The organism is Mucilaginibacter robiniae, assembly GCF_012849215.1.
GTDB classification, from domain to species: domain Bacteria; phylum Bacteroidota; class Bacteroidia; order Sphingobacteriales; family Sphingobacteriaceae; genus Mucilaginibacter; species Mucilaginibacter robiniae.
Genome location: NZ_CP051682.1, coordinates 1,902,367 through 2,132,244, shown reverse-complemented (window position 1 = coordinate 2,132,244; position 229,878 = coordinate 1,902,367). Strand labels below are relative to the sequence as shown.

The window sequence follows — 229,878 nt, the reverse complement described above, 5'->3', positions numbered from 1 at the left end:
AACTGGATTTTCTATTACCGTTTGACCGTTTTCTGATGGTTATTCAGTTTCTGGTAGAACTGATAATATTTCACTTTGTAGGCAAATATTACATTAACAAAACGCAACGTTCTACACGTTTGACGCCCGAAGTGTCAGCATTTGCGGTTAAAATGGCTTCTTTCATATTCCTAAAAGCCATTTATATATTGATATTTATCGTTCAATGTATGTTTATTCTTACTGAAAATTATAAATCATGAGAAACCTAATCCTATAATTACTGTTAAATATGGCGTTCACAGCCGGAGCGCAAACAACAAAAAAGGACACCGCCCCTTGCTCACACAAGCGTCATACTGTGTAAATAGAAAAGCCCAGCCTAATGGCTGGGCTTTTCTATTTACATGCATTGTAGCTTTGACCTCATTATAGTGCAAAGGATTATGTCTCGGGCGTCCAGTATAAGGCAGATGGCTCGACTGAGCTGGTGCAGACCGAGGAGGGCAGAGCTATGCCGAATGGCAGCGGTGGCTACACGTACCAGTACGATCTGTAACTGGTAGAAGTATTGGTGAAGCTAATAAGGGAATAGGCATGAGGGATTTGGCTTTAAAAGTCTTAGACGTGTTTAAAAACGATGGGTTGATGACAGGAACCCGCCAAGCCGATGGGACATGAAAAATGACCAACACTAAGATAACGGCTGAACAATACAATACTTTAAAGAGCGTTTTCAAAAATCTTGACAATAGCGGTTTCACTGCTGCTGAACAAGAACAGCGGCGGAAAAAAGAAAGAGAAGAAACAGGTTCCCATATTAAATAACCATTATGAAAACTTATATAAGATACACGCGATCAAAATGGTTACTGGTTATAGTGATCTTTATTCTAAGTTCGTGTAATAAGCAAATGAAGTTTGATAAGAGCAAATGGAATGAGCAGCAAGACCCGCTTTTTCCATCGTCATATCGACCTGAAATGTTTAAGGACCTAACTACAAATAACAAATTGGTAGGAATGAATTATAATCAGTTAATAGCAAAATTGGGAACCCCAGATAACAAAGGTGGCGGGTTAATCAGCTATAAAATTATGGTTGAATATGGAGGTGGTATTGATCCTGTTTATACAAAGGAGCTAAGGTTCGCTGTTTCAAAAGATTCCTTAATATCATCTTATAAAGTAGTAGAATGGAGGAAATAAAATGAAAAACCTAACCTTATTATTATTGCTAAGCATGGCTTTCACAGCCCATGCGCAAACCGCACAGCAGGACAGCGCCCACCGCGCCTATCACCTGTTGCATGAGAAAGACCCTAAGCAGAATAACCCCTATGCGTTTGCAGACAGCGCCAAGAGCAAAAAGCCGGTGAAAAAGAAAAAAACAAACTAAATGAAATACCAAGCCGCCCCGAAAACGGGCGGCTTTTCTATTATATCGAATTAAGCGCGTGGGCTAAAGTGTCTTTTAATCGCTTTTTTGATACCAGTGCATCGAGTATGGAGAAGAAAGCGGACTTCTCCTTTTCTTCAAGCTGATCTACCAAGGCCAGCTTTTCAAAAATCGACTTATCGTAAGAGTTCACCTCTTTAAATATATCAACGGTGTTAACGAGTTAAACCAACTTAACGCCTAATGCCTAGGTGAAATTTTAAGTTCTTTTATATAGCTTGATAAAACGCCAGATACTCGCGTGTTTGTCGTAACAGGTGTTCGTTCTTAGCGTTCGTTGTCAATGCACAAATGCTCCCTGAAAATTTCAATCATCATAAAAGGTTGACTGTACTTCCATATCGTGGATGATAAGAAGGTTGGTAATAGATATAACCATAGCTGACCAGTTCCTTGATACATTTATGATAGGTGACAATACTATGGATATGGGCCAGTTCCATCAGTTTGTTCCGGCTGACCGAAAAGCATTCAGTATACTCCTGCTCATGCCAAAGGTACACGAGGCCCATATACAGGCTGAGGTGCCAGACGGTGATCCGCTGATCCGCAATTAGCCTTCGGAAAGCCCGGTGGATGCCGGATAAATGATGAGAGGCAACCGCAGCCATTTACAGTGATTTCGTTTGATTTTGCAGCAGCTTCATGATCTCCGAATGCCGGTAATAGTAAGTACCGCCGATCTTCGAATATTTCAACTGTCCGCAAATTCTTAAATTCTGCAAGGTTCCGGAAGAAACCTTGAGCAGCGCTCTGACCTCGCTGGTCTTGAGCCATTCTTTTGCGGGTTCGATCTTGGTACCCAACAAGGCTTTAATATCGCTGAGCAGTTCCACCCGGAACGCCTCCAAATCTTCTTTGGTAATCACTTCTGCACTCATCACTTCTCAGTTTGCTGTTTGTCTGAAGTTCCCAAAAGCAGGAACACTTTGCTTCGCTGGTTATGTTTGAAAGAAGGTTCATAACGGATATAGCCGAAGTCATGCAGGTCACGGATGCATTTATGATACGTTGTCGGTGCCGATAGTTTCGCCACACGCATCAGCTCGTAACTGTAGGCTTCTACCGGGTTCCGGCAGGCATGCAGTTGCCAATATCTGAGCAGTGCTGCATAAATGCCGATATGGGTAATTGAAATCCGGGCATCCCGTTCAATCGCCTCAAAAAATGCCGATAAGGGCCTGATCGCTTCCATGCTTGGCTATAACCGTTACGCCCTGTTCAGGATACCCTCAGGTTATTCCTTCTTTTTTCCGCCTTTTGCCCTTGGTCGTTGTCCGCCACTCCCTGTTTCTGCGTTTCGGCCTTCTTTTCCTGTTGTTGCTGCGAAACATCACTTTGAGCTTGGCCTTGTCCCTGCTTTTGAAGGGGCCGAACTTCCAGGCGCTGCATATGGCTGTCATAAAATTTGAGGGATTTGTCCAGTGGGCTGGCTTCCAGGGAAACTGTTTGTTCTTTGCCGTCCGTAACGAGGGTTGCTTTCTGTTGATTGCCTTTTTCCAGTGAGGCCACCAGCCGGGCCCGGTCATAGGCATCGTCCAGCTCTTTCACCGGGTAGTTAGCCAATGTTTTTTCCAGGTCGAAGCCGAACACCTTGCGTTGCAAAAAGTTGCCGTTCTCATCCGTTTGCTTGAAGTTCAGCTGTGTCCAGGCCTGGTAGGTTTCGTCCGTCGCCCTAAACCGGACCTTCTCGCCTTCGCCGGTCTGTTCCAGTTTGTTAAACTCCTTGAATACGGCCCGGCCTTCCAGCATATTGTACCGTTCTTTCAGCGTGAGATTGTTTTCCTTGCCGACATAATAGGTCTGGGTTAGGGCTTCCTGGTTACCTGCCGGTTTTACTGTCAGCTCAAAGCTGTTGAAGAAGTACATATCGCTTTCTTTGGACTTCTGAAAGTTCAGTACAGACTTAACCTCGCTTTGGTTGAACGTGGTTTCATGTTCAATTTTGAAGGAAGCCTGCTGCGACTGGATCATCTCTTTCAATTCATTATCCAGGCCTTCTCCAAAGCCCATGAACTTTACCTGGTTTTTCAGGTAATCATAGTTTTTCTCATTCATGATTCACTCGTTTATCGTTAATACTTTGGTTGACTAATACATTGTTGCGCAGCAGCAGCGGATGCTTGTCCTGGAGCTTCGCTTTGATGCGCTTGATCTTTTTAGAAAATAGGCCCTTCGCGGTGGTTAGTCCGGCACCCGCCAGTTGCGTGGTCAGTGAAGGATCAAGGCTCATGAACTGCACGCCCTGTACACCGCTGCTGGCGCCATCCCGAACCGCGTCCCCCGTTATCGCTTCCGGTACCCGGATACCTTCGAGGCCATCAGTCATGTCGTACACCGTTAGGTCGACCGGCAGAATAGTATAACCAATGCGAACCATCTTAAGGGTCATGGTTAGCCGCTGGTTATACAGCGAACCGCTGCCGTAGATGAGCTGGCCTTTGGGAAGGAGCTGCCCGTTTAAGGTCACTGTGTCCATCAGCTTCAGCCGGACTACGCTTCCCTGCGTAATTTTCTGGTTCCCATCAATGATCGCGGGGATCGCCCGGAACCGGCCCACGGACACTGCCGGCTGTCTTCGCTGGCTGTCCAGTCGTTCCGGGTGCTGAATATCCAGGATCTTTTCCATCAGTCTGTTCATCTGTTTGAGTTCCGGGTCTTCTGCAGGCGTCTGTACCTGTATGGCAGGAGCAGCAGCTTCTGAAGTCACGGGTGCTGACGGGTTGCTTTTCTCTAGCGCTGCCGGAACGACTACCGGCGGATGAATTGCCTTGTGCAGCGCCGCCAGCCTCGCGTATACTTTAGCCTCATTGGTCGCCGGATCACTCGTGCTATTTGGCTTCTCGATGCGGGAGGTACCCGTCATCCGGCTGGCGAGCATCGAAGCCTGCGGCTGCGGGAAATGCAGCCTGGCCGTATCCGTGTCCGCCCGCTGGTGGTAATAAGGGTCGCTTTTCATCTGCTGGCGTAGTTTATCGGAATCCCTGGCGGCCTGGTCATAATAGCTCATCTTGTCCAGGTTAGTGTCGCTTTTCAGCCGGGCTTCCGGCAACTGGCTGTTGAAGCCCCGCGCGGTGGCCTGTTGATCTTCTATCGGGCTGGCTTTACCGCCGCCCAGCGCCCAGAAAAACAGGGTCACAAACGGCAGCACCATTAAGGGCATCGCTAGCAGCATCTTTCGCTGCCGGTCCATTTTCGGAGTTAAGTTTTGTGGTTTCATATCGAGATTGTTTGTATTGACACGAGAGGTTAGTGATTAATGACCTTGAGATCCCGGTTTTCGAGTGTTGCCCACCGCTCAATCAGGAAGCCGTGTGGATTATTGTCGCTGCGCGAGGCGTTACGTAACTGCCCTTGGGTAATCAGGCTGCGCGTGACTGTACTGGTGGTCCGGATGATATTTTGGGTCGCATAGCATTTGAAAGCGTAAGGGTAGCTGCGCAGATCTACGGCGACACTATCGACTTGAATTTGCTGGCTGATATTACCGGCAATGATGTTGGCATAGTAACCATTCTCACTCAGGTTGTCGTATTCCTTTTTGGCTGATTCATCAGCCAGGTACAGCGCTTTGGTCAAGTTAGCCTGGATGACCTTTTCATCCGGGTCCAGCGTAAAAAATAACTGGTGGAACGTTTTTACATGGTCACGGGCTTCCACCGCAACGTTGTCTTTACGGCCGGCGGCAACAGCTTCCAGTACTTTACCATCATAAAGAATGTACACCTTGCTTTCCGTAGCCACGATCAGTGACCTGCACTGGTAAACCGTGAAGCACACGATTGAAAACGAGGTAACGATAACTGCTATGGTAAAGCCGCGTACGTGCTGGAATGCGGTTTCCAGATTGCTGAATTTTTTGAACATCTTTCTAGGGTTGAAGAGGTAAGACTTAATTTTTTCCGGATAGCTTCTCTTTGAGTGGTTCAGGGTTGCCCGGAGATTGGCCCGGGCTGGCGTTGCCTGCAGAGGATGAGGGCCTAGCCGGATTTGCATGGCTTCCTGTAAAGCCTTGCATCAAATTGCCGCCGATATAAGACACCGCCATGGAGGCCAAAGCACTGGTGCGGTTGAACAGGGCGTGCCCGCCGACGTTCATAATATAACCTGCAATACTGGGAACCGTGAAATAGCCCACAATGCCGATCACCATGAAAATCAGGTAAGCGGTGTTCGTATCGCTGAAGTGCACATCGGCCGATCCGCCCGATTGCTCCAGTTGGATCATGTTCTCCTGTATCTTGGCGATGATCGCACCGAAAATATTGGCGACCGGCAGCCAGAGATAAACATTGACATACCTAGCGATCCACTGCTTCAAAGTATGCTGGAAGCCGTCAAAAATGCTGAGCCCGAAACATAGCGGCCCGAGTATGGCCAGCACGATCAGCTTAAAGGTCCGGATTGTATCGATACATAAGGCTGCGGCTTTAAACAAGACGTTTAATAGCTCGGCAATTGCTTTCTTGATCATGTTTTTGAACCCCCAGCCGGAGAACTGATCGGCCATATTAGTGCTGCCCGTGCTGGTGCCGGTGCTGTCGGGATGGCTGTACTGGTACCACTTATCCGGGTCACTGTTCATGGAGGTGGCCCCCTGCTGTTCGCCGGATGAGGTTTGTTCGTTTTCCAGCATGCGGGTAATGGCGGCATTGGAAGTCGTGACCATCGCATCGGTAGCCGTGACGGTAGGTTCCAGTATACCGTTCATCAAGGTAAGTACCAATGGAAAGATCAGGATACAGAAACCGATGGCGAACGGCCGCAGCAGCGGGTAAATTTCCACCGGCTCCGCGGCTGCGAGGTGCTTCCAGACCCGTGCGCCGATATACCACAAGGTAGCAAAGCCGGCAATACCCTGGGATACACTGAGCATCCCCGAACATAATGTCATCATCTGTTTGTACAGGTTGTTCAGCACACCCTGCAGGCTTTGCAGATCATCTGCCACCCCTTGCGCCATCGACAATAAAGGCATGAGCGTCGCCAGAGCGGCCAGGGAAGTCACTTTAAATAGTTGATTTTTCATTGTTAAATCAGTTTATGCCGTAAAGATTTCGGAGGGTCTGCCGGTCGTTGTCGTCCCGCGCCCTTTGCACAGCAGTTCTGTAGTTCTGGTCGTTAAATTTCCGGAGGAAGCTTAATTGGGTCTGGCTTACCGTATAGATATGGTCAATGGCCGTCAGCCTCTGGGCATCGCTCATCCGCAATTTGCTGTCTGTTAAAATCAGGGATAAGTCATCGATGTTCTTCAGGCTGCTGCTGATCAGGTGATTATACACACCTAGCATATAGCTGATCTCGGTTGCAGTAAAATGCTTATCCTGACGGAAAGCAGACCAGGCACTACGATACTCACTGATGACCGTAGTTTGGTTATTAACGATATCTACAACGCGGACATAGTTCCGGACGGTTGGACTGACGGCCAGCAGTCCGTTCAGAAAGGCCTGATGTAAGTTGAAATTGCCCTCAGAAACGTCCTGAACTGCACGGTAGCCTTTATTGAGCACTTCATAGCCGGTATACATCTGCGATAGCATAGTTTTCAGACCGGCCAGTTTCTGGTAGTCCAGGGAGAGCTGTTTCAGCAGATCATCTATGGATTGCGCCCGGCTTCTTCCCGGGGTCATGATGCTCATGCTGAGCATCATGACGAGTGTTGTCATTATTTTTTTCATGAGCTTACGAATGAATGCCGTATAATTTCTTGAGTTGATTACGGTCGTTGGTCGAACGTTTACGAGATTGAGCCATTTGCCGGCAGCGCGACGTGAAGGAGATCGCAAAAGCCTGCTTGTCCTGCATCCGGGCATAAAGGTGGTCGATGCGCTCTAACCGCTGGTGATCGTTGAGTTGCAGTTGCCCCGGGGTCAGCACCTGGCTGAGATCGTTCATATCCTGGTTGCATTGCCTGAGCAGGTTCTGTTGTACCTGAACGATATAGGTCAGTTCAGCCGCATTCATTATTTTCTGCTGTTGCTGCCAGGTGAGCTCTCTGGAGAATAGATTTTGGATGTTCGCCTGCATGGCGATCATCGCTTTCCCTTTCGGATTGGACTGGATGACCGGGCTAACTTGCTTAAGCGAATTCAAATAGGCTTGGTTCAGATTGAATGATCCCGATTTGAGATCATGGGCCGTATTCAGGCCTGTCTCCGTGATACGGTACCCGGTCTGGAGCCCCGACAGCATAACCTGGTAGGCTGCGATCTGCGCAAGCATCAGTTTGAATTTAGTGGATTGCTGGTCGAATATACTGCCTGTGCCCTGGGCATATAAGACATTACCCGCCAGGCCGGTGAAAAGAAAAATCATGCTGAGCTTTTTCATAGTGATGGATGAGGGTTTTAAAGTTGCTTAATGAATGCCGTATAATTGTTTGAGGTGCTGCCGGTCTGTCTCGTCCTTCGCCCGTTCGTAACTGATGTCCACATTCTGCTGGTTGTACTGTCGGAGGTGATCCAGATTCGTTTGCATGCCGGTGGAGGCATGGTGAACAACGGCCATTCGTTCTGCATCATCCATCTGGGTGCTGAATGAGTTCACAGCTAATAGAAGCTCATCGAGGTTACGGGCACTTTCCGCCAGCATACCGCCGTAGATGTTCTCCATCGCCTGGAGTTCTGCCGCAGAAAAGTGCGGATCCTGGTGAAAAAGCGCACTGGCCTGGTGATATTCCGTGAGCAGCTGGGCTTGCTGGCTGATGATCGTTTTTACCTCTTCATAATCCGCGATCACCGTTTTTACCTTGGACAGTTCGGTATAATAATCCTGATATAACGTACGTTCCTTACCCAGCCAGCCGGAGATATCGTTCAGGCTGTTCAGGTGCAAGCTATTTTCCACCTGCTTTTCGGCATTTTGCAGCGCAATGGTCTGGTTCTGCAATTGCTGCACCTTCAGATCGAGCGCCATGATGACCTTTTTGACGACTGTACTGACCAGGCTGACGACAGGAATTTGTGCGGTCGCTTCTCTTGACGGAATCATGAGCAAGGCGAGCGCCAGGTTGAGTATCCAGAGTATCTTTTTCATACACTTAAATTTTTGGTTTGATAGTAGGTTTCCAGGTGGATTTCTCCGCCTGGTGCATTTTCTTCCAGGTAAAGTAGCTGCTGCACGGGTTCCAGGAACACGTAACTAATGCTGCCGATAGCGTAAAGATGCCCGCTTGATCCCCAACCGTAAATGGCAAGGAAACTATGCTCCCGCAGGTAGTTGCCATTCACAAAATAGCGCCGGGTCACCCGGAAAAGCTGACCGTGAGGATTGATCAGCAACTGCACCAAATATTCAGCAGCTGGTTCAGCTTCACGCCAGGTTCTGACATAGACCTTTTGCAGGGCCTTCCGGCTTGCCCGGTGGGCGTTGCAGAATTGAAACAGCGCTCCGATGACCGATCTACACCGGGTAACTGCGTTTTGCTTTTTCATCTTATCCTCCTTTCTTTTGGGTTTGTTGGACCATCATCTCAATTCCCTTTTCCATGCTGCCATATTGAGCGGCCAATTCCAGTACCCGCACCCGTTCAGTTCCTTCCGTGGTGTAGGCGTAGTATTCTTCCGGGCAGAGCTCATTTTTGAAGACCTTCATGACTTGGCCGCCGATATCCACAAAGATTTCGCGGTTGTCCTTGTTGACGGAGAGCAGGATCGTTTTTCCTTTTTCATTCATGCCCAACACGTCCTGCAGTTTCTCGATCTTTCCCTGGAACTTGCGCATATCCATCAGGATCTTGAGGTCGGCGTTATTGATAATGGCGTCCTTGATGATCGGAGAACTGATCAGGTCATCCAGTTCCTGGGTGATCACAATAGGGACGCCGTTAAACTTCCGGATGGTTTTGAAGGCATATTTGAGGAATTCGGCCATGCCGGACTTGGCGATCGCCTTCCAGGCTTCGTCAATCGTCAGCACTTTCCGCACGCCTTTCAGCTTCCGCATCTTGGAGATGAACAGTTCCATGATGATCAGCGTGACGACCGGGAAGAGGATCGGGTGATCCTTGATGTTATCCAGTTCGATGACGATAAATGGCTGGTCCAGCAAATCCAGGTTCTCGCGCCCGTTCAGCAGGTGATCAAATTCACCGCCCGCATAATAAGGTTGCAGCACATACAGGAAATTATCCACATCAAAATCCCGGTCTTTTACCTTATGTCCTTTGAGCACCTCCACATACTGAATTGCGAGATATTCATAAAAAGAGTCGAAGCAGGGAAATACCTGCGGATCGTTCTGCAAGTGCTGGTAATAACCTTGCAGGGCGTTGGAGAGCGCTACATATTCCGAACGGTTAAAGCCCTCGTTTTCCTGCTTCCATAACGCGATCAGCAGGGCCTTAAGGCTTTCTTTTTTCTCCGTGTCGAGCGTCTCCCCAGGCTTGATGAAAAAAGGATTGAAGCGGATCGGATTCTCCTCGCTATAGGTGAAATAGTAACCGCCCACCAGCTCGCAGAGTCCCAAGTAGCTGCCGCCGATGTCCACCGTTACGCAGTGCGCGCCTTGATCATACAGAGAGCGCAGGATGTGGTTCACCGTCATGGATTTGCCGCCGCCCGAAGTGCCGCAAACCAGCATACCCATGTTCGAGGTAATCCCCTCCCGGCGCGGTGCGTCGAACAGGTCGACAAATACCGGCCTTCCGGAGCGGTCACAGAAACGGATACCGGCATCAGGCCCAGCACTCTGGTAGTTACTCTCCAGGTTTAAAAAGCAGCACGCCTGTTCGGCGAAAGTGTCGAAGGTATCGTTGGCCGGGAAATCGGCAGCATTCCCTGGAATACCTGACCACCAGATCTGCGCGGCGCCGACCGTTTCCATCTTAGCGGCAGCATCCATGCCGGCCAGGGCGGAAGCCACCTGGTTCTTCATCATTTTCAGGCGCTCCTTATCCTCGGACCAGACCATGACGTTGAAATGGGCTTTCACTGGCAGGCGCCCTTGGCTGATGGCTTCATTGAGGAAGTCGTTTGTAGCCTGTAAGGCAATCGCATTTTCGCGGGAATACGCGGATAAGGATTGCAGGCGAAGCCGCTTTTTCTCTAATTGTTTCAGCGTAGCCTGGGTGTCACCGACAAAGAGGTACTGGTTATAAATATGATCGCAGGGGAGCAGCAGCCCTAACCCTGCGGCAAAGCTGACCGGGAACTTGGTCTTATCGGTGGAAAAGCTATCATAGGTGATGCGTGATCCACACATCCCCGGCAGGCTTTCCGCATCACCCAGGGTATAGATAGCCACCTCCCGGTTGCCGATACGCATATCCTCGCCAAAGCTGATATCTTCATAGAGAGGCTGATCCTCTTTTTCAGGCAGATAGCAATACCGTTCGATCAAGCCGCTGCGCTTCGCCTGGCTCGTTAATTCTTCACCTTTCAACTGCCGTAATTGCAGCAGCCGCGTATCTTCCAACAGCCGCTTGAATTGAGCCGCCTGATCCAGAAAAGCCTGAATGATCCGGCTTTCCAGCGCATCTTGTGGCACCAAAGTGGGGTACAATAAATTAGAGAGCAGGGAACTGGAAACTTTTCGGCCTCCCGGTTTTCGCGTCAACAGCAGGTAGCAATCATGCTGGAGGTAGGGTCTCCCGCTAAAATAACGCTCACTGGCCTGCTTCAAAAAGCTGCTCGTACGATGCCCGGCGGCGGGCTGATATGACCGGCTCAGGAACCAGTCCTGCTTGTGCACGACACAGTGTGGTGGTAGCGCTCGTATCGCTTTCACCCAGGCCTGGTGCAATCCTTCGTAATCTTCGTCGGACAACGTGAATAATTCGGGCAGCCTGACCTGGTAGACCAAGGTCACATCGCCCTGCTTGGAGAGGATGCAGTCCTGCTCAATGCCCAGAATCGGTAATCGATCTTTTAATTCCTTTTCCATGGATCTGACGATGAATGATGAACGCCTTGGATAGTATAGTAAATTCCATCTGTTTGAGGTTGTGGTTTCCCTGGTGATCCCGGTTGGCGCTGGTGCAGCCGACCGCTCAGGTGCTGGAAATTTCTCCGGGTGTAGGATTTGAGTACCCGTGGAAGTCGTTTACGGGCAATAACTTTCATCAGGCCATGCTCCCCATATTGGTGGCTCCAGGCGAATATCCGGATGCTGCCCGTGACCCCTGCGCCACCCACGAGTGGCAGGCAGATGTACGTGGGTGCGCCACAGATATACAGGACTGCAAATGTGATCATCAGCACAATGACCATCGCGCCGAAATACCAGATGTACTGCGCCCGCAAACCCTGGAATTCGATGCTTTTATTAATGCCTTTGTTAATAGTGTAGATACTGTTGCTCATATTTCTTAGTTAATTTTTAAGGATTTATGTTTCCGGACGGGTGCCTGCTCTGCCGGGGCTTCTCTGCTGCGGAAGTTACCCGCAGCGGTTTCTGCTGGTCCAGGGTGTTGTTCCGGTTCACGCAACGGGATGATAACCGCTTCCCGCTCTTGCTCTGTGGCAAGGGGTTCATTTGGATGCTGCTGCTGCTTACCCCGGATCTGCGCGGCTATTTCCTGTTCCAGCCGGGTCAGCTCCGACTTGAGTTGCTGAAGCTCTGCCTCCCGGTCAAACGGGCGGCCGATCAGCTTTTCCATTTGGGGAATCTGCTCACGCAGGGTTTCCAGTTCTTTGGTGTGCTTATCCAGCAGGGACTCGGTCTTGTCGATCGCCTGGAGATAATGCCGGGCAGCCAGCTTCGGGTTGTCCGTATTCGGCGTACCCGAGTTATAGGTATAGCGCAGGCCGGTTTTAGCGCTTTCTAGGTATTCCGGGGATGTTGACCAGGCTATTCCGTGGCAAACTGACCAGTCTGAGAACTGGCGGAATGATGCAGCCAATGCTGTAGAAGCATTATTACAAAGTTAGCTATCTCAAGTTATTATTGGTAACTGATTTCCTTTTCATCAGCCCTGCGTTTTTTTCTCATGGATTCACCCTTGAGATCCAGCCGGTGAGCGCTGTGTACGATACGGTCTAATATTGCATCAGCTATTGTTTTTTCACCGATGACCTCATGCCATTTACTGACCGGAAGCTGTGAGGTAATGATCAGGGATGCTTTACCATGCCGGTCTTCAATGATCTCCATCAGGGCAGCCCTGTTTTGTGCATCAAAAGGCTGCAAGCCAAAGTCATCGAGTATGAGCAGTTGCTGGCGTTCAATCTTTGCGATCTCTTTGATGTAGGAGCCATCAGCCTTGGCCATCTTGAGTTTGGCAAATAGCTTGGGTGTACTGGCATAGAATACCCTATAGCCCTGCATACAGGCCTGGTAACCAATAGCAGAGGCGATGTAGCTTTTGCCAATGCCGGTGCTGCCGGTCAGGAGCACATTCTCATTGCGCTCAATGAAGGTGCAGTCCGCCAGGCGCATGACCAGGTTGCGGTCAATGCTCCGCTCTGCCTGGTAGTTCACCTCTTCAATGGACGCTTTGTAGCGGAACTTGGCATGATAGATCTGGCGCTCTATACGCCGGTTATGCCGGTCATCCCATTCGGCATCCACCAGGTAGGCCAAGAGTTCATCGGCCGTGTAGTGATCTGTTTGCCCGGTTTCCAGGCTGCTTTGAAAAGCATGGAACATGCCGAAGAACTTCATCTTCCGCAGTTTGTCTAAAGTGTTTGTATTCATATGACTTGATTCGTGTTTACTGGTAATAGTCTTCGCCTCTGATGTTATCATGCTCGGGCATGGTAAGTTCATTGGCAAATAAGCTTTCTTCGTACTGATCGAGGTTCTTTTCCAGGATCATTTGTATGGTCTTGTAACTGTACATGCCATAACTCAGGCCTCTTCTGCAGGCCAGGATCAGGCGTTCATTCCCGGCTTTACGGGCAAAGCCCAGCACACCGATGCAGGATCGGTAAGCCTGCTCTGCATGGTGCCTGCGGCTAAGGATATGCTGGATATAAAGGCGCACATCCTCATGGATCGATGCGGCCCAGGACAGGAACTTTTCCGGGTTCCACTCGGCAACGAACTGGTGGGTGGAAGCCAGATGGTCTTTATCCGTAATGTAGCGGTGCAGCCCCTTGGTACGCTTGTGAATGGCTATGCGTTCATAATGATAGAAGGCCTCTACCGTCGTGCTGGAATACAGCAGCTTGATCTTTTTGCCGATGAAGCGGTAAGGCACACTATAGTAGTTCTTATCAGGCCCGAGGCTGACATGCCCGTTTTTCATCACGGTGGCATGAAACTGCTTTTTAAGCTCATAGCGCAACACGGGTAAAGGCATAAGCGTTTCACGCTCTACCTCCTCGAATTGCTGCCTTCTGCTGTAAGGCCGGCTTTGCATCAGCCGGTTATTATGGGCTTCCAGCAGTTCATGAATAGCGGCATTCAGCTCTTGCAAGGAATGATAAACGCTCTTGCGCAGGGGAACATAAATGCGGCTATAGATGATTCTTACGGCACCTTCTACCAGCGCTTTATCACGAGGGCGGAATGCCCGGGCAGGTAAGATGGTCGTGCAATAATGATTGCTGAAGTCTTCAAACGTTTCATTCAGCGTAGGTTCGTAACGGTTACTTTTAGTGACGGCAGCTTTCAGATTGTCCGGAACAATGGCCTCCGGCACGCCGCCAATGTAATGCAGGGTATGCTCACAAGCGGAAATGAAGTCTTCTTTTTGCTGGCTCATGACCGCCTCGACATAGGTCAGCTGGCTGGCCCCAAGTATGCCGATGAAGACCTCGACAGGAATGATCTCCCCGGTATCCCGGTTTGTGATGCTCAGCTTTTGACCGGCAAAATCCACATACAGCTTATCACCGGCCTTGTGGTCGATGTGCATCACAGGGTTAACCCGGGCCTGCCACTGGGTATAATAAAAGCAAAACTGGCTATACTGGTAACCGTCCGGAAACTCTTTACGATAAGCCTCCCAAAGCATTTGACGGGTAACACCGGTACGTTTCAGCTCTTTGTCTACTTTGGGAAAGCAGCGCAGCATGGCTTGCATACGGCTGTTGGGAGAGCGCTCCTTAGCCTTGCCAAACAAGTCTTCCAGCTCTTTATCATTCAAAGCATTGACTTCATCAAAGCTGAAGCCGCTCTCCTTGAAAGAGGCCAGATACTTCTTTACGGTGTTTCTGGATGCGTCTGCCTGGGCTGCTATAGACATGATGCTGCGCCCGTTGGTGTACATCCTTAAGATCTTTCTTATCTTACTCATACTGATCGTAGTGTTAGCCATACTTTGAGAGTTTTGTAACCCTACAAAGATGACGGCTGCTACCGCATCAGCTGCATTCCAGGGGTGGTCAGTTTCGCCCGGAATCCCTGGTCAGTTTGCCCCGGAATGGGGTGGTCAGTTTACGCCGGAACGCCTGACCTCTTTAAGACAGAACACCTGGTCATTTTCAGCAGAATACCCAGTCTATGTCCGAAATATGGCCCTAAAGTATGGTAACGACGGTTTGCGTCGCATTCATGAAGTCGGGGTACACATCACTAAAGAAGTATACGAGCAGCTACTTGCCACCATTACCAATTTGGCTGTTCCGCACACCATCTGTTTCGGCAATTTTTACTGGGACCCGTTAACCTTGGATGGTATTTATCGGTCGATGGAGAAAGGCGGTTGGCCGGAAATCCCGAAAACTATCTTTGGCGCATCAAACCAGCTTGCCGAACTAATCACTCATGTGAACCAATTCGCTCCGTTCAGTGTCGAAAAGTATCTCAAAATAAACCCAGCTGAAGAATGGGGCGCCAAGAAAATCGTATCGCTTTGCATCTTTGCCCAAAACTGGGGTGCCGGGCTACCGTTAAAAGACGTAATCAACCCTGATTCCTGGCCCATACAAAATAGTGAAGATATCGACACCCGTATTGACGATGTTCATACCAAAGTCATGTTTGGTATCCCAAAATTGCTGCGACCGGTCTTTCAGATATACGACCACTTAAATGACACTAAAACAGCTTCCGTATTAGGCTTTATCGAAAGCGGGTCGACCGATACCAGCGTCCGTACCCTCATAGAACTCGGCGTGCCCCGTGAAACTGCCATCGCATTGACCATCCAGGAAAATGCCATCAACTTCCTCAACGGCGACGGTGTAGTAATTCCGCAATCCCTGGAACGATTCATAAACGCCGCCCGCAATAATCCAGCATTAAATGAATGGCACAAATTCTTGATCGAAGAGATTTAATCACCTATTTGTTATCTTAGACCACATTTATGTAACAACCGGACGAAGAAAAACATACCATTATTAACATTTAGAGGAGCTTCGTCCGTATATACCCGCTACCAGCAGTTATGAAAAAAAATTTATACTTACGATTTCGATTATTCTGTAAACTTTCTAACGAGCCGAATTCGCTTTCTAGAAGAATTTATTGATCACAATTAACGCTCACCAGATCCATAACGTTTGGACGATTAAAACAAATGGCGACTCGTTTCATACTAAATGAAGTAGTTTTATTGAAAGCTGCATTGGAACCAGAGATTATTTACCCGAAACCAGAACCAAAATCATCGAACAGCTGGCGCGCTGTCGGCATCGTTTTGTTATTATTGAGACTACGGACTATTGGTACCGGTCAGCCCGGGACGACCAACCATAGCAGCAGCCAGAGCAAATATATACAACTAGATAAATGTAGTAAGTAGCTCCTACATGTTCAACCGTTTATTTGGTGGTATTAGTGATCTATGTATTAAGGTACGGTGGAAATTAGTTCATTTTTAATAATAGATAACTATTTATTATCATTATCTCGGCAACAATACCGCCTTCAAATTGCCACGCTGTTTTACGAATAGCAAGGTTATCGCTAAATCTCTGACCTGCCATAGAAGTATTATTATTAAAAGATTCTCAGACGCATAAAAGAACGGAGGTCGCAATTTGCGGCCTCCGTTCTTTGTTATTCTATGTTATCAGGCTTATAACCTATACGGCTTCTTGGCGGGGAAACAGTTTTTTTAGAGATTAATTCGTCAAGACAATTAAATATCAAGTCAAATTTATCATCAAAATCCTGCATTCGGCCAATGATCCTTTGAACTTCATCTTTTAATGCTTCTGTTTCTGAAAGAAAGGACCTCAAAGCGATAAATACCCTGACGATCTGAATATTAACCGCTATCGCAATTTCACTATTCAATACGCTCGCCAACATTACTGCGCCATGTTCAGTAAAGGCGTAAGGTAAGGTTGAGGAGAACTTCAATGGTTTGAAGTGTTCAAATTGCTCAATCAACTGCTGTTTTTCTTCGTTGTTTATTTGGAACATAAAGTCTTCAGGAAATCTTGCGATGTTCCTTTTGACCTTTTCGTTTAGACGTTTGGTAGGGGTTTGATACAACTCGGCAAGGTCGCGGTCAAGCATAACCTTTTTACCCCTTAAAATAAAGATCTTTTCAGCAATGAATTGCTGTGGAATATTTTGGATGTCCATGGTATTCAAATAAAGGTGGTCGCAATTTGCGACCACCTGGTTAAACGTTAGTAGGTTGTAATGAACTTTGAAGTTTGGCTTGTAAGGCATGCATATCTTCGCTGATCTTTCGATCAACGATCTTGGCATAATGCTGTGTGTGTTTCAAGCTTTTGTGACCAAGCATTTTGGATACCGTCTCAATTGGAACACCATTGCTCAAGGTCACAGTGGTTGCAAACGTATGCCTGGCAATGTGAAAAGTCAAATTCTTCTTAATGCCTGACTGATCTGCTATCTCTTTTAGGTAGGAGTTCATCTTTTGATTAGACAGCACAGGCAGCACCAAACCTTTGGCTACGCACCTTTCGTCATTCGCATACCTTTCTATAATTGCTAAAGCAGCAGGTAATAACGGAAGGCGGGTAGGACTTTCTGTTTTCTGACGGGCGGTCATGATCCATTTACTACCGTCGAAACCATCAACGATATTATGTCTGCGTAAACGGTAAACATCAACGTAAGCAAGACCTGTATAGCAGCTAAAAAGAAAAATATCCCTTACATGATCAAGCCTTTCTATCTCAAACGCTTTTTCGGTAAGCGCTTGCAACTCTTCCCTGGTCAACGCGACACGGACCACCTCACTACGCTTACCTTTAAAGTTGGCAAAAGGGTCACCTTTGATCCAGCCCTTCTTCATGCATTCAAGTACTATCTTTTTCAGGTTACCGATGTACTTCAAGGCAGCATTTTTCTTGCACTTGCGCTCTGTCTTCAGCCAATAGTCAAACTGGCTCACGAATTCATAGTTCAGTTCTTTGAGCTCGAGATCCTCTTTGCCATATTTCCAACGTATAAAGTTCTGCGTATGGTCATGAGCGGTTTTGTAGCGTGTAAGCGTGGACTTGGCAAATTCGGTACCAATCAAGGCTTTCATCTGCTCATTATGTTGTTTGAATGCACCGATAATTGTATGGCGCTCTTCCTCTTGCCCAGTAAGCGCAGCTTTGAGCGCATCTGCTGTAATCGGCTTGTCAGCATTTAACAATGCTGTACGCGCTTTGTAAACACTTGTAGTAAGGGTGTTCAGGTAAGCTGCCAAAGTTGCTGATTCCTGGTTAGTGCCGATAGGGCAACCTTTGGCGCTGTTCCATTTCCGGTTGTCCCATTTTCTTTTGGTGGCGACGTCCTTTGACTCCCCGTCAACGGTGATCTTCAGGTAAACAAATCTTGCATTACCTTTTTCATTTTTGGGCTTCTTCAGAAAGAAGAATAACCCCAGGCTTTTTTCTAACATAACGAAACGTTAAAGGGTTAAACAAATTTCGAAATGCAGCGTCTTTTTGTCAAGATGTTCATGGTATGAACTAGTTGACTATTAATTGGTTATAGCGTTTTCAGCGCGTCTTTTTTTCACCGGAAAAAGACGCCATAGATGACGCCCTGAAATATTGGTGAATTTTGACAATTTTGGGAGGTCCTAAAACCAGAAAACCCCTCAAATCGCTAAATTTGAAGGGTTTTGCACATTTTGTGAATGTATTTGGCGGAATGGACGGGTCATGAACTTTGTTCATAACTGTCTTAATTTCAATGCCTTATAAAATCAAAAATTTACTACTCAATGAATCACGCAATGGACAAATGAGTCTAAATCGTTGATATAAATATCGTAAAATTTTTATTTGATGCAAACTGAAGTTATAGTAATTGCGGATATAAATTATGATTGCCTCTCCTTCATAAAACCATTTCGATATTTTATGAAAGGTTTTTGCCTATACACCTATATAATTCATCTACCATTTGACTCGTGTCAACTACGACTATTTGAATCAACATAGTCAATAAGAACTAATAGATAAAAGCCAATCCTGCACCCAGTCCCATATCACTATCGTAATGAGTAGACAAAGCAAGATATTTGGTACATATGTATCTGAAACCCGCCGTATACTCTTTATCAGTATTAACCATCAAGCTAAACCTTAATCTTGGCGTGACGGGGATATCTTGCCGGCCTAATTGAAAGCGGATTTTACCATTGCCATCTGCCCGCATGTCAGCAACAAACAGCATAGGTAGTGTATAAGCTATACCCGCTACCACCGTATGCCGGCGCTCCTTATCACTGACTTGGCCGAATATGTTGCGGTAATCGCTGCCAAAAATATTCTTCTCGTTCCGGGCTGAATTTTTATAATGATAGTCAAAACCCACATAAGGTAATAACCATTGCATGCGGCCGACATAACGGCCAACCATCGTTTCACTTTCGTAACCTTTTTGACTATTCAGGCCCAAGTGCCAGGTAGTGTTGACCGTCCAACGGGTATTGGCTAAGGATGCCTGGCCGTCGCTGCCGTTGCTTTCCAAGCTTGCCTCTGCCTTCGCATAATACTTCCGGTCATCGGCATATATCTTTTTTAATGAGGTGGCAGGATTAGGAATCTCCGGGTTAGACGGTGAGTTTTCATAAGTAAAAATACGGCCCATACCGCTCATCATATGGTATAGAATATGGCAATGGAAAAACCAGTCGCCGCTTTCCGTTGGCGCAAATTCAATGGTATCACGCTCCATAGGCATGATGTCCAGCGTATTCTTTAAAGGGCAGTAATCGCCCTGACCGTTTGATACCCTGAAATAATGGCCATGCAGGTGCATCGGATGCCGCATCATAGTATTATTGTATAGCACTATTCGGACGTTCTCTCCTTTGTGGATCAGTACCTTATCACTTTCGGATACGGTTTTGTTGTTAATGGTCCATACATAACGGTTCATATTACCGGTCAATTCAAAATACAGGTTTTTGACGGGCGCATTGGGTAAGGTGGTTTTACGCTTAGCGTGCAGCATTCCGTAATTAAGCGTTACAGAGCCGCTGCTATCACGCATATCCCGTCTTTCCATATCTATATCATCCATGGGCATCATTTTTATCGTCGCCACCAGCTTCGGGATACATCACGGTATTCATATCCATTATCTGGTTCTGCATTTTCATGCCGTCCATTTCTTTCATGTTACCGCTCATATCCATCATGTCGTTCATCATCTGCATCCCCGCGAAATAGTTCAGGCGCCCTAGTTTTTTAGCTAAATATGATTTTCCTTGCCCTAGCCATAATGAAGTGTGCCCTGTGCGGTCTTCCGAAGTAGCTGAAAATTCAAAGCGCCCGCTTTGTGATACCGTCACTTCCACATCATAGGTTTCAGCTACGCCGATGATCATCCGGTCAACGCTTACCGGCTGTATGTCTTCGCCGTCATTCGCTACAACGGATAGTTTTCCACCCGCATAGCTAAGCCAAAAGTATGTGGACGAACTACCGTTAACGATGCGCAGCCGAATTTTTTCGCCGGGCTTCAGATCGTTCATCTCAGTTTCAATTTTTCCATTGCTGAAAAAACGGTCGTAATACACATCACTCACATCCATTGCCGTCATCCGCTTCCATTCATTGTTAAGCTTGGTTTTGAAATGACCGGAAACGATAGCTTCAGTATAACTTTGTGTGCTACCCTTACGTATGGCATACCAATCGCTGGCATTATGTAACCTGCGCTGCACTTGTTCCGGGTTTTCGTCGGTCCAGTCGCTCAGCAATAAGGTATATTCCTTTAGCTTTTCCGGCGGTTTTTCATGAATTACAAAGGCGCCGTACAAGCCGCTTTGTTCTTGGGTCATGGTATGCGAGTGATACCAGTAGGTACCATGTTGTACCAGCGGGAATTTGAATAAATGCGTTTCCCCGGCTTTAATTGGCGATGTGGTCAGATAGGAAACGCCGTCATAACGGTTGGGCAGGATCAGCCCGTGCCAATGGATGGAGCTTTCCATCATCATCTCGTTATGCACGTAAATCACCGCAGTATCACCTTCGGTGAAATGGAGTGCCGGGCCGGGTATAGTACCGTTGATAGCCATGGCAGGGCGTTGTTTTCCGGTGTAATTCACCATGGTATCACTCAGGTACAGATGAAAAATTTCCCGTTTACCTTTTTTGACATAGAAAGGCAGACGGCCATTTGCAGATGGCGTACCGCCCATGTGACTATGCTGTGCCTGTGCTAGAGAACCACAGACGAATAGCGACAGGGTTAAGAACAAAGCCCTCATAGCCTTATTTTGCTACCGGTAAGGTTTCCGTGGTTTTACCGCAGTTCAGCATTTGCTTACCGTAATAAGGGTTTTTGATGTCAGCGCTTTCACTCAGCCAGGTGGCCTTTCTCATCGGGCAATATTGTTCATAAACCGGCGCGCTGTTTAATTTTAGACTTTTGAGTACGGCAAACATACTTTTTGAAAGACTGGCGAAATGCTCACGCTGATGATCAAGCGCCGTACTTTCGCTGATATGACGGCTGTCGAATTGCAGCTTATCGGTATAAGACGACCATATCCTTTGTTGTTCAGCAGTAAATAGGGTTGCATTAAATGTTTCAACTGCGTTAAGCAGTGCTTTGGCTTTAACCTGTGCTAAAGTGCTATTGTCAGCTGCAAGTGCATCTTTTAATTCATAATAATTACTTAAGATGGCTGGTGTTACAAGATCTGGTGTTGCAGGCTGCGCTTTCGCTGCAAATACCGCGGCGAACAGGCTTATCGTCAATGTCACGGTTTTAAGTACCTTTTTCATTTATGTTACGTTTAATTGTTTTGCTGTGTTTACTTATCTAATCTGGCCAGTATCCGCTTCATTTCAGCGATCTCTCTTTTCTGCGTAGCAATAATGCCATCCGCCAGCTTTCTTACTTCCGGGTCTTTAATATCAGCGTTTTTGCTTGTCATAATAGCAATAGAATGGTGAGGGATCATACCTCTCATATACTGCACATCGCCAACAAAAGTCTGTGTTCTTACCCCAAAAAGGGATAGGCCGAATACGGTAAGACCAACTATAATGATCACCAGATTAGTCTTCTTGTTTTTATACATCATACCCATGGTAGCAAGCATGAGTATTGCCATTGCAGCTATCATCATCAGTGTCATGTAAAGCCGGGTCATGCTTAAATATATATAATCCACCTCATCTACATTAAGAAACATAATCCCGTACATCAGGATGAAAGAAATTACCATGGTAAGGGCAAAAGTTTTATAGCTGCTTTCACTCATCTTTTCCATTCTTTTTTAATTGAAATTTTATAAATCAGTTAGTTAATAAATGAGTGTCAATCCACCCCCAAACCCGTACTGGTTATCGTAATTAGCAGAGATGGCAAAATTTCTCCCTAATATATAAGAGGATCCTATTTGGTATTCATCATCTGTGTTGTAAGAAACACCCAGCCGCAGCCTTGCGGTAAGGGGTATATCCGGTCTGCCAATCATAAACCTCACCCGGCCTTTCTGGCTTACCCGAAGATCGGTTTGGAAGAACAGGGGTAAAAGATAGCGCAAGCCTACAACGCCTATCTGCATACCATCTTTACCCCGCGGGTTGCCTTTGATATCATCGCTAAAATCTGCGCCAATGTAGGCGGCAAAAAATTGTCTGTGGTCCAAATAGCGCTGAAACCGTGGCTCGAATTCGTAGCGGCCGTCATAACTTACCCGGTAGTCGATATTGCTTTCATAACGGGTATTGCTAAAAAACCAGGAGCCCGAACTGCCCTGAGAATGAAAAGCCGCTGAACCCCACAGAAACCAGCGACGGTCGTCATTGATCAGGGGATTAGAAGGCTGGTATTTCTCAACCTCGGGATTGCTTGGCGAATCGGCATAGCGCACCACCCGGGCCATGCCACCTATCATATGATACAGTATATGGCAATGGAAAAACCAATCATTCGCAGCATCCGCCTCAAACTCAATAATCTGGGTTTTCATAGGCTCCACGCTTACCGTGTGTTTCAGCGGCGAATAATCCCCCTGTACATTCAGCACCCTGAAATAATGACCGTGCAGGTGCATGGGATGCTCCATCATGGTAGTATTGTGTATAACAAAGCGCACCCGGTCCCCTTTCTTTATCAGCAGGCGGTCGGCTTCTGATAGTACCCGGTTATTGATTGACCATACATAACGCAGCATATTACCCGTAAGGTAAAGCTGGTAAGTGCGCACCGGGTGGCTTTCGTCAATCGCGGTAGAATTTTTAGCCTGTAACATATCATAGGTCAATATTTTTCCTTCACCGCCCATACTCAGCATCATAGAGCCGCCATGGCCTATCGTGATACCGCGGCCATCATCCTTCATGTTCATTCCGCCCATGTTCATCATATCCATGTTACCTATGTCTTTCGTCTTCGGGTTGATTAGATCTGCCGGCACAGGTTTCGTCGGTGTTGTGTCTTTCTTCATTCTCATGCTACTCATACCCATACTGCCCATGTCCATGCCGTCCTTTTTCATATCGCCGCCTTTGTTCAAGCCGAGTGTAAGGCCATCATTTTTCACCTTATCGGATGCTACCGAGCCCATCGTCATGCCCGCCATCATTTTATTCATGCTGTGCATCATTTTAAAATAGGGAACTTTAGGAATATCGGCGGTATTAATGGTCTGTCCTGAACCTAAATAAGCGGATACTTTGCCCGAGACATCCTGTGCAGTGGCTCTGAACTCGTATTTGCCGCTTTTGGGAATAGTGACCAGTACATCATAAGTTTCGGCAACACCAATGAGCAATTTATCTACAGCTACCGGCTTAACATCCAGACCATCGGCAGCTACTACCGTCATTGTGCCGCCGGCAAACTGCATCCAGAAATAAGTAGATGATGAACCGTCTATAAGCCTTAACCTGACTGTTTCACCGGCTTTGAATCCAGACAGATCAACACCTGTTTTTCCATTCACTAAAAACCTGTCGTACTTGACATCAGAAATGTCCATTGCGGGCATCCGCATCCATTCCTGTTTCAATTTGTCGTTGAAGTAACCCTTTGATGCTGCCTCGCCATAGCTTTGTACCGAACCCTTTTGTATAGCAAACCAATCGGTTTGCCTCTTAAGCATCCTTAAAACCTGGCCTGGTTTTTTATCTGTCCAGTCCGAGAACAGCAGTACCTGCTCCGGCATCTGGATTTCCTTTTTCTGTGGATGGATTACTATTGAACCGTAAAGCCCCGATTGCTCTTCGAGCATGGAATGGGTATGATACCAATACGTTCCGGTTTGTTTTAACGGAAAAATAAAAACGTGCGATGTATTTGGCTTGATAGGCGCGGTCGTTAAATAGGGCACGCCATCATACTGGTTAGGAATTAGGATGCCATGCCAGTGTAGTGAAGTTTCAGTACTCATTAAATTATGCACGGTAATGTAAGCGGTATCCCCTTCGGTAAATTGCAATTTAGGGCCAGGTATTTGCCCGTTTATTGACATGGCATGAGCTGGTTTGCCCGAGTAAGTTACGATGCTGTCTTTAATGTACAGGTGATAAGTTACCCGCTTGCCGGGTGTAATGAGGTGATCATTAAGGGAAGCAGCAGAGCTTTTTATCTTCCCTTGTTGCGCCATAATTTGCAGGCCCGAGAAGATAAGAAGAATAATGAATATACTGTTTTTCATGTGGTTGTTCAAGGTGTTTTCAAATTTTATCAAGGGCCTTCCGTTGGCGCTGTTCAGAAATCTTAAACTGGCTCGGTGTCATACCGGCGGTTTGCTTAAATTGCGCTGAAAGGTGTGCGCTGCTGCTATAGCCCATTTTCCATGCGATCTCATTCAGGTTCAGTCCGCCATATGCCAATAGTTCTTTTACTTTTTCTATTTTTTGCTGGATGATAAATTTTTCAATAGTGATATCCTCTTTATCGGAAAAGGCTCGGCTTAAGTAAGCGTAATCCTTATTCAATTCATCAGAGAGATAATTAGAAAAATTGATATGCGTATCAGTGAGGTCGCCATAATGAACCTTTTCAATGATGCTATTTTTGATACGCTCGATCAGGCGTTCCTTTTCACTGTCGATCAGTTCGAAGCCTAATACTTTAAAAGCCGAAGCTATCCGGTTCAATTGTTGAGCACCGGCGTCAGGCCGGATCGTGGCCTGACCTAAAGTTACCGGCCCGACGGTAAAGCCGAAGTTTTCTAATTGCTGGCGAACGACCATTATACAGCGGTCGCATACCATGTTTTTGATATATAAGATCATTTCTAATTCAAGCTGATTAACAGACAATAAAATGCCAGGCCGCAGGTGCGGTGTTGCTTGAATCAAATAAGAAGGGTACGAATCTGAATTAAATAATCTTTTCCGGAAGGGCCTGGCGGTGCATGACTATCGGTCCATAAATTAATCCGGGACTGAAATGAAAAATCAAATCTGTTTTCGGGATATGCGGACAACCCTACGGAGAGAAATTCCAGATGAAACGGCAAAGACCCAACCGGTGGTTTAATGTTTTCTTTAACTATATAAGTGCCATGCTGATCGCAGCAACTACAGCCCTTTCCACCTTTACAAGGTTTTTGGGAATGCTGATTATTAGTGGATCTGGCCATTCCGGCCATGTGCTGACGATGTGCAAAAACGTTTTCCGCCATGCAATGCACTACGCACACAAACATACCTGTGGTTAACAACAGGTAAAATGCGGCAAGGCCAATGACAGCAGTTCTTTTCATCATCTCAAAAATAACACATATTAATTAAGCTGATTTACATAATTACATTTAAATCTTACAGAATTACATTGCCCCGCTGTTACCTGTTTGTTTTTTACCATAAAAAAAGCAAAAAAGCCCCAGTGATATAAATAGTAAGTTCAACCAGGCACCATAATCCCATGTAAATTGATCTTGCCCCATTTGCATCGCTTGCCCATGTGTTTTTGGTATCCAGTGTAGCGCTTCAAACAAGTAATCTACACTTAGCGCGGTTAGGAAAATACTTGCCGACAGAATAGCCAGCAAAACCCACATCATCTTCCAGCCATAATATTTCTTGTAAACCATCAGCATCGGTATTGTCACCAGGTCGGATAAAATAAAGGCGATCACCCCACCAAAAGAGATACCGCCATGCCAAAGCACGCCGGCCAAAACGATATTACCCACCGAGCAAACGAACGCGAAAATAGCGATCAGTATGCCGATGATAGCGTTCCAAGCTAATATGATAAAGTGTGGCAAATGGCTTTGGCCGGTTATAAAAAGACTTTTCCAGAAGGCTTCGGGCACCAGTACCATTAATATAGCTGATAATGCGATACCTATCAGTATATCTTTGCCTACCATCATCACATCCATATAGAAATGGCCGCTCGCCTGCTTTAATTTATCGATAAAAGGGCTTCCAAGCTTACTCTTATGATGGGCATTATGCTCACGATGATGCATGGCAGATGATGAATGATGGGCATGAGGATCATTATCAGCTCCAGAATTTTTACTCGCCTGAACTGAAGCAATTTTGCTTAGCGATTCTGGAAAAAACAATGCGATCAGCGTAGCCGATAGCAGAATAAATAACAAGCCACCAACAATTTCCCCTCCAAAAAAAGGCCAGCCTAACAATGTGACGATAACAATAAATATTTCAAAAACCAGATTGGTACTGGAAACCATAAAGGCGACAGCATTTGACCAGGTGGCACCTTTGATGATCAGCGTGCGCGCCATGGATGCTGCTGCATAGGAACATGAAGATGAAATTGCCCCGAAGAATGTGGAAAGTCCGATGGCCCCCGCAGTGTCCTTACCCAACCTCGACGATATAGTTTCGGTTGAGATAAAAGCCCGGATAACTGCGGAAAGCAGGAAGCCGAACAACAGGCCCCAGGCAATATCCCACAACATCTGGAGAAATTCGATAACAATCTGTTCTATAATATGCATCATTCGTAAACTATAAAAGCCTGGAACCTCCGGCTTTGTTTGGAGATCAATTGATTTCAGCAGTAAATCCTTTTTCTTTTAAGGCACCGATAACAATGTCTGGTTTTATTCCGTCAGCTGTAATGGTCAGTATCTTTTTAGGGCTTGCGGTATCTACATCCCATTTTTGCACACCCTTTACACTATTGAGCGCCGTGGTAACCGAAGCGATACAGCTACTGCAATTGATATTTGTTTTGAATTTTAAAGTTTGCATATTTTAAAAATTAAGGCAGTAATTAGTTTGGCATAACTCTAAATACAAAAATAGCCTGCTATGATAGCAAGCTATTTATAGGATTCTGCGATTGTTTTATGAAATTACGCTAAATGTATCACCGCATACAAAGCACTTACAGAGATCAGTATCCAAAGTGCAACCCCTTGTACCAATGGCTTGAACCCAACTGAGGCCAACACCTGGCGTGACAGCCCAGCACCGATCAGGAACAATGTCAGCGTTAAACCCGCTTTGGCAACACCCACCATATAAGGGCTGATGAGCTTAACTGCCGGCAGGTAGGTATTTGCGATCATAGCCAGTATGAATAAGCCGATGAAGTAAGGAATAGCTAATTTCTTAGATTTGTTCTTAAATAGAAAAGTAGAAAGAAACGCTACCGGTATGATCCATAATGCCCTGGCCAGCTTCACAGTGGTGGCTACCTCTAAGGCATGTGCGCCATATTTACTGGCCGCACCAACAACGGAGCTGGTATCGTGGATAGCAATAGCGCACCATAAGCCAAACTGGGTTTGAGACAAATTGAAATAATGGCCGATAACCGGGAAAATAAAAAGGGCGATGGAATTAAGGATAAACACACAGCCCAAAGCGACAGAGATTTGTTTTTCTTCTGCTTTGATCACCGGAGAGATGGCTGCGATTGCGCTACCGCCGCATATCGCCGTACCGTTTGAAATAAGATACGATGTTTTCTTCTCGATTTTTAGCCATTTGCCGATCAAAAACCCGAATACCAATGTACTGGTAATAGAGGCAACGGTGAACAATATACCTTCCTTACCCGCTTGCATGGCGCTATGCACATTCATGCCGAAACCCAGGCCAACAACAGAAACCTGCAACAAAAGGTGCGTGGCTCTGTGATTGAGATGCAAATATGGATGACCTAACACTTGTGCCATGATCAACCCAAGCAATAATGCTATTGCAGGGCTAATGAAGGGGGTTAAGCAAAGGGCAACACAGAATATAAAAATTACCTTGCGTGTATTGTCGTTCAGGTTGAGTAAAGTGCCTTTTTTGTCGGTTAGCTGATGCTGGGTATCCATGTTCTTTTGATTTTGATACCACAAATTTCCATCAATAATTTAAGTGTTTTTTATCACAAATCTCAATTGTTCATAACCTGATGTTATCAAATTTTGCGAAACGAGTTGTATGTAAAAGCCTGTTCTGTATTAAAAGGTGTTAAATGGCAATGATTTATACTGCCCATCGACTGAAATTGGGACTGAAACAGATCTATCAAAATAGCCCCCGAATGCCTGGTAACTGGTAATCCGCTGCATTTTTCAGGGCCGTTTAATGCAAAGGTACTGATCAGCATCAGTCCTCCTGTTTGTAAATGCGCGGCGGCTACTTCGGCATATCTTTTTTGATCAGCTTCGTCTGTAAGGAAATGAAAGGCCGCACGGTCATGCCAAAGATCGTATTGGATATTATTTGATAGTTCAAGCACGTCGCTTGTGATCCAATTTATTGCTAACGACTTGTCCTTCAATCTTAGCTTCGCCCGTTCAATGGCGTTATTTGAAATGTCAAGCACCGTAATGCTGGAGTATCCGAGTGCAAGCAAGTGATCAGCCAGTAAACTGTCGCCACCTCCTATATCGATAATAGCAGCATTCTTTGGCAAATTGAAATTGGCGATAATAGATAACGACGTTTCCGGCGTCTGCTCATACCAGCTTACCTCTGTAAGCTTTTTTTGAGCGTAGACATTTTCCCAGTGTTCCTTTTTGTTTTCCATAAGCTGGACTACTGATTGGCTATTTTGATCAGATAGGATTTAAAGTTTGAATTGCTGTAATCGGCCACTCCTTCGTGATGGAATATCAATCGTCCCTTTCGGTCAGATATGGCTGTTGTGGGCAACGTGCCAGTATATATGTTTTCAGGAATCAAACCAGATGGCTTGTAGAGCGGCAAAATGTAATGGTTTTGACGCATAAAGGATACTGCTCCTTTTGAAAAATCGTCCGCGTCGATCATCATGAAAACGATATTTTTCTGAGAACTCAATTGTTGATGAAGCTGATCAATGCCTGGCATCTCTGCCCTGCACGGAGGGCACCATGTTGCCCAAAAGTTGATAAAAACAACTTTCCCTTTCAGGGATGAGAGACTAATAGTTTTGCCATTGACCCTCGAAAAAGTCATATCGGAAACGGCATCAGCTTTAGCCTTATCAACAGGTATATCAGGTTGAAACAAACCGATTTTCATCACGCTTTGTATAAAAAACACTTTCGTAGCCGGGTTAAATAGTACCAGCAAGATTAATCCAAAAAATAAAACGTTGGAGATATTACGAAAGGTAAATACCCGCTTCATTATGCCGGAATGTATTTCTTAATATTATCTCCCATATCATATACCGCCGTTTTTGAGCCAAAAGCAGTCGCAACAATACTGCTTCCCGCAGCGCTTCGGTAACCACCGGCGCAATGTACTACAATAGGTTTGTTATAAGGTATTTCGCCCAGGCGTTCTCTCAGTTCATACAAAGGTATATGGATCGCATTTTGAAAAACAGGCTCTGCTTTTACTTCGGCTGTATTACGAATGTCAACTATGGTATAATTTTCTGTTGCATTATCAAATCGCTCAATATTTAAGAGCGGCATATTTTCGTCGCCTGTTTCAACCACAAATGCAGCTTCTATAAAAGCCTCATAACCGATCTTAGCGGTTTTGCTGATCAATTGCTTTAATTTCTCCTCATTTTCAGCCACCAGGTAAAACGCTTCTTTGGGTGCTATGATACTTCCCAGCCAGGTCTCGAACTTGCCACCATCCTGGATGTTGATCGAACCGGGTACATGCCCCTTTTTAAAGTAGGCTTCAGGCCTTGCATCAATAATAAATAGCTTAGTATTCAGCTTAACGGGGTTTTTTACAGGAACGTCGGCCAACGCTGTTTTTAAAGCAGTTGCACCATGCTTATTTAAGGCAACATCATAGGCAAAGTATTTTGGGATGAATGGCTGATCTGCCAATAGTTCCAGCACAAACTCATTTTCGCTTATTTCCTGTAACGACCAGTTGCCGATTCTCTCCGCGCCGATGGTGCTGCGGTTATCTTTGCTCAGCGCCTTGCCGCACAAGGTACCTGCTCCATGTGCCGGGTAAACCCCAACCGCATCATCTAAAGTCAACAATTTATCGCGCAGCGAATGATACATTAGTTTAGCTAGCTTCTCCCGCTTCGCGGTCATATTACCTGCCTGCTCGCGCAAATCGGGCCTGCCGCAATCGCCAATAAATAAAGTATCACCTGTAAACACGGCTTTGTCCTGGCCGTCATGCTCCAAAACAACGCTGATACTATCCGGCGAGTGTCCTGGTGTGTTCAGGGCTTTCAATTTTATTTTACCGAATGTGATTATGTCACCATCGTCAAATGTTTGATGAATATATTCCGCGCCCAGCAGTTTGGAGCAATAGGTCACCGCTCCGGTAACCTGTTGCAACTCCAAGTGCCCACTCACAAAATCAGCATGCGGATGAGTTTCGACCACACCGATGATGGTGGCATCATGCGCTTTTGCATAAAACAAGTATGGTGTAATATCCCTTGACGGGTCGACCAGCACGATCTTATTTTCGCATTCGCTCATTATTGCGTACGAATAATGCGATAGCCCTTTATCTTCAAATTGTTCAATTTTCATATCAATGAGGAAGTTTTTCACGTAACAAACCATAAACCCAGGTACCTGCAATGGCGCTCAACAGGGTAACTGAAGTAACTAAAATGCCGCTGCCGATCTGCGCGAATATGGGGCCGGGACATGCGCCTGTAAGCGCCCAGCCCAATCCGAAGATCAAACCGCCATAAACATAGCCCCAGTTAAACTGCTTATCCGGGATAATAATCGCTTCCTGATGGATCGTTTTGATATTGAACCGTTTGATCAATAAGATGGAGATCATGGCTACCACAATGGCACTACCGATGATGCCATACATGTGAAAGGATTGCAGGCGGAACATTTCCTGTATGCGGAACCAGGAGATTACTTCAGATTTGATCAGGATGATGCCAAAGCACATCCCGACCAGTAAAAATTTGAGGTTCTTCATAGCTGTAATAAATAAGGTAAGATCAACCAGGTCATGACGAAGCCGCCGATCATGAAGCAACAAGTGGCCACCAGCGAAGGCCATTGCAAAGAGGAAATACCCATAATGGCATGCCCGGATGTACAGCCGCCGGCATAGCGCGTGCCAAAGCCGACCAGGAAACCGCCGATAACGATAAACACAAACCCTTTTAACGTGGCAAGCCCCCTGAAACTGAAAATATCCTGCGGCAGCAGCCCTGTAAAATCTTTGATGCCTTGTTGCTGTAAAGCGCCGGTAGTTTTAGGGTTGATGCCTACCGGGCCGGGATTCGATAATAAATGTGCGGCAATAAATCCGCCAATCACAATACCGGCGATAAAAAACAAATTCCAGGTCTCTTTCTTCCAGTCGTATTTAAAAAAGGAAATATCTGCGGGGATACAAGCCGCACAGATCTGCCGCAAGGTAGATGAGATGCCGAATGTTTTGTTACCCAATAGTAACAGCGCCGGTACGATTAGGCCGATCAATGGCCCCGCTGCATACCAGGGCCAGGATTGTTTAATGATGTCCATGTGAGTTAGTTAAAGTGCTTATTAAAACAAAGATACCCATCGCCAATACAAACCAGCCAAAAGCAGGCTTCAGGCGTTTATCGCTAATGAACCGCGTGAGGTAACTGCCAAGGATAATTCCCGCAATGGCGAAACTCGAAAAGATGGCTAAAAACGAGTAATTTATCGCCACATGCCCGGTGATATCACCCAATACGCCCAATAGCGAGCTGATGGTCATCACCATGAGCGAGGTGCCTACGGCTTTTTTCATCGGCAAACCTGCGAATAATACTAACGAGGGAATGATCAAAAAACCACCACCAACACCCACAAATCCGGTGATCAGGCCAACAGCTATTGCCTGTAAGATCAACCTTTGATAATTGATCTCAGGTGATATAACCTCAATTCCTTTTTTCTTTCGGATCATGGAAAGGGACGCGGCCAGCATCAGCCCGGCAAATACCAGCATCAGCAGCATACTTTTGGTCACTACCCAATGGCCGATAGTAAATAAGTGAACAGGTATCATCGGCATTACCCACCTCCGCATCATAAATACCGCAGCCAACGAGGGCAAGCCGAATACCAATGCCGTTTTCACATCTACATTGCCTTTTTGATAATGGCTGGCCGCACCTGCGGTGCTGGTGAGCCCAACGACAAATAAAGAATAGGTGGTAGCTAATACCGGATCGATAGCAAAAAGGTAAACGAGAATAGGTACCGTGAGGATGGAGCCACCGCCACCTATTAAACCCAAGGACAAACCAATTAAAACCGAAGCTGCGTAACCTGCTATTTCCAAAACCTGATCATTTATGGAACAAAGCTATCCGCTTTCAGCCCGGTAATTGGTGACTTATGTTACACAAGGAAATTTAAAGTGATCTTATTGCGGGAAAGAGTGATCATTTCCTTCTTTTCCATTTGTTTAAGCAGGCGTGAGATCACTTCGCGCGTAGTGCCTAACTCTTCTGCCAGTTGCTGATGGGTGAGCTGAAACTCATGTGAATTGAATACCGCGGCTTTCTTTTTTAGCAATTCTACAATACGGTCATCCAGTTTTTGAAAGGCAACCTCGTTGATCACGGTTAGTAATTCCTCAAAGCGCTGGTGGTAAAGCTTGAAGATAAAATCAGCCCATTCAGGATAGCTTTTTACCCATTCGCTGGCTTTGGTAATGGGCAGCATCAGTACATCGGCATCTTCTTCTACCTCCAGGCGCACTTTCGAGGTATCCTCATGTATCCCGGCCAGGAATGACATGATACAGCTTTCTCCGGGCTTAATATAATAAAGTAATATTTCGCGGCCATCCTCATCCTGCCGCATTACCCGCATACTGCCAGATAGTAGCACCGGTAAGGAACGTACATAGCTGTTTGACGACATGAGTACCGTACCCGCCGGTAACTGTTTACGCTGGCTGTGTTCTTCTAATGCCGACTGTAGTGCCGGCCCAAACTGTATCATGCAGTAAATTTAACAGGCTTACAGCGTATCACCTAATTTGCCAATGTTTCAAATGCTGACGCTGAAACCGGGCTGGATGGCTTGATGGAAAGTGATTCCCTGCTTTTCAAAGTGCTGACTGTAGGTTTTGTAGCGTTGCTCCAGGAAAAATGCTTTGGCGTAGCCGTCATGTACTGGTAATATAGCTTTGGGTTTGAGGCGGTCTGCAAAAGCAGCTACTGTCAGCTCGGTAGTAAAAGGAGCCATAACCGGCAGGATTAAGAGTTCCGGCTGTTTAATGCCCTGATAGAAATTACCGAAAGAATCTGCCGGATTCAGTACCCCGCCATCTACCATATAGGCCTGCATGTCCGGGAGCGGACTATCCAGTATAGGTTCGTGTTCTACATTGATCGCCTGCAAAACAAAAGGGCCAACATGGAATGTTGATGCCTCGACCAGATTGCATGACAAACCGGATGCTGCTAATTCTTTAGCCACTTCGCTGTTGGTATATATTTTTGCCCCGCTCAACTCAATAATCGTTTTTAGCTGCTCTGTATCCAGATGGTCGGGGTGGTTATGGGTAATGATTACCGCATTAACTGAGCTGAATTGTTCTGCTTTTACCAAACCCTCTGCAAAGGCGAATTTGCCGGGATCAAACAATAACCGGAAGTCATCCTTTTCAAACAGCAGGCAGGAATGGATATATTTATATATCTTCATATTGTATGTTTTCTTTGGAACATATCTTTGTGCTAATCAGTTTCCATAACGAGCTGATTTAATCAATTAAGAATAAGTAGTAATTGAATAATTAAAAGCAATTCGCTTTCAGGTCGCAAAATGACTACACATAATTCATGTTTAAGAAATAATCAGGTTCATACGCCTATTTGTAGTATTAAGATAAGCAGGTATCTGATTGATCTTTGAAATAAGCTTATCACTATATGATTACTTTTATTATACTCTTGTTTTTAGGCTCACTGGTGGCTGGCCTTTTAGGGGCACTCACCGGGCTGGGTGGCGGTGTCGTTATCATTCCTATGCTTACCCTGCTTTTCAAGGTTGATATTCATTACGCCATCGGTGCATCGCTGGTTTCCGTCATTGCCACATCCTCAGGGTCGGCCTCGGCTTATGTGCGGGAAGGCATCTCTAATATCCGGGTAGGTATGTTTTTGGAGATTGCTACCACAACCGGCGCTATTATTGGTGCGGCAGTAGCCGTACATGCGCCTACGCATATGATTGCTATTCTGTTCGGTGTCGTTTTAATCATTTCTGCTGCGCTGTCATTGCGGAAGAAAAAGGAAAGCGGCACAGATGAGCAGACCGGGCAACTGGCTGCCTGGCTGAAACTGAACGGTAGCTATCCCGGCCCGGAGGGCACTGTACGTTATAACGTAGCCCGCGTACCCGGCGGTTTTTTAATGATGATGGTTGCCGGCACTATTTCCGGGTTACTGGGTATCGGTTCCGGAGCCTTGAAAGTAATTGCCATGGATAACATCATGAAACTCCCTTTTAAAGTGTCTACCACTACCAGCAATTTCATGATAGGCGTTACTGCTACCGCCAGCGCGGCAATTTACTTTCAGCGGGGCTATATTGATCCGGGCCTGGCTTTCCCGGTGGTGCTGGGCGTACTGGCCGGTGCCATGGGCGGCGCCAAGCTGCTGATAGGCGGACAAATCGGCTGGCTGCGCATCCTCTTTGCAGCCGTAGTTACTTTTTTGGCAATTCAAATGATTTACAATGGTATTACCGGAAAACTCTAAGGCGCTAACACCGCAACACGATAAGGATAAAGAAATTGAACAGCAGATGGGAGTGCTGCTGCGCACCGGTGTGCTGGCCTCCGCCTTGCTGGTGCTGTCGGGCGGCATCCTGTTCGCCTGGCAGCAACATGCCCGGGCACCTCATTACCGGAAGTTTAACGGTGAGCCGGAACGGCTTACACACGTTCGGGCAGTGCTGGAGGATGCCTGGCACCTGCACAGTACCGCCGTTATACAACTGGGCGTGCTTTTACTATTGTTTACCCCGGTGGCACGTGTGCTTTTTTCTATCTATGGCTTCATTAAAGAGAAAGACCGGATGTATGTGGTCATCACCTTGATTGTGCTGGGTATTCTCAGCTTCAGTTTATTTAGCGGACTTGGTGGCTAAAATAGCCAGTATGAGTATGATGAATGCCCGGAAGTTTGCCCGTTGATGCAAGCAGCTAACTGCTTTATCCGGTATTTACAGTTCGGGCAGGTTTTTGTGGCGGTAGTTGCTGAACAATTCCTTTACCGGGCAGGTCATGGTGAGGGCAGTTACTGCTAAATACATAGTGAGCGGTGCAAAGAAAATCATGGTGTAGGTGCCCAGGTACCAGTCAATGGCAGATAGGGCGGGCATACAAACCACCAGGATTGCCCGCAGGGCAGCGCCTTTGCTGGTCAGGTTTTGCGGGGCATCTTTGTCAAACCAGCCGGAGTCGGTTTTAATACCAATCACCGATCTATCTTCTTGAGCAGTGTGCACCACAGGTGCAACCGGGCTCAAGTTTGCCTGGCAATTCTTGCCGTTTTCTGCAAATTTTGGGTCGATTACTAACTCGTACGTTTTCATGATTTTATCCGTTTATTGATACAAATATCCATCACAAAAACATAAGGTTTTTATCTCAAAAAGTGATTAACCATAACTCAATGTTATGAAAAAGACATCATATATATTATTTAATCTGATAGCCGACCAATTCAATCGCAGCAGCGGAAAACCGAACGAATTACTATTGCCTGACTAAATCCGTAGTGTACGGCGAAAAAAAACGGCTGTTGGACAGCAGATGGGCCGGGTTCGTTCCGCTGTTAACTTGGTGGCTGTCTGCCTAAAGTAAAATACCGATCAAAACAAAAATTTTGCATACGTGTATATATACTTAATTATATTTTTGCGTTGTAATCATATATTTGGCGTTAAAGGTGTCTCCCGAAAAAAAATATTTGAACCTACAGGTGCTTCTCCTGGTAACGGTATATCTGCTGGTAACCGTCTCTCATATTTTTTTTCTTCCCCGCCTGATTCAGACTTCCTCAAGAATCCATTCGCAGAATTCCATTCACAAGCGTAAAGAAACAGCAGGTTCGCACGCGGCCTGCCTGGTGGACCGGATGGACAAAACTGTATTGTTCAAAGAAAAGGCTGCCACCCCAATCAGCCTTACGGCTTTCTCCAGTATTTTTTCTGTCTTAGCCATCTTCTTTGGCTTTTTCTGCAGGCGGACTACAGCTGCGTTACCGGATAAAGACAGATTTTTCATTACTAGGCATTCCTACCTGTCGATCTGTTCGCTTCGCATCTGATGCTATTACCGTCCGGTTTTTAGCTGTTCGTATTTCTTAATTCCGCTTTACGTGAGGAAGGTTCCCAACCAGATACAACCTTACCATATCGGACTATTTTCCATTTTCTTTTAAAACTAAGATGCTAAGTTTCAACAGATACGCAGGCATGCTTCCCTTGCTGCTCTTTGCAGCAATAGCGAATGCCCAACAGTCACCTCCTGTCACTTTAAAACAATTGCTGATCCAGGTGGATCAGAAAGCGCCCACGCTGCTGACCGACTCGGCAGCCATAGCGATCCGCAGGGCTCAGGCTGCAGAAACTCATAATAACTGGCTGCCTAACCTGCGGCTCAATTATCAGGCAGATATCGGCACCAGCAACAATACCACCGGACCGTACTTCGGGTTCGGAATCATTCCTTCCAGTTCAGGCGGTATTCATAACACGAACGTCACCACCACGATGTCCGATAATTTCGGTATTGCAGCACTGGACTGGGAAATTTATAACTTCGGGCGTTATGCTGCTGAAAACAGGGTTGCAAACTCCGATGTGGTCGTTGAACAGAAGCAGTATGCAGAGTCCAAGTATGACCTGGAGGCTTATACCATTGCCAATTATCTTCAACTATTGCGGTTACAGGATTTTCTCGGCATCCAAAACCGCAATATTCAGCGCACCCAGGAAATCTACCGCTCTATCAAGTCCCTAGCGGTAAGCGGCGTCCGGGCCGGGGTTGATACCAGCATTGCGGATGCGGAGCTGTCGAAGGCTCGTCTGAACTATATTGAATTGACCAATCAGCTTAAGCAGATCCAGTTACAGCTATCTTCTGTCAGCGGGTTTCCCTATCAGTCCATTATCCCGGACAGTACCGTGGAAAATACGCTGATCGGTCAGCCGGTAGCCTACACTTTTCCTTCTGATACGGCGAATCATCCGCTCGTTAATTTTTACAAATCCGTTTACCAGAATAACCTGCAGCGGGAAAGCCTGGTTAAAAATCTGTATAACCCTAAAATCTTTTTTGAAGCAGCCGGCTGGGGCCGTGCGTCCAGCGTTGATGCGGCAGGCCAGTACAACAGCCTTTCCTCCGGCTACGGATTCCAGCGGGGGAATTATCTGGTTGGTATCGGGATCTCTTATAACCTGTTCGACCTTCGGCGCAGGCAGCTGAAGCTGCGTACGCAGAAGGCCAGCACGAATTATGCCTTCAAAAAGCTGCAGGAGCAGGAGCAGCTACTTTCTGTGAGTGCCAGCCAAGCTGATGTCGAGCTGCAGACGTCTTTAGACCGGTTAAGGGAAATTCCCAAACAATTAAAGGCAGCCTCAGATGGTTACCGGCAGAAACTATCCTTGTACCGCAACGGCTTGACGGACATCATTGAGCTAGATGCCGCGCTCAATATCCTCTACCGCGCCGAGACGGATTACATGCAGGCCAAATACAATTATACTTCAGCCGTTTTCCAGAAAGCGATCACTGAAAATCAAGTTAATTCAGTTTTAAACTATATAAAATAAACAATTATGTCAATGGTAACCACCGCACTGAAAAGGCCGATCACAATTATCGTGGTTACGCTGAGCCTTTTGATTTTCGCTGTGCTCAGTGCGATTAACATTCCGATCGACATTTTTCCCAAGCTCAATCTTCCCACCATTTATGTGATTGAGTCTTATGGGGGTATGTCGCCGCAGCAGATGGAAGGTTTTTTTGCCACCGGCCTGCAGAACCAGTTTCTGTACGTGGACGGTGTAAAAAACATCAGCAGCAAAAGTATCCAGGGGCTGACCATCATCAAGATATCATTTTATGAAAGCACCAACATGGCCGAGGCTTCCGCCCAGGTCGCCTTGCAGGTGAACCGGGCACAGAGCTTTTTCCCACCTGGAGCCCTGCCGCCACAGGTTATCCGATACGATGCATCCTCTTTGCCCGTCGGCGAACTGGTGCTGGACAGCAAAACCGAGAACCTGAAGGATATCTATGACCTGGCCGCAACGAAAATCCGGCCTATGTTTTCCACCATCCCGGGGTTGTCCGCCCCGCCGCCGTTCGGTTCCAACGCCCGGTCTATTATCCTGAGCATTGACCCCAATAAGATGCGCAGCTACAACCTGACCCCGGATGAGGTAGTAGATGCGTTGGCTAAGTTTAACGTGATGTCGCCCTCCGGAAACCTGCGGGTGGGTAGTACGATGTACCTGACAACAATGAACTCTCTGGTTAAGAATTCACAGAATTTTGCGAATATCCCGGTACTTACTAAAAACGGGGTGCCTATTTATGTCAACGACATTGCAAGGGTTACCGATGCCGCAGACATTACTGTGGATTATGCTCTGATCAACGGCAAGCGCTCAGTATATATCCCGGTGGTCAAGACGGCCTCTGCCTCTACCTGGACAGTAGTGCAGAACCTGAAGGCCAAAATGCCAGAAATGCAGAACTTGCTGCCTAACGACGTCAAGATATCCTATGAGTTTGACCAATCCGTCTTCGTGGTCAACGCGGTAAAAAGCCTCATGACTGAAGGCGGTCTGGGCGCGTTGCTGACCGGCTTAATGGTATTATTATTTCTACAAGACTGGCGCAGCAGTTTGATCGTGGTAATTACCATCCCAGTTTCTATCCTCATCGGCGTATTGCTGCTTAGCCTGTTTGGCCAAACCATCAACATCATGACACTAAGCGGGCTAGCCCTGGCTATAGGCATTCTGGTTGACCAAGCTACAGTGACTATCGAAAACATTCACCAGCATCTGGAGATGGGTAAGCCTAAGCGACAGGCCATTTATGAAGCTTGTGAGGAAATTTCATTCCCTTTACTACTCATCCTGCTCTGTATTCTTGCCGTATTTGCGCCATCATTTATGATGAATGGCGTACCTAAAGCTATGTTCCTGCCGCTTTCTATGTCCATTGGTCTGACGATGATTGTGTCTTATATATTGGCGCAAACCCTAGTGCCAATTCTCAGCAATTGGATGATCAAAGCCGAACAGTACCAGCATTATCATCATGGGGCAGTTCACGCTCATGCTGGAGAAGATTTCGACCGGAACGAAGAGGTGGAAATCAACCGGCATTTGGCAGAGGAAAAAGCAGAGCCTACAAGCAATAATTTTTTTGAAAAAGTGAAGTTGAGGTTCATCAGAATTCTTGAACGCCTGATGCCTTCTAAAAAAATTATCATCCTGGTATATCTGTTTGTAGTTATTGCCTTGGCAGCTGTGGGATTTGTTATTATAGGTAAAGACATGATGCCTAAACTCAACAACGGGCAGTTTCAAGTGAGGCTGGATGAGCCGGAAGGTACGCGGCTTGAGGTGACAGAAGATAAATTCAAGCAGGTGCTGCAAATCATCGATAAAACAACTGACCATCATGTGAAAATTACATCCGGTTATATAGGCCTGGTACCGAGCAGTTTTGGTAGTAGCAATTTGTATGTATTTAATACCGGTACCCATGAAGCGGTACTGCAGGTGAACCTGGATGAAAATTACAAAGTGAACATGGATGAACTGAAAGATGCGCTTCGCCGGAATATTACCCATGCCCTGCCGGAAATGGCGATCAGCTTCCAGCCGATTGATATGACCGAAAAAATCATGAGCCAGGGGGCCAATACCCCGGTGGAAGTGCAGGTCGCCGGCAAGGATATGCGGCAGATCGAGACTTACGCCAATCAGGTGATGGTAAAGCTCAAACAGATATCTTACCTGCGGGACGTGCAGATCAACCAGCCGCTGGACTACCCGGTCATTTCTATTACCCTGAACCGGCTGAAGGTTTCGCAGCTCGGCCTGAACGTCAGCGACGTCGCCCGTTCAGTCACTGCCAGTACCTCATCCAGCCGCTTTACGCTCAAAAACCTGTGGCTTGACCAGAACAATTCCTATACCTATCAGGTACAGGCGCAGATACCGGAGTATATTATGAACTCCGTGGATGAACTCAAGGAAATTCCTCTGGTTAAAGGACAGAGCAGCCCTACGTTGGCAGATGTGGCTACGTTTAATCTCACCACGGCACCCGGAGAGTTTGACCGCACCGGGCCAAGACGCTATATCACTGTCAGCGCCAATATTTCAAAGAAGGATCTGGGAAGTGTGACCCGTGCCGTGCAGAAGGCAGTAAAATCGGTGGGAACGCCACCTAAGGGGCTAGTGGTCACGATAGAAGGGATGTCAAATCTATTGACCGACACCCTAAACAGCCTGCAGAACGGGCTGGGATTTGCGATTTTGGTGATTTTCCTGCTGCTGGCGGCGAACTACCAGTCATTTAAATTGTCGCTGACAGTTTTGGTGACCATCCCCGCCGTTATTTTAGGTTCCATCACCGCTTTACTGCTTACCGGCTCTACCCTGAATCTACAATCCTACATGGGCATGATTATGTCGACCGGTGTTTCGGTGGCAAATGCGATTCTGATTGTAACCAATGGAGAGCATCTGCGGCTGGAGTTCAAGAACGCTACCCGGGCAGCGGTAACCAGTGCCTCCATCCGGTTGCGGCCGATACTGATGACCAGCTTCGCCATGATCGCCGGTATGATCCCTATGGCTTCGGGGCTGGGCGAGGCAGGCGAGCAATCCGCGCCGCTGGGCCGTGCAGTAATCGGCGGCTTGTTTGCCTCTACCCTGGCTGCCTTGTTCATTCTTCCCCTGGTCTTCGCCTGGGTACAGGACAAAACTACCTACGTAGAGCCTTCTTTAATGCCTGAAAACAACACTGTTGAACAAAACCAAAATGAATTGCACCATGAAATGTCAAATTAGTTTATTGACCGTTATAGCCCTGATGCTGGCCGCCTGCGGCGGAACCCAGAAGCCGGTAGACCTCACCGGCGGGCAGAAAGAGAAAGCCGCGAAGTACCAGCTGGGAACCGTTGCTGAGAAGCGGTTGTCCAGCAGTGCAAAACTACCCGGCCAGCTGTTGCCTTTTAACCAGGTTAATATTTTTCCAAAAGTGAACGGATTCGTCAAGCAGCTCCTGGTAGACCGGGGGACGGTGGTGAAGAAAGGGCAGCTGATGGCTATCCTGGAAGCTCCTGAGATGGAGTCGGCTTATCAGGCCGCTAACTCCAAATACCTGCAGGCTAAGGAGAACGCCGATGCCAGCCATGAAAAATATGAGCGCCTAAAGCAGGCAGCCAAGGAGCCAGGCTCGGTTTCCCCCCTTGATCTGGACGACGCCAGTTCCAAGATGAAGGCTGATATGGCGATGGTGCAGGCCGAGAAATCCAATGTCAACGCGGTAGGCACCATGCAGGGCTACCTGCGTATTTATGCACCCTTCAATGGGGTCATCATTGACCGTAATGTCTCGCCGGGTGCGCTGGTCGCACCGGGAAAAGCCACGGATCAGCCTATGCTGGTGCTGCAAACGATAGATCGGATGCGTCTGACGGTTTCCATACCGGAAGATTATGTCGACAAGGTTGACCTCAGTCAGCCGGTCAGCTTTGTCTTCAATGCGATGCCGGGTAAGAAGTTCTCGGCGAAAATTAGCCGCTCTGCTAACTCCTTAGGCAGTATGCAGCAGGAAGCCATAGAAATTGATGTATTTAACCCGGATGGAAAATTAAAGCCTGGGATGTACGCGGAGGTGGCTATCCCGATGCTGACCGGCGCAAAGTCATTGCTGGTACCCAACAATGCGATTATCCGCTCTACCGAGCATGAATATGTGATCCAGGACATGAACGGCAGGGCGAATCTCGTCAACATCAAGGAGGGTCTGGCCGGCAGCGATTCTACCGAAGTTTTTGGTAACCTGAAGGCCGGCAACCGGATTGTCCTTCATGGTAATGATGAAATCAAATCAGGGACACCTTTAAATTAACCCTGCTGATCCGCCCGGCTGCAGCAAAGCGGTCGGGTGGATTCATCAGGTTCAGTTTACACCGCTTATGCGTCTTCCGCCATTTGACACTTACGGTATCGATGATGAGCAGGTATTATGCCTGAAAGAAACCTGCGAGATGCTTTCAGAAAAATACCGGACCCAGGTTGTTAACCTCCATCAGCGCAAAGACCTGGTCAATGCTTATTTAAAAGGTTTTGAAGGCAACATTGCAGGCGTTCTGCTTATCGATAATCAATTCAAGCAATGTTTGCTGGTGATCCTAAAGGTAATGTTCCAAGGCTCCAGACTGTTCATGCCCAATCCGGAACTCAGGCATAATACGCTCCGGGTCGTGGCTTTGGCCCGCCTGAAGCGAAACTTCGGCACCGTCTTTATTCGCAGGAAAACATTAACGGACCGGCTGCTGAACCCTTTCTTGCCGGTCGCCCTGAATTTTAAAGGGTTCAAAAGTTTCAACCGGCAGTTTTATGTCACCTCGGATGACCCGGAACGGGCCTTGCAGGTGATTGACGCCCGGGTAATTGAGCTCCTGATGAACCTCTGTAAACAAGATTTTGCGGTCAACATCACGGGCAGGCAACTCGTTGTGGAAGGGCTGATTATGCTTGATCCGGCTCAGACCCTAAAGCTGGCTGAATTTGCCAGCTGCATGGCGGCGGTATAATCACAGAATCACTATGCCGTAGGAAAATGCGAAATAAAATGTATGGATTCTGTTAATTTATTCAGTGGAACACTACGATTTTCAACGAAGCCATTCTTGTACAGAAGATTTCGGTTTAAACAATCGCTGCCCTTAAGGCCTGCAATGAATCCGGACGGCGGTTGCGGATCAAGGCAGCCGGATCCCGAGACACGAAATATACCTGCCACTGATCCGTATAGCATCAAAACAGTAGCTTTATTACGGCTTTTGTGCCTTGGCAAACCGGACAAACAGCTCGCCAAGCGATGATAGCTGTCCATGAGGCTGGATGAAGTAAAAAGGCCGTTCGATACTGAGCTCTTTGATGTCGATGATGCGCAGCTCATTGTACCGCAGCTCCTTCAGGATGGACTGTACCGACAAGAAAGCAAAGCAGTCGCTTCCTAGCAGGTAAGATTTTATACTTTCAGTGCCTCCCAGCTGCATCTCTACCTGGAGGTCAGCCAGCCCTATAGAGAAGGGCTTGAGCGCATGAGCAATGACATCGAGCGTACCGGAACCTGGCTCACGCATCAGCAGGGGTAGCTTCATCAGGTCTTCAGGCCTGATGATTTCCGCCTTCAAGGTCTTGTTGCTACTGCTGCATACCATCACCAGTTCATCCTGCAGATATTCCTGATAGCGCAGCTGCGCATTCCGGTGGATGCCTTCCACAATGCCCAAGTCAATCTCTTTGTTGAGCAATGCCTGCTCTACCTGCTCGGTATTACCGGTAACCAGCTGCACTTGTACGCCGCTGAACTTTTTATGGAACTGGGCCAGCACCTGCGGAAGCACATATTGAGCAACGGTGTTACTGCCGCCAATGCGCAGCAAACCGCTGTGCTGCTGCACCAACTGGTTCATGTCAAATTCCAATTCCGCATACATGCTCATCAACTTTTCAGCGTACTGCAACAGCACTTCGCCTGCAGGAGTAAGCTGGATACGCTTATTGCCGCTCCGCTCGAACAGGGAAGTTTTGAAATGTCCTTCCAGTTCCCGTATATGCTTGGTCACCGCAGGTTGACTGATGAATAGCTCAGTTGCGGCCTTGGTAAAATTCAGCCGTTTGGCGATGGTGTAAAAAACTTTAAGTCGAAAATCAAACATAATGCGGTAAATTACTGAATAAAATTAATCGTAATGTAAATCCAGTTTTACTCATGCAGTAATATGATGAGTAAAAAAGGCAAACAGGCAGCGGCCAAGACAATCATAACCAGAAAATATTCCAGTATAAAGCGGCTGGTGTGTTTAAAAGAAGATGCTGGCAGATGAGCTTGCAGGTAGTGAATTGTAGTTTCCATGTTGCTTTGTGTTTTGATACCTCAAATTTCAGCTAAATGGCAGAAGTCGGGAAATACTGTTTGGTAATGCTCAATAACCCTGTGTTATTAACTTGGAGTGATACTAAATCTTGTTCTAAAATTAAGTTATACTCAAAGATTTAAAACGGCAGTACATGTCTTATTGAGTAATTTAGTTGAAACACCTGTAATATCCCCCTATGCAAATACCAGAAAAAATTACCAGCCCCTATCAACTCACTTTCGTTGAAGCGCTGGAATCCAATCGAATGCTGGCTTATGGCAAAGCCTTTATTAAAAATAACGTGTTCAGCCAGGATCATAAGGTTATTGCCCGTCAATACCTGATAACCGGTATAATCATGGCGCTCATCGGAATGCTGCTTTCGATTTTATTCCGCATCCAACTGGCTTACCCAGACCGAACATTTCCATTACTTGAAACTCTGCTGGGCCGGTTTGCGCCGGGCGGGCGTCTGGATCCTAATTTTTATCTGGCATTGGTCACTATCCATGGAACGATAATGGTCTTTTTTCTGCTGACAGCCGGATTAAGCGGTACGTTCAGCAATCTTCTTATTCCCCTCCAAGTGGGTGCCAGAGATATGGCCTCTCCATTCTTGAACATGCTGTCTTATTGGTTCTTTTTTATTGCGTGCTGTATTATGCTCAGTTCATTCTTTGTACAGAAAGGTCCGAATGGTGCAGGCTGGACGATCTATCCACCGCTTTCCGCCTTACCCAAAGCGATGCCGGGATCTGGACGTGGGATGGATTTATGGCTAGCCAGCCTCGGCTTTTTTGTTGCCTCGCAGGTAATGGGTACAATCAATTATATCAGTACCGTATTAAACCTGCGCACTAAGGGGATGGATGTTTGGAGAATGCCGCTTACCGTCTGGGCATTCTTTCTGACAGCTATTCTGTCACTGCTCACTTTTCCAGTATTGTTTGCGGGCTTAATTTTGCTGTTTTTCGACCGCAGCATGGGAACCAGCTTTTACTTGTCTGACATTGTGGTGCAAGGACAGGTCATGAATTATGAGGGTGGAAATCCCATTTTGTTTCAGCACTTATTTTGGTTTTTGGGTCACCCCGAAGTTTATATTGTAATTATGCCTGCTTTTGGTATCGTTTCTGAGATTATTGCCATCAATTCACGAAAACCTATTTTTGGGTACCATGCAATGGTATACGCTTTAATAGCGATCACCGCCTTAGCTTTCCTGGTGTGGGGCCATCATATGTTCGTGTCTGGAATGAACCCCTTTTTGGGTGGCGTATTCATGCTGACCACACTGATTATTGCGGTTCCTTCCGCAGTAAAGACCTTTAACTGGCTTTCCACGCTCTGGCGCGGAAACATCCGCTTCACGACTGCCATGCTGTTTTGCATTGGATTTGTATCTGTTTTTGTCACCGGCGGCCTGACAGGTATTTGGCTGGGTAACGCGGCACTGGACATTAATCTGAACGATACCTATTTCGTAATTGCCCATTTTCACTTTGTAATGGGGGTGGCTTCAGTCTTCGGCATGATTGCAGGCACGTATCATTGGTTTCCAAAAATGTTTGGGCGCATGATGAATGAAAAACTCGGCTACCTGCATTTCTGGATCACGTTTGTATGTGCCTACCTCGTATTTTTTCCCATGCATTTTATGGGATTAGATGGGGTTCCCAGGCGTTATTACGCTTTTACAGAAATAGAACCTCTCAAAAAGTGGATTGAGATCAATGTTTGGATGACCTGGGCCGCTATTGCCGGTGGTGGCATACAGCTTGTGTTTGTATACAATTTTGTCAGATCAGCATTATGGGGGAAACGGGCACCGTTCAATCCGTGGCAGGCCAATACCCTAGAGTGGACCACTCCAGTCAATGTTGGTCATGGAAACTGGCCTGGTGAAATTCCTACCGTTCACCGCTGGCCCTACGACTACAGCAAGCCAGGAAATGAAAGTGACTTCATTCCTCAAACAGTGCCTTTCTCCGAAACACTGAGTTCAAATCTGCCGCATGACTTTGAAGATTTGGCTGCAGAAAGCCAGCTGCCTAATCTGCTCAAAAAGCAGGATTGACCCTGCGGTTATTGTTATGAATCGCTTTCGGATGAAATGCTTAATAAAAATGGATATATGCTATGATGCAACCGGTTTTCTGCAGCTGATTACCGCGATCTCCATGATTGGATCGCTGAGTAGAGCTCTCAATACATTTCAGCGGGAACGCGAAGAAAATTGGTGGGAGCATTCTCATCAGCCGCTGGCAGAAATTGAACGATGCTGATCGGCGCGCTTCTTGGCCTAAAGGGCAGGTTAGGGTATACCATGAATACAATCAGCAGGCCAGTTGATCGCACGTTTAAAATATGATGTTACTTAACCCTAAACGGCATTAAGGCTAATTTAGCCTCAGCTATTCCCATCCCCACTTTTTAAAGATACTGTGCCCCTCGGCACTCTTGAGGTAAGACAAGAAACGGCCTGCTTCCGAATGATGCCTGCCATGAAGCGTAAGTACTGCCGGCGTCCCCCGGTAAAGCCGTAAGGTAATCGGCAGTTCAACAATGCCGGTTACATCTGAAAGGCGATAATGCCAGGAAGCATAGGTTATCCAGGCGTCATAGGCAGGGTCTGTTTTCCAGGCATTGATACCGAGCGCGGTATTCACAAAAGACCTAGCGATATTTTTCTGTACAGTACTGATCAGGTTCTCTTTTCCTGCCAGGTCTTCCCATAAACCCAACTGACCAGCGCCGTTTACATCCAGAATTTTAATACCGGGTGCAGCCAGGTCTTTAAGCCTTGTAATACGCTTAGGGTTACCGGGGCGAACCAGAATGGCCGCCCGCCTTGGGTATAGTTCGACGCGGCTTGCTGCATCAATGATTCCGGGATGGTTTTGCCCGAATTGAGTGAGCATGTATTCCGCACCGCCGTAAATGATGTCGCCGTCGGTTTGTGCCTGCGAGAGCCACGTTGCTTCCGGTCCGCCCGTCACGCGCACAGGGATTCCCGTTGCTTTCGTGAATGCTTCAGCGCACTCCTGCATGGGCGCGAGCGGCCCGCCGGGTCCAAAGACATAAACCGTATCCTTTGATTGTGCAAAGGATACGGCAGTGTGTGAAAAAATGATAGCAATAATCCAGAATTTCATTTTTTTACCGGTTGCGGCGTGTAACGTAAATAAGGCTTAACAATGCGGTGCCCATCAGGAAATTTGGCGGCGATATCTTCTGTCTTTATACCCAGGCCAATGATGACATCTTCACCGGCCTGCCAGTTGGCAGGCGTGGCCACGCTGTATTCGTCGGTTAGCTGCAGGGAGTCAATGACGCGCAGCACTTCATTGAAGTTACGCCCGGTGGATGCCGGGTAGGTAATCATCAGCTTGATTTTTCTATCCGGGCCAATGATAAACAACGAGCGCACGGTGGCAGTAGCCGAAGCGTTGGGGTGTATCATATCGTACAGTTGCGAAATCCTGCGGTCCTCATCGGCAATCAGCGGGAAGTCTACGCTGCACTGCTGCGTTTCGTTAATGTCACTGATCCAGGCCTGGTGCTTCTCCAGCGGGTCGATGCTGAGCGCCAGCGCTTTCACATTCCGCTTGTCAAACTCACCTTTCAGCAGGGCGGTTTTGCCCAGTTCGGTAGTGCATACCGGCGTATAGTCGGCCGGGTGCGAAAAGAGAACACCCCAGCTATTCCCCAGATACTCGTAAAAGTTAATCTCGCCGATGGTGGTCTGTGCAGTAAAATCGGGAGCTGCATCTCCTAAGTGTAATGACATATTTCTTCGTGTTTTGATGTTGATATTATTTAGTAGTGAAGCCGTATTTACGGTAGATGGCTTTGGCAGCCGGGCTTACCAGGAAGTCCATAAAATCCTTAGCTGCCTGTGCATGGGGCGCATTCTTCATCTGCCCGGCTACATAAGTAGCAGTGATGTTTTCGCTTTCCGGTATTTCAACCAGTTCGGTCGGGTGGCCGATCACCTTCTGGTAGTAGGCCTCAGAGTACCATACGGGTGCGGCATCGCTCTGATTGTACAGGATGCGCATCGGGGTCTGCCGGTGATGGATCTGGGTCAGGAATGTAGTGCTGTCCTTTACTTTGCTGTCCATGATGGCCGTTTTGAGCGGCTCACCGCCTGCTTTCACATAGGCTTCCTCAATACGCTTGCCAATACCTTCCCATTCGGGGTTAGGCATGCTCACCCGTACCTCCAGGCGGCCCAGGTCTTTAAGTCCGCGCACATTCTTTGGGTTGCCTTTCCGTACCATCAGGGCCAGTCGATTGTAGGCGTACGGCTGTGTGCGGGTAAAATATTCCGGCATCTGGTCAGTGCGGCTTTTGCCGGCGGTATATACGTCCGGCTTAATTGTGATGCGCATATTGCCGATAGTGATGGAGCCGCCCATGATCTGTTTGGCGAGAATCCCCGGCGGCAGGGTTTCGGCAAAGATGCGCTGGTACTGAGGATGCGCCTTTTTGAAAGCAGCCATCAGGTCATCTATACACATGAACTGGTTACCGGCAAAGAAGACCACCAGCTGCGGGTCATTGATGTCGCCGAAAAGGTCGGGCACATTATCCACACCAGGTACGGTGAACATCACCTTGCTCTCAGGCGGTGTGTTCCAGGGCGGGTCGAAACGGTGTTCCTGGGCTTTGGAGGTCGTTCCCATCACAAACAGGCTTAAGGCGGTTATAATCGTTGTTTTTAGAGTTTTCATGATATGCGATCTATCTGTTAATTGAAATTATGGATGAACCAGTACCCAGCCTTCTGCTGAACGAATGATGATCTCGCCGTTGCCGCTGGGCACATAGCTGATGAAAGGAAACAGCATGTCCTTTTCGATATGGCGCTCCCGGATGGTATTATTGCACTGGGCCAGGATTACACCCTTTTGCTGCAACGCTCTCAGCGGCGCTTCGAAGCTGCCTGTTTTTTGGAATACAGCCACCCCATCGCCGAAAGCGACCAGCTCGATTTCTACCTTGCCCTGCAAGCGTTCATCATTCAGCGCGTTACCAATGTTGCGCAGTGTAGCGCCGATCTTCTTAGGGTCGGCTTCATCGAGGTAATAGAGCGCCCGATAATGGGCTTGTGTAGCTTTTGCACCGGTGAATTCTGCAGTAGTGGTTTGTGCCATCACGGGTTTAATGAAGAACACACCGATCAACACAAACAGTAAAGAAATTGACTTTTTCATAGCGTTATTATTATTGAAATTAAATGTATATATAGCTGAATTAATTACCTGGAGAAACTTTGGTAAGACGGCCTGCTGCGTCGAAAGAGAGCGTTACATATTTACGAAAGACGTAATCATGATCTGCATCCAGCAGCGGGCTGTTGTCTGCCCGGATGGTATATACCACTTGCTGCGGCGTTTCTGTCCTAACAATGCGATCAAAGTACCAGCTCTGGTAAGGAGTCTGGTGCAAAGCCTGCTTTACACCGGCCGGTAGTCTACCGCTGTACTTATAACGGGTTTCCGTTTTTAACCAACTTCCGTCAGCTTTGTAGAATGATTCACGAAGCTTGTGACGAAGCTTAAATCTGGCTATATAATGATCCGCATTTACAGTCCAGCTCCTGAACTCTGCATTTCCATATTGGGCCTGATAAGCGTGCACAACGTTTGGTGGGATGACATGGCCAGGACCAGGTTCTGCGCACACGGCAGAGCTTAACCATAGGCTCGCCAGAGTAATGCTGGCAGCCAAGAGGATCATAGAGATTCTATTTTTTTTCATGATGATGTGGATTAATGATGATTATTGAATTATGACTTATCTGATGTTTTCTTTTGTGCGGCCTTGATCTGCTGGAATGGGCCATATTTGTGCTGTTGCTGGCTGAACTGGTCGGCATACGGACCAAACGGAAAGTCGATAGGCTTTTTGCTTAGGTCCTTCCAATCACCATGCTGATCCTTGTGCGGCCGGGGCATGGATTCAATATAAGCGGCTACGTTCCAGGCTTCCTCGTCACTCAGTTGTGGATCCTGGTAGGTAGCACCGTAGGGCATGTTGTTTTTCACGAAGCCGGCCATGTTGGTGATGCGGTACATGCCTGCACCATCATTAAAGCTATGCTTACCCCAAAGCGGCGGATAAGTGTATGATTTTTTATCAGCAGCCAGCATCCCTTCGCCGCCTGCGCCGTGGCAGCTCTGGCATTTGGCCAGGTAAACCACCTGACCCTTCGCCGGGTTAGCCGCAACATCCATGAAGGGCAACTTTTCGGAGGCGCTGCCAAACAATTTCTGCCCCTTTTTTACATCCCGGCCTATCCACTTCATGTAAGCCAATATCGAGCGCACTTCACGGCCGTTGGTATCTGGGGCCTTACCGGCCAGGCTGCGCTCAAAGCATTCTACCAGGCGTTCAGAGGCCGGTTCCTTATGCCCGCTTCGGTTGCTCAGCTTCGGATAGCTGGCCATAAAGCTGGCGTAGTTGTTCCCAAACAGGCGGCTCCCGCCGTCCAGGTGGCAGTTCTGGCAGTTCATGCCATTGGTCAGCATGGCGATACTGCCTTTCGGCCCGAAATAATTGGAGGTATGCGCTACCAGTTCCCTGCCGTACCGGATCATCTCCCCCGACTTGCCTGCCGGAATGGTGCTGGTATCAGGTGCCTTCCAGGCATCTGCCGGTATCGGCCTTGCCGGGGCTGGTGCGGCGGCATCAGTAGTCGGCGCTGAAACAGGCGTATCGCCGCTGCCTGCAGTTGCTGCTACCACGGGCGCTGATTTTCTGCCGCCTGCAGATAGTGAAACCACGATAATGGCGATACAGGCCACCAGCAAAACCGCTATATAGATGGTATACCGGGTGATTTTAACCAGTGCCCTGACAACTTCCTGTTCTGTTTGCTCTTCCATGCGCTTATGATTGATATATCAAAAGTACAGGCAAAACAGCCAGCAGTTGTATCATATTAGGCTATCAACAATAACCTAATGTTATGACAATAGAAGGAAAGCAACTTTCTGTCAAATGGAGTGAGCCCAGCAGCGCTGCAATTCACTTACCGGTAAAAATCAGCTTCTGCTCTCAGGCTTTCATGAGTGCGCTTCCAAACCGAGTACGTTTCCCCGTTCAGCGCCCTGCTAAGTGCCCGGCCCAGGTTGCTTTGAATAGACTTTACAAGTTCGTCCGCGTCCGCTAAACAGTATCCATCAATTTCATCATCATTAAAAGCAATTGCGCTGCACTGCTCAGACGTGACAGGCTTTGTCAGAAAAATGAAATGCACACTGTCTCCATATGGTACTTCATCCAGCAAGACCGGCTCAGAAAAATAGGTATGCATAAGGCGTTCAATCGCGGGAAATAATCCGGTCTCTTCTTTGCATTCACGCAAGGCCGCCGCATCAGGCGCTTCGCCTTGTTCAACTATTCCGCCCGGTAAAGTCCACTGCCCGGTAATACATTTCCGGAGCAGCAGATGGCGTTGCTCACAGGGGATCAACAGGCAGGCAGCTACGGTTTTCCGGGGCAGGTTGCGGTAAAATTCTTTAGGATGCATTATACAAGCTCATATTTGTACGGGATGGAAGATTGTTTTATCAAGGACATGTAAAGCAGCATCCATTTTATAAATAATCACCTCCCCGGTAACCACTTCCAGCTGCTCAACCTGCTCCGGCGACAAGCCTTCCAGATACATGATTAAGCTTCGCAAGGTGTTTCCATGCGCCAGTAAGAGTATGCGGCACCCTGCCTGTAAGTCAGGCTGTACACAGGTCGTGTAAAACTGGATGACCCGTTTACCGGTTTGCTCGAGGCTTTCCCCTCCCGGCGGGATACTGGTATAGCTGCGCCGCCAGCGTTCAACTGTTGCTGAACCGTACTGTTCAACGGCTTGCTCCTTATTTCTGCCCTGCAGCAGCCCGTAGTTGCGCTCGTTCAGCGCCGGAACAGATTGCACCGCTGTATGGTCATACAACGGACTGACGGTTTTTGCAATGATGGAAAACGTCTCCCGTGTACGCTGCAATGCTGAACAATACACCTGGTCAAGTTGAATACGTAGACGCTGCAGTTCTCTGCCTACCTGCGCAGCTTCCACCCGTCCGACGGGTGAAAGGGGGCAGTCCGCGGTACCCGTAAAGCGGTTATCATAATTGTAAGCTGACTGCCCGTGCCGGATCAGCACCAGCTGTGTGAAACCCGTGATATTATGGCCTGCCTGTATCATATTTGATTTGAGGTTGATAATAAAAATTCACCAGCAAGTATCCCAATATTGCCATTCCGCATCCGGTGGATAGGCCACCCAGCACATCAGACGGGTAATGAACGCCCAGGTAAACGCGTGACACCCCCACCAGCACTGCCCAGTACACCAGCCATAGGGAACTGTTCCGGCCGGCAAAGCTTAAAGAAATCGTGGTAGCCAAAGCAAAAGCATCACAGGTATGCCCGGATGGGAAGGACCAACCGCCGCCCGGCCCGAGATGATGAATAACCGGGTACATATGATAAGGCCTTATCCGGTGAACAGTATGTTTAAGCAGGGTTGCTGCAATGCCGGACAGTATTATCCCTGTTACTACGGTGTAAAGCTGTCTTCTCCGTTCTGCGGTGACTGAAGCAAATGAATACACTAAACAACATACAGCCATGCCATATGCGCTGATGCCTGCTGAATAAGTAATGCACAAAAAAATCCAGTCCTACATCGGGGAGCGGCAGGCGTTAAATTCAATAACCGCCTGCTTATCCCATTCATAGAAGGTAGTGCCGAGCAGTACAGCTGCCACTAGGCATATTACGACAACAAAAACAAGGTTGCTGAGGTGATTACGTTTCATGGGTCAGAAAATTAAAACCAGTGTCCCTGCGATGATCATGAAGGCGCCGATGGCTGCTTTCACGGACAAGGTTTCCTTTAAGATAACGACCGATAATACGATAGTCAGGGCAACGCTGAGCTTGTCAACCGGCGCCACCTGCGATACCTTCCCTAGCTGTAAAGCCTTGTAGTAAAATATCCAGGATAAGCCTGTAGCCAGCCCTGAAAGGATGAGGAACAGGATATTTTGCCGGGAAAGCAGAGTGATACCCTGCAACTCGCCGCGGGCTGCAGCAATGCCCCAGGCGACTACCAATATAACAACCGTGCGCACAGCAGTCGCCAGATCAGTGTTCACATTGGCAATACCTATTTTTGAAAAAATTGCTGTCAACGAAGCAAAGAGTGCTGAAAGGAGTGCATAAATCCACCACATCGTTTTTATCTGGTTGAGTAACCGAATCGTTTAATTGTATAAATACCTGATCTGCAATCCTTAAATCCAGGTAGCTGCTTTCATCTTCCATATATATAGTTTATCAAAGGTTGGGCAGAAGATACCACAGCAGCAGCCCGCTGATGAACACGATGCCCGAGGTAAGCAGAAAGGACAGCAAAAATCCGGGCCGGTAGGATTGGCTGAGCAGCTGCCGTTCGGTGCGCCGGTAACGGACATAGGCGAGTAGGGCCAGCAGCGCCCCCATAGCCACCAGCGCTATGCCGATAGCGGACGAGAAGCCTTTACCGGGCAACACCACTTTCTCGTTCAGCGCCAATGATAATTGTTTAATAAAAAGTGAAAACTTGACCACTACAAAACCAAAGCCCATGAGGGCAATACTGGTCCGCAGCCAGGCCAGGAAAGTGCGCTCATTGGCCAGGTGATCGCCCGGGTTCGCCGCAACCTGCTTTTTAGATAAATCAGGTGTAGAGTCCATCATCTGCTATTCTGATTTATTTTACGATCACTTCCACCGGCGCAACGAAGTTAACCATATAAGTGCGCCGCATATCCTCGTGTGTGTCTGGCTGCGAATGCCCTGCGGCATCCGTTGCACGGGCCCGGAGTTGATAAGCACCCGGTGTGGGGGGGACGTTCCATGCAAATTCCCATAACTGCCAGGCATAGCGTACAGGTTCTTCCAGCAGCGTAGCGGGCTGCCAGCTTTGGCCGTCGTCCGTGCTGATTTCCACCTGCTCAACTACCTGCTCACCCGACCAGGCGGCGCCTGTCACCCTATAAATACTGCCTGCAGCCACCACCTCCTGTAGTGCCGGCCGTGCAATTTCAGCCTTGACCTGCATTTCTGTTACCGGCACCAGCGTCGGCTTTCCGTACAGGTCTTTCCAGTAGGCGTATTCCAGCGTTTGCCAGTAACTGTGAAATCGTGTGGCGGTAGCTGTGATTTTAATGAGCCATTTGACCGATGCCATCCCGTACCAGCCGGGAATGATAGCCCGCACCGGGTAACCGTGTATTGCGGTGAGCGGTTCGCCGTTCATCTCAAAGGCAATCAGTACCTGCTCCTGCAATGCCTTATCCAACGGCAGGCTGTGTGCAAATACAATGGTGCCCGGTGCTTTAGGTTCCTCACTGATCGTTCCTTCGTCCTGGCCTTCCAGAATGATTTCAATCACGCCGGCCTTTAAACCTGCTTTCTCCAGCAGCAGGTGCAAAGGCACACCCGTCCATTCTGCATTGCCGACAGCCCCCTGTTCCCAAAGTAGCCCTTTGGCTTTGGGTACCAGTTTAGAACGGCCGTTGCCGGCACATTCCAGGGTAGCCATCACCGTACGGGCCGGCATCTGTTTCAGTTCCTCAAAAGTGAGTATGAACGGATGCTCCACTTCCCCCTCAATACTCAGCCGCCATTCTTCAGCTTTGATCTCCGGAATTGGGAAATGGCTCCGCACATAAAATTGTTCAGCCGGAGTAATGCGGCCATCCAGTGTTGGAAAAGCAAACTCAAGGTTTACCGGTTCCCGCTCGCGGGTAATCAGGCCGGGAAAAATGGCTTTGGAAGAGTTGATCGGTATTGACATAGATTGATGTGTTACATTATATAATATAAAACCTCGTAGATGAAAAAAGGATTGATAAATAATTATATGAATGACTTTGCTTTGGTCTGTACAGAAACAATGCTTTAAATTGATTATACGTTGGGTACAATGCACACCGGTACGGGCGAATCATGCAATACTGAGTCCGTGACGCTGCCCATTAATAATTTGTTGAGGCCGGTGCGCCCGTGTGTGCCCATGATCATGAGCTGGGCCTGCCAGGCCTGTGCCATCTCAATAGCAATCTTTCGAATGTCCCCTTCCGGCGTCATCTGCTCCGTATCTATGCCTTCCCCATATCGTTGCTGCATGTGTTGCAGAAATGCTTCAGCATCGGCTGTCAGGCCTGCTGCCGCCTGATCCGGAAAGATACCTGCATCTACATTGCCTTCAGCCAAAGCGGCTTCGATAACATAAAGTAGGGCCACCCGGGCACCGACTTCCCGGGCCAGGTTGAAACCATATTCAATCGCCCTGACAGCCGAGGGACTGTCATCTGCCACAATCAAAATCTTATTTGTTTTCATAGTCAATTTGATTTAGAATGCCCTGGCCAGCAGGATACCCAGGTAAGTGGCCAAGAAACCCAGCGCAATGCTGCCCACGGTGTACAGGATGAAGCTGAACAACTGATGATTGGTGAGCAGCTGTATGTTTTCAAAGGCAAACGAAGAAAAGGTGGTAAAGCCGCCGCAAAAGCCAGTCACCAGAAAAAGCCGCCATTCTACCGCGGTTATATTTGCCTTTTCGGTAATAAATACCAAAAAACCGATCAGGAAGCAGCCTATGATATTAACCAGAAATGTGCCATAAGGGAATACGGTTACGCCTTGGCTCACAATCCACCGGTTGGCCAGGTAGCGGGCTACACTACCCAGGCCTCCGCCGATAAAGATGATCAATGGTATTTTCATAAGCCCTAAGTTAGTTCCCAGAATTCAACGGCCTTGAACACGATCAGTTTACCTCTCAGCAAAGCAGCGTGCTTAGTGCAAAATGCCTCAAGCTTATCTTTTTCATCAATCAGCTCTACACACACGGCCAACTCATGGTTAGCCAGTTCCACATGCGCCATCTGAACAGGCTCATGCAGCGAATAGCTGCTGTGCGTTTGGTAAACCGAGGCATTCAACAGCCCGTCAGCTTTGGCATATTTTACCAGCTCACGATACAGTTGCTTGGGCTGCAGCCTGGCCAGCAGGCCCTGGCCCTTTACCTGGTCTCTGGGCTTCAAGTAAATTTGTATCTTTCCCAGCGGGCGTTCGCGGATGGCTTCCTTATTCATGATTTTTCTTTCTTTTAAGACGGCTGCCGTACTCCATTAATTTCTCGTGAAAATGCCCGCGCCGCTTGTTGGCCTCGGCCAGCGAGGTCTCGTCCGCAAAGTGCGCCTCCAGTATTTTGGGCATGGCGATGCGCTGTGCGCTGTAGATGCCTGAATGCCCACTGAAAAAATACGCGGTAAAACAGGCTACCGCAAACAATACCGCGTGTTCGCCGCCAAACAGCTCGATACCCATAAAGGTACAGGCCAGCGGGGTATTGGTGGCGCCCGAGAATACGGCGATAAAGCCCAGCGCCGCAAACAGGCTGACCGGCGCATGGAGCAGGCCCGCCAGCGTGTTGCCCAGCGTGGCGCCGATGTAAAACAGCGGTGTAACCTCACCACCCTTGAACCCGGTGCCCAGCGTGACCGTGGTATAGATGGTTTTCCATAGCCAGCTCCAGGTGTCAGCGCCGCCGGCATGAAAGGCGGACGGAATGGTGATAGCGCCGGCATGCTCCGGGTCAACGCCCAGGCTCAGGTAATCCGGTTTTCCGTTCAGATAAGTCAGGCCGATGATAATGAGGCCGCCTGCTGCTGGAATCAGCCATTTAATACGAAAGAGCTTTCCGAACAACGCCTTGATTTCATGAACCATGCCGGAAAACAGAGAACTGGACAAGCCGAAAGCAGCGGAAGCAACGATTACCTTTACAAACAGCAACAGATCGAATGACAGGTAAGCCGAAAAAAGGTAAGACGTTTTGGGCAGCGCATCGATATGATAGGCGGTGTGATGAATGCCCCAGGCGGATATGGTGAAATCACCGATTAAGGCAGCCATCAGGGCGGGCAGCATGGCATCATACTGTATGCGGCCAATTGTGAGCACTTCCATGGCAAATACCGCCCCGGTCACCGGCGTACCGAACACCGCCCCGAAACCAGCGGCTACACCCGCAGTAAGCACCAGCCGCATGTCGCTGCCTTTGAGCCGGAACCACTGGCCGAACATATGGGCCAGGCTGCCGCCAATCTGTACCGCCGTACCTTCGCGCCCCGCCGAGCCACCGAACAGATGCGTGATTACGGTAGTTATTAAAATGATGGGTGCCATCCGTCTCGGTATCCCGCCACCAGGTTGATGAATTTCCTCCATAATGAGGTTGTTGCCTTTCTCGGAAGACTTACCAACCGATTGATAAATGAAGTGGATAACCACACCGGCAGCCGGCAGCAGGAGCAGCAGCCAGGTATGAGTGAACCTGAAATGGATGCTCAGACCCAGCAGCCACAAAAAGAAGGCTACCATACAGCCGATAGCCACCGCAACAGGCAGTACCAGCACCGTCCAGCGCAGGGTATGCTTCAGGATGCTGTAGTGGGCGAACGAAGAAACAGGCTGTATCATGGCGCTAAAGTTGGCAGGATTTCTTTCCGGTAACGTTCCAGACTCTCAGTAATGCTCGAATAGGCGGCTTCCTTGGGCTGAAAGCCTAAAACTTCCACCGGCTTATTCTCCAGCTTCTTATAATCCTCAAAAAAGTTGCGGAACTCCTGCAGCGTATGTTCAGGCAGGTCAGCAATGTCGTTGACATGGGTTAAAGAAATATCGTGGCTGGCTACCGCAATAATCTTATCATCGGTATCACCGCTATCACGCATTTCCATTAGGCCGATGACCCGCGCAGTTACAATGGAGTACGGCAGCAGGTCCTGGGAGCAGATCACGATAATGTCGAGCGGGTCATGGTCTGTAAAATAGGTTTTTGGTATCAGCCCGTAATTAGCCGGGTAGTGAACGGCTGAAAACAGGATGCGATCAAGCGTCAGCAAGCCTGACGGCTTATCCAGCTCGTACTTGCTGCGGCTCCCCTTTGCAATTTCGATGACCGCCCGAACCTCGTGAGGGACATGGTCACCCGGTTGAATGCCATGCCATGGATGTAAATTATACATGATATAATAAATCGATCAGCTTCTCTTAAACGTACTTAAACCCGCGAACCCGGCTTTGCTGCCCAATTCCTGCTCAATGCGCAGCATCTGGTTAAATTTGGATACCCGTTCGGAACGGCAGCCGCTGCCGGTCTTAATATGCCCAGCATTAGTGGCCACTACGAGGTCGGCAATGGTGGTATCTTCCGTTTCCCCGCTGCGGTGCGAAATAAAGCAGTGATAGCCGTTCTGCTGCGCCAGGTTCACCGCTTCCAGCGTTTCCCAAACGGTACCGATCTGGTTCAGCTTGATCAGCACGCTGTTGCCGATGCCCTGGTCGATGCCTTCCTGAATGATAGCCGGATTGGTACAGAAGATGTCATCGCCTACCAGTTCTACCTGGCTGCCCAATTGCCGGGTCATAGTCTTCCAACCGGCCCAGTCATTTTCGCCCAAGCCATCTTCCAGTAAGACAATCGGGTATTCGCTGATCCATTTCTCCCACAGGTTCACCAGCTCTTCCGAACTGTAAGTCTGCTGGGTACTCTTGTACATTTTATACCGGCCATGGTCCCACATCTCACTGGTAGCCGGGTCCAGGCAAATGGAAATATCTTCACCCGGTTGATAGCCAGCTTTGGTAATGGCTTCCAGAATCACCTCTACCGCCTCTTCGTTGGATTTCAGGTTTGGGGCAAATCCGCCTTCATCACCCACGCCGGTGTAATAGCCTTTGCTGGTCAGCAGCGCTTTTAGGGTGTGAAACACTTCTTCGCCCATACGGATACTTTCCTTAAAGCTGGACGCATGGTGCGGGGCAATCATAAATTCCTGAAAATCGAGGTTGTTATCCGCATGACGGCCGCCGTTGATGACATTCATGCAGGGAACCGGCATGATGTAGCGGTCACGCTCCACTAGCTGACGGTACAGCGGAATCTTTTTGGAAACGGCATTGACGCGGGCGAAAGCAATAGAAGCGGCCAGCAACGCATTGGCACCCAGGCGGGCTTTATTAGGCGTGCCGTCCAATTCAATCAGCTTCTTGTCATAGGCTTCCTGACTATCAAAAGATTGACCGGCAATGGCGCTCCTGACTTCGCCGTTCAGGCCGGCAACGGCTTTTTCCACGCCTTTGCCCTGGTAGCGGGTCTTGTCGCCGTCACGGAGTTCAACCGCTTCTTTTTCGCCGGTGCTGGCACCGGAAGGCGAGATGCCGCGGGCAGTTGAACCGTCTTCCAAAGTAATTTCTGCTTCGACCGTAGGGTTGCCTCTGGAGTCTAATACTTCCCGGGCGATGAGATTGGTAATTTTCATAGGATTATGGATTTGTTATTTGAATGAGTTGCTGGCTAAGTTCGATAAGCGGCTGCAAAAAGCTATGATACCCGGCGCGGTCATTTTCGTCAGTTGGGCCGTAACCTATCAGGCGTTCAAATTCAGCGCCTGACAGGTCTTCCCACAAACGAACCGCTTTAATGTTCAATAACTTATTTAAGCTTTGCGTTTCTTTATCAATCGCGTAAAACCGGCTAAAGTTTTGCAGGGCCGTTTTTGTCAGATTGAGCTGAGCAATCACAGCCTCGTGCTGATCTGTGGTAAGATCGTCAGATAGCATAATTACGCCGGTTTTTTCTTGCGGCAATTTGGCATAAGCAAGCAGTTCTTCCATAGCTTCTAGGTATTCCGCGGCGACATGAATGACTGAGCCGATAGCCCTAAGATGATTGGAATTAAAATTATTTTTCATATCGTTTATGCGTTAGTTAAAAGTTGTGCATACAAATCAGGTAAACCGCTTGCGCGGATTGCTTGTTGCACCTGTTGTACATTGTAGGGCACACGTTTGATCTGAACGTCCAGGGCACTAACCAGATCCTCCTTTAAAGGTAAAATAGTAAGCAGTGCGTAGGCAGCCCTTGGATCACCATCTTTTGGTTTTCCCACTGAGCCTACATTGACGGCCAGCTTAGTTAGGCGGGCGGCGCCTTCATCTAATATGAACCGCCGGATATAAGGCCGGTGCGTATGCCCCATCAGGAGCACCTTTGCATTAGCCTGGCCCATCAGTTGCACCAAATGTGGCTCAGGGCAGTCTTCAAACACGTATTCATTTATACTGGCGGGACTGCCGTGGGTCAGCACGAGTGCCTGTGTACCGAAGGCGGGATTAAATGTAAGTGTCAGTTGTAATGGCAGGGTCTGCAAGTACTGACGGTTGCTTTCTTTAAGCGTTGCGTTGGTAAATGCAATAGCCCGTAAACCGGCCTCATGCTCTTCCTCTGTCTGGTAAGAGAAGGGAAATTCGGGTACTCCCTGCCCGATACCCTGATCATGATTACCCATGAGACTACTGATCCGGCGCCCACGTATAAATTCTACAACCTCGTTGGGCCAGGGTCCGAGGTTGACCAGGTCGCCCAGGCAATATACTGCATCCGGCTGTGCATTTTGCAAGTCGGCCCAGACAGCTTCCAACGCCGGCAGGTTACCGTGTATATCGCTAAAAACCGCAATCCTCATAGATGTATTCCTTCCTGAAGTTGAATCATGATGAGGCTAATGGAGATAGTCCGAAGCATGGCGACCAAGATATCCTGGATCAGCTCTCCTCTGCGCTGGTACCAGCGGATTATTATAGGACCGTAAAAAGCAATCACAAATATAGTTACAGCTACACCCAGCAACAGGGAGATAAGAACATCTGCAGGAAAACTCAGGCCGTTGAAAATAGATAGATAAGCAAGACCCATCGTAGTGACAGCCAGTGTACGCTGCATTCGCTTGTTATTCCGGTATAACCAAGCCAGGCCGGTTCCTAATACCGCTATTCCAAGCGCATGAGCTGAGGGAAAGCTGCGGGTGGATGATTGCCCTCTGATCAGCAGTGGCGCCAACTGAGTGCCCATAGCTGCAGACGGGCTCTGCTGGGAAGGAAAAAATTTATAGCGTAGCGGCAGATGCAGGTAAAAGGCAAAGATTAGTGCACACAAGACCGTTGTCCACCCAGATGGGAAACGGCGGCTTAGTATTAAAGTCAGGATGGATGGTAAAAGAACAGGACCGGTGAGCCACTGCACGCCCTGAAACGTTTCGGTGGGGTAAATTAGATGCCATTGATATAACTGGAGCCACGTTCCTCGGTTACCCCGAAGAAACACCAAAAAAGTCAACAGTATGATAAAGCACACTACCGGTTTTAAAAAGGGTGAAATTGAAGATAACGTGTATTTGAACCGCATATCCTACAAACAAATAATATCAACCTCAATTCAAAAGGTCAACTTCAGTCTGCAGGCGCCATCAGCAAAATGCGGTTTGTTGAGAACTCAACCGGAAGGACACCATTTCCGTTAAAGCAAACTTACAACTTCGAAGTTTAAAAAGCAATTATTTTAATTGAAAAAATAATTGTGAAATGAGCATCTGGTATTAAAAATGCAAAATATACGATTATTAGTGAAATATTTTGGTGACTACTTCAAGTGATTTGACTGCTTACTATCACCTGTTAGGAAGTATAAATAGCTCAATATCGTGATTTACATTGGTGTTATTCAACTATATTTTATTGTTCATTTAAGGTTATCCTCAAAAAATTAATTGCTTAAGGGAAACCATAAAAATTTGAAAGGTTTAAGGCTTATCGCAATATTGCGATATAGCTTACGGGTATTGCAAAGAATTGAAGAATGCAGGTATCATTCAAGGCACCATAGAGGGCGTCAGCACCTGCTATTGCATCGAACCGAAAGCCTGGACCAGATTGCGAAAAGATTTAGGTCTGTGTATGATTTTTTATATTGAATTAAAAACCTGCTGTTAAATTTTTAACAGCTATCCATTATAATGTTACAATACAAACGGTGCAAAGCAACCAACAGACAACAGACATGGTAAGGCAGAAGTACAGCGACATTGTCTTACAGGATAAAGCTGAAAACCAAGCCTAGTGCTGCGGAGCGGGTGGCTGCTCCACCGAGCTGTACAATATCATGAGCGATGATGATACCGAGCTGAGCGGCTATAGCCCGGATGCTGATTTGGGCCTGGGCTGCGGCCTGTCCGCCCAGCCTGCCAGAATCAGTGCAGGGCAAACCGTAATTGATCTGGGCAGTGGTGCGGGCAATGACTGCTTCGTGGGCAGGACGGAAGCCGGTGAGGCAGGGTGATTGGTATCGACATCACTGAGGCCATGATTGCCAAAGCAAGGGCCAATGCGGACTGAGCGATTTGTTGAAGCAGGAAACTGGTAAAACCGTCATTGAACTGATCCATATCGCTCTGATTGCAGAAGCCAAAAAGAGGCTGCAGCAAGGTAACGAAAATGTCTCGCAAACCGCGTTTGCACGGGTTTTAAAACCGTTCCTGTTTTCGAAACTTTTTAAAGTGAAGCAGGACTAAATCCGGTTTTCTACCTCAAACAATTATTGAACTGCTTGAACTTTTCTCGACCATTTTTGAACTGTTAACCTTCATTCATTTTTTCAAAAGCTTTATACCTTCGCTTAGTTCTTTTATATCAACAAACGGCTTTCAATCTAAAGCTGTTTGTTGATATAAAAGCGTTGATCAGATCCGCTGCGACCGACACCCATACTACCATCCACACCCAAATGGCATCGGTGATGCAGGCTGCGTCGTCGGACAGCAGGAAAGGGACAGCACTGACAAAATTTCCCCGTTTGGCCGTTACACCCCACTAGATGAATGCTATTCAGGCCCTAATGAGCATCTTTGACTTGGTCTGCGGTGCCCATCAGGCTGTCGGATAGGCTTTGGCTTTACCGCCCAGCGCTTCGACTTCTTTCACGGCGGCATTCAGCCCGTCTGTGCCCCTGGCCAGCAGCGCAAGTGAAGCGCCTTGTTTGGCAAATTCCCGCACTATGGCTCTTCCCAAACCGGCCGAGGCACCCGTCACGACTACGGTCTTGCCTGCGAATTTTCGTTTCATCATAATTACAATGCCTGGTCCTGGTAATATTGTTCAATGGCGTCCCCAATTACATTGACCGTTTCCTGTGCTACAGCGCCACTCACCAGACTCCATGAGTTGTCGCCGTTGTTGATAATAGACACAGGATTACCATTCAGTTCAAAACTGAAGGTTTCATCGGGATGTGTAATCCCAAGCGCCGTTGCAGATTTTTCTTCAGGCAACTGAACTGAAATCTGAAATTTATCTTCATGCTTCATTCTTTTACAACAGCTGTGCTGAATGATTGTTGAATTTAGTTACCTGAAGTTAACTACAGGTTAATCAAAGCCGCATCCCTGTTGTTATGCAAAAGAAACATCAAATGAACTATCAGGTGGAAGAGATATCCGGCTACAGTTACGCGGTTCAACTGATTCCGGTAACAGACAGCGACAAGCAATTACTGAATGATAAGAGAGGCAGTGAAGCTATAGCGAAACATTATCATGAAGCGGTAAAATCTAAGTTCGGCGCACAGATTCACATTGCCTCCTTTTCATCCAATCCTGATTTTCCTTACAGTGCTACCATAGAATGTACAGCACAAAGCGGCTCAGTCTAAAGAGTGCATAAGTGTGATAAATGATGCTGCATAACAGCATTTACTTCATTAATTGAACTAAAAATCAGGCCAGTATGGATGAGCAGTCTAAACCCTTCGAAAACGACATAGCTACATTCAGAACCGATGTGAAACAAAGAGTCCTGGCTTTTGCTGAACAGCTGCTGAACGAGGAAGGTTATAGCCCTCGGGCTGCCTTACAGGAGGGCATCAGAAGAGCCGAACAGCAGTTTTTAGATGAACAAGGATGAATGAGCGCATGATCTTTACTGATGCTTCCCATTTTCAAGCTGCCGGTTAAGCACCAGGGCCGCACTGATTAAGCCCAGGTAGGTAAACGCCTGCGGGTAATTGCCCAGGGGCTGCCCGCTGAACCCCAGTTGTTCGGCAAACCAACCCAGGTGATTGGCATAGCCCAGCATTTCTCAAAATACAGCCGGACATTTTCGGTCTGACCTGACAGGCGCAGGCATTGCATATACCAGAACGTGCACCTGGAAAACGTGCCCTCGTTCCCGTGCAGGCCATCCGGATCCTGCTGATTGCGATAATGATAGACCAAAAAATCAGCCACCAGTTTTCTTCGATGCAATTCATTGTACTCCGCCATTTCGGGTCTTTACGGCTGATGAAACTGATGATGGGCATCAATAGTGCAGCGGCATCTACCGTTGCAGCTCCCTTTTACTGTACAAAAGAATTAAGCTTTGATCAATTACCCGGATCAGCACAGCGGCTTTTTCACCATGTGGAAAGCCGCACGGCAGTCGTGAGTTTCTCTTATCGTTTCGGCAAGCGTATAGCGGCTTTACGCAGCAGAAGCGCAGCCAGTGAGGAGGAACGCCGTCGAGCGCAATAGCCTGACCGGATCAGGTAAAGCTATTATTGAGATAGGCATAGTATGTGTCAATACAAGAAGCAATCCTCCTGATCCACTCATCAGGCGGATTGCTTTGATATCAAACATTAATCAACGCCAGTGGCCGGGTATCCACACCGAACCTCGGCGGGTATTCTGCCAGTGCCCTGGTACAAAGAAGGCGCCTGGACGAGGTGGTGCGGCCCAGTACCCTCCGTGCCAGACATACCGGCCGCCGCGCCGGGTCCAGTCTTCCGCTACCCACACGTGTCGGGGGAGGGCGGTGGGGGACGTCTGATGACGGCTACCGGCCGGGCCGGTCTCACCCGGACGATGAGCTGTGCCTGTGTGGTGAATGCACCGGCCGACAACAGGCCGGCCAGCAGTGAAACTTTTGCAATCTTGTTCATTTCATTGAATTTGAAAGTTAAAAAATATGTTAATTATAATGGCCGCGTACCCAGTGACGATGACCATAGGGACCAACCTCATAATGGCCGGGTACCCATCCTGCCCTGCGATGAACCACGCAGGAGCTGAAGCTTGCCGCAGTTACCAACAGCAGCAGGCCATATTTGAACGGTTTTAACATGTGGCGTTCTGATTTGCGTTAATAGCTCCGGTAATTATGCTTTTTGCGGTAAATCGATCGGCTCAGACGGTTTTCCCGGGCTTTCAGGTTTGCGCGTCTGGCCGGTGTCATCGTACCTGTAGCTTTGGCCATGCGCTTGTCAGCACGGATGTTCTGTTCGCGCGCCCGCAAGTGTGCTTCTTCTGAATGGGTAAGTGCACCGCTGCGAACACCCTGATTGATCCGGCTTACCTGATGGTGTTCCCGCTGATTGATGACGGGTGTACGCTGCGCTTTGGCTGCAGAGGTCATGGCCATTCCGGCCACAAAAAGACCTGCGATTACTAAATTGATTTTCATGGATATTTGTATTAAATGGTTTGCTATTGTTGTGATTCTTTAGCTGGCACTGGCGTGCTTAGCGGCTCGTTTTTCCCTTTTGGCAGCTTTCCAGGCCAAGTATTGTTTTTTCTGAGCAGGCGTTAGTATGCTGTTCATCTGCTGATCTGTCCGGCTGGTAATTTGCCGGCGCCCGGACCGCCGGTGAACTTTCATCTGTGCTTTCAAGCTGTCCATCCGGGTGGCCTGCACCAGCAGCACGCTTTTGATCTTATCCGCCTGGGCGGTAGTCAGGTTTAGCTTTTTAGTCAGTACCTCCGTTTTGTGTGCGGCCCGCTGCTCCGGGGTTCTGTGCTGTATCCTTTGCGCGCAGGCGATCTGCAGCGTGGATACCAGCATTCCCATCAAAATTGTTCTTTTCATTGTTTTTCAGTTCTGATTTATGGTGACTGTATTTATCTACTTGGAGACAACTTCTGTAAAATGGTTTAATCCCTCCAATAAAATACATCGTAATAAGAGGTATGCGTTTTCATGCTGAACAAGTTTTACTGCAAAAGGTTTAACCAATGAGCTAAATATACCTTTTTATGCAAGGTATATATCAGAAGCAAATCCTATATTTGGTTTAAAGAACTAAGCATGTATTCAAAAGAGTTACTCAAGGGAACTATTGAAATCATCATCCTGAAGCTCTTGTCTGAGAATGAACGGATGTACGGCTACGAAATCACGCAAAAAGTTAAGGAGCTCACCGATGATAAGATTCTGATCAGTGAAGGCGCACTGTACTCTTCCCTGCACAAGCTGGAGGCTACCGGGGTGCTGGACACCGAGTCGGTGCTGATGGGGAAACGTCCGCGGGTATACTACCGCCTGACCAAAAACGGGAAGCTGGTGGCAGCCGAGAAGATTGCAGAGCTGTCTTCTTTCATCAAATCCCTGAGCAATGTCATTGATTTTAGTATCAGCCTGGCATGAAGCGGGAGTTAACTGAAGAAGAGTATAACCAGATCATCAGCTACCTGCAATCTATGGGGATAAACGATCTCCGGCAACAGGCAGAAATGGCCGATCACCTGGCGGTAATTACCGAATTACACCTGGATAGCGGCATGTCTTTCGAGGCCGCTTTTAAGCAGGCCAAAAAGCAGCTGGCCCCCAAAGATATTGCGCAAATCAAACATCATGCATTCAGCTGGACCAGCTATCCCAGGTTTTTAGGCAAACCTTTTTTGATCGGTCTGACGGTATTGTGCCTGGCTGCCTTTCTGACCGGTTTATTCCTGAGGTACCAGCACCTGCCGTATCACCGCATCTGGATCATCCTGGGCCGGCGTACCTTTGTGTTTGTCCTGCTGCCGCTGTGGCTGTTGCATAATTTGACCGAATACGCCAATAAGACCAGGCAGGTGCTCAGATTTATAATTCAGTTCTCTGCTGCCCAGACCGTGTTTGACTTTTTGATCCGGCGGAAACTCAACTGGGTTCTGCTGGTAACGACTTCCGTATTAGTGCTGGTTTGGATGTTGGTATTCTGGTTGCTGCCTTTTTTGAAAAGGAACAGGCAGGAGTAGCTGATCGTCTGTGGCAATCAAACCAGACTATTTGGTCTATGTCCACACGAGGCGGATGCATATATTTTCCCCCTCTGTGCACACCCATTTGGCTTAACAAAGAACAGGTTATAACCGCTGTTCACCAGGTTCGTGTGGCGGCACCTCCGGTGGCAAGTCATCGGGCAATGGTGGTATTTCGGGCGGGAGGTGCTCGTTATCTTCCTGCGGGATTTCAGGTTCGGCAGGATCATCAAGCGGTTCGATCTCCGGCTGCGGCGTTCTGAGCGGAAACTCTTCCGGCTCATCAGGTATAGTTTTCGGAATCATTGTGTTGCGTAGTGGTATTACAGGAACAATACCGTTGTGCCGCATAATGTTTCATCCGGAGCCATTTTGGGTTTGACCTTGCGGGGTGCTGTTCATCAAAACATGGTTGCACAATCCAGAAAGTCTTAGGCCCCTCACGCCATCATTGGTTAACTACGTGCTGATACCCAACCATCGGCAAAACCCTGATACATTCAGACAGGTTGGGCCCCACTCATGTAGAATTGCTGGAGAAGGTTCGCTCACAAGAGGTTTGCCGGTGATGTCTGTTGCCGCAGGCATCAGGGAATCGGTCGGGAATAATAGCATTCCCAATCTGTAGTGCACGGGTTCGTGAATCCGGCTTGTTTTGAATACACAAAGATAATGACTTGCCCGCAGGAGGATACATCCGCCTGCATATGAGCCTGCGCATACCCTGCGGGTTTTACAAAGGTAATTCAAACCAGAACTCGCTGCCTTTATCCGGTACGCTGTTCACTCCGATGCTTCCGTGGTGCTTCTCGATAATTTCCTTACAGATGTACAAACCGATACCAAAACCTTTGGTCAGCTTCATTCTCTCGCTTTCCACCCGGTAAAAACGGCCGAATACATGCGGCTGATCAGGCGGCGCTATGCCCATCCCCTGATCACTGACACAAACTTTTACTGTAGGACCGTTACTGGTGCAGGAGACATTAATGTCGCTGCCCTGCGGCGAGTATTTGACGGCGTTATTGATAAAGTTGAGGAGCACCTGCTCAATTTTATCACGGTCGGCCTTCACCGGTGTATGCTCCACAGGATGGAAAATGACCCGGTGAGACGTAACGGTAGCCAGAGACTCTTCTTCTGCCTGCTTGACGAGTTCCGCCATATCAAAACAGGTACAGTTAAGCTGAATTTTCCCTTCACCTATGCGTGCCACATCCAGAAAACCGCTGATCAGCGAACGCATCCGGTCGATCTGGCGCTGAGCCTTGACAAGAATGTCTCTTCCCGGTAAGTCCTCATCCTTCTTGGCTTTTAAGCTAAGCATCTGCACATACCCGTTCAGGGAGGTGAGCGGTGAACGGAGTTCATGGCTGACAATGCCGATAAAGTCCAGCCTGCGCTGCTCGTCCAGCTTCCGGTCTGTGATATCCTGGATGGTGCCTGAAAAATGAGCTGCTGACGAACTGGTGGCTGCATAAAGACGGCCGGTAGCCCGGACCCATCTTTCTTTCCCGTCATGGTAACCGATGATCGGGTATTCCAGTTCATAACTCTCGTTGTGCGTAATCGCCGCTTCAACAGCCTCGGATACCCGTGCGCGGTGATCAGCGGCAACCTGGTCGAGTGCCGCTTCATACGGCATTTCTTCATTAGGATGATAACCGAACAGTTCCTTTAAGCGGGGGGAGGGGATGAACTGCCTGGTTTCCGCATTGATGGACCAGGTGCCCAGTTCTGCAGAGGCAATAGCCAGGCGAAGCTGTTCCTCAGCCTGTTCCACCGCTTTATGGGCCAGCACCTGCACCGTCACCTCGCTGGCGACTTCCAGTACGCCGGTGATCCGGTCGCCTTCAAACAAGGGAGTATAGCTGACGTTGAAGTAGCACTCTTCTGATTTGCCGTTCCGGTTGAGGTTGACCGGGATATCGTGCCCGGTAAAAGGTTCACCGGTATGATAAACACGGTACAAAGCATCCAGAACCGGCTGTCCGGCAATCTCAGGCAATCCCTCCAGCAACGTTCTGCCGACAATGCTTTTATCTTTTCCCAGCACCTTCAGCATATTGTCATTGACCACATCAAACACCATAGCCTCGCCCCTGAAAACCAGGATAGCGACCGGCGCCTGCTCAACCAGTTTGCGGAAGCGGCTCTCACTTTCGGTCAGTTGATTGAGCATCTTACGCCGTTGCGTAACATCCATGAACGTGGCTACCCCGCCGTTCAGGTTACCATCTGCATCATAGAGCGGTGCGGCATTAATTGAAATGTAGAATCTTTCAGCATCGGGCGGTTGTACCCCGATTTCCATATCATATACGGGTTTCTGAGCAGCCATCATGACAGCCATGGGATGTTCTTCATCCGGAAGTAACGTTCCGTCCAGCCGCAGGTTCTGCCACCGGGCATCGCCGTAGGTACGCTGGGTGATCTCGTCGGTGTGTAAACCCAGAATGCGTTGCGCCATTGGGTTGACAAAAACAATATCTCCTGCATTGTTGATAATGCCCATGCCTTCGGCCATCGTATTGATGATGCTCTGCAGGCGGGATTCGCTTTCGGTCAGCTTATTCGCCAGCGCCCGACCCGCTGCCAGCGCCTGCTCCAGTCCATGCCGTGCTTTCACCTGTTCCGTGACTTCTACGGCCATATCCACAATGCCGGTGATCTGTCCCCCTTCAATAAGCGGCGTATAAGAGAAGTTGAAATAGCTGGTTTCCACCTGTCCGTTGCGTTTGAGCTGAACAGGAGTCTCGTAGCCGTAAGCCGGCTTTCCTGTTTTATAAATATCGTACAGCAGTTCGCAGGCCGGCTGGCCTGCGAGTTCCGGAATGGCAGTCAATAAAGGGTGACCAATAATCGTAGCCGGCTGGTCGAGCAGTTGCAGCATCGGGGCATTGGCGGCATCAATATACAGTTCCGGACCTCTGAAGATGATGATAGCCGCCGGAGACTGATCGATTACTGAACGGTACTTAAACTCGCTTTCGTCTGCCTGAGCCCGTAACTGCCGGGCAGCCTGCTGTACTTCATTGAGTTCAGAATGGCTTTGGTGTAAGCCTTCCTGTGTTTGGTGGAGTTGTGTTGTGGCCTCCTGAACTGCCCTGCGGTTGGTCACCCGCTCGCTTACATCGGTTGCGGTATGCAGGAGACAGTAGGTCTCGCCGGAAGCATTCCGGAAAGCACGGTATTCAAAATCAAAGTAGGAAGTCGTCAGTATGCCCTCTATCTCCAATGTCGCCGGGGTATCCGTTGCCGTGTACGTTTCTCCCGTGCGCCATACCATTTGCAGCAGCCGGGTGAATGGCTGGCCCACGATCTCCGGCAGGGCCTGTTCAAAAGTTTTACCGACTACGCTGCGGTCTTTGCCCCAGATGCGCAGCATGGCATCGCTCACAAAGCTGATATGCAGGTCTTCGCTGCTGTAAATTGCGGTGGCATCCTTGGAACGGGTCAGGACGTCTAAGAGTTCATTGCTGCCCAGATACGGGGCTGGAGGTTGGCTCATCAGGTTAAATTAACTATCAAATCTACGTTTTCCAATCCGCTAATCAGCAATCCAGTTGCTGAATAACAGTGCATGACTCACTCAGTACTAAATCAACGCAATGAACTATTTAGGCTATAACTCATGCGCAGCTGCCGGCAACGCAGGTGCAGAGGGTGAGAAAGCTGTAAATTACAGGCGCATAAGCGAGTACTTAACCCTTTTCAAACCCAACAAAAACGGCATAAATAGAGTAACTTTGTCTTTACTGATCTGTATACCCATGTCTGAAACGAGCCGCTCCGCTGATGAAACCCAACGCCTTGCCGCACTGCAATCCTATCATATCCTGGATACGGCCACCGAACGTGATTTTGATGAACTGGCAGAACTCGCCTCCGCTATCTGCCAGACACCCATCGTGATCCTGGGCTTTCTGGACGGTGAGCGGCACTGGTTCAAAGCCAAAAAAGGTATTGAACTTACCGAATCGCCGCAGCGTATTTCCTTTTGCAGGCACGCTATCTCAGAAGGCAGCGAAATCATGGTGGTGGAGAATGCCGGAACTGATCCGCGTTTTGCAGACAACCCGGCAGCCAGGGCACTGAACCTGCAGTTTTACGCCGGCGTTCCGCTGACCAATGCTGAGGGGTTCGCCTTAGGTACGCTTTGCGTTTTTGATCATACGGCCCGGCAGCTTAGCGCATCTCAGGAAACCGCTTTAAAGATGCTGGCCAGACAGGCGATGGATAAGCTGGAACTCCGCAAAAAAATTATGGAACTGGAAGCAGCGCATACGCAGATTGCAGCACTTAATGAACAACTGCTGGATCAGCGGGAAGAGCTGCAATCCTATAATGAAGAAGCGGCTGTTATCAACGAGGAACTGCAATCGACCAATGAGGAACTGCACAGCAGCAATGAAGAGCTGCGGGTCATACAACAGGAGCTGGAAACCAGCCGGCAACGCCTGCAGCTCATTACGGATCACATCACCCAACTGGCATGGATGGCGGAGCCTTCCGGTGAGATCTACTGGTATAACAAGCGCTGGTATGCCTACACGGGCACTACGCCCGAGCAGATGAGTGGCTGGGGCTGGCAAACCGTACATCATCCGGATTATGTGGACTGGGTTACGGAAAAATACAAACAGTGTATGCAGGATGGTCAATCCTGGGAGGACACTTTTCCCTTATTAAGCGCAGCAGGAGAATACCGCTGGTTCCTGTCGCGGGCGGTTCCCTTTAAAGATGAACGGGGAAACATCCTGCACTGGTTCGGCACCAATACCGACGTGACTGTGCAACGCGAGGAAGACCAGCGCAAGAATGACTTTATCAGTATGGTCAGCCATGAACTCAAGACACCGCTTACCTCCCTCAAAGGCTTTCTGCAGATTTTGGAAGGGAAAGCTCGCCGGCAGGCAGATACCCGCGCAACCAATATGATTGACCGGGGCCTGCGCCAGGTGCAGCGGATGACAACGCTGATCAACGGCTTTCTCAATGTGTCGCGGCTGGAGTCCGGCCAGATGCATATTGACCATACCACCTTCGATATGGCGGGGCTGATCCGGGAGGTGGAGGAAGAAATGCAGAGTACCATAATGACCCATCACTTCGCCTTTGATCCGGTGGTTAATGTTGAAATTTCAGCGGACCGCGATAAGATCAGCCAGGTTTTACAGAATTTCATTACGAACGCCGTTAAGTATTCTCCGGATCAAAGCACGATTTATGTTGGTTGCCGTGTTCTTCAGAACCTGGTTGAAGTACAAATCAGGGATGAAGGCGTAGGCATTGCTCCGCAGGATCAGCAATATGTGTTTGACCGCTTTTACCGGGTAAAGAACAGCTATACGCATGCTGTTTCGGGTTTTGGTCTGTACCTGTGTGCAGAGATCATCAGAAGGCACGGGGGGCAAATTGGCGTAAACAGCAAGCCTGGTGAAGGCAGTATTTTCTGGTTTAGTCTGCCTGTGACGGCAGGTTAGTTAAAGAATTAAGTTTACTGCCATGCGGAATAAAGATTTTCGGTTGAACCAACCACCCTTTCCAAACGGATGAGGCATCGATGCGGTCATCAAACCCATAACCTTATATTTTTTATCAAATGCGGCGTATGTGGCAACGCTATTCAGCGTCATTGGATTTGTACAAAGCCCTGCTTTCAATAATTGTTTATTTATTCAGAAAGATTCGCGTCGGTATCCGGTGGTCAGCGCAGCAACCGGGCCGTGCTTTATCAATTTACGTGCAGTAAATGGGATGAAGGTAATTTTGCTTTGAACATCAGAAAACAACGATTCCCATTCCAGCGCTTCCAGGCGTTGAGTTATGAAAAATTTAATACCTCTTCCGAAAACTTTGGGTAATCTCTTTGGGCATCCCCTTCGGGCCGGGCTCTTCATTATATCTTTTTCAAAGGATTAAACTCAGCCGTAGAGTCGCCTCTACGGCTGGTCTTCAAAACCGTGCATGAAAGTTTCCCTTCACACGGCTCCTCGTCCGTTAATCATTTATATGAAGCAAGCTGTCATTCCTCGTTTTGGTGATATGACAATGGGCGTGCAATAATTGCACATTAGCCCATACATCATTTCCACCCAAATGCAAAGGAATAATATGGTCGGTATCCATATCATCGCCTAACGTAAACTGTAATTTGCATATTGAACATCGACCTTTCTGTTTCCTCAAAAGCATGGCTTTTCTGTTTGATAACGTAGGGTATCTGCCAAGCCTGGCTCCCCAATAAGACCAGTCACCGTCGTATGGTGAGCGGTTCTCTTTAACTTTGATGTGCCTGATGATTGGAGTTTCACTGTAGAGCCTAAGCGGCTTACCTTTACGAGCAGCAAATGTCCAACGACCGGTTTCCAGTCGCCAGTATTTGCGGTTTACCCAAGTTTGGGTCTTGTTCGGGTGTCTTCGGTTCGCCCATCGCCTCAAAGACTGAAACAACTTGTGTGACATATTACTAAACACCTTCTTCGATACAACTGTCGAATGAAACTTACTCCATCCTCTTATGACAGGATTAAGTTGTTCTATCAGGCGTTCTTGTTCGATCGTACGATTACGACGTACAATGTTTTGTATGGCTTTATGTTGTTTCTTTTGAGACTTTTTCGATGGCCTAATGAAGGTTTTGAAGCCGAGAGGCTTTCCATAGTTGCTTTTCCCTGTATGCGTTTTGCCAACATTGTATTGGCCAATGTGCATACCTAAGAAGTCGAACCCCCGGTTGCCATGTTCATCCTGTAGTAAGGTGTGTGCAATTCTCGTCTTTTCCTTCTTTAGGTTTAAATCAATATCTGTAAGCCATAATTCTATAGTTGCCTTACAATGATTTATAACCGCAAGATCTTTATGAAAGATTAAGAAGTCATCAGCATATCTAATAAGTATTGGGCCGCCACGAACAGGGAATTTCTCTTTAACGATTTGCTCCATGCCGTGTAATGCAATGTTAGCCAACAATGGAGAAATCACACCGCCTTGCGGCGTGCCTTGTTCAGTCTGATTAAATACATTATCCTCTAACACCCCGGCTTTTAACCAAGCCCTGATCAATCTTCTTAGGCTGGGAATGGTATTTAACTTTGTTAACAGTTTTTCATGACTGATTTTATCAAAGCATTTCTCGATATCGGCATCTAATACATACTTTGGCTTGCTTTTGATCGATAAAAAGATCGCTTCTATAGCATCGTGGACTGAGCGACCAAGCCTAAACCCGTAACTATTTGGTTCAAACCTGGCTTCCCATTCGGGTTCAAGGGCTAATTTAACCAATGCTTGTGCAGCACGGTCTTTCATAACGGGGATGCCCAAAGGCCGCTTTTCATCACTGTTTGGTTTCGGAATCCATATCCGGCGAGTTGGTTTAACGTTTGCTTCCAATAAGTCTTGGTTGCTAAGCTTCATTCGCTGCACCGGCGTTAGTTTTCTTATACCATCAATACCCGCTGTTTTCTTGCCTTGATTGTCCTGCGTTACTTTCCTAACCGCCAATAGCTTGGCAGCTTTAGATTTCAATAACAGTTTTTGTAGTTTGCGCATAGATATTATATCTCCGCGCATGCTTGCCTGATAAATCCGTTTTTGCAGCTTGAAAACATTACGCTGGACTTTCGTCCAGTTAATTGTTTTCCATTCATACATCGGTCGTATTGCCGTGTTCATCGTCATAAACTGCTACTTACTAAATCTATCATTAACGTCGTGGGTACGTCTGCCTATCCTTTGGCTTTCCCAAAAGCATTTGCTTTTTACCCAATCTTTTCTTGCTAAGGCATGAGGATGGCTTCCCTCTGCGATTGCAGAGCCTTAACAAGATTACCTTGTTCCAATTATCTGTATGGTCATTAATTGACAAAGGGTTAGCGTCCTATTCTTCACCGGGTTACAATCGTTTGAACGATTGATGGACGACATAACCATCAATCCTGTAACCATTCCCATTTTGGGCAAGCCTTACAACCGTGGTTGAATAATCTGAGTAGGCTTGTTGATCGTGACGGTGATTCAAACATAGGTTCGTCGCCTACGCATACCTCTACACTTGCAAAGGATTGAATGTCAGATTCCATTCTTACTTGCTTTCTTCCCTGCTGCACTCATGGAGATGCCACCTGCATAAATGAGGAAAGTGTTTTCATCTGTTCAAATAGATGGAATGGTGTTTCCATTCACCAGATAATCAGTTATTACAAAGAACATTTGTAAAGTCCGCTTACTTAACTCACGGACAACAAGTCACACATGCCGCTTGTATCCCTGATGCTTTCCTGTCCGTAAAAACAAGTGCTTTGTGTACGCCGTTACCGGCAGCACCTGTTTTTCCTCCCGCAGCATACGCCTGTCTGCCGCCTTCCCCCGCACCAGACCCCAAAGTAAGCGGAACGCTTCCGCTCGCCGAACCCTTCTTTCGCGCCCCTGCGTCCGCCAGGCCCATGTTTCCGGCTGGCGCGCAGCTATGAGGCATTTTGCTGTTGGTATGAGTTGATTTTCACCTTCAAACCGGGCAAAAGCGCAGCTAATATCTTGCCGGCAACCATGTTGGGTGGCAAGGAGACTACGGCATAATGGCTGCGTTCGTACCTCACGCCGCCACCCTCCGGGACTTATTCCGTTTCCTCCCTGCTGCACAGCCGGCACTTCCTATTGCTTTCTTTTTTCCGGTTTTTCTTTTGAAAAAATCACCACAAAAAAGACACGACCCGAAAAAGAAAAGCAAACAAAAATTTATTCACTAAAAACTCAAGTTTATGTTATTCACAGGAAGATTAACCGCACAAGCTGAAGTTGCCACGACCAAAGGCGACAAAAAAGTAACCAACTTCACCGTAGCATTAAATCAACGCTACAAGACCAAAGCAGGAGAAAAACGCGAAAAGACGGCCTTTGTGGATTGTGCCTACTGGATTAATCCGGGACTGGCCGATTACCTGACCAAAGGTGCCGTTGTAGAAGTTTCAGGATGGATGGAAGCCGAAGCATGGACAGACCGCGAAGGTAACGTTCATCCGAGACTGGTCTGCAATGTAGACACCATCAAGTTGTTTTCCACCACCGCTAAAGCGGAAACAGCCGAAACAGCAGAAACAACCAAAGCCGCAAACACCGCAGCAGACGATGACGACCTGCCATTCTAAGTAATTCTATTTCATTCTCAATTTAAATCACCGGGAGTGTGAACATGCTCCCCTCATTTCGAAAACATCATGGGACACAACCTCGCTATCAACCCCAATACCAATGAATACAGCTTTTTCAGCCGGAAAGAAAAAGCATGGCACGGCTTAGGCCAGATTGTTGAAGATTACCCGACCAGCGCAGAAGCCCTGCGTTTCGCAGGTCTCGACTACACTGTAGAAAAGCGTCCGCTGTTTACCCGCGGTTTGGAAAACGAACTGGCCGAACTTGATACCGTATTTGCTACGCCGCATATCGCCGTACCCCGTTACTATGCCACCGTCCGCAATGACAACCATGCCGTCTTAGGCGTGGTGGGCAAGGACTATGAAGTCGTGCAGAACGTGGACGCCTTTACCTTTTTTGACAGCATTGTCGGCGGCGAGGGTATTCAGTACGAGACCGCAGGCGCATTAGGGCAGGGCGAGCGCATCTTTATTACGGCCAAGCTGCCTGGCTACATCCGGGTAGGCCGGGAGGACTGCATCGAAAAGTACCTGTTCCTGACCACCTCGCATGACGGCTACGGGAGCATTACCGCGGCCTTTACGCCCGTGCGCGTGGTCTGCAATAACACTTTGAATGCAGCCATGCGTGACCACACCAACGCCGTGAAGATAAGGCATACTAACGGTGCCAAGGAGCGTTTGGCTGAAGCACATAAACTGATGGGCATCGCGCACCGCCTGAGCGATGAACTGAGCGGTATTTTTAACCAGTGGGCGAAAGTGCACATCTCGGATCAGGAAGTCAAACACCTGATTGAAGTGGCGATGGTGCCGAACCGGGAAACGCTTGACCACTTGCTCAAGGGCCACACGGATGAACTGTCCGCCGTCTATACCAACATGGTGGACAAAGTGTACGAGTATGCCCTAAGCGCACCTTCGCAGCAGCAGGAAACCACCAAAGGTACCCTGTTTGGCGCGTACAACGCCGTTACCGGGTACTTTCAGAACGTTCGGAACTATAAAGACGGTGAGGCAAAACTCAAGTCCATCATGGATGGCACTGCCCTGCAGCGCGCGCAAACCGCCTTTAACCTCTGCACCGACTTTGCCAAAGAATTATCCATGAACCATATTATCATCAACTAATCACCCCAGGGAAGGGGGAGTTATCCCCCTTGCTAAAAATTCATGACCATGACACGTTCCAATCTGCATATTATCCTGAGCAACGGCGAAACACTGAAGTGCGTAGCCGATAGCAGCAGTGCACCTGAACAGGGCTATTTCGTCGAAGAGGTCATCCTGCCCTTGCTTGCCCTGCACCACCCCGAAGCAGAACTTGCCCTCATCCGGCAGCACTGCACGATGGATGAGCAGCGCAGTAACGCCGCTTACCGCTATGAACTTGACCTGCAAAGCCGCCAAATCCGCTTCTACGAGGAAAACTATAATGAGGGTAAAGATACCTTCAAGAAAGGTCTTGACCTCACCGGACGATACCTGTCTTACCTGAAAAAAACAGAAACGGACACGGATAAGTTCACCAAACGGCAATTCAAATACCTGTCCAACAAGGAACTGGTGGGCAGGGTGAACGGCCTGCCGGAGGGTAAAGGGGACGACGAAGCGCACGAACTGCACCGCCGAAGCCTGCTTGCCAACGGTGCATTCATATACCGCAGGAAGGGCAATTCCCTAATCATTATCAAAGACGAATAACCCAACAACATCAACTGCTATGCAAACCAACTTTTTCAAACAAATAGCCGGGCTGGAAACGCCCGGCACCTTTAAACTCGCTGTTACGCTGACGGAGAACGGAAAAATTACCGTTTCTGAGATGTTTACCGCCGCCTGCGGCGACAAAGCCGTGAGCCGCATTGTACCGCTTACGCTGAGCGGTACAGCCGAAGAACTGGACGAGCAGTTCTTTACTCAAATCACCGCCCCGGCACAGCAGGTGGCAGGCCTGATTTCCAACATGGAAGGGCACCTGAAAAGCGTAGCTGAAGCTAAAGCCGCCTCTAAGATGGAGCAGGACAGAAAAGCCGCCGCCAAGAGTGCAACGGCTAAAAAGGACAGCGACCACGAAATGCCCGATGCCAAAGCGGAGAAGAAACGGGCTTACGAGGAAGCGCTGAAAAGTATTGCTGAACTGAAAGCCGCCTGCAAGTACGAAGAAGGCTTAGCCCTGTTACCCGGCGAGCGCGAGTACCCGGACAAGGCTGCGGAACTCGGCAAGCTGCGGGCCGAACTGGAACTCGGCAGAGAACAGCTCAAACAAATCAGATTATTCTAGACCCTCAAAACTACCCACATCATGTTAGACGTTAGGAAACTGCCCCGCGTATTTATTCATACCGAAAACGGCCAGAAAATCCGGCTGGACGACCCCAGCGAGGAGTTAAGCCCCGAAGCCGTGTGCAACCATTTTTCCAGCCTGTATGCCATTCTCACCACCGCCAAAATCGTTGGGCCCGAAATCCGCGACGATGTCCAGGAGTTCGAGTTCGTCAGCACTATCGGCACCAAAGGATAAGTTATGCACAGACGAGAAAACAAATACCGGGTAAACCCAAGAACCAAACTGCAATGGAAACTGCATCAGCAAATCGCAACTGTAATCAACGATATGGACAGGCTGCCGGATGCGCAGGAAGTCCGGGACCATCAGCCGCGCTCCGCACCCCTGCACCTGCTGCCGATGGTTTTTTAAATCACTGCTTTGTACCGAAATATGAGCAGGCTGCGGGATTGCCGAAAAGGGCAGCAGTGGAGGGCGACTTTTTCAGGTCGCTCGCCCACCTGCGTAAGCACTATGGCGTGCCTGTCACCAATCACCGCCAGCAACCCTACCCGTACAACATCCTGCTCGCGATGCAGGAAATAGCAAATGCTATCCGGCAGTCCGGCAGGGAGCGGCAGCTATTCATCATCGCTCAGGATAACGGCCCGTTATGCTTAACGGTGCGGGAGCATTTTCAGCGGGACTATTTTGCGTATTATATTCCCGTTGTACCCATTTACCAGATATGGCAGCAGCCGGAACAGCAGGCAAGCGCCGAACTATTGACCGCCGTCTGTGCCTATCTGCACACGGGGGCAGGTATCAGCTACTACCGCGACAGCAGTTCCTACATGCACTACAATTACGAAATATTGCAGGAATGGGCAGAAGAAGGGGAGGCATGTGAATCCGGCAGCTATACCGCACAAATGGAAGATTATGGGCTGGCTGTTACCGCAGGTGATTTTATGCAGGAGAAAATGCAGGAGGCACGGCAGCGCTTGCCGGAACTCATCGCCGCATTCCAGCCGCAAACGTCATTTGACGTCTCGGTTATGAAAGTCGCTCAAGCCACACTCCGGCTGGAGCAGCAGTTTCCCGAAGGCAACCTGTTTGCCCATGCCAGTGAACCGGAAGACGATGAGGACTATGGGTATAACAACGAGATCTATATGCATGAGTACATCGGCTTTGTTGCCAGTACGACCGACGCCCTCGGGCAGATGCTGGTGGAAATGGTGGAAAATGACTTCAACGAACGTTCCGCCGAACAGGAACCGCAACTCATTACCCACTTTACGCAGCGGCAGGCGCCTTACCGTGACGAACTGGCCTATGAACGCGCCGTGTTCTCGCTGATCGACGATTTATGTACCCTTTTATAACCTCATCCCAATGGAAAATATAACCGCTGGCTTCGGCACCCTGTATCACCCCGTAAAGGCTCTGCTGATTTACAAGAAAGCAGGCCATGAAACCGACTATTATGTGGAAGGCTACGACATGGACAGCGCAGGCAGGCCGATCAACGGGCATCCGCTGTCTGTCCGGGAAAGCAGTGCACTGGCCAAAGCCCTTACGGTAAACGAACGAAAGGCGCAGGGATTTCTGACCCCTGAAGGCCTGATGCCCGCGCAGGTACTGCATATCCACAGCAGCCCGGACGGTTGTGTCCTCTGGCACACGCCGCCGCAGGTCCGCAGACTGCTGTTTGCCGAAGCACTCGGCATAACTTCCGGCACCGCGCATGTTCCGGCCATGCTTTGGCGGGCGGACAGGCGCAGATTGCAGGTCTTTGCGGTAAAGGATGAAACGATAACGCTCGAAACCGCGCTGTACCGCGCGCCTTTTTTCAACGTGTATGCGGATGGTGCCGTTTGTATGGGCAACGTGCGCGTCCAGATTCCCGGTGACTGCGGACTGGAACGCTTCCTGCAGCTTTGGGAGGAGTACTTCTTTAACAGCTTTTTCAGCCACACCATTGGCGGCGACAGCCTCATCAAAGGCAACATCGTGCAGCTATGGCAGCAACTCACCGCTACACAGAAACCTTTCCCTGAAGTTCAATTACTGCCTGCCCATTTCACCCTTCAACACCTGATTTTATGAAAACGCTCCCTGTTGTACACTACACCGATGCTTACCTGCTCGCACCCACCAACCCCATCACGGTTAACCTGATTGGTGCCGGAGGAACAGGTAGTCAGCTGTTGACCTGCCTGGCCCGGATGCACCAGGCCATGCTGGCCCTGAACTTTCCCGGTCTGCATGTTACTGTTTTTGATGACGATGAGGTCAGCCCTGCCAACCTCGGCAGGCAGCTTTTCTCGGAAGCGGAAATCGGCATGAACAAGGGCGTTGCCCTCATCGCCCGGCTGAACCGCTTCTTTGGAACCGCCTGGAAAGCCATTCCGCAGCGGTTTAGCCGGGATACGCTCAGCGGGATGAAGGACGAAGGTGCCGCCAACTTGTATGTTTCCTGCGTGGATACGGCGCAGTCCCGGTTTGACATCGCCGCCATCCTGCAAGGGTATGCCGGGTTTCGCACCTACCAGCGCAGCCGCCCCCTGTACTGGATGGATTTGGGGAACAGTAAATCCACTGGTCAGGTGCTGCTCTCCACCGTTGGTGAGTTGAAGCAGCCGGACTCCCAACGGTATCAGACGCAGGGTCGTTTACCCTTTGTTACCGAGATGTTCCGGGGTCTACTGGAGCAGGCGGATGCCGCAGACAGTACGCCCAGTTGTTCACTGGCGGAGGCGCTCACCAAACAGGATTTGTTTATCAATTCTACGCTGGCGAATATGGGGGCATCCCTGTTGTGGTCGTTGTTCCGCGAGGGCATCCTGTTCCACCGGGGTTTCTTTCTGAATCTGCACGACTTCCGTACCCAGCCGGTTAACATCGGCTGAACGGGAGCACCTTGACCGGTGGGCAGGATAACCGATGGTACCCGCATGGGAAACACCGGCCCGTGCCGGCGCGCCCTCCAGCCACTTGCGTCCGCTGTCCGCAACCGGCTTCCGGGCTAGGACGCTGCATCACTGGCCCCTGTAATTGCAGGGCAAGCGATGCAAGTATGATTCTGTATACAGGCATTTTCATATAACGAAATTTTTTCTGTTCGGGGGAGTACTCTTGTTCAGCTGAAACATCCAGCGCAGGAGAAGTCAAGATCAAAAGTTGATTCTTTGGAGGGATCCTGTAAAATTCGGGGTACCTGTCGTATTCCGGATCAGGTGGCATTTCCTCCGGCGCCTGCTTGGCGCGTTTACAAGCCGATGTATTGAATTGCACTGCCTCTCGTGCTATCCGGTTAGTTGGTGGAAAGCAAAAAATAAACAAATTTGTTTATTTTTGAGTATGGACAAGGCGGTACAAAAATTTCAGGGTATTCACCCGGGTGCGGTTTTAGCGCGGGAATTGAAAAAGCGGCATCTCCGGCAGCTTGCTTTCGCCACAGGTACCGGTATACCGGCCCAGACCTTGAATGCTTTCATTAAAGGAAAACGAAAGTTACCCATAGCACAGGCATTGAAGGTAGATCAGGCTTTGGGTATGGAAGCGGGTACCATGGCCGTTCTGCAGGTGCTGTATGACACCCGGCAGGCAGTACTTCAGCAAAGCCGGCACATTCATCCGGATTTGTCCAAATACCGTAAGATTCTGTTCTGGGATACGGATTTTAATCAGATTGACTGGCAGGGGAAGGCCAGTGCCGTAATCCGGCGGGTACTGGAGCGGGGAAACGAGGAAGAGTATGCAGAAACCGTTCGTTTTTATGGTGAAGCTCAAGTGAATGCTTTAGCCAGTGCCGGGAATCAAAGTTCAGATAACCGTTGGCGCAACGCGCGGGTAAACGCCAGCAACAAGTCAATGTTATTACCGGAACACCAGGTTACTCTTACGGCAGGAGACCTGGCTGATTCTCATGAATGCTGAAGTGCTGAGCCGTCGACATGGACCTGGTTACGCATAACAGCCTTTACGGTACCAGCGACTATCCAGTGATCGAAACCGGGTTGCAACAGGCATTTCCCTATCTTTCCGGTGACTTCGGTGCCAATCCGGTGAATGGCAAATCCAGTTTCATCGGTAAACCGGATTGCAATCATGCAGTATTCGGGTTGTGTTCGTTACCCTAGGATGGGTTAAACAGGCCTTGCTTAAAGACGCTGCTCAAGCAAAGCACCAATTAGTATATGAACAAAGTCTTACCGGAAAAAATAGCTGACATGTCCCACTGCAAAGAACTTTGTGCCCGGCGTAAAAGCTACGCCATCCACAGCGGCTTCATTTCTGAGCCGGGTAACGGTTTCAAACTGCGTTTCTTTCCATCTGACATTGAACAGGTTGTTGATGGTTAACCCCACTTCATATTTGCGTTTGGTATAGTTCAGTACCAGATCATTCACCAAATAACCCTGAGCTTTCAAACTGTAATCTTCATTGGCGGCGCGGTCGCTCAACCAACGGTAACGCAGGCTGCCGTTAATACCGCTTGGAGACTGAAAAGTAATGCCGCCTGTACTACTCCAAACCGGGGCGAGCGGGATATAGTTGGCACCTTTGGGATCATCTATGGCTCTGCCATGCGCATAATTTAAGTCGGCATCCAGGTAAATGGATTTGACGGGCTGGTAACGTCCGGAAAGGTCAAAACCGATGCGGCGCGTACGGCCGCTGAAAGCCACCGTACCTCCATCGCCGGCATACACATATTCCTGCTGCAGGTAGCTGTACCATAGGGCTGCATTAACAATCAGGTTTTTCACCGGCTTGAATACGGTTCCTAAATCGGCGTTGTAGGCAGCCGGAAGGGTAGGCAGTCCTTTCACCGCTACGACTACACGGGCATCATTCGAATTAAAGCCCTTGCCCAAAAACAGGTAGAACTGCGTTTTATCGGTAGCCTGATAATAGAAGTTGATTTTCGGGCTGATGATGTTGTTATTCGCTGTATAAACACCGGCTCCGCTCAGGGTACTGTCGCCGGCAAATTTATTATCGTACCTATAGTAGAACTGGTCGAAGCGCAAGCCCGCGTTTAGGGTGAATTTGGGGCTAAACTGAAATGTTTCATTCAGGTAGGCGCCTGTATTTAACTCCCTAATGTCACCCAGTTTGATCAGGTTAATGAGCGTATAGCGGTTGACGGTGTGCGACAACTCCGAACCGGTAGTGGCATCCAACCGGGCATTCAATCCGAATTCAGAAGTAATCCTGGTATTTCCCCAGTAACTCTCATGGGTATAGCTGCCGTTGTAGCCGTACAGGTTACGGGCTTCCCGCTGCCGTATCTCGTCGCCGTTAACGGTATCCACGAGATAAAAGGTAAAATTGGTATGCAAATCAAATTTATACCTGGAATAGTAAAGCTGATTTTTAATCAGGTCGTGGTTGCCCAGCGTGGTCAGCAATTGTGCGTTCACGTTGGTGCGGGAGGTAACGCCGCCCTCATTGGGGTCAATAGCGCCGTAAAAGCCTACTTTTCCTTCTTGAACCGCGCTTTCCGGTATTTGCCCGGAAGCATACCAAGTGCTGTACAGGGTAGAGGCTGACAGGCTCAGCGTATTGTTATCTGATAGCCTGCCGTAATATTTGGTAAAGAAATTAAACCGCTTAAAATGCTGCGGATTATCAAAATAACTGTTGCTGTACCGGTATTCGGAAGCGGCATACCAGGACTGCCCGTTAGCTTTAGCTTTCTCACCCAATAGATCCACCATGCCCAGCACCCGGTAAGTATCGAACTGACCGGCTTCCACCTTAACCATATTGCCGGCTATGGCATCCGCCGTATGAAAATCAACCGAGCCGGTAACGGCAAGGTCACCCTGGGCAGCGTCATAGGAACCTTTTTGATACGTGGTACTTTGGATCGTTTCAGGGAGGATAAAGTGGCTGTCGGCATAACCCTGACCGTGTGCCTGCGAAACCATATTGATCGGCATGCCGTCAACATCCAGTCGGATGTCGGTACCGTGGTCATTGTCAAAGCCGCGCAGGAAGATCTGCTCTGCCTTACCGCCACCCTGGTGCTGGCCGATAAAGAGGCCGGGCACCATCCGCAATACTTCCTGCGAGTTGGATACGCCCCGCAGTTTAATATCGGTTTCACTGATCGCTTTATACGGGTTGCGCTGGCCTGCTGTGATCGTTACATCGGCCAGGTTCGTATTCCGTTCAGCGAGGTACACAGTCTGGCCATTTTTGAAAGCACTAACCGGTACAGCTACTTTAGCGTGACCTACGGCAGAAAACACGAGTGTTTGACCCGCTGTACGCTTTAAAATGAATTTTCCGTTGTCAGTCGTTATCGTGCTGGTGTTAACCGGTAACAGGCTTACCGTAATCCCGGCTAAGGGCAGGTGACTGGAACTGTCGGCAACAATACCGATGAGCTGCTGGCCAAAAGACCGGCCATAAACAAGTATGATGGTGAAAATAAGGAGTAGCTTTTTTAGCATTTAGTTTCAATCAGGATGCAAAAATAGTAATTACTGAATTTTTAGCAGATACCGGTAACGCTCAACGGTCAGTTTGTATCGATTTGCCCCGCCCTGGCGGAGGTGAAGAAAATCGGATTTCCCGGGTACACACAGGCTGGTGATTGTCTGGCGCGGTGCTGAGGGCCTGCGGGCCGAAATCATAATCCACGGGCTGATGCATTAAAACAGAAATGCTGTCATTTTTGATATTGTTTCTGGAACCGGCTTCATAAATCTTTTATTGTTGATATCAGGTAGGCTTTATCCCTGAACTGATGACCTGACGACAATGTCATAAACATTGTCAGGCTGCTCCACAGCGTAGGCAACAGCACGGGCAATAACCGCTGCCGGAATGGAAATTTCATCAGCTTTTTGCTGATTTGCATTTCTTAAGGATTCATTTTTGATATTGTTCACGAATGCCGATTTTACATAACCTGGTGAGATACCTGTTACCCGCCAGCGGCCTTCCGATTCCTGCCGCAAGGCCTCACTCCTGGTACGCACTGCGTTCTTGGTACCCGCATAAACGCCCATAGCAGGTACTATTGCAATCCCCGCTGTAGAAGTAATATTGATGATGTACCCTGAGCCTTGCTTTTTAAATTCAGGTAAGGCAGCGGCAATGCCATAAAGTGTACCTTTCAGGTTCACATCGATCATCTGTTCCCATCCCTCCAGATCCAGTTCTTCCATGCGGTACAACTGGGCAATACCGGCGTTGTTGATCATTACCTCCGGTTTGCTGAATTTCTCCATTGCTAATTTAACCCGCTTTTTCAAATCGTTGGACTGTGTCACGTCCGTTTCAAGACTAAAGGCCGCACCGCCATTTCGCCTAATGGTGCTCACTATCATTTGTAAGCGGTCGGTCCTGCGGGCATGCAATACAACCCTGGCCCCTGATTGGCCAGCAATCCTGCTGTTGCCTTGCCAATGCCGCTGCTGCACCGGTAATGACCACGGCTTTGCCTTTGATACCGTTTCCCATAATTCGTTGATTGGGAAGCAAAGTTCAGCAACAGCCAGAAGATCAGTGTAGCTGATTTTACCAAATGTGTAGCTGATTTGGTAACAGGGCAGGAGGATAGGGAGGAGCTCAACGATGTGGTGTACCCTCATTGAACTAACTGCAGATGGCGAATTTACCATGGAAAAACGAATAGAATGGCAGTCGCAATCCACGCCAAAGTAACAGTAACGAAAAAGGTTTCAGCGATTTTATTCTGCCATAACAGATCCGGCTAAACGTTAAGCCGATTTGGCTAAATGGATGTAACGTGAAGGATTGATCTTTGTGAAACTAAAGAAAAACATATGCGTGTATTTGTAACAGGAGCCACGGGCTTTATTGGTACTGCCATCGTGCAGGAATTATTAAGTGCAGGTCATCAGGTTCTGGGCTTGGCCCGGTCAGACGCTTCTGCCCAAAAGCTGGCAGCAGCAGGTGCCGAAGTTCTTCGCGGAGATCTGGAAGATCTCGAGAGTCTGAAGAAAGGTGCTGCAGCAAGTGAGGGTGTGATCCATGCAGGCTTTATTCACGACTTCACCCGATTAAAAGAGGTTTGCGCGGCAGATGAAAAAGCCATCGAAACTATAGGCCAGGTGCTGGCAGGCTCAAACCGGCCCTTGATTGTTACTTCCGGTACTGCGCTGGTAAGCCCGGGAAAACTGGCTACAGAAGATGTTATCCCCGCTGTCAATCCAGCTTGGCCCCGGGCATCAGAACGTGCGGCTGATGCAGTAGCTGCACATGGTGTAAGAGCGGCCACTATCCGCTTATCGCCATCTGTGCATGGCAATGAGGACAAGCACGGCTTTGTTCCCATTCTGATAAATATCGCCCGTGAAAAAGGCTTCTCCGCTTACATTGGTGAAGGAGAGAACCGGTGGAACGCCGTACACCGGTTAGATGCTGCCCATTTGTTCCGTCTGGCACTGGAAAATGCTGAACCCCATGCCCGTTACCATGGTTCTGCCGAGGAAGGTATTCCAGTTAGGTTTATTGCCGAAGCGATTGGCAAGCAACTTAACCTTCCTGTAAAATCTATTGCCCCCGAGACTGCCCCCGAACATTTTGGCTGGTTTGCACATATGGCTGCAGTTGATTGTCCCGCATCAAGCCAATGGACACAGGAGCACTTAAACTGGCGCCCTACGCACGCTGCATTACTTGCAGATATTGAAAACGGTATTTATACCGGATAAGAAAGTGCTACCACATTAGGATACTAATAATGGTATCAACTTTAAAATGCAATCTGAATTTATGAAAATTATTGTAACCGGTTCCTTAGGCAACATCAGTAAGCCGCTGACTGAAGTTTTAGTTGGCCAGGGACATGAGGTGACGGTTGTCAGCAGCGACCCTAATAAGCGGGAAGCTATTGAAAGTCTTGGTGCTGCATCAGCTATAGGCTCTATAGCTGATGTTCAATTTCTGACTGACACCTTCACCGGCGCTGATGCCGTTTATGCCATGATTCCCCTGAGTTTTTCTGAACCCGACCTGGGCGATTATCTGCGGAGGATAGCTCAAAACTACTTACAAGCTTTGCAGCAGGCCGGCCCCAGGCGTGTGGTCGTGATGAGCGGCTGGGCGGCCGATCTGACCCGCAGTGAGAATATAGAGCATATTTTTGATGATTTAAAAACCTCACTCACCATTATGCGGCCAGCAGCGTTTTATACTAATTTTTACCAGTCCATAGATTTAATTAAAGGCAAGGGTTTTATCGGCAAATTCTTAACGTTGCGGTACGTAGGGCTTAGAGCTTTACTGACCGGTAAGACCGGATTATTGATGGGCAACTATGGCGGCGAGGACCGGATTGTTTTTGTATCGCCTAAAGACATCGCGGATGCTGTTGCTGAAGAGATTTTATTACTACCTCAAGGAAAAAACATCCGCTATGTAGGCAGCGAGGAGATGACCTGCAACGAGGCGGCAAAAATCATAGGCTCAGCGGTAGGTAAGCCCTGGCTAAAATGGGTACTGCTATCTGACAAGGATATGCTGCAAGGCTTAAAGATGGCCAAAGTGCCTGATAAACTGGCAGAAACCCTGGTAGAAATGCAGGCAGCGATGCACAGCGGCAAAGCATTAGAGAATTTTCACCGGGCCCGGCCTAAAATGGGGAAAATAAAACTGGCTGATTTTGCCAGAGAGTTTGCCCTGGTTTATCATCAGAAATAACGAGCTTTAACATTATTATGCTTAATCAGCAGATTTACCACTTCCGAACGATAGCCGAATATCACCGGGCCGCAGGCCTGCCCAACCCTGCACACCCGCTAATCTGTGTAGTGCACATGGATGACCTGACCCGGCCTCTTGCCGAGGGTACATTCAGTTTGATCTATGACTTTTATTCGATCTCGATGAAAAGGGTGAATAATGTTAAATTCAAATACGGCAGGCAGGTCAGCGATTTTGATGAAGGCGTACTGTTTTTTATGTCTCCCGGCCAGGTATTCGGGATGGAGATTGAAAAGGGCAGCGTCATACACCGACCTGAAGGCTGGATGATTTTGATCCATCCTGATTTTATATGGAACACGGCTCTGGCTAAGAATATTAAGCAATATGAGTTTTTTGACTACTCGGTGTACGAGGCACTTTACCTGTCGGACAAAGAAGAAGCGATGCTTACCGCTATTATAGGGCAGATTGAGCAGGAGTATAGTAGCCATATCGATCGTTTCAGCCAAAGTGTAATTGTTGCACAGCTGGAACTATTACTGACGTATTCAGAAAGGTTCTACCAGCGCCAGTTCATCACCCGGAGGGTTGCCAGCAATGAATTGCTGACACGGATGGAAGATTTTTTATCCGGTTATTTCAGCAGCGGTGCGCTGGGGAAAAAGGGCCTGCCAAGCGTTGCGCTCATTGCTGATACATTAAATATTTCACCAGGTTACCTGAGCAGCCTGCTGAAATCTTTAACCGGCCAAAGCACCCAGCAGCATTTGCACGACAAATTGATTGAATTAGCGAAAGAAAAGCTTTCAACTACCAACCTTTCGGTCAGCGAAATTGCTTATGAACTGGGGTTTGAGCACCTGCAGTCCTTCAGTAAATTATTCAAGACCAAAACCAGCCTTTCTCCTATAGAGTTCCGGCATTCTTTTAATTAAATTAGCAGTTTGCGCCCCAAAACCTTGGCAGCAGCAGTTGATAGCTGCCAAGGTCCTTAAAAGGAGTTTGCCCGCAGGCAGCTTCTTCATTTGAATACCTGCTTGCCTAAACTGTTCGCTCTCCTGTATTGATCCGCGCTTAAAGACGTTTTATCCTCATTTTTCATTTCAGTTACAAGATTCCTGACTTTGGTTACATTCTGGTTACCCAGGTTGCTGAACTTTGTGGTATGAAAAACGAAATAACAAACAAACGCTTGGCGCTGGTGACCGGGGCTAACCAGGGTGTAGGCCTGCAGGTGGTGAAAGAATTAGTGGCAGCCGGGCATACCGTCCTGCTGGGTTCACGTGATCTGGCCAAAGGCGAAGCTGCCGCCCGTGAAGTGGGCGAAGGTGCCATGGCTTTACAGATGGACGTAACCGATCAGGCCTCCATTGCAGCCGCGGCTGCTTTTGTACAACAAACATTCGGCTACCTGGATCTGCTGGTGAACAATGCCGCCATCTCCAATGTCAATAAAGGAAACCTCTCGCTGCAGGAATATGGCAAACTCACCCGGGCCAGTAATATCCCGCTGAAGGAAGTCCGCGGCATTTGGGAGACCAATGTGTTCGGCGTACTGGCTGTTTACCAGGCCATGCTGCCGCTGCTGCGTAAATCAGCCGAACCACGGATTGTGAATGTGTCCAGCGGGGTAGGTTCGCTGACCGCGAATGCCGATCCTGCTTATCCGTACCGCGCGATGTACAGCCCGGGCTATGCCGCCTCCAAGACGGCGCTGAACGCCATTACCCTGGCGATGATGATTGAACTGGAAAACACCCATATAAAAGTTAACTTAGTATCTCCGGGATTTACGAGTACAGCACTGAACGGCTTTGAAGGCACGGAATCCATTGAGGACGGCTCCCGCGAAGTGGTACGGGTGGCACTGTTTGGTCCGGAAGAACCGTCGGGTACTTTCACCCGCTGGGAAAATGTAAACATACCATGGTAGCACAACCCCACCGGTTCAATTCTCTATCAGAAGTGCATGCGGCGTTCGGACTACCCAAGCCGCTGCACCCGCTAATCAGCATTGTGGATGGCATTCATAACCGTATCGAAGTAAAGTTCACTGCGGAATCTCATATCACCAGCTTTTACAAGATCACTTATACGGCCAAGGTCAGCGGCAAAGTAAAATACGGGCAAAGCTATTATGACTTTGATGAGGGCGGCCTGCTGTTTGCCGCGCCTAACCAGCTCATGGGCGGCAGCGAACATAATGGTCCTTATTCCGGCTACAGCCTGTTTATCCATCCCGACTTTCTAATGGGCTATCCACTGGCTAAAAAGATCAAACAGTATGGGTTCTTTTCTTATGCGACTAATGAAGCGCTGCACTTATCAGAGACAGAGCAAAGCACGATCATCATCACGCTGAAAAGTATAGAAACCGAGTTAAGCCTTCCTATAGATGAATTAAGCCAAGATGTATTGATTTCTCAAATTGAGCTGTTACTTAACTATAGCAACCGCTATTATAAGCGGCAGTTCATCACCCGTAAAGCGGTTCATACGGATTTACTGCAAAAACTGGAAACCTTATTGGAGGATTACATCAGCAGTGAACAGGGAATACCGACGGTTCACTGCCTGGCGGAACAACTGGCGGTATCGCCAAGCTACCTGAGTGACCTGCTACGGGTGCTCACCGGCCAGAATGCCCAGCAGCATATTCATGAGAAGCTGATCGAAAAGGCCAAAGAACAGCTCACCACCACCAGTTTGTCGGTTGCGGAGATTGCCTACCAGTTGGGATTTGAACATCCGCAATCGCTGAGCCGTCTCTTTAAAATCAAGACCTGTATGAGCCCTTTGGAGTTCCGGGCTTTGTTCCATTAATCGATAGTAACTTGTGCGGAAACAACCAGTAGCAATAGCGTTATCGCTTTCACCGCAGTCTTTGTATGGAGATTAGTGCTGTTTCTACTGGTCCTGAACATACAGGTAAAGACTTTGCAAGGGCATTGACCAATAATCACAGACAGCAGCTGCGGATTTAAAGTAATCGGCCCTGTTTACATCCTGGGGAAGATACCAGCCGGGCCATCAGCATCTATAAAAATGAGTTTTATTATTCGAACGGCAGAACGGTATACCTGGATCCGTCACCGGCCGCTGCTGCTCCGGAATCCCGTAAAATCCGAACTGGCTGCTGGTGACTTTGATCCGATCTGCTTGAAAGGCAAGGTTTGAGCATTCATTTGGATTGGGTTACGTATTTACTTACCTGCGTAGGACTAAATTGAGGTTGTTTTGAAGCTTTCTTCTTACAGCTTCAATAACCCACTTTTTCATTACTGCTTATTCGTGAACAGCACTCCATTACAGCGGGGTAATGTGAACAAGGTAAAAATTAAAACAGAACCCGGCTATCAAATTATTGAGTTATCTTGACAAGGGTCCAGTAATGAAGATGGTATCGTAAATAACGTTTTTGATATGATCCCGAGCCATGCGTTTGCAAGTGCCGTCACTCTCTAAACAGAAGTTTCAGCTTTTATTAAGCTCATAAAATCAGCGTTAGGACCTGCCTGTCTTATACAATGTTTCGCAATCACTATGTCATAAGTCTACCTTCCAGTATCACTACCTACGCTGTATCTTAATTCCTGAATGACCATTATCAGGCTATTACTGAACCGTTATTATTTACTGTAGTGTTTTTCAATTTCAGTGCCGATCAGGTTGACCGCTAATTGGTCGAAGACACCTTCTACAAGGCTCCAGGAATTATCACCGTTGTCAATGATAGAAACCTGGTTGTGATTTCTTAAAAATGAAAAAGTTTTATCAGTATGTTTAACTAAAATATCTTTCGCATTAGAATGGTTGTCAAACCTAACATTGATCATGGCTAAGCCGTTACGTTTCATCCATTAATAACCCATGCTGATGTGTTTAGTTCGGCGTATTAAGACCAATCATAAATTGCAATGATTTTAAGGACTTTACATCCTACCGGGTACTTTTGAAGATGCATCGCGAACACCACATCAACAGCTCGGAAATTATCAGAGACATTGTAATTGGTATGTCCGACGGATTGACTGTACCCTTTGCATTGGCAGCAGGGCTAAGCGGAGCCGTCAATGTTACCGGGATTGTTGTGACAGCCGGTCTGGCCGAAATAGTTGCAGGTTCTATCGCTATGGGCCTCGGCGGATTTTTAGCCGGCAAAACCGACGCTGACCATTATATTTCCGAATTGAAAAGAGAATATGATGAAGTGGAACGCATACCCGAACAGGAAAAAGAAGAGGTAAAACAGGTTTTTGCCGAATTTGGCTTATCAACTGATCTACAGCAGCAGATCGCGAATGAAATGTCGAAAGACAAAGATAAGTGGGTGGAGTTTATGATGCGCTACGAACTTGGTTTAGAACGACCAGATCCCAAACGGGCTGGAAAAAGCGCGTTAACCATTGGGGGGTCTTACATTGTCGGCGGTATTATACCGCTATCACCTTATATCTTTATCCATGACGCTACCGAAGCGTTAAGCGGCTCATGCATAATAACGGTGATCGCTTTATTTATTTTCGGTTATTTTAAAAGTAAACTAACCGGGCAGCCGCCAGTTAGCGGTGCTATTAAAGTGGTTGTGATCGGCGCTTTGGCTGCCGGAGCTGCCTTTTTATTGGCAAGAGCTATTAATAATCATTAAAGAACATACGGCCATATAAACGATTTTCCTTGATTAATAAATCCCATTACCGGTTTCGCGGCATATAAATAATTATACATGCGCCAATTACCGCTATTAAGGCACCGATCACATCCCATCGATCAGGCTTGAAGCCATCGATCTTCCAGGCCCAAATGAGCGCCATCAATATAAAAATGCCTCCATAGGCGGCATAGGCCCGGCCGAAGCTTACTGTTTGCCAGGTTGCGACAACGCCATACATGGCCAGGATAAAAGCGCCTGCCACGCCATACCAAATGGGCTTGCCCTCTTTTAGCCATTGCCAAACGAGATAACCGCCGCCGATCTCGAGCAGGCCGGCGAGTACAAATACAGAAACAGATTTAAGCACATTCATCATCGTTTAAAGGTAACAGTAATACAACTACAGTAATGCATGGTGCTTTTTTGCCACCGATTCAATCAATCGATAAGCCAGTAAACTCATAGCGCTCCCAACGCCTATACCGCCAAGCACATCGGACAAATAATGCGCACCTAAATAAATCCGGCTGAAGCCCACAAGTAGTGCCCAGATATAGAATAGGAAGACCGTTTTCTTGTACTGTGGCAACGTCAAAGCTAAAGCCATTGCCAGGAAAAAAGCATCGCTGGTGTGTCCGGATGGGTATGACCACCCGCCAGCCGGGCCTAATACATGAATGGTTGTCAGCATGCGGACAGGCCTTGGTTTTTGGATGATGAATTTCAGTGCGGTAGCTGTAGTGGCTGAGAATATAGCGGCTGCCACTATTGCCATACATTTATATTTCAGCTCTTTTTCTTTCGTGAACAGGGAAACGATCAGTGCGATAAAACTAGTTCCATAGGCGATAATACCGGCTGAATTAGTGACAGTTAGCCAAAATAAGTCTCTTGTCGGGTTACGAAGGTGATTTAAAAATAATACGATCGTTTTATCCTGGTTGTAAAATAGGGTGGCAAGTACAACCGATGAGCTGATGCAGAAAAGGCATAACAATCCGGCACTTTTGGGAGATATTTTTTTGGGGGAGATCATGATCAAAAGATCAGTACCAGTGTTCCGCAAATAATCAGGCCTGCACCCAAGGCCGCTTTTAGGGATACGGTTTCTTTAAGGAAGATAACCGAGAGGATAATGGTAAGCGCCACGCTCAATTTATCTACGGGAGCAACCTGAGAAACCTTCCCCATCTGCAATGCCTTGTAATAAAAAATCCATGACAGGCCAGTCGCTAATCCTGACAGACCTAAGAAAATCCACGTATTTTTCGATAGGTCACCGATGCCTTTAACTTCACCGCGTGCGAACGCTATTCCCCAGGCGACAACAAGTATGACTATCGTACGGATAGCAGTTGCAAGGTCCGAGTTAACATTCTTTACGCCGATCTTGGCAAAGATGGCCGTTAGGGAAGCAAAGAATGCTGATAATAAAGCGTATATCCACCACATTTTAATTGATCTTTTTATGTTTTCTTAACCATTTATTGGCCTTGTAGGTGATGTATGCTGAAGCCGATCCCAATAAAGCACCGCCCAGTACATCACTGGGGTAATGCACACCGAGATACATACGCGAATAGCCCACGGCTGCCGCATAACTGAAGGCAGGTACAATCACATACCATTTTGGAAAAGACAGGCTCAATGTTGTGGCCGTAGAAAAAGCGACTGTAGTATGCCCTGATGGCATGCTATAATCAGCAGGGAATTCCTTGGCAAATATCACGTCACTATGATCAACAAACGGCCGGTTACGATGAGTGATAGCCTTTAATGTAGTGCTCAATATTTCCGAGCCGGCCAGGGAACCCAGCGCCACGTAAGATTGCTCTTTCAGGTTTTTATCATGACCGATCTGTCCCGCTATAAAAAGGGTGACAGGAGTTGCAATTGCGATGGGGATAGCACTGTTGGTTACTGCGCGCCATCTGGCATCTGGACCTGGGTTTACCGGGCCATTAATGCTTTCCAGTAAACGCAGGTCCAGATTTTGCGCATGGACACCACTTACCAACACCAACAATAAAAAGACAAGCCATAACCTATTCAACAAAAGTATATTTATCATACTAGCTATATTTTAAATTTTATTGGTTTTAAGATGCTTACGGTAGCCAAGCCGGATCAGGGAAGGGAATACAAATAGCAGTAAAGGCAGCGCTGCAAAAAAACCACCAATAACCGCAACTGCTAACGGCTGCTGCATTTGCGCACCTAAGCCAATACCTAGTGCTAACGGCATCAATGCCAGAATGGCGCCGATAGCCGTCATTAACTTAGGGCGGATACGCAGGCTTATCGCATAATTTATGGAAGTGTCTACGTCGCCGCTGTCAGCCAGATTGAAACGGAATTGGTTAAGCGTAAAAATGGCGTTCTCGGCAATAATGCCGACGATCATGATAATGCCCGTATAGCTACTTACATTTAACGGGATATTGACCAGGTAAAGAGCCAAGATGCTGCCGCATATGCCAAGGACTGAGATCAGAATGACCAGACCTGCCAAAAACCAATCTCTGAATAGGAATAATAAAACCGCAAACACCAATACCACCGCAAGCCCAAGGATCAATAACAGTTCATTAAAAGATTGCTGCTGTTCGGAGTACGCACCGCCATAGCTTATAAAATAGCCTTTGGGCAAATTCAATCCGGCAGAGAGTTTTTGCTGTATCTCTGCAATGGCGCTGCCGAGGTGACGGCCGTCCAGCCGGGCAGTTAAAATGATGTTGGATTTAAGGTCTTCCCGGGTTTGCTGCACCTCACCCGGTAAAACATTTACCGTGCAGAAAAAAGACAAGGGCCGGGTTTGCCCATTGGGTAAAAAGATCAGCTGCTTTTTCAGGTGTTCAAGGTCATTGTCCTTAAAATTGGTAAAGCGCAGCAATATCTTCCGCATCTGCTGCCCATCCTGCAGATCGCCGATCTGTATACCCCCGGTCAGGGCAGCCTGCGAAGCCGATGGTTCGGCAATGGCAGCGTTCATGCCTAAAGGCACGCCCCCGGTATATGCCGATAATTGCATCTGGAAATCGGTCAGGGAAATTTTGAACAGGTCGAGTTTATCCTGATCAGGAACGAATTCCAGGGAAGGGCCGGCAGGAATCAATCCGTCATCAAGGTCGGCTACGCCGTTGATCTTTTGCAGTATGCCGGTCGCTTGTTTATCCAGTTCCTGAAGTTTGGCATAATCGTCACCGAATATCTTGATCTCGATCGGTGCAGGCGTACTCATCAGGTCGCCTAACAGATCGGAAATACGCTGGCCAAATGAAATATGCATCAGCGGCACATGGGCAGCTATTTGATCCCGAAGTTCGCTGATCACTTCGTCGGTGGTTTTATTACGATCTTTCTTTAACTGAATGGAATAGTCGCCAAAGTTAGGCTGGGTAGTTTTAAAGGCCATCTTGACACCTGTACGACGGGAATAGGTTTCCACTTCGGGCTGTGCCGTAACGATCTTTTCCATCTGCCGGCATAGCCGGTCTGTTTCCTCTAACGAAGTGCCTGCAGGTGAGAAGTAATCCAGTACAATGGTGCCTTCATCCAGGTTCGGCAAAAATCCGGTTTCCAGTTTAGCGGACGCGATGTAAGCAGACAGGCCCAGCAACGCAATAAACAACAGCGCAAACACTGGTTTTTTAAAAGTGCGTGTTAGCCAGGAAAGCTTATCGTTCGTGAAGTCATTATGTTTATGTTGGCTGCCTTTATGAGGCCGGTAACCTACAACCATGTGCAAAACCGGCAAAAGAAGCCAGGTAACCAGGAACGAGCAGACCAAAGTGATCTGCATGGTATCGGATAGTTCTTTAAAAAAGCTGCCAGCCAGCCCGCTCATCAGCCTGAACGGAAAGAAGATGACGATAGTTGCGAGTGAGGAGCCGATCATCGCAGGGAACAAGGCCCTGATCGCATCTATCACCACATCAAAAATATTTTTATCCGCATATTCTTCATGTTCGCGGTGTATCTGTTCAATGATGACGATGGCATCATCAATGATCAGCCCCACCGAGGCAGCGATAGCCCCAAGAGACATAACGTTAATCGTTATTCCGGCCAGGTAAAGTACCGTGATGGTAAAGCCCAGCGTAACAGGTATAGACAGCATCACCGCCAAACTTGACCTCCATGATCTTAAAAAGAAGATCATGACGATGACGGCAAGGATCAATCCCTCGTAGATCGTTTTGATCACGCTGTGAATACTATCGCCAACAAAAGCGCTTTGGTCGTAATAGGGCGTAAGTTCATAATCGTCGGGTAAAGCTTTGCGTACTTCGTCGGCTTTTGCAGCCGCATCTTTTGCAAAATCGATGAGGTTAACTCCGGGCTGCTTAACCAGGTCTATCTGGATAGCATTCTTTCCGTTAGCGTTGACAATGACAAATTCCTGCTGCTCCTGCACGTCTACAGTGGCAAAATCACGAAGTTTGATTAGTCTTGCGCCATCGTTGCGAATGGTCAGATTAGAAAGGCCGTCTACGTCCATTACACGGGTATCCGTGAGGGTTAGGTACATCCGGTTAAAATCAGCCAGGTTACCATTGGAAAGGACGTAATTATTGTTGGCAAATGCTGTTTTAACTTCAGATGGTGTGACACCCAATGCAGACATTTTAACGGCATCGGGTATGATGACGAACTCTTTGGAACGGCCGCCTCTTGTCACCACATTAGCAATGCCTTTAATCCTGGAAAATATGGGCCGCAAGGTTAGGTAGGCCTGGTCTTTCAAAGCCACCTGCCCATGGGTTTTGCTGGACAGCGTATAGCCATATACCGGGAAAAGCGATTGGTTCATCGCTTCGATGGACATATTTATACCGGGTGGTAAAAAGTTTTTGATCTCATTAACCCGGCTTTCGATCTGTGTTTTTTGCGCATAGGTATCCAGGCCCCAGTCAAAATACACATCTATGGTTACGCTGCCCCGGCTGGTACTGCTTTTTACGATAGTTACACCCCGGACTTTTTTGACAGCGCTTTCTAACGGCTTGGTCACCGTCAGCATCATACGGTCAATGGGCAACTGGCCAGCCTCGGCAATAACGGCCACACGCGGGAACAGCACCTCGGGAAAGAGGTTGGTCTGCATATGCGTATAGAAATAGACGCCCGCAGCCAACAATAGGGCACCCACAAATAAGATCGGGCGGGAAAACTGCCGGAAATAGTTTTTCTTTTCTGTCATGTCCGGTTATTGAGTAACAGTTACGAGGGCGGTGTCGGCTAAACCATAATTACCCGTAATCAGGATCTTATCGCCTTTTTGAAATGTGGGGGAAAGTATCTCAATAGACGTATTGTTCTTGTTGCCGGTTTTTACCGGGACCTTTACAGCCGTGCTGTCATTAACCAGTTTCATTACCCAAAAATCTTTCAGCAGTTCGTCGCTCACTACACAAGTTTTGGGAAGCACTTGCTGGTTCCCCGGTTCAGAGCGATCAAAGGCGACCTTGGCCAGCAAGTTTTCGGGCAGGAAAAGATCCTGATCGGGCCGGGCCAGCAACACCTGTGTTTGTTCGGTCACGTTCATGGTAGCCAGCGGCGTGGTAATGGTAGCTTTATACACCGTCTTATCGGGAAGGGTGATCAGACATTTCTTTCCCGGTTTGACCAGATCGGCATATTCATAAGGGACGTTGACCTGGAAAGCCAGATCGTTACTGGCGGCGATCGTACAAAGTTGGGTACCCTCCAGCACGTACTCCCCGGTTTGCTGCTTATCAAAAGTGGTGATGATCCCCGAGGCCGGCGCTGTAAGGGTGATCAGTCCAAAGCTTTTTAGTGAAGGGTCTACCTTGGTGATATCGTTACCCAATGCTTTGCGCTCCTTGGATTCCAGTAAATAAAGCGGCTGCCCTTTCCGCACGTGATCACCTAATTTAACGTAGACATTTGTAATAAATGCGGCGATGGAAGAGGTTACCAGATTCCTTTTAAGGTAAACCGAAGTGCCGGAAAGCACCAGGTCATCACAAATGGTACCGATCCCGATCTGGGTTATCTGTACGGCGGTTCTCGGCCTGACATGGTTAGCCGGAGCGTTATCATTGCTGTGGCAGGCGCCCAGTGCCAGTAAAAGGCATAAAAGAACGATATAGTTTTTCATAAGCATTACCAATTCCAGTAGTTATAGGCGTTGATCAATAAGTTTCGGTTAGTTTCCAGCTGCAGCAAATCGCGTTGGGCTATAGTGCGGTTCTTCAGCACATTAATAAAATCGATCACTGAAAGCTGGGCCTGGATGACCTGTGTACGGTAGCTGGTAAGCAAGGATTCATATTCAGCGAGCTGTTTTTGCTGGTTTTTTACCCTGCCATCATAAGACATGAGTTCATCCAGCGCTTGTTTTTTTCGAAGATCATTTTGCAGTTGCGCGTTACTTTTATTAAAAGCGACGGATTGCAGTTGCAGCGTCGTTTTACGACGGGTGATCTCTTTCTGATGTCCATCCAGGATGCTCCATGTCAGGCTTAAACCTGCGCCCAGCCCGAAGCGATCATAAAGATTATTGAAGTGTGTGGCATTAAGCCCCGTATTGCCGAAAACACTTATTTGCAGCCGGTATTTGGTTTCAAAAGCATTTTGAGTGGCAACCAGACCAAGGCTGTCCAACCTGAATCTTTCCAGGTAGGCGGATCGGTCAACCGGCGTTTTTAACTTTAGTTCCAACGGGGCCAATTCCACCTCGGCTGTATCACGGCTGCCGCTCATGATCCTTAGCTCCAGCAGGTCTTTGTGATAAGCTGCCTGATAGGCCAGTAAAATATTCTGGTTGTTTTCATATTCGATATTTAATAAGATCAGGTCGGAGTTTTTGAGCAAACTGGCATTCACAAGTTTTTTGACGATCAAGCGCTGCTGGTCGATGATCTTCATATTGGCCATGGAGTTACCCACCTGCTTTTTGTCGAGCAGGCAGAGCATATACTGGTCGGTGATGGCCTTTTCCAGATCATGACGGGTTAACTGTACGGTGTTTTGATAGATCTGTACGTTAACCAGCGACTGCGCTGCCAAAATACCGGCCCGCCGGCCGGCAAATAAGGGTTGATTCGTCACCAGTAATCCTTGCAAGCTTCCGCCATTGGTGGTACCAAGGTCGTATCCGTAATAATTGACAGCGCCGCCGGCGTTAAGATCAAAGCCCTTATGTCCGGCATCGGTAATATATACCGGGGCGAAGAGATAATTGGCATTAAGGCTTAACTGTAATTTGGTGGTTAATGCGCGTATCCGTTCCGCCTCTGCCTGATTGACCACCTGTTGGTTCCTGGCCTCATTAAGCAACGGGCTATTGGTATAACTCAGCTCAAGGAAATCATCCAACTTCGACTGCGCCTTCAGTGATCCTGAGAATAGGTACATCAGTATGAAAAAGATCAATAGATATCTCATGGTCATTAATTCGTCTGGTAGACCTGAATAGAAGCAGGCAGTTTGGTTGTCTGTGGCTCCGCGAGCACATAGCGATTGATCTGGGGGATGAACAAAGACGTGCCGGCACCAACCCGCGTTGTTACCTGGCCAACACTGGCCCAATGTTGTTTGTCAATGCCGATGATGTCTATAAATCCTTCGCCACAAGACGCATACAGCCGTTGACGCTTTGGGTCAAGGTAAATGCCATCCACATCTTTATGTATGGGTATTGCGCCTACCTGCTTTCCGCTTGAAACATTGTATACAACCAAACGACCACTAGCGCATCCTATGTAGAGCAGTTGGTGTTCGCGGTCAAGCGCCATAGGTACATTGTCATTTGATGGAGATACCTGCCAGTTGGCTATTATTTTGGACGTTTGTCGGTCGATCACCTGTACCAGCCCTTTGCCCGGAACATTAACATAGATGCGCTGGGCGGCTAATTCAAACTGTTTGGGGTAGCCTGCCAGCAGAATTCGGCCAATGATCTTCTGCTGCCGCAGGTCGATAATTCCAATAGCGCCGAAAGTATCACCAACGCCTACAAAAAGCTGATGGGTTTGGGCATCGAATCGTAGATTATTGCATTTTTCCCGGAAAGTATAAGTGTTAACGGTTTGAAAAGTATGGGTATTAAGGGCAGTAACCTTACCGTCTTTACCTGTCGCCACATAAAGCAAGGCTGTTTCGGGATCGTAACAGCACCACTTAGGCTCATTAAAGCCAGGCAGACTTCTGATCAATCTGCCCTTTTGCAGATCGATCACTTCTACCGAATGATTGTCCTGAGCCGAAAGGAAAAGGCGATGATGACCATTATCATAGGCCATGAGGTCAAAACTTCCTTTAACCGCCGGAAGGGGTACGGTATTGATTAATTTGAGTTTTTCTTGTGCATTTGCTACACTTACTAATAATAAAAATGATACCAGTAAACTATATATTTTCATGATGTCGCTTCAACCATGTCAAATGTGGCCGGACATTCTGAAAAGTTTCTGAAATGCTAAAAACGGATGGAGAATTGATGTATATGTTCTTTAAACTGATAATTTAACTTCAGCTGGTAAAGCTGGCTGATCTCGAACGCAATGGCCAGACCCAGACCAACACCATGGCGATTTGTGCTCTTTTTACCGAACCGGGAAAATAGCTTGTTATCATCAAAGGGCAGCGGTGTTCCTGAGTTTTCGATCAAAAAACCGTCGTCTGTGATGGAAATATAAATGTGCCCGTTTGCAGGTGTATGATGAACGGCATTGGTAATGAGGTTTGAGAGTAATATTTCTACTAAGACCGGATGCCCATGAAGCATTTTGTCTCCATGGTGTTCGACATTGAGGCTGACCGGTTTATCGTCGATCAATGCCTCAAGGTGTTTAAGTATTTTTGTAACGGTCGCTTTTACACTTACTTCCACCAGATCGGGGAATTGCTGATTTTCTATCTTGGATAACAAGAGCAAACTCTGGTTTAAATGAGTCAGACGCTCTATTACTTCGTACGATGATTGCAGGTGATGCGCCTGTTCCGCGGTCAGGCCTTTGGATTGTATCAGCAAGTCAAGTTTGGACTGTAGAATGGCTACAGGTGTTTGCATCTCGTGAGAGGCATTCTCGATAAAATTTTTCTGATCCTGATAGGCCTTTTTATTTTTACTGACCAGTTCGTTGACGACCCTGTTCAATTGGTCAAACTCCACGATCCCGGAGACCGGGTTTATCAATGGTTGCTCTTTGTCAACCTGATAATTTTGAAGCCATTCAATGATGCGGTCAAATGGTTGCCATATCTTTTTAGAAATACTCCGACTGATCAACAGCCAGCCGATGAACATGATGATCAATAAAACTCCTTGTACTTCAGCAATGCCAACAATAAGGTCCTGGCTTTCGACCAATGACCGGCGAATGGTCGCATGATATAATTTATGATTCACCTGCAGCGAAGTAGCCAGTTCACGGTAAGGCTCCATTTCATGCGCCAAGGTGTCCATATACAGTTTGGGATAAATGGAATCGCGGAGTGGTGGGGCAGATAGACTGATCTTAACATCGTTATCCATAGCCAGCCATAGCGCAATGTCCCGCTCGCGGTGTAACTTCTTAGTCCTGATGGTCAATTCCTTTTTTCGTAACCTTAATGCATCATCTACATCCTGATAATACAACTGCTCGATCACAAAATAAAAAAGGGGTATGCTCACCAGCAGGACAACAATAGCATACCCCAGCAGTATCCTCGAGGTTTTAGCTAATAGCTTCATCACAGTCAAGTTTATAGCCTACGCCATAAATGGTTTTAATGTAGTCGCGGCACCCGGCATCCGCCAATTTCCTTTTTAAGTTCTTCATATGGGCATATACCACATCGTAACCACGATAATAGCCACTTTCATTTTGAGACAGATGTTGTGAGATCGCGGACTTTGAGATAACACGCCTTCTGTTGGTGATCAGGAACAACAGCAGGTCTAGTTCTTTCTTGTTTAATACAATTGCTTTATCATGCACAAATACCAATTTGTCTTCAACTTGTACGCGCAGTTCGTTGTGCTCAAAAACTTCGGCACCATTAAAATTTCGGCGGCGAATGATTGCATTTAATCTTGCTATAAGTTCGGAAAGGTGAAATGGTTTAGCTAGATAATCATCCGCCCCCAAATTAAGCCCAATAATCTTATCACTTAAAGCCCCATTGGCAGATATTACTATTATCCCTTCATTTTTCTTCATTCTTTTAACCAGCCTGATCAAGTCCAGCCCATTTCCGCCGGGTAATCCGATATCCACGATTACGCAATCGTAATTAAAATCGATGATCTTGTTTTCAGCCTGCATGAAATCTTCGGCTGTGTCACACTGGTATTTTTCATTAAGCAAATAAGAAACAATACTTGCCGATAATTCAGGTTCGTCTTCCACAATTAGTACTTTCATAACATCATCCAGTATAGCTTTATTGATTTAAATAGTTGTTTTCCTCCCGTGGTATTCCATCAGGGCAGAAATTTGTAATCGTATTCGCAATATTTGCTAATTTTTGTTATCCGCCTATTCGGTAGGTCCCTCTATCTGCTTTGCTTCAGATATTGAAAGCCCATAGCTAACTCAATTGCTTTTAGTTACAGAAAAATCTGAGTGTTAAACACCCTTTATCCCTAAACTTTCGGCAACTCGCACAAATATGGCGTGGTCGTCAATATATAATACCTCTTCGGCATCAATCTGGGCAATGTCTAACGCCATTTGAAAAATATCTGAACTGGGTTTCCGCAAATGAACAAAACTGGACGAAATAAAAAAATCCATAAACGGGTTCATCTTAAATTCCTTAATGCAATGATTTGTAAGTTCTCTTCCTTCGTTACTTACTGCCACGACTTTAAAATTATACTGTTTTTTAGCTGGCTTAACAGCATTATCATTTCAGTAAAGGGCTTGGACTGATCAAACATAAATTGTTCAAAATCATCTTCGCTGAAATCGGGGTCTTTGTAAAAAACAGTTCGGTTGAGATCACTATCAAGTGTGCTTTATCCGACTTCACCGTCAGGGCGAGTACCACGTAAAAACGCTTCCGGAAATCAGCGATCATTGCGGTGTGATCATAACCGCCGTGACCCATGTGCTGATGATCCATACCATCATGGTGATCGTGTGCGTTCGCTTCTATATCGTGATGGTGATGCTGGTGTTCCATTGTACTTAGTTTATAAGTTTAATATTTTCTTTCTTCTAAACACTTAATAGGTCAGCGTTAATCCTGCGCCCAGTCCCATATCACTATCGTAGTGACTGGACAGGGAGAAATTCTTATTAACGATATAGCGAAGTCCCGCGCTGTATTCCTTGTCCGTATTGCCTACTATGGAGAACCTCAGTCGGCTCGTTAAAGCAATATCATCGCGACCTAACTGAAACCGCAATTTCCCATTGCCATCAATCCGCGCGTCGGCAACAAACAGCATGGGCAATGTATAAGCTAAACCCGCCACTACGGTATGGCGGTTATTCTTATTGCTGATTTGCCCGAACAGATTTTTTTCCTGCTCGTCCGTCTTTTTATAGTGGTAATCAAAGCCGGCATAAGCATAGAGCCACTGCATCCGGCCAAAGTAACGCCCGAACATCGTTTCGCTTTCATAACCTTTCGTATCCTTGATGCCCAGGTGCCACATCGTAGAAAACTTCCAGCGGGTATTGGCTAACGCCGCGTTGCCGTCACTACCGTTGGTTTCGAGGCCTAATTTTGCAGATGCGTAGAACTTACGGTCGTCCGCAGCTACCTTTTTAAACCCAGCCGCGGGATCGGGAACTTCCGGGTTAGCCGGGGAATTTTCGTAGCTGAATATGCGTCCCATACCGCTCATCATGTGGTAAAGAATATGGCAATGGAAAAACCAGTCCCCGCTTTCTGTTGCCCGAAACTCGATCGTATCGCGTTCCATCGGCATAATGTCCAGCGTGTTTTTTAAAGGCGAGTACTCACCCTGTCCGTTCAGCACCCGAAAGAAGTGCCCGTGCAGGTGCATCGGGTGACGCATCATCGTGTTATTGTAAAGAATGATACGGACGTTCTCGCCTTGTTTGATCAGTATTTTATCTGTTTCAGAGACTGTTTTGTTGTTGATTGACCACACATAGCGGTTCATATTTCCGGTCAGTTCAAAATTGAGGAGTTTAGTTGGACCAGCAGGCAGCGTTGTCGGGTGAACCGCTTTGAGCATGCCGTAGTTCAGCGTGACAGGCGGTTCTCCTTCGTCCAGCTCCTGATACATGACGGTGTTCATGTCCATGACCTGATTCGTCATTTTCATACCAGCCATTTCTTTCATATTACCATGCATGTCCATCATATCATTCATCATTTTCATGCCGTCGAAATAGGTCAGCTTCGGTAGCTTCTTTGCAGGATGCCTTGTGCCTTCACCTAACCAAAGTGATGTAAATTTTGTCCGGTCTTCAGGCGTGGCGAGGAATTCGTAACTACCGTCAGCGGGAATAGTAACCATCACGTCGTAAGTTTCCGCCACCCCAACGATCATACGGTCGGCCTCCACCGGCTGCACATCTTCACCATCATTGGCCACAACTTTGATTTTGCCGCCAGCCCAAGCCAGCCAGAAATAGGTAGAGGAACTGCCGTTGACAACGCGCAGCCTGACCTGGTCGCCCGCCCTGAACTGCGGTGCTGCATTTTCTGCTTTACCATTGCTGAAGAAGCGGTCATAGTAAACGTCACTGACGTCCATAGCCGTCATTCTTTTCCATTCGTTGGTCAGCTTTGTTTTCAAATGACCGGTTTGAATGGCCTGCAAATAATTCTGGGTACTGCCTTTTCGGATGGCATACCAGTCGGAGGCGTTATGCAGCCGCCGTTGCACCTGCTCGGGGTTTTCGTCAGTCCAGTCGCTTAGCAGCAAGGTATATTCCTTCACAGGGGCAGTTTGGCGCTCATGGATGATAAAGGCGCCATACAAGCCGCTTTGTTCCTGCGTCATCGTATGGGAATGATACCAATAGGTGCCATGCTGTACCAGCGGAAATTTGAACAAGTGCGTTTGTCCTGCTGCTATAGGCGATGTGGTTAAATAGGAAACACCGTCATACCGGTTTGGAAGGATCAGCCCGTGCCAGTGGATGGACGTTTCCATCATCATTTCGTTATGAACATATATCTCTGCGGTGTCGCCCTCCGTAAATTCCAGTGTTGGCGCCGGAATGCTGCCGTTGATGGCCATCCCTGCCGCCTGCTTACCCGTGTAATTTACCGCGGTATCATTGATGTACAGGTGATAAATCTCCCGCTTGCCGATCTTGGTGTAAAGCGGCAAATGCTTGTTCTGTTTATTAGTACCCATAGCTATCATGTGATGTTGGGCAAATGCGGCAGAGAACAGCAAAAAAGGACCAAAAAATAAAATTAACTTCTTCATGGTACAGTAAAGGGCCGAAGCTCAGTCCTCCGGCCCAGGTATTTATTTAGCCGCAGGTAAAGTTTCTTTTACTTCGCCACAGGTTAACATTTGATTTCCGTAGTAAGGGTTTTTGATGGTGGCAGACTCGCTCAACCAATAAGACTTTTTCATCGGACAATAATCCCGATATACAGGAGCGCTGTTGAACTTACCGGCTTTCACCAGTTCATACAGGTTTTGAGAGAGGTTGGCAAAATGTTCCCGCTGATGGGCAATATCATTGCTTTCGCCGATGTGACGGGCATCAAACAATAATTTATCTTTTTGAGCCTCGGTCAGCTGATCCGCCGGAACAGCGTTTACTGCGCTTTGGAATTCTTTGGCCTTTGCATTGGTAGTAGCGGCGTTACCGGTAATCAGCGCATTCTTTACGCCGTAATAGGCGAAAAGGACGGCATCTTTGGAAGAGCCTGATTGTGCTTTAACTTGAGAGAACGACAATAGCGCGATTACAGCGCATACGAACATTTGAATCTTTTTCATGATTTGATTAATTATAAATTGATTTTAAGTTCCTGTCTGAACAGAAACTGTAGCATAAAGAAGTTGCAGGGTAACGGATAACCAAAAGGTAATCGTAATCTTCAGGACTGAAGAAATTAGAAAGAGATCAGATACGGAAAGTGCAATTACGCAGGAAAACAGGAACGGCAGTGCCGGAAGGCGGTGCCTGGCTTACCGGGTATTGCTCTGTGATTGGAACAAAATGGGATGAAACCCCGCCGGAAAATGGTACGGATGCAAGGATAGCAGCACTCGTTCCTAAGCTAAATTCGCTATACGTGATCGAACCGCTTTTATCAGATTTCAGCTGCTGGTGCTTATCTGTGCAGCATTTTTTAGCTTTCGCCTTCTGCTCCATGCCACAGGGGCGAGATTTGTTACTCCCACTGTGCCAAAGCGTAACCTTGATCAGCCTGCCCATGCAGTACTGATAATGCAGCGTTGCACCGGAAGAAACGCCCAGGTACAAAACAGCTAAAAAGGTGATGAACAGCTTTTTGATCACGGTACAAATATTATGATTATAACGGAGAGCCGTTTATATAATTTTCTCTTCCTTTTATATCTTACCGTTTTTTTAGTTACTTCTATATTTAAGTTCGCCTGAAAATTAAAGTGATAACAACATTCCTTTTTAGATGCTGATGTACACATAGCTGGAAAGCTTCATACGGACGGAAAATTTAAGATGCTATACAGTTTTTCCAACATTTTGTCCAGTATAGTCTAGACCACCTCACGGGCTATCTTCTTCATAATGGAATGGTCATCGCCAAATTTGCACAAAGCGTCACAATGCTGCCGTAGCTCAGAGAAGCAAATATATTTCATTTGGACATTAGCCCTTTTAATCGAGGGACGAGAAAGCTGCATGACCACATCTTTCTCCCGATTATCCGGAACAACCAGATAAAAAACTTCTTCCGAATTCGCCACACTAAAACTCAGATCCGATAGCCGCAGAATGCCGGAATAAATACTGGTGCTCTTTTCCACTTCAAAAGCTGCTATGACTTTCGATGTGCCTTTTTCGAACCAAAGCACGTCAATCAATTTAATGGTATTTAGCACTTCCTTATCCAGCTTAAGGTTGGGGAACTCTTGTAATGAAATAAAGGAGAACTTATGGCCGTTCCAGGATTTTGAGCGGTCATTAGAAGCGGCAATCACATCGTAGCCCAGTGCCTGCCCGATCTTCAGGAGATGATATTGCATCTCATCATGCAAATGCTCATCTTCGGTTTCTTTGCTTTTTTCTTTATGGCGTTTCTCGATCAGTTTCTCGAGCCGGTTTCGTTCTATCTCAGATGAATATTCATCCTTGCCCAACAGGAGCTTTTGCATGCCAATTTCAAACAGCAAGCCTGCAAATGCACCTGTATCCAAAGAAAGCTCATTGCAATGTTTACGGTTCATATCCATAATTACCTCTCTGATTTTGAGGTATTCGCTCCAGCTGCCCAGCTTTTTTTTGTCTTTGAAAAGGTAGTTAAATCCGTTTATGATCGCTGTATTAAAAGGAGGAATCAAGGTGGGATGCAAAAAGTAAAGGATGCTGGCCACGGCCGGGCCGAGGCCTTTGATTCTCAACGAGTCCAGGTGCATGATCTCGCGAATCAATTGCTCTTCATTTTTAGCATTCAGACAGTTTTCTAAAAATTGACCAAATGCGACCTTATTATCCTGATTCTCGTAAATATCAGGGATGCGTAATTTTGGTTTCCAGTAAAAAGGATGAGATGCGCCTTCAAACACCTGCTTTTGCTCAGTAATGCACGTTAACACGAATTCAAGTGAAGTGCCTTTAAAGTCATTGGCGAACTTTTTATTTTTAATGTCCTCAATAACTTGTTGGACCCCACGCCTGATAGAACGAAAAGCTTTCAGCCGTTCCTCATTATTGATAAACCAGGTATTGTAAACCGATTCTTTATCGTTCTTATACTGATGAATAATAGATAGTAAATGCTCGCTCATACTTTAATTAGTAAGCTAAAATACGGGAATTATACCTATTATACAGACTAATCTGAGCGGATTTCACAAGGAAACAGGTAAGCTTTTGGCCTACCTGTTGTTTTGCAAACTGTCGATCATAGCCTTCATCTCGGCTATTTCTTTTTTCTGCGTTTTGATAATACCATCTGCCAGCTTTCTTACACGTGCATCTTTAATATGCGCATTTTCACTCGTCATAATGGCGATGGAGTGATGTGGTATCATTCCTTTCATGTATTGCACATCACCAATGCCCACCTGCTTATGAACGCCAAAAAAGGCCAGCACAAATACTACGATGCTTGAAATAATGATGACTGCGTTCTTTCTTTTATTCGGATACATCATTGGCATCATCGCCACCATCAATATAGCCATAGCACAAATCATCAATACGGTCATATAAAATCGGGTCATGTTAATATATACATGATCAGCTTCGTCCACGTTCAGAAACATAATGGCATACATCAGCAGGAAGGAGACGATGAGCATAATACCGAACTTTTTATAATTTGAATTTTCCATAATTTTTAGACTCAAGATTTATTTAAAGCAGCTATAGGAACCCCTTTGACCCTGTAGCTGCATAATTAATTGTTTAAACTGCTGTTGCCATTTGTGCACAAGCTTCAGCGCATCTTCGGCAGGCTTCAGCACAGGTTTGACAGTGTTCCATGTCATGCTTAGCGCATTCATCAGCACAAGCTTTGCATACGTCAGCACAAATACGGCAGAGGTGAGCGCTATACCCGCTGCTCAATGTCATGACTTCGGCGGCCGCCCGGCAAATGGCGGCACATTCTAAGTCGAGCTGAATACACAGGGCCATCATTTTAACATCGTCTTCCTGTAGACAGGATGTTGCACAGTGATTACAGGCTGCTGCACATGCCACGCAGGCATCGATGCACTTTTGAAATTGTTGGTGTGACATAATTTGATATATTATAGTTAGGAATTTGGTTTATTACTTATTGCCTCGCGCTAAAAGCCAGCTTTGAAACTGATCTATTTCTTTCAGTTGCGCGTCGATGATATTGGTAGCCATCGTCTTCATGCTGGGTTCCTGACCATGAAGTAATTCCAGACGCGAGTTTTCTACAGCGCTCTGATGATGGCCGATCATCAAAATGGCAAAATCGTGGTCTATATCGCCGTTTATAATCTGCAGGTCGGCTTGCTTACCAGACTTGGACATATTGTCCATGATCATCATATCAAAATCAGGATCATTCAAGTGCGCCGTATGCGACTTCAGAAATGCGGTTACCTGCGTGATTTCTTCCTGCTGGCTGGCAATAATAGATTGGGCCATTTGTTTCATCGTGGCATCACTACCGCTTTTTATCTCCAGATTCGCCATGTCTATCGCACCCTGGTGATGAATGCGCATCATCATGGCAAAATCATTGTCCGGATCTTTCGTCATCTTCATCGTATCCATCTTGGCCATCATCTGGTGCATAATGCCCATCATTTGATTCTGGTCATGTGGCTGAATCTTAATTTCATCAGCATTCTTTTTACAGGAAGCAAATACGCTAACTATTACAAGTGCCAGCAGAAGTTTAATTACATTTTTCATAAGAGTTTATTTAAGTTACCAGTATAATTATTGATGTGTTTTCATCCAGTTTGTCATCTCATTGATGTCTTTGATTTGCTCCGGAATGCCTTTCTGGGCCATTGACCGCAGTTTGGGATTTTTACAATAAGCCAGAATATTTTTTGACATCATGATCCCGTCTTTGTGGTGCTTGGCCATCATATCAGCAAACTCATGATCCATTGATGACATGGACATCTTGCCCATTTTCATCATGCTCATCATGCCGTCGCTCATCGCTTTTCCTGCTCCGGAAGTTTTTTGCATTGGATCATAGGTTTTCGCTCCGCTTTGCAGCGTTGGAATCAGTTGATCTAATTCTGCTGCTTCCTTGGTTTGGGAGTTAATAATTTCTGCGCTATATTTTTCATGGCTGCATCTTTACCTTGCTCGACTTCCACTTTTGCCATATCTATCGCACCCTGATGATGAATACGAAGCACCGTAGCAAAATCAAGATCGACGTTACCTGTCATCTTCTGCTGGTGCATCTGTTCCATCATTTTATTCATGCTCTCCATCAATGGATCACTCTGAACGTGTTCAGCTTTCAATACTATTCCGTTTGATGTGTTGAAAGTGGATGCTAAATGACTCTTGTTTGTAAATCCTGCTACGCCTAGCGCAAGCATTGGGATCATCATTAGCGTTGTCTTGATAGTTGAATTTTAGCTATCATTTAATACTTAATAAATTATTGTCAGTCCCCCTCCAAAGCCATACTGGTTGTCATAGCTAATTGATAAGGCCAAATATTTGGAGAGTATGTAACGAGAATCTGCCTGCCACTCATTGTCGGTATTATAAGAAGCACCGACATAAAGTCTGCTGATTACAGGGATATCTTCCCGGCTTAGAGTGAAGCGGAACTTCCCTTTTTGATTGATCCTTGCGTCCGTTTGGATGAACATTGGCAGCAAATACCGTAAACCGATAACGGCACTCTTATCCCCCGAGCTAAAATACCCGCCGCCTTTCTGGTTTTTTTCAAAATCTCCGCCGATATAGGCAGCGAAGTATTGTCCGTTATCAAGATACCGCTGGAACCGGGGATCAACTTCATAACGGCCGTCATAGCTAAAACGATAGTTGGCGTTAAATTCATAGCGCGTATTGGAAATAAATAACGAACCTGTACTGGTTTGCGAGTGAAATGATGCCTGAAACCAGGTGTAAAATTGCCGGTCATCATTAATGACAGGGTTACGCGGTTGATATTTTGCAACGTCTGGATTGCTTGGATTGTCCTCATACCGCACAACCCGCGCCATACCTGACATCAGGTGGTAAAGCGTGTGACAGTGGAAAAACCAGTCATGGGCCTCATCAGCGAGGAACTCGATGGTTTGCACCTGCATCGGTTCGATACTTACCGTATGTTTAAGTGGTGCAGAATCGCCTTTAGCATTGAGTACACGGAAGAAATGCCCGTGGAGGTGCATCGGATGTTCCATCATTGTCGTATTGTGCAATACAAACCTGACGATTTCGCCTTTGCGGATCAGCAAACGGTCTGCTTCAGAAAGTGGCTTATTATTGATGAGCCAGGTATAGCGTATCATGCTGCCGGTAAGATACAGGTGATAAGTCCTTACCGTATGTTTGCCAGCAAAGGCTGTTGTACTGTTCGCCTCCAGCATGTCATAACTTAATATCCTTCCGTCGCCGCCGAGCCCAAGGAGCATGGAGCCGCCCGGACCCATTTTCGTTCCTTTCCCATCGTCCGGCATATTCATACTTCCCATACCCATGCCGCCCGAATCCATGCCGCCCATCTTCATACCACCCGCCTGCTTATCTTTCATCCCGGATTTACCGCCTTTACTTCCGGCCATATTCATCATTTTAGCGCCTTGTTGATTGTTCATGCCGCTATCGGCGTTCATTTTCATTCCCTCCATGTGACCGGATGATTTCATACTCTTCATATCCATCTCCTTCATGTCCTCATCCTTCATTTTCATGGAGCTATCAGTGGAGCTGAATGTTAGTCCATCATTTTTAACCTTAGAGTTCGGTACCCTGTTCATTGGCATTTTCATCTGGCTCATCATCCGGTTGAACGTGTGGGTAAACTTATAGTAATCAACTTTCGGAATGTCCTTCGCCTTAACTGCTTGGCCTGTTCCAAGCCAGGCAGAGACTTTGCCAGATATGTCCTGGATCGTTGCCCGAAACTCATATTTGCCAGCAGCAGGGACTTTAACCACCACGTCATAAGTTTCAGCCGTGCCGATCAGGATTTTATCAATGACGACCGGTTTAATATCCAGTCCGTCTGCTGCAATCACGGTCATCGGACCGCCAGCGAAATTGAGCCAGAAATAGCTCGACGCGGAGCCGTTGATGATCCGCAGCTTTACGGTCTGTCCCGCTTCGAATTGTGGTAATTGCTGATCAATACTTCCGTTTACCAAAAGACGGTCATACTTGACATCCAGCAGATCCATGGCTGGCATGCGCATCCAGTCAAGCTTCAATTTGTCAGCGAGATAACCTTTGGTAATTGCCCCGCCATAACTCAATACACTGCCTTTCTGTATGGACAACCAGTCCGTTCCCCGCTTCAGCATCCTCAACACTTCCTTCGGCTGATAATTTGTCCAGTCAGAAAGCATAAGCACCTGTTCTGGTACGTGGTCTTTTTTTACCTGTGGTTCAATAACGATGGGACCATAAAGCCCTGCCTGCTCATCAAGTTCGGTATGGGTGTGATACCAAAAAGTTCCGGTTTGGTGTAGTGGAATAATATTGGTATAAGTTGCTCCACCTTTAATAGGAATCGTGCTGATATAGGGCACGCCGTCATATTTATTCGGAACAAGAATGCCGTGCCAGTGGATCGACGTTTCATTTTTGCGTAGATTATGTACACGAATAATAGCGGTATCTCCCTCAGTGAATCGCAGTACCGGACCGGGTATCTGACCATTAATAGCAAGCGCCTTAATCTTTTTTCCGGCGTATGCTACAATGGTATCATTAATAAAGAGATCATAAATTACACGTTTTCCCGCGTGTATCCGGTGATCGTTCAGGGAGGATGAAGTGCTGGCAATGGTATCCGCAGCCATAGTCCTCATTTTCATGCCGGGTATTTGGTGCATACTCGTAGCTGAATCGCCCGTCTTCATCTTACCCATGTCCATCCCGCCCATATCCATGCCGTTTCTTTTAGAATGGTCCATTTTCATTCCCTTCATAGAAGTGGTATCATGGTTCATCCTCATGTTAGGATGGACCTTTGCCGCCGGCTTCTTCGTCGCGTCCATATGCATGTGCTTCATGGACGGATCACTCATATTCATTTTTTGTTGAGCCTGCACCGTAAGATTCCCCCCGGATAACAGGAGGACCATTATTAAAATCTTATATTTCATAAGTAGTCGATTTAAATTTTATCTAACGGTTTGCGTTCCTGTTTTTCCGCTGTCCGGTATCGGCTGGGCGAAAGGCCGGTTATGTGCTTAAACTGGGCTGACAGATGGGCACTGCTGCTGTAGCCCATTTTGTAGGCAATTTCGTTCAGGTTCAAATCACCGTATTGGAGCAGTTCCTTGATCTTTTCGACTTTTTGCCGAATGATGAATTTTTCGATCGTAATATCCTCATTTTCTGAAAAGAGACGGCTGAGATAGGCATAATCCCTATTCAGGCGGTCAGCAATGACCCGCATGATATTCATGTGAGGCTCACTCAGGTTGCTGTGATGCACCAGTTCGATAATGATATTTTTAATACGTTCTGCGAGCCTGTCCTTATCTTTACTGATAAGTTCAAATCCAAGATCTTTTAAGGCGGGTGCGAGGCGGCCGAGCTGCTCTTCATCTGGCTCGGGGTGTACCTCAGCGGTACCAAGGGTGATATCGGAAACCCGCAAACCGAGGTTTTCCAATTGCTGGTGCACAACCCTTATGCAACGGTCGCAAACCATATTTTTAATATGTAATGTCATGTGTTAATTCAAGCTAAAAAGTAAAGACAATAGGTTGTCATGCTGCTAAAAGGAAATGCAGCAAAAGCTTGAATCAAATAAGAAGAGACTTGATTTTAATATATATCGGTGGCTGAGAACCCTCCGGCGGCCCTGTAGCGTGTGGCCATGTTACGAATTCTTTTGAAAATTCAGGTGTAAACGAAAAATCGTGAGAAGAAGCATGATTTGATACGATCGCAAGGGCAGTTGTCGCGAACCCGAACGCAGAATCTACATTCTCCTTCACCACATACATTCCGTGTTTGTTACAGCATTTACAGTCCTTACCCGGACCGCAATCATCCTTTTTTCCGTGATGGTCTGTTTTAGGCGTGCCTTGCTTTTCTTGTTCATCATGATGATCGGTATCCTCAGCGTGAGTTTCCGCAAGCTGGGACACAGACATTTTTGCCGTGGTGAAGAGAAAGGTTTCGGTGCAATGCAGCAGACAGGCAAAGGCCCCTGTCGTTAACAACAGGTAGAATGCAGCCAGACTTATCGCACCGATTTTCCTCATTTACAGGTATTACACAAAAATGTTACAATTGTTGGAATTGATTTAAAAAAGTTATCACCTTAGTAGATAAACTCCTAACGCTTTAAGGCTGAGTAAAAGCCATGCCTTCTGTGAGACAGGCATGGCTTCCATTTAAATCTTTTCAGCTTTATAGCCTTTCTCTTTTAACGTAGTTATTATCTCACTGGCAGAAAGGCTTTCCTGAGCTTGTACCGTTAACACTTTATCCGGGTTAGCGGTATCTACCTCCCATTTTTCAATGCCTTGTAAGTTATTTAAAGATGGTGTAACAGCAGCGATACAGCCGCCGCATTTGATATTGGTTTTGAATTTTAAAGTTTCCATTTTATATTCTGTTAACTAGTGCCCATCAATTGAGTTTTGCCCATTTCAGGCGAAGACTGTTGCTCACAACAGAAACCGAACTTAATGCCATTGCCGCACCTGCTATCATCGGGTTTAATAAAAATCCGTTGAAAGGGTACAAGATGCCTGCGGCAAGCGGAATGCCGATCAGGTTGTAAATGAAGGCCCAAAACAGGTTTTGGCGAATCGTTTGCACTGTCAGCCGGGACAGCTTTAATGCTTTGGGCACCTGGAGCAGGTCTGAGGACACTAAAGTCAGTCCCGCCACATCCATGGCGATGTCTGAACCTTTTCCCATGGCGATAGAAACATTTGCCTGCGCCAGTGCCTGGCTGTCGTTGATACCATCACCGATCATGGCTACGGTTTTTCCCTGCGCCTGCAAGTTTTTTACAAAGTCCGCTTTCCCTGAAGGTAAAACATCAGCCTCGAAATGGTCGATACCGGCTTCCCCGGCGATGGCCGCAGCGGTCGCCGCATTATCACCGGTAAGCATGTAAACTGCTATGCCCTGCCTTTTTAGGACTTTGACGGCAGTAGCAGACGTAGCCTTTATCTGATCCGTGATCGCCGCCATACAAAATACCTTCCGGTCATCACCAAAATAAATGATCGTTTTTGCTTTTGCCAACAGTTCAGGTATGCGGTTTTGTAAGTCGGCAGGTATGGCGAGCCCTTTTTGCTCGACCATGTTATGGCTGCCGGCTTGATAGAGCTTTCCCTGGTACTTTGCTTTTACCCCCTGACCGGTTAAGCTTTCGAAGCTTTCAACTTGTACCAGCGTCCTTTCGTTTGGAAAATATTCCACGATTGCGCTGGCTAAGGGGTGTTCCGATTGTTTTTCTATTTCGCGGAAAACAGCTTGCAGGTTTTCCGTTGCTGAAAGTTCACTGGTCCAGATTAAGTCTGTTACTACCGACTTGCCCTCGGTTAACGTTCCCGTCTTGTCGAGGATAATGGCATTGATCCGATGCCCTTGTTCCAGGGCTTCTGCATCTTTGATCAGGATGCCATTTTCTGCGCCTTTACCAATGCCTACCATTAAAGCGGTTGGCGTGGCCAGGCCTAAAGCACAGGGGCAGGCAATCACCAGTACAGTTACCATGGCCAGCAAACCCTGTGTGAAAGCATGCTGTCCGCCGAAAATCAGCCAGATCACTAAAGTGAGGAGCGCAATGCCCATCACCACCGGTACAAATATACCAGCGATCTTGTCGACCAGCTTCTGAACAGGCGCTTTGGAGCCCTGGGCATCCTGCACCAGTTGGATGATCTGCGCCAGCAGTGTTGCGCCGCCGACTTTTTCAGCGGTAAAGCGAAAGCTTCCTTTTTGATTGATGGTGCCCGCAAAAACCGAATCACCTGCTTTTTTTTCAACGGCCACCGGTTCTCCGGAGATCATGCTTTCATTGACAAAAGAATGACCCTCGTACAATGTACCGTCTACCGGGATTTTTTCGCCGGAACGCACCAGAATCTGATCGCCAATCTGAACATCCGCGATAGGCGTTTCCTGCTCGCCCGCAGGGGTGACCAACAATACGGTTTTGGGCTGTAAGCCGGTCAGCTTCTTAATAGCAGATGAGGTGTTGGACTTAGCCCTTTCCTCCAATAGCTTGCCGAGGAGAATAAAGACAATCACCACAGCAGCAGCCTCGTAATACACGTGCGCATGTAATCCTCGCTTATGCCAAAATTCGGGATATAGGGTATTGAAGAGACTAAAGAGAAACGCAATGCCGGTGGAGAGCGCAACAAGCGTATCCATGTTGGCTCTGGCGTGACGCGCCTGCTTCCAGGCACCCGCAAAAAAGTTACGGCCAAATATGAACAAAACAGGTGCAGTTAAGGCTAACATGCAATAGTTGGCGTAAGGCAGGTCCATGAAAAACATACCGAGCAAAACGACAGGTACTGTTAAGGCAGCCGCCCCAAGAAGTTTTGTTTTTAACTGCTGATCATGCGTTTGCTGTGCCTCCTCCTGCAAGGCCTTACCATTTTCAGTGTCTAAAATGAGATCATAACCCACAGATTGAACTTCTTTTTGAAACTCAGAAGGCTTGATGATGTCGGGGTGATAAGCGACTTTAACGGACTGACTGGCATAATTCACCTCAGCTTTTTCTACCCCTTGCTGAGAACTGATCATGGATTCAACGCTTGCAGCACAGCCTGCGCAGGTCATGCCGGCCACCGGGAAAGTAAGTGTTTGTGTGTCTGAGTGCATCGTTTCTTTGTTACACTGCAAAACTACCACACACCACCAGCCTGGGATTTGTAAGATTCCGATTTAATTTTATAAAATTTAGTTATTCTCACCAGCTGCACCGTATCCGGTTTTGTTTTACCGGTCAGCTTTTAAGACCATTATGTTACCAGCATAGCTGCTTTACCGATAGCGCGTTATCAAATGTGGCTTTTAATTAAAAAGTGATTCCAAACAACGCTGTCGAACTTTTCCCTGGCAACCTACTGCTTCATAACCGTTTTAATGACGGCGGTTAACTTTTCCATATCAAACGGCTTATCAATATACCCATCTGCACCGGAAGCCTGGGCAATTTGTCTGGCATTAATGGCTGCGGAAAACAGAATGACCGGGATATGGGACAGGCGCGGCGATGCTTTGATCAGCTGAATCAGTTTCTCGCCGGAAGGGTGCGGCATCCAGAAGTCAAGCAAAAAGACATCCGGCTGTACTTCGCTGGCCTGCTGAAGTACTTTAGTGCTGTCCGATTGGGTAGTCACCTCATAGCCTTCCATTTCCAGCAGCATCCCTGTCATTTCCAGAATGTCCCTGTCATCGTCACAGACCAGTACCTTCGTCTTGCTCGCTTTCATTGATGGGTTGGCAGTTGCAATAATGATGCCCGATCAGCCTGCAACCGGAATTTGAAACCAAAAGACACTGCCTTTGTGCAGCACGCTCTCCACACCGATTTCCCCGCCATGCCGCTCAATGATGTCTTTGCATAAATACAGGCCGATACCAAAGCCCTTTACCGTTTTCAACTCCTCGCGCTCCACCCGGTAGAAACGTTCAAACACGAGTGGAATATCTTTAGGCGCTATACCCATCCCCTCATCCGATACGCTCACATGCGCCCAGCCATCGCGCGTGATGCAGGCCACGTTGATGGTCGTGCCCTGCGGTGAATATTTAACCGCATTGTTGATGAAGTTCACCAGCACCTGTTCGATCTTGTCCGGGTCGGCCACCACGGGCGTGAACTCCACCGGATGGAAGATGATAGGATGAGTGGTGACTGTAGCCAGGGATTCCTCCTCAGCCGCCTTCACCAGATCTGCCATGTCAAAGGCTTTGCGGCGCAGCTGTATCTGGCTTTCGCCCGCCCGAGCTACATCCAGAAAGCCGGTGATCATGCTGCTCATCTTGTCCACCTGGCGCTTGGCCTTGGCCGTGATATCCAAAACCATGGGATCTTCCGTTTTTCTGGCTTTCAGGTTCAGCATCTGTACATAACCGTTCAGTGAAGTGAGCGGGGAACGCAGTTCATGGCTGACAATGCCGATAAAGTCCATCTTCCGCTGATCATCCTGCTTTTGCTCGGTAATATCAGCAACGGTACCCGAAAAGATGGCCGGCTGATCATCGGTGGCAGGAAACAGTTTACCGGTCGCCCTGACCCACCGGAGCTTCCCGTCATGATAACCGGTAACGGGATAGGTCAGGTCATAGCTTTTTCCTTGTTCGATAGCGGCATTGACTGCTTCCACCACCTGGTCGCGGTAGGACTCGGCAATCTGATTGACGGCTGCCTCATAAGGCATATCTTCGTCCGCATAATAGCCAAACAGCTCCTTTAAACGTGGGGAGGGTACAAACTCCCGGGTTTGGGCATTGATGTTCCAGGTGCCCAGGTCTGCGGACGCGATGGCTAAGCGCAGCTGGTCTTCCCGGGTCTGGAGCCGCTGACGGCTCAGCACCTGTTCGGTGATGTCCATCAGCGTCCCTACGAAACGCACAGGCGTACCTTTTTGATCAAAGGTCATTCTGCCCAGTGCCCTTGCCCAGCGGACCGGCACATCGCCAGCCGCCACGATCCTGTATTCAATATCATACCTGCCGCCGGTCAGCTCTTGGTTCCGGGCAGCAGCTACCGCTTCTTCCACCCGCCCGCGGTCGTCCGGGTGCAGCCGGCTGACCATCGTCTGGTAATGTTCCGGCTCATCTGCTGCCTGCAGGCCGAACATTTGTTTAAACTGGGCATCCCAGGAATATTTCTGATGAATGAGGTCCCAGTCGAACAGGCCCAGCTGTGCGGCCTCCTGGGCTGCCCTAAGCTGTTCGTTGCTGGCCTGCAGGGCTTCGTTTGCCGTATGGAGTTCTTCGTTGATGGCCTGCAGTTCCTCACCGGCCGCCGCCAGTTCCTCTGCTGCCTCTTGTTCCCGTTGCCGCAGGATCATTTCGCTGGTAATGTCACGAGCGGTGCCGGAAAAGCGGTACGGCTCGTGTTGCTCATTAAATAAGCTTTGCCTTTACATTGCAGCCAGCGCAGGGTATGATGGCTTTCACCGATGGTCCGAAACTGAATGTCATAGTTTCCGCCGGATTCCGGCCGCAATGCATGAGCCACGGCTTCATCCACCTTCGGGCGGTCTTCGGGATGGACGTAGCGCAGTACTTCCTCAAAAGGCACCAGGTCATCACCTTTCGGAAAACCGTAAAACAACCGGCACCGCTCGTCCCACCATACCCTGCGGTTCGCAATGTCCAGGTTCCAGCTGCCGACTTCCGCAGCATTCATGGAAAAGCTGAACTGTTCCCCGATCCATTCACTTCTCTGCCGGGCGATCACTGCAGCGGTGGTGTCAATGGCCGTATTCAGGATGCCGGTTACCTGACCTGCTGCATCCCTGATCGGTTTCATCCAGTAATCAAAATAAACCAGCTGCAGTACGCCATTGACATTGAGCATCGCTTGGCCGTTGGGGTCATGAAACGCTTCCCCGGTGCGGTATATATTGGTGAGCAGATCAAAGAAGGGCTGATCCTGGATTTCGGGAATGGCATCATGCAGGTCTTTACCGATCACCGAGCTATCCTTTGACCAGATCGAGCGCATTTCGGCATTGACCGCACGGATGGTATGCCGGTCACCGGTAAAAACCGCGGCACCGATAGGAAGCGCGTCTACCAGGCGCTGTTCAGAAATATTTTGCATTTTAAAAGTCAGTGCAATTTACGAACCTTTTCTGGCGTTCAGGCGGCATATTCCTGTGACGGGTAGGTGATTGTTAAAGTAATGATCAGCTTTGGAATCGTTTTGCACGATCAGCATGGAAAAACAGGCATCGAAGTGACAGCGGAAGAATTTAATGGTAAGCTGGCCTGCCTGCAAGAAAGGCGTAAGGATTGTCGTAAAAACACTACAGTCTTACGGATACGTATCGAACAGCAAAAAAGAGAAATTGACCATTTTCATCACGAGCTTCTGCAAGCAGCAGAAAGGTTTTAAGCCTTAACGCGCCAACCCATTGCTGCGGAGTTTGGCCCGGTGTCTGCTGTTGCCGCAGGGGCACCAATGCTATCCTTCAGGAAACGGACTACCCTTGCCCGGCGGGTGAAATAAGTGTTCTGGTCAGACTTTTGGTTTACGAGGTTACCACGTCAGTGTTGAATACGGTGTTGGACCATTTTTCCTGACACAACGAACGTTAGAAGATGTGGCTTGATTTGAAAGTAGTGTAATTCCATGTTCTTCTTACTGCTGTTAAACTGACGTTTGGCAACGGTGGTAGCTGCTCACCTTCCCATTACACCTTTGCTGGCGAATGCCGGTACCCTGTTTGTGAACAAGGATTCATTTTCACTCAGGCGGAGTTGCCGAATTGGCTGTTTTGGGCAGCAATGGTTTAATTCCGGAAAATACCAGCCCTGTCAATCAGGATGCTTAAACCTGTTTGCCGGCTGTAAGTTAACCTGGCTGTACAGCGGCCGGTTTCTATCAGGGCCTGCTGTTCGAAGTTGCCCTGGTAAAATCACTCGGTTTCGTTCTCCACGTGCACCAGACAGTACAGCGAACGGGCTGTTGATTCCGCCCGCCAGAGCAGTGTAAATGGGGACAGGGCTTCCAGCATAGCGGACTTGCCGGCCTTAGGTTCACCCGTAAAAAGATTAATCCGTCTCAACCCCTGGCTTCTGCAGAATTTCAGGGACTTGACATTTTCGATATGAATATTCTTTGAGGGGACAGCCCTGTCACGGGTGAGGAGGGTTAGGATTCAGGGGGCAGGATGCCAACACCCTGTCTGCTTTTCAGCAGCCTGCAGGAACAGCATCTGAATCGTAGATGAAAGTCAAGGCGGAGGGGAGGATTTGCCGCAGTTATCCGGCAGCGCTTGACCGGAGCCGGTCAGGTACAGCAGCAGATAGCAGACCTTGATTACTTAGGATCAGTATAGCTGCACTCCTGATATACAACCCGTGTCTGCTGTTTTACAGGGAATTCCGTTCGACGGATGCAGACGGAATTCCGCCGCAATTGTTCTTGATCAGGCCCCCTATGAGCCGGAGCAAACTTCAGTCGGAAACCTTTTTTCGGAGCGCGGATGACCGAAAAACATGGGGGCAGAAATGAGTAAACCCGCTGGCCTGAACAGAAACGGGTAAAAAGGGCAGCGAAATTGTGCCCGGCATTGCTGTTGGGGCCAAAAGCTTCCCGCATAATGCCGCCGTTCATTCTTCACGCCGGCAGCCTCCGGCACTTATTCGTTTGCCTTTTGGCGGTTAACCGGGCTCTTTATTCAGCTTTCTTTTTTCCCTTTTTCTTTTCAGAACAGATCATCCGGGCAAAAAGGACATCCTTAAAGAAGTTGAATTAAAGACAGAAACGATGAGTATCCTGAACAACAAAACCGAAAAAGAAGCCCTGAAGATTATGGCAGCGGCGCTGAAGCACTTTGAAAAACTGGAACCGTATTTTATGAATGCCGAGGACAGCTTCAAGGCTCGCCTGGCGGAGAATGCCCTGCGAACCCTGATCGAAGCCAACGGCTATACTGTCGTGCACCGCATCGGTAAAGGGATGAAACTGGTACGCATTCCCAACCGGTAGGCCATGCTGACGATTACCGATTTACACGGACAGACCATCGAGATCACCGACCTGCAGCTGGCCCTGCTGCAGGCGGATGATTACCGGCATTATCGTCGCCTGGATGCGGCTTATGAGGAAGAGGATGAGCAACTACAGGTGTACTGGGAGGATGTATATCAGAAGCTCACCGCACTACGCGGGAGAGAAGAACGGGGTCACACCGGCGAAGAACCAAATCAGACAGAAAAACAGCAGCGGAATAATGGTAAAACTTAAAGAAGGGTATGTGATGTCAGCTGCCGAGCAGGTGGCATATGACCGGGACAATGCCCGTCCACGGAAGAGCTGGGGACAGGTGGCCTACTACTTCAAGCTACAGACAAAATACCCGCCGCGCATTTATGTGTTTATGCACGCGGAAATCTGGTGTGACCGGAACCGCAGACCGATGGGCCTGTTTCATGCCCTGCCGTTTCTAACACGTCCCATGAACCGGGAAGAAATTGAATACCATCATTTCGATACCCGGCTCTGCTATCACCAGTATGAGGCCTGGGCTCCGCTGCTCAGCGCGGAAGAGCGTGAAGCACAGCTGCTGGACATGGAGCAGCCGGGAAGCGGAACGATGTTCCTCCGCGCGCTGTACAGTTTTACCCCCAGTTACCGGCTGAAGGATGAAATCAGGCAGGGAGTACCGCCGGAGATAGCCCGGCACCTGCCGTACAGGCTGACCATTGATCTCGGCTGCACGGAAATGGAGGTACTGCTGATCCTGGTGAGCCTCGGCTATACCCTGCCGGTGCAGCAGATCAGTGCCCTGCTGCGAGCAGAGCGGGCGGACGGCAACAGGAAAGCCGTCTTGCTGGCATTGCAGTGGCTGTACCGTACCTCTGGAGAAAGCCAAAGCTCTACCCGGTCGCAATCCGTACTGGCCGTGTTGCGCAGAGCGGTACAGGTGCAGGCACGTACCCGCCGGAATTTTGTCAGGCGCATCTGGAAGCAGAGCCCCTTGTTTGCCTTGTCAGAAATACAGGTCCGTTATCCCGGCTATACGGCCGCGCAACTGGAAGCGGATGTAAAAAGGAACAAACAGGCAACCCAGTTTTCCCGGAGCAAACCGGTGATGGATCTGCGCCGCTGTCAGCTTGTCAAGCTGGCGGAACAGCTAAATTCCGGGTGTCTGCCGGAAGAGGCCTATCACCGGGTGTGCTGTCGGATAGCGTTGCTGCAGTCGGCGCATCAGCAGCGGCTACCCGTTCGGCTGTCCGTGAAACTGGAGCAGGAAAGCCGGGTGTATGGGTTTGCCTGGCAGATACGGGAAACCGTGGTGAAATCCTTTGTGAAACTGGCGAACACACCGGGCATGACCCACGACCGGCTGCAGGCCGAACATACCCGGATGACTTCGTCGCTTTACTGTTTCTGATGATTAGCTTAGCCTTAATCTTTCTGCCAGCCCATCAGCGCTGCAGATATTCAAAGCCGTTGTTGGCCGCGATGGTGATCAGCGGCTGCAACTGCTCGCGGAAGCGCTGTTTGTCGGCTGCGGAAGACAACTGCCGGGTTGCACTCAGGTCAGGAATGATGGTCAGGTATTCTTCCAGAAATTTGCTCCTGGGCAGCCGGTCATAGACGATCTCCACCGCCTGCTGCTGCAACCGGTAGAACGGCTCGAAATACCGATCGAGCAAGGGCAGCTTGTCGCTTTTGGTACTGTTGAAAGCCGGATCGGCGGGAATGAGGTTCCAGATCAGGTCATGGGAGACAAAGGCGTAGGGAATAAAGTGTTCGACGGCATAGCTGCCGATCCCGAGCCGGGTATTGGTATAAATACAATCCACACTGCCCAGCTCACCGATGACAACATCCCAGAACTTACGGCGCTGCTCCGTCAGGCTTTTCCGCACCGGCGCTTTGATCAGCTTGCCTGCAATGTCCGGCACGTTGGGGTTCTTGCCCTGCAGGTACAGCGCCAGGTTCCAGTAACAGAAATCTTTCAGGACGCGGGCGTTCCGCTGCAGGTAAGCGGTCCAGGCCGGGTTGATGACGATGTGATCCTTGTACAGGGCGTATAGGCAGTCGCCGGTAAAGGACTGCGACAAACCGTAAACCAGCTTCCGGTCATCCGCCCGGAACCACGGACTTAGGAAACGATGAGGTACTTCGCCATCAAAATACCGGAGCGCTTTCGAAGTGCTTTGATGCGGGGTATGGATTAAAGCCGAACTGATCTGATGCAGGTCTGCATCTATCGTCAGGCTTTCAGTGGTGCGTACCTTTTTGATGGCCTGCTGGAGCTGGTCCTGCTTGCCGAAAGAAACATGAAAGTAATTGACGGTATACCAGGCGTGCGCCAGCATATCCGCGAACAGCGCCTGCTTGCTGATCTGCGTTTCTCCCTTTTCCACCTGACCAATCAGGGAAAGAAACCAGTAGAATTTGTAGGTGGCTGAAGTTTTATTGAAGCAGGCTGCCAGTAGATGGACAGGCAAGCCGGGTTGAAAAGGTATGTTCACGAAAGCTAAGATAAGTATAAGTCGGCAAGCCTCTTTACTTGAACTACTTGATTAAGCATCTAAAATCGTTCAAAATAGTGATCAGCGTGGAGATTCTGTTGAACTTGGCTTACCCCCAGTCGCTAAGAAAATGGACCGATATCTGGCTAAACTGCGGCCCTTGTTTCGCCAGTTTTTTCCATTAGCCAAAATTAAAGATTCTAACAACCTCCATCAGCTGACTAATAAGTCGCGTTTTGTTTTTCATGCAGAAAGCATCTTTGGTGAAGGCTATGCAGAACTGGGTGTTGGATTTGATTTCGAAGAAACCGTGCAGCTGAAAGTTTGGATCTGGGTAAATGACAAAAATTCCAGTTTTAAGCTGTTTCAGCAGGCGCTTAAAAGTACCGAATTGGCTAACAATGGGGAAAGTTGGTTAGGCCTTTACAAGCCGCTTTCAGATTTTGTGAGTGCAGAGCGAATGGAAGAGCAGATTGAAGCCTGGTTTGCTGAATCGTTTGCCGCTGTTAAGCGGTTTAGTGAGGTGCATCCTGAACTGAACTGGCACCTATCTTAGTGTAATTTGATGATTATAAACTGCCAACTTGTATTCTGGCACTATGCTTGAAGCTTCTTTTATATAATGGAGCTGTTCATCATACTATTGCAGCTTCGGATAATTACTTCTATCTTTACGTTTATGGAACCATTAATGAGCTTTGAGGGTTACCAGGTTATTGAAAATCTAACCCAGTCTAATAATCTGTTAAACAATTTTTACCAGCAAATGGGTTACACGATACAAGGTAATCCTAAGGAGACTATAATTACTCCTCCAGCTTCGACGAACCCTGAAGCTGAGTTAAAACCTGAGGTAAAAAAGTAATCCACTGCTAGAATATGAACATTGCACTGGGAGCATTAGTGATATTGCTACTAATGCTTCCAGCATTGTTTTTCAGATTGGGCATTACCTCAATGAGGTTGGCATCCAACTCACAAAATCAGTCTGCATCTTTTTCCAGTGAGTCTGTTGGCCGGAATTTTATTAACTTACTTTCTAAACTGAATTTTTCGGAGACGCTTTTCTTTTTTTCCATTGTTCCAATCGTTCAGCATCTATTATCCATTCTCATTATTAATGCAGTAAATGGGGAGATTGATTATCAGCTGATGCTGAACGTGCTGTCCAGTCAAAAGGATGTTATTGCCAGCAATAAAACTTTTAATCATGAGCTTACAGGATTTTTGTGTTATATTGTCATAGAAAGTGGAATAGGTTATGGTACGGGTTTATTGCTAATACACATCATAGGTAAACGGCCCGAATTATATGACTTGCTTACCGGTGAGAATTTCTATTTGCGTTTGTTTGCCGGCTACTTCTTGCCGGCTGACAAAAGAAAAGACGTTGACCTGATCTTAGTCGATATTGTTTCTGAAACTAAGGAAGTGACAGTAATTTATTCTGGTTTCTTAGAGAAATTCGACATAGTACCTGATAAGAATGAGCTGGCTTATGTCACCTTGAGTGGTGCACGCCGCAGAGACTTGCGGAAGTTCAGCAAAGTTGAGGAGCAGCCCGCTATCTCCAGTACTTCTGGATCAACAGTTAAGGTGACGAGTTATGAAAATGATAGTGGCGACATGATTCTCATTCCAGGTAAATATTTTACAATTCCAGGAAATAAGATATCCAATGTCAATGTTAACTATATGAAAATTAATACTGTAACTCTTCCTGGGGGGCAGTCGCAGCAAACTATTACACCAATAGCATAATATTGCTTGATTTGATTTTTAACGTATATGTTTATCGCAATTTAATCTAGCGGAATCAACATTGAAAATTTCCTATAATAAGCAGTTATGTTAAGTAGGATAGATTCAATTAAGATTTTTTAAAAAATAGATGTGAAATGGATCATTTAAAAATCCATTAGCTCCTTTGCGGAAATACCCAGTCCGTTGGCTAATTCGATAACAGAAAGTAACGTAACATTGATCTCTCCATTTTCGTATCTTTTTATATCAGCATAATCGATGTTGCAGTTTTGAGCGAGTTTACGAAGCGACAGGTTTTTGCTTTTTCGAAGGGATTCGAGATGACGTCCAAATTTGATTAAAGTTTCTTTCTGAATTTCGCTTATCATCCCTGTGATTACTCACAGCGAAATTTGAATTTCTTAACTCCAAAAATGTTGGGTTATAACCCAACAGTCTGTAAATTTGCGGAGCTCAATGTAATATCGTAACCTTGTGCAACCATTTATAAGCAAGCAATTTTAACATACCGGTAACCTTAGGGATAAGTTTCTTTGGTTTGTTGCATTATCATAATCGCAAATAAGGGGTACATGAAAAATAACCTGAATAAAGAAAGCATTACTCGTAGCCCAAAACGAAGAGGCAAGGAGCAGTTCTATTTTGCAATCGGTTTGTTACTCCTGTGGTCGTTGATTTTTGTTTTTTCGAAACTTAGGTTAATTTGACAGGTTTTTAAACCTCGAAATCTAAAAGCTCTTTGGCTGGAACATTTAGCCCTTTTGCAATTTTTAATAAAGTGCTTAACCTTACGTCCACCCTCCCTTTTTCAACATTAATAAGTTGATGATGTTCTATTTCAGCTATTAATGCAAATTCTCTAACACCCAAGCTTCTTGCTAAACGTAAAGCGTTGATCTTTTTTCCTAAAGAAATTTTGAAGGAGTCATTGATTTCTGACATTAATGAAAGATCAACTTTTATTAAAAAATTAGTGGTACATTATTTTGTACCACCTAAAGTTTTTAGTATCTTTAGGAAATTGAAAACAACACAATTATATAAGTTTAAGTAAATTTGCGACACTTCATATTTTAAAGAAGCATTCGCACTTAAAACTCGCTCTGGGAAACTGGTAATTTCAAATTGGGACGAGAGTATAAGTGATCAATGCTCACGCCGAAGGCGTGGGCTCACTTATTCGTTCCCGGTATACCAGTACCTCCAGAGCAATAAGCTGAGTCCCACGCCTTCGTTTTTTAAGGCAGACCAGCTTACCAAATTCTGAAGAGTATGGAAGCGGTACACACACATAACAATTCATCCCATCATCCTTTGGAAAAGGCCATGCATGCCTTTTTCCTTCAGAATTCTCCGGAGTCCGTACAGCTGCTGTTATGGAAAATGTTCCAGTGCTGGGTCACCAAGGATTGTTCCCTCAAAGCCGGTCTGCCGGATGCCGAAGTTGCCCTGGTGTTTGATCAGCTGAACGACCTGATCGCGGCTGCCTATGCTGTACACCAGACTTCACATTTCTCCGCCACCGAGCAGAAAGGAAACGGTCATGAGTAACTATCCCTCCTTATCCTGGCTGCTCCTCATCTCCCCGCCGGAGTAAATCTTTCCTATCCTTTCCGGCTGGTTTCCCAGCCCCTGTTTCTGATTTCCCACACCCTTAAATTCAATAGCAATGAAGCATAAAATCCGCTTCCCGGGACCCCTATGGCCTTTACGGAAGCTTAACGATCCTGCGCCTTTTTCTCTTCAGCCCGCCTCCCAGCACCGCTATGGTATTGCCCTGCTGATCCTGTGGCTGCTGGTTTACCTGTTCACTGCCCTGCGGGCGAATGCCCAGTCCGCGGAAGGACTGACCGTCGGTCAGCCCGTGCCGGAAATACAACTCCGGCTGATCCTCAATAATCCATCCCGCATCACCCGGCTGTCCGACCTGAAAGGCAGACTGGTCATCCTGGACTTCTGGGCGACCTGGTGCGGCGGCTGCCTGGCCGCCCTCCCCAAAATGGAAGCCCTGCAGCAGAAGTTCGGCAATCAGTTGCAAATCCTGGCGGTCACCTATGAGCCCCGGGCCAAAATCGAACATTTCTTCCGTACCCGTACGGATGACCATGGCCGGAAGTATCATTTCCCGACCGTGGTGGAGGATACGGTGTTGTCCCGCCTCTTCCCGCACCGCTTTATCCCGCACCTGGTCTGGATCACTCCCGACGGGCGGGTGCAGGAGATCACCGGAACGGAAGATGTCAATGCCGCCGGCATCAGCGCCGCCCTGCACCGGCAATCCCTGCAGGTGGCTACCAAAGTGGATATGGATGCGGAAAGGCCGCTGTTTGCCTCTCCTCAGCTGGTGCTGGATTCGTCCAGTTTTTATTCGGTTTTCGTCAAAGGTCATTACCCGGGCCTGGGCTCCGGTACCCGGTTCCGGCAGCAGGATACGCTGGTGTACGGCCGGGCGTTCACCAATGCCTACCTGCAGGAGATTCTGGTCAATGTGGCCTACGGCCTGTTCGCCCAGCAGCACGATGTGTACAGCACCAAACGGCTGGTACTTTGGCTCTCCCATGCGCACCGTTTCATCCGGCCAAAAAAAGCCGACGGATCCTGGGACACGGCGGAGGAATACAACTATGAATTCCGGGTTCCCCTGGTCCGGCGGGACTCGCTCTACAGCGACATGCTGAGTGACCTCAACCGCTACTCCGGTTTCGAGGCACGGATGGAACCCCGGCTGACCGACTGCCTGGTGCTGGTCCGCACCGACAGCACCGACCGCATGCGTTCCCGGGGCGGCCCGGTGGTCAACACCGCGTTTACGCAGCACTCTCAGTTTCAGAACTGCCCGCTCCGGTATCTGGTCAATGATATGAACGATGACCTGCTGACCTTCCCGCAGCCGGTGCTGGACGAAACCGGCTATACCGGCAATGTCGACCTTCTGGTCTCCACCCGGCCCGACCTGCCCACGCTGAACCGGGAACTGGCCGCCTACGGGCTGCAGCTCCGGCCTGCCCGCCGCCGGATCAGCCTTTTTGTGATCACAGAAAAAACACCCTTGCACCCTTGAACGACCCCCTCAATGCCCCAACCATGAACAAGATCTTTACGCTCCTTTTATTTCTGCTTTGCTGCGGCCGGACGATGGCGCAGACCCTTATTACCGGCCGCGTGATCTCGGCCGACACCCGGCAGCCGCTGCCCGGTGCGAACCTGCGCAATATAGCGCAGCACCTGTCCGCCGCCACGGGCCGCAACGGCGAATTTTCGCTGCGCCTGTCCGGCGATACGGCTACCCTGACCGTCACCTTCTTAGGCTATGAACCGCAGCGATTTCTGCTTCGCAGCCGTCAGCCTTCCGGCAACCTGATTACGCTGTCCCCGGCAGCGGCAGCGCTGCAGGCTGTCGTGGTCTCCACCGGCTACCAGGTCCTGCCCCGGGAACGGGCCACCGGCTCGTTTACCCAAGTGGATACCCGTACGCTGAACGAGCAGGTCAGCACCGATGTGCTCAGCCGGCTGGAAGGCGTGGCCAACAGCGTTTCCGTGGACCGCACCACCGCCGGTTCCGGTGGCCGTCTGTCCGTGCGCGGGCTCAGCACCATTCAGGGGCCCAAGGACCCGCTGGTGGTGGTCAATAATTTTATTTACGACGGGGATATTAACAACATCAACCCAAATGATGTGGAAAGTGTCACCGTATTGAAGGACGCTGCCGCGGCTTCCATCTGGGGCGCTCGCGCCGGGAACGGCGTGATTGTCATCACCACCAAGAAGGGCAAATTCAATCAGCCGATTGTCATTGACTTCAATGCCAACCTGTCGGTGGCTGGTAAACCCAACCTGAACTATATCCCCCAGATGTCTTCCGCTGACTTTATCAGCGTCGAGAAATACCTGTACGGACAGGGCTACTACACCAGCCAGCTGACCGATCCGAGCAGGCCGCCGCTCACCCCGGTGGTGGAACTGCTCGCGGCCCGCGATACCGGGACCCTATCCGCGGCCAGCGCCGATGCACAGATGGCTGCGCTGGCCGGTCACGACATCCGTGACGATTTCCGCAAGTACGTGTACCAGACTTCTACCCGGCAGCAGTATGCGCTCAGTCTCCGGGGCGGCACGGACAAAAGTGCCTGGCTGGCCTCCACCGGCTATGACCGGAACGTGGATAACCTGGATGCGAAATACAGCCGGGTGAACCTCAACTTTCAGGATACCTATAAGCCGCTCAAAAATCTGCAGCTGACCGCCGGACTCTATTACACGCAGAGCCAGTCCACCAGCGGTAAGCCGGGTTACGGGTCAGTTACCTCCCGGTCGGGGCAGTATTTTTATCCGTATGCGCAGCTGGCGGATGCCAGCGGCAACCCGTTGCCCATCGTGAAAGATTATGAATACCAGTACGCACAGTCGGCAGCCAGCAATGGCCTGCTGAACTGGCAGTACGTCCCGCTCGAGGACTACCAGCATACGGTAAGCACCACCCGACTGACGGATGCCGTGATCAATGCCGGGGCCAATTACCGGCTGTTTTCCTGGCTGAATGCTGATATCCGCTACCAGTACGAGCGGCAGTCCACAAACGGTCAGCACCTGTATGATGAGGACAGCTATTTTGCGCGCGATCTGGTGAACCGCTTCACGCAGGTCAATGCCGACGGCACGCTGACCCGCATCATTCCGCCCGGTGGCATCAACGACCTGTCCGATGCCCTGCTGGCCTCCAGCCAGGTACGCGGGCAGCTGAACTTCAGCCGCGACTGGGGTAAAAGCAATGTGACGGCGATCGGCGGTGGCGAGCTCCGCAATGCGGTTACGGACAGCCACAGCAACCGCCTGTATGGCTACAACGCGGCGCTGTCCAGCTTTCAGAACGTGGATTACACGACGCCGTACCCGACCTACGTGAGCGGCGATGATACTTTCATTCCCTCCAATACCGATATCGACCGGCAGCATACCCGCTATGTTTCCGTGTTTGCCAATGCGGCCTATACCTACAACAGCCGCTACTCGGTTTCTGCCAGTGCCCGCCGGGATGCCTCCAACCTGTTCGGTGTCACCACCAACCGTCAATGGAACCCCTTTTATTCCGCAGGCGCCAGCTGGCTGGTGTCGGACGAGTCGTTTTATCACAGCATCCGGGTGCCTTATCTCCGGTTGCGGGCCACCTACGGGACCAGCGGCAATATTGACCCGTCCATGGTGGCCTCCACGACCATTCTCTACAACGGAAGTAATTTCTACACGCATACGCCGCAGGCCATCTTTTCCAATTACTACAACCCGGATCTCCGGTGGGAGACCTCGAAGCAGCTCAACCTGGGGCTGGACTTCCGCCTCCGGGGCGACCGCCTGTCCGGCAGCGTGGAATATTACCGGAAGCGCGGTACCGATCTGTTCGGTGTCGCCGTACTGGACTACACCGGCGGCATCGGCTCCCAGGTCATCCAAAATGCCGCCAGTATGAAGGCGCACGGACTGGACCTGGAGCTGCACTCGCTCGACCTGAAGGGCCCGGTGCGCTGGACCACTACGCTGAACCTCAGTTTTTATCATGATGCCGTTACCGAGTATTATCTGAACTCCCTGCAGGGCAGTAATTTTGTGTCGGCCAACGGGGTTGTCAACATCTCGGGAATTGCCGGCAAACCGGTGTACTCCATCTTCGCCTACCGCTGGGCAGGACTCGACCCGCAGACGGGTGACCCGCAGGGCTACCTGAACGGGCAGGTCAGCAAGGATTACAACGCTTTGACTACGACGGGTACGCAAGCCGGCGACCTCAAATACTTCGGTTCCGCACTGCCCACTTCATATGGATCGTTCATCAATAATTTCAGTTACCACAGGCTGGCGCTGGACATCGGGGTGACCTTCAAGCTGGGCTACTACTTCCGCCGCAACTCGATCAACTACACTAACCTGTTCGAGAACTGGCAGGGGCATGCCGACTTCGCCCGGCGCTGGCAGCAGCCCGGCGATGAGCGCACCACGAATGTGCCGTCCATGGTCTACCCGGAGGACAATGCACGGGATGCCTTTTACAGCGGTTCCGAAGTGCTGGTCTCCCGCGCGGATCACGTCCGTCTGCAGTTCGTCAATCTGGGTTATGACCTGTCCGGCCGCTGGCTGAAAGGCAGTACCATCAAAGCCCTGCAACTGTATGTGAATGCCAGCAATCTGGGCATTCTCTGGCGGGCCAACCATGAGCATATCGATCCGGACTATTACAGTTCCACCTATACCCTGGTGCCGCCAAAGACCTGGACTATCGGCATCCGCTCCAGTTTTTAACCCCCAAAATTACCATAATATGAGATCCTCTTTTCCCACCCATATCATTCTGCTTTTGCTGTTGATCTGCCCGGCTTTGTTCCTGCTCTGCGGCTGCAAAAAATACCTGGATGTCAAATCTGATCAGAAACTGTCGGTCCCCTCCAGCCTGGCCGATCTGCAGGCGCTGATGGACAATTTCAATACCATCAGCAACGGGCATCCTTCGGCAGGCGAGGTCAGCAGTACGGACTACTACCTGACGGACGCCGACTACAATGCCCTGTTCTACAACGCGGACCGGCGCCTGTATACCTGGCAGAAAGACTATGTCTTCAACAACGGCAACACCGGGAATGACTGGGAATCCTGCTATTCCGCCGTTTACTACTGCAATACCGTCTTGGAACAACTGCCTAAAGTCGGTAGAACTACAGAAAATGCCTCTCAGTGGGATGACCTTAAAGGGCAGGCCCTGCTCCAGCGGGGTTACCGCTTTCTGGATGCCCTGCAGATCTGGGCTCCGGCGTACGACGCGGCCACAGCGGCGTCCGACCCCGGCGTACCTTTACGGCTGAGTTCCGACTTCAATGAAAAGTCCGTCTGGGCTTCCGTGGCGGATGGTTTCCGTCAGGTCATTGCCGACCTGAGCGGTGCGGCTTCCCTGCTTTCCACCCAGCCGCTGAGCGCCATGCGGGGCAGCAAACAGGCGGCCTATGCGATGCTCGCCCGCACCTGCCTGTACATGCGCAATTATACCATGGCCGGGGTCTATGCCGATTCCTGCCTGCGCATCAATTCCTCACTGCTGGACTACAATACGCTGAAAGCCACCGCCACCTATCCCATGACCAATCTGAATACGGAAGTGCTGTATTTTGCGGCGCTTTCCGTGGAGCGGCCCATTTATAACAAGATTGCCAGGATTGATCCGGCGCTGTATGCGCTGTATGACGCCCATGACCTGCGGAAAAGCTTGTTCTTCAAGGCCAATACAGATGGCTCCTACTACTTCCGGGGCAGCTACCAGGGCGTCTACTCGCTGGTGGGTAGCCCGTGTACGGACGAGATGTACCTGATCCGGGCGGAATGTGAGGCACGGGCCGGACTGGTGAGCAGCAGCCTCAGTGATCTGAAAACCCTGCTGATGACGCGTTACCAGAAAGGCACCTTTATGCCCCTGACAGCCAGTTCGGCTGCTGAAGCGTTGAGCCTGGTGCTGCAGGAGCGCCGGAAAGAGCTGGTGATGCGGGGCATCCGCTGGACGGACATCAAGCGATTGAACCGTGAAGGTGCCGGCATCAGCCTGTCCCGTGCGGTAAGCGGCACGGCCTACCACCTCGCTGCGGATGATCAGCGTCTGGTACTGCCGATTCCGGAAGATGTGATTGCCACGTCCGGAATGGCACAGAACCCCTGAAAACAAACTGCACGGTACCTTGGTACCGTGCAGTTTGTTCATATCATCAGTCCGGGGTAGGTATAATCATCCGAAGACAGCAGACTGAGTCTCCGCCTTTATGGTTTTTCCTGATCCCCGCCCGGCAGTTCCTCCTCAATGGTCTTGATGGTCATGAACATCCGGCCGCTCCCCGGCAAGGCGATAAAGCCGAAAGCCGCGTAGAAACGCCGCGCATCCTCATCGATCGGATCGACAGTTACGGCCAGAATCCCCATCTCGTTACCTAGCTTCGCACAGCGGTTCAGGGCTTCAGTGAGCAGAAACTCACCGAGACCCTTACCCTGGTAGCTGCTGCTGAGCGCCAGTCTGCCCAGCAGTACCGTCGGGATTTCCAGGTAGGGCAGCTTTCTGGCCAGTTCCTCCGGAAACTCACTTCTGGCAACTGCATGACTGGATAAGGTGTAATAGCCAATGACTTCCGGTTCGTCCTTCCGGCACAGTACATAACAAACGGCAAGATCCCGTTTGGTGTCCTGGCTGGCCTGCTTCTTTATATAATGGTCCAGCGCCGGCCGGCCGCATTCAAAATTATTCCTCTGATGTGTCTTGTCGAGTATCGAAATCGTAAGTTCCATTTCCTTTGTTCAACTTTTTAAAGGTCCGTAACGCCTTTTTAAGTTTGTCATTCGGAGCCGGCGGGTTCAACAGGGCATTGACAAAAATCCTTTTGTCCTCCAGGCTGTTCAGCAGCTTGTTATTGTCGTTGATGATGCGGGTTGCTTCTGCATTGATGCAGTAGACAACGAACTCTGACAGGCTTCTGAACCCCCGTAACTCTGACGCATACTTAACCAGCTTTTTTTGTTCTGTGCTAATACGAACATCGATTCTATCGTTAACTGGTGTTGACATGGGATATCGTTATGGTCTTTCTTGATATATATGATAGCTATGAATAATGTTATGGGTAATTGATTTTTTACAGCGGTTATAAATTAATGTTGTTGCTTTTTGATGAATTTCTTTGATTAATAATTTGCGCCTGTTCGTGTTGATGATCCTGGATATGTACGTGATGCAATGGTGATGGTACGTGAATGATGATCTTTGATTTGATGATGCGCCTGAATTGTTGAATAGACTGGATTGATAATGTTTTTGACTGGTTAACCTTTTTTTAACTGAAACCTTTACAGGATTTTCGGCTTTTTAAAACTTTGTTGATCTGAGTGCACGATAGCGGCCCATCTGAGAGCCCTTTGCCGCGCCCGTATTAGCATTGCAAATGTACGTATATCTTACGTACATTTCAAAACTTTTTTCTTTCAGTTTCGCTAAAGACAGGTACATATGATAAAAAAAGCCGCCCGGCCATCTGGCGGAGCGGCTTCCTGGGAGCTTACGGACGTTTTTCGGCAGACATGGCGTCAATCTGCGCTACCGTATGCGAGCTCAGGAAGCTCTGCAGCTGGGTCTGGTTGCTCGCATTGACCGAAATTTCACAGGGCAGTGTGCCGGAAGGCGCACAGTCATCGGGCACGGTCGTGGTCGACCAGGCGCTGGCGCTCTGTTCCTGCCCGGCACTGCCGTTGAAATACCAGTTGGTGTTGGCGTGACGCGCAGGCGTAAACGCGAAAGCAGCGGTCGCACCGGCCAGCATGGCGGCCAATGCGAAATTCAACTTGATTTTTTTCATGAGATGAACCGGCTTTTATACATCAAAAAACCTTCGAAAAACTTTGTGTTAAAACGAATGCCTACTCTGGATCACGGGTTTTCGGCTGCCCCCGGATGCGTTTGGTGTTGCCTTTGGTTGCGCAGCAGGTCGGTGGGTAGTCAGTGATACACCGCGGAACCTCCCTTTTTAGGATGATACTGCATGCGGTCAGGGCCAGGAAGAACAGGTTGAAGATGAGGTGTACCGGCCAGCTCATATGCTCCAGGATGCCCCCGCAGGAACAGGGTACCCGCCGGAACACATGGCCGAGCGCCAGCCCGATATAGACGGTAAAGACGATCAGCGCCGCCAGGGAAGCATACAGTCCCGGTACCCGGGTACGGGCGAATCCCAGCAGGCCGGCCATCAGCAGTTCGCCCAAAGGGAGCAGCCAGGCCACCCACGGCAGCCAGGCTGCCGGCAGTACCTGCTTGTGCAACTGCTGCTGAAAATGGGTAAAGTCCAGCAGCTTGCTGAGCGCCGCATAGACCCACAGCATGATCAGCAGGCTACTGCTGAGCTGCAGAAATATATGACCCGAAAAGGTTCTGTCCGTTGCCATGACCCAAAGGTCGGTCGGCCCTCCGGACAGAAAATGTCACTCGTCTTTTTTGATGAAATATTTTTTCTGCTGGCGGTCATACTGTACGTCATGACCCTGGTCGCGCAGGTGGTTCAGCATGCGTTTGATCGTCCGGCCGCTGCAGCCGAAACGCCGGGCGGCCGCCTCCACTGAGCGGAAGCGGCCCTTCTGGATGAGCTCCAGAATATAGCCCAGCCTTTTTTCATAAGACCGATAATCCATAACTTGTCCGATTGGTATGCAGGTTTACTGCACCTGAAATTGGCAGTTAGGCGCCGGTTCCGGTATAACTCAGGCTTGTAAATTACTAAGCTGCGGCGTTTGATGTGTCACTGTGAGCGCTTTCCGGATCGGCAGATGCCGCAGGTGTGCTGCTGAACACCCGGTGCCACCACTGCCGGAACCTGTACCCGAACTGCAGGAGTGCGTGATGGTTGATCCCGGTACCGTACTTCGGCCTTGGCAGCAGTACAAAAGGCGAAATTTCCAGGATTTCGGCGATGGCATAAATCCGGCGGATGCTGAGCTCGGTCTCGTCGCGTTCGATCTTGGAGTAAGCGGCCTGGGAAATCCCCAGTTCGAAGGCCATATATTCCTGGCTGTAATTCTTCATCAGCCGCTGTATTCTGATTCTGTTGCCGGTGGTATTCATATGATAATCTTTGATTTGCGCTATAAGTAAAGGTAATAAATTACAAGATAGGGTTTTACCCTGACAATTTCGTTTGGGTCAATTTTGAAGCAATCCTCATTAAGGAGGAGAAACTTTAAAATCATACGAACATGAAAACACTTTCAGATGAAAAAGCACAGGAATTGAAGGGCGGCGACGGTAACTGCGCCTACAACATTGCCTTTTCGGCTTCTTTCGGTGGCCTGTTCGGCGGAGCCGGTGCGGTCGTGGGGGCGGTAGCCGCTGCCACCGGGCCTTCCTGCCTGGGCCTGTGGTAAGCCACCCGTTAACCGGAGGTCCGCCTCCGGTTATTTCAGTCCGCCGGCCATGATCACCAGCGTGGTAATCATCCCGCCGAGCGCGCCGTAAAAGTGCACCTCCTGATTGATCATCGTATTCGTCCTTTTCTGCTGGTAAACGATCATCACCAGAATATACAGCAGCCCGCCGTAGATATTCTGAACCGGCCCCCAGACGGGCAGGTAATACGCCACCACATGCGGCTGCAGCAGGATATAGCTGAACATACAGCCCATGATACTGCCCGATGCGCCCGCACTCATAAACCCGAAATCCTTTCCATGCCGCAGCAGCGTGCCGACGGCACCGCAGAAGCAGCTCGCCAGATAGATACACAGGAACAGCCAGCTGCCCTGTGCCGAACGGCTGTTCAGGTACCGCTCCAGGCTGGCACCGAACATCAGCAGCATAAACTCGTTGAAGAGCAGGTGCAGCCAGTCATTATGCACCAGGTCACCTGTGAGTATCCGGTAATATTCACCGCCCTTCCGGATACTGTAGGGATGCAGCGTCAGCTGCAGCAACCAGTCCGGTTTAAAAAACACCAGGGTGCTGGTCAGGGCAATCAGGGTCATGAGTAGAAAACTCACGGGAAAACGTACATGAGACAGTGACGGGAGATGAGACAAGGCGAGATGCATACACAAATGAACTAATCCTGTTTATAACTTACACTTTTAATTTACAAGCCTGCGTAATTGTTAATGGCCCTTTAAGGCTGGATTTTTACCTAAAAAATTGAGGTATGAAAACAGTCCAACTACCCCTTTTACTGAGCTGGTCCTTCCTGGTGGTCCTTTCCTCCGTGCTGATCTTTGTCACCAACCGGCATATCCTGACCCCGCAGTTCTATGCGGCCAGCGGTCAGCCGCTGTCGGGTACACCCGGCCGCGAGGCTGAGGTCTATGCGCACCTGCAGTACCGCATTTATCTGCTCAGCATCACCTTTCTGACGCTGAAAACCGCTCTTATTGCGCTGGTGCTGTATACCGCCCTCTACCTGGCGGACCATTGTGTTCAATATACACAAGTTCTGTTGATGATTATACGTGCAGAATATATTTTTTTGTTACCGGCCCTGATCAAGCTGTGGTGGTTTCCCATCCGTTACCCGCACGGACTGCTGACGGACTGGCATCATCTGTATGTGCTTTCCCTGCTGTCTGTCTGCCCCGATGTCCCTGCCGACTGGGCGTATCCGCTGCAGACCCTGAATCTCTGGGAAATCCTGTACTGCCTGGCCCTGGCCTGGGGTGTTCGCCGGCTCAGCAGATTGACGTACCGCCGGTCCCTCCGGTTGATTGCCTGCAGCTATGTACCGGCCCTGCTCATCTGGATCGTTGCCGTGAGCTTCTGCACCATCCTGTTTTTCCCGGAACATGCCTGAATTCCTCAGCGCGCTTATCCTCCGTTTCTGTCCAACATTCTATCCTATGCAATATCTATCTTTTATCAAGCAGTTTTTTGTGCGCCAGTCCGGCGAGGACGATTGTGGCATTGCCTGCCTGTCCATGATCCTGAACTATGCGGGACTTGGCCCCAGGTTGGCTCTCTTACCGGCAGGTTCCTGTCCGCCGGGCAGTCTGTCGCTGCTGCAGCTGCGCGATCTCGCCCGGCAGACCGGGCTGGACGCACGCTGCGTGGAAATGGAAGTTTCGTTCCTGCGGACGATTACGGCACCCGTGATTTTGCACCTGTCTGCGGAGAGCGGCGAAAGTCATTATCAGGTTTGTTACGGAAGCCGCCAGACGTGGCGCGGCCGGGTCTACCTGATGGCTGACCCGGCCCGGCAGGTCCACGAGCTGCCGGAAGCTGAACTCAGCCGGCTCTGGAGCAGCCATGCCGCGCTTTATTTGGAGAAGCTGCCGCAACCGCACCGGAAGCTGACCCTCATGAGGTGGGCCGCTTTGCTGAAACTGGGTCATTATCCGGCAGGGCTCATGGTCAGTATCCCGCTGCTCAGCCTGGGTACGGCCTTGTTTGGCGCCGGGTTATCCTGGGTGCTTCAGCAAGGCCTGAATGATCCGTCGCTCCTGCAGGGCCGAGTGCTGGGTGCCCTGCTGTTCCTGTTGTTGCTGATGAGCGTATTTAAAAGCCTTGTCACCGTATTGCGCCAGTATATTCTCACCCAAATTACCCTGCGGATCAGCCAGCGGCTGATGTCCCGTTTTCTGTCCGCGGTGTTTGCCCCAACGGGAATGCCCCTGTCTGCACCGGACCGGGTGACTGTGAAGTACCAGCTGCTGGATATGCAGAAAATACAGCAGGCCATATCAGCCTTTATGGCGGTACTGCTGTCCGACGGCATGATGATCCTCTTGTTACTGGGTGGGATCTGTTACTGGATACCCGGGGCCGGTTTCCTTAATGCCCTTTACCTGCTGCTGATCAGCAGCGTTTATTACCGGCGGCTGACCGCAGCGGTCTACGCCAGCGCCCGCCTGAGCCACCTGGGCGGGTATGCGGAGGACCGGCTGGTGCGGGATGTGCTCCGGCTCGAAGCCATTCGCCGGGCTGATCTGTCTGAACTCCGGAAATCCGTACACCAGACCAATCACGAACGTGTATTGGCTGACCTGAAAAATACTGCGCTCGGCTTCAGTAAGCTGGTGCTGCTTACTGAATTTTTCGGAGCGCTGGATGTTGTGGGGGTACTGGCACTGTCGGTGCGCTATATGCAGCACCAGCAGTGCAGTTACAGTACGCTCATGCTGACCGTGATCTTCACCTATCTCATTACGGCGCTGGCACCCCGCGTCGGGCAGAGCCTGCAGGCCGTGACCGAAGGGATTGATGCCGCTGTTCAGTATGACGCCAAGCATCCACCAGTACCATCACCTGATTAACTGCGGCTTTTAGCCAAACCACTTCCGAACTGAAAACAAATGCCGGTGGTACACCGGGCTCCTCGTCTGAACACCCGGGTGCCCTGGCCGGCTTATGCCCGGCCCGTATCCGGCTGGTGCATGCTTTATTTTTTATTTTTCTGATAACTACTAAAATACCGCAGGTCATGGATGCCCGAATGCAGCAGTTGATAGATGATTTACGGACTGATCTGGTTGCTCATCAGGATAAATCCGGTTTAGACCGGTTGCGTTCGGTTCTGGCCCGAACCGAACAGGCTGTGAAGGAGCTCCGGCAGTTAGCTGCCGTGTATAAGGAAGATCCGGTACAACTCATCCAGCTCCTCAAATTTGTCCGGCCGGAAATTGAATCCTACGGGATTGAGGAAGGATTGCTTTACCACCTCATCAGTAACCAACCGATTGCGACCCCCGGTTTGCAGATCCGGTATTATGAAGAAGAACTGACCGCCCTGCAGGCCACCCTGAGGCTGCATGCATTTTATTACCAGTATTACAAGAACGGGTTCAGCGAACTGGATGAACTTTATTTTCTTCCGGGTAATTACCGGTTGTCCCTTCCTGTACCTGATGTACCCCTTACGGAAAACGATTCAACGCCGGTGAGTTATCTTTTTGCCAGGTTCAGAGCCATAGAGCGTTTACAGCGTTTTATTGCGGAAGAGATCAGCCGCCTGGAGCGACAGGACCTGTATGGCGTAAATGTCCGGGTGAATCACGGAGCATCACTGAAATGGACCGGTGAGCTCGTTAATGTCGTAGAACTGGCTTACGGGATATGGCTGACCGGCCAGCTGAACAACGGCAATGCCAGTCTGAACCAGATTGTCCGCTGGCTGGAAGGCAGCCTGGATGTTTCCCTGGGAATCATCCAGCGGAAGTTCACCGAGATTCAGCGGCGGAAAAGATACAGTGTCACCAAGTATCTCGACCGGATGAAAAAAGCTATCATCCAAAAGATCGAGGAAGAAAACGAATAGGTGCCTCCGACCTGTCCGGGCCGTTCACCTGCTGTTGTTCTTTTACGCTGTTCATTTGGATAATCTGCCCGATAATTGTAGGTTTGAAGACAGATAATCGGCTTAAATCCGATTATCTATCTATTTACTTACAACTATGAAGCGTCCGGATCAACTGCTTTCCGCCTACAGCGGCCAGCTGCTTACCCATCAGCTGCTCAAAAACATACTTCAGGAGTATAAACGCCCCAATGATAAAATCAAAGCACTGAAGGATGAAGGCATCCTGCAGGCGGTCAAACGCGGCTTTTACATTCCCGGACCCGCCACGCGGCTGACCCGCCCGGAAAACGGATTGATTGCCAATCACCTGTATGGTCCGAGTTATCTCTCTGCAGAAACCGCGTTAAGTTATTACGGGCTGATACCGGAACGTGTGTATGCCGTGACCTCCATGACCAGCAAGGGCAGCCGGGAATTCGACACGCCTGCCGGGCTGTTCCTCTATACTCACCTCCCTTTGCCTTATTATGCCTACGGCTTAAATTCTGTCAATTTAAGCCGTGATCAGCGGGCCATCGTGGCCTCACCGGAAAAAGCCCTGGCCGATAAAGTGGTAACGACACCCGGTGTGCTGATCCGCAGTGTAGCCGGCGCCCTGAGCTATCTGACGGAAGATCTCCGGATGGACGAATCCCAGCTCAAAAACCTGAACAGCCGGATGATGTCTACCTGGCTGGAGCAGGCCCCCAAAAGGGACAGCCTGCGGATGATTATTAAAACCCTGGAACAATTATGATCAAGGAATGGCTGGACGAATATCAACCTGCAAACGAGGCGGAAGCCAGGGATGCTTTACGCGAAATCATGCAGGAAATTGCCTTAGCCGGCCTGTATCGGGCCGGCTTCTTTGAGCAGGCTGCCTTTTACGGCGGCACGGCCCTGCGCATCTTCTACGGGCTGGACCGCTTTTCCGAGGACCTGGATTTTTCACTGCTGGCCCCGGATACGAGATTTTCTCTGGAAAAATACCAGGAGGCCATCGTCGCTGAGTTTGCCGCGCTCGGTATGGAGGTTTCGGTACGCACCAAGGAAAAGACCAACAGGAACAATATTGATTCCGCCTTTCTGAAGTCAGAAACGCTGTGGCGGGAGCTGGTGCTGGAGGGGGTAATTCCGCAGAATGGTCTGGACCAGGTCGCTCCTGTCAAAATCAAACTGGAGGTGGACATCGAACCGCCGCCGGGGTTCCGGACCGAAGAAAAATTGTTATTGCGGCCGTTCTCCTTTTATGTCAAATGCTTCTCCCTGCCGGATCTTTTTGCCGGAAAAATGCATGCCCTGCTGTTCCGCAAGTGGGGGACCAATGTGAAAGGACGTGACTGGTATGACATGGAATGGTATATCCGCAAAGGCGTGCCGCTGCATCTCGGGCACTTCTTGCTGCGGGCGATCGACAGCGGCGACTGGAAGAAGGACACCCTGACGGAAGACGAATTCCGGGAACTGCTGAGCCGGAAAATTGACGCCGTGAACATGAACTATGTACGGGCGGATATCCGGCGCTTTGTCCGTAGCGATCAGGCTATCCAACTCTGGTCTGCTGCTTATTTCCATGACCTGGCGGCCCGGCTCCGGGTGAACCCGGATATCAGCTTGTAAACTGCGTAGCCTGCCGGCAGGCTATGCAGGCAGCTCCGCTGGCATGCAGCGCCGGTCAGCCACTATCCGTGCACCGGGGGCTGTCCGGCGCCAACAAAAACGTAGCCTCTTCCCCAATTAAGAATCCGGAACAGCAGTTCCACAAGCAGTCTGGTCCGGCAAACCGAGTTCAGTAGTACCGAACAACTACCGAACTCAGCCGGCGGTGGACCATGTACACCACCTCCTGCCGCCCCAAGCTTCACTTTTCAGGTCTTCCGGTCCTGCTCATCCACCGTATTTCACCAGTTATCACCCTTTCTCGCCGCCGCCGCTGCTGTTTGCACCGGTCAGCCGGTTTTAGCTTCCGCGGAAATAAATCTTTCACCAGTACCGAAAAGCTCCTGAAAAGGGCTTGCCGATTCCCCCCAACTTTGAACTCAACGAAACCCACCGCGGCGGACCAACCAGCCGGGCCGGGTCTTCAAACCGCTCTTTGACATCGGGGGACAAAGCATTATCCTGTCAGCCACAGGAAATTTCGCGAAGGTGAGCGTCAAGCCGCAAAATACCGAAAACGCGAAGGCAGGCCCGCGGGCCCGTATGGTAGAATACGACGTGAGTAGTCCCGAATCACCAGCCGGCTGAAGTGCATTATACGGGATCGTTACCCGCAGCCGGCGCATGGAATTACCTCTTATCAATCCGTTGTCGCGGCTGATTGTCGCGGCAACACAACTGGGCAGTTTGAACACGCTGGTCACTGCCGGTCTGGTTGACCCGTATCTGTCCAAAAGGAGTGCCTACCAGCTTTACGGCCGTCAAAAAGTCCAGGGCTGGATTAAAGCCGGTCTGATCAGCGTCAGCACCCCCCGTAAGGGGCTGGACCGGCTGACCCTGGAAGTACTGGAATGCGGCAGTCAGGTCAATGACTGCCTGCAGGAACTCCAGCAGGCGTCCAATAGCCCGACTCCAACCGTTTCATCTTAAACCTGAGCTTATGTCTGTTCATTCACTTGTTCAAGCACTCAAGGCCGGCGGTTCGCTGATCACCCTGCTGGACCGCCTCGGCTACCGGCCCGTTCGCGAGCATGGAAAGGAAGCGATGTACCTGAGCATGCTCCGGGACAATGACACCCAACCTTCTTTCAGCGTCAACGACAAGCTGGGGGTGTGGTTCGATCACGGAACCGGAAAGGGGGGCAATATCATTGATTTCGGTATCGCTTACTGGCCGCTGCTCAGTTTCGGCGAAGTGGTGGCCAAACTACAGGCAACGCTTTCCGGCGAGCGTCTGCTCCCCCGGGAGAAGCGGCCCCGCCTGGCTGTCCAAACGCCCGCTTACCGGGTTTACGAGACCAAGCCGTTAGGCACACATCCGGCCATCACCGCCTATCTGGAAAGCCGCGGCATTCTTTCCGCTGCACGGCCGTTCCTGCGGGAAGTATATTACCAGATTGAGGACGGCCGGGGCGGACGCCGTAAGTATTTTGCGGCCGGATGGCAGAATGAACTGCAGTCCTGGGAAGTGCGCAACCGGTTCTTTAAGGGATGCCTGGGCCCGAAAGCGATTTCCTTTCTTCCTGGTCACACCCGCAAGCTGGCGGTCTTTGAAGGATTTATGGATTTTCTCAGCTGGAAAACTGACCATCCGGCGGCTGACCATAGCATCTTCGTCCTGAATTCTGCCACCCTTTTACGGGAGGGAATCCGTAAAGCCGTAACTTTTCCGGTGATTGACCTCTATCTCGACCGGGATCCCGCCGGGACGCTGGCGACCCGGGAATTTATCCGGCGCCTGCCTTATGCGGCCGACCGGTCGGACGTTTATGCCGGGTACAAGGATTACAACGACAAGAGGGTGCCGGGCCTGCAACAGGCCGCAGCTCAGCTGTCACCAGCCCATCCGTCGGACAAGCCGCGTGTGCCTCCCGGCAGGTAAACACCAACATTTTCTCCTGGTGTCAGGTGCAGGACATAAGGCGCATAGCCTTGTGTTTTTGGGGCGGCAAGATGTCTTTTGGTGACACCAAAAGTATCTTGCCCTCCGGGGGAAATCAAAAACTCGCAACTCGTTTTTTATGGGAGAAGCTCAAAAGCGCACCGGACGGCGTCCGCTGACCGAAGGTAAAAAGTCAAAATTTGTGAGCGTCCGGTTTACCGAAAAGGAAATAGAACTGTTAGAACGCCTGAGCCAGGAACTGCAGCAAACCCGGACGGAATACATCCGGACGCGTGCGTTGATCAACGGAGAGGTCATCCTGATCAATTCCAGGGAACTGATTGCCGCACTCGACGGGCTTGGGCAGGAAATGCGCTATATCGGAAACAATATCAACCAGCTGACCCGGCATGCCCATACCCTGAGCCTGCAGGGGCGCCTTACCGGCCATGTGCTTACGGAATTTAATTTGCTGTTTGAGCAATACCTGGTACAGCAGCGAAAACTGGAAACCGCGCTGAGACAGGTCATGCGTCTGCCTGCTGATCGCAGGGTACGCTGATCTACCGATTCACAGATACCGGAGTACCTGATTACCCGGATACAATGCTGCATCGTTCAGCAGTTACCCGGTTAGTTTGATCGCCCGGTATGCGGATCGGATGTCACGGCTATCTACCGTTACAGCAATACCTTGCTCCAGTGTTCTGCGGTTACCCGGATCTCCGGTTATACCGCTCAACCGCTCTGCTGTTATGATGTTCGTCCGCTACCTGGGTCTGTGGATCGATAGCCACAAAGGTATCCGGCTGCAAAGCGCGATGGTTATGCCGTTACGCAGCTACTCCGGTAGGCTGTTCGGCAGTTCCGCTGTTCCAACGCTGCTTTGCCACCAAGATCAGCAGTTACACAGCCATTCGGAGATAGGATTCCAAAGATCGGTTCAGCCGGATGCCGGTCAGTCCGGCATGACCTCCGCTTTTGGGCACAAACTCAACGCTGCCATCGACACTTTTTTAAGACTCCATGATTGTTAAGATCCTGCCTAAATCTTCTCCCGGCTTTGCGGGCGTGACTTACAACACCGACAAGATCGACCGCAGTCAGGGTGAACTGATGCGAACCGCCAACTTCGGTGCACTGGATGCGCTGGACCGGCTGCGTCCGCAGGACTATATCAATTACCTGCAACTCGTATCGGCGCAGAACAAGCGGGTTACCCAGCCGGAGTTTCATGTCGTGTTCTCGGCTAAAGGTGACCGGTACACCAAAGGGGAACTGACCGATACAGCGGTCAAATGGCTGGAAGAAATGGGCTATGGTGCGCAGCCGTACCTGATCATTTATCACCGGGATACCGGCCATAACCACGTACATGCGGTTACCACCAGGGTGGATAAATCCGGCCGTAAGATCAACAGCGCTTTTGAAAAGGTCCGTGCGCAGCAACTGCTGAACCGGGTGCTGGGTTATGAATGGGCGCAAACTTATCAGGTCAGCACGAAAGCGCAGTTCTACCTGTTGCTGGAAAGGAACGGCTATACCGGTAAAGATTACCAGGAGCAGAAGCTTCAGGCCCTGCTGGACCAGCACCAGCCCGACCGGCAACGGGCCCTGCAGATCCGGCAATGGTTTGAGGCTTACCAGCACCAGCCGGACTTTGTCCTGCTGATGCGGCAGCAATTCGGGCTTGATGTGGTGTTTCATTCCGCAGAGGGCAAGCAGCCTTATGGCTATACGGTCATTGATCACGAGACCCGTCAGGTGTTCAAAGGCAGTGAAATTCTGAACCTCCAATATCTGCTGGCTGGGCGTCCGGCAGCTATGCAAACGCATTCCGCTGAAAGTAACGGGTCTTCTATTACCCGCGTGCATCAGCTGAACGCGGAGGAATATGCAATTCCGGCACCCGTTTACATCCGCCCGGTTTCCATTGCTGCAGATGTTGATGATGAAGCGATTCATGGCCGGAACCGGCGCCGCAAGAAAAAAGCAAGAACGAACACCCGCTAAACTAATTATTTATGAACTATTTATTCGGCAATCAGAAAGGCGGTGTCGGCAAAAGCACGCTGGCCGTGCTATCCGCCAACTACCTTACCCTGGTCAAAGACCGCGAGGCGACCATCATTGATATGGATTACCAGCAGTCCGTGTCCCAAAAGTTTGACAAGGCGAAAGTGCTGGAAAACGCAGAACCTTACGAAGTGCTTTCCTCCACCCTGGAAACCTATCCGGTATTGCACCACGTCCTGAGCAAAAACCAGGCGCATGCGGTACTGATCGATTTGCCGGGCAAACTTGATGACGATGGCCTGATCCCGGTTTTTCAATCTGCAGATGTGATGATCTGCCCCTTTTCCTACGATGAGTTTACGTACGAATCTACGGTGCTTTTCACGGTGGTTTTCAAACGAATCAACCCCAGGGCGCAGATATTTTTCATTCCGAACCGGATCAAAGCGAACGTGAAGTTTGAAATCATGCAGGATGTCAATGAGCAGCTCGCCAAGTTCGGGCCGATTGCGCCAGTCATACCGGACCGGATTGACTTTCAGCGCATCAGCACCTTTCATACGCCCTTATCGTTGCTGCCGCTCGTCACTCCTGTATTTGAAATCCTATTTGAAAGCTTATGGAAAACCTGAAAAGTCTGGCCGACCAGCTGCGGGAGGAGCTGGGTAAACCCGAAAAGGGAACGCAAAAAAACAAAGTTACCAAACCGGCTGCCCCGGTGCCTAAAAAGCCGGCGTCCGGGCCCGCAGAAATCGTTAAGGCTATCCAGACCTATGACAACACTCATCACAAGACGATGGTACATGTCCGTTTTGATACGAGAACGGTCGACCTGATGAACCGCTTTAAACTGGCGGCAGGTGTGGACGTCACCAAACTGGTGGCCTTTGCGGTGCAGCAACTGTTCGAGACGCATCCGGAACTGAAACAAACAATTAAACAATACCTTCAAAATTTAGAATTATGACCTGGTTTAAATTCATCCTATGGCTTGCTGTGATCTACACCCTGTATTATGGCGGGCTGATCTGCTGGGAACTGCTGCGAACAAAGCGAATGCCCGGCGAGGAACAACATGAGCTGACCTTTGTGGATGAAGCTGTTCCGCTGAAAACTGTACCTACCGGCGAGAGCCACGCTGCTGCGGCTGCCGTGTCTGCTGTCGTTTCTTCCGGCGGCGTAAAAATCAAAGATATTTTCAGGCTGGCCCAGGAAGAGGCCATTGAATATATCCGGCCCGTAAGTTTCTGATATGAAACGATACCTGGCCATTATCGTCGCCTGCCTGCTGAGTTTACGACTGCAGGCGCAGCCCGGGATTGCCGAGATGCAGCAAGCCCGGCAGGACTTGTCCGCTTCCTTTTTCTCGGCTTTTGATCTCGCCCTGGTACTGGCCACCCTGCTGGGCAGCTTCGGCGCGGTCAGGATCTATCACAACTGGCAGATGGGCAAACCCCGGATAGACACTGAGGTCGCTGCCTGGTTTTTTGCCGCCCTTTTTGTGGTCCTTTCCGGGGCGTTCCTCCGGGCTTTGTTCGGAATCTAAGCTCCTGTTGCCAGGGCAACAGATTTCTTCCAAACGACAACCAACCTCACTGTCCAAGCCGGGTGCTTCGAAATGCGTTTCGTGGCCTGAACGCTATCCATTTCATGTCCGCCTGCCGCTACGGCAGTTTAAAAGGTCACCGCCTGATTAATTTTTTATTTTTTTCATGTTTAACAAAACCAAAAAGCTACTCGCGTCAGCACTGCTGCTGGCATTAACTGTTCCGGCATTCGCGCAAAGCGGTGTTAACGGCCTGAACACCGCAACCTCAACCCTGAAAACCTATGTGGATCCCGTCACCAATATTACGCTGGTGATCGGCGGCATCGTGGGCATTGTGGGTGCCATCCGCGTGTATTCGAAATGGAACAGCGGCGATCAGGACATCAACAAGGAACTGATGGGCTGGGGCGGCTCCTGCGTGTTCCTCGTGGTCTCCGCACTGGTCGTTAAAGCATTCTTCGGACTATAATGATCCGGAAGTATGCCATTTATAAGGGGCTGCAGAAGCCCCTTATTTTCAAGGGCTTTAAAGGCAAATTTATTTACTGGGGCATTGGCTTCCTGCTGGCGGGCCTGATCTTGGGCGCACTGACCATGTCGCTCGTCAATATGTGGCTGGGTGCTGTAGTTCTTATCGGTACTGTTACCGGAGGCCTACTATATACGGCCACCCGCCAGAAAGGTGGCCTGCATGCCAAAAGCCGCAACCGGAGTATTCTAATTCTTAATCATTATGGCGCAAAAAACATTGTTTAATATTCCTTACGCGGGGGTAGATCATTTAGCCGGGTACGATCTGCTGATTGGCCAGCATGGCGAACTGTCTGCAGTCATCGCCCTGCGTAATCCGGTACTGCGTTACGGGGCTCATTCCGCGGGTTATGCGGAGTTTCACCACCTGCTGATCAATCTCATTAAGGTCCTGGGTGACGGCTATCTCCTGCAAAAGCACGATATTATCAGCAGGCATCCGTACCATGGCCAGCCCGCTACCGAGTATCTGCAGCAGGCTTACCATGCGCATTTTGAAGGCAGGGAGTGCCTTCGGGTGCAAACGTATCTTACGATTTCCCGCCAGGTCAAAAGAGGCTCGTTTTATGTTTATGATTCCAAGTCGATGCTTCTGTTTACCCAAGCTGTGACCAAGGTGCTGGACCTGTTACCCTCGGCCAAAATCCTTGATGAAGCGGAGATCAACCACCTCGTGCTGGAGTTGCTGGGCATGGAATTCGGCAGTCGCAACCTCGTGCTGAATAACATTTCACCGGGAGACACACAGCTCCTGATGGGCGAAAAGGCCGTCCGTTCCATATCACTCGTTAACATCGACAGCATCGATCTTCCGCCCGAAGTGGGCACACACATTGAACTGAATGACAAGGAAAGCCTGCGCGGTTTTCCCGTGGATTTTCTGTCCTTCCTGTTCCGGGTTCCCGGCGCAGACGCCATTGTATTTCATCAGTTGATTGAAATTCCCAACCAGGTAGCCGTCCTTCGTAAACTGGAACAAAAAAAGAAACGGCATTCCGGTATGCCGGACCCGGCCAACCAGCTGTGTGTGGAAGATATCGACGCGCTGCTGACGGATGTTGCCCGTGACAATCAGCTGCTGGTCAACTGCCATTTCAATATCGTGATTTCTGCCGCGGTATCCGAAGTGCAAAAAGCGGCCAATTTTATCGAAAGTTCCCTCTTTCAGTTAGGTATTATCCCGAGCCGGAATGCGTACAATCAACTGGAACTATTCCGGACCGTGCTGCCTGGGAACGGTGGAGAACTGAAAGAATATGACTGGTTCCTCACCACTGCAGATGCGGCCGGCTGCTTCTTTTTCAAGGAATCGCTGCCCAGGGATGAACCCTCAGATTTCCTCCTGCGGTTCACCGACCGGCAGGGCATCCCGGTGGGTATCGACCCGGCTGACCTGCCCATGCGGACAGGCAGGATCAACAACCGCAACAAGTTCGTGCTCGGCCCCAGCGGTTCCGGCAAAAGCTTCTTTATGAATGCGCTTATTGAGCAATATATGCTGTACAACATGGATATGGTTATTGTGGACACCGGCCATTCTTATTCCGGCTTGTGCAGCTATTATGGCGGAAAGTATATCACCTATACGGACCGGTCGCCGATTACCATGAACCCTTTCCGGATCACCGGGGCGGAATACAACATTGAGAAGAAAGACTTCCTGTGTACGCTGATCGGCGTGGCCTGGAAAGGCGCCGAAGGAATATTTACGCCCGTGGAGCGCGACGTGGTGGCGCATGTGATCTCCGCTTATTACCAGCAGGGATTTGCGGAAGGACTGGAACTCAGCTTTAACACTTTCTATGAATTTGCACTCAACAAAATTCCGGAGATCCGGCAGGCCGAAAAGATCAGTTTTGATTTTGATGAATTTCGTTACGTCCTGAAGAAGTTCTACCGGGGAGGCGAGTTTGAGACGATTCTCAACAAGGACGCCGACCAGTCCCTGTTCAGTGAACGCTTCATCGTGTTTGAAATCGACTCCATCAAGGAGCACAAAATTCTGTTCCCGATCGTCACGCTGATTATTATGGATGTGTTCATCCAAAAGATGCGCTACCGCTCGGACCGCAGAAAAACGCTCGTCGTCGAAGAAGCCTGGAAAGCCATTGCCAGTCCGCTGATGGCCGGATACCTGCTCTACCTCTATAAGACCGTCCGGAAGTTCTGGGGTGAGGCCATCGTCGTAACGCAGGAACTCGGAGACATCATTGGCAATGCCGTGGTCAAGGATAGTATCATCAACAACTCGGATACCATCTGCCTGCTGGACCAGACCAAGTTCAAGGATAATTACCAGCAGATTGCCGCGCTGCTGTCTATCAGCGAAACGGAAAGACGGAAGATTTTCACGATCAACCAGCTGGATAATACCGAGGGAAGAGGCCGCTTCAAGGAGGTGTATATCCGGCGTGGCGCAACCGGCGAGGTGTACGGTGTCGAGGTTTCCCTGAAACAGTACCTGACCTATACCACGGAAAAGCCCGAAAAGTCTGCCGTGGAGTATTATGCTAACCTTCATGGTTCTTATCCCGCAGGGCTGGACGCATTCGTCCGGGATCTGGAAAGCAGCGGCAAATCCCTTTCTGCATTTATTACGCACGTTAACCAACTCGCTTATGAACAACCTCTTTAAAATAATTATCCCGATGCTGTTTTTCTTCGGTGCTGGTCCTGCATTTGCGCAGGAGTTGGTCGTCGATCCTACTGTCTCGGCGGCTATCGCAGCGCATGCGGGCGTCATCAACGGCCAGCTCAACACCACGAATAACAAGCTGGACCTGATCCAGAAAGGACAGTTAGCGGTGAGCAGTCAGCTGGTCGTCGTCAGCACGCTGCAGCAGAAAATCTACAATGGCCTCAGCCAGGTGGCTGCTGTCCTGAACAATCTGACGACCATCAATGAAATTGCGGACTGCGGTTCAGATATCGTGAGCGATGTGGAAAGCGCTGTCAAGCTCGCGCAGTCCGATCCGGTACTGCTGCTGTTTGCCGAGCAGGGCGCCCGCGATTTCGAGACGCGGGCGACGATGCTCGCCGCCGATGTCAGCGCCTTTGTGCTGAAAGGCGGCTCTGGTAATCTCATGGATTCCGGCGAGCGGGGCAAACTGCTCAACCATATTGCCCAAGAGATGCGCATCCTGCGGGGGATTGCCTACGGCATGAACCGGTCGATGTACTGGGCAAAAATCAACGGCGTACTGCGTTCGCTCAATCCCTGGGCCGAGTGGCAGAACCAGGATGTACGGATCGCGAACGATGTGCTCACCAATGCTAAATACCTGAAGCCATGAACCGGCTATTACTCATGATCCTGCTTCCCATATTGCTTTTACAGCAGGCTTTCGCCCAGCAGAAAGTGCTGGATATACCGGCCATGCACCAGCTGATCAGCGCCTCTGAAAGCGAATATGACCTGCAGCAGCAGGCGCGAACCTGGCAGGCCGCGGTGAGTGCCAACGAGCAGGCCAACCTGACCGTGCTGGCGCAGATCAAGAAAATTTACCGGGAACTGCAGCAGCGGTATAATACGCTGGGCACCGCCATTAATGTGGCGCAGATAGGTATTGACGCCAGCCCGATGGTCAGCCGCATTGTCAGCAACCAGGCCCAGATCATCAGCCTGGTCCGCGGGAACCCGGCGCTGATCGCTATCGGGTATGAATCCGAACTGACGTTTGCCGCTAAAGCCGAAAGCCTGCTGCGGTATGTCACGGGTCTGACGTTAGCCTACGGCGATGTGAACCAGATGAAAGCTTCCGACCGGAAGATCCTCTTTGATTACGTCCTGTCCGAACTCAGCACCGTTCAGGAATTGTCAGGTCATATGCTCAGTCTGATGCAGTATTCGAGTATGGCGGCCCTGCTGAAAGCGGCTAATCCTTTTCAAAACTTTATTGACGCTGACCGGCAGCTGGCCGATCAGATCCTGCAAAATGCCAAATATCTCAAATGAAATTAGTTTACGCTTTTCTCTTGCTGCTGGTTGGCTTATGCTGCCATGCGCAACAGGTGGTGGTTGACCCCCAGCATCTCGCGACTGTCCTTCAAAATGGTGCCGTCCGGAGTGCTGCCGAAAGCACCCATGAACAGTACCTCACTAAAATTTCCGGTAACATTAATGACCTGAATACAAACATGGCGTCTGTAGTGGCAGCACAGACCATGATCTATGAGAGTTTATCAAACGTGAACTCCGCCCTGAAGGACGGATTGGCGGTGAAAAATATGGCGGTGATTATTGCTGACATGACCCGTTATATTGATCAGGCGCTGGATATGGCGAAGGATCAGCCCTACCTGCTGCTCTTTGCCGGCAACATCGCCGGCCAGATGCGAAGCCGGGCCACAGCGCTGGTTACGGATGTTTCTTCCTTTATTCTTAAAGAAGGCGACCAGGTGCTGGCGGACTACAATGCGCGTGACCAGCTCCTGCGCAGGGTCACCCAGCAACTGCAGATACTCGACGGGCTGGCTTACGGCGCCTGGAAAAGCATCTACTGGGCGCGGCAGCGTGGCCTGATTGCCTCGGCCACACCTTTTGCCGGCTACCTGAGCCACGATCAGGCCATCGTCAGCCGGATTATACAACAAGCTAAATATTTAAAACCATGAAAATTTTATTACCCTTTTTGATCGTGCTGCTCCTGCTGCTGCAGCACGGTTTCGCCCAGTCCGTGGTGCAGGACCAGAGTCTCCGCTACCAGCAGGAACGGATGGTTTACCTGCAGTGGGACCAGAAAAAGTTTGCGCCGACCGCCGGCTTTCTCAGCCTGAACCCTTATTACTGGCTCGTCTGGGGTTTGTTCCACCCGGATTACCACAACACGGACCGTCGTCCGCTCAGTCCGGCAGGGCCGCAAACACAGCGGCTTGCGCTTGTCGCCGCGTTGAATGCCACGGATAACAATTACAAGCTGCAGTCGGACACCGTCCGGAATACGGCACTTTCCGAAATCGCTAATCAGTCCGCACTCGTCACCGATGCTGATCCGCTCTGGCAGCTTTACTACAAAAGCGAACTGGATCCGGTCATCAACCATTCACAGGCCGGCATTCTGGCCGGGCTTTCCCCTGCAGTCACGCAGGAACTGCTGACCGATGGCTTATATACCTGGTACAAAAACGAGCTGGATATGCTCAAGGAGCGGATTGATGCTGCGCACACGACCAACATGGACCGGGGCAGTCGCATTCTGGCTTACCATCGTTACCTGATCGAATACCGGAAGCTCGCCGGTGTCTGGGCCATCCGGACCTCGGCGGCTGCCAAAACCCAGCAGATGACCGCTAACCAGCAGCACCTGAAAACCGGTGCGGTTACCCTTTCGGCCTGGACGCCGCAGACGGATATTGCTATTGCCAACCGCGTTTTATTACATGTACAATGAAGAAAAAAATAATCTTATCCGTTCTGCTGGTTACGCTGGTCAGCGTAGCTTTCGGACAAAGCACCGATGGCGATCATAAAACACTGGAATACCTGCAGGGTGACGGTGTTTACGAGACCGGCGTCATGGTGTTTCTCAAAGGGTTGAAAGATTCGGTCTGGAGCCACTTTGACCTGTTTATCACCGATGCCAAGGCGCTGGCTGCCATCTTCATGATCATCTTTTTCGCCATCCGTTCTTATGAAATGATGGTGGGCGACAAGCAACTGGAAGTCATGCCGCTGCTGCGGCCCTTTGGCCTGGCCATGATTATTCTCTGGTGGGGCGTCTTCGTCAAGATGCTGGCTTTTCCCACCGATTTGGTCGCAAACCAAACGGAGCAGATGTTTGAGAGTGAGCAAACAGTAGTCAATGATCTGCGCTTCACCCGAGCCAACCTCATGCTGGCTGTGGCTAATTCGCTCTACACTTTCCAGGCCCAGACCCAGGTAGCCGAAAAGGAAAGTGATACCTGGTACGGGCAGGCCTGGGATGCGGTCACCAGCACCGTCAAAGAGGGGATCAGCACCGTGGTGTCGCCCTTGCTGGAACTCAAGAACCGGCTCACCGTCGGAATGCAGCTGCTCTTTACCCAGTTGCTGGAATTATTAGGCATCTGGATTCTGCGGCTTGCCGTGTACATCGTGTTTATGATCCAGATCATTTATTCGACCATCCTGATTATTCTGGGACCGTTCGCGGTAGCCGTCAGCATTCTGCCGGCTTTCCGGGATAGCTTCAGTACCTGGATCGCCCGCTTCATCTCGGTCAACCTGTATTCCGGCATTGCCTACCTCATCATGTACCTGTGCGGGCTGATGCAGGAATATGCGCTGAACTCGGAAATCAGTAAATATACGGAACTGGTCGGCGAAGATGGACTGAGCGCCAACATCGAAAAGATGGCGGTGTTTGCCGGAAACGGCATCCTTTCGTTTGGCACGGTCATCATCGTTTTTATGATCGGCGCCATTTGTATGTTTACCGTGCCGAGTATCTCCACCTGGATTATCTCGACATCTGGGATCAGCAGCGCCTCTTCCACCTTCGGACGCAGTGCAGGTACCGTATGGGGAAGTGCCAAAAAAGTAACCGGATCCTTCTTCTGATAGTCGTTTCATTCACTTTCTGAAAGGCTGGCACCTCAGGGTACTGGCCTTTCTTATTTAAACTTCCTTATGATCATCCGAAATATTGAATCCAAAGTCCGCCTGGCGACTTTTATTGCCGCGGGTAGTCTGCTTACCGCATTAATCATCGTCGCCATCAACGCCATCTGTACCTACCGTTTGGTGTCCAATGCGCAAAAAAACATTTACATCCTGGACAATAATGTACCGATCCTCGCCCGGCAGACGGACATGCAGCTGAACCGCCCGGCGGAGTACCGGGCACATATTGACCTTTTCCACTCCCTGTTCTTCTCGCTGACGCCTGATGATAACTATATGGAGTACCAGATGAAAAAGGCCATGTACCTCATCGATGAATCGGGCATGAAGCAGTACAATGACCTCAAGGAAAACGGCTTCTTCAATTCCATACTGTCGTCCAGTTCGGTTCTGACCCTGGAAACGGACTCCATTCGGGTGGATCCCTTACGGAAATATTTTCGCTATTACGGACGCCTGAAAATTGACCGGCGAAGCTCTACGGTTGTTCGATCCCTCATTACGGAAGGGTATCTCAAGGATATCCCCAGAAGTGACAACAATCCCCATGGCGTTCTCATTACCGGCTGGAAAACTCTCGAAAATAAAGATTTGTCCAATGTGGAAAAGAATACATTCTAACCGGGACCCGCGGGATACCCTGCAAAGTGAAATCCGTAAAGAATTCAGGCCCTATTTCGATAGGGCAGTGCAGCGCTTCAAAAAGATGGTCAGCAGGAAGCCGAAATGGACGTTCGCCTTTATGGCTGCCCTGCTCTTCGGCTCGGTGATCCTTTCCTTCACACACGCCCTGCAGCCGTATCCAGCTACCCGAAAGTCAACCACCGAAGCAACACAGGTCAGCGAGGGTTTCAACCAGTTAATGGGTAAGACCTTAAAACTGCGGCATATGATTACGCTGAAAGGCTTCATTGACAGCCTGTCTGCAAAAACACACCTGACCGCTACCGATAGTGCCGGGCTCAGTCAGGCACTGGACAGCCTGGCCGTTCTTCAAAAATCATTATTTGATCAAAGACATGAACATTAATTTCAAACAGCCCAAATTCGTTTTGCCGTTGCTCATACTTCCTTTTCTGTGCCTGTTTTTTTATGTATGGCATAGTGCAAAGGGAAAGCCGCAGGCAATCGCGCAGGCGTCAGACAGCCTGAATACCAATGTAGGCAGCGTTTCCGGTGCCGTGCGTAAAAAGGAATTGACGGACAAACTGGATGCCTACAGGAATACCTTTAAGGGAGCTGATGGGCTGAGTGCCGTAGCCGTTATTCCTTCAGAAAAGTCTGGTTTACCGACCTCCATGCCTGCTGACCCAACGGTGCAGCAACGAAAATCAGACTCCATACAGCAACTGTTGCGCGTACGCGAACCGGATGCCTATCCCTTGTTTTCCGGAAACAGGACACACATGGAAGCACCGGATATTTCCGCTGCGGTTGCTGCCGCGCGTCAGCATTCATCAGAAAGATCCATCCCCAACAATCGTCCGGCGGATCCCATGGAAGTATTCCGCCAGCAAATGAGCATTATGGACAGTGTGACCCGGCAGAATGATCCCGCATTTAAAGAGGAACAACGCAAAAAACAGCTGGCGGATCAACTGATGAAAGCAAGGGAAAGCCTGCCCAGGCTGACCGTCTCCAAAGTGCCTTATGATTATTCAAACTTCAACACCGTAGTTCCGGAAAGCGAAGCTTCATTTATTACTGCTGTCATCGACGAAAATGTGACCGGCTATGCCGGATCCAGAATACGGTTGAAGTTGCTGGACAATATCCAAGCCGGTGGTCAGCTGATTCCCAAAGACACCTACCTGTATGCGCAGATGACCGGCTTCTCCGGGCAGCGGGTTGCCTTGGCCGTGACCTCGATCCTCGTTGATGGCAAGATTCTCCCGGTACGGCTGGATATTTATGATCAGGATGGCCTGCCGGGCTTATATGTGCCGGCATCCGCCTTCCGTGATTTCTCTAAAGACCTCGGTGGCAGCTCCGTTCAGGGTGTGACGCTGGACGGCGGCTCCGGGTCGGGCCAGTTTATGATGAGCACGCTGGACAAGTTCTTCCAGTCCACCTCCTCCGCCATTGCCGGTATCATCCGGAAAAACAAAGCTAAGCTCAAATTCAATTCCTTCATCTACCTCATTGACCCTGACGCGCTGCAGAAAGCGCAAAAAACTTACTAATATGAAAAAGACGATTTTATATTTTTTGTGTTCCTTGCTTTCCGCTGTGGTGATGGCCCAGCCGGGAAAAACGGTTTACCTGCCTGCCGGGGCCACCCTGCATTTTCTGTCGCCGGAACCCATCCGCTACGTGGATATTTCTACCAAAAGCCTGGCTGGTGACCTGCCGCTTAAAAATCTGTTCCGCCTGAAATGGAAAGACAGCACCAGAACTGCTGCGGAGGCCACGGTCACGATTGCCGGCGAAACATTCATCGCCCAGTACCACGTCCTTTCCGGCAGAGGCGGAACGGAAACCATCGACATCGCTCCGGAGGATATGCGGCCGCTGGATATTTCCGGCGTCGGCTTTTCAGAGCCGCAGCTTCGCGCGCTGTGTCTGCGCCTGTTCGCCAAAAAACCGGATCAACAGCTCGGGCGTGCCAAAGCCTTCGGCCTGAAAGGGCACCTCAATCATATCTACACTGCCGGTGACTACCTCTTTCTGGATCTGGGGTATGAGAACAAAACCAATCTACAGTATACCGTGGACGGGCTTCGTTTCAAAATTGAAGACAAAAGAGTAACCAAGGCGGCCAATAACCAGTCCGTGGAGATCAGGCCCGAATTCACGCTGTTTGCTATTCCAGAGTTCAGCAAAGGCTACCGCAACATCTTCGTGTTCAAAAAGGTGTCCTACCCGGGGAATAAGCGGCTGACCATTGAGGTGAGTGAGAAACCCATCTCCGGCCGTCTCCTGACCCTGAGCATTCCTTACCGCGACATCCTGAACGCCGACGTCATCTCTTTTTAACAGTTCATCATGACCGAATCCATCGCTTACGATTACCTCAGGCTCGTACTGGAGGAGGAGTTTCTGGCAGTATACCTCCGCTTCTCCAACCTGGGGATCCTGCGTTACGAGCTGACCAATATCCAGGAGCTCTGTGCACCGCTGCTTGAGGGCCTGAATGATGACGACCGGTTTCTTCGCTACGAAGTGATCGGGACGATTGCAGACTATTTACAGGAGGTTTAAATGGCATTCAACACCGAAAAAAAATTAGCAGACAATATCGCTGCCCTTGAAGCCGCGCTGAACTTTACGGAAGGATTGAGCGACGCCGGTCAGGCTATCGAAAAGCTGCTGCAGTACGCCGGCTTCGGCGGCATCAAAGCCATCCTCTATGGCAACGGCGATCTCGCTTCCTGGCAGCAGATGAATGCTTCAGCTGCGGACCAGAAATTGCATCCGCAGATGATGGCGCTGCACCAGCTGCTGAGCGGCAAACTGCCGGAAAGGGATTACAAACAGGCCATCGATTCGCTGAAGAACAGCGTGCTGACATCGTATTATACGCCGAAGTTTTTACCCCGGGCCATTTATGGCGCGATGGCGGATGTAGGTATCCAGCCCAGGCGCTTGTATGAACCGAGTGCGGGTGCCGGCGCTTTCATCTTACCGGCGTTGCGGATTTTTCCAGAGCTGCAGCATTTTGATGCCGTAGAGAAGGATGTGCTGACAGGCCGAATCCTGTCGGCCATCTTTAAATGTGCAGAAATCCCGGGCCGCGTACAGATCCGCGGACTCGAAGAAACATCGCCTTCGGAACGGGAACGCTCTGACCTGGTGATCAGCAATATTCCGTTCGGCAACTTCTCTGTTTATGACCCGGCCTACCGCAGCGCAGGGATCAGTTCCAAAATTCACAACTACTTTTTTGCCAAAGGGCTGGACAAGCTGCACGATGGCGGCCTGCTGACCTACCTGGTAACGGATGCTTTCCTCAACAGCCCGGCCAACGAAACCGCCCGGAAGTTCCTGTTTACCTCGGCGGACTTTATCAGCGTGGCGGCATTACCGGCCAACCTGATGCTGGAGACGGCCAACGTGGAAGTGGGTACGCACCTGCTGACGGTGCAGAAAAACAATTATAAAGATACGCTCACGCCGGAGGAACTCGCGCTGATCAACACCGTCTCCCGGCGCAACCCGCACGGCGAATACTCCGTGAACAGCTACCTCGCTTCTCAGCCTGAACGCTGGCTGGGCAATGCGTTCCGGGAAAGGACGAACGCTTACGGGCAGGCAGCCGGCGTGCTCTGGCAATCCGGCGAAATGGAGGAGATCGGACAGCAGCTGGAGGCCTTGCTCAGCGCAGACTTACAGCGGATCGATCGCCGGAAGTGGCAGAACATTTCCTTCACCGGAACTTCGCCGGAGCAACGATTGACTTTTCTGCCCATGCCGGAGGTCAAAGAACAGGCATCTTTGGGTCAGCTGGGTCTGTTTGATCAGGCACCCCAAACGAATGTAGCGGGCGCGTACCTGGACGAGCTGGACCGTGCAACGGTCACCGCAGAAACTGCGCGGCTCGTCAGCGTGCTGCGCACCACCGATAAACCGGCTCATGACAGTCTTCTACTGATTACTGCTAAGGCGAAGGTCAACAACCGGTATTTGTACCGGCTATATTCCAACGTAGCTGAGGTTAACCCGCCTCCGCATTGGCTTACGGGCCATTCCGTCGGTCAGCATTTGCAGGCGATCACGGCTTCCCTGCGCCGCTTTGCCCATGACTTCAGGTATGAAGGCGATCCTACACTGGCCGGCCAGTTTCCTATCGGTGCTGACCGCCCGAAGAAGATGACGAACCTGCCGCATTATTATGAGAAGGACACGCTTGTGGTTTGGGAGAACCAGGTAGGTCTGCTGGGCAAAATCGAGGGAACCGCGGCGGTTTTCAAACCGCTTGACCCGCCGCCGGATAGCAGTTTCTACCGCGATTATGTCCGGCTGCGTGATACCTACCTGGAACTGGCAGACCGCGAATCGCAGCAGCTCATGCCGGTTCCCGAACTCAGAAAGGCCCTGAACGAAAGTTACGAGGCCTTTGTGGTGAAATACGGTGAGCTGAACAAAAATCAAAACGCTGCGCGGCTTTTACAGGATCCCGCCTTCGGCTTTAAAATGCTGTCCTCCTTGGAGGTGCGGGAAGCTGATCGGTTTGTGAAGTCCGATATCTTTCACGGGCCGGTTTTCGCGCAGCGTGCAACCGTTCAGACGGAAGATCCGGGGGAAGCCCTGGCGATCTGCCTGAATGATATCGGTCGCGTTGATCTGGAAATTATTGCCTCCTATACAGGCTTGAGTACGGAGCAGGTAGTGAGTGGTTTGGAAAAGCAAATTTTACTAAATCCAGCATCCGGAGCCTGGGAGACTACCGACAATTACCTGTCCGGTAATGTGGTGGATAAACTGAAAACCGCAGAGCGTATCTCCGTGGAAGAACCCGGTAACCTCCAGATCGCGCGGAGCCTGGCAGCCATACGTCGGGTACAGCCCGAGAAAATACCATTTGAGCTGCTGGACTTCAATCTGGGGGAACGCTGGGTACCGGTGAGCTTCTACGAGCGCTTCGCCACGGATCTGTTTCAAACCGAGACGACAGTTGGCTATTTTCCGTCTGTCGATGCTTTTAAGGTCAGTTACGGCCGGGGTAACACGATTACCAACGAAGAATATGCCGTGGTTCCCAGAGTCAGCGACCGGATGACCGCACACACGCTACTGGAACATGCCCTGGAGAATACGAGTCCTTATATTACCTATCCGGTGGAACGGGACGGCAGAACCGCACGGATGCCGGACACCGAAGCCATCCAGAATGCGCACCGGAAGATTGAATCGATCCGGGAAAAGTACAATGCCTGGCTGCAGGAGCAGTCGCCGGAAGACAAGCTGCTATTGGAAACGATCTACAACGAGACCTTTAACTGTTATGTGCTGCGTCAGTTTGACGGTAGTCACCTGAAATTTCCGGGACTGGATTTCAAGGCTCTTGGTATTAGCGGCTTATATAATTCCCAAAAAGACGCCGCTTGGCGGGTGATTCAGAACCGGGGCGCCCTGATCGACCATGAGGTAGGTCTGGGCAAAACGCTCACCATGATTGTGGCCGCAGCTGAAATGAAGCGGGTGGGACTGATTCATAAGCCGATGATCCTGGCCCTAAAGGCCAACGTTGCGCAGATCACCGAGACGTTCCGCAAAGCCTACCCGAAGGCACGGGTGCTCGCGCCGGGTGAAAACGATTTTGAGCCGGCCAAACGGCAGCGCCTGTTCCACGAGATCAAAAACAACAACTGGGATTGTGTCATTCTGACGCATGATCAGTTCGGTAAGATTCCGCAGTCGCCGGAAATCCAGCAGCAAATTTTTGAAGCGGAACTGGATAATGTGGAGCGGGACCTGGAAACCCTGCGGGACCTCGGCGGGGAGATCAGCCGCAAGATGCTGAAGGGTCTGGAGATACGGAAATCCAATCTCGAAAACAAGCTTTCGGAAGTACTGCGTGCGATCGACACCCGTAAGGATCGGGGGATTCATTTTCAGGAAATGAGTGTGGATCATCTCTTTATTGATGAGTCGCACAAGTTCAAGAACCTGACCTTCACGACGCGCCATAACCGGGTAGCAGGCCTGGGAAACATGCAGGGCAGCCAGAAAGCGCTGAATATGCTCTTTGCGATCCGCACCCTGCAGGAAAGAAACGGTTCCGATCTGAATGCGACCTTTCTGTCCGGCACGCCGATCTCCAACAGCCTGACGGAAATGTACCTGATCTTCAAGTATCTCCGGCCGAATGAAATGGAACGGCAGGCCATCTCGAACTTTGATGCCTGGGCGGCGGTGTACGCCCGGAAGACGGTGGACTTCGAATTCTCCGTTACCAATGAGATCCGGGCCAAGGAGCGCTTCCGTCATTTCATCAAGGTGCCGGAGCTGGCGATCTTTTATAACCAGATCACGGACTACAAAAACGCAAAGCATATTCAGCTGGACAAGCCGGAGCTGGATGAGGTCCTGGTGAACATCAAACCCACGCCGGATCAGCAGGTCTTTATCAAAAAGTTGATGCAGTTCGCCAAATCAGGCGATGCCACGCTGCTCGGGCGTAGACCGCTAACACCGGAAGAAGACAAAGGCCGGATGCTTATCGCGACCAATTATGCCAAGAAAATGGCAGTAGATATGCGCCTGGTCAATGAACACGCCTTTGATGATCATCCGCAGAGCAAGGTCAGCGTCTGCGCCCGGCAGGTTGCGGAAATTTACCACCAGAGCACGCGGCACCGCGGCACCCAGATTGTCTTCAGTGATATAGGCACACCGCGGCCGGACGGGTTCAACGTCTACGATGCCTTGCGGCAGAAACTCGTGGAGGACTTTGGCGTGCCTGCCGCTGAGATCACCTTTATCCATGACTGGACCGACCGGAAGAAGAAGGAACTGTTCTCCCTGATGAATGACGGGCGTATCCGCATCCTGCTGGGCAGCACCGAAAAAGCAGGTACGGGACTGAACGTGCAGAAGCGCATTGTCGCCATGCATCACCTGGACATTCCGTGGAAGCCGTCAGAACTGGAGCAGCGAAACGGCCGCGGTGCCCGGCAGGGCAACTGGCTGGCCAAAGCGCATTATGAGAACAGAGTCAGGAACTTTATTTATGCGGTGGAGCAATCACTGGATAATTACAAGTTCAACCTGCTCAAGAACAAGCAGACCTTCATCAGCCAGATGAAAAGCGACCAATTGGTCGTCCGCACCCTGGATGAAGGTGCGATGGACGAGCAAAGCGGAATGAACTTCTCTGAGTACATCGCCATCCTGTCCGGTGATACGTCCCTGCTGGAGAAAACCCGTTTGGAGAAGAAGATCGCGGAACTGGAAAGTTACAAATCTGCCCATTTCAAGGAAGTGGCCCGCAGCCGCTATCTGCTGGAAGATCTGGAAAGCAGGAAAGTCAGTACCTCGGAAAGGCTGGAGCTGGCCAGGGCGGACGAAAATACTTACCGGAAGGTGTTACGTTACGACGAGGAGGGCGTGAAACGGAACCCGGTCAGGTTATTTGATTTTCCTGACGCTGATGCCGTTGCTATCGGCAAGCAATTGATCCGGTTGTACCACAAATGGGAGCCGAAAGGTAACGGTAATGAACAGCGGATTGGTGAACTGTACGGCTTCGATCTGTATGTCAGTTTGAGGGTCAATTACCTGGATGAGGGTAACGAGAAGATCCGGCGCCTATACGCGGAGAGCCGCGATACCGGCATCCGTTATTTGCAGAATGACGGCGCCCCTAACGTGGACAACCCGAAGCTGGCGGCCCGTTATTTTCTAAACAGCATTGACCGGGTCGGCAGCATTGTAGAAAAATATCGTCAGGAACTGACGGAACTGGAGGAGAAAATACCGCAGGTACGGCAACTGACGCTTAAGCCTTTTGACAAGGAAACCGAGCTCCGCGAACTCAAAGTCAGCCTCACCGTACTGGAAGAAGAGATCACCCGCACGATCCGCGAACGGGAGCAGCAGGAACAGCAACCAGCTACGGAACCTGAAATCACCGAAGAGGAAGCGCCGGAGATCACTGTCCGTTCCCCCTTAAAACGTTAATTCTAATAAAATTTATCATGGAAGAAACGCGCGAGCAGCAAAAGCTGCACGGTTTCCTGCAATGCGGCATTTACGTGTCCATCCTGCTGGAAGCCGCCGTATTCATTTACCCGACAGCCCCGTTCTGGGGCTTTTTTGTTTCCGTCATCACTAGGCTGGGCCGCCTGCCGGTGTACCATGAACTGCTTTACAGCAAACTGGCCACGTTTGGACTCATTTGCCTGGTCAGCGTCGGAACCATCTCGAAGAAAAAAACGGACCTGGAACCGGCGCAGGATATCCTTTACCCGCTGGCTTTAGGGCTGCTGTTGTTTTTCGGCAGCCTGATTTATTTCGGACGGGCTTCACCGCAGGTGTTCGCTTTTACCTCGCTGTATAACCTGGTTTACCTGTTGTGTTCGTTGCTGGGCGCACTGCTCATCAGCTTTGCCATGGATAATATCTCCAAGATCATCCGTTCGGGCTTAGGCAAGGATAAATGGAACTCGGATGCGGAAAGCTTTCTGCAGCCGCAGCAGAAAGTGGAAACGCAGCATTCGGTCAATATCCCGATGCTGTTCTATCATGAAAAGCGCGTCCGGAAAGGCTGGATCAATATCTGCAATGTATTCCGGGGTACGATGGTGATCGGTACGCCTGGTTCGGGCAAGAGCTTTTCGATTGTCAATCCATTCATCCGGCAACTCATTGCCAAAGAATTTGCGGTCTGTCTGTACGACTTCAAGTTTCCGGACCTGGGGGAAATCGCTTACTACCACTACCTGCTCGCCAAGCAGCAGGGAAAGCTCAAAAACTTTGCCTTCCATGTCATCAACCTGGACAACGTGGCCCGCAGCCGGCGCATCAATCCCTGGCGGGCGGACTATATCCGGACGCTGGCGGATGCGGCAGAAACGGCCGAAGCATTGGTGGAAGCCTTAAAGAAAGGTGACCGTTCCGGCGGCAGTGACCAGTTCTTTACACAATCGGCTATTAACTTCCTGGCTTCCTGCGTCTACTTTCTCAGCAAGCATGAGGGCGGCAGGTATTCCAGCCTGCCGCACGTGCTGGCCCTGCTGAACCGCAGCTACGAGGATATCTTCAACGCGCTCATGTCCGAGCCGGAGCTCAAGTCGCTGCTGTCTCCGTTTATGACGGCTTATAACGCCAAAGCTTTTGACCAACTCGAAGGTCAGGTCGGTACGCTCAAGATCTTTATCAGCCGGCTGGCCACGAAAGAGACTTTTTGGGTCTTTTCCGGCGATGATTTCAACCTGAAGATATCCGCGAAAGACAGCCCCGGCATGCTGGTGCTCGCCAATGACCCAAACACGCAGAACATCAACTCGGCCTGCTACTCCATCATCATTAACCGGCTGGTTAAGCTGATCAACTCCAAAGGCAACCTGCCATCCGCCCTCATCGTGGATGAGGTGCCTACACTGTTTGTGCACAAGATAGAGAACCTGATCGCGACTGCCCGCTCGAACAAAGTAGCCGTCCTGATGGGCCTGCAGGAACTGCCGCAGTTTAACCAGCAGTACGGCAAGGATACGGCGGCGACCATTACCTCGGTCGTTGGCACGGTGCTTTCCGGTGCGGTGCGCAACAAGGAAACGCTGGAATGGCTGGAACGGCTCTTGGGCAAATCCAAGCAGATTGGTGAAGGATTATCCATTGACCGCAACAAGACCTCGACCTCGCTGAACGAGAAACTGGAGGTCCTGATTCCAGCCGGAAAAATTGCTTCTCTGGGCAGCGGCGAAATGGTCGGCGTCATTGCCACCGATGCTAATGAACACTATACCGGCGAGTTCAAAACCTCAGCGGTGAACTGCCGCATCAACCTGGATATGGAAGCCCTCAAGCGGGAAGCGAAGGGCTACCGGCAACTGCCGGAGTTTTATGATTTCGGGGGCAAGCAGGATGAAAAGCTCCGTGAAAACTTTCACCGCATCAGCCAGGAGGTGCAGGTGCTGGTTGCGCGCTTTAAGCCGGCCGAATCACCTGTACCGCCCAAAGGATCTTTTAAAAACAACTAATCCCATCCATCATGAATCCAGACGAACTGACGGGGCTGACGGTGATGGTGCATCCGCTGCTCTGGGATGACCCTGCGGGGCGAACGGGACAGATTGGTGTAATCACGGAAGCTGACCGCGGCCAGTATGATTACCTCGTCCGGTTTGACGATAAAATGCGGGCGCATTACAGCGCCGGTGCTTTACAGGTGCTGCAGCCACCCGAAAAGCTGTATGAGCTGATGGAGAACCGGGCCACAACGCTGTCGCCCGGTGTTTTAAATGACCTGCATACCCTGGTGCTGCTCCAGCGCTATGGTTCAGCCAGGCAGTTCCGAACGGCTTTCGAACTCGTGCAGCAGCACGAACACCTGCAACCCCTGGCCACCCTGAGCCTGGAAGAGGCACTCGGCGAATACCGGGGCTGCAGGGTCGGCCGCTAACCTTTAATTGAAACCAATCATGAAAAACTTTGAAAACCTGAACGGGTCGCTGGTACTGGTGCGTCCCGATTTTCACGACGACCCGGTGCGCCAGCAGGGCAAGGTCGGCGTCGTTACTTATGCCCGCGATGCGGACGAAATCTATGTCACCATGCTGGGTGGCAAAGAAGCCAACTACAGCAGCCAGGACCTGATGCTGCTCAAGCACAAGGTTGACATCCTGCAGGAGCTGAATAACTCAGGGACTTCCATGAAGCTTGACGACTTCAAGGCGCTTTACAAGGTGATGTTGTTGCAGGAAAAAGGCACCTCTACCGCCCTGGTGAATGCTTTGCAGATGGCGGCGGAACATCCGGCAATCTGGGACAAAGCCCTGGTAGCGGCCATGCCGGCGAGGGAAGTGGAAGTCAGCAAAGCGTACAGCCGGTGAAATGCTGTTTGCTCGCCCTGCTGGTGTGCCTGCCGCTGCGGCACCTGCACATCAATTCGTCCTACGGCTACCGGTGGCATCCCTTAACAGGACGGGTACAGTTTCACCAGGGTGTCGACCTACACGCGCGGCATGATACGGTTTTTGCAGTACTCGATGGCGCTGTTCGGGACGCGTCCTTTGACACAAGGCTCGGATGCTACGTGGCGCTGCAGCATGGTGCAGTGGAAACCATCTACGGGCACCTAAGCCAGGCTTTTGTCTTGAAAGCAGACTCGGTAACTGCAGGGCAGCCGATCGGCATTACTGGCGCTACCGGCCGGGTTACGGGTGAACACCTGCACTTTGCCGTGCGCTACCGGAACCGCTTTATCAATCCTCTTCAATTTCTCAGACTGCTGCTTCGCTGAAGCAGATCCATTTTAATCAAAATTCAACACTATGGCTAAAAATTTCAAAGCACTTCCTGTGCAGCTTGCAGAAAAGCTGGTGCAGGAGATCAAAGAGGGAACATCCCTGTTCCAGCAGCCCGTGAAGGAAAACGGGCGTCCGGCTTTCGTGACGCCGGTAAACCCAGTCACCGGCAAAGGATATAGCGCCATGAACGCGCTGATCCTGGGTATGCAGCGACACGACGATCCGCGCTGGTTGTCCTTCGATGCCGCCCGTTTTGCCGGAACACCGGTGAAAAAGGATGCTTCAGCAACGATGATCGAATTTTCCAAGAAAACCGAAATTCAGAAGATGCGCACGCCGGATGATAAGCCCATCAAAAATGAGGAAGGGGTTACGCAGACCCGCACAGTCACCTTTGACAAGCCCCAGCCCACCAAAAGCTTCCTGTTTAACGGTAGCCAGATGAATAACATCGAACCGCTGGAAACATACCTTAGTAAGCTGGACGCTGCAGAGACCCTGACGCCGGTGGAAAAAGCCGCAAAACTGATCGAAGCCAGCGGCGCCAATATCATAGAGGGTGGTCAGGAGGCGTATTACGATCAGAAGCGCGACGCCATATTCCTGCCCGAGAAAAGTGCCTTCGAGAACGAGACGAAGTACTACCAGGCAGCTATCCATCAGCTGGCGCACTGGTCGGGCCACGAGAGTCGTCTGAACCGGCCGATGGAAGGCAGGCTGGGCTCCATGGAATATGCCCGGGAGGAACTGCGGACCGCGATTGCCGCTATCCTGATCGGCGGGCAGCTGAAACTGGGCCATGACTTTGGTCAGCACAAAACCTATATGGGCGCCTTTGCCAAAATCCTGAAAGACGAACCATTTGAGATCGCGAAAGCTGCCCGGGACGCCCAGCGGATTACCGGCCTGCTCCTGGGCACAGGCCGTGAGCGCAGCCAGAAACAAGCGGCTACCAAGCCCGCCGGATTCAACATAGGTGACGAGATTGCTTATCTGGACACCGCCTATAAAGTTCTGGAAGTTTATAAAAACAAGAGTGTCAAGGTGGAAGATACCGAAGGCACCAAGCGAACCATCAAGTCCAGCGACGGGCTCTTCAAGTCGCTCTTGGAAGCCAAAACCAACCCGCGCGGTGATGACCGCGTGATGGCTGAAGAACCTGAGTTGGAACAAACCTATAAAATGACCCGATAAGATGAACCTGATAAGTTATAACGAGAAGCAACTCCCCATGCGGGACCTGGAAACCATCGGCCTGGCCGCCGGTGGTCAACTACTGCTAAATGTGGATGACCTGAAGGCCTTGCTTTCCGGCAGACGAACGGCCCTTTTGGAGCTGCACAACCTGGAAGCGGAAAACATTAAAATCAAATCCCTGAACGCCAAAATTTCACTGACGGAAGGGAAAGACGGCAAAGTGGATCTGCTGATCCACCCGGTGTACCGCAAGGCCGCCACGCCGAATTTCCTGGACGATTTTGAATCCGAACAGCTGCAGAAGGGCGAAGTTGCCAACCTGCTGAAAACCACGGTTGACGATAAAGGTAATAAAACGGAACGCCTGGTCGAGTTTGATGCGGATACGCGGGAGTTCATCGTTTCGGATACAGAGAAGATTCTGGTACCGGACATGGTCAACAATGAGTTTCTGACGCCCGCACAGAAGGAACGCTACCGGAAAGGGCAGGAAGTGGAACTGGCGGACCAGACCCGCTTTGCCTATACCGCGGCCGATCTGCACGGCATCCGTTCCAACAAAATTGCACTGGTAGCTTCAATTCTGATTGACGGCGGGTTGTCTTACATGCTTTACAAAGGGCTGAATGCGTTGTTCAATAAGCCCCGGGACGAAAAGGAAGCGGAGCGCCTCAGCGCTGGCTACCGGAATGCCGTTGCAGACCTGGAGGATCAGGTGCGCCGGTTTCCGGAGCAGACGCCACGTTCCAATACCCGTAACGGCAGTTCACGTTGATGAATCCCTTGCTGGCAAAGCTGGGTATCTCCCCGGAGGCTGAGGCGTTTTTCCATGCAGAAAGTCTTTGCTTTGACTACGGCGGGGTAAGTGAAGTTTATGAAGAAGGCTACCACTATGTGCCGACGACCGACGGCCTGTGGCTGGCCGGCAACCGGTATGCTCAGGAAGTGGTCATCACGAACTCCGCTATGCAGGCGATTGCTTGGTATGCGATTCACCGGTCCAGGTACGCCGATCCGGCAGCTTTGACTTTGGTATCGCTCGGCAATCTGCCCACACCCGCGCAGTTGTCATGGCTGCGCAGCTCGTTCCGGCGCCGGAAGTTTACGCTGGTGTTTGACCATAGCATGCTTGGAAACCTGACAGACATCAAGGCAGCGTGTTTGCTCAAGGGTAAAACAATCTCCCTGTGCTGGCAAAAAGAGAAAACAGCCGTCAGCTATGAGGGCCGTACCGTTTACTTTGATGAAAACTGTTGCAGTCTGCACCATTTTGAAAAAGCTTTTGACCTGCGCCTCGGCATCCGTACCAGCAAACCTGCCCTGCACACCACCTATTTAACCCAGTTACAAGATGACTCCTCCAAAATTGATTACCCTCAGACCCGCCCTTAGTTATGCGCTATGGCGGTCTGCCTTACCGATCGGTTTGTCCCTGCTTTTTCTCGTGCTGGCCTGGACCTTATCACCAGTGTTCATCTGGTGCAGCCTGGCGTTCATGCTGGCTGCCGTATACCGGCTGCGGTATATCCGGAGTTTTCGGTACGTAATTACAGAAGGTTCCTTACAGATCAGCAGAGGCGTACTTGTCAAAAGAACGGATTACCTGGAACTCTTCCGGGTGAAGGACTACATTCAGACCCGGCCGGTTCTCATGCAGGTGTTCGGGCTGATGAACCTGACCCTGAAAAGTGCGGATCCGGAGAATCCGGTGCTCACGCTGACCGGTATTCCCGCGGCGGACCTGGTGGAGGAGCTGAGAGAACGGGTACAGCGAGCCCGCGCATTAAACCGCATTATTGAAATAAATTGATGCTAATGACTGTGTAACACTAATTTTTTTAGTATTTTAGAACCTTCACAAGAAGCTGAAATGAAAACCTTTGTTCACCTGATTTTCACCTGTTTGATCTCTACTTTCGCCTTCTGGGGCGCCTTGGGCAGTAAAACCGATCCGTGGCCTTGCTATGGCATCGCCTTTGGTATCTGGGCCATTTTCCTGTGGCGGTTGAATGTCCGCCTGAAACGGGCAGAGATGAAGCGGCGCCTGGATGAGTACCAGTTCCGCGAGTATATGCGGTTCCGGCATCAGCGCTGATTCAAAGAAAATTTCTATATTGCGTGCTCACAGGCAGCTCCGTCTGCCTGAATTGTGATAAGGTTTAGGTTGAAAAGTCCCGGCGGCAAGCGCTTAGGGACTTTTCTTTTTACTATCTCTTTATGACGCTTCCGCTGTTTATGCTGTACGCTTACCCGCATCCTGCCTTGCCGGTGGATTGAGCAACCGGGTTCATGTTGCTAAAGAGCATTTTCAAAGGAAGGCAGCTATGCCGGAACAAAACTTTTCAGTTCTTGTCAGGCGGCATCCGCGTCGGGAACACCGGTTCCATGAACGTGAATTATGCAGAGGTCTGCTAAGAGCCAGCGCCAACAAGAAAGCCGGATGGTCTATAATACCGCATCCGCGCTGGTCTGCGTAGCATTAAATCTCACTTGTTTACTTCTTTACAGAAATTTTATGACGATCGAAATGATAACCAAAGAAGACCTGGAGGTCTTCCGCCAAACCCTGCTGAATGATATACGAACCTTAATTTCCCCATCCCAAACGGAAACGAAAGAATGGCTGCGCTGTGCAGATGTACGGAAAATACTGAAGGTTTCCACTGCTACCGTTCAGAACCTGCGGATCAGTGGCAAACTGAAATCCCATAAGGTGAACGGTATTTACTTCTATAACCGGGCAGATATCGAAAGGATGATCCATGAAACAACAGGATAACCGCCCATCAGCTGGTTCGGTCACGATGTCCCTGTGTTCAGTCCTCATCGCAGATCGCCGGATTACCGTCTGGCACATCAGTTTGTATCTGGGTATACTGCATCTTTGGCAGCAAAGCGGCTGTCCGCCGCAAGTCCGGATTTCCAGGGAACTGCTGATGCGCAAAGCCCGCTTTAAAAGTATCACGACGTATCACAAATATATCCGGGAGCTGTGTGACTTCGGTTATATCCGGTACATGCCGACGTATGATGTGTATACCGGGAGTGCAGTGGAAATTCTTACCGGATAACTTTACAGGATAGATCCTGCTTTCAACGCAACCGATACAGGTCCGGGGCTGTAGTGTTGAGGGAATTTCTTTGAAAGTCAAACCGCTTCCGGGTAAATTCATTTCCTGTTTGGCCGGGCCGGCCGGCTCAGCTTTTCCGGAATCGACCCTTCAAGTTGCTGGTCCATCCGGCCGGCTTCTCTTCAGGTATGCTGTGTTGTGGCCCTGTTAAACGTGCGAGGTACCCTTCCAATTAATTTGCATAGGCATATTCTTGCTACCGTCCGCGGATGTCTCACCCAACAAGCGTTTGATAAAGTTTTTTAACTTATGGATGGATTGGTATTTGAAACCAAAATGCACTGCCCTTTCCTTCTACACTTTCAACGCCAATCTGTCCCTTGTGTCGCTCAATAATTTCTTTGCATATGTACAAGCCAATGCCAAAACCTTTAATCTTCAAGGTATGCTTACCTTCCACTCGGTAAAAGCGGTTAAAGATATGCGGCTGGTCTTTGACCGGTATACCCATACCCTCATCGACTACACTTACGTGGGCCATGCCGTTACGCGTAATGCAAGCTACGTGGATTGTACTATTCTTAGCCGAATACTTCACCGCATTATTTATAAAATTCACAATGACCTGTTCTATTTTGTCTCTGTCGGCGTACACAGGCGTATACGCCACCGGATGAAAAATAACATGATGGCTCGTAATAGTTGCCAAAGACTCTTCCTCTGCAATCCTGACTAAGTCAGCCATATCAAGGGCCCGTTCGTTAAGCGCTATTTTGCCTTCTTTCATACGCGCCACATCTAAAAATCCAGCGATCAACGCCTCCATCCGGATTACCTGCCGCCTTGCCTTTATTGCAATATCAGCAAGCTTGGTATTCGCACTTTTACTGGCTGTAAGTTCAAGCATCTGTACATACCCGTTTAAAGAAGTAAGCGGTGATCGGAGTTCGTGGCTAACGATGCCGATAAAGTCTTCTCTGCGCTGCTCCTCCAGCTTTCGTTCGGTGATGTCAAGTAAGGTACCTAGAAAATCAGTCATGTTACCCAGCTCGTCAGGATAAAGCTTGCCTGTGGCCTTGACCCAGCGTAGTTCTCCGTCGCGGTGTCCAATGATGGGGTATTCCAAATCGTAAGCTCTGCCTTCATCCACCGCCGCCTTTATGGCTTTGGAAACCAAATCTCGATATTCATCTGTAATTTGGCTAATAGCGGCATCCAGCGGCATCTCATCTTCGGGCAGATAACCAAATAGTTCCTTTGTACGGGGGGAAGCGTACAACAGGTTATTCCTGCTGTCCAGGTGCCAATCACCCATCCCGGCTGTGGATACCGCAAGGCGGAACATATCCTCTGCGCGTTTGGCTTTAAATTGTGCTTTGACGGCTTGCGTCACATCCACGGCTGTGTTGAGCAAGCCCCAAACCTGACCCTGCTCATTGCGGAGCGGGGTGAGCCTGTAGTCGAAATAAAACTCTTTGAATGTACCATTGTGGACGAAAGATATTCTGGCCTGCCGCTGCTCATAAGCTACTCCTGTCTGCATCACCCTGCGCATGAGTGTTGGAAAATCCTCTGCCGCAAGTTCCGGTAACGCCAGATGGTAAGGCATTCCGATGACTGCAACATCCTTACCCATGATGGATAGCATACTGGGATTGGCGTATCGGATGATCAGTTCCTCCCCAACATATACCCCGGTTGGTTCGGGTAAATGGTTAACAATTTCGCGCAGCTCCTGTTCGCTGACAACCAATAACTGGTGAATACGCATTGTCCGGTCACTGCTGTTTTGCATATCGATGAGCCGCTTGCGCAATTGCAATTTCTCCATCACCTGCTTGGCAAGTAACTGTAAGCCCTTTTGCTGAGCGGGCGTAAGCTGACGGCTATGCCGGTCAATCACGCAGAGCGAGCCAAGCGCATGGCCCTCCTCATCCACCAAGGGCACACCCGCGTAGAACACAATATTAGGCTGACCAGTGACGAGCGGATTGTCTTTAAAACGCTCGTCCCGTCGCGCATCCTCCACCTGCATCAGTTCATCAGGTTTCAGAATGGCATGCGCGCAGAAAGACTGCTCACGGGAGGTTTGCTGAACATCCAACCCGCGGCTTGATTTGAACCACTGGCGATCTTCGTCAACGAAACTAATCAAAGAAATAGGCGTTTCGCAAATCACAGAGGCCAGTTCGGTGAGTTGTTCAAAATCTTCATCGGTGGCGGTATCTAAGATGTGATAGGATTGCAGGGCAGCAAGGCGCGCCACCTCAGCGGTCGAAAGCGAGGAATGGTTACTCATTAGGGAAAAGACTAGCAAAAATTCAACGAATATAATAATTAGGAGCAGCCGCTGTGAAATAGAATTTCTTTAAACAAGAAGAAGTTCCTGTAAAAACCACAGCGGACTTTTTCTTTATTAACTTCTATCCCGAGGGGCTATTCAGGTATAAGCTATTATTTCGTCATATAAAAGGACCGTTTTGTCGGATCAACGCATTGAATTTTTAGTAATTTCACTCAATGCCTCAGTGATCGCATCTTTTGCAATAATTACCAATGGCTGGCTATCCGCATTCTTTACAATGAATTGATATCAAAAAGCAGTATTGGTAGAGATTAAACGGTCCGGGAGCTGCAGCAGTTACTACTGTATTTCGTTCCACATGGGGTATACGCTGAAGAACAGACCGCACAGGTATAGACCTGTGCGGTATCGCTTTGTTCAGGGCGTGGCCTGCGTTTTCTTTTTTAATTGATCTCTCAATTTATTCATGTCCTCGCTTACCTTAAAATCCAGTGTCTTGGCATAATGCTGCGTTTGCTTGATCGTGGCATGGCCCAGCATCTTCGATACGGTTTCAATGGGTACCCCGTTATTCAGTGTCACCGTAGTGGCAAACGTATGCCGGGCAATATGATAAGTCAGCTCCGTTCTGATATGGCAGCAATCCGCGATCTCCTTTAAATAGGCATTCATCTTCTGATTCGTCAGCACCGGCAACACCAACCCGCTTACGACACATTTCGGATGCCGGTCATACTTTTCCATAACTTTTCTCGCCTGTTCCAGCAGCGGAATTCTGGATAGGGCATTGGTCTTTTGCCGGTTAATAAAAATCCACTCTTCGCCATCTACGCCTTTCTGTATATCCTCCCTTTTTAAATTCTTCACATCCACATAGGCCAGCCCCGTGTAACAGCTGAACAGAAAGATATCCCGGACATTACTCAGCCGCTCATTGTCAAACTGTTTGCTGCTTAATCTTTCCAGTTCTTCCTCACTCAGTGCTGTTCGTTCCTGAGCTTTTCTGGTCAGCTTGAAATTCGAAAACGGATCTCCCGGCAGCCATTTATTCTTCACACAGATCAATACAATTTTCTTGAAATTTACCAGATACTTCATGGTGGTATTGTGATCACAGTTCCTCACCGTCTTCAGCCAGAAGGCATATTGAGAAATGAATTCATGATCCAGATCTTTGATGTCACGGTCATCCGCATTGTACTTCCACCAGATGAAATCCCGGGTGTGATTATAGGCAATGCTGTAGCGCTGCAGGGTGCTGGCCGCAAAGTCGACGCCTTGCAAAGCCTTCATCTGGGCATTGTGCTCGCGGAATACCTCCAGGATTTTCTTTCGGTTTTCGGCATTGCCGGTCAGCAGGTCTTTGATCGCCTGTGCGGTGATTTCCCGGTCGGCTTCGACCAGTGACCGTTTAGCTTGGAAGATCTGCAATTCCAGTGCATCCAGAAAGCGATTGAGCTCCCGGGCTTCTTCTTTCGTACCGGTAGCTCTTGCCGCAGCAGAATTCCATTTGGATGATTCCCATTTCCGCTTCGAGGATAGCTCTACGGATTTGCCATCGACCGTAATCTTCAGGTAAATGTACAATGGGCCTTTCTTCTGACTTTTGGACTGCTTGAGGTAGAACAGCAGTCCGAAGCTTTTCTCTAACATAAACTAACATTTAAAAGGTAAAACAAATGTCGGTTTAGACCATCATTTACACAAGATGTCCACGCGCTGGACAGGCTCATAATCAACTATTTACGTGGTTTTCATTGCGTCTATTTTGGGGTTTTAAAATGACGCAATGAATGACGCAATAGAATTATGAGTTTAAATGCGAGTTTTAGTAGAGTAGAGAAACAAAAAAGGCCTTAAATCAACGATTTAAGGCCTTTTTGCTGTTTTTGATAACATATTTGGCGGAATGGACGGGACTCGAACCCGCGACCCCATGCGTGACAGGCATGTATTCTAACCAGCTGAACTACCACTCCTCCGTTTCGGTGTGCAAATATAAAAAGGAAGTTCAGACCTCCAAAATTTTTTTAAAAAAAAGTTTAAGCTACGGTTCCCTCTTTTAATTTCTCCGCATTCTCTGCAAATTGCAGGGACTCCATAATCTCCTGTAAATCACCATTCATAACGCCTGGTAGGTTATAGACCGTTAAACCAATGCGGTGTTCGGTAACTCGACCTTGCGGATAGTTGTAGGTACGTACTTTAGCTGAACGGTCGCCGGTAGATACCATAGTCTTACGTTTTTTGGCGGTTTCTTCGTTCCGTTTTTGTAATTCCATCTCGTAAATACGGGAGCGAAGTACTTGTAAAGCCTTGTCGTAATTTTTTAATTGCGATTTTTCATCCTGGCACTGGGCTACAATACCGGTCGGGATGTGGGTTAAACGCACAGCCGAATAGGTGGTGTTTACCGACTGACCACCCGGACCAGATGCACAGAATAAATCTTTACGAATATCGTTGGCGTGTACTTCAATATCAAACTCATCTGCTTCGGGCAGTACCACTACAGAAGCTGCTGAGGTATGCACACGGCCCTGAGTTTCGGTATCGGGTACGCGCTGTACGCGGTGTACGCCTGATTCATATTTGAAGGTACCATAAGCATCATCGGCCAGAATATTGAACACGACCTCTTTGTAGCCGCCGGATGTGCCTTCGGTATAATCTACCAGCTCGGTACGCCAGCCGTTCTTTTCGCAATAGCGCATGTACATGCGGTATATATCGCCGGCAAATAGGGCTGCTTCGTCGCCACCAGTACCACCACGGATTTCTACAATGGCGTGTTTGGCATCTTCCGGATCTTTCGGAATCAGCATCAGGCGAATCTGCTCTTCTTTGGCTTCTTGTTGTTCCAGCAAGCCATCCAGCTCTAGTTTGGCCATCTCACGAAATTCTTCATCTTTCTCGGTAGCCAGTATTTCGCGGTTGGTATCAATGTTACTCAATATGTTTTTGTACACATGATACTCTTCTGCAATAAGCGTTAAATCTTTGTACTCTTTGCTCAGTTGAGCAAAACGTTTCATATCGGCCATCGCATCCGGACTGCTCAGCTCGGTTTCAACAGCTTTCCAGCGATCAAAAATCGCTTCTAACTTATCTAACATAGTTCTTTTTTTCTCTCTTGAAAATCAATCCTAGTGCGTGTGGCACCCATAGTCCCGCTTTACACTGCAAGTTTTTTGCCCAGCACACCTGGCCCTTAGCAAAAAAGCTTTCCGTTGCAATCAGGTTTAGGTGGGTTGGGGCAGTGCAAAAACATACAAAAGTACGTAAATTTCAGCACATTCACTCTTAGGCAGATAGCGTAAACAGGTAAGCTTAAAGTAAAAACATCAGGCAGTAGGTGGCTCAAAGTACAGCAATTGTATCTGTCCGTTTTCCATGATTGCATAAGAGTTGCTGAAGATCCATTCGCCCAGGTTTACATAGCTGCTGCTATCACTCAGCGGAACCATCATGGGGATGTGCCGATGCCCGAAAACAAAATAATCGTAATGAGTAGTTTTCAGAGTTTCACGGGCAAAGCTCACCAACCATTCGTTTTCAAACAGCTTGCGCTCGCGGCCGGTTGCATTAGTTACCCGGCTATGCTGCGACCAGTTGTTGGCTATGCCTATACCCAAGTTAGGGTGTATGCGCTCAAACAACCACTGGCAAAACCGGCTTCTGAAAATCTTTTTCAAAAACTTGTATTTGGTATCGCCGGGGCCTAAACCATCGCCGTGGTGCAGGTACAGTTTTTTGCCTTGCCGTTCCAATATCAGCTCATCACTAATAATAGTGGCATTTAGTTCATTAACAAAGTAATCGAACATCCACATATCATGGTTACCCTTAAACAGGTACAGTTTAATACCGGCATCCACCAGTTCGGCCAGTTTACCCAGAAAGCGGATGTAACCTTTAGGTACTACGGTTTTATACTCGAACCAGAACTCAAATACATCCCCCATCAAAAACAGTTCGGCAGCATCGTGCTTAATGCTACCGAGCCAGCGTACAAAGCGGTCTTCACGCACACGACTGGAGGCATGGCCTAAAGCACCCAAGTGAATATCAGAAGCAAAATAAATTTTGTTACGGGTAACCATCTGTGTTCAAAAGTAAGTTTTTGAACCGAAGGGTAAAAGCAAAAAAGGCTAAATAGCAATAAGAGGGAAGAGGTTGCCCAACCTGAATGAACTCTCCGCTGCACCAACCCATACTATATATGGGCTTAATGCAGAGGAGAGTCAGATAACCGTTAGTTTAGAAGCCCGGGTTAGCTTTTATCTACCAGTGCCCAGTTGCTGGCGCTGTAACGGTCGCCAGTGTCGGGGTATTTGGCCAGTAAATCTTCAATCTGTTTGAAATCGTTGTCTGATAGGGTAACGTCTACACTGCCGGCGTTTTCTTCCAGGTATTTACGCCTTTTGGTGCCCGGAATCGGGATAATGTGTTCGCCTTGTGCCAATACCCAGGCTAAAGCCAGTTGTGATGGTGTGCAACCTTTTTGTTGTGCCAGTTCGGCAAAGCCGGCAGCCAGTTGGTTGTTGTTTTCCTGATGTGCCTCCTGGTAACGGGGCAGACTTTTCCGGAAATCACCTTCAGGTAAACTGTTCAGGTTTAAAGTATTGGTAACCAAGCCACGTGCCAGCGGACTAAACGGCACGAAGCTGATGCCTAACTCTTTGCAGAGCGGCAAAACATCATTTTCAGGATCGCGGGTGAGCAGCGAATACTCACTTTGTAGCGCGCTGATAGGATGTACCGCATGTGCTTTTTTGATAGAATTAGCTGAAGCTTCGGAAAGGCCCAGAAAACGTACTTTGCCCTCGGTAACCAGTTGAGCCATGGCACCTACCATTTCTTCTACCGGTACATTGGGGTCAATACGGTGAGCGTAGTACAGGTCAATCACATCCGTACCCAAACGTTTTAAGCTGGCTTCTACTGCGGTTTTCATGTAAGCCGGCGATCCGTTAAACACCATACCCGTACCGTTAGCGCCACCCGTAAAGCCAAACTTGGTAGCAATAAATATTTTATCACGGTTGGGTACCAGCACCTTCGAGATCAGTTCCTCATTTTTACCTTGCCCATATACATCGGCCGTATCCCAAAAGTTGATGCCTAAATCTAGCGCCCGGTGTAGGGTCGCGATAGATTCCTCATCGTTTGGTACGCCATAAGCATGGCTCATGCTCATACAACCCAAGCCGATGGCTGATAGCTGCACGCCAGTATTTCCTAAAATCCTGTATTTCATTAGTTCGTTAATTATTGAAAGTAATATTCTTTACCCTGCATCACACAGTTAAAGACAAATAAACTACAGCCGAATGATACAAGGGTTTGCATGATGTTTAACTAGGATTAAAAGATGACATTTTTATTTAACTTTTATGAAATATAATGTATCTAAAGCTATATAACTACCGTATACATACCCAGTTAGATGTAGAGTTTTATAGTTTTTACAGTTTCGTAGTTGTAGTTTAGAAAGCCCGCCTAGTCAGCGGGCTTTTCTATTTGAAAGAGAGTAAATGGAGTTGTAAAAAGCTTGTGTGGCTTTATAGCAAAAAGAACTTAGGAGCTACTTAAAATGCCTCAAACCCATAAAATCGATGTTATGGTGAGCATCAGCCTGGTAGTCTGTTTTTATACTTTCGCAAGTGTGTAGGGGTAGAAAATAGAGCTAGTTGTGCTTGCTATTTCATATATTCTGCTCTATTTTCATGCTGGCTTTCTCTTCATACCGATAATTATTAGCTGGGTATGGTACAATAAATGTTTGCTCTACTCTCACTGATTTTTTAAAATAGGGTATCCATATTGCTGCAACAATAGCTGATCGGAATATAGTACTGACAGCTTGATCGCTGTTGGTACCATTAACTTCGATGGCCATACTACAGTCTATAATAAAAAATACAACAGCGAAGATGTAAAGTCCGATAATTAGTTTAGGAAGGATATCGCGTCTCTTAAGTAGCAGTATAAAGCAAAAAGTGGCATAGCAAATAAGTAACACATTGCCTAATATTTCAAAAATAAATAAAGCTTTGTAACTGAAATCTTCTTTGGTTAGTTCGTGTAAGTTCCACTTATTTAAGTTAAAATAATCGTTTGTTATCAATGAGACTGATATAGATAAGGGTGTTAAAGCCAAACTTATAGCAACCCAGATTAGCCAGCCACCTATCGGCATAAATCCTGCACCTGGGGCAAAAACTATACCTTCCGTTTCAGTTCTATATACCCGAACAGCTATAAAGATTGCAGTTGCAACAACTGCAATTACGGTAATTAGCATCCAGTAGTTTAAACGGAAAGGTAATTCTGATGTATTAGGATTAAAATCAAAGGTGTAAGAAAGTTCATCATCAGTAATATGCTTTATATCGGATCTGTATTCAGCTAGTTGGTTGACAGGTATAAAATCTTTAAACGCATTATAATTATAGCTTAAAGAAAGTGTGTCACTTTCTGCTCGAGAAAAAGTTTCTAAGGCATAAGCATCTTTTTTAATACTGTAATGTGATGGATCTACATTCCAACCGTATGGTAAAACTACGCTTATGGTATAATCAATATCGCATGGATAGTTTAAAGCTATCGGTGTTTTAGCATTATTGGGTATAGAGGGCAATTGTGCATTTATATAATTTGCATAAAAAGATACAGTATATTTTCCTGTAGTAGTGTCTTGTTTAAAAAAGTCAGTTATCAAGTAGTGTTCAATCGTTGTTAGCTGATTTTTTTCTTCATCATCTATGACGGTGATAGAGTCCTTTGATTCTATTTTAGGATAAATTTTCACATAATAATCCAAATAGTTCTTTTCAGTTTCAGCCATGCTGCTTGAGGCTAATTTGTCCCTTATTTTATCTGCTTCATTTAGCGTATAAGTTGTCCTTACTTCTAGTGTAACTTTAGCCTTTTCATTAGGCACAGTATATCGTTCTTTACAAATTACTTTACCAGTTTTAGTAAGCGGAATAGTTGTTAAGTTACTATTGCCATCTTTTACAATTAATCCTTTTCCATAATTAGGGAAATAAAGATTAGTACCAGTGCCTCTTTGGTAAGCCATTGTTGCATCAGCCCAAACCTGTTTATTGTTTACAGTAGCTACAACTATTACATGGTCAAAAGCATTAGGTGAAGGAATAAATTCATCAATTTTAGATTTGATACTTGAATTAACCAGAACAATTTGTGAGTTTATACCACCAGCGTTTAAGATAGAAGCCAGCAGCAGAGATTTATCTTTACAATCGCCATAGCGCTGGCTATAAACTTTATCGGGGGTGTTAGCTAAATGGGAATACTGTCCCATTTCGATACCCATATATCTTACCTCATCCTGAACCATTCTAACAGCATTCCTGAAATACTTTTCTTTATCATTACCCGACTTGACTTTTAACTCTGCTATTTGCAAGGCTAGTTTCTTATTGAAGGTTTTTGAAATCGGGTTAATTTTTAAAGCCCAGTCTGTTACTTCCTTCCAACTACTATAATCACTTATTTGAATGTATCCAAATGGATTATACCAACCCGGCTCATTATCATAGTCCTGAGCTGCCGACACCTGAAAGCTCTCCCATGTATATGTTTTTAAGCCGTTTATATCTGATACAATAGCTTTAGGGACCAAGTTAAAAGATTTGAAATTTAGCTTTCTATTAGAAGATGCTATTATACACTTGTATTGATGAGCAATAGGTTGTGTGCTTTGAAAGTAAATCTCTTTAGCAAACTTGTTGTTAAAAATAGGATTTCTGCCAGTTATAGTATATGAGTACTCTATTCGATCGCCTTTCCTTATATCATCTAATATGCAGTAAGCTGAATAACTACCTTGGTAAATAAATTTAGATAGTTCCTTTTCGTTAGCAATGATTTTGAAAGCTCCTGCATTTAAACGATTTTCGGGTTTATTATTACGCCAAACGGTGATTTCATGAAAGTCTAGTCTTTCATAAGTAGGGTCAAAGTTGATAGAGATTTCAGAGCCATTCTGAATACCTGCTTCTGAAACAATTTCGCGAATACTATGCCGGTAATCAGCTTGTTTTTCTATTTGAATCTGCTCTTCTATGAGCTGAAAAAAGTAGCCATTTCCTACATCTCGTAGTGGTATTTTTTGCTGATAATCTTTGTAGGTAGTTAACCAAGCTGGTTTGGGTGATACATGCACAATGGGCTCAGCAGCAGTGATATTAGAGCAGCAAAAAGAAACTTGTAGCAGAACTAAAAATATAAGTGATAAGAAGAATGGTTTGGTTTGCATAATAGGCTTTTAATATATAAAATATACTTTAAGTCGTCCAAAATTTTACAAAATTATTCTTTCAGTTTGTTTATTAAAAATTATGCTTGCATTAACAATAGATAAAGGCGAGTATTATTAATAATTCCACGTGGATTTTAAAGTACAGTATAAAAAAGCAGTTAATCATCACCCCAAATCTACTCTTATACTAAATTCGTATCTTCTTGCGTTTTAACCAGTTGTAATTTATCCTGACACAATGCAGAAAACCGGCTGTTTATTAGCACTGGCTGCTATCATTTGCGGCCCCAGCTATGCACAACTTATGAATATCAAACCCGCTCCCTATCCGCAAACTAAAAAAGGCAACGTAACCGATACTTATTTCGATACCACCGTACCCGACCCATATCGCTGGTTGGAAGACGACCAAGCGGCTGATACCAAGGCTTGGGTGGTAGAAGAAAATAAGGTAACACAAGGCTACTTGTCGCAAATTCCTTACCGCGAAGCCATCCGCAAACGGCTGGAAACCTTGTGGAACTATGAAAAATACAGCGCTCCGTTTAAGCGGGGCAGCTATACCTACTTCTATAAAAACGACGGGCTGCAAAGCCAATCGGTATTGTACCGGCAACTGGAAGGTGGCTTGCCCGAAATATTTTTAGACCCCAATAAATTCTCGAAAGAGGGTACCACCTCATTATCACAAATTGCTTTTACCAAAGACGGCAGCTTAGCGGCTTACCAATTATCGGAAGGTGGTTCCGACTGGACAAAGGTGGTGGTAATGCGTGCTGCCGATAAAGCTACAGTAGGAGATACGCTGCTGGATGTGAAATTTTCGGGCTTGGCCTGGAAAGGCAACGAAGGTTTTTATTACAGCAGTTATGATAAGCCTAAAGAGGGCAGTCAGCTATCAGGACTTACACAGTACCACAAATTGTACTATCATAAACTGGGCACGCCGCAAAGCCAAGATCAGCTTATTTTTGGTGGCGAACAAACACCGCGCCGGTACGTAGGCGGTTACTTAACCGAAGATGAACGTTACCTGGTAATTACGGCTGCCAACTCGACCACCGGCAATGAATTATATATACAAGATTTAAGCAAGCCTGGTAGTGCTATTATCAATGTGGTAAATAACATGGATAACGTGCATGAGGTGGTAGATAATGTAGGCAGCAAACTGTACATTCATACCAATTTATATGCGCCCAATTATAAGCTAATTACGGTAGATGCGGATAATGCCAGTCCATCCCACTGGCACGACCTGATTTCGCAGACGCATAATGTGCTGGAGGTATCTACCGGCGGCGGCAAGCTGTTTGCCCAGTACCTGAAAGATGCCACGTCGTTTGTGCAACAGTACGATATGGATGGCCGCTTGGAGCATACCGTTGAGCTGCCAGGTGTAGGGACAGCTTCGGGCTTTAGCAGTAAAAAGGAAGAAAAGGAATTATATTATACGTTTACCTCGTACATCTATCCGCCTACTATTTTTAAGTACGATGTAGCTACGGGGCATTCGGTAGTTTACAAAAAGTCGGGCGTGCAGTTCAACCCTGATTTGTATGAATCGCACCAGGTTTTTTACAGCTCTAAAGATGGTAAGACCATCCCTATGATTATCACCTACAAAAAAGGTACGGTACTGAACGGCCATAACCCAACGCTGTTATATGCCTATGGGGGCTTTGGCGTAAGCCTGACACCCGCTTTCAGTACGTCCAATATCATCTTGTTGGAACAAGGTGGTATTTACGCCGTAGCTAATCTGCGGGGTGGGGGCGAGTACGGTGAAACCTGGCACAAGGCCGGTACCAAGCTGCGCAAACAAAATGTATTTGATGACTTTATTGCCGCTGCCGAATATTTGATTAAGCATAAATACACCATAAAGGAATATCTGGCTATTGCCGGTGGCTCGAACGGTGGCTTGCTGGTAGGAGCTACCATTACCCAGCAGCCTGATTTATGTAAAGTGGCTTTTCCGGCGGTAGGTGTGCTGGATATGCTGCGCTATAATCAGTTTACGGCCGGTGCAGGCTGGGCTTATGATTATGGCACGGCGCAAGATAGTCCTGAAATGTTTGCCTATCTGTACCATTACTCGCCATACCATGCCCTGAAACCAGCCAGTTACCCGGCTACGCTGGTTACCACAGCCGATCATGATGACCGGGTAGTGCCGGCACACTCCTTTAAGTTTGCCGCTCGTTTGCAGGAATACCAGCAAGGCCCTAACCCCACTCTCATCCGTATCGAAACCAATGCCGGGCATGGTGCCGGCCGTTCTACCGCTCAGATTATTGGTCAGGAGACTGATAAATGGGCGTTTATGTTTGCCAACATGGGTTTGGAGTGGAAGCCATAAAGTGTTATGGGGAGATATAGAGGATTACTAACATCCTGATAGCAGGATTTGAAAACTTAAAGATTGTTTACGATGAAAAAAATACGTCATATAGTTTTATTAAAGTTTAAAGAAGATTGTACACCTGAACAGGTGAAAAAGATAGAAGATGCTTTTATCAGCCTTCAATCCGCTATTCAAGAAATAGTTGATCTGGAATGGGGATTAAACAATAGCCCCGAAAACCTGAATGATGGTTTTACACATGGGTTTGTGCTTACCTTTAATACCGAAGCTGAACGGCAGACGTATCTGGTACATCCATCACATGTAGCTTTTACAGATTTGCTGAAAAATGCACTGGATAAGGTACTGGTGTTTGATTATAGTGCTTAATAACTTCTTTGTAAAGAGTTATCATGGAAGCTAAACCTTATCGCTGATTCAGGTAAACCTATATGAGGAGAGGCGATGTGCTATAAGCTTGTATCTAAAAAGTAAATCCACCGACTATTTTGAGCCAGTGGATTTAAATAAATCTATATTTTAATAGCTTACGGTTTGCTTTTTTACTAAACCGTACTGAAAAAACAATGTCACCACTGCCAATGGTTTGTCAGTGTTACAGGGTGTTACAGGTGTTACACACTGAAACATGTAACACCTGTAACACTTTTTATAATTAATAACCTCTTCCGTGTCCGCGACGGTTATTGTCTTTAGGATAGCCTGGGCCACGCTGCATTACATGACCATTGCCATGCCAGTGGTTACGGTATTTGGCATCGCGGCTATCACGAATAATTTGCTGATCATGATGCCCTCTGTAATTGGCATATCTATTACGGTAATTAGCAGCATTATTCCAAGGGTTAGGCTCATTTACAACTACCTTATAGCTGCGGTATAAATCGTAATTGCGGTAGCGGCTGGGCAAACTGGTAGCATGTATCCAACGGTTACCTTGCAGGTACACAAACTGATGGGTAGGTACATCATAGTAGGTATCAATATCGGGCATGTAGTAATAGTTTGCCCTATCATAACCTACTGGTCCCCAATCGGGCTGGCTGCCAATGTTAATGCCTAAGTTTACACGTACTTGTGCATTAGCTTGCTGGTGAAATATCAGGCTGCTCATGAATAAGGCAGCCATTAAAATAATCTTTTTCATAGTAGTGAAATTTAGTAGTATGACAATTAAAAGTATCCAAAGGTTTAATTGCTCTAATGGATAGCCAGTATCTTATAGTAGTTCAGGCTGGTTAAAGAAGGCGCTATTAAACTATAAAAGCTACCATATAGCAGCTTTTATAGTTTAATTGTTGTAGACAATTATGGGTGTCTGTCGCCGTGGCCGTGGTCTCCATGTTGGCCGTTTCCACCTTGGCCATTACCGCGGTTTCCACCTTGGTTATTGCCATTGTTCTGGCTGTTGCCACGGTTTCCGCCCTGGCCATTATTCCAATTGCCATTTTGGCCATTACCACGATTGTTACCCTGGCCACGATCGAAGTTGCCGTTGCCTTGTCCGTTGTTGCCCCGGTTGTAACCGCCTCGGTTGTTTTGGTCGAAACCTCGTCCGTTGCTATAACCATTGCCCATTTGGCCATGGTGCCCATTACCGAAGCTATTACCGCGGCCACGTCCGTTATTGCCAGCCCAATGGTTGCGGTACCGCGCATCATGGCTATCACGAATTAAGCCTTGGTCATGACGGCCTCTAAAGCTGGCATAGCGGCTACGGTACACATTAGCGTGTGTCCAAGGGGTACGGTCGTTAATTACAACTTTGTAGCCATTGTATAAGTCATAATTGCTGTACCGGGAAGGTAAATCATAAGCATTAATCCACTGTCCGCCATTAAAATATACAAACTGATGGGTATTTACATCATAGTAAGTGTCAATATCAGGCATGTAATAGTAGTTTGCTTGATTGTACCCTACAGGGCCCCAGTCAGGCTGATTGCCTATATTTATACCTACACTGAAATTTATTTGCGCATTGGCCGCTTGGCTAAAAGCTAAACTGCTTAAAGCTATGGTTGCGGCTATTATTACTTTTTTCATAGTATCAGAATTTGGTAGTATGACAACCAGAATACCCCAATAGTTTAATTTATTTATGTATTGCTTTTATTACAGGGCTTGTTGAAAGCAAAAAAGCCCTGCAAGTAATTCTCTCAGGAGACTTGCAGGGCTTTTCAGTATAAAGAAATTAAAATGCTTTAGTGCTTATCGTCGGGTTTGATAGCAGCTAAAGTAGTTTGGGGTTTGCCAATTACTTTATAGCTACCCTCGCCTTTTAATATAGCAACCAGTTGAGGTTTATCCTGCATGGTTTTAATAGCTTGCGCCAACTCTTTATCGTATTTGAAATTGGTTTCATACCGGCCTTTGTCAAAGTAGTAACGGTCGGCAATTTCATTTTCCAGTATTTGCTTAATTTCAGGTTTGTACACCTGCAAATCATTCTTTTTATTGCTGGCTAGTTTGTTTTTCAGGGCCTCTATTTCGGGTTGCAGTTCGTTGTACTGCTTGTCTTTAGTAGCCTCGGCTTTTAAAGCAGTCAGTATCTTTTCGCTGGCGGTGCTGTAGGTGTAATTTTTACCGTTCAGATATTTTACAAAATCATCATACTCTGCATCCGTTAAAGCAAAAGCTCGGGGCGAATTAATTTTAGGATGATCGTTGCGATACATAGTAGCATAATCAAAAATGTACAGCTTGCTTACCAGGGTTTGGGTAATGTCAGCAAAATGTTCTGGTTTGATATATACATCAGGGTACACGCCGCTACCATCATAAACCGAACGGCCGTTTTTGGTTTTATACTCATGCAATGATGAATCGGCCATTTTTACCACGCTGCCATCATCCTTACGGTGGGCATAATCTAACGCCTGTACGCATCTGCCTGATGGGATAAAGTATTTGGCGATAGTAATTTTAACCAAACTGTTATATGGCAGGTTAAAGGTTTGCTGTACCAGCCCTTTACCATAGCTACGCTGACCAATAATAATAGCCCGGTCTAAATCTTGCAGTGAGCCAGCTACAATTTCGGAAGCAGACGCGGAGTGATTATTCACCAGAACTACCAGCGGCAGGTTCGGCTCCATCGGGTTACTTACCGTATTATAAGCAAAGTTCTTTTCTTTGATTTTGCCTTTTTGTGATACTACTTCTACATCCTTCGGTACAAACAGGTTTACAATCTTCACCGCTTCCTGCAAAATACCGCCACCGTTTGAGCGCAGATCTAGAATAATACCATTAGGGTTATTCTTCTTTAGGTTGGTTAAGGCAGTGGTAACTTCTTCGGCCGAGTTTTCCAGAAACTTGTCTAACTTAATGTAGCCCATATTGCCATCAACCATACCGTAGTAAGTTACATTGGGCTGCTTGATTTCTTCCCGAATCAGGTTCTTTTCAACTGCCGGAGCATCGCCTCTTTTTACCAGCAGTTTGATGCCGGCACCTTTGCTACCTTTCAGCAATTGGCTTACCTGATCGCTGTTGCGGCTGGTAAGCTCAATATCATTAATTTTCACCAATTGGTCGCCGGCACGTATATCTGCTTTTTGCGCTGGGAAACCTTCAAACACATCCGAGATATATACCTTGCCCTCACGCGCAAATATACTGGCGCCAATGCCACCATACTGGGTGCTTACATAATGTAAGCGGTATTCTTCAATTTCAGATTCGGGCACGAATTCGGTATAAGGGTCCAGTCCGTTCAGCATGGCATCTACGCCTGTTTTTACCAGTTTGGCCGAATTAATATCGTCCACATAGTTCATATTTACTTCCTTGTAAACCGAAGCAAACACATCCAAATTTTTGGATATCTGGAATAAATCATCACTAAAACTCCATAAGGTTGTAGCCAACATTACGGCTCCTGCTGCCCATCCTGCTTTCCGGTAAATGCTTTTTAATGCCATGCGTATATCGCTATAAAACTTAAAGTTACAAAAAAGCCCTTCTGTTTTTAATTGAAGAGCTAATATTTTACAGCCTTTGTTTATTAATAGTTGATTAACGCTTTTTGCAGCGTAAATGTTACACCGCAAGGCGTAAGCTCGCCAAATCCTTGCAGCATGATAAAAGCTATAATTACCGGCTATCTGCCCTCTGAAAATGGCAGTTGGCATGTGTTTCATATTTTATTACAGGTAATGGTTAAACCATTATTTACCAAGCTGATCTTAACAGCTCAACTTTATCTTAATGTCTGTTAACATGAAAAAAATTGTATTAAGTATTGCGTTCTTAATAGTTGCTGTTGTTGGTGCCCAAGCTCAGGTAAGTTTTGGCGTTAAAGGCGGCGTTAACTTTTCAAAAATCACGACGGATGATGTCAAGAAGTCATCCGTTGCCGGCTATCAGGCCGGTGTGTTTGCCCGCATTGGTAATGGCTGGTATTTACAACCCGAACTTTACTTAGGTAGCCGGGGTGGTAAGTTCGAGTATCAAGCCAATAGCAGTACCACAGTTACAGCAACCGATAAAGTAACCTTTACCACCCTGAATGTGCCTTTGTTATTAGGTAGAAAATTCGGCTTGAAAAATGCAAACGTACGTATCATGGCTGGCTTGATTTACTCTTACAATTTAAGCACCAATAAGAATTTTGCCTACAATGCCAGCGATGCCTATGCCGATTTTGGAGAGTACAACAACAGCACCTTAGGCTATCAGGCAGGTGCCGGGGTTGATATTGGCCATATTACGGCCGATTTACGGTATGAAGGTGGACTTTCATACATCAATTCAAATTATGGGCAACGCGCCAATTTGATAGCATTAAGTGTTGGGTTTAAGATATTCTAAAAATGAATTTATAGCAGAAAAGCGGAAAGCCGTTCATTTGCATTAGCAAAACGGTCTTCCGCTTTTTTGTTTAGTAAAAACAAGTTAAATATTAACTTACCTGTGTGCTATTTGCAGTGTTTAGCCAGATAGTTATCAGCCAGGTTGCTGCCGGTGTTATGAATAAAGTTCCAATCTTTGCAAGCCCCTTCGGTATCGCCTTGCTTCAGTTTTTCTTTAGCCTGCTCTAAAACATCATTCAGCAACTCATCATTAATGCCCAGTTGTTCTTTAAGGGCGATAATTTGACTTTCTTTATTTAAGTCGGCAGTACCTTTGTATTTGTTGATGTAATAGTTGGTTACAGCATTTTCCAGTTCCTGGCGGTTGCGGTAAGCTACAATAGCAGCATCCATGTTTAATGGTCTGTTGTTATTTGCATTGCATCGGGCATAATCGGGAGTAAAACGGATGGGCAAAATAATGCGGGTTCCGCCTTTATACCCGGCTGGTACATCCCATTTGCCTGAAGTAAGTTTAATTACCCGAACCGCTTCTTCGTCCAGGTCAATACCCGGCCCTTGCTCGGCCCTTACATCCGAAACTTTACCGTTTTCACCAACTGAAAAGCCCACTCGTATTACAGCGGCTATACAGTTTTGTCTTGAAAATTCCGGGTACATGAGGTGGCTGGCAATAAAACTATCAAAAGCAGCACTGCCACCTTTAAAAGCAGGCTGGCTTTGGGCAGTTACCCTTAAAGTAGCACCGGTTAGCAATAATATAATGAAGTATTTCAGCATCTTATCAGTTTAATTATAAAACGCTAACAGCTAAATCAGATTATAGTTGCTCCTGAAAACTGTAAAATAACATCAGGATCAGGAATGTTTTGCCGATAAATTTGCTCTTCCGAGTAGCGGCTTACACCGGGGTAATCGCCTGCATGGCCCTGCATATCAAACATGAGTTGAAAGTGCAGGTGTGGTGGCCAGTTGCCATTCTCGTTCATGTTACCTAAATGGGCTATACACTGACCTACGTTAATAGATTGACCAACCGTTAAATTTTGAATACTCTCTTGGCTAAGATGTCCGTATAAACTATATAGAGGCATTCCATCTAAATCATGTTCCAGAATGATAGTAGGCCCGTAATCACCAAAGTGATCATTGTTTTGAAAGCTATGTATTTTACCATACAAAGGAGCATAAACCGGAGTACTGGCTGGTCCCCATATATCTACACCCAGGTGCAAACGGCGTGGCTCATGCCCATCTGTATTAAAAAGCTCGCTACGAGCATATAAGGTGCGGTGTTCCATGTAGCCACCAATACCGTACCGGCAGCCACTTTTAGCCAACTCAGCATCTACCCAACTGCTAAACTTAACCGTGTCGGCAATATCATCAGGTGTTAAAGAAGTATTCGCTGCTGTAAAATCAAAAGAGAGCAGGCAGTCTGCACTTTTATCAAATTCAACTACCTGCACTACTCTATCGGTGTGGCGGCTTATATAAGCTGCTAGTTGCTGATGCTTATTCATTTAATACTGTCCAGCTTAACTATTCTTCATCCTTTTGCCGGTCTTCCTTGCTGATTTTATCAAAAATCTTGTCCATGCGTTCTACATACTCGTTAGTATCATCCACAAAAAATTCAAGTTGCGGAATAACCCTTACTTGGTCTTTAATGCGAGCGCCCAATTTGTAACGAATTTCGGAAGCGTGCGATTTAACAGTTTGCAAAGATTGCTGCGTATTAGCGGTATTAAAAAAGCTTAAAAAAACGCGGGCAATAGCCAAATCTGGCGTTACCCGTACTTTAGTAATAGTAACCAGCGTGTTGGGTAAAAAGCTCATCCCTTCGCGCTGAAATATAGCTGCCAGATCTTGTTGCAATACTCCGGCAAATTTTTGTTGACGTTTTGATTCCATGAGATAGTAATTAAAAAATTTAAGGCTTGAAGTTGAAGGTGCAGGTTAGAAAATAAAGGTAAAAATGCCGGTTTAGTTTGTATCAAGTTAAAATCCGTACAATTTAGGTCCTGATACAACTAAGCTTTTTACTTTACAGGCTAACTCTAATTACAGATATCCTGCGGGATTTCCTGCGTAATTTTAAGGAGTTTCTTTACAATAAGGGTACTGTCATAATCAGAACCAATACCTTCGCTGCCTGATCGTATTTTTTCTCCTTCTACTTCAATATAAACTGGTTCGTAAGGCTTTTCAAAGTTCAGCTGCGAATATTTAAGTTCCAGTTGGGCTGAACTGTCCACTACCCAATATTCGTGCGTGTCATCGCAGTTTTTGAAAGATTTAATTTCGGGGCCATAGCTGTACAAGCCTTTATAAACTTTTAAAGGTTTGTTGCCATTACGGTTACATGAACAGCAGGCCACTATACATACACCTAAAAAAAATAAACCGAGCCTCAACTGCATATTACAAAATTATAATTCTTGTTTAATTTCGTCTAACCCTTTTACACTTAGCCTAGCGCTGATGCCTGATGCAATCACGGCAATTACAGTTACTGTTAAAAACACCAGTGCAAAGTCACTTGCCTTTAGAGCAATAGGGTAGGCATCAATCACCATTAATTGTCCGCCCATTTTAACCAACCCGAACTGTTGCTGTAAAACACAAAATATCAGTCCCAACAACATGCCAATAATACAGCCAACCATAGAAATCATCATCCCTTCAAAAAAGAAGATGCCTTGTATGAGCGATTTACCTGCCCCTAAGCTGGTTAAAATAGCAATATCTTTGCGCTTATCCATTACCAGCATAGTTAACGAACCTATGATGTTGAATATGGCAATAATCAGCACAAAAGTAAGAATCATGAAAGTAAACCAACGTTCATAATTTAAGGTTTTGTATAGCTCTGTGTTTTGCTGATACCGGTTTTTTACTACAAAATTGCTGCCTAAATGCTGTGCTATTTCTTTTTGCTTGGTGAGCGTTCGGGTACGGCGTTTATAATTAAGTTCGATAGCTGATACATTTTGAGGCTCATCGAGCAGCTGGCGGGTAAAAGTAATAGGCGTAATAACCAGATCATCAAAATCCTGCTGAACGGAAAATACACCAGCCGGAAAAATAGAGCGTACCACAAATTCATCGGCCGGGTTTATAGAACTAACCACATTGCGCCTGGGCGAGTACACCTGCAATACCGATAGCGGGTCATGAACATTGACCGACAGGCTATTTTGTACGGTAGCGCCAATTACGGCACAGGGTTGCCCATTAAGGTTCAGAGTAAATGAGCCGTTTTGAATGGTGCTATCCAGTTGCTTATTCTTTAAAAAATCAGCACTTACACCTTTTATGGTACCAATAAACTGGCGGTCACCATAACGGATCAGGGCTTTTTCCTGTAATACTTCGGTATAGGAAAATAAAGCATCATCCTTTCGGATGATGCTAAAGTAAGGTGCATTAGGGTTAAATGTTTTTCCTTTAGCCGGTTCTATCCTGATTTCGGGCGTAAAGTTATTGTACAGCGATAAAATTACTTTTTCAAGCCCGTTAAATGCCGACAAGATAACCAGCAATGCAGCGCTGCCTACCAGCACACCCAGCATGGATATACCGGATATGATATTGATGGCATGCGTTTTTTTGCGTGAAAACAAGTAACGCCGAGCTATGAAAATAGAAGTATTCATTTCTGGATTATATCAACTGCCGGTAACTGGTTGCAAGTATCGGTATAATAATATAAGTTAATTAATATTTGCTATATGGCCACTAATTACGGGCAACCGGCCATTGATATAAACCTAAAAGAACGGATTATGTTGTTTTTCATAACCAATGGTTGTATCAGGGCCATGGCCAGGATAAACACGGCAGGTATCGGGTAGCGTAAATAGCTTTTCTTCAATATTTTGAAGGAGTTGGTTGTGGTTACCGCCGGGTAAATCAGTACGGCCAATGCTCCCTCTGAACAGCACATCGCCGCCCACCAGCAGATTATCGGCCACATCATAAAAGCAAAGATGAGCAGGTGAGTGGCCTGGTGCAAAAATTAACTGCAAAGTAGTTTCACCAAATTGAATATTTCCGGTTTCAGGCAAATACGTGTCGGGTAAAGGCGATAGTTCATAACGCAACCCGGTTTGCTGCGCCCATACTGGTACGGCTTGCAACACGATGAGTTCTCCCTCATGAAATTGTGGTTTCAAACCGTATTGATCGAACACAAACTTATTACCTAGTACATGATCAATGTGGCAATGCGTATTCAGCAGCAATACAGGTTTCAGGTTGTTGTTTTTGATGAAATTAACTACTGCATTCTGCTCGGCTGCAGTGTACATACCCGGGTCGATAATCGCACATTCGCCGGTTGTATCAAACAGCAAGTAGGTATTTTCCTGATAAGGATTGTTCGGGAATACTTGTATCGTAGCCATAGCCAAAAGTAAGGCTTTGCTGTGGTATTACTTGCTGTTTAACGTTATAGTTGTGTCAGGGTAAGGTTGATTTATCAAGGATACGTTTGCCTTTTGCCATCAAAAATTTAAAACTCTAAGGTGGTTCTCAGCAATGCAGATACAATTTTGCCTTGTGTTTCAAACACCGATGTAAAACGCCCTGTACCAGTACCGGCAAAGAGATTAACCTGCTTATTGGTAGGATCAATAATAAAATATTCTTTTACACCGGTTTTGGCATAAAGCTCTTTTTTGTTTACTACATCATTAAGCCGATTACCAGATAGAATTTCAATAATGATATCAGGTGCACCATAAATACCTTTATCGCGGATGATAGATTGGTTATCATGAAGTACCACCAGCAAATCAGGTTGAACTACTGATTGTTCTTCTTCGAAATAGACATCAACCGGAGCTGCCAGTACAATACCTTCGTTGCTGCTATTTAGTAAGTTAAATAATAATGCTGTAAGCTTAACTGCTATAGTTTGATGTAGTATAGAAGGTGCTGGCGACATGGTTAAAACATTATACAGTACTTCGCATCGGGTACCTTCAGGTAACAGTTTGTATATTTCAAGTGCGTTGGTTGGAATATTCAATGTGCGCATAAGCTGTACTTTATGCCAAGATATTAATTATTGTCTGCTTAACAAAGTAAATAGCCTTCAGCTCTTAATACTGAGCAGGTATGACTGTCAATTCTTCCACCGGAAGCTTTTGATTAGTTTATTTACATCCTGTTTGACAAAATCCAGTACGGGCTGTATAGAATCTAAGCGGGGCTGCGTGTTAAAGTACAAAGCTCCGCGAATGTAATGTTTGGTACTATCTGTTAAAAAGAACTGGGCTGAGGAGGCTGCATTACCCTCAATGGTATAGTAAATACCATAAACCTTACGGTCAGGGTAATGAATAATACCTTCATCTATTGATGTAGCTTTTACCGTGTGCTTGAAAGCAAAGGTATGCGCATCTTCTACCAGCTCGTTAAACTCTTTTTTAGAAAGTATAGGCTCGTAGCTCAGGTGCAAGGTGCCATTAAATTGCGGTAGTTGCAGGTTAATCCAGCAGGGTTTGGCATTGCGGGCTTTATCGGGTTCAATTACCGCATAGGTAGGGTAAACAAAGGTGTACGGGCAACTACCAGTGTACTGCTGGTAAGCTCGTTCAGGAAAATTAATACGGAAATACCCCCGTGGCTTAGGTGCATAATCAGGCTGACTGTGGCAAGCCGAAAATAGCAGCACCATCAGGCATAGCCAGCCCGTTAGTTTTAGGGGTGCTTTGCTTTGGAGTTCCATATTTCCCATGATTTTTCGGCTTGTAAAATCAGCATTTCATGCCCGTTTTTTGTGGCGGCACCCATTTCCCGTCCTTTGCGTAAAAAAGCGGTTTCTTCCGGGTTGTAAATTAAATCGTATAGTAAATGATCGCTATTGATGTACTCATAAGGGATAGGCGGATATGCTTCTATATCTGGCGACATGCCTACCGGTGTGGTATTAATAATTAGCGTATGCTCTTCTATATCCTGTGGTGTTAGTTGCTCAAATAAAGTACTCGTTTCAAAAGCTTTGCGAGTAACAATTTTATAGGGGATACTCATATCTGATAACACATATTTAACTGCACGGGCAGCTCCGCCATCACCTAATATTAGTGCCTGTTCATGATGTGATTTGAGCAAAGGTTTCAACGACATTTCAAATCCATAGGCATCGGTGTTAAAGCCTTCTAACCTGAAATCATGTCCGGCCAGCCCTACCTCGCCTGAAAAGGCAGCTAATACAGGGCTTTCGGATGATATACGGATGCAGTTAACGGCACCTATGCCTTTAGCATACTCGCTCATCCAATCCATCTCTTCCAAAATATCAATTTTATAAGGTACGGTTACATTCAATCCGCATAAATCCGGGTTCTGGTGCAACAAGTCCTGAAAATCCTGAACGCTTTGTAAGGGATATAACTTATATTCCGCATCTGTAATGCCTTCTTTTGCAAACTTTTCTTCAAAATAGCGTTGAGAAAAAGAATGTGAAAGCGGATAACCGATAAGCCCGTATTTTTTCATGTTCTAATCAGCAAGTTTACTTGATCTGTTAACAGGCAAAGCTAACTATTGATTGCATAAATTAAAGGCAAAGTAGAGGAGTTGGTCATAAAAAAAGCTGTTGCTTTATTTGGGGCAACAGCTTTTTTTATGAGGTGGAACCGCTAATGATGCATGTACCTGTTGATAATGTCCATAATGATTTTGTTTTTCTGCAACTGAGGCAGATAATCAAACAAAATATAATGTTTATCCGGGTCGGAAGTTAAGGCCAGTTCCAGATTGCTCAAGGCTTCGTTATAATCACCTTTGGCAAACAGGTAAGCTACCATGCGGTAGTATAACTCAGCCGCTTCTGGGTTATTCTTAATCGCTTCTGAAATTACCTCTATGGCATCCGTTAGCCGGTCTTGCTCGTACAATATGGATGAGTAATCTAGCCAGGCATCTACATCCAACGGGTTTAGCTCTACTACTTTATCATAGGCTTGTTCCGCTTCGGGCAAGTGGCCTAGTTTATATTCGGCATCGGCAATAGCAAACCAATAATCCGCATTGGCCGCATCCAAGTCCAGCGCTTTTTTGTAAAAGTGTAATGCCTCAAAATAGCGTTCTTCAAAATCAAGCGTTACGCCAATACCAAACCAGGCGTCTGCCAAGCGTGAATCCATGCGCACTGCTTTTTTATAAAACGAGCGGGCTTCATCCATTTGTTCCAGCTTCTCGTAACATTCACCTATAGCGCAGTAAGTATCAGCATTTGGTTGCTCATACTCGAAAGTTTGGCGATATACCTCAATAGCTTCGGCGTATTTTTCTAGATTAACCAGTGCATTACCCTTGTTAAAATAGGCTGATGCAAAACTGTCTTTAATCAATATGGCGTAATCATAAGCATCAATAGCTTTTTCAAACAGCCCTAGCTTGGTATATGCATTACCCAGATTGTACCAGGCAGCATAGCTGTAAGGTTCATTGTCAATATATTGCTGGTAAAACTGTATGCTTTCCTGCTGGTTATCGATCACATCATAGCAAAATGCCAGTTCATACAAGGCATCCTGGTTTTCCATGTTCTGCTCCAAGCATTGCTTTAAGTACTGAATGGCCTGGTCGTAATCGCCCATGTTTTGGTAAACGTAGGCCATGTGCAACAGAATATCATCAGTTTCTTCAGCCATGCCCAGCGCTTTCTCATAGTTTTCCAGCGCTTCGGTATAACGGTCCATACTCTCGTACAGGTTACCCCGAATAATGTATATATCAGCGTCTGAAGCTTCCAATAAGGATGCTTTATCCAACGCAGCAAAGGCCTCACTAACCCGGTTGGTTACTACCAGTAACTGAGCCTGTTTTATTAAAAATACCGCGGCAAAGGGGTGCTGATTTCGGGCATACTCTACTACCTGCAAGGCTTTTACCGGATCATTTTTTTCAATGTAATAATCAATAATGTTTTCAAATGCGTGGGCATCAAAAAAGTACTGATCATGATTACGGATCATCTCCTCGTAACGTTCAACTGAAAACCTGGGGTCTTCAGTAAAACCAAAATCATATTCTTCTTCCATTTAATCATTTTTACAGCGTCAGCTACAATATACAAAAAAATGATTATATTTCAAAGCTGTGGCCTGGATTTATAATTATAGTATTAAGGCTGCAAGCTGCAAATAAGTTTTTAACATACCACCAATGTGGATAATTTAATGGTAACTGATTGATAATGAATAAGGCATTTATTAGTGTAATATAAATGTCAAAAATACTATGATAAGGTGCTGTAAGTTTAAGTTCGTTAAGCATGAATAGGAGTTGATTAACAGCTAAGGTTATCCATTCAACTCCCGAATAAAATACCCGCTTTTCTAAGTTGTTTGGCAACTATTCAGGGGTTGTTGCGTTATATAACGTCTGGCTTTGTCTTTATAGCCAATTAATGTTGATATGAATATTCCTGTAAAATACTGGCTGGGCTGCATGGTAAGCGGTCTTTTGTTAAATTATACCGTTGTTCAGGCGCAAACGCCTACTACAACAACTCCTCCAGCCGAATTACCCCGCAACTGGCACACGCTCGATTTGAAAGCTGATGGCTACTTTGGTATCAGCCTGAATAAAGCTTACCAAGCTTTGCAAGGTAAGAAAAGCAAAACAGTAGTGGTAGCTACTATTGATAGCGGTATTGATACCTTGCAAAAAGATTTGCAAAGCATTTTATGGGTAAACCCTAAAGAAATTGCGGGTAACGGTAAAGATGACGACCATAATGGTTATGTAGATGATATACATGGCTGGAACTTTTTAGGCGGCCCAGGTGGTAAATGCGATTTCAACGAAACTACCGAAGAGGTACGTGAGTACAATCGCTTGAAAGGCCAGTACGAAGGTATCCCGGCAGCAACGGCCCGTCAGAAAAAGGGTTACGCTTACTGGCAGAGAGTAAAAGCTGTGCATGATTCTACCCTGAACAAGTCATCGGCCGAGTTAAAGCAATTATCAGGTGTGATGAATGTATTAATGGTAACTAGTGGCTACATTAAAAACGCTTTGCACCTGCCAGCTAACGGTTCATTTACCGCAGCCGATCTAAGTAAATTAACTTCGGCTAATGATACCGTAACACAAAGTAAAGGGGTCTGGTCTATGCTGTTTCAGGAAGAAGGTTCTACTTCTACCAATGTAAAAGTGCTGAATGATTTAAGCGAGTATCTGACCAAAATCAACAACGATGTAAACCCTGATCTGGAAGCCCGCCACCGTATTGTAGGCGACGACCCGAACGTACAAGATGGTAAACCTTATGGTAGTCCGTTGTTAAAGTTTGAAGACGCTTCGCATGGTACCGGAGTGGCTGGCCTGATTGGTGCCGTGCATGGCAACGGGTATGGTATTGATGGGGTGGCTGATAATATTCGACTGATTGCGATTAAGGCGGTGCCTAATGGTGATGAGTATGATAAGGATATTGCCAATGCTATTCGTTACGCAGTGGATAATGGCGCTAAAGTGGTAAACATGAGCTTTGGCAAAAAGATATCGCCGCACAAAGCTTGGGTAGATGCTGCTTTTAAATATGCTGCTGCACATGATGTGCTGCTGGTACAAGCTGCTGGTAACGATAACCAGGACGTTGACCTGAAACCTGAATATCCAAATGATATGTTTGAAGATGGCTCCGCTAAAGATGCACCGAACGTAATTAGCGTAGGCGCTTCGGCTGCTAAATTGGACGATAGCCTGGCAGGTTCATTTTCGAACTATGGTAAAAAGAATGTGGATGTTTTTGCACCTGGCGTGAAAGTAACTTCGGTAGATAAAGATGCGGAATTTAATACCGCTGATGGTACCAGCTTTGCTTCGCCGATTACAGCGGGGGTGGCTGCATTACTGCTGGAGTATTATCCGGATTTAAGTGCCCGTCAGTTAAAACAAATCCTGATACAGTCGGCTAAGCCTTTAACCGGCACCATGGTGCTGAAACCGGGCAGTAAAACCGAAAAAGTAGATTTCAGTACTTTAAGCAAATCAGGCGGTATTGTAAACGCTTACGAAGCTGTGCAAATAGCCGCTACCATGAAAGGTGAACGCAAATAAGCTTTGAGAAATAACATAAAGTGAAAAAAGCGGGTTTAATGCCCGCTTTTTTATTAGTTGCTTTCTGCTGTTACAGGTGTTACATGTTACAGGGTGTAACACCTGTAACACTGACAAACGGTTGGCAGTGGTGACATTGTTTCGTCAGTAGCTGAATTTGAATCTTTGCTATTTATAAAAGCTAGTAGTCACACGCCGTTGTCTGTGTCCTCACAGGCAACAATATTTCATTGACTATAGTAAATTATCTATAAGTAAGTTGTCTGTGAGGACACAGACAATGGCGAAAGAATTGGGAGTTTAGAACAGCGCTTATACATTTTAGTAGCTGAATATTTCTGTTTTATAAAGTAACATCATCAGTGCCAAATTTCTCAAATACTTGTTTAATGCCTGACTGTTTAAGTTGAATAGCTAATATTTCTATTTTAATAGCCGTCCAACCATTTTCATCAGGTGTAAGGTCAAATAAAGGATGTTCCTCATAAAATACCGTTAACACATTACCTGTATTAGAGGAAGAAAAGCCTTGCCTTCTTGTCGCGATAGGTCTGTTTTTATAAATAAAATCTATCTTACCGAGCTCAAAACTGTATTGCTTTGGGCCTAAATAAAGGTTTTGTTTGGTTATATGTATTAACTGGTTGTCTATTGAAACGGTACTGATTTTGTAATGCCAAGGTTTTAATGCAATTAAAAGTACGTTAAAGCCTAATAAATAAAATATGGCCTCAGGCCCGGTGCTAATTATAAGAACAACATCAGCAAACAGCATTAACCCTAATAAACAGTAACGTAAAGTGCTGCTACCATCATTTTCGTATGCTTCATATTTTTCCATTTTTACAGAATATAAATGCTTTTTAAAGCTTTAAAATATCTAACGCCCTAACTAAACCACTCCGTTACAGTGAAAACTTTGTGCTTATTTGCTTACTAAGAACCCTATTGCGTATAGCCAAACAAGGGTTTTCAATAAGTATTCTCATGAGTATAGCGCCAGCTATAGCACCTGCCAGGCAAAGTAAAAACATCTCATAGCTATTTACCTCTAATTTGATTTGGCTTTGAATAACATGAATAATCATTTTGTGCAGTAGATAAATAGCGTAGGAGAGGAAGGCCAATCTGGCCGTAAACTTAGATTGCATTTGGTACAAAAAACAAGCTGGGCAAGCGGCAGCGGCTACCCAGCAACCATAGGCTATAGCTACCAGCGGAAAGCCATAAACAGATGCGGTAAAGGTGGTAGGCTCCTGGCAAATAAAGTAGGCTATAATAAGTAGCAACAATCCGGCTAGCAACAGGCTGTTAGAATAAGCATTGGCTATATTTTTTACATTAGGGTAAAAAGTGAAAAGGGCGGCTAAGCCCACGCCCATCAGCAATCCATCTAAACGGGTATAGGTAGGGTAGTACAGGTATTTGTACCAAGTAATTACACTCGTGTCAGTTTCGTAAGCTGGTGCTACATAATGCCACCAGTTCCAGGCTCTAAGCACACCACTGAGTAACCATGCCAGCAAAAGCAGGTATATAGCATTACGTTTTACATTAAAGTATTGGCATGCTATAATGAGCAAAGGCAGCAATAAATAAAACTGCTCTTCAATACACAACGACCAGGCATGGGTAAAAGTGCCTGTATGGCGTAAATCGAGTCCGAAGTTTAAAGTGAATGTTAAATACTTGGTTAAGGATGCCAAATGTTCTCTTTCTCTCAAAAAAGGAAAAGCCAGATATAAGCTTAATACCACCAGGTATGGCGGAATAATTCTAAAAAATCGTTTAATAAAAAACGCTTTCAGTAGTATAGGTTTATCCTGCTGTATTCTACTGAAAAGCTGGCTGGCAATTAAAAACCCACTCAGCACAAAAAACAAGTCGACGCCAGTCCACCCAAAGCCTACCAGGTTACTGTCTATCCAGTCGGGGTGACCAAATGACCGGTAATGGTAAAGCAAAACCAAAGTAATAGCTAAGGCTCTTAAGTGATCTAAGCCGGCCAGATGGTGTTTGTTGTGCATGTTTGGTTCAGGAAGCGTAAAACAGGTGTAAATTATCAAACTATTTTGTAAAGGGGAACATAACGAAGCGTAACTATTTCCATAAAAGTCAAATACACATTTATCTTTTTTACTACGAATTGTTTTTCGGAACGCATTACCTATATTTGCCACTAAAATTTTCATTTTAACAACATAATGAGAGAAATACAGTTCAGAGAAGCGCTTCGGGAAGCTATGAGCGAAGAGATGCGCAAGGATGATAAAATATACCTGATGGGCGAAGAAGTTGCCGAGTATAACGGTGCTTATAAAGTAAGCCAGGGTATGCTGGATGAATTTGGCGCTAAGCGTGTAATTGATACCCCAATCTCTGAGCTGGGCTTTGCAGGTATCGGTATTGGTTCGGCCATGAACGGTTTACGTCCTATCATCGAGTTCATGACTTTTAACTTCTCGTTAGTAGCCATTGACCAAGTAATTAACGGTGCAGCTAAAATCATGAGCATGAGCGGTGGTCAGTTCTCTGTGCCTATCGTTTTTCGTGGCCCAACTGGTAACGCCGGTATGTTAAGTTCACAACACAGCCAATGCTTTGAAAACTGGTACGCTAACTGCCCAGGCTTAAAAGTAGTGGTTCCATCTAACCCGGCTGATGCCAAAGGTTTATTAAAATCAGCTATCATTGATCCGGATCCGGTTATTTTCATGGAATCAGAATTAATGTATGGCGATAAAGGTCCTGTTCCTGAAGAAACCTACTATATTGAAATAGGTAAAGCCGCTGTAACCAAACAAGGTACTGATGTAACTTTGGTAGGTTTTGGTAAAATTATGAAAGTAGTGAATGCTGCTGCTGCCGAGTTGGAAAAAGAAGGTATTAACGCTGAGGTAATTGACCTACGTACTGTACGCCCTATTGATTATGCTACCGTAATTGAATCAGTAAAGAAAACTAACCGTATGGTGTTTATAGAAGAGAGCTGGCCTTTAGGCTCTATCGCTACCGAGGTTGCTTTCAAAGTTCAGAAAGATGCTTTTGATTACCTAGATGCACCTATTTTACGTATCATGGGCGGTGACGTGCCACTTCCATACGCTCCAACCCTGATTCAGGAATATTTACCAAATCCTGAAAGAGTAGTTAAAGCGGTTAAAGAAGTAATGTACGTTACCAAGTAATAGCTTATAAAATCTTTAAATATTAAAAAGCCTGCTGTTTACACAGCAGGCTTTTTTGTTGTTGTAAAAGCTGATTAGATCAGGAATACGTCTTGGTTTGCAATATAGCTGTAAAGCAATCCGTTAATAAAAGTATAAACAGGTGCTGTAAGCCGCAGGGTTCAACAATTTGTATAAACACAAAACTAGAAGTGGTAGCATCGGTTATTTACATGCAATTGAATTAACAACTGCTAAATAGAATAGCATGAAAGTATTAAAGAAATTTACAATACCTGCCTTGTTGAGCTTGTTCGTGATTCTCACTTCGGCAACACAGGCTGGTAAAGAAACAGAACGTATCCAGAAAGCTACTTCGGTGCTGCATGATTTCAGCGAAATGAAAGAAAGCATCCCGTCAGAATTATTACAAATGGCCGAAGGTGTAGTCATTATTCCGAAAATGATTAACGCAGGCTTTGGTATTGGTGGCAAGCGAGGCAAAGGCGTAGCTATGGTGAAACTGGGTAATGGCAAATGGAGCAATCCAGTATTTGTCACCTTTACAGGTGGCAGCATTGGCTTCCAAATTGGTGTGCAGGCAGTTGACCTGGTATTGGTTTTCAAGCATAAGGGCGTACTCACCAAAGTGAAGAATGGTGATTTTACCATTGGGGGTGATATTTCGGCTGCTGCTGGTCCGGTAGGTCGTAGCTCAAGCGCAAATACCGATTATAAGCTGGATGCCGAAGTGTATTCTTATTCACGCAGCAAAGGTTTATTTGCAGGCTTAAGTATCAATGGTTCTAATATCTCGATTGATAAAAGCGCGAATACTAGCTTTTACGGAGAAGGCACTACTTCACAAGCTTTATTCGAAAGTTCAAAAAATACCTCTGCTGATATAGCCGATCTCAAAAAAGCTTTATCAGCTATGTAATCACATACAAAAGCAATCATAAAAAAGGCCGGTATCCTGTAATTGGATCCGGCCTTTTTTATGATTTGATAATGTTTAATCTTTCTTTTTTGAAGAAGATGATTTTACGCAGTTCGGCACTGTTTTACCACTTTTCTCTTTAGTGCCTTTCTTTTCGTAACCTGACCAACAAGGGTCTTTCTTTTCTTTAGTTGCCATAATGTTTAGCTGTTTAGTTACTGTATTCAGGCAATTACCGTTCCAGTTTGTTTATATCACAACTTAGGGCTATCTATAGCTATTGTACTTAATTTTTGATAAAGGTAAATGTTGCGTTTTTATAAGCTGGTTTTTGTAGTTGTGTACGTAAGTTTTTAAAGCTTTGCAGCGGGCCTTCGGTGGCAAACAAGTTGGTCAACCAAGCCGGTATTGATCCTCCCGGATCTACCTGCAAGGTATATTCTACTTTAATTAAATCGTTGCCCGCCGGGGTAATTACCCACTGACCTACCGAATGGCTGATGCGTACAATGCCGTCTTTTGCAGGTACCATACCGGGTACCGCCGGACCATCAACCGTAACAACTTTAGTTTCCGGATTTTGGGTAACAGTTAAATGCGCCACAAAATCACGGTTTTGCACAGGCCAGGGTACACTAATTTCCGAGTAGTAATACAGCTCGGCAGGTGAAACCTGCTTAATTAGCGTGCAGCTTTTGGTATGATATACCCAATTGGTACAAGCTTTTACATCCAGCAAAGCGGCAACCAATTGACTGGTAGTGGCTTTAAATTCACAGTTAACTTTAAGGGCTTTAACCTTCGAGTATGATACTGAACGGCTATACACCTTAATGCCATCTTTTTCGGTGCTTAGTTTCCATTCATTTTGGGCTTGTGTTGATGTAATACCAAATAGTAAAAATAGAATCAAGGTAAGGTTAAGCTTCATGTATTGCTGCATAATTATTATTGAAGGAAGTTGTAAGCACAATAGGCTAGTAGCAATGTAATAGCTAATTTGTTTTTCAGCAGTTTGTAATTCTTGAACAATGCTTTAGCTAAAAGCTTGTCGATAGGCTACCATAATAGCCAGTCGGGTGGTGCGGTCTAAATCAAAATCTTCAGGCATTTCAGGGCGTTGTGGTAGCCCGTTTTTGAAAGTGATTGGGAACAAGGCAATAAAATCATTTAAGGCAATCTCGTCTTGCAGCCAAGGTGTTTGGTTATAAATCTCGGACAAATTAAATTCAAACTTTCGTACTTGGTAAGAATCCATGAAAACAAAGATAATACACACTGAACTCCTGAAAGGGGACTTTTTGAATAAAAAATGCTGTTGATGCCGTGCGTAAGCTTTATTTTTGCTGCCCTCTTAATCACTTGGAGATAAATTAGATATTGCATGACCGAACATCATATTCAAATAGCGCAGGAGCTTTCCATAGCTTCCAAACAGGTAACAGCCACGCTGGCTTTACTGGATGAAGGCGCTACCGTACCTTTTATTTCGCGCTACCGTAAAGAATTAACTGGCAGTTTGGATGAGGTACAAATTACCGCCATCCGCGACCGGGCACAACAGCTGCGCGATTTGGATAAACGCCGCGAAGCCATCTTGAAATCATTAACCGATATGGGTAAGCTTACCCCAGAGCTGCAACAGCAAATTGATGCTGCTGAAACGATGGTAGCTCTGGAAGATATTTATTTGCCTTATCGCCCTAAACGCAAAACGCGTGCTACTACAGCCCGCGAAAAGGGATTACAGCCGTTAGCCGATTTAATTTTGGAGCAAGGCAAAGGCAACTTGGCTGCCGAAGCACAAAAATATGTGGATGCTGAAAAAGGCGTAACCACCTTAGAAGAAGCCTTAGCCGGTGCCCGTGACATTATTGCCGAAACCATCAGCGAGAATGCCGAAGTGCGTGCCCAATTACGTGAGCTGTTTGTAGAGAAAGGCACTTTCCAATCAAAGGTAGTACCGGGTAAAGAGGAGCAAGGGCAGAAGTATAAAGATTATTTTGACTGGAATGAATCGGTAAAATCGGCCCCGTCGCACCGTATTTTGGCGATGCGCCGCGGCGAGAAAGAAGAAATTTTGTACTTGGATATTACGCCACCCGAAGATGAAGCTGTTGTATTGCTAGATCGTACTTTCGTAAAAACCAACAATGCCGCTTCCGACCAGATCAGGCTGGCTATTGCCGATGGTTACAAACGTTTGCTGAAACCTTCTATGGAAACTGAAGCCCGTTTGCTAACCAAAAAGAAAGCCGACGAAGAAGCTATACGTGTATTTACCGAAAATGCCCGTCAGCTGTTGCTGGCTGCGCCACTGGGGCGCAAGCGGGTTATGGCTATCGACCCAGGCTTTCGTACCGGTTGTAAGGTAGTGTGCCTGGATGAGCAAGGTAAATTACTAGAATATACCGCCGTTTTCCCACATACGGGCGCCGGTCAAGCCCGCGAAGCGGAAAAAACAGTAAAGCACTTGTTTGATACCTACAAAATTGAAGCGATTGCTATTGGCAATGGTACAGCTGGGCGTGAAACAGAAACATTTGTACGCAACCTGCACTTGCCGGGAGTAACCATTGTGGTAGTGAACGAAAGTGGCGCTTCCATCTACTCAGCATCTGAAGTGGCCCGTGAAGAATTTCCGGATAAAGATGTAACAGTACGTGGCGCGGTGTCTATCGGCCGTCGTTTGATGGACCCATTGGCTGAGTTGGTAAAAATCGATCCTAAATCTATCGGAGTAGGCCAGTATCAGCATGATGTGGATCAGAATAAGCTGCAAACCGCGCTGGATGATACGGTAATTAGTTGTGTAAACGCCGTAGGGGTGGAGCTGAATACGGCCTCTAAGCAAATTTTAGCGTACGTATCTGGCTTAGGTCCACAACTGGCGCAAAACATTGTGGATTACCGCAACCAACATGGTGCGTTTCAGCATCGCGAACAGCTGAAAAAAGTACCGCGCTTGGGTGATAAAGCTTTTGAGCAGGCGGCCGGTTTCTTGCGTATTCAGGGTTCTGATAATCCATTAGAGGCAAGTGGTGTTCACCCGGAACGTTATAGCCTGGTAGAGCAAATAGCGAAAGACAGCAATGCTTCTATCAGGGATTTGATGACTAATGAAAAGCTGCGTAAAAGCATCCCATTGCAAAAATACGTGTCAGATAAAGTAGGTTTACCTACCCTGAATGATATTATAGCTGAACTGGCCAAACCAGGCCGCGACCCGCGTGAAAAGTTTGAAGCCTTCAGCTTTACCGAAGGGGTGAATGAAATTAAAGACCTGAAAGTAGGCATGAAGCTGCCAGGTATTGTAACCAACATTACCAACTTTGGTGCCTTTGTAGATATTGGCGTACACCAAGATGGTTTAGTGCACCTGAGCCAGATTACCAACCGCTTTATCAAAGACCCAAATGAGGTACTGAAAGTGCATCAGCAGGTAGAGGTAACAGTAACCGAGGTGGATGTAAACCGCAAACGTATTTCATTAAGCATGAAAAAGGAAGAAGATAGCAGCGCTGCCAGAAAATCTATGCCATCAAATGCCAACAGCCGAAACAGGAAAGAACCTGAAACGGATATGCAGAGCAAACTGGCAGCGCTTAAAGCCAAGTTTAAATAAAACTTGGCTTTAGCTTCTTTACTCTAAAGTAATTTGCCTTTTTATACTTTCTTCTAATGAAATAAAGGTTTCTGTACGTTGTATGCCTGGTACGCTTTGTATGTGCTCGTTCAATACTTCGCGCAAATGATTGGTATCATGGCATACAATTTTTGCAAAAATGCTCCAGCCGCCAGTGGTATAATGCAGTTCAACAATCTCGTTAATTTCTTTAAGCTTTTTTACGGCCTCATTGTATTGTGAGCCTTTTTCCAGATAGATACCTAAAAAAGCGGTAACATCATAACCCAGCTTCTGTGGGTCAACTTCTAAGCTGGCACCTTTAATTACGCCCATTTCCTCCAGCTTCTTCATCCGAACGTGGATGGTGCCGCCTGATACAATTAAATCTTTAGCTATTTCCGTGTAAGGCGTAGTAGCATTTTTCATCAGGATAGATAAAATTTGGATATCCAAATTATCAATTTCTAAATTGTGAGGTTTTCTATGAGGCATAAATTTATAATTATGTATTTATATACAAGGATAATTAAAGATTGAATAAAAATGCAAATAATTTCTTGAAATATTTGCAAGAAATAGAGAGTTGGTTTAAATTTGTATCAAGCAAATGGGAAATATTTCCCAATCGTTCTTAAAAACAATACTGTTGGGTGGTGAAATTTTTGGCAGACACACCTCCTTGTCCCGGTGGCGGAGAGCATAGGAAACCCGAAGCGGGCTAACTACTCCATGAAGGTTCGATCCCTTCCCCAACAGCTCTTCTCATAATTTAGGTTTATAATTGGTTAGTAAAAGTCCCCCTGCCCATCAGGGGGCTTTGCTTTTTATAAGCATTTTGTTTGGCTAATCATAGTAGACTTGTTAATGAACAAAGGCTGTTTAAGCTTCTTAAATCATAGAGTTTATTCAAAAAAGCTCTGGTAATTTCAGCTTCTATCAATATTCTGCAACAAAACTGCTATAAAAGGTGGTTTGACATTATTATAACAGGCAAAAATTGCAGTAGCTGGTTAATCTTAGTTAAATTTGAGATACGATTTTTAAAAACCGATTATTATGCAACCATTTGCTATATTTCACGAACATCCGGATTGGTTTAAGCCCTTGTTTGCCGAGCTGGATAAAAAAGGTATTCCATACCAGTCTATCAACCCAACGCAACATCAGTTTGCTATTGAAGAAAAAGCACCACAGTTTTCATTGTTCTTTAATCGCATGAGCCCTTCGGCTTACCTGCGCGATGGTATTCAGGGTACTTTCTATACCTTAAATTATTTAAAGCATCTGGAGCATCATGGCATTCGGGTAATTAATGGTTACCGGGCTTTTACTTATGAAACCTCAAAAGCTTTACAACTAATTTTAATGCAGCAACTGGGCATTAAATATCCGAAATCGAGAGTAGTTAACCATACTTCGCAAATTGAAGCGGCTATTGAAGGCTTGCGTTTCCCGATTGTGATTAAAGCCAATATTGGCGGCAGCGGTGCAGGTATCGAGAAATTTAACTCCATTGAAGAGGTTCGTGAAGCTATAAAAAATAACCAGGTTGATTTTGGGGTAGATCATACCGCATTGGTGCAGGAGTTTATTCCAGCTCGTGGCGGCTATATTACCCGTGTAGAAACGTTAGGCGGCAAATACCTGTATGCTATACGTGTTTATACCACTGGTGAAAGCTTTAACTTGTGCCCGGCAGATATTTGCCAAACTACTACCGGACAAGATCTGGTACGTAACGCTTGTGCGCTGGATGCTCCTAAGAATGGCTTAAAAGTAGAGAACTTTACTCCATCAGCCGAAATCATTAAAAACGTGGAAACGATTATGCAGCAAAGCGGTATTGACGTGGGCGGCATTGAATACATGATTGATGATCGTGATGGTGAGGTATATTACTATGATGTAAATGCCTTATCAAACTTTGTGGCTGATGCTGTAAATGTAATTGGCTTTAACCCACATGAGCGCTTGGTGGAGTTTTTAGAGCAGGAAGCGGTAAAGAAAAGCGAAGACGTAGCAGTAGTATAATTGGGTAGCGGGTTACAGCTTGTTTGGCAACTCGCAATCATTAACACAAAACAGTATGAATTACGGATATTGGATGCCCATTTTTGGCGGATGGCTGCGCAATGTGGAAGAAGAGAACATGACCCCTACTTGGGATTATGTAAAGAAGCTGGCCATCAGAAGTGAGGAAATTGGTTTTGATTTGGCCTTGATTGCCGAATTGTACCTGAATGATATTAAAGGCGAGCAAGCACCATCATTAGATGCGTGGTCAACAGCGGCTGCTTTAGCTGCTGTAACGCATAAGCAAGAGCTTATGGTAGCTGTGCGGCCTACTTTCCATAATCCTGCGCAATTAGCCAAGCAGGCGGCTAATATTGACCATATCAGCAATGGTCGTATTTCGTTGAACGTGGTATCATCCTGGTGGAAGGATGAGGCCGAGAAATACGGTATTCAGTTTGAGCAGCATGATGATCGTTATGCGCGTACTGCTGAGTGGCTGGATGTGGTAGATAATGTTTGGAAAAAAGACCATTACAGCTTTAATGGTAAATACTACAAGGTAAACGATAATGTATTACAGCCGAAACCGGTATCGCAGCCACGGCCTAAAATTTATGCTGGTGGCGAATCTGAAGCCGCTAAAGACCTGATTTCATCTACTTGTGATGGCTACGTGATGCATGGCGATTCGCCTGAACTGATTGGCCGCCGTATTGCTGATTTACGCGAACGCCGGGAAAAGAAAGGCTTACCACCCATGACCTATGGTGTGGCCGCTTACAGCATCATCCGTAATTCGGAACATGAAGTACAAAAAGAACTGAAACGCATTACTGATGTACAGGAAGGCAGCTCAGGCTACAAAAATTACCAGCAATGGTTATCAGGTACTCAGTTAGAACAACGGGTTTCTTTAGAAGATTATTCAGTATCTAACCGGGGCTTACGTACCGGATTAACCGGCACGCCTTGGCAGGTACAAGATCGTATAGCCGAATTTGAAAAAGTAGGCGTTGATTTCTTCTTACTGCAATGCAGCCCTCAACTGGAAGAAATGGAGCGCTTTGCCGAAAACATTATTGAAGCTCAAGTAAGCTAATTTCATCATATAGCATAAGAATGCCACAGGATCATATTCCTATGGCATTCTTGTTTATAAGCTGTTTTCTTGGAGTTTCAAACTTGTAAAATGTTCAATAGTGTAATATATATAAAGGTTGGTAGCATAAAAATTACTTTTATCCTTCTATCTGCGGTAAAACGTTTATTCGCTTTTAATGTTAAACCTTTTATAATAATATTCATCCTATTTATAAATAATAGAAACTATGAAAGCACTTAAAGTTTTAACCATCGCTTTAGCAGCAACTTTAGCCTGGGGTAGCGCCAGCGCGCAGCATCACCGTCGTCATCGCGTTATTGTGAAACACCGCCGTCATCATGTGGTAGTGGTACATCACCGTCACCACATGTAATAGCATAAAAAAAGCTGGTTTAACAAAACCAGCTTTTTTTATGTAAGTATATTTTATTGCTTTTACAGCTTGCGTTTTACTTCTACATTTTCGTAAGCTTCCACAATGTCGCCTACTTCAATGTTGTTGAAGTTCTGAATATTTAAACCACACTCGTAACCTTGGTTTACTTCTTTCACATCATCTTTAAAGCGTTTCAGTGAGGCCAGTTCGCCAGTGTAAATTACTACACCATCACGTATGATGCGTATTTTACTATTACGGGTAATTTTACCATCCAGTACCATACAACCTGCAATAGTACCCACCTTGCTGATTTTGAAAGTTTCGCGTATTTCTACGTTAGCCACAATCTTCTCTTCAAAGGTTGGTGCCAGCATGCCTTCCATCGCGGTTTTAATTTCGTTGATGGCATCATAGATGATGGAGTACAGGCGGATATCAATTTCTTCCTGCTCGGCCAGTTTACGGGCACTGCCTGAAGGGCGTACCTGGAAACCGATGATGATGGCATCAGAAGCTGAAGCCAGCAATACGTCTGATTCGGAAATCTGACCTACAGCTTTCGAGATAATATTAACCTGGATCTGGTCAGTTGATAATTTCAGCAATGAATCTGACAACGCTTCGATAGAACCATCCACATCACCTTTTACAATGATGTTCAGTTCCTTGAAGTTACCAATTGCCAAACGACGGCCAATTTCATCCAGCGTAATGTGTTTCTGTGTACGTAAGCCTTGTTCGCGTTGCAGTTGCAAACGTTTGTTGGCAATGTCACGAGCTTCCACTTCACTTTCCAGTGAGTTGAATTTATCACCTGCGGTTGGCGCACCGTTCATACCCAATACTTGTACCGGGGTTGATGGGCCAGCCTCGCTTACACGCATACCGCGCTCGTTGGTTAATGCTTTTACACGTCCGCTATAGCTACCGGCTAATATAGCATCACCTACGCGTAAGGTACCTGATTGTACCAGTACGGTAGTTACAATACCTCGGCCTTTATCCAGCGCAGCTTCAATTACGGCACCTACGGCACGTTTTTTAGGATTAGCTTTCAACTCAAGCAACTCGGCTTCAAGTAGTACTTTTTCAAGCAACAGGTTAACATTTAAACCTGATTTGGCTGAAATTTCCTGAGCTTGGTATTTACCACCCCAATCTTCAACCAAAATATTCATAGTGGCTAATTGCTCGCGTACTTTATCGGCATTAGCACCTGGTTTATCAATTTTGTTAAAGGCAAAGATAATAGGAGCACCGGCAGCCTGCGCGTGGTTAATCGCCTCGCGGGTTTGCGGCATTACGCTATCGTCTGCAGCAATAACAATAATTACAATATCAGTTACCTGAGCACCACGGGCACGCATAGCGGTAAACGCTTCGTGACCTGGCGTATCCAAGAAGGTAATTTTACGTTTATCTTCCAGCGTTACTTCATAAGCACCAATGTGCTGAGTAATACCACCTGCTTCACCGCCAATTACGTTAGTTTTGCGGATAAAGTCAAGCAATGAAGTTTTACCGTGGTCAACGTGACCCATAATGGTAACGATTGGCGCACGTGGAACTAAAGTATCTGGTGCATCCGGTTCATCCAGATTGATCTCTTCTTCATCAGGTTTCACAAAATCAACCTGGTAGCCAAACTCGTCGGCCACAATGGTCAATGTTTCAGCATCCAACCTTTGATTGATAGATACGAACATACCCAGGCTCATACAGGTTGAAATAACCTGCGTAACCGATACGTCCATCAATGAAGCCAGTTCATTAGCTGTTACGAACTCTGTAACCTTCAATACTTTGGATTGCAGTTCTTGTTCCAGTGCTGCTTCCTCAGCCGATGCGGCTACATCATCACGTTTTTGACGGCGGAATTTAGCCCGCTGTGCAAATTTGCCAGATTTACCGGCACCGCTCAAACGAGCCAGTGTGGCTTTAATCTGGTCTTGTATTTCTTTCTCAGTTGGTTCTTCTTTAGGCGTACCCGCTGGTGCAGCATTACGATTGCCAAAGCCCGGACGGTTATTATAACCGCCTCCGCCTTGACCTGGACGATTGCCACCAAAGCCGCCCTGACGGTTGCCACCTTGTTGGAAACCACCACCCGGACGATTGCCGCCCTGGCCTTGACCAGGATGACCTTGGCCTCCACCTTGTTGCGGTTGTTGGCCCTGACCTTGCTGAGGGTTGTTGTTATGATTGTTGTTACCCGGTGGGTTATCTTTACGTTTACGCTTACGTTTTTGATCGGCAGCGTTCGAGTTAGATGATGATGCCACAGGCTGGTTACGACGGTTGTTTTCAACCGGTAACTGAATTTTGCCAATTACGTTAGGCCCGGTTAGGCGTTCTGCTTTCGCACGTATTACATCATCTTCTGGCGGCGTTGCGGCAGCTGATACCGGTGCAGCTGGTGTAACAGGTGCCGAAACTGGCGCTTTTACTTCTGGTTGTGCTTGTGGCTGTGGAGCCGGCTTTTCAACAACCGGAGGTGTAACAGGTGCAGTAGGGGCTGGTGCTGCCACTTCTGGTTTAGCTTCAACTTTAGGCTCGGGCGCAGGGGCTGGTGTCACTGGCTTTTCAGCAACAGGTGCCGGAGCCGGTTTAGGCTCAGGAGTAGCAACAGGTGCCGGAGTTGGTTTTACTTCTGGCGTAGGTGTAGGTGCTGGTGCCGCTGCTGGTTTTTCAGCTACAGGCTCCTCTTTTACTGCCGGACGTGGCGCTGGCTTGTTCAGGCTGTCCAGATCAATTTTGCCTACTACCTTTACACCTGGCAAATTGCCTTCATGCCTTTGCTCCTGCGGCTTGGCCGTAGTAGGGTTAGGTCTGTCGGCAGCATAGTTGCCCGCATTTTTAATTAAAATTTCATCACGGTCAAAGTCTTTAGAACGATGATCGGATGGCTTGTCAGGAACAGAACCCGGCTCATCACGGCGTATCTTGCCGATGTTGATTTGCTTGGCTTTTTCCTTCTCGTCCTTGTCGGCAGAAAATTCCTTCAATAAAGCGGCATACATGTCGCTATTCAGCTTAGCCATAGGTTGTTTTTCTACCTTGTAGCCTTTTTTAGCCAAAAAGTCGACAATGGTATTCATACCAATGTTGAGTTCTTTTACTGCCTTAATTAATTTTATGCTTTTGTCTTCTGACATTTAATATTTGTTTCTCTGCTTATTGTATTCAAAAATACGAAATTTTATTGGCAAATTCAGTTTATTCGAATTCAGCCTGCAGAATTGATATAACTTCTTTTATAGTTTCTTCTTCTAAATCTGTACGTTTCACCAATTCGCCTATGCTCAGGCTCAAAATAGATTTTGCTGTATCTAAACCAACACGTTTAAGCTCATCAATAATCCAGCCATCTATTTCATCTGAGAACTCTTCAAGGTCCACATCTTCTTCCTGCTCGTCGGCTTCACGGTAAACATCAATTTCGTAACCCGTTAATTTACCAGCCAGTTTGATGTTATGACCACCACGACCTATCGCCAATGATACCTGATCGGGCTTTAAATAAACCGCTGCGGTTTTCTTTTCATCATCCAGTTTAATGGAGGTGATTTTGGCTGGCGATAAAGCACGCTGAATATACAATTGAATATTGTTGGTATAGTTGATAACGTCGATGTTCTCGTTTTTCAACTCACGTACAATACCGTGTATGCGTGACCCTTTCATACCCACGCAGGCACCTACCGGGTCAATACGATCATCGTATGATTCAACAGCTACTTTTGCGCGTTCGCCCGGTTCCCGTACAATTTTTTTAATGGTAATCAGGCCATCAAAAATTTCAGGTACTTCCAGTTCAAACAGGCGTTGTAAAAACTCAGGTGCGGTACGTGAAATGATGATCTTAGGATTGCTGTTCATCATATCAACCTTACTCACTACAGCTTTTACGCTGTCGCCTTTTTTGAAATAGTCGGCTGGTATCTGCTCACTTTTAGGTAGCAGTAGTTCATTGCCTTCATCATCCAGCACCAGGGTTTCTTTTTTCCAAACCTGGTACACTTCGCCAGAAATGATTTCGCCTACGCGGTCTTTGTATTTTTTAAAGATCTCGTCTTTTTCCAGCTCCAGAATTTTAGATACCAAAGTTTGGCGAGCTGCCAGAATAGCACGGCGGCCAAAGCTCTCCAGAGTGATTTGTTCTACATACTCTTCGCCTACTTCCAAATCTGCATCAAATTTATGAGCTTCGGCTAATTCAATTTCCAGATCATCATCTTCTGAAAAGCCGTCTTCCATTACGGTACGGGTACGCCATATTTCCAAGTCACCATTGTCGGTGTTTACAATTACGTCGCAATTTTCATCAGTGCCATACTTTTTACGAATCATGCTACGGAATACATCTTCCAGCACGCTCATCATGGTAGGCCTGTCAATATTTTTGAAATCTTTAAACTCCTGAAAAGATTCAATTAAATTAATACTGCTCATTTTATTTAAACGATATTAAAACTTTTGTTTCTATAATACTATCCGTCGGGATGGCGCTTTCCACCACTTCGGCCTTTTTACCTTTCGGTTTAATTCTTTCTTCAAGCAATACATGGTCGGTCAGCAAGGCTAACAGTTTGCCCTCGCGTTTGCCGCCATCGGTAGTTTTAATGCTCACCTGCCGGCCTATGTTTTTTTGAAACTGGCGTGGCAACGTAAGCGGGGTATCTATCCCTGGCGATGAAACCTCCAGCGTATAAGCATCAGCTATGGCATCTTCCTCTTCCAGTTGATGGCCTACATAACGACTAACTTCAGCACAGTCGGCTACGCCAAGCCCTTGATCGCCATCAATTAAAATAAGCAGTTTTCCGCCACTATGCATTTTAACGCTTACCAAAAACAAGTGAGGTTTTTCGGTCAGCTTTTCTTCTACCAGTTCGGTTACTCTTTGTTCAATACTCGTCATTACATGCTCCAATCCATCGCAATAGATGGGTAAATAAAAAGAGGGGACATATTTGTCCCCTCTTTTGTAAAAGCAAATGTATAAATAATATTTTATAAGTGCAAATGTAAGCGGTTGATTAGTGCGTAGTTGGATAATGAATTAACCGAAGTAAATAATTACATGCCTTTAGGCTTACTATCCAGCAGTTAAAGGAGCTTAACACCAAGTAATGGCTTGACCTATTATCAGTTAATATTTTCTATAAACGTTATAAAGCACATTCAAATCCAATTGGGTAAGCTGTGGGCTGGTATCAGTTTGAATAAAGTGCAGTTTAAAGGCCCGAATAGCATTGGTTAAGTTAGAAGTGTCATAACCCATCAGACGTAAGGCAATAGCCGGGTCAAAATCGGCAGGGGCGGGCTCCAGTACCTCATCACTCCAGTAACCAAAGCCATGTTCGGCCAGTGTTTTCCAGGGAAAAAAGGCACTAGGGTCGGTTTTACGGCCGGGCGCTATATCTGCGTGGCCAATAAAATTAGCGGTAGGGATATTGTACGTTTTTTTTAATCGCGCCAGCAACAGCATCAGGCTTTTAATTTGTGCATCGCTAAAAGGTTCAAGGCCATTATTGTCCAGTTCAATACCGATAGAACAACTGTTCATATCGGTAACATTGCCCCATTTGCTTACACCCGCATGCCACGAACGTAGATAGTCATTCAACATGTGTACTACCGTACCATTGCGGCCAATTACATAGTGCGCGCTTACCTGGGTGCTTACCATAGTAAAAGTTTTTATGGTTTGCTGAATGGAATCTTGCGCAGTATGGTGAATAATCACGTAGTTAGGCTTACGCAAATTGAAGTTGACCGTACTCATGAAACTGGATGGGATGGCTGCGCCTGTACTGTCATTTAGTACAACGGGCTGCATCTGCTTGGCTACATCTAAAAAGCTATCTAACTGCGATTGGTAAACTTTTTTAACATCCGGTACATTAGCTACCACCGGTTTACGGGTTTTACAGGCAGTAAAAGTGGTCAGAATTATTAAAATATATAAATAGGGCCTAAATTTCATCATGAGTTTATATGTTCAACCAGCGGGTTGAAGCTGCTAATGTAAATAAAGTATTTGGCAGGGCAGTATGCAGATGTAATTGCAGATTGGTACAAGACACTACTACAATCGTGATTTAGATGTTTTTCCTGAATCCAGGATATGCAGGTATTTGATGTCATGGTCGTGGCTAACGTGCTGTACAGCGTAGGTTTGGTAAATAGGTTCCTGATCGCTAGCTGTAGCTACATCCACATAAAAAATATTGTTGCTCATTTGTACCTGTTGTATGTTGTTGAAATTCATCAAGGCCTCCATAGGTGCGCCACTTCCCTTAGGATGACGGTATATGATGTTGTTGGTTAATCGAGCTAAAGCAGCAGGCTTAAAGGTTAGGATTAATCGGGTGTCAGTTATTGTATTCCGATCAAATACGGGCAGCACTAAATCTTCAAAGTGTAATATGCCTCCTGAATTATCTGCCCCATTTTTATACCCTTGCATGATAGAGTTGGTAGCACTAAGGGTACAGCCATAAAAATTAAGCCCCCTGGATAAATTATGCGATATGTTAATGAGCTGACTTCTGGTTAAAACTATAATAGCATGTTCGAAATAAACATCATGATTGCTATAATCTAGTATAGAATCGACAAAATCAAGTTGGCCAATAAAGGTGGCTTCTCCTTGTGGATTAATTTGGCAATGATTGAAAGTTATGTGATTAATTAGTTCAGAGGGATAAGTATTTATACCACCTGTTCCTAATCTGACTTGGTTAGGATTATTTGGCAATCGGCTATTAAAATTGCAATTAGTAAAGGTGCACTTTGAGCGACCCCATGCCATTAGGTAAATACACTGAAAATTTTGGACATTCAAGGCAGTTGCCGTTACCTCAGCATCTATACCTTCAATATGAAATGTACGGTCGTAACCACTAATGGTACAATTGCTTACTTGCAAATACACCCGATGATCACTTTTAAGTGTGTTGAACCCCTCAACGCAAATACCACACCTGCTGGCATAATTGTTATAGCTTGATGGATTATAGGCATTAATATGGCAGTTGGTAATGGCAGAGTGACTTTGCCGGCGGGTAGGTCTTGACGTTTCCAGGTTGGTTTGGCACAAGTATATGCCGTCGCCAAAACTGTCAAATTCATTTTCCAGCCGAAATTTGCCGCCTACATTCTGAAAGTTCAGGTTTTGGAAATTAGCATACACAAAGTTATAGGTACGCGTGCCCGACCCTTGTATGTTTTTAAAATGGCAATTGCTGATGTTAACCGTAAAGATATCTTCCGCTACGACCGCATGTATTCTTTTTATAGCGCTAATGTTAGGTTCAGTAAATTGAGGGTTAGGCACACCACCATCAAAATCCAGATTATCGATAAAAACACCAGTACCTTGAGTGTCTGTACCTGCACTTGTAAAAAAGCGTATCAGGTTCACTTCACTTGATGCGGATGTAACAAGAGGCGAGGCTTTAATCAAGGCGCCATTGCCTTCTATAATCAAATGAAAGTTATCGGGAATATCAAGCGCAATTACCTGATCAAAACGGTAGGTGCCTGGTGCTAACCTTACTTTAGTATGCGTATGAATAGCTGTTTCTATAGCTTTTTTTATTTGTGGTGCTGCATCAACGCTGCCATCAGCTTTAGCACCGAACCAGTTTGCCTCAACCGCATCACCAACTATTCTTTTCCAAGCACCACTGGAAGGTGTATGGTCAACTGCCGGTCTCAGTATTGTACCACCGTCATCAGGAGCTATTGAGCTATTCTCCCAAATAAAAAGGCCCTCACCGCCATCGCCTTGCATAGCACAGCCTTGTACAAAAATAGTATCGGTGTAAGCCGTACAATTACGTAATGCAGAATAATCGGATAAGTTAATCATGTATTTGTATGTTCAACCGGCAGGTTGAGCGCTACTAATGTAAACAAAGTATTTAGCAGGTTTTGGAGAGCAGATTAACAATTTAGCTACATTTAAGTACATAGCTATTGCTTTTCATGAAGGCATATTTTGTACAATATGATAAATAGGTGACTATCTTATATGTACAGGTTATTTTGAAGTTTTAGTAGGCCCGTTCCAATCCGTTAATAGTACGGTTATACCTGCAAGCGCGGTAAAGCCCAAATTAAACAATAAGGTTTTTTTATCTTTTCTAAAAGGCTTTAAAAAACTTTGTAGTGCAAATTGTCCTACGTTAAACGGATCAATTTTGCCATGTACCGGAAACGGAATAAGCGGTTTTACCGCTACAGGATGGTCGGTAAGAGCAACGTAAATTAACAATGCTAAACCTTCTGCCGCATAAGTATTTCTTACAGTTTTCTTTAAGCCTAATATGGATGGTAGAGTAAGTAAGCTGCCTACTAAAGCATAGTCAATCAGGCCATGCATTTTAGGAGAAATAGGTTTTGCATTCATAAAGCACGAATTAAATAGTGTATTTTAACCTACAAACTTGAATCACTAAACGTATTACCCTGCCGTATATCGCCGGTTTCGTAGCCTTTTTTAAACCAGTACATGCGTTGTGCGCTGGTACCATGTGTAAATGAATCGGGTTCTACACGGCCCTGGGTTTCCTGTTGCAAGCGGTCATCACCTACAGCGCTGGCAGCGCTCAAGGCGCTTTCAATATCCTGCTGGTTAATTACCCCTTTCATACTTTGTTCATAATGGGCCCATACGCCGGCATAAAAATCGGCCTGTAATTCCACTTTAACCGACATGCGGTTGCGTTCTTCATCGCTCATGTTCTGTTCGGCTTGTTCTACCTTATTTGTAGTGCCTAACAAATCTTGCACATGGTGCCCAACCTCATGCGCAATTACGTAAGCCCGCGCAAACTCGCCCGATGCACCTAGCTTGTTTTGCAATTCATCAAAAAAAGATAAATCCAGATATACTTTCTGATCGCCTGGGCAGTAAAAAGGTCCGGTTGCCGACTGTGCAAAGCCACAACCTTCGGTATTAACACCACCACTGTAAAAATGCAGAATAGGTTCTTTATAGCTTTGACCCATATCGCTGAATAGCTTGTTCCAAATGTCTTCCGTATCAGCCAGCACCACGCGCGAAAACTTCATCTGGTCATTTTCATCCTGCGTTACACGCTGGTTTTGTTGCTGGCCCTGACCTTGGTCGGTACCGCCATTCAGCATTTGCGTAGGGTTCACACCGGTAAACATATAGATAATAAGGCCGATGATGCCTACAATGCCACCACCTACAGCCATACGGCCACCACCACCGCCGCTACCTTCTTCTACGTTATCGCTTTCGCGTCTGCCCATCCATTGCATGAGTATCTGATATTTAATGTTAGTGCATAACAGGAGGTTGGCAGGGTTTGTTTTTGTGGAATAGAAACAAGAACCGAGAGCCAAGAACCAAGATGTTGGGATAGTTCTTAGTATGCAGTAGTGCAATAGCTATATTAATTTTAGCACTCGATGGCCTGGTTGCTTTTTTCTAGGTTCTCGCTTCTTAGCTCTTGGTTCTTGTTTATATTTCCACTAATGTATATTTGCGTCTATGTCAGAAAAGAAAGTAAGAGTGCGCTTTGCGCCAAGTCCGACAGGTGGTTTACACCTGGGCGGTGTGCGTACCGTATTGTTTAACTACCTGTTTGCCAAAAAGCATAACGGCACTTTTGTGCTGCGTATTGAAGATACCGACCAAAACCGCTACGTAGAAGGTGCGGAAGAATACATATTTGAATGCTTGAAATGGTGCGGTTTGAATGCTGATGAAAGTGCACAGGTAGGTGGCCCTTTTGCGCCTTATCGCCAAAGTGAACGTAAATCATTGTACCGCGAGTATGCGGAAAAACTGGTGCGCCAAGGTCATGCTTACTATGCTTTTGACACACCCGAAGAACTGGAAAAACAACGGGCTACAGTCCCGAACTTTCAATATGGCATGGCTTCCCGCAATAGTTTGCGAAACTCATTGGCTTTGCCGGAGCATGAGGTAGAGCAACTTCTGCAAGCAGGCACGCCGCATGTAATCCGCATCAAAATGCCGGAAGACGAAACCATCAGCTTTACTGACATGATACGCGGTCATGTAAGTTTTGAAACCAACCAGGTAGATGATAAAGTGCTGCTGAAAGCCGACGGCATGCCTACTTACCATTTAGCGGTGGTAGTAGATGATTTTCTGATGCATATTTCGCACGCTTTCAGGGGGGAGGAGTGGCTGCCTTCGGCACCAGTGCATTTGTTGTTGTGGGAATACTTGGGCTGGAAAGCCGATATGCCACAATGGGCGCATTTACCTTTAATATTAAAACCGGATGGGCATGGTAAGTTAAGCAAACGCGATGGTGCCCGTTTGGGTTTCCCGGTATATGCTATGAGCTGGACTGATCCTAAAAGTGGCGAACTAACGCCAGGTTTCCGTGAATTGGGCTTTATGCCGGAAGCTTTCAATAACTTACTAGCCTTATTGGGTTGGAACGATGGTACCGACCAAGAAATATTTACGCTGGATGAACTGGCCGAGAAGTTCTCGATGGACCGGGTAAGCAAAGCTGGTGCTAAATTTGATTTTGAGAAAGCCAAATGGTTCAATGCCGAGTGGATTAAAAGAGCTACCGCCGAACGTTTGTTAGGTGATGTAAAAGCGATATTGGCAGATAAAGGCCTCGCCATAACGGATGATGCGCAACTGCTGAAAGTAATTGAACTGGTGAAAGACCGTTGCGTGCTGCTTACTGATTTTTATGAGCACAGCTGGTACTTCTTCAAACAGCCTGAAAGCTACGACCTCAACGCGGTAAAACCTAAGTGGACCGACGCGAAAACTGAGATGTTTAAAACCTTTATTGCACAGCTGCAACAAGCTGAAACTTGGGAGGCCACTGAGCTGGAAACCAATTTCAAAGCGTTACTTACCAAAAAGGGTTTTAAAATAGGCGATGCTATGTTGCCATTCCGTATTATGCTGGTAGGTGGCAAGTTTGGCCCCCATGTGTTTGATATTGCTGTACAGCTAGGTAAAGCTGAAGTAATTGCCCGCATTGAAAAAGCATTAGCAGCCTTTGCGTAAGTTCTGCTTGAAATGAAAAAGGTTATCCTGATTACCGGCGCATCATCGGGCTTGGGTTTAGCTGCTGCCCGTGCGCTGGCTGCGCAGGGACATAGGGTATATGGTACGGCGCGTCATCCGGAGCAGATGCAGGAAAATGCCTTTAACCTGATTTTGATGGATGTTACGGATGATGCCTCGGTGCAACACGCGGTAAACCTGATTATCAAAGCGGAAGGCCGGATTGATGTATTGGTTAATAACGCGGGTCTGGCTTTTGCCGGACCGTTGTACACCATGCCTGTTGCCTATGCACAGCAGCAGTTTGAGGTTAACTTTTTTGGGGTGGTGCGGGTAAGCAGTGCCGTATTGCCAAGCATGATTCAGCAGAAGAGCGGGTTGGTGATTAATATCAGTTCGATAGCAGGCTTGTTGGGTGTGCCTTATCATGGTTTGTATAGTGCATCTAAGTTTGCTGTAGAAGGTTATTCGGAAAGCCTGCGAATGGAGCTGAAAAATACAGGCGTTAAGGTTGTGGTCGTTAATCCCGGAGATTTTAAAACATCGGCCACTATCAACCGTCAACATGTGGCAAGTACGTTAAATCACCAGCAATTAAATGCAGAAAGTGAAGCCGCCATTGCCCGTATGGCTGCCGATGAAGCCAAGGGTTCCCACCCCGACCTACTAGCGGCTTTGATTTGTAAAATTGTAAAACAGTCCCATCCGGCACAACGATACTTAGTAGGCGCTATCGGGCAAACTATAGTACCCACCTTAAAAAAGATATTACCTGCTGCTGTATTTACAAAGTTGCTGAGTGCTTATTATGGTATCAAGTGAAGCAAATTACTTACTTTAGAATCCTATATAACCCGCCATTTTCTTGAACAGTTATTAAGATAGAAATAAGCTGTATGAAAAATCCACAACAGAACTTATCAGCAGAGCAAAGTGAAGAGCTTCTTAACACTTTGAAAAATCGCTTTGAGAAAAATGAGCAACGCCATGCTGGCTTAGAATGGATGCCATTACAAACTAAGATAGAAGCTGATAAGGAAAAACTATGGTCGCTTTATGAAATGGAAAGAACGGGTGGTGAACCGGATGTGGTAGCTTATAATAAAGCAACAGATGAATATGTGTTTTACGATTGTTCAGCGGAAAGCCCCAAAGGCCGCAGGAGTATTTGCTATGACCGGAAAGCTTTAGAGTCCAGAAAAGAAAATAAGCCTGAGAACAGCGCTGTAGATATGGCTGCTAACATGGGTATTCAGCTTTTAACTGAAGAACAATACTGGGAACTGCAGAAGCTCGGAAGCTTTGATGTTAAAACATCAAGCTGGATAGAGACGCCTGCTGACATCAGAAAACTTGGCGGAGCTCTTTTTTGTGACCGCCGTTACAACACCGTCTTTGTATATCATAACGGAGCCGAATCTTACTATGCTGGCAGAGGGTTTCGTGGGTTACTTAAAATTTGAAATCTGTACAAGTACTGTATTATGTGTTTAAATTATGCAGTATATGTCTCCTATTAATCAGGTATAATTAGGACATCTATTTGCTAGCATTAAAGCTTTAACGCTTAGTATAATAGTTTGCCACGAGTTACATTACGTAAACTCGTGGCATTAAAAATTCGTTCTTCTGCCATTATTTTTTCATACTCAATAAATTCACAAACAACCGATAGGCACCAGGTATTCCTGCTGGTAACTCCCGGAAGAAATCCAGTGAAGTGTAAGTAAACCGGCCTTTGCCATAATTGGTGGTGATGAGTGAACCTTTGTTGGGGGCTTCACCGGGATCGTTCATCTCAAATAAGGTTTGGTATTCAGGCGCAATATTGGTCACGAAGTACAAGCCGCGTTCTTGTATCCAGCCTTCAAAATCGGCTTGAGTTATTTTGTTCGGGTAATTTAACAATGGGCTTTGCGGGTTGGTAATGGTTACTTGGGCATTCTCATCAGTAACGCGCTGATTTACTACCTGGAAAGGGTAGGGACCAATTTGCGGTACCACCAGTCCGGCAAAATTATTGTACTGTACTACCAGGTTACCACCATTCTTTACGTAGGCCATTAATTTGGGTTGTTCTACCACCAAACGCTGATCTACGTTATAAGCTCGCACGCCGGTTACAATAGCATCATACACCGATAAGTCGCTATTCATGATCTCGCTTTCGGTCAGAATATGTACTTCATAGCCTATCTGGCGCAAAGCATCGGGTACCAAATCACCAGCACCAGGCAAGTAGCCTATCTTTTTGCCGGCAGTTTTCAAGTCCAAATTAATCAATTTGGCTTGTGCTGGTGGGAACAGCGTAATATTCGGAATATGCTCATACCGGATACGCTGCAAACCCATCGAGTACTGCTGACCATTAACAGTAACTATCGCTTCGGCCGTACGGGTTTCAAAAGGTGTACCTGCTGCGGGGCTTACCTTAAACTCGGCAGTCCATTCTTCATCTTTATGCTTGTTGGTAAAAGGTACATTCGCCGGACTAATCTGCCATCCTGCTATAGGTTTAAGGCTGATGGTGCCGCTGCCATTTACAAAGCTTTTAAGCTTGATTTGAATAGTTTGCGGTTGGCGGGTACTGTACACATAATCTTTGTTCTCCATATTGGCCGTTACTGGCGGGGCTATTTCAATAGGTTGGTAAAGCTCACCCCGTGCAGGGTCAACGTACTTGAACATCAACCGTCGCTCCAGGCGAATAGGCCGGCCTTCTATAATAAAGATATAAGTTACTTTAAGCTGATCTGAGTTTTCCGGGTTGCCGGCTATCTGGTTGTTAGGCAGGGTGTACATACCAATGCCATGTGGGGCTGCCAGCCAGTAGGGTTGTGATATCTTATCCGCATAGGCTTTCAAACGGAAAGTTTGTAATTGGTTAGCTGGTATTACCTGTCCGGGGTCGGCAAAGTGCAGGCTTTGGTGCTGCACTTCCACGCTGCTAAGCTTAACCCGGTTGCTGTAGCGGTTTATGACCTGTGCTTGTATGTTAATGCTGTCACCTAGTGCATAGGTAGGCTCGGTGGCATAACTTTCAAACCACAAACCAGCGCAAGTAGTAATCAAGTTATCCAGCGCCTGTAATTTCTGGTTGCGCCAGTAAGTATCGGGTACTTTCTCAATGCGGGCACGTAATTGAATCAGTGCAGGTACCGATTTTTCAGGTGCATCATCATCAAAGTTTTTACTGATAATACCCAAATGAGTTGCAATATCTTCACCACCTTTTACACGGCTCCAGGTCGTGTTCACGCCATCCATTAAATCCGTTTGAGGAGCATCGCCCAATATGGTTTTAAAGTATTCGGTAGCCTCGCCGCGCTGCCGGGCAGTACCAAAACCTTGTGTACGGTGGTTGGAACGGCTTTCGGCTGCTATTTCACCATAGCTTTTTCCTAAAGCCGGGTTGTAGCTGCCGGCATCCAGCTTAAACTGGTTGGCCGAGGTGGTGTTGGTGCTGCCGAAATTAAAAGTGTTCCACAGCAGGCGTTTGGCTTGCCAAGGCTGTACATATTGTAACTGCTCCGGAAAACGTTTCGGGTCGGCAGCGGCAGCAAAGGCTTCCTGCGCCAGGATGGCCGAGGTGGTATGGTGCCCATGTCCGCCTTCGCCAGTGGTTGGGAAGCGACATATAATTACATCAGGTTTAAAATTGCGGATTACCCATACTACATCACCCAATATCTTTTCCCGATCCCAAATTTTTAAAGTTTCTTCCGGGTTCTTCGAAAAGCCAAAATCGTTGGCTCGGGTAAAAAACTGTTCGGCACCATCCATACGGCGGGCAGCTAAGAGTTCCTGTGTACGGGTTAAGCCTAATAGTTCGCCTTGTTCGTTGCCGATGAGGTTTTGGCCGCCATCACCACGGGTTAATGATAAATAACCTGTACGATAATGCCTTTCTAACGCTAAGTAAGCCAGCAACCGGGTGTTTTCATCATCAGGATGCGCGGCTACATAAAGTACGCTGCCTAATACATTAAGCTTTTTAAAGGTTTGTTTAATGTCAGACAAACTGGTTGTTGGGGCAGTTTGGCCAAAAGCTATACGGGTAAATAAACAAGTTATCAGCAGCAGTCGTAATAGTTTCATATACAGTTAAAAATGCATAAGCCATAATGGCATCATGAATGTACAAATATTAAAAACAAATCAGTAATCCGGCTATTCTCATTAAAAAGTTAATCAGATGATTAGTTTTCTTGTGGTTGAAAGTCAGTACAGTGCAAGATTTATTGAAAGGTGCTTTATTTTAATCAATCGTTTGATTAATTTTGTGTCGGTAAAAGACATGGAAAAAGAAAAGACAGACAAAAAAGATCATATACTGGATGTAGCTGAGCGCGTGTTTGCTGAACATGGCTTTGATGGCGCTTCCACCCGTATGATTTCGGGAGAAGCGGGCGTGAACATGGCTATGCTCAACTATTACTTCGGTTCGAAAGAAGGTTTGTTTCTGGCCATTTTTGAACGGCGCACTGCTACTTTTTATACCCAGCTTCAAGATATAGGCAGCGATGACAGCATTGGCAGTTGGGACAAAGTAGAACAATACCTGAATGCCTACATTGACCGGATATTCACAACCAGCTGTTTTCAAAAAATGTTGTATCAGGAAATGTCTATCAGCCGCCGTGGCGAGCTGACGGATAAGCTGAGCAAAATGCTGATGACGAATGTGATTGAGTTTCGGAAAATTCTGCATGCTGGAATTGAAAAAGGTGAGTTTGCCAGCAACCTGGATACTGATATGATTATAGCTACTGTATTCGGCATTAAAAACTTTATGCTGAATACACCGCAAATGTGTTCCATGATGTTTGGCTATGATATTATGGATCCGCAAAATCTGGACGAAAAGCTAAAACCCCGGGTAAAATCTTACTTCAAAAAATTACTGAAAGCTTACTTAGTAAATGGAAATGACAACTCAAAACAATAACAACCCTAACACTTACCTTTTAAAACGGGTAATAACCAAGCCATTCAGGCAAGGTATTACTGCCCTGCTATCGGGTTTGCTGCTGTTGGGCACTGCAGCCCACGCGCAAGAACGTAGCATTACGCTGGATGAAGCCATCAAGATGGGGCTTGAAAACAGCAAGACGCTTAAACTCTCTCAAGCTAAAATTGATCAGGCGGTATCACAGTACAATCAGGCTAAAGACCGGGCGTTGCCTACCGGTACGGCCAGCTTTTTATACAGCTTTGCAGCTATACCTGCAAACCGCTTGGAATTAGGTCCGGATCAATCATTTAATTTGCCGAAAACGGCTAATGCCAATTTAGGAACTGCTACAGCTGAGGAAGTGCTTTACGGTGGTGGCCGATACCGGTATGCCCGCCAATCAACTAATCTGCTGATACAGGTAGCCCGTTTGGATGCTGAAAAGGATCAGGAACAGATCGCAATTAATATTGTGAATGAGTACTACAATTTGTATAAAGTGCTGCAAAGTAAGAAAGTAGTTGACTCCAACTTAAAAGCTATTGATATACAAATACATCAGGCACAACGCTTTTTTGAACAGGGGCTGGTAACCAAGAATGACGTATTGCGTTTTCAATTACAGCGCGCTAATGTGGAACTGAATGGTATTGATCTGGAAAATAATCGTAAAATCATTAATTATGATTTGATTGTGTTGCTTGGCGTGCCCGAAAGTACTCAGTTTACCATTAACCAAATTAATGATGCCGGACAATCTGTAGCGCCATTAACCAGTTATCTGGATACTGCTTTATCTATCCGGCAGGAGGTGCGCCAACAAGATCTGCGTACACGTGTGGCCGATATTAACATCAAAAATACTGAAGCTAATAAATTGCCTACCATAGCCGCATCAGCTAGCGCTTATTATCTAAATACATCGGCTAATCCGTTTCCACGTAGTGGAAAGTTTATCACCCCGCTTACTGCTGGTTTAGCCGTAAACTGGAATTTTGGTGCTTTATGGTCTAACAAGAATAAGGTAGCAGAGGCTCGCATTCAGCGTGATCAATCAAAAATTGATCGTGATATTATTACTGATAACATAAAAACTGAAGTGAACCGCAACTACCAGGATTACGTAAGAGCGCTTGACAAAATAAAATTGCTGCAAACTTCTATCAATCAGGCAACTGAAAATAACCGTATTCTGGCTTCTAAGTATGCCAACAGCACCGCTTCAGCAACTGACCGTGCTGATGCAGAAACTTTGCTGTACCAGGCACAAACCAATTTGGAATTAGCTAAAGCTGATGCTGGTTTAGCTTATTACAACTTATTAAAAGCAACCGGAAAACTGACAAACAAATAATAACAAAACACAACTCTATAAACAAGATGGCACAGGAACAAGAAATACAACAACAAGAAGCAGAAGAAAAGGCGAAGAAGCCGAACCGCGTGGTACCTATTATATTAGGTATCGTAATTATTGCCGGTTTGATATTCGGCGTACAGAAATATATCTACTCTACCAAGCATGAAGATACTGATGATGCGCAGATTGATGGCGATATCAGCCCGGTAGTATCTCGTGTAGGTGGTTATGTAGATAGCATTTATTTTGAAGATAACCAGCACGTGAACAAAAGCCAGGTACTGGTAAAAATTGATGCCCGTGATTATAAAGTAAAACTGGAGCAAGCTCAGGCTGCTCAAAAAGGTGCTGGCGAAAGTATAGGTGTAGGCCAATCTCAAATTTACTCTAATACAGCCAATGCAGCTAATGCCCGTGCAAACGTGGTATCAGCCCAAGCTCGTTTGGAGAAAGTGCAGAAAGATTATAGTCGTTATGCCAACCTGATTAAGGATGGTTCTATCACCCAGCAACAATTTGATCAATCTAAATCTGATTTAGAAGTAGCTCAGGCTGGCTTACGCGCTGCACGCGATCAGTATAAAGCAGCTCAGGAGCAGGTAGGTGCTACCCGCAACCAATTAAAAGTAACCAGCACCGGCGTATCACAGCGTCAGGCTGATGTTGACTTTGCTAAGCTGCAATTATCTTATACTACGGTATATGCGCCAGCGAGTGGTATAACTTCTAAAAAAACTATTCAATTGGGCCAATTGGTACAGGCTGGTCAAACCCTGTTTTCTATCGTGAATGATAACAGTTTGTATGTAACTGCTAATTTTAAAGAAACTCAGCTGGACAAAATCAGAAACGGGCAGAAGGTAGGAATTGAAGTAGACGCTTATCCTGACATGAAACTGGATGGTACGGTTTACAATTTTTCACCAGCTACAGGCGCTAAGTTTTCTTTGCTGCCACCCGATAATGCTACCGGTAACTTCGTGAAAGTAGTACAACGTATACCGGTTAAAATTAAAATTAATGCCAGCAAAGAAGTAATAGATAAACTGCGTCCGGGTATGAACGTGAACGTATCTGTATCAATTAAAGACTAAAAATTATGGCTGAACAAGGATTTAAGAAATGGATTATTACGATTACGGTAATCACCGCTTCGTTACTGGAGCTGATTGATACCACTATCGTAAACGTATCCTTGCCAACCATACAGGGTAACCTGGGCGCCACGCTTGAAGACGTGGCCTGGGTTACTACCGGCTATGCAGTAGCCAACGTAATTATTCTACCCATGTCGGGTTGGCTGGGTAGCTTTTTCGGACGTAAAAATTACTTTTTAGGTTCGATTATTTTATTTACCATAGCTTCATTTTTATGTGGTAATGCACATTCATTAGTGGAGTTGGTAATGTTCCGTATTTTGCAAGGGGTAGCCGGTGGTGGGTTGATTGCCACAGCGCAAGCCATATTGCTGG

Annotated in this window: 248 protein-coding genes, 1 tRNA gene, 1 pseudogene and 1 riboswitch (1 of these 251 only partly in view); of the genes and pseudogenes, 103 read left to right on the top strand and 147 right to left on the bottom strand. The window is 47.6% G+C overall.

Translation table 11 applies throughout. The features are described from left to right. The first annotated feature begins 893 nt into the window (after positions 1-893). The 3 genes from HH214_RS09590 (at position 894) to HH214_RS09580 (ending at position 1,994) form a co-directional block, all read left to right on the top strand. Positions 894-1,187: a hypothetical protein gene (locus tag HH214_RS09590; protein WP_169607214.1), complete on the top strand. Its 294-nt coding sequence runs from the start codon at positions 894-896 to the stop codon at positions 1,185-1,187. Position 1,188: 1 nt separating this feature from the next. Then, the gene (locus HH214_RS09585) at positions 1,189-1,377 is read left to right on the top strand and encodes a hypothetical protein (RefSeq protein ID WP_169607212.1); all 189 of its coding nucleotides are present in this window, start codon (positions 1,189-1,191) and stop codon (positions 1,375-1,377) included. 464 nt (positions 1,378-1,841) lie between these two features. After that, a complete protein-coding gene (locus HH214_RS09580; RefSeq protein WP_169607210.1) occupies positions 1,842-1,994 on the top strand; it encodes a hypothetical protein in 153 nt (50 codons plus the stop codon). 54 nt (positions 1,995-2,048) lie between these two features. Here the strand turns inward: HH214_RS09580 and HH214_RS09575 are convergent, their stop codons facing one another. Genes HH214_RS09575 through istA form a run of 15 tightly spaced genes read right to left on the bottom strand, consistent with a single transcriptional unit; the run spans position 2,049 to position 14,620 of the window. Further along, positions 2,049-2,318 (bottom strand): helix-turn-helix domain-containing protein, encoded by a 270-nt coding sequence (locus tag HH214_RS09575; protein WP_169607208.1) that lies wholly within the window; start codon positions 2,316-2,318, stop codon positions 2,049-2,051. Continuing rightward, positions 2,318-2,632: a hypothetical protein gene (locus HH214_RS09570; protein WP_169607206.1), complete on the bottom strand. Its 315-nt coding sequence runs from the start codon at positions 2,630-2,632 to the stop codon at positions 2,318-2,320. The genes HH214_RS09575 and HH214_RS09570 overlap by 1 nt, the downstream gene beginning before the upstream one ends. A gap of 26 nt (positions 2,633-2,658) precedes the next feature. Continuing rightward, positions 2,659-3,495, bottom strand: a complete 837-nt coding sequence (locus HH214_RS09565) for a hypothetical protein (RefSeq protein ID WP_169607204.1) — start codon at positions 3,493-3,495, stop codon at positions 2,659-2,661. After that, a complete protein-coding gene (gene traM, locus HH214_RS09560) occupies positions 3,488-4,657 on the bottom strand; it encodes a conjugative transposon protein TraM (protein WP_169607203.1) in 1,170 nt (389 codons plus the stop codon). Before traM ends, HH214_RS09565 begins: the two co-directional genes overlap by 8 nt. A 29-nt stretch (positions 4,658-4,686) precedes the next feature. Continuing rightward, positions 4,687-5,304 (bottom strand): conjugative transposon protein TraK, encoded by a 618-nt coding sequence (gene traK, locus HH214_RS09555; RefSeq protein WP_169607201.1) that lies wholly within the window; start codon positions 5,302-5,304, stop codon positions 4,687-4,689. A gap of 25 nt (positions 5,305-5,329) precedes the next feature. After that, a complete protein-coding gene (gene traJ, locus HH214_RS09550) occupies positions 5,330-6,466 on the bottom strand; it encodes a conjugative transposon protein TraJ (protein WP_169607199.1) in 1,137 nt (378 codons plus the stop codon). Positions 6,467-6,473: 7 nt separating this feature from the next. Next, a complete protein-coding gene (locus HH214_RS09545) occupies positions 6,474-7,118 on the bottom strand; it encodes a TerB family tellurite resistance protein (protein WP_169607197.1) in 645 nt (214 codons plus the stop codon). 4 nt (positions 7,119-7,122) lie between these two features. Continuing rightward, positions 7,123-7,770, bottom strand: coding sequence for a hypothetical protein (locus tag HH214_RS09540; RefSeq protein WP_169607196.1), 648 nt, complete (start codon positions 7,768-7,770; stop codon positions 7,123-7,125). A 27-nt stretch (positions 7,771-7,797) separates the two neighbouring features. Further along, positions 7,798-8,475, bottom strand: coding sequence for a conjugal transfer protein TraI (locus HH214_RS09535; protein WP_169607195.1), 678 nt, complete (start codon positions 8,473-8,475; stop codon positions 7,798-7,800). Further along, positions 8,472-8,873: a hypothetical protein gene (locus HH214_RS09530; RefSeq protein ID WP_169607194.1), complete on the bottom strand. Its 402-nt coding sequence runs from the start codon at positions 8,871-8,873 to the stop codon at positions 8,472-8,474. The genes HH214_RS09535 and HH214_RS09530 overlap by 4 nt, the downstream gene beginning before the upstream one ends. A 1-nt stretch (position 8,874) precedes the next feature. Beyond that, a complete protein-coding gene (locus HH214_RS09525; protein WP_169607193.1) occupies positions 8,875-11,322 on the bottom strand; it encodes a TraG family conjugative transposon ATPase in 2,448 nt (815 codons plus the stop codon). Next, the gene (locus HH214_RS09520; RefSeq protein ID WP_169607192.1) at positions 11,307-11,741 is read right to left on the bottom strand and encodes a DUF4133 domain-containing protein; all 435 of its coding nucleotides are present in this window, start codon (positions 11,739-11,741) and stop codon (positions 11,307-11,309) included. The genes HH214_RS09525 and HH214_RS09520 overlap by 16 nt, the downstream gene beginning before the upstream one ends. A gap of 5 nt (positions 11,742-11,746) precedes the next feature. Beyond that, positions 11,747-12,280, bottom strand: coding sequence for a hypothetical protein (locus HH214_RS09515; protein WP_169607191.1), 534 nt, complete (start codon positions 12,278-12,280; stop codon positions 11,747-11,749). 41 nt (positions 12,281-12,321) lie between these two features. Further along, on the bottom strand, positions 12,322-13,074 hold the full coding sequence (gene istB / locus HH214_RS09510) for an IS21-like element helper ATPase IstB (protein WP_169605652.1): 753 nt from the start codon (positions 13,072-13,074) through the stop codon (positions 12,322-12,324). Positions 13,075-13,090: 16 nt separating this feature from the next. Next, a complete protein-coding gene (istA, locus tag HH214_RS09505; protein ID WP_248282179.1) occupies positions 13,091-14,620 on the bottom strand; it encodes an IS21 family transposase in 1,530 nt (509 codons plus the stop codon). A gap of 49 nt (positions 14,621-14,669) precedes the next feature. On the opposite strand from istA, the gene HH214_RS09500 reads away from it, so the two are divergent. Beyond that, positions 14,670-15,605, top strand: coding sequence for a hypothetical protein (locus HH214_RS09500; RefSeq protein ID WP_169607190.1), 936 nt, complete (start codon positions 14,670-14,672; stop codon positions 15,603-15,605). Positions 15,606-16,329: 724 nt separating this feature from the next. Here the strand turns inward: HH214_RS09500 and HH214_RS09495 are convergent. The 20 genes from HH214_RS09495 to HH214_RS09405 form a co-directional block, all read right to left on the bottom strand. Beyond that, positions 16,330-16,863, bottom strand: coding sequence for an ORF6N domain-containing protein (locus tag HH214_RS09495; protein ID WP_169607189.1), 534 nt, complete (start codon positions 16,861-16,863; stop codon positions 16,330-16,332). A gap of 40 nt (positions 16,864-16,903) precedes the next feature. After that, entirely contained in the window at positions 16,904-18,142 is a 1,239-nt protein-coding gene (locus HH214_RS09490) for a site-specific integrase (protein WP_169607188.1), read from the bottom strand. 557 nt (positions 18,143-18,699) lie between these two features. Next, positions 18,700-19,776, bottom strand: coding sequence for a multicopper oxidase domain-containing protein (locus tag HH214_RS22095; protein WP_248282250.1), 1,077 nt, complete (start codon positions 19,774-19,776; stop codon positions 18,700-18,702). Then, positions 19,769-20,971, bottom strand: coding sequence for a multicopper oxidase domain-containing protein (locus HH214_RS22090; protein WP_248282249.1), 1,203 nt, complete (start codon positions 20,969-20,971; stop codon positions 19,769-19,771). Before HH214_RS22090 ends, HH214_RS22095 begins: the two co-directional genes overlap by 8 nt. Positions 20,972-20,975: 4 nt before the next feature. Beyond that, positions 20,976-21,491 (bottom strand): DUF3347 domain-containing protein, encoded by a 516-nt coding sequence (locus tag HH214_RS09480; RefSeq protein WP_169607187.1) that lies wholly within the window; start codon positions 21,489-21,491, stop codon positions 20,976-20,978. Positions 21,492-21,520: 29 nt separating this feature from the next. Beyond that, positions 21,521-21,982: a DUF305 domain-containing protein gene (locus HH214_RS09475; protein WP_248282248.1), complete on the bottom strand. Its 462-nt coding sequence runs from the start codon at positions 21,980-21,982 to the stop codon at positions 21,521-21,523. 33 nt (positions 21,983-22,015) lie between these two features. After that, the gene (locus HH214_RS09470; RefSeq protein ID WP_169607186.1) at positions 22,016-24,376 is read right to left on the bottom strand and encodes a multicopper oxidase domain-containing protein; all 2,361 of its coding nucleotides are present in this window, start codon (positions 24,374-24,376) and stop codon (positions 22,016-22,018) included. A gap of 19 nt (positions 24,377-24,395) precedes the next feature. Next, positions 24,396-25,025 carry a helix-turn-helix domain-containing protein gene (locus HH214_RS09465; protein WP_315853202.1) on the bottom strand — a complete coding sequence of 210 codons (630 nt, stop codon included), beginning with the start codon at positions 25,023-25,025 and terminating at the stop codon, positions 24,396-24,398. Beyond that, the gene (locus HH214_RS09460; protein WP_169607185.1) at positions 25,022-25,435 is read right to left on the bottom strand and encodes a hypothetical protein; all 414 of its coding nucleotides are present in this window, start codon (positions 25,433-25,435) and stop codon (positions 25,022-25,024) included. The genes HH214_RS09465 and HH214_RS09460 overlap by 4 nt, the downstream gene beginning before the upstream one ends. 60 nt (positions 25,436-25,495) lie before the next feature. Beyond that, positions 25,496-26,647 carry a permease gene (locus HH214_RS09455; protein ID WP_169607184.1) on the bottom strand — a complete coding sequence of 384 codons (1,152 nt, stop codon included), beginning with the start codon at positions 26,645-26,647 and terminating at the stop codon, positions 25,496-25,498. 43 nt (positions 26,648-26,690) lie between these two features. Then, the gene (locus tag HH214_RS09450) at positions 26,691-26,900 is read right to left on the bottom strand and encodes a heavy-metal-associated domain-containing protein (RefSeq protein WP_169607183.1); all 210 of its coding nucleotides are present in this window, start codon (positions 26,898-26,900) and stop codon (positions 26,691-26,693) included. 104 nt (positions 26,901-27,004) lie between these two features. Then, the gene (locus HH214_RS09445) at positions 27,005-27,979 is read right to left on the bottom strand and encodes a YeiH family protein (RefSeq protein ID WP_169607182.1); all 975 of its coding nucleotides are present in this window, start codon (positions 27,977-27,979) and stop codon (positions 27,005-27,007) included. An 86-nt stretch (positions 27,980-28,065) separates the two neighbouring features. Then, positions 28,066-28,680, bottom strand: coding sequence for a class I SAM-dependent methyltransferase (locus tag HH214_RS09440; protein WP_169607181.1), 615 nt, complete (start codon positions 28,678-28,680; stop codon positions 28,066-28,068). Positions 28,681-28,688: 8 nt separating this feature from the next. Continuing rightward, entirely contained in the window at positions 28,689-29,264 is a 576-nt protein-coding gene (locus tag HH214_RS09435; protein WP_169607180.1) for a TlpA family protein disulfide reductase, read from the bottom strand. Next, on the bottom strand, positions 29,264-30,604 hold the full coding sequence (locus HH214_RS09430; protein WP_169607179.1) for an MBL fold metallo-hydrolase: 1,341 nt from the start codon (positions 30,602-30,604) through the stop codon (positions 29,264-29,266). Before HH214_RS09430 ends, HH214_RS09435 begins: the two co-directional genes overlap by 1 nt. A gap of 1 nt (position 30,605) precedes the next feature. Beyond that, on the bottom strand, positions 30,606-31,016 hold the full coding sequence (locus tag HH214_RS09425) for a DUF6691 family protein (RefSeq protein WP_211166342.1): 411 nt from the start codon (positions 31,014-31,016) through the stop codon (positions 30,606-30,608). Further along, entirely contained in the window at positions 31,013-31,573 is a 561-nt protein-coding gene (locus HH214_RS09420) for a YeeE/YedE family protein (protein ID WP_169607176.1), read from the bottom strand. The genes HH214_RS09425 and HH214_RS09420 overlap by 4 nt, the downstream gene beginning before the upstream one ends. Beyond that, positions 31,560-32,363 carry a sulfite exporter TauE/SafE family protein gene (locus HH214_RS09415; RefSeq protein WP_169607174.1) on the bottom strand — a complete coding sequence of 268 codons (804 nt, stop codon included), beginning with the start codon at positions 32,361-32,363 and terminating at the stop codon, positions 31,560-31,562. Before HH214_RS09415 ends, HH214_RS09420 begins: the two co-directional genes overlap by 14 nt. Positions 32,364-32,422: 59 nt before the next feature. Next, complete coding sequence (locus HH214_RS09410; RefSeq protein ID WP_169607172.1) at positions 32,423-33,031, bottom strand: Crp/Fnr family transcriptional regulator; 609 nt, start codon at positions 33,029-33,031, stop codon at positions 32,423-32,425. Between the two features lie 48 nt (positions 33,032-33,079). Further along, positions 33,080-33,739 (bottom strand): MBL fold metallo-hydrolase, encoded by a 660-nt coding sequence (locus HH214_RS09405; RefSeq protein ID WP_169607170.1) that lies wholly within the window; start codon positions 33,737-33,739, stop codon positions 33,080-33,082. Positions 33,740-33,966: 227 nt separating this feature from the next. On the opposite strand from HH214_RS09405, the gene HH214_RS09400 reads away from it, so the two are divergent. Both HH214_RS09400 and HH214_RS09395 read left to right on the top strand, forming a co-directional pair. Further along, on the top strand, positions 33,967-34,797 hold the full coding sequence (locus HH214_RS09400) for a sulfite exporter TauE/SafE family protein (protein WP_169607168.1): 831 nt from the start codon (positions 33,967-33,969) through the stop codon (positions 34,795-34,797). Next, entirely contained in the window at positions 34,775-35,188 is a 414-nt protein-coding gene (locus HH214_RS09395; protein WP_169607166.1) for a DUF1634 domain-containing protein, read from the top strand. Before HH214_RS09400 ends, HH214_RS09395 begins: the two co-directional genes overlap by 23 nt. 75 nt (positions 35,189-35,263) lie before the next feature. On the opposite strand, the gene HH214_RS09390 is transcribed toward HH214_RS09395, so the two are convergent. Together HH214_RS09390 and HH214_RS09385 are read right to left on the bottom strand one after the other, a co-directional pair. Next, the gene (locus HH214_RS09390; RefSeq protein ID WP_169607164.1) at positions 35,264-35,635 is read right to left on the bottom strand and encodes a hypothetical protein; all 372 of its coding nucleotides are present in this window, start codon (positions 35,633-35,635) and stop codon (positions 35,264-35,266) included. Between the two features lie 493 nt (positions 35,636-36,128). Then, positions 36,129-36,266, bottom strand: coding sequence for a hypothetical protein (locus tag HH214_RS09385; RefSeq protein WP_169607162.1), 138 nt, complete (start codon positions 36,264-36,266; stop codon positions 36,129-36,131). Positions 36,267-36,520: 254 nt separating this feature from the next. Here HH214_RS09385 and HH214_RS09380 point away from each other — a divergent pair, with 254 nt between their 5' ends. From HH214_RS09380 to HH214_RS09365, 4 genes are all read left to right on the top strand, one after another. Then, positions 36,521-37,879, top strand: coding sequence for a TolC family protein (locus HH214_RS09380; protein ID WP_248282246.1), 1,359 nt, complete (start codon positions 36,521-36,523; stop codon positions 37,877-37,879). A gap of 6 nt (positions 37,880-37,885) precedes the next feature. Further along, positions 37,886-41,146: an efflux RND transporter permease subunit gene (locus HH214_RS09375; protein ID WP_169607158.1), complete on the top strand. Its 3,261-nt coding sequence runs from the start codon at positions 37,886-37,888 to the stop codon at positions 41,144-41,146. Further along, positions 41,103-42,212 (top strand): efflux RND transporter periplasmic adaptor subunit, encoded by a 1,110-nt coding sequence (locus tag HH214_RS09370; RefSeq protein WP_248282245.1) that lies wholly within the window; start codon positions 41,103-41,105, stop codon positions 42,210-42,212. Before HH214_RS09375 ends, HH214_RS09370 begins: the two co-directional genes overlap by 44 nt. 67 nt (positions 42,213-42,279) lie before the next feature. Next, entirely contained in the window at positions 42,280-42,900 is a 621-nt protein-coding gene (locus tag HH214_RS09365) for a hypothetical protein (protein WP_169607157.1), read from the top strand. A gap of 240 nt (positions 42,901-43,140) precedes the next feature. Here HH214_RS09365 and HH214_RS09360 read toward each other — a convergent pair whose 3' ends face one another. Next, positions 43,141-44,034: a LysR substrate-binding domain-containing protein gene (locus HH214_RS09360; protein ID WP_169607155.1), complete on the bottom strand. Its 894-nt coding sequence runs from the start codon at positions 44,032-44,034 to the stop codon at positions 43,141-43,143. Between the two features lie 47 nt (positions 44,035-44,081). Continuing rightward, complete coding sequence (locus tag HH214_RS09355; protein ID WP_169607153.1) at positions 44,082-44,231, bottom strand: hypothetical protein; 150 nt, start codon at positions 44,229-44,231, stop codon at positions 44,082-44,084. Positions 44,232-44,500: 269 nt separating this feature from the next. Here HH214_RS09355 and HH214_RS09350 point away from each other — a divergent pair, with 269 nt between their 5' ends. Then, a complete protein-coding gene (locus tag HH214_RS09350; protein ID WP_169611097.1) occupies positions 44,501-46,312 on the top strand; it encodes a cytochrome c oxidase subunit I in 1,812 nt (603 codons plus the stop codon). Between the two features lie 337 nt (positions 46,313-46,649). Here HH214_RS09350 and HH214_RS09345 read toward each other — a convergent pair whose 3' ends face one another. The 22 genes from HH214_RS09345 to HH214_RS09240 form a co-directional block, all read right to left on the bottom strand. After that, positions 46,650-47,390 (bottom strand): substrate-binding domain-containing protein, encoded by a 741-nt coding sequence (locus tag HH214_RS09345; RefSeq protein ID WP_169607152.1) that lies wholly within the window; start codon positions 47,388-47,390, stop codon positions 46,650-46,652. Next, a complete protein-coding gene (locus tag HH214_RS09340; protein ID WP_169607150.1) occupies positions 47,387-48,025 on the bottom strand; it encodes a peroxiredoxin in 639 nt (212 codons plus the stop codon). Before HH214_RS09340 ends, HH214_RS09345 begins: the two co-directional genes overlap by 4 nt. A gap of 25 nt (positions 48,026-48,050) precedes the next feature. After that, complete coding sequence (locus HH214_RS09335) at positions 48,051-48,971, bottom strand: substrate-binding domain-containing protein (RefSeq protein WP_169607149.1); 921 nt, start codon at positions 48,969-48,971, stop codon at positions 48,051-48,053. A 27-nt stretch (positions 48,972-48,998) separates the two neighbouring features. Next, positions 48,999-49,454 carry a DsrE family protein gene (locus HH214_RS09330; protein WP_169607147.1) on the bottom strand — a complete coding sequence of 152 codons (456 nt, stop codon included), beginning with the start codon at positions 49,452-49,454 and terminating at the stop codon, positions 48,999-49,001. Positions 49,455-49,494: 40 nt separating this feature from the next. Then, positions 49,495-49,980 (bottom strand): hypothetical protein, encoded by a 486-nt coding sequence (locus HH214_RS09325; protein ID WP_169607145.1) that lies wholly within the window; start codon positions 49,978-49,980, stop codon positions 49,495-49,497. 50 nt (positions 49,981-50,030) lie between these two features. Further along, entirely contained in the window at positions 50,031-51,128 is a 1,098-nt protein-coding gene (locus HH214_RS09320) for a c-type cytochrome (protein WP_169607143.1), read from the bottom strand. Between the two features lie 146 nt (positions 51,129-51,274). Beyond that, the gene (locus HH214_RS09315; RefSeq protein WP_169607142.1) at positions 51,275-51,775 is read right to left on the bottom strand and encodes an NUDIX domain-containing protein; all 501 of its coding nucleotides are present in this window, start codon (positions 51,773-51,775) and stop codon (positions 51,275-51,277) included. A gap of 9 nt (positions 51,776-51,784) precedes the next feature. Beyond that, a complete protein-coding gene (locus HH214_RS09310; RefSeq protein ID WP_211166341.1) occupies positions 51,785-52,405 on the bottom strand; it encodes a 2,3-bisphosphoglycerate-dependent phosphoglycerate mutase in 621 nt (206 codons plus the stop codon). A gap of 22 nt (positions 52,406-52,427) precedes the next feature. Then, complete coding sequence (locus HH214_RS09305; protein WP_169607138.1) at positions 52,428-52,874, bottom strand: phosphatase PAP2 family protein; 447 nt, start codon at positions 52,872-52,874, stop codon at positions 52,428-52,430. 192 nt (positions 52,875-53,066) lie between these two features. Continuing rightward, entirely contained in the window at positions 53,067-53,480 is a 414-nt protein-coding gene (locus HH214_RS09300) for an EamA family transporter (RefSeq protein WP_169607136.1), read from the bottom strand. Between the two features lie 103 nt (positions 53,481-53,583). Continuing rightward, positions 53,584-53,985 (bottom strand): YidH family protein, encoded by a 402-nt coding sequence (locus HH214_RS09295; RefSeq protein ID WP_248282244.1) that lies wholly within the window; start codon positions 53,983-53,985, stop codon positions 53,584-53,586. Between the two features lie 13 nt (positions 53,986-53,998). Beyond that, a complete protein-coding gene (locus tag HH214_RS09290) occupies positions 53,999-55,222 on the bottom strand; it encodes a sulfite oxidase (protein ID WP_248282243.1) in 1,224 nt (407 codons plus the stop codon). Further along, complete coding sequence (locus tag HH214_RS09285) at positions 55,201-55,635, bottom strand: universal stress protein (RefSeq protein WP_169607134.1); 435 nt, start codon at positions 55,633-55,635, stop codon at positions 55,201-55,203. Before HH214_RS09285 ends, HH214_RS09290 begins: the two co-directional genes overlap by 22 nt. 12 nt (positions 55,636-55,647) lie before the next feature. Then, on the bottom strand, positions 55,648-56,022 hold the full coding sequence (gene crcB / locus HH214_RS09280) for a fluoride efflux transporter CrcB (RefSeq protein ID WP_169607132.1): 375 nt from the start codon (positions 56,020-56,022) through the stop codon (positions 55,648-55,650). Positions 56,023-56,027: 5 nt separating this feature from the next. After that, on the bottom strand, positions 56,028-56,393 hold the full coding sequence (locus HH214_RS09275; protein ID WP_169607131.1) for a DUF190 domain-containing protein: 366 nt from the start codon (positions 56,391-56,393) through the stop codon (positions 56,028-56,030). Beyond that, entirely contained in the window at positions 56,386-57,783 is a 1,398-nt protein-coding gene (locus tag HH214_RS09270) for a voltage-gated chloride channel family protein (protein WP_169607130.1), read from the bottom strand. Before HH214_RS09270 ends, HH214_RS09275 begins: the two co-directional genes overlap by 8 nt. Further along, entirely contained in the window at positions 57,780-58,331 is a 552-nt protein-coding gene (locus tag HH214_RS09265) for an inorganic diphosphatase (protein ID WP_169607128.1), read from the bottom strand. Before HH214_RS09265 ends, HH214_RS09270 begins: the two co-directional genes overlap by 4 nt. A 15-nt stretch (positions 58,332-58,346) precedes the next feature. Further along, on the bottom strand, positions 58,347-59,627 hold the full coding sequence (gene eno, locus HH214_RS09260; protein WP_169607126.1) for a phosphopyruvate hydratase: 1,281 nt from the start codon (positions 59,625-59,627) through the stop codon (positions 58,347-58,349). Between the two features lie 4 nt (positions 59,628-59,631). Further along, a complete protein-coding gene (locus tag HH214_RS09255) occupies positions 59,632-60,060 on the bottom strand; it encodes a hypothetical protein (protein ID WP_169607124.1) in 429 nt (142 codons plus the stop codon). A gap of 5 nt (positions 60,061-60,065) precedes the next feature. Then, positions 60,066-60,833 carry a metallophosphoesterase family protein gene (locus HH214_RS09250; RefSeq protein WP_169607122.1) on the bottom strand — a complete coding sequence of 256 codons (768 nt, stop codon included), beginning with the start codon at positions 60,831-60,833 and terminating at the stop codon, positions 60,066-60,068. Next, the gene (locus tag HH214_RS09245) at positions 60,830-61,390 is read right to left on the bottom strand and encodes a phosphatase PAP2 family protein (RefSeq protein WP_169607120.1); all 561 of its coding nucleotides are present in this window, start codon (positions 61,388-61,390) and stop codon (positions 60,830-60,832) included. Before HH214_RS09245 ends, HH214_RS09250 begins: the two co-directional genes overlap by 4 nt. Before the next feature lie 207 nt (positions 61,391-61,597). Next, positions 61,598-61,671: riboswitch (Fluoride riboswitch) on the bottom strand. A gap of 562 nt (positions 61,672-62,233) precedes the next feature. Beyond that, entirely contained in the window at positions 62,234-62,407 is a 174-nt protein-coding gene (locus HH214_RS09240; protein ID WP_169607118.1) for a hypothetical protein, read from the bottom strand. A 139-nt stretch (positions 62,408-62,546) separates the two neighbouring features. Between HH214_RS09240 and HH214_RS09235 the strand changes: the two genes are divergently transcribed. Beyond that, positions 62,547-62,714: a hypothetical protein gene (locus tag HH214_RS09235; protein ID WP_169607116.1), complete on the top strand. Its 168-nt coding sequence runs from the start codon at positions 62,547-62,549 to the stop codon at positions 62,712-62,714. Positions 62,715-63,069: 355 nt separating this feature from the next. Here HH214_RS09235 and HH214_RS09230 read toward each other — a convergent pair whose 3' ends face one another. Next, entirely contained in the window at positions 63,070-63,267 is a 198-nt protein-coding gene (locus tag HH214_RS09230) for an SDR family NAD(P)-dependent oxidoreductase (RefSeq protein WP_211166340.1), read from the bottom strand. Positions 63,268-63,269: 2 nt separating this feature from the next. Next, the gene (locus tag HH214_RS09225; protein WP_169607114.1) at positions 63,270-63,506 is read right to left on the bottom strand and encodes a hypothetical protein; all 237 of its coding nucleotides are present in this window, start codon (positions 63,504-63,506) and stop codon (positions 63,270-63,272) included. 86 nt (positions 63,507-63,592) lie between these two features. Between HH214_RS09225 and HH214_RS09220 the strand changes: the two genes are divergently transcribed. Both HH214_RS09220 and HH214_RS09215 read left to right on the top strand, forming a co-directional pair. Beyond that, positions 63,593-63,850 carry a hypothetical protein gene (locus tag HH214_RS09220; RefSeq protein ID WP_169607113.1) on the top strand — a complete coding sequence of 86 codons (258 nt, stop codon included), beginning with the start codon at positions 63,593-63,595 and terminating at the stop codon, positions 63,848-63,850. Positions 63,851-63,924: 74 nt separating this feature from the next. Further along, positions 63,925-64,101, top strand: coding sequence for a hypothetical protein (locus tag HH214_RS09215; protein ID WP_169607111.1), 177 nt, complete (start codon positions 63,925-63,927; stop codon positions 64,099-64,101). A gap of 15 nt (positions 64,102-64,116) precedes the next feature. Here HH214_RS09215 and HH214_RS09210 read toward each other — a convergent pair whose 3' ends face one another. Then, positions 64,117-64,272, bottom strand: a complete 156-nt coding sequence (locus HH214_RS09210; RefSeq protein ID WP_169607109.1) for a hypothetical protein — start codon at positions 64,270-64,272, stop codon at positions 64,117-64,119. Positions 64,273-64,436: 164 nt separating this feature from the next. On the opposite strand from HH214_RS09210, the gene HH214_RS09205 reads away from it, so the two are divergent. Continuing rightward, positions 64,437-64,709, top strand: coding sequence for a hypothetical protein (locus tag HH214_RS09205; RefSeq protein WP_169607107.1), 273 nt, complete (start codon positions 64,437-64,439; stop codon positions 64,707-64,709). A gap of 111 nt (positions 64,710-64,820) precedes the next feature. Here the strand turns inward: HH214_RS09205 and HH214_RS22310 are convergent, their stop codons facing one another. The 3 genes from HH214_RS22310 to HH214_RS09190 all read right to left on the bottom strand — a co-directional run bounded on the left by HH214_RS22310 (position 64,821) and on the right by HH214_RS09190 (position 66,042). After that, positions 64,821-64,976, bottom strand: a complete 156-nt coding sequence (locus tag HH214_RS22310) for a YXWGXW repeat-containing protein (protein ID WP_169607105.1) — start codon at positions 64,974-64,976, stop codon at positions 64,821-64,823. 343 nt (positions 64,977-65,319) lie between these two features. After that, positions 65,320-65,640, bottom strand: a complete 321-nt coding sequence (locus HH214_RS09195) for a hypothetical protein (RefSeq protein ID WP_169607103.1) — start codon at positions 65,638-65,640, stop codon at positions 65,320-65,322. A 39-nt stretch (positions 65,641-65,679) separates the two neighbouring features. Continuing rightward, on the bottom strand, positions 65,680-66,042 hold the full coding sequence (locus HH214_RS09190; RefSeq protein WP_169607101.1) for a hypothetical protein: 363 nt from the start codon (positions 66,040-66,042) through the stop codon (positions 65,680-65,682). Positions 66,043-66,261: 219 nt separating this feature from the next. Between HH214_RS09190 and HH214_RS09185 the strand changes: the two genes are divergently transcribed. Together HH214_RS09185 and HH214_RS09180 are read left to right on the top strand one after the other, a co-directional pair. Beyond that, positions 66,262-66,600 carry a PadR family transcriptional regulator gene (locus HH214_RS09185; RefSeq protein WP_169607099.1) on the top strand — a complete coding sequence of 113 codons (339 nt, stop codon included), beginning with the start codon at positions 66,262-66,264 and terminating at the stop codon, positions 66,598-66,600. Next, the gene (locus HH214_RS09180; protein WP_169607097.1) at positions 66,597-67,196 is read left to right on the top strand and encodes a hypothetical protein; all 600 of its coding nucleotides are present in this window, start codon (positions 66,597-66,599) and stop codon (positions 67,194-67,196) included. The genes HH214_RS09185 and HH214_RS09180 overlap by 4 nt, the downstream gene beginning before the upstream one ends. A 108-nt stretch (positions 67,197-67,304) precedes the next feature. Here the strand turns inward: HH214_RS09180 and HH214_RS09175 are convergent, their stop codons facing one another. Together HH214_RS09175 and HH214_RS09170 are read right to left on the bottom strand one after the other, a co-directional pair. Continuing rightward, positions 67,305-67,505: a hypothetical protein gene (locus tag HH214_RS09175; RefSeq protein ID WP_169607095.1), complete on the bottom strand. Its 201-nt coding sequence runs from the start codon at positions 67,503-67,505 to the stop codon at positions 67,305-67,307. 427 nt (positions 67,506-67,932) lie between these two features. Then, a complete protein-coding gene (locus HH214_RS09170; protein ID WP_169607093.1) occupies positions 67,933-70,710 on the bottom strand; it encodes a PAS domain-containing sensor histidine kinase in 2,778 nt (925 codons plus the stop codon). A gap of 262 nt (positions 70,711-70,972) precedes the next feature. Between HH214_RS09170 and HH214_RS09165 the strand changes: the two genes are divergently transcribed. Next, positions 70,973-72,685: an ATP-binding protein gene (locus tag HH214_RS09165; RefSeq protein ID WP_169607091.1), complete on the top strand. Its 1,713-nt coding sequence runs from the start codon at positions 70,973-70,975 to the stop codon at positions 72,683-72,685. Between the two features lie 517 nt (positions 72,686-73,202). Here HH214_RS09165 and ltrA read toward each other — a convergent pair. Then, the gene (ltrA, locus tag HH214_RS09160) at positions 73,203-74,885 is read right to left on the bottom strand and encodes a group II intron reverse transcriptase/maturase (protein ID WP_211166339.1); all 1,683 of its coding nucleotides are present in this window, start codon (positions 74,883-74,885) and stop codon (positions 73,203-73,205) included. Between the two features lie 553 nt (positions 74,886-75,438). After that, positions 75,439-75,681, bottom strand: a complete 243-nt coding sequence (locus HH214_RS09155) for a hypothetical protein (RefSeq protein WP_169607089.1) — start codon at positions 75,679-75,681, stop codon at positions 75,439-75,441. A 100-nt stretch (positions 75,682-75,781) separates the two neighbouring features. Between HH214_RS09155 and HH214_RS09150 the strand changes: the two genes are divergently transcribed. From HH214_RS09150 to HH214_RS09100, 11 genes are all read left to right on the top strand, one after another. Beyond that, complete coding sequence (locus tag HH214_RS09150; RefSeq protein WP_169607087.1) at positions 75,782-75,952, top strand: hypothetical protein; 171 nt, start codon at positions 75,782-75,784, stop codon at positions 75,950-75,952. 12 nt (positions 75,953-75,964) lie between these two features. Next, a complete protein-coding gene (locus HH214_RS09145; RefSeq protein WP_169607085.1) occupies positions 75,965-76,351 on the top strand; it encodes a single-stranded DNA-binding protein in 387 nt (128 codons plus the stop codon). Between the two features lie 69 nt (positions 76,352-76,420). Further along, entirely contained in the window at positions 76,421-77,488 is a 1,068-nt protein-coding gene (locus tag HH214_RS09140) for a DUF932 domain-containing protein (protein WP_169607083.1), read from the top strand. Between the two features lie 48 nt (positions 77,489-77,536). Then, positions 77,537-78,061 (top strand): hypothetical protein, encoded by a 525-nt coding sequence (locus tag HH214_RS21940; RefSeq protein ID WP_211166338.1) that lies wholly within the window; start codon positions 77,537-77,539, stop codon positions 78,059-78,061. A 19-nt stretch (positions 78,062-78,080) separates the two neighbouring features. Next, a complete protein-coding gene (locus HH214_RS09130; RefSeq protein ID WP_169607081.1) occupies positions 78,081-78,641 on the top strand; it encodes a PRTRC system protein E in 561 nt (186 codons plus the stop codon). A gap of 21 nt (positions 78,642-78,662) precedes the next feature. After that, the gene (locus HH214_RS09125; RefSeq protein ID WP_169607079.1) at positions 78,663-78,881 is read left to right on the top strand and encodes a PRTRC system protein C; all 219 of its coding nucleotides are present in this window, start codon (positions 78,663-78,665) and stop codon (positions 78,879-78,881) included. Positions 78,882-78,934: 53 nt separating this feature from the next. Beyond that, positions 78,935-80,014, top strand: coding sequence for a hypothetical protein (locus HH214_RS09120; protein ID WP_169607077.1), 1,080 nt, complete (start codon positions 78,935-78,937; stop codon positions 80,012-80,014). 10 nt (positions 80,015-80,024) lie between these two features. Beyond that, on the top strand, positions 80,025-80,738 hold the full coding sequence (locus tag HH214_RS09115; protein ID WP_169607075.1) for a PRTRC system protein B: 714 nt from the start codon (positions 80,025-80,027) through the stop codon (positions 80,736-80,738). After that, on the top strand, positions 80,735-81,541 hold the full coding sequence (locus HH214_RS09110) for a PRTRC system ThiF family protein (RefSeq protein WP_169607073.1): 807 nt from the start codon (positions 80,735-80,737) through the stop codon (positions 81,539-81,541). Before HH214_RS09115 ends, HH214_RS09110 begins: the two co-directional genes overlap by 4 nt. Before the next feature lie 451 nt (positions 81,542-81,992). Next, entirely contained in the window at positions 81,993-82,571 is a 579-nt protein-coding gene (locus HH214_RS09105; RefSeq protein WP_211166337.1) for a helix-turn-helix transcriptional regulator, read from the top strand. Between the two features lie 17 nt (positions 82,572-82,588). Beyond that, entirely contained in the window at positions 82,589-82,774 is a 186-nt protein-coding gene (locus HH214_RS09100) for a hypothetical protein (protein WP_169607071.1), read from the top strand. Between the two features lie 69 nt (positions 82,775-82,843). Here HH214_RS09100 and HH214_RS09095 read toward each other — a convergent pair whose 3' ends face one another. Both HH214_RS09095 and HH214_RS09090 read right to left on the bottom strand, forming a co-directional pair. Next, entirely contained in the window at positions 82,844-85,099 is a 2,256-nt protein-coding gene (locus HH214_RS09095) for a TonB-dependent receptor (RefSeq protein WP_169607069.1), read from the bottom strand. Positions 85,100-85,381: 282 nt separating this feature from the next. Then, entirely contained in the window at positions 85,382-86,245 is an 864-nt protein-coding gene (locus tag HH214_RS09090; RefSeq protein ID WP_211166336.1) for an SDR family oxidoreductase, read from the bottom strand. Between the two features lie 195 nt (positions 86,246-86,440). Here HH214_RS09090 and HH214_RS09085 point away from each other — a divergent pair, with 195 nt between their 5' ends. The 5 genes from HH214_RS09085 (at position 86,441) to HH214_RS09065 (ending at position 91,148) form a co-directional block, all read left to right on the top strand. Further along, a complete protein-coding gene (locus tag HH214_RS09085) occupies positions 86,441-87,331 on the top strand; it encodes an SDR family oxidoreductase (protein WP_169607067.1) in 891 nt (296 codons plus the stop codon). A gap of 61 nt (positions 87,332-87,392) precedes the next feature. After that, the gene (locus HH214_RS09080; protein WP_169607065.1) at positions 87,393-88,319 is read left to right on the top strand and encodes an SDR family oxidoreductase; all 927 of its coding nucleotides are present in this window, start codon (positions 87,393-87,395) and stop codon (positions 88,317-88,319) included. 17 nt (positions 88,320-88,336) lie between these two features. Then, positions 88,337-89,260, top strand: coding sequence for a helix-turn-helix domain-containing protein (locus HH214_RS09075; protein WP_169607063.1), 924 nt, complete (start codon positions 88,337-88,339; stop codon positions 89,258-89,260). A 230-nt stretch (positions 89,261-89,490) separates the two neighbouring features. Then, entirely contained in the window at positions 89,491-90,258 is a 768-nt protein-coding gene (locus HH214_RS09070) for an SDR family NAD(P)-dependent oxidoreductase (protein WP_211166335.1), read from the top strand. Beyond that, on the top strand, positions 90,252-91,148 hold the full coding sequence (locus tag HH214_RS09065; protein WP_169607061.1) for an AraC family transcriptional regulator: 897 nt from the start codon (positions 90,252-90,254) through the stop codon (positions 91,146-91,148). Before HH214_RS09070 ends, HH214_RS09065 begins: the two co-directional genes overlap by 7 nt. Before the next feature lie 806 nt (positions 91,149-91,954). On the opposite strand, the gene HH214_RS09060 is transcribed toward HH214_RS09065, so the two are convergent. After that, positions 91,955-92,182, bottom strand: a complete 228-nt coding sequence (locus HH214_RS09060) for a hypothetical protein (RefSeq protein ID WP_169607059.1) — start codon at positions 92,180-92,182, stop codon at positions 91,955-91,957. A gap of 101 nt (positions 92,183-92,283) precedes the next feature. Between HH214_RS09060 and HH214_RS09055 the strand changes: the two genes are divergently transcribed. Next, a complete protein-coding gene (locus HH214_RS09055) occupies positions 92,284-92,973 on the top strand; it encodes a VIT1/CCC1 transporter family protein (protein ID WP_211166334.1) in 690 nt (229 codons plus the stop codon). Positions 92,974-93,019: 46 nt separating this feature from the next. Here the strand turns inward: HH214_RS09055 and HH214_RS09050 are convergent, their stop codons facing one another. The 29 genes and pseudogenes from HH214_RS09050 to HH214_RS08910 form a co-directional block, all read right to left on the bottom strand. Further along, the gene (locus tag HH214_RS09050) at positions 93,020-93,355 is read right to left on the bottom strand and encodes a YnfA family protein (protein ID WP_169607055.1); all 336 of its coding nucleotides are present in this window, start codon (positions 93,353-93,355) and stop codon (positions 93,020-93,022) included. Positions 93,356-93,379: 24 nt separating this feature from the next. Continuing rightward, entirely contained in the window at positions 93,380-94,015 is a 636-nt protein-coding gene (locus HH214_RS09045) for a phosphatase PAP2 family protein (RefSeq protein ID WP_169607053.1), read from the bottom strand. Between the two features lie 2 nt (positions 94,016-94,017). Continuing rightward, positions 94,018-94,431, bottom strand: a complete 414-nt coding sequence (locus tag HH214_RS09040; protein WP_169607051.1) for an EamA family transporter — start codon at positions 94,429-94,431, stop codon at positions 94,018-94,020. A 1-nt stretch (position 94,432) separates the two neighbouring features. Then, positions 94,433-95,050 (bottom strand): phosphatase PAP2 family protein, encoded by a 618-nt coding sequence (locus HH214_RS09035; RefSeq protein WP_169607049.1) that lies wholly within the window; start codon positions 95,048-95,050, stop codon positions 94,433-94,435. Positions 95,051-95,062: 12 nt separating this feature from the next. Beyond that, positions 95,063-98,182 carry an efflux RND transporter permease subunit gene (locus HH214_RS09030; protein ID WP_169607048.1) on the bottom strand — a complete coding sequence of 1,040 codons (3,120 nt, stop codon included), beginning with the start codon at positions 98,180-98,182 and terminating at the stop codon, positions 95,063-95,065. Positions 98,183-98,188: 6 nt separating this feature from the next. Then, positions 98,189-99,103, bottom strand: a complete 915-nt coding sequence (locus HH214_RS09025; RefSeq protein ID WP_169607046.1) for an efflux RND transporter periplasmic adaptor subunit — start codon at positions 99,101-99,103, stop codon at positions 98,189-98,191. Positions 99,104-99,108: 5 nt separating this feature from the next. Next, complete coding sequence (locus HH214_RS09020; RefSeq protein ID WP_169607044.1) at positions 99,109-100,392, bottom strand: TolC family protein; 1,284 nt, start codon at positions 100,390-100,392, stop codon at positions 99,109-99,111. Between the two features lie 5 nt (positions 100,393-100,397). Next, on the bottom strand, positions 100,398-101,369 hold the full coding sequence (locus tag HH214_RS09015) for a YncE family protein (RefSeq protein WP_169607042.1): 972 nt from the start codon (positions 101,367-101,369) through the stop codon (positions 100,398-100,400). 56 nt (positions 101,370-101,425) lie between these two features. Next, a complete protein-coding gene (locus HH214_RS09010; RefSeq protein ID WP_169607040.1) occupies positions 101,426-102,685 on the bottom strand; it encodes a sensor histidine kinase in 1,260 nt (419 codons plus the stop codon). Beyond that, positions 102,669-103,358 (bottom strand): response regulator transcription factor, encoded by a 690-nt coding sequence (locus tag HH214_RS09005; RefSeq protein ID WP_169607038.1) that lies wholly within the window; start codon positions 103,356-103,358, stop codon positions 102,669-102,671. Before HH214_RS09005 ends, HH214_RS09010 begins: the two co-directional genes overlap by 17 nt. Before the next feature lie 204 nt (positions 103,359-103,562). Beyond that, positions 103,563-103,814: pseudogene (locus HH214_RS09000) on the bottom strand (HAD family hydrolase); the annotation flags it as partial. Positions 103,815-103,842: 28 nt separating this feature from the next. Then, positions 103,843-104,121, bottom strand: a complete 279-nt coding sequence (locus HH214_RS08995; RefSeq protein WP_169605379.1) for a hypothetical protein — start codon at positions 104,119-104,121, stop codon at positions 103,843-103,845. A 43-nt stretch (positions 104,122-104,164) separates the two neighbouring features. Further along, entirely contained in the window at positions 104,165-106,357 is a 2,193-nt protein-coding gene (locus HH214_RS08990) for a multicopper oxidase domain-containing protein (protein ID WP_169607035.1), read from the bottom strand. 42 nt (positions 106,358-106,399) lie between these two features. Beyond that, positions 106,400-106,882, bottom strand: coding sequence for a DUF3347 domain-containing protein (locus HH214_RS08985; protein WP_169607033.1), 483 nt, complete (start codon positions 106,880-106,882; stop codon positions 106,400-106,402). Positions 106,883-107,009: 127 nt separating this feature from the next. Continuing rightward, positions 107,010-107,408 (bottom strand): HYC_CC_PP family protein, encoded by a 399-nt coding sequence (locus HH214_RS08980; protein WP_169607031.1) that lies wholly within the window; start codon positions 107,406-107,408, stop codon positions 107,010-107,012. Positions 107,409-107,629: 221 nt separating this feature from the next. Then, positions 107,630-108,880, bottom strand: coding sequence for a hypothetical protein (locus tag HH214_RS08975; protein WP_169607030.1), 1,251 nt, complete (start codon positions 108,878-108,880; stop codon positions 107,630-107,632). A gap of 90 nt (positions 108,881-108,970) precedes the next feature. Continuing rightward, complete coding sequence (locus HH214_RS08970) at positions 108,971-109,429, bottom strand: DUF305 domain-containing protein (RefSeq protein WP_169607028.1); 459 nt, start codon at positions 109,427-109,429, stop codon at positions 108,971-108,973. Positions 109,430-109,502: 73 nt separating this feature from the next. After that, positions 109,503-109,580, bottom strand: coding sequence for a four-helix bundle copper-binding protein (locus HH214_RS22085; protein WP_248282271.1), 78 nt, complete (start codon positions 109,578-109,580; stop codon positions 109,503-109,505). A gap of 291 nt (positions 109,581-109,871) precedes the next feature. Next, positions 109,872-110,489 (bottom strand): DUF305 domain-containing protein, encoded by a 618-nt coding sequence (locus HH214_RS08960; RefSeq protein WP_169607024.1) that lies wholly within the window; start codon positions 110,487-110,489, stop codon positions 109,872-109,874. Positions 110,490-110,516: 27 nt separating this feature from the next. After that, on the bottom strand, positions 110,517-110,816 hold the full coding sequence (locus HH214_RS08955; protein WP_248282270.1) for a DUF305 domain-containing protein: 300 nt from the start codon (positions 110,814-110,816) through the stop codon (positions 110,517-110,519). 8 nt (positions 110,817-110,824) lie between these two features. Then, a complete protein-coding gene (locus tag HH214_RS08950; protein WP_169607022.1) occupies positions 110,825-111,154 on the bottom strand; it encodes a DUF305 domain-containing protein in 330 nt (109 codons plus the stop codon). A gap of 42 nt (positions 111,155-111,196) precedes the next feature. After that, positions 111,197-113,890, bottom strand: coding sequence for a multicopper oxidase domain-containing protein (locus HH214_RS08945; RefSeq protein WP_169607020.1), 2,694 nt, complete (start codon positions 113,888-113,890; stop codon positions 111,197-111,199). An 11-nt stretch (positions 113,891-113,901) separates the two neighbouring features. Then, positions 113,902-114,465, bottom strand: coding sequence for a helix-turn-helix domain-containing protein (locus HH214_RS08940; protein WP_169607018.1), 564 nt, complete (start codon positions 114,463-114,465; stop codon positions 113,902-113,904). A gap of 73 nt (positions 114,466-114,538) precedes the next feature. After that, positions 114,539-115,003, bottom strand: coding sequence for a hypothetical protein (locus tag HH214_RS08935; RefSeq protein ID WP_169607016.1), 465 nt, complete (start codon positions 115,001-115,003; stop codon positions 114,539-114,541). A 132-nt stretch (positions 115,004-115,135) separates the two neighbouring features. Then, positions 115,136-115,348 carry a heavy-metal-associated domain-containing protein gene (locus tag HH214_RS08930; RefSeq protein ID WP_169607014.1) on the bottom strand — a complete coding sequence of 71 codons (213 nt, stop codon included), beginning with the start codon at positions 115,346-115,348 and terminating at the stop codon, positions 115,136-115,138. Positions 115,349-115,373: 25 nt separating this feature from the next. Continuing rightward, positions 115,374-117,596 carry a heavy metal translocating P-type ATPase gene (locus HH214_RS08925; RefSeq protein ID WP_169607012.1) on the bottom strand — a complete coding sequence of 741 codons (2,223 nt, stop codon included), beginning with the start codon at positions 117,594-117,596 and terminating at the stop codon, positions 115,374-115,376. Between the two features lie 242 nt (positions 117,597-117,838). Then, positions 117,839-118,210: a response regulator gene (locus HH214_RS08920; RefSeq protein WP_169607010.1), complete on the bottom strand. Its 372-nt coding sequence runs from the start codon at positions 118,208-118,210 to the stop codon at positions 117,839-117,841. A 33-nt stretch (positions 118,211-118,243) separates the two neighbouring features. Further along, complete coding sequence (locus HH214_RS08915) at positions 118,244-119,797, bottom strand: sensor histidine kinase (RefSeq protein ID WP_169607008.1); 1,554 nt, start codon at positions 119,795-119,797, stop codon at positions 118,244-118,246. After that, the gene (locus tag HH214_RS08910; protein ID WP_169607006.1) at positions 119,794-120,555 is read right to left on the bottom strand and encodes a PAS domain-containing protein; all 762 of its coding nucleotides are present in this window, start codon (positions 120,553-120,555) and stop codon (positions 119,794-119,796) included. Before HH214_RS08910 ends, HH214_RS08915 begins: the two co-directional genes overlap by 4 nt. 66 nt (positions 120,556-120,621) lie before the next feature. Between HH214_RS08910 and HH214_RS08905 the strand changes: the two genes are divergently transcribed. The 4 genes from HH214_RS08905 to HH214_RS08890 all read left to right on the top strand — a co-directional run bounded on the left by HH214_RS08905 (position 120,622) and on the right by HH214_RS08890 (position 123,856). Next, positions 120,622-120,849, top strand: coding sequence for a hypothetical protein (locus HH214_RS08905; RefSeq protein WP_211166332.1), 228 nt, complete (start codon positions 120,622-120,624; stop codon positions 120,847-120,849). A 1,377-nt stretch (positions 120,850-122,226) separates the two neighbouring features. Continuing rightward, positions 122,227-122,448 (top strand): hypothetical protein, encoded by a 222-nt coding sequence (locus HH214_RS08900; protein ID WP_169607003.1) that lies wholly within the window; start codon positions 122,227-122,229, stop codon positions 122,446-122,448. A 3-nt stretch (positions 122,449-122,451) separates the two neighbouring features. Next, positions 122,452-122,706: a hypothetical protein gene (locus HH214_RS08895; RefSeq protein ID WP_169605378.1), complete on the top strand. Its 255-nt coding sequence runs from the start codon at positions 122,452-122,454 to the stop codon at positions 122,704-122,706. Then, positions 122,693-123,856, top strand: coding sequence for a hypothetical protein (locus tag HH214_RS08890; RefSeq protein WP_169607001.1), 1,164 nt, complete (start codon positions 122,693-122,695; stop codon positions 123,854-123,856). Before HH214_RS08895 ends, HH214_RS08890 begins: the two co-directional genes overlap by 14 nt. A gap of 34 nt (positions 123,857-123,890) precedes the next feature. On the opposite strand, the gene HH214_RS08885 is transcribed toward HH214_RS08890, so the two are convergent. After that, the gene (locus HH214_RS08885; RefSeq protein ID WP_169606999.1) at positions 123,891-124,946 is read right to left on the bottom strand and encodes an HNH endonuclease domain-containing protein; all 1,056 of its coding nucleotides are present in this window, start codon (positions 124,944-124,946) and stop codon (positions 123,891-123,893) included. A gap of 130 nt (positions 124,947-125,076) precedes the next feature. Here HH214_RS08885 and HH214_RS08880 point away from each other — a divergent pair, with 130 nt between their 5' ends. The 3 genes from HH214_RS08880 to HH214_RS08870 all read left to right on the top strand — a co-directional run bounded on the left by HH214_RS08880 (position 125,077) and on the right by HH214_RS08870 (position 126,707). Then, positions 125,077-125,502: a hypothetical protein gene (locus HH214_RS08880; RefSeq protein WP_169606997.1), complete on the top strand. Its 426-nt coding sequence runs from the start codon at positions 125,077-125,079 to the stop codon at positions 125,500-125,502. Between the two features lie 123 nt (positions 125,503-125,625). Further along, complete coding sequence (locus HH214_RS08875) at positions 125,626-125,811, top strand: hypothetical protein (protein WP_169606995.1); 186 nt, start codon at positions 125,626-125,628, stop codon at positions 125,809-125,811. A gap of 14 nt (positions 125,812-125,825) precedes the next feature. Continuing rightward, positions 125,826-126,707, top strand: coding sequence for a hypothetical protein (locus tag HH214_RS08870; RefSeq protein ID WP_169606993.1), 882 nt, complete (start codon positions 125,826-125,828; stop codon positions 126,705-126,707). A 146-nt stretch (positions 126,708-126,853) separates the two neighbouring features. Here HH214_RS08870 and HH214_RS08865 read toward each other — a convergent pair whose 3' ends face one another. Both HH214_RS08865 and HH214_RS08860 read right to left on the bottom strand, forming a co-directional pair. Continuing rightward, positions 126,854-127,078: a helix-turn-helix domain-containing protein gene (locus HH214_RS08865; protein ID WP_169606991.1), complete on the bottom strand. Its 225-nt coding sequence runs from the start codon at positions 127,076-127,078 to the stop codon at positions 126,854-126,856. A 346-nt stretch (positions 127,079-127,424) separates the two neighbouring features. Continuing rightward, positions 127,425-127,652 (bottom strand): helix-turn-helix domain-containing protein, encoded by a 228-nt coding sequence (locus HH214_RS08860; RefSeq protein WP_169606989.1) that lies wholly within the window; start codon positions 127,650-127,652, stop codon positions 127,425-127,427. 330 nt (positions 127,653-127,982) lie between these two features. On the opposite strand from HH214_RS08860, the gene HH214_RS08855 reads away from it, so the two are divergent. The 4 genes from HH214_RS08855 to HH214_RS08840 all read left to right on the top strand — a co-directional run bounded on the left by HH214_RS08855 (position 127,983) and on the right by HH214_RS08840 (position 134,400). Then, the gene (locus HH214_RS08855; protein WP_169606987.1) at positions 127,983-128,261 is read left to right on the top strand and encodes a hypothetical protein; all 279 of its coding nucleotides are present in this window, start codon (positions 127,983-127,985) and stop codon (positions 128,259-128,261) included. 118 nt (positions 128,262-128,379) lie between these two features. Beyond that, a complete protein-coding gene (locus HH214_RS08850) occupies positions 128,380-129,771 on the top strand; it encodes a TlpA family protein disulfide reductase (protein ID WP_169606985.1) in 1,392 nt (463 codons plus the stop codon). 23 nt (positions 129,772-129,794) lie between these two features. Beyond that, on the top strand, positions 129,795-133,001 hold the full coding sequence (locus HH214_RS08845; protein ID WP_169606983.1) for a SusC/RagA family TonB-linked outer membrane protein: 3,207 nt from the start codon (positions 129,795-129,797) through the stop codon (positions 132,999-133,001). A 19-nt stretch (positions 133,002-133,020) separates the two neighbouring features. Next, positions 133,021-134,400, top strand: a complete 1,380-nt coding sequence (locus HH214_RS08840) for a RagB/SusD family nutrient uptake outer membrane protein (protein WP_169606981.1) — start codon at positions 133,021-133,023, stop codon at positions 134,398-134,400. 98 nt (positions 134,401-134,498) lie between these two features. Here the strand turns inward: HH214_RS08840 and HH214_RS08835 are convergent, their stop codons facing one another. The 6 genes from HH214_RS08835 to HH214_RS08810 form a co-directional block, all read right to left on the bottom strand. Then, a complete protein-coding gene (locus HH214_RS08835; RefSeq protein ID WP_169606980.1) occupies positions 134,499-135,017 on the bottom strand; it encodes a GNAT family N-acetyltransferase in 519 nt (172 codons plus the stop codon). Next, positions 134,971-135,294, bottom strand: a complete 324-nt coding sequence (locus tag HH214_RS08830; protein WP_169606979.1) for a type II toxin-antitoxin system TacA family antitoxin — start codon at positions 135,292-135,294, stop codon at positions 134,971-134,973. The genes HH214_RS08835 and HH214_RS08830 overlap by 47 nt, the downstream gene beginning before the upstream one ends. 487 nt (positions 135,295-135,781) lie before the next feature. Further along, complete coding sequence (locus HH214_RS08825; RefSeq protein WP_169606978.1) at positions 135,782-136,078, bottom strand: hypothetical protein; 297 nt, start codon at positions 136,076-136,078, stop codon at positions 135,782-135,784. Between the two features lie 61 nt (positions 136,079-136,139). Continuing rightward, entirely contained in the window at positions 136,140-136,661 is a 522-nt protein-coding gene (locus HH214_RS08820) for a MauE/DoxX family redox-associated membrane protein (RefSeq protein ID WP_169606977.1), read from the bottom strand. A 36-nt stretch (positions 136,662-136,697) separates the two neighbouring features. Continuing rightward, positions 136,698-136,904 carry a DeoR family transcriptional regulator gene (locus tag HH214_RS08815; protein WP_169606976.1) on the bottom strand — a complete coding sequence of 69 codons (207 nt, stop codon included), beginning with the start codon at positions 136,902-136,904 and terminating at the stop codon, positions 136,698-136,700. Positions 136,905-136,989: 85 nt separating this feature from the next. Beyond that, positions 136,990-137,334 carry a helix-turn-helix domain-containing protein gene (locus HH214_RS08810; protein WP_169606975.1) on the bottom strand — a complete coding sequence of 115 codons (345 nt, stop codon included), beginning with the start codon at positions 137,332-137,334 and terminating at the stop codon, positions 136,990-136,992. A gap of 131 nt (positions 137,335-137,465) precedes the next feature. On the opposite strand from HH214_RS08810, the gene HH214_RS08805 reads away from it, so the two are divergent. Then, the gene (locus HH214_RS08805) at positions 137,466-137,633 is read left to right on the top strand and encodes a hypothetical protein (protein ID WP_169606974.1); all 168 of its coding nucleotides are present in this window, start codon (positions 137,466-137,468) and stop codon (positions 137,631-137,633) included. Between the two features lie 30 nt (positions 137,634-137,663). Here the strand turns inward: HH214_RS08805 and HH214_RS08800 are convergent, their stop codons facing one another. Beyond that, positions 137,664-138,230 (bottom strand): rhomboid family intramembrane serine protease, encoded by a 567-nt coding sequence (locus tag HH214_RS08800; RefSeq protein WP_169606973.1) that lies wholly within the window; start codon positions 138,228-138,230, stop codon positions 137,664-137,666. A 170-nt stretch (positions 138,231-138,400) separates the two neighbouring features. On the opposite strand from HH214_RS08800, the gene HH214_RS08795 reads away from it, so the two are divergent. From HH214_RS08795 to HH214_RS08605, 39 genes are all read left to right on the top strand, one after another. Further along, positions 138,401-139,042, top strand: a complete 642-nt coding sequence (locus HH214_RS08795) for a hypothetical protein (RefSeq protein WP_169606972.1) — start codon at positions 138,401-138,403, stop codon at positions 139,040-139,042. Next, entirely contained in the window at positions 139,035-140,501 is a 1,467-nt protein-coding gene (locus HH214_RS08790) for a cysteine peptidase family C39 domain-containing protein (protein WP_169606971.1), read from the top strand. Before HH214_RS08795 ends, HH214_RS08790 begins: the two co-directional genes overlap by 8 nt. A 167-nt stretch (positions 140,502-140,668) precedes the next feature. Beyond that, positions 140,669-141,502, top strand: a complete 834-nt coding sequence (locus tag HH214_RS08785) for an RteC domain-containing protein (protein WP_169606970.1) — start codon at positions 140,669-140,671, stop codon at positions 141,500-141,502. 136 nt (positions 141,503-141,638) lie between these two features. Further along, positions 141,639-142,280 carry a type IV toxin-antitoxin system AbiEi family antitoxin domain-containing protein gene (locus HH214_RS08780; protein WP_169606969.1) on the top strand — a complete coding sequence of 214 codons (642 nt, stop codon included), beginning with the start codon at positions 141,639-141,641 and terminating at the stop codon, positions 142,278-142,280. Then, entirely contained in the window at positions 142,277-143,143 is an 867-nt protein-coding gene (locus HH214_RS08775) for a nucleotidyl transferase AbiEii/AbiGii toxin family protein (RefSeq protein ID WP_169606968.1), read from the top strand. Before HH214_RS08780 ends, HH214_RS08775 begins: the two co-directional genes overlap by 4 nt. A gap of 663 nt (positions 143,144-143,806) precedes the next feature. Then, positions 143,807-144,112, top strand: coding sequence for a hypothetical protein (locus HH214_RS08770; protein WP_169606967.1), 306 nt, complete (start codon positions 143,807-143,809; stop codon positions 144,110-144,112). Positions 144,113-144,122: 10 nt separating this feature from the next. Then, positions 144,123-145,064 carry a toprim domain-containing protein gene (locus tag HH214_RS08765; protein ID WP_169606966.1) on the top strand — a complete coding sequence of 314 codons (942 nt, stop codon included), beginning with the start codon at positions 144,123-144,125 and terminating at the stop codon, positions 145,062-145,064. Between the two features lie 139 nt (positions 145,065-145,203). Beyond that, on the top strand, positions 145,204-145,626 hold the full coding sequence (locus HH214_RS08760; protein ID WP_169606965.1) for a plasmid mobilization protein: 423 nt from the start codon (positions 145,204-145,206) through the stop codon (positions 145,624-145,626). A gap of 193 nt (positions 145,627-145,819) precedes the next feature. Then, a complete protein-coding gene (locus HH214_RS08755) occupies positions 145,820-146,101 on the top strand; it encodes a hypothetical protein (protein ID WP_169606964.1) in 282 nt (93 codons plus the stop codon). Beyond that, positions 146,091-147,077, top strand: a complete 987-nt coding sequence (locus tag HH214_RS08750; RefSeq protein WP_169606963.1) for a relaxase/mobilization nuclease domain-containing protein — start codon at positions 146,091-146,093, stop codon at positions 147,075-147,077. Before HH214_RS08755 ends, HH214_RS08750 begins: the two co-directional genes overlap by 11 nt. An 11-nt stretch (positions 147,078-147,088) precedes the next feature. Continuing rightward, positions 147,089-147,712: a ParA family protein gene (locus HH214_RS08745; protein WP_169606962.1), complete on the top strand. Its 624-nt coding sequence runs from the start codon at positions 147,089-147,091 to the stop codon at positions 147,710-147,712. Beyond that, positions 147,700-148,047 (top strand): hypothetical protein, encoded by a 348-nt coding sequence (locus HH214_RS08740; protein ID WP_169606961.1) that lies wholly within the window; start codon positions 147,700-147,702, stop codon positions 148,045-148,047. Before HH214_RS08745 ends, HH214_RS08740 begins: the two co-directional genes overlap by 13 nt. Further along, positions 148,044-148,331 (top strand): hypothetical protein, encoded by a 288-nt coding sequence (locus HH214_RS08735; RefSeq protein ID WP_169606960.1) that lies wholly within the window; start codon positions 148,044-148,046, stop codon positions 148,329-148,331. The genes HH214_RS08740 and HH214_RS08735 overlap by 4 nt, the downstream gene beginning before the upstream one ends. Position 148,332: 1 nt before the next feature. After that, entirely contained in the window at positions 148,333-148,626 is a 294-nt protein-coding gene (locus HH214_RS08730; RefSeq protein ID WP_169606959.1) for a DUF4134 family protein, read from the top strand. 166 nt (positions 148,627-148,792) lie between these two features. After that, positions 148,793-149,098, top strand: coding sequence for a DUF4134 domain-containing protein (locus HH214_RS08725; protein ID WP_169606958.1), 306 nt, complete (start codon positions 148,793-148,795; stop codon positions 149,096-149,098). Beyond that, positions 149,098-149,385 carry a plasmid transfer protein gene (locus HH214_RS08720; RefSeq protein ID WP_169606957.1) on the top strand — a complete coding sequence of 96 codons (288 nt, stop codon included), beginning with the start codon at positions 149,098-149,100 and terminating at the stop codon, positions 149,383-149,385. The genes HH214_RS08725 and HH214_RS08720 overlap by 1 nt, the downstream gene beginning before the upstream one ends. Continuing rightward, positions 149,363-151,795, top strand: a complete 2,433-nt coding sequence (locus HH214_RS08715; protein ID WP_169606956.1) for a TraG family conjugative transposon ATPase — start codon at positions 149,363-149,365, stop codon at positions 151,793-151,795. The genes HH214_RS08720 and HH214_RS08715 overlap by 23 nt, the downstream gene beginning before the upstream one ends. After that, positions 151,779-152,453 (top strand): hypothetical protein, encoded by a 675-nt coding sequence (locus tag HH214_RS08710; protein WP_248282242.1) that lies wholly within the window; start codon positions 151,779-151,781, stop codon positions 152,451-152,453. The genes HH214_RS08715 and HH214_RS08710 overlap by 17 nt, the downstream gene beginning before the upstream one ends. After that, on the top strand, positions 152,450-153,115 hold the full coding sequence (locus HH214_RS08705) for a hypothetical protein (RefSeq protein ID WP_169606955.1): 666 nt from the start codon (positions 152,450-152,452) through the stop codon (positions 153,113-153,115). Before HH214_RS08710 ends, HH214_RS08705 begins: the two co-directional genes overlap by 4 nt. Then, complete coding sequence (locus tag HH214_RS08700) at positions 153,112-153,774, top strand: hypothetical protein (RefSeq protein ID WP_169606954.1); 663 nt, start codon at positions 153,112-153,114, stop codon at positions 153,772-153,774. The genes HH214_RS08705 and HH214_RS08700 overlap by 4 nt, the downstream gene beginning before the upstream one ends. After that, positions 153,771-154,550 (top strand): hypothetical protein, encoded by a 780-nt coding sequence (locus HH214_RS08695; protein WP_169606953.1) that lies wholly within the window; start codon positions 153,771-153,773, stop codon positions 154,548-154,550. Before HH214_RS08700 ends, HH214_RS08695 begins: the two co-directional genes overlap by 4 nt. Then, positions 154,547-155,698 carry a plasmid transfer protein gene (locus HH214_RS08690; protein ID WP_169606952.1) on the top strand — a complete coding sequence of 384 codons (1,152 nt, stop codon included), beginning with the start codon at positions 154,547-154,549 and terminating at the stop codon, positions 155,696-155,698. Before HH214_RS08695 ends, HH214_RS08690 begins: the two co-directional genes overlap by 4 nt. Before the next feature lie 69 nt (positions 155,699-155,767). Beyond that, positions 155,768-156,382 carry a conjugative transposon protein TraK gene (traK, locus tag HH214_RS08685; protein WP_169606951.1) on the top strand — a complete coding sequence of 205 codons (615 nt, stop codon included), beginning with the start codon at positions 155,768-155,770 and terminating at the stop codon, positions 156,380-156,382. Further along, entirely contained in the window at positions 156,360-156,791 is a 432-nt protein-coding gene (locus HH214_RS08680) for a hypothetical protein (protein ID WP_169606950.1), read from the top strand. The genes traK (HH214_RS08685) and HH214_RS08680 overlap by 23 nt, the downstream gene beginning before the upstream one ends. Then, positions 156,781-157,944, top strand: a complete 1,164-nt coding sequence (locus tag HH214_RS08675; protein ID WP_169606949.1) for a conjugative transposon protein TraM — start codon at positions 156,781-156,783, stop codon at positions 157,942-157,944. Before HH214_RS08680 ends, HH214_RS08675 begins: the two co-directional genes overlap by 11 nt. 1 nt (position 157,945) lies before the next feature. After that, a complete protein-coding gene (locus tag HH214_RS08670; RefSeq protein ID WP_169606948.1) occupies positions 157,946-158,737 on the top strand; it encodes a DUF4138 domain-containing protein in 792 nt (263 codons plus the stop codon). Between the two features lie 9 nt (positions 158,738-158,746). Beyond that, a complete protein-coding gene (locus HH214_RS08665; protein WP_169606947.1) occupies positions 158,747-158,962 on the top strand; it encodes a hypothetical protein in 216 nt (71 codons plus the stop codon). After that, positions 158,963-164,383: a helicase-related protein gene (locus HH214_RS08660; RefSeq protein WP_169606946.1), complete on the top strand. Its 5,421-nt coding sequence runs from the start codon at positions 158,963-158,965 to the stop codon at positions 164,381-164,383. Between the two features lie 17 nt (positions 164,384-164,400). After that, positions 164,401-166,404, top strand: coding sequence for a type IV secretory system conjugative DNA transfer family protein (locus HH214_RS08655; RefSeq protein WP_169606945.1), 2,004 nt, complete (start codon positions 164,401-164,403; stop codon positions 166,402-166,404). A gap of 11 nt (positions 166,405-166,415) precedes the next feature. Further along, positions 166,416-166,826: a hypothetical protein gene (locus HH214_RS08650; protein ID WP_169606944.1), complete on the top strand. Its 411-nt coding sequence runs from the start codon at positions 166,416-166,418 to the stop codon at positions 166,824-166,826. 19 nt (positions 166,827-166,845) lie between these two features. Continuing rightward, a complete protein-coding gene (locus HH214_RS08645) occupies positions 166,846-167,256 on the top strand; it encodes a hypothetical protein (RefSeq protein WP_169606943.1) in 411 nt (136 codons plus the stop codon). A gap of 8 nt (positions 167,257-167,264) precedes the next feature. Continuing rightward, on the top strand, positions 167,265-167,666 hold the full coding sequence (locus HH214_RS08640) for a M23 family metallopeptidase (protein WP_169606942.1): 402 nt from the start codon (positions 167,265-167,267) through the stop codon (positions 167,664-167,666). Between the two features lie 31 nt (positions 167,667-167,697). After that, the gene (locus tag HH214_RS08635) at positions 167,698-168,867 is read left to right on the top strand and encodes a zincin-like metallopeptidase domain-containing protein (RefSeq protein WP_169606941.1); all 1,170 of its coding nucleotides are present in this window, start codon (positions 167,698-167,700) and stop codon (positions 168,865-168,867) included. Position 168,868: 1 nt separating this feature from the next. Then, entirely contained in the window at positions 168,869-169,645 is a 777-nt protein-coding gene (locus HH214_RS08630; protein ID WP_169606940.1) for a DUF4099 domain-containing protein, read from the top strand. Next, positions 169,645-170,262 carry a hypothetical protein gene (locus HH214_RS08625; protein ID WP_169606939.1) on the top strand — a complete coding sequence of 206 codons (618 nt, stop codon included), beginning with the start codon at positions 169,645-169,647 and terminating at the stop codon, positions 170,260-170,262. The genes HH214_RS08630 and HH214_RS08625 overlap by 1 nt, the downstream gene beginning before the upstream one ends. Further along, positions 170,222-170,680 (top strand): PH domain-containing protein, encoded by a 459-nt coding sequence (locus HH214_RS08620; protein ID WP_169606938.1) that lies wholly within the window; start codon positions 170,222-170,224, stop codon positions 170,678-170,680. The genes HH214_RS08625 and HH214_RS08620 overlap by 41 nt, the downstream gene beginning before the upstream one ends. A 60-nt stretch (positions 170,681-170,740) precedes the next feature. Next, positions 170,741-170,965: a hypothetical protein gene (locus HH214_RS08615; RefSeq protein WP_169606937.1), complete on the top strand. Its 225-nt coding sequence runs from the start codon at positions 170,741-170,743 to the stop codon at positions 170,963-170,965. 303 nt (positions 170,966-171,268) lie between these two features. After that, positions 171,269-171,649 (top strand): helix-turn-helix domain-containing protein, encoded by a 381-nt coding sequence (locus tag HH214_RS08610; protein ID WP_248282240.1) that lies wholly within the window; start codon positions 171,269-171,271, stop codon positions 171,647-171,649. Further along, on the top strand, positions 171,633-171,941 hold the full coding sequence (locus HH214_RS08605) for a hypothetical protein (protein ID WP_169606936.1): 309 nt from the start codon (positions 171,633-171,635) through the stop codon (positions 171,939-171,941). The genes HH214_RS08610 and HH214_RS08605 overlap by 17 nt, the downstream gene beginning before the upstream one ends. A gap of 307 nt (positions 171,942-172,248) precedes the next feature. Here HH214_RS08605 and HH214_RS08600 read toward each other — a convergent pair whose 3' ends face one another. From HH214_RS08600 to HH214_RS08570, 7 genes are all read right to left on the bottom strand, one after another. Next, positions 172,249-174,240 (bottom strand): ATP-binding protein, encoded by a 1,992-nt coding sequence (locus tag HH214_RS08600; RefSeq protein ID WP_169606935.1) that lies wholly within the window; start codon positions 174,238-174,240, stop codon positions 172,249-172,251. Between the two features lie 423 nt (positions 174,241-174,663). Beyond that, positions 174,664-175,899 (bottom strand): site-specific integrase, encoded by a 1,236-nt coding sequence (locus HH214_RS08595; RefSeq protein WP_169606934.1) that lies wholly within the window; start codon positions 175,897-175,899, stop codon positions 174,664-174,666. A 249-nt stretch (positions 175,900-176,148) separates the two neighbouring features. Continuing rightward, a tRNA-Asp gene (locus HH214_RS08590) sits at positions 176,149-176,225 on the bottom strand. 63 nt (positions 176,226-176,288) lie between these two features. Beyond that, positions 176,289-177,362: a peptide chain release factor 1 gene (gene prfA / locus HH214_RS08585; RefSeq protein WP_169606933.1), complete on the bottom strand. Its 1,074-nt coding sequence runs from the start codon at positions 177,360-177,362 to the stop codon at positions 176,289-176,291. Positions 177,363-177,590: 228 nt separating this feature from the next. After that, positions 177,591-178,349 carry a UDP-2,3-diacylglucosamine diphosphatase gene (locus HH214_RS08580; protein ID WP_169606932.1) on the bottom strand — a complete coding sequence of 253 codons (759 nt, stop codon included), beginning with the start codon at positions 178,347-178,349 and terminating at the stop codon, positions 177,591-177,593. 170 nt (positions 178,350-178,519) lie between these two features. After that, positions 178,520-179,506, bottom strand: coding sequence for an aldo/keto reductase (locus tag HH214_RS08575; RefSeq protein WP_169606931.1), 987 nt, complete (start codon positions 179,504-179,506; stop codon positions 178,520-178,522). Between the two features lie 447 nt (positions 179,507-179,953). Continuing rightward, entirely contained in the window at positions 179,954-182,536 is a 2,583-nt protein-coding gene (locus HH214_RS08570; RefSeq protein WP_169606930.1) for a DUF3857 domain-containing protein, read from the bottom strand. Between the two features lie 307 nt (positions 182,537-182,843). On the opposite strand from HH214_RS08570, the gene HH214_RS08565 reads away from it, so the two are divergent. Both HH214_RS08565 and HH214_RS08560 read left to right on the top strand, forming a co-directional pair. Continuing rightward, complete coding sequence (locus tag HH214_RS08565) at positions 182,844-184,901, top strand: prolyl oligopeptidase family serine peptidase (protein WP_390622383.1); 2,058 nt, start codon at positions 182,844-182,846, stop codon at positions 184,899-184,901. 72 nt (positions 184,902-184,973) lie between these two features. Beyond that, positions 184,974-185,276, top strand: coding sequence for a Dabb family protein (locus HH214_RS08560; RefSeq protein ID WP_169606928.1), 303 nt, complete (start codon positions 184,974-184,976; stop codon positions 185,274-185,276). Between the two features lie 286 nt (positions 185,277-185,562). Here the strand turns inward: HH214_RS08560 and HH214_RS08555 are convergent, their stop codons facing one another. From HH214_RS08555 to HH214_RS08545, 3 genes are all read right to left on the bottom strand, one after another. Next, a complete protein-coding gene (locus tag HH214_RS08555; protein ID WP_169606927.1) occupies positions 185,563-186,054 on the bottom strand; it encodes a hypothetical protein in 492 nt (163 codons plus the stop codon). A 161-nt stretch (positions 186,055-186,215) separates the two neighbouring features. After that, positions 186,216-186,953, bottom strand: coding sequence for a hypothetical protein (locus HH214_RS08550; protein ID WP_169606926.1), 738 nt, complete (start codon positions 186,951-186,953; stop codon positions 186,216-186,218). Between the two features lie 158 nt (positions 186,954-187,111). After that, the gene (locus HH214_RS08545) at positions 187,112-188,833 is read right to left on the bottom strand and encodes a S41 family peptidase (RefSeq protein ID WP_169606925.1); all 1,722 of its coding nucleotides are present in this window, start codon (positions 188,831-188,833) and stop codon (positions 187,112-187,114) included. 298 nt (positions 188,834-189,131) lie between these two features. Between HH214_RS08545 and HH214_RS08540 the strand changes: the two genes are divergently transcribed. Continuing rightward, positions 189,132-189,722 (top strand): porin family protein, encoded by a 591-nt coding sequence (locus HH214_RS08540; RefSeq protein ID WP_169606924.1) that lies wholly within the window; start codon positions 189,132-189,134, stop codon positions 189,720-189,722. A gap of 107 nt (positions 189,723-189,829) precedes the next feature. On the opposite strand, the gene HH214_RS08535 is transcribed toward HH214_RS08540, so the two are convergent. The 10 genes from HH214_RS08535 to HH214_RS08490 form a co-directional block, all read right to left on the bottom strand. Beyond that, a complete protein-coding gene (locus HH214_RS08535; protein ID WP_169606923.1) occupies positions 189,830-190,504 on the bottom strand; it encodes a TonB family protein in 675 nt (224 codons plus the stop codon). Positions 190,505-190,539: 35 nt separating this feature from the next. Further along, positions 190,540-191,247, bottom strand: coding sequence for a peptidoglycan DD-metalloendopeptidase family protein (locus tag HH214_RS08530; protein WP_169606922.1), 708 nt, complete (start codon positions 191,245-191,247; stop codon positions 190,540-190,542). A 19-nt stretch (positions 191,248-191,266) separates the two neighbouring features. After that, complete coding sequence (gene rbfA, locus HH214_RS08525) at positions 191,267-191,638, bottom strand: 30S ribosome-binding factor RbfA (RefSeq protein ID WP_169606921.1); 372 nt, start codon at positions 191,636-191,638, stop codon at positions 191,267-191,269. A gap of 146 nt (positions 191,639-191,784) precedes the next feature. Then, positions 191,785-192,147 carry a hypothetical protein gene (locus HH214_RS08520; RefSeq protein ID WP_169606920.1) on the bottom strand — a complete coding sequence of 121 codons (363 nt, stop codon included), beginning with the start codon at positions 192,145-192,147 and terminating at the stop codon, positions 191,785-191,787. A gap of 9 nt (positions 192,148-192,156) precedes the next feature. After that, positions 192,157-193,383, bottom strand: a complete 1,227-nt coding sequence (locus HH214_RS08515) for an FtsX-like permease family protein (protein ID WP_169606919.1) — start codon at positions 193,381-193,383, stop codon at positions 192,157-192,159. A 114-nt stretch (positions 193,384-193,497) separates the two neighbouring features. Further along, a complete protein-coding gene (locus HH214_RS08510) occupies positions 193,498-194,133 on the bottom strand; it encodes an MBL fold metallo-hydrolase (RefSeq protein WP_169606918.1) in 636 nt (211 codons plus the stop codon). A gap of 107 nt (positions 194,134-194,240) precedes the next feature. Further along, positions 194,241-194,768 (bottom strand): Uma2 family endonuclease, encoded by a 528-nt coding sequence (locus tag HH214_RS08505; RefSeq protein ID WP_169606917.1) that lies wholly within the window; start codon positions 194,766-194,768, stop codon positions 194,241-194,243. Between the two features lie 87 nt (positions 194,769-194,855). After that, positions 194,856-195,461: a gliding motility lipoprotein GldD gene (gene gldD / locus HH214_RS08500; protein ID WP_169611088.1), complete on the bottom strand. Its 606-nt coding sequence runs from the start codon at positions 195,459-195,461 to the stop codon at positions 194,856-194,858. Further along, positions 195,434-196,234 carry a shikimate dehydrogenase family protein gene (locus HH214_RS08495; RefSeq protein WP_169606916.1) on the bottom strand — a complete coding sequence of 267 codons (801 nt, stop codon included), beginning with the start codon at positions 196,232-196,234 and terminating at the stop codon, positions 195,434-195,436. Before HH214_RS08495 ends, gldD begins: the two co-directional genes overlap by 28 nt. A gap of 143 nt (positions 196,235-196,377) precedes the next feature. Next, complete coding sequence (locus tag HH214_RS08490) at positions 196,378-197,784, bottom strand: tetratricopeptide repeat protein (protein WP_169606915.1); 1,407 nt, start codon at positions 197,782-197,784, stop codon at positions 196,378-196,380. Positions 197,785-198,160: 376 nt separating this feature from the next. Here HH214_RS08490 and HH214_RS08485 point away from each other — a divergent pair, with 376 nt between their 5' ends. Then, complete coding sequence (locus HH214_RS08485) at positions 198,161-199,810, top strand: S8 family serine peptidase (RefSeq protein WP_169606914.1); 1,650 nt, start codon at positions 198,161-198,163, stop codon at positions 199,808-199,810. A gap of 343 nt (positions 199,811-200,153) precedes the next feature. Here HH214_RS08485 and HH214_RS08480 read toward each other — a convergent pair whose 3' ends face one another. Then, complete coding sequence (locus HH214_RS08480; RefSeq protein ID WP_169606913.1) at positions 200,154-200,651, bottom strand: hypothetical protein; 498 nt, start codon at positions 200,649-200,651, stop codon at positions 200,154-200,156. A gap of 64 nt (positions 200,652-200,715) precedes the next feature. Then, positions 200,716-201,837: an acyltransferase family protein gene (locus HH214_RS08475; RefSeq protein ID WP_169606912.1), complete on the bottom strand. Its 1,122-nt coding sequence runs from the start codon at positions 201,835-201,837 to the stop codon at positions 200,716-200,718. A 177-nt stretch (positions 201,838-202,014) separates the two neighbouring features. On the opposite strand from HH214_RS08475, the gene HH214_RS08470 reads away from it, so the two are divergent. Both HH214_RS08470 and HH214_RS08465 read left to right on the top strand, forming a co-directional pair. Further along, positions 202,015-202,998 (top strand): pyruvate dehydrogenase complex E1 component subunit beta, encoded by a 984-nt coding sequence (locus HH214_RS08470; RefSeq protein ID WP_169606911.1) that lies wholly within the window; start codon positions 202,015-202,017, stop codon positions 202,996-202,998. 247 nt (positions 202,999-203,245) lie between these two features. Beyond that, a complete protein-coding gene (locus HH214_RS08465; protein WP_169606910.1) occupies positions 203,246-203,917 on the top strand; it encodes a lipid-binding SYLF domain-containing protein in 672 nt (223 codons plus the stop codon). A gap of 75 nt (positions 203,918-203,992) precedes the next feature. On the opposite strand, the gene HH214_RS22225 is transcribed toward HH214_RS08465, so the two are convergent. The 3 genes from HH214_RS22225 to HH214_RS08455 all read right to left on the bottom strand — a co-directional run bounded on the left by HH214_RS22225 (position 203,993) and on the right by HH214_RS08455 (position 205,175). Then, positions 203,993-204,115 carry a hypothetical protein gene (locus HH214_RS22225; protein ID WP_256367691.1) on the bottom strand — a complete coding sequence of 41 codons (123 nt, stop codon included), beginning with the start codon at positions 204,113-204,115 and terminating at the stop codon, positions 203,993-203,995. An 88-nt stretch (positions 204,116-204,203) separates the two neighbouring features. Next, positions 204,204-204,848, bottom strand: coding sequence for an START domain-containing protein (locus tag HH214_RS08460; RefSeq protein WP_169606909.1), 645 nt, complete (start codon positions 204,846-204,848; stop codon positions 204,204-204,206). Between the two features lie 105 nt (positions 204,849-204,953). Further along, on the bottom strand, positions 204,954-205,175 hold the full coding sequence (locus HH214_RS08455) for a hypothetical protein (RefSeq protein ID WP_169606908.1): 222 nt from the start codon (positions 205,173-205,175) through the stop codon (positions 204,954-204,956). 126 nt (positions 205,176-205,301) lie between these two features. Here HH214_RS08455 and HH214_RS08450 point away from each other — a divergent pair, with 126 nt between their 5' ends. Beyond that, the gene (locus tag HH214_RS08450) at positions 205,302-207,542 is read left to right on the top strand and encodes a Tex family protein (protein ID WP_169606907.1); all 2,241 of its coding nucleotides are present in this window, start codon (positions 205,302-205,304) and stop codon (positions 207,540-207,542) included. A gap of 18 nt (positions 207,543-207,560) precedes the next feature. Here HH214_RS08450 and HH214_RS08445 read toward each other — a convergent pair whose 3' ends face one another. After that, positions 207,561-208,037, bottom strand: a complete 477-nt coding sequence (locus tag HH214_RS08445; RefSeq protein ID WP_169606906.1) for an Lrp/AsnC ligand binding domain-containing protein — start codon at positions 208,035-208,037, stop codon at positions 207,561-207,563. 564 nt (positions 208,038-208,601) lie between these two features. Between HH214_RS08445 and HH214_RS08440 the strand changes: the two genes are divergently transcribed. From HH214_RS08440 to HH214_RS08430, 3 genes are all read left to right on the top strand, one after another. Then, on the top strand, positions 208,602-209,576 hold the full coding sequence (locus HH214_RS08440; RefSeq protein ID WP_169606905.1) for an ATP-grasp domain-containing protein: 975 nt from the start codon (positions 208,602-208,604) through the stop codon (positions 209,574-209,576). A 55-nt stretch (positions 209,577-209,631) separates the two neighbouring features. Then, positions 209,632-210,660: an LLM class flavin-dependent oxidoreductase gene (locus tag HH214_RS08435; protein ID WP_169606904.1), complete on the top strand. Its 1,029-nt coding sequence runs from the start codon at positions 209,632-209,634 to the stop codon at positions 210,658-210,660. A gap of 229 nt (positions 210,661-210,889) precedes the next feature. Continuing rightward, positions 210,890-211,036, top strand: a complete 147-nt coding sequence (locus tag HH214_RS08430) for a hypothetical protein (RefSeq protein ID WP_169606903.1) — start codon at positions 210,890-210,892, stop codon at positions 211,034-211,036. 62 nt (positions 211,037-211,098) lie between these two features. Here HH214_RS08430 and infB read toward each other — a convergent pair whose 3' ends face one another. The 7 genes from infB to ypfJ form a co-directional block, all read right to left on the bottom strand. Continuing rightward, the gene (gene infB / locus HH214_RS08425) at positions 211,099-214,197 is read right to left on the bottom strand and encodes a translation initiation factor IF-2 (protein ID WP_169606902.1); all 3,099 of its coding nucleotides are present in this window, start codon (positions 214,195-214,197) and stop codon (positions 211,099-211,101) included. A gap of 61 nt (positions 214,198-214,258) precedes the next feature. Next, positions 214,259-215,494, bottom strand: a complete 1,236-nt coding sequence (gene nusA, locus HH214_RS08420) for a transcription termination factor NusA (protein WP_169606901.1) — start codon at positions 215,492-215,494, stop codon at positions 214,259-214,261. 1 nt (position 215,495) lies between these two features. Beyond that, positions 215,496-215,963, bottom strand: coding sequence for a ribosome assembly cofactor RimP (rimP, locus tag HH214_RS08415; RefSeq protein ID WP_169606900.1), 468 nt, complete (start codon positions 215,961-215,963; stop codon positions 215,496-215,498). 231 nt (positions 215,964-216,194) lie between these two features. Further along, positions 216,195-217,031 carry an N-acetylmuramoyl-L-alanine amidase gene (locus HH214_RS08410; protein ID WP_169611087.1) on the bottom strand — a complete coding sequence of 279 codons (837 nt, stop codon included), beginning with the start codon at positions 217,029-217,031 and terminating at the stop codon, positions 216,195-216,197. A 102-nt stretch (positions 217,032-217,133) separates the two neighbouring features. Further along, positions 217,134-218,921, bottom strand: coding sequence for a glycosyl hydrolase family 28-related protein (locus HH214_RS08405; protein ID WP_169606899.1), 1,788 nt, complete (start codon positions 218,919-218,921; stop codon positions 217,134-217,136). Between the two features lie 171 nt (positions 218,922-219,092). Next, positions 219,093-219,461: a hypothetical protein gene (locus tag HH214_RS08400; protein WP_169606898.1), complete on the bottom strand. Its 369-nt coding sequence runs from the start codon at positions 219,459-219,461 to the stop codon at positions 219,093-219,095. Between the two features lie 29 nt (positions 219,462-219,490). Next, a complete protein-coding gene (gene ypfJ / locus HH214_RS08395) occupies positions 219,491-220,342 on the bottom strand; it encodes a KPN_02809 family neutral zinc metallopeptidase (protein WP_169606897.1) in 852 nt (283 codons plus the stop codon). A gap of 232 nt (positions 220,343-220,574) precedes the next feature. Here ypfJ and gltX point away from each other — a divergent pair, with 232 nt between their 5' ends. The 3 genes from gltX to HH214_RS08380 all read left to right on the top strand — a co-directional run bounded on the left by gltX (position 220,575) and on the right by HH214_RS08380 (position 223,555). Beyond that, positions 220,575-222,092, top strand: coding sequence for a glutamate--tRNA ligase (gltX, locus tag HH214_RS08390; RefSeq protein ID WP_169606896.1), 1,518 nt, complete (start codon positions 220,575-220,577; stop codon positions 222,090-222,092). A gap of 12 nt (positions 222,093-222,104) precedes the next feature. After that, positions 222,105-222,914 (top strand): SDR family oxidoreductase, encoded by an 810-nt coding sequence (locus HH214_RS08385; RefSeq protein ID WP_169606895.1) that lies wholly within the window; start codon positions 222,105-222,107, stop codon positions 222,912-222,914. A gap of 74 nt (positions 222,915-222,988) precedes the next feature. Then, positions 222,989-223,555, top strand: a complete 567-nt coding sequence (locus tag HH214_RS08380) for a DUF4256 domain-containing protein (RefSeq protein WP_169606894.1) — start codon at positions 222,989-222,991, stop codon at positions 223,553-223,555. A 172-nt stretch (positions 223,556-223,727) separates the two neighbouring features. On the opposite strand, the gene HH214_RS08375 is transcribed toward HH214_RS08380, so the two are convergent. Continuing rightward, a complete protein-coding gene (locus HH214_RS08375) occupies positions 223,728-226,190 on the bottom strand; it encodes a PIG-L family deacetylase (protein ID WP_169606893.1) in 2,463 nt (820 codons plus the stop codon). A gap of 97 nt (positions 226,191-226,287) precedes the next feature. Here HH214_RS08375 and HH214_RS08370 point away from each other — a divergent pair, with 97 nt between their 5' ends. The 4 genes in view from HH214_RS08370 to HH214_RS08355 are tightly spaced (at most 26 nt apart) and all read left to right on the top strand, a layout consistent with a single transcriptional unit that may run on beyond the window. After that, positions 226,288-227,040 (top strand): TetR/AcrR family transcriptional regulator, encoded by a 753-nt coding sequence (locus tag HH214_RS08370; protein ID WP_169606892.1) that lies wholly within the window; start codon positions 226,288-226,290, stop codon positions 227,038-227,040. Further along, complete coding sequence (locus tag HH214_RS08365) at positions 227,015-228,400, top strand: TolC family protein (RefSeq protein ID WP_248282239.1); 1,386 nt, start codon at positions 227,015-227,017, stop codon at positions 228,398-228,400. The genes HH214_RS08370 and HH214_RS08365 overlap by 26 nt, the downstream gene beginning before the upstream one ends. A gap of 26 nt (positions 228,401-228,426) precedes the next feature. Then, positions 228,427-229,500 carry an HlyD family secretion protein gene (locus HH214_RS08360; protein WP_169606891.1) on the top strand — a complete coding sequence of 358 codons (1,074 nt, stop codon included), beginning with the start codon at positions 228,427-228,429 and terminating at the stop codon, positions 229,498-229,500. Between the two features lie 5 nt (positions 229,501-229,505). Then, a protein-coding gene (locus HH214_RS08355) for a DHA2 family efflux MFS transporter permease subunit (protein ID WP_169606890.1) crosses the window boundary here: on the top strand, positions 229,506-229,878 show its beginning. 1,175 nt of this gene lie beyond the right edge of the window; 373 of the gene's 1,548 nt are visible here — the first part of the coding sequence; it begins with the start codon at positions 229,506-229,508; its stop codon lies off the right edge, out of view.

Coding starts and splice junctions, on each gene's coding strand:
- HH214_RS09220 (WP_169607113.1), top strand. CDS start 63,593: ATGCAAAAGAAACATCAAATGAACTATCAGGTGGAAGAGATATCCGGC.
- HH214_RS09295 (WP_248282244.1), bottom strand. CDS start 53,985: ATGATGGACTCTACACCTGATTTATCTAAAAAGCAGGTTGCGGCGAAC.
- HH214_RS08375 (WP_169606893.1), bottom strand. CDS start 226,190: ATGAAACTATTACGACTGCTGCTGATAACTTGTTTATTTACCCGTATA.
- HH214_RS09145 (WP_169607085.1), top strand. CDS start 75,965: ATGTTATTCACAGGAAGATTAACCGCACAAGCTGAAGTTGCCACGACC.
- traK (WP_169606951.1), top strand. CDS start 155,768: ATGATCATCCGAAATATTGAATCCAAAGTCCGCCTGGCGACTTTTATT.
- HH214_RS09170 (WP_169607093.1), bottom strand. CDS start 70,710: ATGAGCCAACCTCCAGCCCCGTATCTGGGCAGCAATGAACTCTTAGAC.
- HH214_RS08510 (WP_169606918.1), bottom strand. CDS start 194,133: ATGGCTACGATACAAGTATTCCCGAACAATCCTTATCAGGAAAATACC.
- HH214_RS08610 (WP_248282240.1), top strand. CDS start 171,269: ATGCAGAGGTCTGCTAAGAGCCAGCGCCAACAAGAAAGCCGGATGGTC.
- HH214_RS09140 (WP_169607083.1), top strand. CDS start 76,421: ATGGGACACAACCTCGCTATCAACCCCAATACCAATGAATACAGCTTT.
- HH214_RS08750 (WP_169606963.1), top strand. CDS start 146,091: ATGATTGTTAAGATCCTGCCTAAATCTTCTCCCGGCTTTGCGGGCGTG.
- HH214_RS08775 (WP_169606968.1), top strand. CDS start 142,277: ATGATCAAGGAATGGCTGGACGAATATCAACCTGCAAACGAGGCGGAA.
- HH214_RS08740 (WP_169606961.1), top strand. CDS start 147,700: ATGGAAAACCTGAAAAGTCTGGCCGACCAGCTGCGGGAGGAGCTGGGT.
- HH214_RS09525 (WP_169607193.1), bottom strand. CDS start 11,322: ATGGAAAAGGAATTAAAAGATCGATTACCGATTCTGGGCATTGAGCAG.
- HH214_RS09380 (WP_248282246.1), top strand. CDS start 36,521: ATGCTTCCCTTGCTGCTCTTTGCAGCAATAGCGAATGCCCAACAGTCA.
- HH214_RS09230 (WP_211166340.1), bottom strand. CDS start 63,267: ATGATGAAACGAAAATTCGCAGGCAAGACCGTAGTCGTGACGGGTGCC.
- HH214_RS09565 (WP_169607204.1), bottom strand. CDS start 3,495: ATGAATGAGAAAAACTATGATTACCTGAAAAACCAGGTAAAGTTCATG.
- HH214_RS08735 (WP_169606960.1), top strand. CDS start 148,044: ATGACCTGGTTTAAATTCATCCTATGGCTTGCTGTGATCTACACCCTG.
- HH214_RS08385 (WP_169606895.1), top strand. CDS start 222,105: ATGAAAAAGGTTATCCTGATTACCGGCGCATCATCGGGCTTGGGTTTA.
- HH214_RS09530 (WP_169607194.1), bottom strand. CDS start 8,873: ATGAAAAAGCAAAACGCAGTTACCCGGTGTAGATCGGTCATCGGAGCG.
- HH214_RS08875 (WP_169606995.1), top strand. CDS start 125,626: ATGGAACCATTAATGAGCTTTGAGGGTTACCAGGTTATTGAAAATCTA.
- HH214_RS09090 (WP_211166336.1), bottom strand. CDS start 86,245: ATGAGGGTACACCACATCGTTGAGCTCCTCCCTATCCTCCTGCCCTGT.
- HH214_RS08710 (WP_248282242.1), top strand. CDS start 151,779: ATGAACAACCTCTTTAAAATAATTATCCCGATGCTGTTTTTCTTCGGT.
- HH214_RS08940 (WP_169607018.1), bottom strand. CDS start 114,465: ATGACATTACATATTAAAAATATGGTTTGCGACCGTTGCATAAGGGTT.
- HH214_RS09495 (WP_169607189.1), bottom strand. CDS start 16,863: ATGGACATCCAAAATATTCCACAGCAATTCATTGCTGAAAAGATCTTT.
- HH214_RS08460 (WP_169606909.1), bottom strand. CDS start 204,848: ATGAAGCTTAACCTTACCTTGATTCTATTTTTACTATTTGGTATTACA.
- HH214_RS08400 (WP_169606898.1), bottom strand. CDS start 219,461: ATGAATGCAAAACCTATTTCTCCTAAAATGCATGGCCTGATTGACTAT.
- HH214_RS09155 (WP_169607089.1), bottom strand. CDS start 75,681: ATGCCTCATAGCTGCGCGCCAGCCGGAAACATGGGCCTGGCGGACGCA.
- prfA (WP_169606933.1), bottom strand. CDS start 177,362: ATGTTAGATAAGTTAGAAGCGATTTTTGATCGCTGGAAAGCTGTTGAA.
- HH214_RS09065 (WP_169607061.1), top strand. CDS start 90,252: ATGGTAGCACAACCCCACCGGTTCAATTCTCTATCAGAAGTGCATGCG.
- HH214_RS08830 (WP_169606979.1), bottom strand. CDS start 135,294: ATGTCAACACCAGTTAACGATAGAATCGATGTTCGTATTAGCACAGAA.
- gldD (WP_169611088.1), bottom strand. CDS start 195,461: ATGGAACTCCAAAGCAAAGCACCCCTAAAACTAACGGGCTGGCTATGC.
- HH214_RS08405 (WP_169606899.1), bottom strand. CDS start 218,921: ATGATTAACTTATCCGATTATTCTGCATTACGTAATTGTACGGCTTAC.
- HH214_RS08745 (WP_169606962.1), top strand. CDS start 147,089: ATGAACTATTTATTCGGCAATCAGAAAGGCGGTGTCGGCAAAAGCACG.
- HH214_RS08845 (WP_169606983.1), top strand. CDS start 129,795: ATGAACAAGATCTTTACGCTCCTTTTATTTCTGCTTTGCTGCGGCCGG.
- HH214_RS22095 (WP_248282250.1), bottom strand. CDS start 19,776: ATGGATGATATAGATATGGAAAGACGGGATATGCGTGATAGCAGCGGC.
- traM (WP_169607203.1), bottom strand. CDS start 4,657: ATGAAACCACAAAACTTAACTCCGAAAATGGACCGGCAGCGAAAGATG.
- HH214_RS09445 (WP_169607182.1), bottom strand. CDS start 27,979: ATGGATACCCAGCATCAGCTAACCGACAAAAAAGGCACTTTACTCAAC.
- HH214_RS09405 (WP_169607170.1), bottom strand. CDS start 33,739: ATGAAGATATATAAATATATCCATTCCTGCCTGCTGTTTGAAAAGGAT.
- HH214_RS08730 (WP_169606959.1), top strand. CDS start 148,333: ATGAAACGATACCTGGCCATTATCGTCGCCTGCCTGCTGAGTTTACGA.
- HH214_RS08560 (WP_169606928.1), top strand. CDS start 184,974: ATGAAAAAAATACGTCATATAGTTTTATTAAAGTTTAAAGAAGATTGT.
- HH214_RS08865 (WP_169606991.1), bottom strand. CDS start 127,078: ATGATAAGCGAAATTCAGAAAGAAACTTTAATCAAATTTGGACGTCAT.
- HH214_RS09430 (WP_169607179.1), bottom strand. CDS start 30,604: ATGAAAATTGAACAATTTGAAGATAAAGGGCTATCGCATTATTCGTAC.
- HH214_RS09395 (WP_169607166.1), top strand. CDS start 34,775: ATGGTATTACCGGAAAACTCTAAGGCGCTAACACCGCAACACGATAAG.
- HH214_RS08975 (WP_169607030.1), bottom strand. CDS start 108,880: ATGAGCGAGCATTTACTATCTATTATTCATCAGTATAAGAACGATAAA.
- HH214_RS09455 (WP_169607184.1), bottom strand. CDS start 26,647: ATGATGCATATTATAGAACAGATTGTTATCGAATTTCTCCAGATGTTG.
- HH214_RS08985 (WP_169607033.1), bottom strand. CDS start 106,882: ATGAAAAAGATTCAAATGTTCGTATGCGCTGTAATCGCGCTATTGTCG.
- HH214_RS08920 (WP_169607010.1), bottom strand. CDS start 118,210: ATGAAAGCGAGCAAGACGAAGGTACTGGTCTGTGACGATGACAGGGAC.
- HH214_RS08805 (WP_169606974.1), top strand. CDS start 137,466: ATGAAAACACTTTCAGATGAAAAAGCACAGGAATTGAAGGGCGGCGAC.
- HH214_RS08380 (WP_169606894.1), top strand. CDS start 222,989: ATGAAAAATCCACAACAGAACTTATCAGCAGAGCAAAGTGAAGAGCTT.
- HH214_RS08625 (WP_169606939.1), top strand. CDS start 169,645: ATGAATCCCTTGCTGGCAAAGCTGGGTATCTCCCCGGAGGCTGAGGCG.
- HH214_RS08705 (WP_169606955.1), top strand. CDS start 152,450: ATGAACCGGCTATTACTCATGATCCTGCTTCCCATATTGCTTTTACAG.
- HH214_RS09350 (WP_169611097.1), top strand. CDS start 44,501: ATGCTGGCTTATGGCAAAGCCTTTATTAAAAATAACGTGTTCAGCCAG.
- HH214_RS09115 (WP_169607075.1), top strand. CDS start 80,025: ATGGAAAATATAACCGCTGGCTTCGGCACCCTGTATCACCCCGTAAAG.
- HH214_RS09190 (WP_169607101.1), bottom strand. CDS start 66,042: ATGAAAAGAACAATTTTGATGGGAATGCTGGTATCCACGCTGCAGATC.
- HH214_RS09215 (WP_169607111.1), top strand. CDS start 63,925: ATGGATGAGCAGTCTAAACCCTTCGAAAACGACATAGCTACATTCAGA.
- rbfA (WP_169606921.1), bottom strand. CDS start 191,638: ATGGAATCAAAACGTCAACAAAAATTTGCCGGAGTATTGCAACAAGAT.
- rimP (WP_169606900.1), bottom strand. CDS start 215,963: ATGACGAGTATTGAACAAAGAGTAACCGAACTGGTAGAAGAAAAGCTG.
- gltX (WP_169606896.1), top strand. CDS start 220,575: ATGTCAGAAAAGAAAGTAAGAGTGCGCTTTGCGCCAAGTCCGACAGGT.
- HH214_RS08645 (WP_169606943.1), top strand. CDS start 166,846: ATGAAAAACTTTGAAAACCTGAACGGGTCGCTGGTACTGGTGCGTCCC.
- HH214_RS09095 (WP_169607069.1), bottom strand. CDS start 85,099: ATGCTAAAAAAGCTACTCCTTATTTTCACCATCATACTTGTTTATGGC.
- HH214_RS22225 (WP_256367691.1), bottom strand. CDS start 204,115: ATGGCAACTAAAGAAAAGAAAGACCCTTGTTGGTCAGGTTACGAAAAG.
- HH214_RS08945 (WP_169607020.1), bottom strand. CDS start 113,890: ATGAAATATAAGATTTTAATAATGGTCCTCCTGTTATCCGGGGGGAAT.
- HH214_RS08550 (WP_169606926.1), bottom strand. CDS start 186,953: ATGAAAAAAGTAATAATAGCCGCAACCATAGCTTTAAGCAGTTTAGCT.
- HH214_RS09325 (WP_169607145.1), bottom strand. CDS start 49,980: ATGATCCTCTTGGCTGCCAGCATTACTCTGGCGAGCCTATGGTTAAGC.
- HH214_RS09055 (WP_211166334.1), top strand. CDS start 92,284: ATGCATCGCGAACACCACATCAACAGCTCGGAAATTATCAGAGACATT.
- HH214_RS08605 (WP_169606936.1), top strand. CDS start 171,633: ATGAAACAACAGGATAACCGCCCATCAGCTGGTTCGGTCACGATGTCC.
- HH214_RS09255 (WP_169607124.1), bottom strand. CDS start 60,060: ATGAAAAATAATTTTAATTCCAATCATCTTAGGGCTATCGGCTCAGTC.
- HH214_RS08915 (WP_169607008.1), bottom strand. CDS start 119,797: ATGATCCTGCGGCAACGGGAACAAGAGGCAGCAGAGGAACTGGCGGCG.
- HH214_RS09060 (WP_169607059.1), bottom strand. CDS start 92,182: ATGAAACGTAACGGCTTAGCCATGATCAATGTTAGGTTTGACAACCAT.
- HH214_RS08810 (WP_169606975.1), bottom strand. CDS start 137,334: ATGAATACCACCGGCAACAGAATCAGAATACAGCGGCTGATGAAGAAT.
- HH214_RS09050 (WP_169607055.1), bottom strand. CDS start 93,355: ATGATGAATGTGCTTAAATCTGTTTCTGTATTTGTACTCGCCGGCCTG.
- HH214_RS08695 (WP_169606953.1), top strand. CDS start 153,771: ATGAAAATTTTATTACCCTTTTTGATCGTGCTGCTCCTGCTGCTGCAG.
- HH214_RS09205 (WP_169607107.1), top strand. CDS start 64,437: ATGCAATTCATTGTACTCCGCCATTTCGGGTCTTTACGGCTGATGAAA.
- istA (WP_248282179.1), bottom strand. CDS start 14,620: ATGAGTAAGATAAGAAAGATCTTAAGGATGTACACCAACGGGCGCAGC.
- HH214_RS09520 (WP_169607192.1), bottom strand. CDS start 11,741: ATGAGCAACAGTATCTACACTATTAACAAAGGCATTAATAAAAGCATC.
- HH214_RS08770 (WP_169606967.1), top strand. CDS start 143,807: ATGGAATTACCTCTTATCAATCCGTTGTCGCGGCTGATTGTCGCGGCA.
- HH214_RS08435 (WP_169606904.1), top strand. CDS start 209,632: ATGAATTACGGATATTGGATGCCCATTTTTGGCGGATGGCTGCGCAAT.
- HH214_RS08860 (WP_169606989.1), bottom strand. CDS start 127,652: ATGTCAGAAATCAATGACTCCTTCAAAATTTCTTTAGGAAAAAAGATC.
- HH214_RS09320 (WP_169607143.1), bottom strand. CDS start 51,128: ATGGAAGAGCAAACAGAACAGGAAGTTGTCAGGGCACTGGTTAAAATC.
- HH214_RS08365 (WP_248282239.1), top strand. CDS start 227,015: ATGGAAATGACAACTCAAAACAATAACAACCCTAACACTTACCTTTTA.
- traJ (WP_169607199.1), bottom strand. CDS start 6,466: ATGAAAAATCAACTATTTAAAGTGACTTCCCTGGCCGCTCTGGCGACG.
- HH214_RS08635 (WP_169606941.1), top strand. CDS start 167,698: ATGGCTAAAAATTTCAAAGCACTTCCTGTGCAGCTTGCAGAAAAGCTG.
- HH214_RS09040 (WP_169607051.1), bottom strand. CDS start 94,431: ATGTGGTGGATATACGCTTTATTATCAGCATTCTTTGCTTCCCTAACG.
- HH214_RS09480 (WP_169607187.1), bottom strand. CDS start 21,491: ATGAAAAAGGTACTTAAAACCGTGACATTGACGATAAGCCTGTTCGCC.
- HH214_RS08720 (WP_169606957.1), top strand. CDS start 149,098: ATGATCCGGAAGTATGCCATTTATAAGGGGCTGCAGAAGCCCCTTATT.
- HH214_RS08960 (WP_169607024.1), bottom strand. CDS start 110,489: ATGAAAAATGTAATTAAACTTCTGCTGGCACTTGTAATAGTTAGCGTA.
- HH214_RS09180 (WP_169607097.1), top strand. CDS start 66,597: ATGAAGCGGGAGTTAACTGAAGAAGAGTATAACCAGATCATCAGCTAC.
- HH214_RS08575 (WP_169606931.1), bottom strand. CDS start 179,506: ATGAAATACAGGATTTTAGGAAATACTGGCGTGCAGCTATCAGCCATC.
- HH214_RS09005 (WP_169607038.1), bottom strand. CDS start 103,358: ATGAAAGTACTAATTGTGGAAGACGAACCTGAATTATCGGCAAGTATT.
- HH214_RS09270 (WP_169607130.1), bottom strand. CDS start 57,783: ATGATACAGCCTGTTTCTTCGTTCGCCCACTACAGCATCCTGAAGCAT.
- HH214_RS08620 (WP_169606938.1), top strand. CDS start 170,222: ATGACTCCTCCAAAATTGATTACCCTCAGACCCGCCCTTAGTTATGCG.
- HH214_RS08910 (WP_169607006.1), bottom strand. CDS start 120,555: ATGCAAAATATTTCTGAACAGCGCCTGGTAGACGCGCTTCCTATCGGT.
- HH214_RS08505 (WP_169606917.1), bottom strand. CDS start 194,768: ATGCGCACATTGAATATTCCAACCAACGCACTTGAAATATACAAACTG.
- HH214_RS08795 (WP_169606972.1), top strand. CDS start 138,401: ATGAAAACAGTCCAACTACCCCTTTTACTGAGCTGGTCCTTCCTGGTG.
- HH214_RS08995 (WP_169605379.1), bottom strand. CDS start 104,121: ATGGAACACCAGCATCACCATCACGATATAGAAGCGAACGCACACGAT.
- HH214_RS09265 (WP_169607128.1), bottom strand. CDS start 58,331: ATGTATAATTTACATCCATGGCATGGCATTCAACCGGGTGACCATGTC.
- HH214_RS09570 (WP_169607206.1), bottom strand. CDS start 2,632: ATGGAAGCGATCAGGCCCTTATCGGCATTTTTTGAGGCGATTGAACGG.
- HH214_RS08665 (WP_169606947.1), top strand. CDS start 158,747: ATGACCGAATCCATCGCTTACGATTACCTCAGGCTCGTACTGGAGGAG.
- HH214_RS09080 (WP_169607065.1), top strand. CDS start 87,393: ATGAAAATTATTGTAACCGGTTCCTTAGGCAACATCAGTAAGCCGCTG.
- HH214_RS08870 (WP_169606993.1), top strand. CDS start 125,826: ATGAACATTGCACTGGGAGCATTAGTGATATTGCTACTAATGCTTCCA.
- HH214_RS08925 (WP_169607012.1), bottom strand. CDS start 117,596: ATGCACTCAGACACACAAACACTTACTTTCCCGGTGGCCGGCATGACC.
- HH214_RS09045 (WP_169607053.1), bottom strand. CDS start 94,015: ATGATCTCCCCCAAAAAAATATCTCCCAAAAGTGCCGGATTGTTATGC.
- HH214_RS09195 (WP_169607103.1), bottom strand. CDS start 65,640: ATGAAAATCAATTTAGTAATCGCAGGTCTTTTTGTGGCCGGAATGGCC.
- HH214_RS09285 (WP_169607134.1), bottom strand. CDS start 55,635: ATGAAAACAAATAAGATTTTGATTGTGGCAGATGACAGTCCCTCGGCT.
- HH214_RS09010 (WP_169607040.1), bottom strand. CDS start 102,685: ATGAAGCTATTAGCTAAAACCTCGAGGATACTGCTGGGGTATGCTATT.
- HH214_RS08430 (WP_169606903.1), top strand. CDS start 210,890: ATGAAAGCACTTAAAGTTTTAACCATCGCTTTAGCAGCAACTTTAGCC.
- HH214_RS09250 (WP_169607122.1), bottom strand. CDS start 60,833: ATGAGGATTGCGGTTTTTAGCGATATACACGGTAACCTGCCGGCGTTG.
- HH214_RS08825 (WP_169606978.1), bottom strand. CDS start 136,078: ATGAAAAAAATCAAGTTGAATTTCGCATTGGCCGCCATGCTGGCCGGT.
- HH214_RS08855 (WP_169606987.1), top strand. CDS start 127,983: ATGGAAGCGGTACACACACATAACAATTCATCCCATCATCCTTTGGAA.
- HH214_RS08850 (WP_169606985.1), top strand. CDS start 128,380: ATGAAGCATAAAATCCGCTTCCCGGGACCCCTATGGCCTTTACGGAAG.
- nusA (WP_169606901.1), bottom strand. CDS start 215,494: ATGAGCAGTATTAATTTAATTGAATCTTTTCAGGAGTTTAAAGATTTC.
- HH214_RS09575 (WP_169607208.1), bottom strand. CDS start 2,318: ATGAGTGCAGAAGTGATTACCAAAGAAGATTTGGAGGCGTTCCGGGTG.
- HH214_RS09340 (WP_169607150.1), bottom strand. CDS start 48,025: ATGTCATTACACTTAGGAGATGCAGCTCCCGATTTTACTGCACAGACC.
- HH214_RS09500 (WP_169607190.1), top strand. CDS start 14,670: ATGACGGCTGCTACCGCATCAGCTGCATTCCAGGGGTGGTCAGTTTCG.
- HH214_RS09035 (WP_169607049.1), bottom strand. CDS start 95,050: ATGATAAATATACTTTTGTTGAATAGGTTATGGCTTGTCTTTTTATTG.
- HH214_RS09540 (WP_169607196.1), bottom strand. CDS start 7,770: ATGAAAAAGCTCAGCATGATTTTTCTTTTCACCGGCCTGGCGGGTAAT.
- HH214_RS08765 (WP_169606966.1), top strand. CDS start 144,123: ATGTCTGTTCATTCACTTGTTCAAGCACTCAAGGCCGGCGGTTCGCTG.
- HH214_RS08360 (WP_169606891.1), top strand. CDS start 228,427: ATGGCACAGGAACAAGAAATACAACAACAAGAAGCAGAAGAAAAGGCG.
- HH214_RS09330 (WP_169607147.1), bottom strand. CDS start 49,454: ATGAAAAAGTCAATTTCTTTACTGTTTGTGTTGATCGGTGTGTTCTTC.
- HH214_RS08545 (WP_169606925.1), bottom strand. CDS start 188,833: ATGGCATTAAAAAGCATTTACCGGAAAGCAGGATGGGCAGCAGGAGCC.
- HH214_RS08895 (WP_169605378.1), top strand. CDS start 122,452: ATGCTGACGATTACCGATTTACACGGACAGACCATCGAGATCACCGAC.
- HH214_RS09315 (WP_169607142.1), bottom strand. CDS start 51,775: ATGCATCCTAAAGAATTTTACCGCAACCTGCCCCGGAAAACCGTAGCT.
- HH214_RS09410 (WP_169607172.1), bottom strand. CDS start 33,031: ATGATACAGTTTGGGCCGGCACTACAGTCGGCATTAGAAGAACACAGC.
- HH214_RS09105 (WP_211166337.1), top strand. CDS start 81,993: ATGGACAAGGCGGTACAAAAATTTCAGGGTATTCACCCGGGTGCGGTT.
- HH214_RS08815 (WP_169606976.1), bottom strand. CDS start 136,904: ATGGATTATCGGTCTTATGAAAAAAGGCTGGGCTATATTCTGGAGCTC.
- HH214_RS08440 (WP_169606905.1), top strand. CDS start 208,602: ATGCAACCATTTGCTATATTTCACGAACATCCGGATTGGTTTAAGCCC.
- HH214_RS09385 (WP_169607162.1), bottom strand. CDS start 36,266: ATGGCTAAGACAGAAAAAATACTGGAGAAAGCCGTAAGGCTGATTGGG.
- HH214_RS09165 (WP_169607091.1), top strand. CDS start 70,973: ATGTCTGAAACGAGCCGCTCCGCTGATGAAACCCAACGCCTTGCCGCA.
- HH214_RS08835 (WP_169606980.1), bottom strand. CDS start 135,017: ATGGAACTTACGATTTCGATACTCGACAAGACACATCAGAGGAATAAT.
- HH214_RS09360 (WP_169607155.1), bottom strand. CDS start 44,034: ATGTTTGATTTTCGACTTAAAGTTTTTTACACCATCGCCAAACGGCTG.
- HH214_RS08725 (WP_169606958.1), top strand. CDS start 148,793: ATGTTTAACAAAACCAAAAAGCTACTCGCGTCAGCACTGCTGCTGGCA.
- HH214_RS08520 (WP_169606920.1), bottom strand. CDS start 192,147: ATGCAGTTGAGGCTCGGTTTATTTTTTTTAGGTGTATGTATAGTGGCC.
- HH214_RS09275 (WP_169607131.1), bottom strand. CDS start 56,393: ATGAATAAGGAAGCCATCCGCGAACGCCCGCTGGGAAAGATACAAATT.
- HH214_RS09185 (WP_169607099.1), top strand. CDS start 66,262: ATGTATTCAAAAGAGTTACTCAAGGGAACTATTGAAATCATCATCCTG.
- HH214_RS08455 (WP_169606908.1), bottom strand. CDS start 205,175: ATGGATTCTTACCAAGTACGAAAGTTTGAATTTAATTTGTCCGAGATT.
- HH214_RS08565 (WP_390622383.1), top strand. CDS start 182,844: ATGAATATCAAACCCGCTCCCTATCCGCAAACTAAAAAAGGCAACGTA.
- HH214_RS08630 (WP_169606940.1), top strand. CDS start 168,869: ATGAACCTGATAAGTTATAACGAGAAGCAACTCCCCATGCGGGACCTG.
- HH214_RS08900 (WP_169607003.1), top strand. CDS start 122,227: ATGAGTATCCTGAACAACAAAACCGAAAAAGAAGCCCTGAAGATTATG.
- HH214_RS09545 (WP_169607197.1), bottom strand. CDS start 7,118: ATGAAAAAAATAATGACAACACTCGTCATGATGCTCAGCATGAGCATC.
- HH214_RS08930 (WP_169607014.1), bottom strand. CDS start 115,348: ATGGAAACTTTAAAATTCAAAACCAATATCAAATGCGGCGGCTGTATC.
- HH214_RS08660 (WP_169606946.1), top strand. CDS start 158,963: ATGGCATTCAACACCGAAAAAAAATTAGCAGACAATATCGCTGCCCTT.
- HH214_RS08595 (WP_169606934.1), bottom strand. CDS start 175,899: ATGTTAGAGAAAAGCTTCGGACTGCTGTTCTACCTCAAGCAGTCCAAA.
- HH214_RS09020 (WP_169607044.1), bottom strand. CDS start 100,392: ATGAGATATCTATTGATCTTTTTCATACTGATGTACCTATTCTCAGGA.
- HH214_RS09470 (WP_169607186.1), bottom strand. CDS start 24,376: ATGAAAAACAGTATATTCATTATTCTTCTTATCTTCTCGGGCCTGCAA.
- HH214_RS08890 (WP_169607001.1), top strand. CDS start 122,693: ATGGTAAAACTTAAAGAAGGGTATGTGATGTCAGCTGCCGAGCAGGTG.
- HH214_RS09300 (WP_169607136.1), bottom strand. CDS start 53,480: ATGTGGTGGATTTATGCACTCCTTTCAGCACTCTTTGCTTCGTTGACA.
- HH214_RS08655 (WP_169606945.1), top strand. CDS start 164,401: ATGGAAGAAACGCGCGAGCAGCAAAAGCTGCACGGTTTCCTGCAATGC.
- HH214_RS09075 (WP_169607063.1), top strand. CDS start 88,337: ATGCTTAATCAGCAGATTTACCACTTCCGAACGATAGCCGAATATCAC.
- HH214_RS08540 (WP_169606924.1), top strand. CDS start 189,132: ATGAAAAAAATTGTATTAAGTATTGCGTTCTTAATAGTTGCTGTTGTT.
- HH214_RS09365 (WP_169607157.1), top strand. CDS start 42,280: ATGCGTCTTCCGCCATTTGACACTTACGGTATCGATGATGAGCAGGTA.
- HH214_RS09460 (WP_169607185.1), bottom strand. CDS start 25,435: ATGATGAAAAGAACTGCTGTCATTGGCCTTGCCGCATTTTACCTGTTG.
- HH214_RS08410 (WP_169611087.1), bottom strand. CDS start 217,031: ATGAAATTTAGGCCCTATTTATATATTTTAATAATTCTGACCACTTTT.
- HH214_RS08445 (WP_169606906.1), bottom strand. CDS start 208,037: ATGCCTCATAGAAAACCTCACAATTTAGAAATTGATAATTTGGATATC.
- HH214_RS08515 (WP_169606919.1), bottom strand. CDS start 193,383: ATGAATACTTCTATTTTCATAGCTCGGCGTTACTTGTTTTCACGCAAA.
- HH214_RS09130 (WP_169607081.1), top strand. CDS start 78,081: ATGCAAACCAACTTTTTCAAACAAATAGCCGGGCTGGAAACGCCCGGC.
- HH214_RS09390 (WP_169607164.1), bottom strand. CDS start 35,635: ATGAAAACGTACGAGTTAGTAATCGACCCAAAATTTGCAGAAAACGGC.
- HH214_RS09450 (WP_169607183.1), bottom strand. CDS start 26,900: ATGCAAACTTTAAAATTCAAAACAAATATCAATTGCAGTAGCTGTATC.
- HH214_RS08790 (WP_169606971.1), top strand. CDS start 139,035: ATGCCTGAATTCCTCAGCGCGCTTATCCTCCGTTTCTGTCCAACATTC.
- HH214_RS08755 (WP_169606964.1), top strand. CDS start 145,820: ATGATGTTCGTCCGCTACCTGGGTCTGTGGATCGATAGCCACAAAGGT.
- HH214_RS22085 (WP_248282271.1), bottom strand. CDS start 109,580: ATGGAACACTGTCAAACCTGTGCTGAAGCCTGCCGAAGATGCGCTGAA.
- HH214_RS09150 (WP_169607087.1), top strand. CDS start 75,782: ATGGCTGCGTTCGTACCTCACGCCGCCACCCTCCGGGACTTATTCCGT.
- HH214_RS08600 (WP_169606935.1), bottom strand. CDS start 174,240: ATGAGTAACCATTCCTCGCTTTCGACCGCTGAGGTGGCGCGCCTTGCT.
- HH214_RS08370 (WP_169606892.1), top strand. CDS start 226,288: ATGATTAGTTTTCTTGTGGTTGAAAGTCAGTACAGTGCAAGATTTATT.
- HH214_RS08785 (WP_169606970.1), top strand. CDS start 140,669: ATGGATGCCCGAATGCAGCAGTTGATAGATGATTTACGGACTGATCTG.
- eno (WP_169607126.1), bottom strand. CDS start 59,627: ATGAAAATTACCAATCTCATCGCCCGGGAAGTATTAGACTCCAGAGGC.
- HH214_RS08530 (WP_169606922.1), bottom strand. CDS start 191,247: ATGAATAAGCATCAGCAACTAGCAGCTTATATAAGCCGCCACACCGAT.
- HH214_RS09175 (WP_169607095.1), bottom strand. CDS start 67,505: ATGATTCCGAAAACTATACCTGATGAGCCGGAAGAGTTTCCGCTCAGA.
- HH214_RS08700 (WP_169606954.1), top strand. CDS start 153,112: ATGAAATTAGTTTACGCTTTTCTCTTGCTGCTGGTTGGCTTATGCTGC.
- HH214_RS08480 (WP_169606913.1), bottom strand. CDS start 200,651: ATGGAAAAATATGAAGCATACGAAAATGATGGTAGCAGCACTTTACGT.
- HH214_RS09420 (WP_169607176.1), bottom strand. CDS start 31,573: ATGGACATCATTAAACAATCCTGGCCCTGGTATGCAGCGGGGCCATTG.
- HH214_RS09210 (WP_169607109.1), bottom strand. CDS start 64,272: ATGCTGGGCTATGCCAATCACCTGGGTTGGTTTGCCGAACAACTGGGG.
- HH214_RS09070 (WP_211166335.1), top strand. CDS start 89,491: ATGAAAAACGAAATAACAAACAAACGCTTGGCGCTGGTGACCGGGGCT.
- HH214_RS21940 (WP_211166338.1), top strand. CDS start 77,537: ATGACACGTTCCAATCTGCATATTATCCTGAGCAACGGCGAAACACTG.
- crcB (WP_169607132.1), bottom strand. CDS start 56,022: ATGAAAATACCATTGATCATCTTTATCGGCGGAGGCCTGGGTAGTGTA.
- HH214_RS08935 (WP_169607016.1), bottom strand. CDS start 115,003: ATGAGGAAAATCGGTGCGATAAGTCTGGCTGCATTCTACCTGTTGTTA.
- HH214_RS09225 (WP_169607114.1), bottom strand. CDS start 63,506: ATGAAGCATGAAGATAAATTTCAGATTTCAGTTCAGTTGCCTGAAGAA.
- HH214_RS08675 (WP_169606949.1), top strand. CDS start 156,781: ATGAACATTAATTTCAAACAGCCCAAATTCGTTTTGCCGTTGCTCATA.
- HH214_RS09335 (WP_169607149.1), bottom strand. CDS start 48,971: ATGAAAACTCTAAAAACAACGATTATAACCGCCTTAAGCCTGTTTGTG.
- ypfJ (WP_169606897.1), bottom strand. CDS start 220,342: ATGCAATGGATGGGCAGACGCGAAAGCGATAACGTAGAAGAAGGTAGC.
- HH214_RS09475 (WP_248282248.1), bottom strand. CDS start 21,982: ATGGAAAAGATGAGTGAAAGCAGCTATAAAACTTTTGCCCTTACCATG.
- HH214_RS09025 (WP_169607046.1), bottom strand. CDS start 99,103: ATGAAAAACTATATCGTTCTTTTATGCCTTTTACTGGCACTGGGCGCC.
- ltrA (WP_211166339.1), bottom strand. CDS start 74,885: ATGACGATGAACACGGCAATACGACCGATGTATGAATGGAAAACAATT.
- HH214_RS09030 (WP_169607048.1), bottom strand. CDS start 98,182: ATGACAGAAAAGAAAAACTATTTCCGGCAGTTTTCCCGCCCGATCTTA.
- HH214_RS08570 (WP_169606930.1), bottom strand. CDS start 182,536: ATGCAAACCAAACCATTCTTCTTATCACTTATATTTTTAGTTCTGCTA.
- HH214_RS08465 (WP_169606910.1), top strand. CDS start 203,246: ATGAAAGTATTAAAGAAATTTACAATACCTGCCTTGTTGAGCTTGTTC.
- HH214_RS09085 (WP_169607067.1), top strand. CDS start 86,441: ATGCGTGTATTTGTAACAGGAGCCACGGGCTTTATTGGTACTGCCATC.
- HH214_RS08670 (WP_169606948.1), top strand. CDS start 157,946: ATGAAAAAGACGATTTTATATTTTTTGTGTTCCTTGCTTTCCGCTGTG.
- HH214_RS08800 (WP_169606973.1), bottom strand. CDS start 138,230: ATGACCCTGATTGCCCTGACCAGCACCCTGGTGTTTTTTAAACCGGAC.
- HH214_RS08690 (WP_169606952.1), top strand. CDS start 154,547: ATGAAGAAAAAAATAATCTTATCCGTTCTGCTGGTTACGCTGGTCAGC.
- HH214_RS08470 (WP_169606911.1), top strand. CDS start 202,015: ATGAGAGAAATACAGTTCAGAGAAGCGCTTCGGGAAGCTATGAGCGAA.
- HH214_RS08990 (WP_169607035.1), bottom strand. CDS start 106,357: ATGAAGAAGTTAATTTTATTTTTTGGTCCTTTTTTGCTGTTCTCTGCC.
- HH214_RS09400 (WP_169607168.1), top strand. CDS start 33,967: ATGATTACTTTTATTATACTCTTGTTTTTAGGCTCACTGGTGGCTGGC.
- traK (WP_169607201.1), bottom strand. CDS start 5,304: ATGTTCAAAAAATTCAGCAATCTGGAAACCGCATTCCAGCACGTACGC.
- HH214_RS09125 (WP_169607079.1), top strand. CDS start 78,663: ATGTTAGACGTTAGGAAACTGCCCCGCGTATTTATTCATACCGAAAAC.
- HH214_RS09440 (WP_169607181.1), bottom strand. CDS start 28,680: ATGGAAAACAAAAAGGAACACTGGGAAAATGTCTACGCTCAAAAAAAG.
- HH214_RS08535 (WP_169606923.1), bottom strand. CDS start 190,504: ATGCTGAAATACTTCATTATATTATTGCTAACCGGTGCTACTTTAAGG.
- HH214_RS08820 (WP_169606977.1), bottom strand. CDS start 136,661: ATGGCAACGGACAGAACCTTTTCGGGTCATATATTTCTGCAGCTCAGC.
- istB (WP_169605652.1), bottom strand. CDS start 13,074: ATGAATACAAACACTTTAGACAAACTGCGGAAGATGAAGTTCTTCGGC.
- HH214_RS08495 (WP_169606916.1), bottom strand. CDS start 196,234: ATGAAAAAATACGGGCTTATCGGTTATCCGCTTTCACATTCTTTTTCT.
- HH214_RS08950 (WP_169607022.1), bottom strand. CDS start 111,154: ATGATGATCCCAATGCTTGCGCTAGGCGTAGCAGGATTTACAAACAAG.
- HH214_RS09305 (WP_169607138.1), bottom strand. CDS start 52,874: ATGGCTGTATGTTGTTTAGTGTATTCATTTGCTTCAGTCACCGCAGAA.
- HH214_RS08650 (WP_169606944.1), top strand. CDS start 166,416: ATGAATCCAGACGAACTGACGGGGCTGACGGTGATGGTGCATCCGCTG.
- HH214_RS08970 (WP_169607028.1), bottom strand. CDS start 109,429: ATGGAAAATTCAAATTATAAAAAGTTCGGTATTATGCTCATCGTCTCC.
- HH214_RS08840 (WP_169606981.1), top strand. CDS start 133,021: ATGAGATCCTCTTTTCCCACCCATATCATTCTGCTTTTGCTGTTGATC.
- HH214_RS09110 (WP_169607073.1), top strand. CDS start 80,735: ATGAAAACGCTCCCTGTTGTACACTACACCGATGCTTACCTGCTCGCA.
- HH214_RS09120 (WP_169607077.1), top strand. CDS start 78,935: ATGGAAACTGCATCAGCAAATCGCAACTGTAATCAACGATATGGACAG.
- HH214_RS08485 (WP_169606914.1), top strand. CDS start 198,161: ATGAATATTCCTGTAAAATACTGGCTGGGCTGCATGGTAAGCGGTCTT.
- HH214_RS09425 (WP_211166342.1), bottom strand. CDS start 31,016: ATGAAGAACCTCAAATTTTTACTGGTCGGGATGTGCTTTGGCATCATC.
- infB (WP_169606902.1), bottom strand. CDS start 214,197: ATGTCAGAAGACAAAAGCATAAAATTAATTAAGGCAGTAAAAGAACTC.
- HH214_RS09590 (WP_169607214.1), top strand. CDS start 894: ATGAAGTTTGATAAGAGCAAATGGAATGAGCAGCAAGACCCGCTTTTT.
- HH214_RS08680 (WP_169606950.1), top strand. CDS start 156,360: ATGTGGAAAAGAATACATTCTAACCGGGACCCGCGGGATACCCTGCAA.
- HH214_RS09375 (WP_169607158.1), top strand. CDS start 37,886: ATGTCAATGGTAACCACCGCACTGAAAAGGCCGATCACAATTATCGTG.
- HH214_RS09435 (WP_169607180.1), bottom strand. CDS start 29,264: ATGAAGCGGGTATTTACCTTTCGTAATATCTCCAACGTTTTATTTTTT.
- HH214_RS09100 (WP_169607071.1), top strand. CDS start 82,589: ATGGACCTGGTTACGCATAACAGCCTTTACGGTACCAGCGACTATCCA.
- HH214_RS08780 (WP_169606969.1), top strand. CDS start 141,639: ATGAAGCGTCCGGATCAACTGCTTTCCGCCTACAGCGGCCAGCTGCTT.
- HH214_RS08555 (WP_169606927.1), bottom strand. CDS start 186,054: ATGAAAAAGATTATTTTAATGGCTGCCTTATTCATGAGCAGCCTGATA.
- HH214_RS08450 (WP_169606907.1), top strand. CDS start 205,302: ATGACCGAACATCATATTCAAATAGCGCAGGAGCTTTCCATAGCTTCC.
- HH214_RS09585 (WP_169607212.1), top strand. CDS start 1,189: ATGAAAAACCTAACCTTATTATTATTGCTAAGCATGGCTTTCACAGCC.
- HH214_RS22090 (WP_248282249.1), bottom strand. CDS start 20,971: ATGAGGGCTTTGTTCTTAACCCTGTCGCTATTCGTCTGTGGTTCTCTA.
- HH214_RS08475 (WP_169606912.1), bottom strand. CDS start 201,837: ATGCACAACAAACACCATCTGGCCGGCTTAGATCACTTAAGAGCCTTA.
- HH214_RS09535 (WP_169607195.1), bottom strand. CDS start 8,475: ATGAAAAAGATACTCTGGATACTCAACCTGGCGCTCGCCTTGCTCATG.
- HH214_RS09580 (WP_169607210.1), top strand. CDS start 1,842: ATGATAGGTGACAATACTATGGATATGGGCCAGTTCCATCAGTTTGTT.
- HH214_RS09345 (WP_169607152.1), bottom strand. CDS start 47,390: ATGAAATTCTGGATTATTGCTATCATTTTTTCACACACTGCCGTATCC.
- HH214_RS08580 (WP_169606932.1), bottom strand. CDS start 178,349: ATGGTTACCCGTAACAAAATTTATTTTGCTTCTGATATTCACTTGGGT.
- HH214_RS08490 (WP_169606915.1), bottom strand. CDS start 197,784: ATGGAAGAAGAATATGATTTTGGTTTTACTGAAGACCCCAGGTTTTCA.
- HH214_RS08880 (WP_169606997.1), top strand. CDS start 125,077: ATGGACCGATATCTGGCTAAACTGCGGCCCTTGTTTCGCCAGTTTTTT.
- HH214_RS08715 (WP_169606956.1), top strand. CDS start 149,363: ATGGCGCAAAAAACATTGTTTAATATTCCTTACGCGGGGGTAGATCAT.
- HH214_RS08615 (WP_169606937.1), top strand. CDS start 170,741: ATGAAAACCTTTGTTCACCTGATTTTCACCTGTTTGATCTCTACTTTC.
- HH214_RS09490 (WP_169607188.1), bottom strand. CDS start 18,142: ATGTTAGAAAAAAGCCTGGGGTTATTCTTCTTTCTGAAGAAGCCCAAA.
- HH214_RS09015 (WP_169607042.1), bottom strand. CDS start 101,369: ATGAAAATATATAGTTTACTGGTATCATTTTTATTATTAGTAAGTGTA.
- HH214_RS09355 (WP_169607153.1), bottom strand. CDS start 44,231: ATGGAAACTACAATTCACTACCTGCAAGCTCATCTGCCAGCATCTTCT.
- HH214_RS08760 (WP_169606965.1), top strand. CDS start 145,204: ATGGGAGAAGCTCAAAAGCGCACCGGACGGCGTCCGCTGACCGAAGGT.